The sequence below is a fragment of the Listeria goaensis genome, from assembly GCF_900186125.1.
Taxonomy (GTDB): domain Bacteria; phylum Bacillota; class Bacilli; order Lactobacillales; family Listeriaceae; genus Listeria; species Listeria goaensis.
In genome coordinates this window covers 1-163,274 of record NZ_FYBQ01000006.1, presented here as the reverse complement: position 1 = coordinate 163,274, position 163,274 = coordinate 1, and the positions used below count along the sequence as shown (strand labels likewise).

Annotated in this window: 145 protein-coding genes and 1 pseudogene; 126 read left to right on the top strand and 20 right to left on the bottom strand. The window is 39.5% G+C overall.

Going from position 1 to position 163,274, the window contains the following annotated elements; translation table 11 throughout:
• Window positions 1-34: 34 nt before the first annotated feature.
• From CFT42_RS14975 to CFT42_RS09000, 8 genes and pseudogenes are all read left to right on the top strand, one after another.
• Window positions 35-1,404 (top strand): annotated as a pseudogene (locus CFT42_RS14975) (T7SS effector LXG polymorphic toxin).
• Between the two features lie 30 nt (window positions 1,405-1,434).
• A complete protein-coding gene (locus CFT42_RS09030; RefSeq protein WP_088815970.1) occupies window positions 1,435-1,878 on the top strand; it encodes a hypothetical protein in 444 nt (147 codons plus the stop codon).
• 242 nt (window positions 1,879-2,120) lie between these two features.
• Window positions 2,121-2,531: a CdiA family toxin C-terminal domain-containing protein gene (locus CFT42_RS09025; RefSeq protein ID WP_088815969.1), complete on the top strand. Its 411-nt coding sequence runs from the start codon at window positions 2,121-2,123 to the stop codon at window positions 2,529-2,531.
• Between the two features lie 34 nt (window positions 2,532-2,565).
• Window positions 2,566-2,955: a hypothetical protein gene (locus CFT42_RS09020; protein WP_088815968.1), complete on the top strand. Its 390-nt coding sequence runs from the start codon at window positions 2,566-2,568 to the stop codon at window positions 2,953-2,955.
• A gap of 118 nt (window positions 2,956-3,073) precedes the next feature.
• Complete coding sequence (locus CFT42_RS14880; RefSeq protein ID WP_088815967.1) at window positions 3,074-3,340, top strand: hypothetical protein; 267 nt, start codon at window positions 3,074-3,076, stop codon at window positions 3,338-3,340.
• Window positions 3,341-3,484: 144 nt separating this feature from the next.
• A complete protein-coding gene (locus CFT42_RS09010; protein ID WP_244169955.1) occupies window positions 3,485-3,775 on the top strand; it encodes a CdiA C-terminal domain-containing protein in 291 nt (96 codons plus the stop codon).
• Window positions 3,776-3,787: 12 nt separating this feature from the next.
• Window positions 3,788-4,042 (top strand): hypothetical protein, encoded by a 255-nt coding sequence (locus CFT42_RS09005; RefSeq protein WP_088815965.1) that lies wholly within the window; start codon window positions 3,788-3,790, stop codon window positions 4,040-4,042.
• Window positions 4,043-4,265: 223 nt separating this feature from the next.
• A complete protein-coding gene (locus tag CFT42_RS09000) occupies window positions 4,266-4,622 on the top strand; it encodes a hypothetical protein (protein ID WP_088815964.1) in 357 nt (118 codons plus the stop codon).
• A gap of 112 nt (window positions 4,623-4,734) precedes the next feature.
• Here CFT42_RS09000 and CFT42_RS08995 read toward each other — a convergent pair whose 3' ends face one another.
• The gene (locus CFT42_RS08995; RefSeq protein ID WP_088810834.1) at window positions 4,735-5,616 is read right to left on the bottom strand and encodes a PucR family transcriptional regulator; all 882 of its coding nucleotides are present in this window, start codon (window positions 5,614-5,616) and stop codon (window positions 4,735-4,737) included.
• Between the two features lie 177 nt (window positions 5,617-5,793).
• Here CFT42_RS08995 and CFT42_RS08990 point away from each other — a divergent pair, with 177 nt between their 5' ends.
• The 20 genes from CFT42_RS08990 to CFT42_RS08895 all read left to right on the top strand — a co-directional run bounded on the left by CFT42_RS08990 (window position 5,794) and on the right by CFT42_RS08895 (window position 31,788).
• Entirely contained in the window at window positions 5,794-6,222 is a 429-nt protein-coding gene (locus CFT42_RS08990; RefSeq protein WP_179946391.1) for a MarR family winged helix-turn-helix transcriptional regulator, read from the top strand.
• Complete coding sequence (locus CFT42_RS08985) at window positions 6,206-7,558, top strand: MATE family efflux transporter (protein ID WP_088815963.1); 1,353 nt, start codon at window positions 6,206-6,208, stop codon at window positions 7,556-7,558. Before CFT42_RS08990 ends, CFT42_RS08985 begins: the two co-directional genes overlap by 17 nt.
• 241 nt (window positions 7,559-7,799) lie before the next feature.
• Window positions 7,800-10,415 (top strand): HAD-IC family P-type ATPase, encoded by a 2,616-nt coding sequence (locus CFT42_RS08980; protein ID WP_088815962.1) that lies wholly within the window; start codon window positions 7,800-7,802, stop codon window positions 10,413-10,415.
• A 281-nt stretch (window positions 10,416-10,696) separates the two neighbouring features.
• On the top strand, window positions 10,697-11,560 hold the full coding sequence (locus CFT42_RS08975; protein WP_159458157.1) for an LPXTG cell wall anchor domain-containing protein: 864 nt from the start codon (window positions 10,697-10,699) through the stop codon (window positions 11,558-11,560).
• 219 nt (window positions 11,561-11,779) lie between these two features.
• The gene (locus CFT42_RS08970) at window positions 11,780-12,991 is read left to right on the top strand and encodes an LPXTG cell wall anchor domain-containing protein (protein ID WP_088815960.1); all 1,212 of its coding nucleotides are present in this window, start codon (window positions 11,780-11,782) and stop codon (window positions 12,989-12,991) included.
• 662 nt (window positions 12,992-13,653) lie between these two features.
• Window positions 13,654-14,334, top strand: coding sequence for a Crp/Fnr family transcriptional regulator (locus CFT42_RS08965; protein WP_088815959.1), 681 nt, complete (start codon window positions 13,654-13,656; stop codon window positions 14,332-14,334).
• An 89-nt stretch (window positions 14,335-14,423) separates the two neighbouring features.
• Window positions 14,424-18,953: an Ig-like domain-containing protein gene (locus CFT42_RS08960; protein WP_088815958.1), complete on the top strand. Its 4,530-nt coding sequence runs from the start codon at window positions 14,424-14,426 to the stop codon at window positions 18,951-18,953.
• Between the two features lie 76 nt (window positions 18,954-19,029).
• Window positions 19,030-19,521, top strand: a complete 492-nt coding sequence (locus CFT42_RS08955) for a hypothetical protein (RefSeq protein WP_088815957.1) — start codon at window positions 19,030-19,032, stop codon at window positions 19,519-19,521.
• A 16-nt stretch (window positions 19,522-19,537) separates the two neighbouring features.
• The gene (locus tag CFT42_RS08950) at window positions 19,538-20,944 is read left to right on the top strand and encodes a polysaccharide biosynthesis protein (protein WP_088815956.1); all 1,407 of its coding nucleotides are present in this window, start codon (window positions 19,538-19,540) and stop codon (window positions 20,942-20,944) included.
• A gap of 15 nt (window positions 20,945-20,959) precedes the next feature.
• Window positions 20,960-22,132 carry a glycosyltransferase gene (locus tag CFT42_RS08945; protein ID WP_088815955.1) on the top strand — a complete coding sequence of 391 codons (1,173 nt, stop codon included), beginning with the start codon at window positions 20,960-20,962 and terminating at the stop codon, window positions 22,130-22,132.
• Window positions 22,125-23,393 carry a nucleotide sugar dehydrogenase gene (locus CFT42_RS08940; RefSeq protein WP_088815954.1) on the top strand — a complete coding sequence of 423 codons (1,269 nt, stop codon included), beginning with the start codon at window positions 22,125-22,127 and terminating at the stop codon, window positions 23,391-23,393. Before CFT42_RS08945 ends, CFT42_RS08940 begins: the two co-directional genes overlap by 8 nt.
• A complete protein-coding gene (locus tag CFT42_RS08935; protein ID WP_088815953.1) occupies window positions 23,393-24,535 on the top strand; it encodes a glycosyltransferase family 4 protein in 1,143 nt (380 codons plus the stop codon). Before CFT42_RS08940 ends, CFT42_RS08935 begins: the two co-directional genes overlap by 1 nt.
• Entirely contained in the window at window positions 24,519-25,109 is a 591-nt protein-coding gene (locus CFT42_RS08930; RefSeq protein WP_341864835.1) for a sugar transferase, read from the top strand. Before CFT42_RS08935 ends, CFT42_RS08930 begins: the two co-directional genes overlap by 17 nt.
• A 17-nt stretch (window positions 25,110-25,126) precedes the next feature.
• Window positions 25,127-26,275, top strand: coding sequence for an aminotransferase class I/II-fold pyridoxal phosphate-dependent enzyme (locus tag CFT42_RS08925; protein ID WP_088815951.1), 1,149 nt, complete (start codon window positions 25,127-25,129; stop codon window positions 26,273-26,275).
• Window positions 26,262-27,686: a hypothetical protein gene (locus CFT42_RS08920; protein WP_088815950.1), complete on the top strand. Its 1,425-nt coding sequence runs from the start codon at window positions 26,262-26,264 to the stop codon at window positions 27,684-27,686. Before CFT42_RS08925 ends, CFT42_RS08920 begins: the two co-directional genes overlap by 14 nt.
• Complete coding sequence (locus CFT42_RS08915) at window positions 27,679-28,212, top strand: acyltransferase (protein WP_088815949.1); 534 nt, start codon at window positions 27,679-27,681, stop codon at window positions 28,210-28,212. Before CFT42_RS08920 ends, CFT42_RS08915 begins: the two co-directional genes overlap by 8 nt.
• Window positions 28,209-29,471 carry an MATE family efflux transporter gene (locus tag CFT42_RS08910; protein WP_088815948.1) on the top strand — a complete coding sequence of 421 codons (1,263 nt, stop codon included), beginning with the start codon at window positions 28,209-28,211 and terminating at the stop codon, window positions 29,469-29,471. Before CFT42_RS08915 ends, CFT42_RS08910 begins: the two co-directional genes overlap by 4 nt.
• Window positions 29,471-30,154, top strand: a complete 684-nt coding sequence (locus tag CFT42_RS08905; RefSeq protein WP_159458156.1) for a YveK family protein — start codon at window positions 29,471-29,473, stop codon at window positions 30,152-30,154. The genes CFT42_RS08910 and CFT42_RS08905 overlap by 1 nt, the downstream gene beginning before the upstream one ends.
• Window positions 30,151-30,852, top strand: a complete 702-nt coding sequence (locus tag CFT42_RS08900) for a CpsD/CapB family tyrosine-protein kinase (RefSeq protein WP_088815946.1) — start codon at window positions 30,151-30,153, stop codon at window positions 30,850-30,852. Before CFT42_RS08905 ends, CFT42_RS08900 begins: the two co-directional genes overlap by 4 nt.
• 69 nt (window positions 30,853-30,921) lie before the next feature.
• The gene (locus CFT42_RS08895; RefSeq protein WP_159458155.1) at window positions 30,922-31,788 is read left to right on the top strand and encodes an LCP family glycopolymer transferase; all 867 of its coding nucleotides are present in this window, start codon (window positions 30,922-30,924) and stop codon (window positions 31,786-31,788) included.
• A 22-nt stretch (window positions 31,789-31,810) separates the two neighbouring features.
• Here CFT42_RS08895 and CFT42_RS08890 read toward each other — a convergent pair whose 3' ends face one another.
• Window positions 31,811-32,437, bottom strand: coding sequence for an acetyltransferase (locus CFT42_RS08890; protein ID WP_088815944.1), 627 nt, complete (start codon window positions 32,435-32,437; stop codon window positions 31,811-31,813).
• 267 nt (window positions 32,438-32,704) lie between these two features.
• On the opposite strand from CFT42_RS08890, the gene CFT42_RS08885 reads away from it, so the two are divergent.
• The 21 genes from CFT42_RS08885 to CFT42_RS08785 all read left to right on the top strand — a co-directional run bounded on the left by CFT42_RS08885 (window position 32,705) and on the right by CFT42_RS08785 (window position 58,187).
• The gene (locus CFT42_RS08885; protein WP_088810828.1) at window positions 32,705-33,556 is read left to right on the top strand and encodes a MurR/RpiR family transcriptional regulator; all 852 of its coding nucleotides are present in this window, start codon (window positions 32,705-32,707) and stop codon (window positions 33,554-33,556) included.
• Between the two features lie 63 nt (window positions 33,557-33,619).
• Window positions 33,620-34,129, top strand: coding sequence for a dihydrofolate reductase family protein (locus CFT42_RS08880; protein ID WP_088815943.1), 510 nt, complete (start codon window positions 33,620-33,622; stop codon window positions 34,127-34,129).
• Between the two features lie 330 nt (window positions 34,130-34,459).
• Entirely contained in the window at window positions 34,460-38,398 is a 3,939-nt protein-coding gene (locus tag CFT42_RS14875) for an immunoglobulin-like domain-containing protein (RefSeq protein ID WP_208611156.1), read from the top strand.
• Window positions 38,399-38,504: 106 nt separating this feature from the next.
• Window positions 38,505-38,966, top strand: coding sequence for a DUF4352 domain-containing protein (locus CFT42_RS08870; RefSeq protein ID WP_088815942.1), 462 nt, complete (start codon window positions 38,505-38,507; stop codon window positions 38,964-38,966).
• Between the two features lie 15 nt (window positions 38,967-38,981).
• Window positions 38,982-40,256, top strand: a complete 1,275-nt coding sequence (locus CFT42_RS08865; protein ID WP_088815941.1) for a nucleotide sugar dehydrogenase — start codon at window positions 38,982-38,984, stop codon at window positions 40,254-40,256.
• Between the two features lie 24 nt (window positions 40,257-40,280).
• Window positions 40,281-41,471 carry a glycosyltransferase family 4 protein gene (locus CFT42_RS08860; protein ID WP_244169953.1) on the top strand — a complete coding sequence of 397 codons (1,191 nt, stop codon included), beginning with the start codon at window positions 40,281-40,283 and terminating at the stop codon, window positions 41,469-41,471.
• A 2-nt stretch (window positions 41,472-41,473) separates the two neighbouring features.
• Window positions 41,474-42,730: a glycosyltransferase gene (locus CFT42_RS08855; protein ID WP_088815939.1), complete on the top strand. Its 1,257-nt coding sequence runs from the start codon at window positions 41,474-41,476 to the stop codon at window positions 42,728-42,730.
• A complete protein-coding gene (locus tag CFT42_RS08850; protein WP_088815938.1) occupies window positions 42,705-43,193 on the top strand; it encodes a hypothetical protein in 489 nt (162 codons plus the stop codon). The genes CFT42_RS08855 and CFT42_RS08850 overlap by 26 nt, the downstream gene beginning before the upstream one ends.
• Window positions 43,154-45,325 (top strand): CgeB family protein, encoded by a 2,172-nt coding sequence (locus tag CFT42_RS08845; protein ID WP_088815937.1) that lies wholly within the window; start codon window positions 43,154-43,156, stop codon window positions 45,323-45,325. The genes CFT42_RS08850 and CFT42_RS08845 overlap by 40 nt, the downstream gene beginning before the upstream one ends.
• Window positions 45,326-45,335: 10 nt before the next feature.
• Window positions 45,336-47,477 (top strand): glycosyltransferase, encoded by a 2,142-nt coding sequence (locus CFT42_RS08840; protein WP_088815936.1) that lies wholly within the window; start codon window positions 45,336-45,338, stop codon window positions 47,475-47,477.
• Window positions 47,478-47,487: 10 nt separating this feature from the next.
• The gene (locus CFT42_RS08835; RefSeq protein ID WP_088815935.1) at window positions 47,488-47,817 is read left to right on the top strand and encodes a hypothetical protein; all 330 of its coding nucleotides are present in this window, start codon (window positions 47,488-47,490) and stop codon (window positions 47,815-47,817) included.
• A 14-nt stretch (window positions 47,818-47,831) separates the two neighbouring features.
• Complete coding sequence (locus CFT42_RS08830) at window positions 47,832-48,629, top strand: hypothetical protein (protein WP_088815934.1); 798 nt, start codon at window positions 47,832-47,834, stop codon at window positions 48,627-48,629.
• 19 nt (window positions 48,630-48,648) lie between these two features.
• Entirely contained in the window at window positions 48,649-49,707 is a 1,059-nt protein-coding gene (locus CFT42_RS08825) for a hypothetical protein (RefSeq protein ID WP_088815933.1), read from the top strand.
• Window positions 49,704-50,513: an ABC transporter permease gene (locus CFT42_RS08820; RefSeq protein WP_088815932.1), complete on the top strand. Its 810-nt coding sequence runs from the start codon at window positions 49,704-49,706 to the stop codon at window positions 50,511-50,513. Before CFT42_RS08825 ends, CFT42_RS08820 begins: the two co-directional genes overlap by 4 nt.
• 15 nt (window positions 50,514-50,528) lie before the next feature.
• A complete protein-coding gene (locus CFT42_RS08815; protein ID WP_088815931.1) occupies window positions 50,529-51,482 on the top strand; it encodes an ABC transporter ATP-binding protein in 954 nt (317 codons plus the stop codon).
• Window positions 51,483-52,475: 993 nt separating this feature from the next.
• Entirely contained in the window at window positions 52,476-54,236 is a 1,761-nt protein-coding gene (locus CFT42_RS08810) for an ABC transporter ATP-binding protein (protein WP_088815930.1), read from the top strand.
• Window positions 54,233-54,901 carry an efflux RND transporter periplasmic adaptor subunit gene (locus CFT42_RS08805; protein ID WP_088815929.1) on the top strand — a complete coding sequence of 223 codons (669 nt, stop codon included), beginning with the start codon at window positions 54,233-54,235 and terminating at the stop codon, window positions 54,899-54,901. The genes CFT42_RS08810 and CFT42_RS08805 overlap by 4 nt, the downstream gene beginning before the upstream one ends.
• 58 nt (window positions 54,902-54,959) lie before the next feature.
• Window positions 54,960-55,601 carry an ABC transporter ATP-binding protein gene (locus CFT42_RS08800; RefSeq protein WP_179946581.1) on the top strand — a complete coding sequence of 214 codons (642 nt, stop codon included), beginning with the start codon at window positions 54,960-54,962 and terminating at the stop codon, window positions 55,599-55,601.
• Complete coding sequence (locus CFT42_RS08795) at window positions 55,595-56,782, top strand: ABC transporter permease (RefSeq protein ID WP_088815927.1); 1,188 nt, start codon at window positions 55,595-55,597, stop codon at window positions 56,780-56,782. Before CFT42_RS08800 ends, CFT42_RS08795 begins: the two co-directional genes overlap by 7 nt.
• Window positions 56,783-56,988: 206 nt before the next feature.
• Window positions 56,989-57,666: a Crp/Fnr family transcriptional regulator gene (locus tag CFT42_RS08790; RefSeq protein WP_088815926.1), complete on the top strand. Its 678-nt coding sequence runs from the start codon at window positions 56,989-56,991 to the stop codon at window positions 57,664-57,666.
• A 38-nt stretch (window positions 57,667-57,704) separates the two neighbouring features.
• Window positions 57,705-58,187, top strand: coding sequence for a hypothetical protein (locus CFT42_RS08785; protein WP_244169952.1), 483 nt, complete (start codon window positions 57,705-57,707; stop codon window positions 58,185-58,187).
• 143 nt (window positions 58,188-58,330) lie between these two features.
• On the opposite strand, the gene CFT42_RS08780 is transcribed toward CFT42_RS08785, so the two are convergent.
• Complete coding sequence (locus CFT42_RS08780; RefSeq protein WP_088815925.1) at window positions 58,331-59,404, bottom strand: DUF871 domain-containing protein; 1,074 nt, start codon at window positions 59,402-59,404, stop codon at window positions 58,331-58,333.
• Between the two features lie 132 nt (window positions 59,405-59,536).
• Between CFT42_RS08780 and murQ the strand changes: the two genes are divergently transcribed.
• From murQ to ytvA, 4 genes are all read left to right on the top strand, one after another.
• Window positions 59,537-60,421 (top strand): N-acetylmuramic acid 6-phosphate etherase, encoded by an 885-nt coding sequence (murQ, locus tag CFT42_RS08775; RefSeq protein WP_088815924.1) that lies wholly within the window; start codon window positions 59,537-59,539, stop codon window positions 60,419-60,421.
• Between the two features lie 12 nt (window positions 60,422-60,433).
• The gene (locus CFT42_RS08770; protein WP_088815923.1) at window positions 60,434-61,882 is read left to right on the top strand and encodes a PTS transporter subunit EIIC; all 1,449 of its coding nucleotides are present in this window, start codon (window positions 60,434-60,436) and stop codon (window positions 61,880-61,882) included.
• 159 nt (window positions 61,883-62,041) lie between these two features.
• The gene (locus CFT42_RS08765) at window positions 62,042-62,527 is read left to right on the top strand and encodes a tetratricopeptide repeat protein (RefSeq protein WP_088815922.1); all 486 of its coding nucleotides are present in this window, start codon (window positions 62,042-62,044) and stop codon (window positions 62,525-62,527) included.
• 73 nt (window positions 62,528-62,600) lie between these two features.
• Window positions 62,601-63,380: a YtvA family blue-light photoreceptor gene (ytvA, locus tag CFT42_RS08760; RefSeq protein WP_088810822.1), complete on the top strand. Its 780-nt coding sequence runs from the start codon at window positions 62,601-62,603 to the stop codon at window positions 63,378-63,380.
• A gap of 44 nt (window positions 63,381-63,424) precedes the next feature.
• Here ytvA and CFT42_RS08755 read toward each other — a convergent pair whose 3' ends face one another.
• Window positions 63,425-65,710 carry a bifunctional metallophosphatase/5'-nucleotidase gene (locus tag CFT42_RS08755; RefSeq protein WP_088815921.1) on the bottom strand — a complete coding sequence of 762 codons (2,286 nt, stop codon included), beginning with the start codon at window positions 65,708-65,710 and terminating at the stop codon, window positions 63,425-63,427.
• Between the two features lie 178 nt (window positions 65,711-65,888).
• Between CFT42_RS08755 and CFT42_RS08750 the strand changes: the two genes are divergently transcribed.
• Window positions 65,889-66,629, top strand: coding sequence for an EAL domain-containing protein (locus CFT42_RS08750; RefSeq protein ID WP_088815920.1), 741 nt, complete (start codon window positions 65,889-65,891; stop codon window positions 66,627-66,629).
• A gap of 42 nt (window positions 66,630-66,671) precedes the next feature.
• Here the strand turns inward: CFT42_RS08750 and CFT42_RS08745 are convergent, their stop codons facing one another.
• Complete coding sequence (locus tag CFT42_RS08745; RefSeq protein ID WP_088810819.1) at window positions 66,672-68,186, bottom strand: helix-turn-helix domain-containing protein; 1,515 nt, start codon at window positions 68,184-68,186, stop codon at window positions 66,672-66,674.
• A gap of 177 nt (window positions 68,187-68,363) precedes the next feature.
• On the opposite strand from CFT42_RS08745, the gene CFT42_RS08740 reads away from it, so the two are divergent.
• Window positions 68,364-69,074, top strand: a complete 711-nt coding sequence (locus CFT42_RS08740) for an EAL domain-containing protein (RefSeq protein ID WP_088810818.1) — start codon at window positions 68,364-68,366, stop codon at window positions 69,072-69,074.
• Between the two features lie 191 nt (window positions 69,075-69,265).
• Entirely contained in the window at window positions 69,266-71,929 is a 2,664-nt protein-coding gene (locus tag CFT42_RS08735; protein ID WP_088810817.1) for an MSCRAMM family protein, read from the top strand.
• Window positions 71,930-72,009: 80 nt separating this feature from the next.
• On the opposite strand, the gene CFT42_RS08730 is transcribed toward CFT42_RS08735, so the two are convergent.
• Together CFT42_RS08730 and CFT42_RS08725 are read right to left on the bottom strand one after the other, a co-directional pair.
• Entirely contained in the window at window positions 72,010-72,249 is a 240-nt protein-coding gene (locus CFT42_RS08730) for a hypothetical protein (RefSeq protein ID WP_088810816.1), read from the bottom strand.
• A 100-nt stretch (window positions 72,250-72,349) separates the two neighbouring features.
• Complete coding sequence (locus CFT42_RS08725) at window positions 72,350-73,828, bottom strand: AcpB/EbpR/MafR family transcriptional regulator (RefSeq protein WP_088810815.1); 1,479 nt, start codon at window positions 73,826-73,828, stop codon at window positions 72,350-72,352.
• A 416-nt stretch (window positions 73,829-74,244) separates the two neighbouring features.
• Between CFT42_RS08725 and CFT42_RS08720 the strand changes: the two genes are divergently transcribed.
• From CFT42_RS08720 to CFT42_RS08650, 15 genes are all read left to right on the top strand, one after another.
• Window positions 74,245-76,827 (top strand): Ig-like domain-containing protein, encoded by a 2,583-nt coding sequence (locus CFT42_RS08720; protein ID WP_088810814.1) that lies wholly within the window; start codon window positions 74,245-74,247, stop codon window positions 76,825-76,827.
• 72 nt (window positions 76,828-76,899) lie between these two features.
• Window positions 76,900-77,442 carry a DUF4352 domain-containing protein gene (locus CFT42_RS08715; protein WP_088810813.1) on the top strand — a complete coding sequence of 181 codons (543 nt, stop codon included), beginning with the start codon at window positions 76,900-76,902 and terminating at the stop codon, window positions 77,440-77,442.
• Between the two features lie 19 nt (window positions 77,443-77,461).
• Window positions 77,462-78,616 (top strand): glycosyltransferase family 4 protein, encoded by a 1,155-nt coding sequence (locus tag CFT42_RS08710; protein ID WP_088815919.1) that lies wholly within the window; start codon window positions 77,462-77,464, stop codon window positions 78,614-78,616.
• A 4-nt stretch (window positions 78,617-78,620) separates the two neighbouring features.
• Window positions 78,621-79,289: a YveK family protein gene (locus CFT42_RS08705; RefSeq protein WP_088810811.1), complete on the top strand. Its 669-nt coding sequence runs from the start codon at window positions 78,621-78,623 to the stop codon at window positions 79,287-79,289.
• The gene (locus CFT42_RS08700) at window positions 79,289-80,017 is read left to right on the top strand and encodes a CpsD/CapB family tyrosine-protein kinase (protein ID WP_088810810.1); all 729 of its coding nucleotides are present in this window, start codon (window positions 79,289-79,291) and stop codon (window positions 80,015-80,017) included. The genes CFT42_RS08705 and CFT42_RS08700 overlap by 1 nt, the downstream gene beginning before the upstream one ends.
• Window positions 80,004-81,419, top strand: a complete 1,416-nt coding sequence (locus CFT42_RS08695) for an O-antigen ligase family protein (RefSeq protein ID WP_088810809.1) — start codon at window positions 80,004-80,006, stop codon at window positions 81,417-81,419. The genes CFT42_RS08700 and CFT42_RS08695 overlap by 14 nt, the downstream gene beginning before the upstream one ends.
• On the top strand, window positions 81,406-82,179 hold the full coding sequence (locus CFT42_RS08690; protein ID WP_088810808.1) for a glycosyltransferase family 2 protein: 774 nt from the start codon (window positions 81,406-81,408) through the stop codon (window positions 82,177-82,179). The genes CFT42_RS08695 and CFT42_RS08690 overlap by 14 nt, the downstream gene beginning before the upstream one ends.
• Window positions 82,180-82,190: 11 nt before the next feature.
• Window positions 82,191-82,844: a sugar transferase gene (locus CFT42_RS08685; protein ID WP_088810807.1), complete on the top strand. Its 654-nt coding sequence runs from the start codon at window positions 82,191-82,193 to the stop codon at window positions 82,842-82,844.
• 3 nt (window positions 82,845-82,847) lie between these two features.
• Window positions 82,848-84,302, top strand: a complete 1,455-nt coding sequence (locus CFT42_RS08680; RefSeq protein ID WP_088810806.1) for an oligosaccharide flippase family protein — start codon at window positions 82,848-82,850, stop codon at window positions 84,300-84,302.
• Between the two features lies 1 nt (window position 84,303).
• Window positions 84,304-85,122: a hypothetical protein gene (locus CFT42_RS08675; RefSeq protein ID WP_088810805.1), complete on the top strand. Its 819-nt coding sequence runs from the start codon at window positions 84,304-84,306 to the stop codon at window positions 85,120-85,122.
• Between the two features lies 1 nt (window position 85,123).
• Window positions 85,124-86,464, top strand: a complete 1,341-nt coding sequence (locus CFT42_RS08670) for a nucleotide sugar dehydrogenase (protein WP_088810804.1) — start codon at window positions 85,124-85,126, stop codon at window positions 86,462-86,464.
• Complete coding sequence (locus tag CFT42_RS08665) at window positions 86,454-87,647, top strand: glycosyltransferase (RefSeq protein WP_088810803.1); 1,194 nt, start codon at window positions 86,454-86,456, stop codon at window positions 87,645-87,647. The genes CFT42_RS08670 and CFT42_RS08665 overlap by 11 nt, the downstream gene beginning before the upstream one ends.
• A 16-nt stretch (window positions 87,648-87,663) precedes the next feature.
• Window positions 87,664-87,906, top strand: a complete 243-nt coding sequence (locus CFT42_RS08660; RefSeq protein ID WP_240310386.1) for a helix-turn-helix domain-containing protein — start codon at window positions 87,664-87,666, stop codon at window positions 87,904-87,906.
• Between the two features lie 16 nt (window positions 87,907-87,922).
• Window positions 87,923-88,876, top strand: a complete 954-nt coding sequence (locus CFT42_RS08655; RefSeq protein ID WP_088810802.1) for an NAD-dependent epimerase/dehydratase family protein — start codon at window positions 87,923-87,925, stop codon at window positions 88,874-88,876.
• Window positions 88,877-88,926: 50 nt separating this feature from the next.
• Window positions 88,927-90,030 carry an acyltransferase family protein gene (locus CFT42_RS08650; protein WP_159457906.1) on the top strand — a complete coding sequence of 368 codons (1,104 nt, stop codon included), beginning with the start codon at window positions 88,927-88,929 and terminating at the stop codon, window positions 90,028-90,030.
• Between the two features lie 77 nt (window positions 90,031-90,107).
• Here the strand turns inward: CFT42_RS08650 and CFT42_RS08645 are convergent, their stop codons facing one another.
• Both CFT42_RS08645 and CFT42_RS08640 read right to left on the bottom strand, forming a co-directional pair.
• Window positions 90,108-91,616 (bottom strand): IMP dehydrogenase, encoded by a 1,509-nt coding sequence (locus tag CFT42_RS08645; protein ID WP_088810800.1) that lies wholly within the window; start codon window positions 91,614-91,616, stop codon window positions 90,108-90,110.
• Between the two features lie 155 nt (window positions 91,617-91,771).
• Window positions 91,772-93,418, bottom strand: coding sequence for a peptide ABC transporter substrate-binding protein (locus CFT42_RS08640; RefSeq protein ID WP_088815918.1), 1,647 nt, complete (start codon window positions 93,416-93,418; stop codon window positions 91,772-91,774).
• Between the two features lie 142 nt (window positions 93,419-93,560).
• On the opposite strand from CFT42_RS08640, the gene CFT42_RS08635 reads away from it, so the two are divergent.
• Both CFT42_RS08635 and yidA read left to right on the top strand, forming a co-directional pair.
• On the top strand, window positions 93,561-95,900 hold the full coding sequence (locus tag CFT42_RS08635) for a helicase C-terminal domain-containing protein (RefSeq protein ID WP_088815917.1): 2,340 nt from the start codon (window positions 93,561-93,563) through the stop codon (window positions 95,898-95,900).
• A complete protein-coding gene (yidA, locus tag CFT42_RS08630; RefSeq protein WP_088810797.1) occupies window positions 95,893-96,696 on the top strand; it encodes a sugar-phosphatase in 804 nt (267 codons plus the stop codon). Before CFT42_RS08635 ends, yidA begins: the two co-directional genes overlap by 8 nt.
• Before the next feature lie 23 nt (window positions 96,697-96,719).
• Here the strand turns inward: yidA and CFT42_RS08625 are convergent, their stop codons facing one another.
• Both CFT42_RS08625 and CFT42_RS08620 read right to left on the bottom strand, forming a co-directional pair.
• Complete coding sequence (locus tag CFT42_RS08625) at window positions 96,720-98,030, bottom strand: right-handed parallel beta-helix repeat-containing protein (RefSeq protein WP_088810796.1); 1,311 nt, start codon at window positions 98,028-98,030, stop codon at window positions 96,720-96,722.
• 197 nt (window positions 98,031-98,227) lie between these two features.
• Entirely contained in the window at window positions 98,228-99,058 is an 831-nt protein-coding gene (locus CFT42_RS08620; protein WP_088815916.1) for an STAS domain-containing protein, read from the bottom strand.
• A 175-nt stretch (window positions 99,059-99,233) separates the two neighbouring features.
• Here CFT42_RS08620 and holB point away from each other — a divergent pair, with 175 nt between their 5' ends.
• Genes holB through rsmI form a run of 6 tightly spaced genes read left to right on the top strand, consistent with a single transcriptional unit; the run spans window position 99,234 to window position 103,366 of the window.
• Entirely contained in the window at window positions 99,234-100,238 is a 1,005-nt protein-coding gene (gene holB, locus CFT42_RS08615) for a DNA polymerase III subunit delta' (RefSeq protein WP_088815915.1), read from the top strand.
• A complete protein-coding gene (locus tag CFT42_RS08610) occupies window positions 100,231-101,055 on the top strand; it encodes a PSP1 domain-containing protein (protein ID WP_088810793.1) in 825 nt (274 codons plus the stop codon). Before holB ends, CFT42_RS08610 begins: the two co-directional genes overlap by 8 nt.
• 10 nt (window positions 101,056-101,065) lie before the next feature.
• A complete protein-coding gene (locus CFT42_RS08605) occupies window positions 101,066-101,440 on the top strand; it encodes an initiation-control protein YabA (RefSeq protein ID WP_088810792.1) in 375 nt (124 codons plus the stop codon).
• A 46-nt stretch (window positions 101,441-101,486) separates the two neighbouring features.
• Window positions 101,487-102,236 carry a tRNA1(Val) (adenine(37)-N6)-methyltransferase gene (locus CFT42_RS08600; RefSeq protein ID WP_088810791.1) on the top strand — a complete coding sequence of 250 codons (750 nt, stop codon included), beginning with the start codon at window positions 101,487-101,489 and terminating at the stop codon, window positions 102,234-102,236.
• Window positions 102,220-102,504 carry a GIY-YIG nuclease family protein gene (locus CFT42_RS08595; protein ID WP_088810790.1) on the top strand — a complete coding sequence of 95 codons (285 nt, stop codon included), beginning with the start codon at window positions 102,220-102,222 and terminating at the stop codon, window positions 102,502-102,504. Before CFT42_RS08600 ends, CFT42_RS08595 begins: the two co-directional genes overlap by 17 nt.
• Window positions 102,482-103,366, top strand: coding sequence for a 16S rRNA (cytidine(1402)-2'-O)-methyltransferase (rsmI, locus tag CFT42_RS08590; RefSeq protein ID WP_088810789.1), 885 nt, complete (start codon window positions 102,482-102,484; stop codon window positions 103,364-103,366). The genes CFT42_RS08595 and rsmI overlap by 23 nt, the downstream gene beginning before the upstream one ends.
• Before the next feature lie 98 nt (window positions 103,367-103,464).
• Here the strand turns inward: rsmI and CFT42_RS08585 are convergent, their stop codons facing one another.
• Both CFT42_RS08585 and CFT42_RS08580 read right to left on the bottom strand, forming a co-directional pair.
• Window positions 103,465-104,271 (bottom strand): hypothetical protein, encoded by an 807-nt coding sequence (locus CFT42_RS08585; protein ID WP_088810788.1) that lies wholly within the window; start codon window positions 104,269-104,271, stop codon window positions 103,465-103,467.
• A 10-nt stretch (window positions 104,272-104,281) separates the two neighbouring features.
• Entirely contained in the window at window positions 104,282-105,562 is a 1,281-nt protein-coding gene (locus CFT42_RS08580) for a helix-turn-helix domain-containing protein (RefSeq protein ID WP_088815914.1), read from the bottom strand.
• 513 nt (window positions 105,563-106,075) lie between these two features.
• Between CFT42_RS08580 and CFT42_RS08575 the strand changes: the two genes are divergently transcribed.
• From CFT42_RS08575 to CFT42_RS08560, 4 genes are all read left to right on the top strand, one after another.
• Complete coding sequence (locus CFT42_RS08575) at window positions 106,076-107,056, top strand: mannose/fructose/sorbose PTS transporter subunit IIA (RefSeq protein ID WP_088810786.1); 981 nt, start codon at window positions 106,076-106,078, stop codon at window positions 107,054-107,056.
• A 30-nt stretch (window positions 107,057-107,086) separates the two neighbouring features.
• Window positions 107,087-107,893, top strand: coding sequence for a PTS mannose/fructose/sorbose transporter subunit IIC (locus CFT42_RS08570; RefSeq protein WP_088810785.1), 807 nt, complete (start codon window positions 107,087-107,089; stop codon window positions 107,891-107,893).
• A 24-nt stretch (window positions 107,894-107,917) separates the two neighbouring features.
• Window positions 107,918-108,829 (top strand): PTS system mannose/fructose/sorbose family transporter subunit IID, encoded by a 912-nt coding sequence (locus CFT42_RS08565; protein ID WP_088810784.1) that lies wholly within the window; start codon window positions 107,918-107,920, stop codon window positions 108,827-108,829.
• 98 nt (window positions 108,830-108,927) lie between these two features.
• Window positions 108,928-109,311 carry a DUF956 family protein gene (locus tag CFT42_RS08560; protein ID WP_088810783.1) on the top strand — a complete coding sequence of 128 codons (384 nt, stop codon included), beginning with the start codon at window positions 108,928-108,930 and terminating at the stop codon, window positions 109,309-109,311.
• A gap of 35 nt (window positions 109,312-109,346) precedes the next feature.
• On the opposite strand, the gene CFT42_RS08555 is transcribed toward CFT42_RS08560, so the two are convergent.
• On the bottom strand, window positions 109,347-109,625 hold the full coding sequence (locus CFT42_RS08555; RefSeq protein WP_088810782.1) for an AbrB/MazE/SpoVT family DNA-binding domain-containing protein: 279 nt from the start codon (window positions 109,623-109,625) through the stop codon (window positions 109,347-109,349).
• 164 nt (window positions 109,626-109,789) lie between these two features.
• On the opposite strand from CFT42_RS08555, the gene CFT42_RS08550 reads away from it, so the two are divergent.
• The 4 genes from CFT42_RS08550 (at window position 109,790) to metG (ending at window position 115,185) form a co-directional block, all read left to right on the top strand.
• Window positions 109,790-110,155, top strand: coding sequence for a BlaI/MecI/CopY family transcriptional regulator (locus CFT42_RS08550; RefSeq protein ID WP_088810781.1), 366 nt, complete (start codon window positions 109,790-109,792; stop codon window positions 110,153-110,155).
• Window positions 110,156-110,160: 5 nt separating this feature from the next.
• Window positions 110,161-112,134, top strand: coding sequence for a M56 family metallopeptidase (locus CFT42_RS08545; protein ID WP_088815913.1), 1,974 nt, complete (start codon window positions 110,161-110,163; stop codon window positions 112,132-112,134).
• A gap of 135 nt (window positions 112,135-112,269) precedes the next feature.
• Window positions 112,270-113,127, top strand: a complete 858-nt coding sequence (locus CFT42_RS08540; RefSeq protein ID WP_088815912.1) for a GRP family sugar transporter — start codon at window positions 112,270-112,272, stop codon at window positions 113,125-113,127.
• A 63-nt stretch (window positions 113,128-113,190) separates the two neighbouring features.
• The gene (gene metG / locus CFT42_RS08535) at window positions 113,191-115,185 is read left to right on the top strand and encodes a methionine--tRNA ligase (protein WP_088815911.1); all 1,995 of its coding nucleotides are present in this window, start codon (window positions 113,191-113,193) and stop codon (window positions 115,183-115,185) included.
• A gap of 44 nt (window positions 115,186-115,229) precedes the next feature.
• Here metG and CFT42_RS08530 read toward each other — a convergent pair whose 3' ends face one another.
• Window positions 115,230-115,829, bottom strand: a complete 600-nt coding sequence (locus tag CFT42_RS08530; protein ID WP_088815910.1) for a TetR/AcrR family transcriptional regulator — start codon at window positions 115,827-115,829, stop codon at window positions 115,230-115,232.
• Window positions 115,830-116,128: 299 nt separating this feature from the next.
• Between CFT42_RS08530 and CFT42_RS08525 the strand changes: the two genes are divergently transcribed.
• The 22 genes from CFT42_RS08525 (at window position 116,129) to CFT42_RS08420 (ending at window position 138,878) form a co-directional block, all read left to right on the top strand.
• Entirely contained in the window at window positions 116,129-117,010 is an 882-nt protein-coding gene (locus CFT42_RS08525; RefSeq protein WP_088810776.1) for an ABC transporter ATP-binding protein, read from the top strand.
• A gap of 24 nt (window positions 117,011-117,034) precedes the next feature.
• The gene (locus tag CFT42_RS08520) at window positions 117,035-118,648 is read left to right on the top strand and encodes an ABC transporter permease (protein WP_088810775.1); all 1,614 of its coding nucleotides are present in this window, start codon (window positions 117,035-117,037) and stop codon (window positions 118,646-118,648) included.
• A 71-nt stretch (window positions 118,649-118,719) separates the two neighbouring features.
• On the top strand, window positions 118,720-119,490 hold the full coding sequence (locus CFT42_RS08515) for a TatD family hydrolase (protein ID WP_088815909.1): 771 nt from the start codon (window positions 118,720-118,722) through the stop codon (window positions 119,488-119,490).
• Window positions 119,491-119,781: 291 nt separating this feature from the next.
• Window positions 119,782-121,002: a G5 and 3D domain-containing protein gene (locus tag CFT42_RS08510; protein WP_088810773.1), complete on the top strand. Its 1,221-nt coding sequence runs from the start codon at window positions 119,782-119,784 to the stop codon at window positions 121,000-121,002.
• 94 nt (window positions 121,003-121,096) lie between these two features.
• The gene (gene rnmV, locus CFT42_RS08505) at window positions 121,097-121,669 is read left to right on the top strand and encodes a ribonuclease M5 (RefSeq protein WP_088810772.1); all 573 of its coding nucleotides are present in this window, start codon (window positions 121,097-121,099) and stop codon (window positions 121,667-121,669) included.
• Window positions 121,662-122,549 carry a 16S rRNA (adenine(1518)-N(6)/adenine(1519)-N(6))-dimethyltransferase RsmA gene (gene rsmA, locus CFT42_RS08500; protein ID WP_088810771.1) on the top strand — a complete coding sequence of 296 codons (888 nt, stop codon included), beginning with the start codon at window positions 121,662-121,664 and terminating at the stop codon, window positions 122,547-122,549. Before rnmV ends, rsmA begins: the two co-directional genes overlap by 8 nt.
• A 117-nt stretch (window positions 122,550-122,666) precedes the next feature.
• A complete protein-coding gene (veg, locus tag CFT42_RS08495) occupies window positions 122,667-122,924 on the top strand; it encodes a biofilm formation stimulator Veg (protein WP_088810770.1) in 258 nt (85 codons plus the stop codon).
• 292 nt (window positions 122,925-123,216) lie between these two features.
• Window positions 123,217-124,077, top strand: coding sequence for a 4-(cytidine 5'-diphospho)-2-C-methyl-D-erythritol kinase (gene ispE / locus CFT42_RS08490; RefSeq protein WP_088815908.1), 861 nt, complete (start codon window positions 123,217-123,219; stop codon window positions 124,075-124,077).
• Between the two features lie 17 nt (window positions 124,078-124,094).
• Window positions 124,095-124,832, top strand: coding sequence for a chitin disaccharide deacetylase (chbG, locus tag CFT42_RS08485; RefSeq protein WP_088815907.1), 738 nt, complete (start codon window positions 124,095-124,097; stop codon window positions 124,830-124,832).
• A gap of 108 nt (window positions 124,833-124,940) precedes the next feature.
• Entirely contained in the window at window positions 124,941-125,762 is an 822-nt protein-coding gene (purR, locus tag CFT42_RS08480; protein WP_088810767.1) for a pur operon repressor, read from the top strand.
• Between the two features lie 239 nt (window positions 125,763-126,001).
• Entirely contained in the window at window positions 126,002-126,619 is a 618-nt protein-coding gene (locus tag CFT42_RS08475; protein WP_477218351.1) for an efflux RND transporter periplasmic adaptor subunit, read from the top strand.
• A 26-nt stretch (window positions 126,620-126,645) separates the two neighbouring features.
• A complete protein-coding gene (locus tag CFT42_RS08470; RefSeq protein WP_088810765.1) occupies window positions 126,646-127,332 on the top strand; it encodes an ABC transporter ATP-binding protein in 687 nt (228 codons plus the stop codon).
• The gene (locus tag CFT42_RS08465) at window positions 127,329-128,525 is read left to right on the top strand and encodes an ABC transporter permease (RefSeq protein ID WP_088810764.1); all 1,197 of its coding nucleotides are present in this window, start codon (window positions 127,329-127,331) and stop codon (window positions 128,523-128,525) included. The genes CFT42_RS08470 and CFT42_RS08465 overlap by 4 nt, the downstream gene beginning before the upstream one ends.
• Before the next feature lie 620 nt (window positions 128,526-129,145).
• On the top strand, window positions 129,146-129,439 hold the full coding sequence (gene spoVG / locus CFT42_RS08460; protein WP_088810763.1) for a septation regulator SpoVG: 294 nt from the start codon (window positions 129,146-129,148) through the stop codon (window positions 129,437-129,439).
• Window positions 129,440-129,559: 120 nt separating this feature from the next.
• Entirely contained in the window at window positions 129,560-129,865 is a 306-nt protein-coding gene (spoVG, locus tag CFT42_RS08455) for a septation regulator SpoVG (protein ID WP_088810762.1), read from the top strand.
• A gap of 307 nt (window positions 129,866-130,172) precedes the next feature.
• Window positions 130,173-131,552, top strand: coding sequence for a bifunctional UDP-N-acetylglucosamine diphosphorylase/glucosamine-1-phosphate N-acetyltransferase GlmU (gene glmU, locus CFT42_RS08450; RefSeq protein ID WP_088815906.1), 1,380 nt, complete (start codon window positions 130,173-130,175; stop codon window positions 131,550-131,552).
• A gap of 57 nt (window positions 131,553-131,609) precedes the next feature.
• Window positions 131,610-132,569: a ribose-phosphate diphosphokinase gene (locus CFT42_RS08445; protein WP_088810760.1), complete on the top strand. Its 960-nt coding sequence runs from the start codon at window positions 131,610-131,612 to the stop codon at window positions 132,567-132,569.
• 67 nt (window positions 132,570-132,636) lie between these two features.
• Window positions 132,637-134,556 (top strand): BglG family transcription antiterminator, encoded by a 1,920-nt coding sequence (locus CFT42_RS08440; RefSeq protein WP_088810759.1) that lies wholly within the window; start codon window positions 132,637-132,639, stop codon window positions 134,554-134,556.
• A 119-nt stretch (window positions 134,557-134,675) separates the two neighbouring features.
• Window positions 134,676-135,971: a PTS sugar transporter subunit IIC gene (locus CFT42_RS08435; RefSeq protein WP_088810758.1), complete on the top strand. Its 1,296-nt coding sequence runs from the start codon at window positions 134,676-134,678 to the stop codon at window positions 135,969-135,971.
• Window positions 135,972-135,983: 12 nt separating this feature from the next.
• Complete coding sequence (locus CFT42_RS08430; RefSeq protein WP_088810757.1) at window positions 135,984-136,286, top strand: PTS sugar transporter subunit IIB; 303 nt, start codon at window positions 135,984-135,986, stop codon at window positions 136,284-136,286.
• A 69-nt stretch (window positions 136,287-136,355) separates the two neighbouring features.
• Complete coding sequence (locus tag CFT42_RS08425; protein ID WP_088815974.1) at window positions 136,356-138,554, top strand: glycoside hydrolase family 3 N-terminal domain-containing protein; 2,199 nt, start codon at window positions 136,356-136,358, stop codon at window positions 138,552-138,554.
• Between the two features lie 3 nt (window positions 138,555-138,557).
• A complete protein-coding gene (locus tag CFT42_RS08420; protein ID WP_088810756.1) occupies window positions 138,558-138,878 on the top strand; it encodes a PTS sugar transporter subunit IIA in 321 nt (106 codons plus the stop codon).
• Window positions 138,879-138,979: 101 nt separating this feature from the next.
• Here CFT42_RS08420 and CFT42_RS08415 read toward each other — a convergent pair whose 3' ends face one another.
• Together CFT42_RS08415 and CFT42_RS08410 are read right to left on the bottom strand one after the other, a co-directional pair.
• Complete coding sequence (locus CFT42_RS08415) at window positions 138,980-139,312, bottom strand: putative heavy metal-binding protein (RefSeq protein WP_088810755.1); 333 nt, start codon at window positions 139,310-139,312, stop codon at window positions 138,980-138,982.
• 102 nt (window positions 139,313-139,414) lie between these two features.
• Window positions 139,415-140,353: an L-lactate dehydrogenase gene (locus CFT42_RS08410; RefSeq protein ID WP_088810754.1), complete on the bottom strand. Its 939-nt coding sequence runs from the start codon at window positions 140,351-140,353 to the stop codon at window positions 139,415-139,417.
• Between the two features lie 380 nt (window positions 140,354-140,733).
• Between CFT42_RS08410 and CFT42_RS08405 the strand changes: the two genes are divergently transcribed.
• The 5 genes from CFT42_RS08405 (at window position 140,734) to CFT42_RS08385 (ending at window position 147,846) form a co-directional block, all read left to right on the top strand.
• Window positions 140,734-141,360: a 50S ribosomal protein L25/general stress protein Ctc gene (locus CFT42_RS08405; protein WP_088810753.1), complete on the top strand. Its 627-nt coding sequence runs from the start codon at window positions 140,734-140,736 to the stop codon at window positions 141,358-141,360.
• A 380-nt stretch (window positions 141,361-141,740) separates the two neighbouring features.
• On the top strand, window positions 141,741-142,295 hold the full coding sequence (gene pth / locus CFT42_RS08400) for an aminoacyl-tRNA hydrolase (protein ID WP_088810752.1): 555 nt from the start codon (window positions 141,741-141,743) through the stop codon (window positions 142,293-142,295).
• 110 nt (window positions 142,296-142,405) lie between these two features.
• Window positions 142,406-145,945: a transcription-repair coupling factor gene (gene mfd, locus CFT42_RS08395; protein ID WP_088815905.1), complete on the top strand. Its 3,540-nt coding sequence runs from the start codon at window positions 142,406-142,408 to the stop codon at window positions 145,943-145,945.
• A 30-nt stretch (window positions 145,946-145,975) separates the two neighbouring features.
• Window positions 145,976-147,568: a putative polysaccharide biosynthesis protein gene (locus CFT42_RS08390; protein WP_088815904.1), complete on the top strand. Its 1,593-nt coding sequence runs from the start codon at window positions 145,976-145,978 to the stop codon at window positions 147,566-147,568.
• Between the two features lie 14 nt (window positions 147,569-147,582).
• Entirely contained in the window at window positions 147,583-147,846 is a 264-nt protein-coding gene (locus CFT42_RS08385; RefSeq protein ID WP_088810749.1) for an RNA-binding S4 domain-containing protein, read from the top strand.
• 20 nt (window positions 147,847-147,866) lie between these two features.
• Here the strand turns inward: CFT42_RS08385 and CFT42_RS08380 are convergent, their stop codons facing one another.
• Together CFT42_RS08380 and CFT42_RS08375 are read right to left on the bottom strand one after the other, a co-directional pair.
• A complete protein-coding gene (locus CFT42_RS08380; RefSeq protein WP_088815903.1) occupies window positions 147,867-148,439 on the bottom strand; it encodes an LptM family lipoprotein in 573 nt (190 codons plus the stop codon).
• A 26-nt stretch (window positions 148,440-148,465) separates the two neighbouring features.
• Window positions 148,466-149,011: a hypothetical protein gene (locus CFT42_RS08375; RefSeq protein ID WP_088810747.1), complete on the bottom strand. Its 546-nt coding sequence runs from the start codon at window positions 149,009-149,011 to the stop codon at window positions 148,466-148,468.
• Window positions 149,012-149,233: 222 nt separating this feature from the next.
• On the opposite strand from CFT42_RS08375, the gene CFT42_RS08370 reads away from it, so the two are divergent.
• The 7 genes from CFT42_RS08370 (at window position 149,234) to cysK (ending at window position 157,350) form a co-directional block, all read left to right on the top strand.
• Complete coding sequence (locus CFT42_RS08370) at window positions 149,234-149,626, top strand: FtsB family cell division protein (RefSeq protein ID WP_088810746.1); 393 nt, start codon at window positions 149,234-149,236, stop codon at window positions 149,624-149,626.
• An 84-nt stretch (window positions 149,627-149,710) separates the two neighbouring features.
• Window positions 149,711-150,136 (top strand): S1 domain-containing RNA-binding protein, encoded by a 426-nt coding sequence (locus CFT42_RS08365; protein ID WP_088810745.1) that lies wholly within the window; start codon window positions 149,711-149,713, stop codon window positions 150,134-150,136.
• Between the two features lie 79 nt (window positions 150,137-150,215).
• Window positions 150,216-152,156, top strand: a complete 1,941-nt coding sequence (hpt, locus tag CFT42_RS08360) for a hypoxanthine phosphoribosyltransferase (RefSeq protein ID WP_088810838.1) — start codon at window positions 150,216-150,218, stop codon at window positions 152,154-152,156.
• Window positions 152,157-152,461: 305 nt separating this feature from the next.
• Window positions 152,462-154,522, top strand: coding sequence for an ATP-dependent zinc metalloprotease FtsH (gene ftsH / locus CFT42_RS08355; protein WP_088815902.1), 2,061 nt, complete (start codon window positions 152,462-152,464; stop codon window positions 154,520-154,522).
• 64 nt (window positions 154,523-154,586) lie between these two features.
• Window positions 154,587-155,363: a type III pantothenate kinase gene (locus tag CFT42_RS08350; RefSeq protein WP_088810743.1), complete on the top strand. Its 777-nt coding sequence runs from the start codon at window positions 154,587-154,589 to the stop codon at window positions 155,361-155,363.
• On the top strand, window positions 155,360-156,244 hold the full coding sequence (hslO, locus tag CFT42_RS08345; protein WP_088810742.1) for an Hsp33 family molecular chaperone HslO: 885 nt from the start codon (window positions 155,360-155,362) through the stop codon (window positions 156,242-156,244). Before CFT42_RS08350 ends, hslO begins: the two co-directional genes overlap by 4 nt.
• 179 nt (window positions 156,245-156,423) lie before the next feature.
• Window positions 156,424-157,350 carry a cysteine synthase A gene (gene cysK / locus CFT42_RS08340; RefSeq protein ID WP_088810741.1) on the top strand — a complete coding sequence of 309 codons (927 nt, stop codon included), beginning with the start codon at window positions 156,424-156,426 and terminating at the stop codon, window positions 157,348-157,350.
• A gap of 572 nt (window positions 157,351-157,922) precedes the next feature.
• On the opposite strand, the gene CFT42_RS14665 is transcribed toward cysK, so the two are convergent.
• Window positions 157,923-158,021, bottom strand: a complete 99-nt coding sequence (locus tag CFT42_RS14665) for a type I toxin-antitoxin system Fst family toxin (RefSeq protein WP_117590152.1) — start codon at window positions 158,019-158,021, stop codon at window positions 157,923-157,925.
• A gap of 437 nt (window positions 158,022-158,458) precedes the next feature.
• On the opposite strand from CFT42_RS14665, the gene folP reads away from it, so the two are divergent.
• The 5 genes from folP (at window position 158,459) to lysS (ending at window position 162,795) form a co-directional block, all read left to right on the top strand.
• Window positions 158,459-159,244 carry a dihydropteroate synthase gene (gene folP / locus CFT42_RS08335; RefSeq protein ID WP_088815973.1) on the top strand — a complete coding sequence of 262 codons (786 nt, stop codon included), beginning with the start codon at window positions 158,459-158,461 and terminating at the stop codon, window positions 159,242-159,244.
• 4 nt (window positions 159,245-159,248) lie between these two features.
• Entirely contained in the window at window positions 159,249-159,617 is a 369-nt protein-coding gene (gene folB, locus CFT42_RS08330) for a dihydroneopterin aldolase (RefSeq protein ID WP_088810740.1), read from the top strand.
• Complete coding sequence (gene folK, locus CFT42_RS08325) at window positions 159,618-160,097, top strand: 2-amino-4-hydroxy-6-hydroxymethyldihydropteridine diphosphokinase (RefSeq protein ID WP_088810739.1); 480 nt, start codon at window positions 159,618-159,620, stop codon at window positions 160,095-160,097.
• Between the two features lie 81 nt (window positions 160,098-160,178).
• Entirely contained in the window at window positions 160,179-161,174 is a 996-nt protein-coding gene (dusB, locus tag CFT42_RS08320; RefSeq protein WP_088810738.1) for a tRNA dihydrouridine synthase DusB, read from the top strand.
• Window positions 161,175-161,301: 127 nt separating this feature from the next.
• On the top strand, window positions 161,302-162,795 hold the full coding sequence (gene lysS / locus CFT42_RS08315) for a lysine--tRNA ligase (RefSeq protein ID WP_088815901.1): 1,494 nt from the start codon (window positions 161,302-161,304) through the stop codon (window positions 162,793-162,795).
• Window positions 162,796-163,274 lie beyond the last annotated feature (479 nt).

Genomic DNA, 163,274 nt, shown 5'->3' with positions numbered 1-163,274 from the left:
AAGACCAACAAGCTCTACAGAAGAGGTGGCGCACATGAGTCGGATTGCGATTGCCGAAGTGGAGGATCTTCTAGAAAAACTGAAGAAGTCCAATACGGAGGCGAGTAGGTGGCTAACGGACTTTCAACAAGCGGTAATCGCCTATACGAATGAATCCCGCGTGTCAGGAGAAGCCGTCGACCGGTCGAAAGCGTATTATGAAGTAAGTTACGTGCCGCTTGTGGAAACGATTCTACAAGCGATGACGATGAGCTCCTCGCGCAGTACATACAAGATTTTTATAGTCAAGTGGACGCCACGCCAGATATGTTCATCAATGCCGAGCGGCTACAAGACGTCATGGAGGACGTGCGGCGATTAGAGCGGGAAAAAGAGCGCATTACGCAGTCGATGAGCGGTGGCATGGGTACGACGCGGCAAGGTCAGCACCTACAGTATTCGATGCGACTTTACGAAGCCATCGAGGCTGAAAAAGTGCTGGAGAAATACATCGCGTTTGAACAAAGCCACACGACTTTTTTCGCCCCGTTTAGCGAGCTTGTCCGCGCCGTGCAACGAGCGGTGGATGCGCTGCAAAATCAGGTGCAATTCAACGCAGAAACCGGCCTGTACAGTGTCGCGAAAACCTTTGCGCCAGCGATGAAAAGTTTACAGAAATCGCTGAATGAAGCACGCGGGATTGATCCGAAACTCGACGCCCAGTTGGAAGAGTACCTCCTCTTCAAGGTGGCGTACAAAGATTCCAGTGGAAAAGAACAAGCGATGTGGATTTTGGAGAAAGACGGGGTACGTGTCCCGAACAGCGAACTCGAAGCGTATTTAAAACGAACCGCTGACTACCAAGATGAGGATAAATATACTATACTAACGTTAGAAGAGTTAAACGAGAAAATCATGAAAGCCTGGCAAGATAAGACGTATTACATGGACGGAAAAGTGTATTCAGGTGCGGCAGGGAGCATCTTACAAGCTTCTGCGTATGTGGAGGACTGGGAAGGCCAACTAGCCGAATCCGGCATTATGTCGGCATTATCAGGCGTAGGCCTAGGCGCTGCGATAGCTCGTGGGAGTAAGACGTATAAGGGTGGTAGTGGGGCTAAGAAGGCTTCAAAAACTAAAGTAAAAGAAACGGCTGAAGCTCCTAAAAAAGGTGGAGAAACCGTTGCTGGGCATGCATTACAGAAACATGCCGGTAGAAATCCAGATATTTGGGGGAAAGTAAAGGGGAATTCTGAAGAAATAAATAAAGATGCTATGAAGCATTTGGAGGAAATATTAAATGCTCCTGGAGATTTTAAAGTTGTCAAAACGGAAAAAGGGATTTCATTTTTAGAAAAACAATTACTTGATGGACGTGGCGTGAGGTTAAATATGGATGGCTCATTCAAAGGTTTTATAGATTGAAAAAAACAATAACAGGAGATGTATTATAAAATGGAAGATTTAGAATTAATTTTTGGATATATTAGAGTGTCAGATATAGAGGGAATTTTCAATTGGATGTCCTTTAACAAAAAAAATATTGAGTCCTCGCATTTTTTTATAAATGGAGAAGATAAAGAATACCAAGATATTTCTAGTTTTAGTGATTATTTTAAAAATCAAGGAACCTGTAATATTTTGATTAAGGAACTTGATTTAGGTGTTGTTGTAAAGAAATCTATTATTGTTATTTCTTTTGATGAAGTTTATGGGGATTTGACATTGAATTTTTCAGAAGATGATTGGGGAACTGACGAAAAAACAAGTGATGAAAAAGTACGACTTCTATCTGAAAAGTTGGATTTAGTTAAACAGAATATTCACTATACCTCGATATTATTTGGTTATGAACCTGCTGAAGATGAGGATATGCAATTAATAAACTTGAAAAATTAGGAAGAAAGAAGTTTTAGAGTGGATTAGAAGGAGTTAACGGAGAAAATGGAAGAAACCGTGACAGATACAATAAATAATTGGAATTCAATCGATTGTAGTACGTGATTTGTTTAAGAAGAGATTGAGGTAATTAGTTTGTAATAGATTGAACAATGTTATGAACCATGAAAAAACGAGAAACAAATCCTAACACAGGAAAAGTTTCTCGTTTTTTATTCCTATCTTGAGCTAACTGAATATCCATGTCAAAAGTAGAAGCGGTCAATACTAAAAAAGGTATTGTCGGAGGTCATAATATGGATGACTTCAATAAGGCATTAAAAAATCAAGGGTTTAATCCCGAAGACTTGATTGTTTCCAAAAAACCACACCCAACTATTGATGGCATTTATGAAGTTGAATATAAAATACCTAGAAAAGATATGGCGGGCAAGGTCATAGAGCCAGTGTCGTATAAAAATATTAAGGATCCAAAAACAATTTATGATTCTGCTAAAATTAGTGACGAGAAAATATATAAGTGGGGACAAGAAGCAATGCAAAATGGGGAAATTAATGGAAGACTTGTTGAAGGAACAGCATCGAATGGTTTGAAATTCAGAGGGGATTTGGATGAAGCTGGTGAAATAGCAAACTTTTTTCCCTATTCTTGATTAATTGAACTATAATAATTTAGGAGGAAAACAAATGAGTGAAGGTTATCAAATTGTTGGCAATAAAACTGATATTGATAGAATAGTATCAACCTATTTCAACTTCATTAATGGTAATTATTTGAAAACAGCATTAGAATGTTTTGCAAATAAAAAAGGATATGGGCAAGAAATAGTTTTTGTTTCTTTTAAGGATGACTTAGACGACTATGATATGGTTCAACTACCTAAACCGCTAGATGATAAACATGTTTTAGTTGAATTAGGCTCTCCAGCTGTTGAAGTAGACCAAATAGCGTATTTAGACTTCAAAAATTTTTATAGTTATTTAGAAGAGAATGTAAAAACTGAAATAGAAAAAAATTCAGGAGAAGGTGAATTAATAGAGCTATTAAAACAAGTTAAGAGCAGTTTAGACATATAGTTTTTGCAACCCTATCACTTGATTGCCAGTTAAATGAATGACAGAGAGTATACGCTCACGAATCAAGTTGCCAATAGCTAACAAAAGATAACTCTATCTGTTGTACAGAAATTTAATATTGAAAAAGAAGCGATTCAGTTTTTTCGTTTCTTTTTCTACTTTTATAACTTGGTTTTTAGACCTTAGAAAGCTAGTGGGTCTAACAGGTATAATTTGGGATGATATTAAAAGCACACAACTTCCAAGAGAAGGAACTACAATCCCTAAATCTTTTGAAATAAATGCTAATGGACAAAAACTTACCAAACAACAATGGTTAAGGAGTTTTCAATGTGCTGTAGAACAAGCTGCTCCTATAGAAATAAAAAAGAGCATGTTATGTTAAACTAAAAAGTGGAACGATGGTTATTTAATCTGCTCCATTTCCAAGGGAGGTAGTGGGGCTACAAAAACAAAAGGGAAGATTGATACTTCTCTAAAAACTTTTGAATCACTTACAAAAGACGAACAAAGAGTGGTACAAGGATTGGTGGATGAAGGTAGGAACGTCAAACTTATACCTGAACAACCAAATGTGCAGAAAACTTACGACTTTTTAGTGGACGGGGTACCACACGAACTAAAAACGCTTAATGGGAAAAATATTAATACTCTTGTCACAAAAGTTGGAAAAGCATTAGACCAGTTAGATAATTCAGGAAACATAATTTACGACATCTCTAAAGCTGATTTTACACCTGCACAAATGAAAGAAATAAATGCGAGATTAACTGGCAGGTATGGAGAAGACATCATGAAAAAAATTATGTTTATAAAATAAGGAGCGAAGAAGATGAAAGTTAGATGTAGTTGTAGTAACTTGATGCATGATGAAGATTCCTCAACGTGTACAACGTATGGAATTTGTCCAGATGAAAAATATTATGAGCTGCTAGAGAAAGATTTAAAAACTGTAGAAGAATTTGTAGATGGATTAGTTTTTTCCACACCGGTATGGGAGTGTAAAGTATGTGGACGTCTATATTTTTTTAAACCTGGTAAAATAGATGTTTATAAGCTTGAAAAAGAGATTCTGGATGGTGAATAAAATTTGAACAAATAAAAGAGGGTAGCTTGTATTAGCTGTCCTCTTTATTAATCTCATCCCATTAATTCTCAAAAATGTCATCTAAGGCAGTTAAAAGTTCTTCCTTACTTTGCCTGTATGCGAGCTCATGCTTATCTGTGAACTCTGTATGATTTATGGGAGTGTAAAGTATGTGGACGTCTAAACCTGGTAAAAAAAGTAGTTTTTAAGAGGAGTTAAAAACATGCAATGGATTATTTTAATTGGCGATGAGAACTTTAATCTTGAGGTAGTAAAGGCAATTAAATATGATAAGAAAAATAAAATGGCGGATGTAGATAGAAATAGAATAGTTGTAGACTTTGGAGAAGAACATATTTTTTATGATTATGTTGAAAATCTATTGGAAGAGTATGAAGAGGAGGAGAAGAAAAATATTCCCTATAGTCACCCACATTTTATTATACTGACCTATTCTTCAGTCTCATTACTAAAGGAAATTTTTTCACAAAAGAATTTTTTGAATGATATTTATGTGGATGATGATTATGGGAGGATTATGAAAATCGAAGAATTTAAAGACGTTTTATGTAATAGTTGATGGATTCGTATAAATATGTTGCAAGCAGGGGTTATTGATTTAATTGTCACAATGACTAAAAAAGAGAAACAACTCCTAAAACAGGAAATGTTTCTCTTTTTTATCCCCACATTCACTTTTCAGCAACTTTTGTCGTGGTTAAACTGCTTAAATACGCGTAAAGTAAGCCGTCTGATTTGCGGAGTGATAAATTGGTTTGCTCGTGGAATTTGTCAATGCGATATTGAATCGTGTTGCGGTGCATGAAAAGGGCTTTAGCCGTCATGCTGATGTTTCCTTGGTTTTCAAATAGGGTGGCAATCAATGGGAGCAGCGAGTCGTCTTTTTCAAAGGCAGCGTTTAGTTCTGCGGAAAGAGTGCTCGAAAGAAGTGGGCGCGCAAAATGTTTCAAGCTAGCTGATTCAACCGTTTGGACAAGCGCCTTGTCTTGCAAATCGAATAGGCGGCGCTCTTCGTTAAAGGCATCGCGCATGGACAAATGTTTTTTGTGGAACAGGCCGACGAAAAAATGTACAGGGAAATAAAAATCGGCTTCCAGCGTCGTCGCAACAGCCGCAAGTTCGTCCTCACCTAAGATTGAGCCTTCAATTTTCTCAGCGATGACACCGTACGTGCCAAGTTCGATCATTTCTGCTTTTTTGTTGAAAAAACTAAGTAAGGCTTTTTTCCACTCGGAAAATTCTTTTTTTGTGTAAGTTTCTTTCCGAATGTGGAATTGAACGAAGCGATAGCGCGAAGAACTTTCGGTTAGCGGCACCGCTTTTTGGGTGAATAAAAGGTCATACCAAAGTTGACTTTCCGCCGACTTAAAAGCCGGTTTGGGTGCATCAAAAAGCAGATTTAAAAAGGCCGCATCATTTTCTGCCACTTCATGTTTGGCAATAGTAAAATAATAAGGCTCTTCAAAGAAAGATAAGACGGTTTCATCAGTTGAAATTGGTTTTTTGGATACTTGTAAACTTGGGAATTTTTCCTTTAACTGGTAGATGTTCAAAGCGATTGCCCCCACGTGTTTTTAATTTTATTGTGACAAATTGCGTGCGACAAGTCAACCGCAAAATTAGTTGACCAGTCAACTAATTTTTGATACGCTAATTAGGCTGGTATTTAATTTTCAGAATGTAAGGAGCGGCTTCAATTGGGGGGAAACCACGAAATTGTAACGAAATCGATGTCAATCATTCACCGAGCTGAGCACACGTACAAAGAGGCGAAACTGGAGGAAACGGGTCTACGCGTTTCGCAGCTCCGCTATTTATGGACGCTATATCAGGAAGACGGGATGTCACAAGAGCAACTGCGGCAACGGTTTATGACGGATAAGGCGAATGTAACGCGGCACATTAAACAGCTTGAGAAACTAGGTGTGATTCGGCGCGAATGTGACGCCCGCGATAAGCGAATGCAACGTGTTTTTTTGACGGAAAAAGGTCACAGCATGAAAGACTTGATTGCGGAAGTGACGGATACGTGGAGCGATATTTTAACCCAAGGCTTCTCGAAAAAAGAAAAAGATGATGTGTTGCGTCTCCTTGTGCAGATGGCGGACAATGCAACGCGTTTTGCGGAAGGGAGTTTAAAGAATGAAAGAACAAAGTAAACGGCTTGGTGTAGAGGGAATTGGCTCCCTGATGGCACGCCTTTCGATTCCTGCTTTTGTGGGCATGTTTGTGATGGGCATGTACAACATTGTTGATACGATTTTTGTTTCATATGGCGTTGGCTCAGACGGCGTTGCGGCGCTTTCGATTGCCTTCCCAGTGCAGATGATTTTAATGGCCATGGCGGCGATGTTCGGTATCGGGGGAGCCTCGATTATTTCGCGGTCGCTAGGCGCGGGCGAACAAGTTCGGGCGAATCAAATTTTCCATCAAGTCATTTGGTTGGTCATTTTGTCGAGTATTTTTATTGCCATTGTTACCTTTATTTTTATTGACCCGCTAATTACGATTTTCGGTGCACCGGCAGAAATCCACGGCATGACAAAGGACTTTCTATCACTCATTTTACTAGGCGCGGCTTTTCAGACGTTCGCGATGGCGATGAACAACATTGTTCGCTCGGAAGGAAATGCCAAAACGGCGATGCTGACGATGATTATTTCAGCGGTGCTAAATATGATTTTAAATCCGGTTTTCATTATGGGATTAGGCATGGGGGTGCGCGGTTCCGCGCTCGCAACAGTCATTGCCCAAGCCGTAGGCGCGGTTTGGCTCTTCATCTACTTTTTATCCGGAAAAAGCACGTTATCTCTTAGCGGTTTTAAATTCCGTCTGGACGGCAAACTGAGTCTGCGCATTATGGCAATTGGCTTCCCGTCTTTCATCATGATGTCCGCGGGGAGCGTTGTGACCATCGCCGTGAACTGGATGTTGCAACTTTTCGGCGGAACACTGGCGATTGCGGTTTATGGTGTCGCCAACCGAATTGCGAGCTTCGTCATCATGCCGATAAACGGTATCACACAAGGCATGCAACCCATCGTCGGCTTCAACTACGGATCGCGCCAACTTGACCGCGTTATCCGCGCCGTAAAACTGGGCATGATTGTTGCAACGTTGTTATCGCTCATCGCGTGGGGCATTGTGGAACTTTTCCCAAGTGAACTCGTGCGCATTTTTTCAAGTGAACCAGAGATGATTTCGGAGGGAACGAATGCCCTGCGGCTCATGCTTCTTGCCGCCCCAACGATTGGCTTTCAAATTGTGTGCGGTGGACTCTATCAGGCGCTAGGTCAAGCGCGCATTTCATTTGTTATTTCTCTTATGCGCCAAATCATTTGCCTTGTCCCACTACTGCTTATTTTGCCCCAATTTTTCGGGCTGATGGGCGTCTGGTACGCCTTCCCAATTGCTGACGTCATCGCCTTTTCCGTCTGCTTCTTCATCTTAACAAAAACATGGCGCCGGATGTTTAAAAATCCGGATATGGTGTGATGGGTTTAAAGAGCAAATATAGAAAATGCACAAATATATTCTGACAAAGAAGCTATCTTGAAAACCTACGCTCGCATCACAGAAGAAAATAACCCCAATTAACACAGCCTAAAAACTACCGATTTCGGTAGTTTTTTTATTGGCGGAACCAGCGTTTAGTGCGCATTGTTTTAGGGAATTTTAAGGTGAGGCAAGTTAAAATGACGGTGTTAATGTGGCCTGGTTATGAGGAGGGAATTTAATGGATTGGTACAAATTGCCACTTGGTGAAATTTTTGAAAAAATGAGGGCAAATGAAGCGGGACTTGCGAATTCGGAGCGCGGCAGGCGCCTCGCTGAAAATGGGTCCAATATTTTAAGCAAAGGGAAAGAGGACAGCGAACTAAAAAAGTTTTTGAAGCATTTCAATGATTTGTTAATTTATGTGCTGATTGTCGCGGGTGTTTTGAAGGGCGTCGTTGGCTCGTACATTGAAATGGTGATTATTTTCGTCGTCGTGATTATTAACGCGATTATCGGCTACTCGCAGGAACGGAAGGCGACGAACTCGCTAAATAGTTTGACGAATATGTTGAGTGAAGAAGCTACTATTCTTTCGGAAAATCAAAAAGAAATCGTTCCTGCTGAATCTTTAGTTGCCGGTGATGTCGTTTTGCTAGGCCCTGGTGATATTATCCCAGCCGATTTACGTATTATTGAGGCGTACAATTTAGTTGTGGAAGAAGCGATTTTGACGGGAGAATCAACTCCGGTCACGAAAAATAGTGATGTTATCGCTCGCAACGCGGATTTAGGTGACCGTCTGAACATGGTGTTTTCCGGCACGCTTGTTGGAAGTGGTTCTGGGAAAGGGATTGTGACGGAAACGGGCGATAATACGGAGCTCGGGAAAATCAGTCGTAATTTGAAGGAAATGGAAAATACGGAAACGCCGCTCATTAAAAAAATGAAACAGCTTAACAAGCAAGTTTTCTACATTTTATCGGCTCTGATTGTATTTTTACTTTTTTATAGTATTTTCTATCATGATTTTTCCATGAATGAACTAGTGTCGGCTCTAATCGCGCTAGCAGTATCCGCGGTGCCGGAGGGCTTGCCGGCTGTTCTTTCAATTATTTTATCCCTCGGAGTTACGCGTATGGCGAAAGAAAAGGCTATCATCAAAAAGATGCCTGCGGTCGAAACGCTTGGTAGCATGAACGTCATTTGTTCGGATAAAACGGGGACGCTGACGAAAAATGAAATGAGCGTCGTTGCGGTGATAACAAAAGATGAAGTGAGCGACCATACGGAAAAACCGATTGAACTGCGTGATGAAAGCTTGGCGTTTAGGCGGCTCGTTGAGATTGCGCTTTATTGTAACGATACGAAAATTGACTATCATGACGGAAAACGTGAAGTGATTGGGAATCCGACGGAAGGAGCGCTGTTAGAGCTTGCAAATCGCGCTAATTTGAGTCAGGAAAATCATTTGCTCTACAAAATCCCGTTTGATTCTCTTTATAAATATATGGCGGTTCTTGTTACAATTGAAGGTGAAAACTACATTTATTTGAAAGGCGCGCCAGACGTGATTTTAAATCTGGCGAAGTTTCAAGTGGAAGGCGAATCGAGTACGCCGCTTGATCTGGGCTACTGGAATGGTCGCATTAGCGAATTTGCTAGCAAAGGACAACGTGTTTTAGCGGCTGCCTACAAGAAAGTCTCAAGCGAGAAGGAACACCTGACGCACGAAGACTTACAAGACGGTATGATTTTTGCAGGATTATACGGTATTATTGACCCGCCGAAGAAGGAAGCTATCCGTGCAGTTGGCGTATGCCGTGAAGCAGGAATTAGCGTGAAAATGATTACCGGCGACCATAAAGATACTGCGATTGCGATTGCTGAGGAAATCGGCATTGAAAACTATAACAATGCTTTAGTTGGAAGTGAAATTGAAGGGCTTTCTGACGCGGAGCTGCGCAAAGTTGTGGAGGACCATGATGTGTTTGCGCGAACGACGCCAGAGCATAAACTTCGCCTCGTGACGGCGATTCAAGAAAACGGTCACATTGTTGGCATGACCGGTGACGGAGTAAATGATGCGCCGGCGCTGAAAAAAGCAGATATCGGGATTGCGATGGGGATTAAAGGCACGCAAGTTACGAAGGACGCGTCTGATATGGTGCTTGCTGACGATAATTTCGCGACCATTGTTGGAGCTGTGAAAGAAGGGCGTCGGGTTTACGACAACCTCAAAAAGACGATTTATTTCGCGCTGCCAACTGCTTTTGCGCAAGGCTTGCTCGTTGTTGTTTCCCTACTTGCCAACATGCCACTGCCGCTCACATCCGTTCAAATTTTATGGCTTAACATGGTGACAACCATTACACTTTCCTTTGCGCTAGGCTTCGAACCATACGCGAATGACCTTATGAAAAGGGAGCCTCGTGACCCGAAAGAAAATATCCTAGACAGCTATGCAATTATCCGCGTCGCCTATGTCTCCGTTTTAATCGCAGTCCTAGGTTTTGCCGTGGAAGCCTACTTGCGTGGAACAGGCGTCGATACGGCCACGATACAGACGACCTTGCTCCAAACTATCGTATTTGGTCAAGCCTTCTACATGATAAATTGCCGCGAACTAATGAAATTCCCAATTGACGGCGGCATTCTAAAAAATAATGTCCTTTGGGGCTCACTCGGCATTTTACTTGTCCTTCAAGCTATTGTGATTTACGTTCCCGTTTTCCACACTATCATGGAAACAACGTCACTAAATCTCGCGCAACTCGGAATTTCTTTACTTGCCGGCTTTGGAGTGTTTGCTATCGTAGAAATCGAGAAATTTGTTTATCGATTGGTTAAAAAATAAAAATTTCATAGGACTATTAAAAGAAGCTCCTCAAAATCAGCATTATCGATTTTGAGGGGTTTTTCTAATTGAAAATTTTAAAAAAGAGACATTTTTACCCATTTTAAAGCTAGTTATCGATGAAACGTACACAATTTATCTATATATTTCTTTAGTGTTACGTGATATAATATATTTGTAATGAAAAAGAAATAAAAGAATTTTGTTTTTAATATAAAAGTCCCAAAGGAGGAGCGAAGGAAATGAGAAAAAGTGTGAAGTTGGTTTATGGAGTTCTTATATTGTCAATTGGATTGGTGTTACCTACGTCAGCGTTTGCGAGTGAAACGGGTAACGAACAAGTTGTAGAAGAATCTGTTCAAAGTATTTCAGAAAGCCTTGCGGCGGATGAAAATCAAGCTGTACAGGCAACAAATGAAGAGGCTAGCGCAGAAGAAACAGAAGTTGTTCAGCCAAAACAAGTGACAGAACCACTTGCTACTGCTAAAACAGATGTGGAGATTGAAATTAATACGCCCGTTACACCACTGGATTTCGTAACTGTTAAAAGTGGAGTCTCACTAAGTTATAAAACAGAGCCAGACGTCGCATCAACTGGAAATAAGTCAGTTACCATTATCGCAACTGATGGCGTTACAACAGAAGAAATTGTAGTGAATTATGAAGTATGGGATGATACACCACGCTTTGGAATGTATTACGGGGCCCCAATTTTTGATTTTGATAAATCAGATGCACTTAATATTTACGGTCAAACAGTCCCGAACGCGCTTGTGGTTGCATTCTTTAAAATCGAAAATGGCTTTGATGCAACTGCTTGGGCTGATAAGTATGGCAATTTTCATATTAAATTGAAGGAACCACTTAAAAATCATGAAGCGATTCAGGTTTCCAGCATGACCCTTTTTGATGACCAAAAAAGCGAGGTAACAGAATATATCTATACAGAAAAATTGGAAGCTCCAAAACAAACAAATAAACCCATTGTAGGAAAAGTAAAGGTTGATAAAATGACAAAAGGAACGGCTAATAATGCTACAGAAATTTTGCCAAAAACAGGTGATGCCAATACTTCAAGAGGTATTATAGCAGTTGGAGCATTAACTACATTACTGGCCACTATTTACCTAAGAAAACGTGGCTAAATTGAGAAAGGCGTAAGCGATTACGCCTTTTTGTTATTTCTGAATAAAAACGATATTTTGAAAGCTTTTTCATTGAATAATAGATAAAAAATTCACCATTTGTCTATATGTTTCATAAAAGTTACATGGTATACTAAAAATGTGTATATTTGAAATAAAAATGAAACAAAGGGAAGACTTTATTTTAATGAGCACAATAAAATAAAAGGGAGATTGATTATGAAGAAAAGTGTAAAACTAGGTTATGGCGTCTTAGCTTTATCAGTAGGTCTTGCATTACCAACAGTAGCATTTGCAAGTGAAACGGATACTTCAAACGGTGAAGTTGATCAAGTATTAACAGAAGTATCTGAGCAAAATCCAGCAGATGTTATTCAATCCAATCCAGAAGAAACGGGAACAGAAGATGTAACGAAAGAACAAGTAATTGAAGCACCATCAGAAACAGCAAAAACTGAAAAACCAGCTCTACAAACAACAGATGAAGCGAACACAGCGAATTTAACAGCAACACCGCTTGCGACAGCTAAGTCTGGAGTCAAAGTTGAAGTGAATGCGACGACAACACCGGGTTATTTTGTAACAGCTGAAAATGGTGTAGCTCTTAGCTTTAAAGTGAAACCAAATGTTTCTTCTATTGGAAACAAATCAGTTGCCGTTATTGCGACAGATGGTACAACAACAGAAGAAATCACAGTAAACTATGTTGTCCAAGATACACAAAAGCCTACTATTGAGCTTATGGATGCAGATGTTTATCTTGAGTTAGGTGATGACTTCTGGTATGCGGATGATTTTGTTCTGGTTAATGACAATTCAGATGATTATGAAGTCTTCTTTGCAGATGGTCGTGAGGCACTTGACACATCTAAAGTTGGGGTGTTCAACACAGTGATTGTGGCTCGTGATGCAGCTGGAAATGAAGCGCGTGTCACGATGACATATCATGTTGTTGATCTTAATTCAGATATTAGTGAAGAAGCATCATATGCTGCTCCAAAGATGGATACAATTAAATCAACTGCAAGTGATATTTACGGAAAAACTCGTCCTTACGCATATGTCGGAGTAATAGCTGAAGATAGTGTTACGGTTCTAGGCACAAGTTATGCTGATGTGAATGGGAATTTCCATGTGCATCTTGGAACACCATTAAAGAAAAACCAAACTATCTATATCATGAGTGTAGATATGCATACTTTTGAATACAGCGATGTTGCAGAATATAGATACACTGGCACTGGTGTGGTAGTGAAGGAAGTAAATAAACCGGCTGTAACAAAAACTGTAACAGATAAAACCGTAGTTAAAGCAAAAGATCCTGTTGTGAAAAGTTTGCCAAAAACAGGTGATACCACTACAGGCGGAGCTGTAGCAGTAGGTGCAATCGCTACATTATTGGCTGCAGTTTATTTGAGAAAACGTAGTTAAGTTGTGCGAGAGAAAAGGCTGGAACATAAATCCCAGTAACAAATAAAGCACCTGACATTTTGATGAATCAAAATGTCAGGTGCTTCTTTTTTAGACATAAAAAAACTGCCATTACAATAAAAAGTACCGAAACTTCATGTAATAAGCCAAAAATTAGCAAGCAGTGAAACTAAATAGAGTTATGTAATGAGTGCGAAAACAAGATATTGTGGTAGTGAATTAGGTGTCATTTATGCTTAGCTAATCAATATTTTCTAGCCTCTTTTTTCTATGAATAAAAAGGAAGTTGGTGAAATGTCATTTATTTATTGAAATTATGAATTTGTAAAACTCGAAATTTTTCTTCCTAAATATAGGGAATAAAATTATACAGTTATAATGGGAAAATTGCACTACAAAATAGAGTTAATTTTGCAGTGTAGAAATTTATCTTGATTGTGAAAAAATAGTACAAATGATGAACGGAATTCAGTTTAAGATAAAGTTGTAAAGGGCATTCGTAAGGGAATTTCCATTAAATGGAAATTCTAAACTTAAAAAAAGAAAATTTCTCACAAAAAAGAATAACGTTCAAATATTTGTCAAATTTTCTGTGTATAAAGAATCAAATTTAAAACAAAATTTACTTTTATATTAGATATAATTTCTGTAAGGAGGTGAGAATGTTGCTGAAAGGTTTAGACTATCATAACCTTTACGATGAGAAAGCTGTAACGGAAGATTTTAGTCAGGCAAAACTACTCGACTTATTGCTAAATGATAATATTTACCCGATTAAGCGAAAGAAAATGCTCATTAAGAAAAATGAATTGAATTATTTAATAGAAAATGATGATGAACTCGTCTTTGCTCTCGAAACAGGAGTTGCGGCTGTGTATAACATGAATATCATCATTGACTTTGTTGGTCCAGAAGAATTCATTGGTTTGCATGAAAATTCACTTTCAGGGGTAAATGATACCTTTTTTCAATCGATATCGAATGATATGCAAGTTTGGAAATTTAGCAAAAGCGATGTTCTCGGAAAGGTAATAAGTACACAAGAAGGCTATTTATATCATTATAACTATCTGAAAAGTATTCTAAATCGATACCTGAAAAAGATTATTTCACAAAACTTAACGAATGCGACGAAAACATTGCAGCTCATACAATTTTTAACAAATCGTTTTGGTGAGGAGTTAGGTGAGGATATCGCTATTCCGAAAATTTTTACGCGTAGAGTTATGGCAAATTATTTAGGAATTAGTCAAACAACCTTGAGCACCATTTTAGCAGAGTTGCAAGAACGGAAAATCATCAGGATAAAAGGGAATCATATTCTACTTAAAAATAGATTTTAATAAGGCATCGCATTTAAGGAGGTGACGGTAAAAAGTAAGGCAAGGGTAAAGCAGTTTACATTATTTATTTTCAGGAGGAAACGGTAAACATGACAAAAGAAAGAAAAGCAATCAATGTTCTTGATGTGAAAGCGCTTAAGAAAGGCTTGATTATCGGAATTAGTGCGCTCACTATTGGGAGCCAAGTGTTAAGTGTTGTTCCAGTTACTGCATCTGCAGCGGATGAAGGGGTATCTGTAAAAGCTGGGAATGGTATTAGTGTAAGCAATTACGCTGATTTTAAAGCAGCGATGGCTAATGCTGCCATTGACGAAATTAATTTAACTGGTGATATTGAATTCCCGTCTACTACAAACTCGGATTCAGATGTTCGTGTCACTCATAGTGTGACTGTAAATGGTAACGGTCATACAATTAATGTTTATAAGAATACAATGGATGGCATGCACGATGGTGCAAAGACAGTGACATTTAATAATGTGAACTTTGTTGCCAACGAAAAAGATGGTTACCATTCATACTATGGAGTTGTAAAAACTAGCGTAGAAGGCTACACAATCAATTTTAATAATGTGAATTATAATGGTCCGCAAGCAGTCTACAATACGAACGGAACATTAAATATTTCAGGAACAACCAACCTTACATCTACGGATGGACAAGAAAATATGGAAGTTCAAAATGTAAACTTTAAAGCAGGATCGAAAGTTGTAATGACAACACCTTCAGCAAACAGTATCACAGCTTATGGCCCTTCAAATGTTGTTTTTGAAACGGGTTCAGTTGTAACTGTAAATGGTGGGCATAAGTCACTTTACATAAGTGGCGAGGGTTCAGTGATCATTCAAAATGGGGCTAAAGCATATCTGAATGGAGATTACGGTGTTGAAATGTCTTCTGCTGACTTTATTTTAGAGAGTGGCGGAGAGGCTGTATTACAACATCGTACTGGTAAAGTAGACTGGCATCAGCTTTATGCTAAAAATATTACCATCTCAAAAGACTCTATTTTTAAAGTAACAAGTTCTCCAGTAAGTTCTAAAGCAATCAAAATTAATGGCGGGACTTTAAATTTAAGCGGTGCAGCATCGTATGATATTCGCAACTTAAATCCAAATGGTAATGCACTTTATTCCGATTGGACATCCACATTAAACTTCACAGATCAAACTGTAGGTGTATGGTTAAAATCTAACACAAGTGATGTGCCTTCGCTTTCATGGGAAAACTTAACAGCAACAAGTAAGCTTTCTGGAACTTCATCCAATTCAAACCAATCTACTAACAGTAATTATGTAGCAAATTTTGATGCTTCTAAATATAACCGTATCGCTGGGGAAAATATTAAAGCACCAGACTTAACGGTCAATGCAGTAGGCGATAAAGATACTGTTGTTACTGGTACAACAACACCAGGAGCTTCAGTAAAAGCGGTTGTAAACGGTAAAACGATTACTGGGACTGTAGATGCAAATGGAAACTATAGGATTCCAACAGGTAAACAACCGGCTGGAACATCTATCGCAGTAACAGCAAATATCCAAAATAAAGAAACATCACAAACGGTAATTGTTAAAGACGTAACAGCGCCAAATGCGCCAGTTGTTAACCCAATTACCGAAGAAGATACAGTTCTTACTGGTACGGGTGAAAAAGATGCGACAGTTAATGTGAAACTTGCAGATGGTACTGAAAAAACAGGTACTGTAGATGCGAATGGTAACTTCTCAATTGTAATTCCTGCACAACCAGGCGACTCTAAAATTGAGGTTTCCTTAACAGATGCAGCTGGTAATACGAGTGGTAAAACTATTGTAACGGTTGAATCAACTGTTGTTCCTAATGCGCCACAAGTAAACCAAGTAACTGAAGATGATGTAGTTGTAAGCGGAACTGGTGAAGCAGGTAATACTGTTACAGTTAAACTTCCAACAGGTCAAATCAGCACGAACGTTGTAAAAGCGGATGGCACTTTTGAAGTGTTTATTCCAAAACAAGCAGCAGGTTCAGTTCTTGAAGTGACACAAACAAACAGTAAAAGTAAGACATCTGATCCGACTAGCGTGACGGTTAAAGATGTGACACCACCAAATGCACCGACAGTTAACAAAGTAACAGATCAAGATACACGTGTAACTGGTAAAGGTGAAGCAAATGCAACAGTACATGTGAAACTTCCAAATGGTACGGTTGTAGATGGTAAAGTAAATGCTAATGGTTTTTGGGCTGTTACTGTTCCAAAACAAGCAGCAAATGCAATCATCAGTGTTACTTTAGAAGATGCAGCAGGTAATGTAAGTCAGGCGACGACGACAAAAGTTGTTGATGAAACGGCTCCTGATGCGCCAAAAGTGAATGCTATCAATGATATTGACACAAGAGTGACAGGAACAGGTGAAAAAGGTGCTAAAGTAACTGTAGAACTTGCTGATGGCACAGAAAAAACTGGCACAGTAGATGCAAATGGTAATTTCTCTGTAGTGATTCCAGCACAAGTTGGCGGATCTATCGTTGTTGTGAAATTAACAGATGCAACAGGTAATGTGAGTGAGCCAACGACAGTAACAGTAACTGGTTTACCACAACCAGTTATTAATCCGGTTACCATCGCAGATACTTCGATTACTGGTACAGTGGATACTTCGAAATACAATGTTTCAAAAGTAAAACTAATTGTAAATGGTGCAGATAAAGCGATTCTGCCGTTAGCAACTGACGGTTCTTTCTCTTACTATACTGGAAACTTATCAGTTGGAACAGAACTTGAAGTTCAATATATTGGACCAAATGGAACCTATTTAACAGACGCAGCCCATGTAGGTAAGGCAACTGTATCTGCTGGTGATATTGTTGACTCTTCCTTAGTGTTAAACAAAATGACCGTTGCTGATAAAAATGTAACAGGCACAACTTTACCAAATCATCGTGTGCGTTTAAGCATTAATGGTGTTGCGAAAACAGTATTAACAGCCGATGCGGCAGGTAACTATAGTTATTTAAGCAACAATTTGGCGAAAGGTACAGTTGTGAAAGCAGAACTTCTTATTGGTTCAGCAACAGCACTTACAAAAACGATTACTGTAACAGACGAAGATGTTGATCCAAGCAGTTTAGTTGTAAATGGTATGACCATTGCAGATACGACATTAACAGGTAAAGCGACTCCGAATGTTCAATTACGTATTAATGTTAACGGAGCGGCTAAAGCGGTTATTCGTTCTGATGCAAATGGCGACTTCACATACACAACAGGTAATCTTCCAGCAGGAACAGAAGTAAAAGTTGAAATGCGTAATGCAGCAACAGGCGTTTATGATGTTTCTAAAACTATCGTTGTTTCTGGTGAAGCACCTGGGCTTAACTTAAGCTTAGATGATGTAACTTCGGCTTACACATCTGTAACTGGTTCTGCTCCAAGTGGATACACAGTGCGTATTAGTGTAAATGGAGTTATCAAAGGAAATGCTGTAGCAAATACAAGCGGGCAATATACTTATAACACAGGTCGTCTAAATGAAGGTGACGTTGTGAAAGCTGAATTACGTGTAGGGAATGTATACGCGCTTTCAGTTGAGAAAACAGTTACACAAGACAATACACCAAGTACAGAATTCACATTAAATCCAGCTGCTGCGACGGATCGTACGATTACAGGTTCTGCTCCAGCAAACAGTACAGTCCGTATTAGTTTAAACGGTGTGACTAAAGCACTTACAACAGCGGATGCGACTGGGCAATATAGCTACCTAATTGGTGCGCTTAAAACTGGTGATGTGATTAAGGTAGAACTTAAAAACAGTACAACTGGTAAGTATGACAAGTTTTTAGAAACAACGGTGGTAGATGAAACGGCAACTGGTAAAATTTCTATCAATGCGCTTACTGATAATGACAGAACAGTTTCTGGTAAAACAACACCACTTTCTAAAGTTAGAATTAGTTTGAATGGTGCGGCTAAAGCAGTAACAACTTCAGATGCAGACGGTAACTATAGCTACCTAGTTGGTGCTTTAAAAGTTGGCGATGTTGTCAAAGTTGAATTACAAGAAAGCGGTGTTTACGGCTCATCTAAACAAGTTACTGTAACAGCAGGTGATACTGAAACGAAAGCTATCACGATTGAGCAAATGACGGAGTTGGATAAAACACTTAAAGGGGTTACTGAAACGCCTAATAGTCGAGTACGTATTTACATTAACGGAGTAGTGAAAGCAATTACAACTTCGGATGCAACTGGTAATTACAGCTACTTGGTTGGAAAAGTGGCGGTTGGTGACGTTCTTAAAGTAGAACTTCTAAACGGCTCAGCGGTTGTCGCTACAAAAGAAATGACAGTTAAAGCGAGCGATGGTAGTGGCGGATCAGGCGGCGGCGGAACTGAAGTTGGAACTGTCGTATTAAATGCTGCGACTGCAGCTGACAAAACAGTTACTGGTACAGCTCCAGCGGGCGCGAAAATTCGTCTAAGTTTAAATGGTACGGCAAAAGCGATTACAACGGTTAATGCATCAGGGGATTTCTCTTACCTTATGGGTAAATTGAATGCTGGTGACGTTGTAAAAGCTGAAATTTATGCTGGTTCAAGCTATGTGTTTGGGGCAGAGATTACAATTGGTTAAGAAATAACTTGGATGGGAGAGGCGTCACTAATTTGTGGCACCTCGCCCATTTTAATAAAAGTAAGGGGATTTACACATGAAAAAATTAGTACTAACTGGTGCGATTATCATGCTATTTGTGGCGCTTGTGGGCTGCTCAGATGCGGCGGATACGAAAAAAAGTAGCGAAAAATTGGAGAAGAAAACCGTTGAAAAAGTGGATCCAAAAGAGACGTACGGATTTAAAGATATTGTGGATGTAAACGGCTTGCGCATTGAATTTACGAAAGCTCAATCTTTAGAGTCAGATGGCAAAGCAAATAGTGTTTTAAAGCTAAGTTTTGACTTATCTAATCCGACCGCTGATAAAAAAGGTTTCACAGCAATTAATTTAATGGTGAAGAATAAAGAAGGCGAACAGTTGGACGTTTATCCTGGCGAGAACTACGGCAAGGAAATTGAACCGGGAAATAGCGATAAGGGTGCCGGGTACTTCAAGGTTAAAGGAAATGGTCCTTTCACCGTGAAATATACAGATCCAGACAACGAAAAGCTCGTTGCGACGTGGAAACTTGAGGTTGAAAAATAAAAGGAGATTAGGTACATTGGAAAACTTTCTTGCAAAAAATAAACGAATTCTTATTGTGGGTGCGGGCGAACTTGGTATGAATGTACTTTCGTCATGTGTGCGAGATTTTAGAGGGCAAGAGGCGATTATTGGTTTTTTAGATGATAACAAAACGAAGCAACATTCTGTTTACAAAGGTTGTCCGGTTCTAGGCGGGCTAAATCAATTACGCGAGGTTATAAAGCGCTTTGATATTCAGACTGTGCTTATCGCAATTTCAGATTTAGAGATCGAAAAACGAGATATGATCGTTCGAGACTGTGCCCATTTTGGAGTTTCTGTGAAAGCCATTCCGGGTGTTAGGGAGCTCATTACACAAAGTCATTCGATCCACATACTGGAAGACATCACGATGCAAGAGTTGCTTGGCCGTTCGCAAGTCAAGTTAGACCAACTGCCACTCTTTTCTCAAATAAAAGGAAAGACGGTTTTAATTACTGGTGCGGGCGGCTCAATTGGTTCAGAACTTTGCAAGCAATTGCTCGCGTTTTCGCCAGAAAGATTGATTTTGCTTGGCCATGGTGAAAATAGCATTTATAAGCTCATGATGAAGCTGGGGAGTCAAGTTGTGGTGCCGATTATTGCGGACATTCAAGATAGGAATGCGCTAGCTGATATTTTTGATATGTATAAACCCGATATTGTTTACCATGCTGCGGCGCATAAACATGTTCCGTTAATGGAACGCTCGTTGAAAAGTGCATTTAAAAATAATTTTTTAGGTACAAAAAATGTTGCGGATATGTGCGATGTTTATGGAGTAGAAACGTGCGTTATGATATCGACTGATAAGGCGGTTAATCCGGTAAATAATATGGGGAAAACAAAACGGCTTGCTGAAATGTATATTCAACTCATGGCGAAGCAGTCAAACTGTAATTTTTCAGTGGTGCGGTTTGGAAATGTTCTTGGCAGTCGGGGGAGTGTTATTCCGCTTTTTAAAAAGCAAATTAAAGCGGGTGGCCCGGTAACGGTGACACATCATGAGATGACACGCTATTTTATGACGATTCCGGAAGCTTCATCGCTTGTTTTACAGGCGGGGTCGCTTGCTAAAAGTGGCGAAATTTATGTTTTAGATATGGGTGAACCTGTTAAAATTATGGATTTAGCGCAAAATATCATTCGACTTTCGGGCTACAGCTTACAAGAAATTGAAATCGTGGAGTCGGGAATTCGCCCGGGTGAGAAACTACATGAAGAACTTTTAGGCGAAGATGAGATTTACCAAGAGCAAGTTTCGGAAAAAATTCATGTTGGGAAGACGGTTCCGTTTGATGCGGCTGAGCTTCTGCACCTCGCTGAGTTTTATCGCGATTTGTCGGTACAGGAATTGCTTGAAGCGATTAATAGACTGACAACGAAGGTACCAGAACGGATATGAGGAGCGAGTGAACAGATGAAATTTTTATTTGCGTATGATCATAAATTTTTCCAGGATGATTCAGATGTGCTATCTAAAACGGCATTTCCGTATGCGGCATGGGATAGATATTTGGAACATGCAGACACGCTTTTGATTGCTTGTCGGTTGTTCCCTTTAACGGAGGCGCGAAATCATTATAGCGTTTCGAGTGGCGCTAATGTGTCGTTTACGAATATTCCGAATCCTAGTAGTCTCGCTTACTTTTTGCCGAATAATCTTGCTGAAAAAGCGATGCGGGAAGCTGTTCAATCAGTTGATGCGGTTATTGCGCGCGTTCCATCACAAATTGGCTTTTTGGCGGTGCGGGTAGCGAAAGCGCTGAACAAACCATACGCGGTGGAAGTTGTTGGTGACCCGAAAGAAAGTTATCGTCTGCACGGCAGTTTGAAAGCGAAATGTTATGCGCCATTTGCGGCTAGAACGATGCGGCAAACGGTTTGGCATGCGCCATTTGCCCTTTATATTACGGAAAATGAATTGCAGAAGCTTTACCCGTCAAAGGGAATTCAAGCGGCTTGTTCTAATACTGAACTACCTGATTTTTCAGACGACTTAATTATCGAGGCAAGAAAACATCGGGATTTAACTAAAAAAGTGGTTTTTGGGATGATTGGTTCACTTGACTCTCATTATAAAGGACTGGATGTGGCGATTTGCGCGCTTAAGCGAAGCAAGGCACATCTTCCTCCGTTTGAATTCCGCGTGTTAGGTAGCGGTGTGAGCTCGAAGTGGACGGCTATCGCGGAGGAAAACGGTCTGAAAAATGAGGTTGTTTTTTGCGGAACAAAGCCAGCAGATGAAGTCTTTGACTGGCTAGCTGAAATTGATATTTATCTTCAACCTAGTCGGACGGAAGGGCAAGGTCGATCGGTTATTGAAGCGATGGCTATGGGGTGCCCGGTCATTACGTCGGACGTTGGAGGCATGAAAGAATTAACGGAAAGTTCGATGCGCTTTCAAAGCGAAGATGATGCTGGGCTTGCAGAAATTATTCAACGTGTGGCGCGAAATCAGGTGCTGTACAAAACGCAAATCGACCGTAATTATGCGGAAGCAAAGCGATTTTCAAAAAATATTTTAGCGCAAAAAAGAAGAAAACATTATCAAAAATTTATCGACTGGATTGAGGGAAACGAAAATGAATGAATTAAAACTTGGAGTTTTAGGGCTCGGTTATGTAGGTTTGCCGGTTGCGGTAGCTTTTGGGAAAGAAATGCCAGTTATTGGCGTAGATGTTAATAAAAAACGGATTGAAACACTTCTGGCGAAATGTGATGAAACTGGGGAAGTAACAGCGGAAGATTTGTTTTTGGCAAATATTGATTTTACAAGCAATCCTGAGCGTCTGAGAGAGTGTAACTTTATTATTGTGGCGGTACCTACACCGATTAATGAAAGTAATCAACCCGATATGACGATTTTGCACAAAGCGTCGGAATCGATTGGTCAACATATCCAAAAAGGAACGATAGTTGTATTTGAATCGACCGTTTACCCAGGTGCGACGGAAGATGAGTGCGCGCCAATTATCGAAGCAAATTCTGGCCTAGTTGCAGGCGAAGATTTCTTCATTGGCTACTCGCCAGAGCGAATCAATCCGGGTGACAAAACCCACACCTTTACTACGGTGAAAAAAGTCGTATCTGGACAAAATGAAGAGATTACAAACATTGTGGCGGACGTCTACGCTTCTGTTGTGAAAGCAGGTGTGTACAAAGCATCTTCTATTAAGGTGGCTGAGGCGGCGAAAGTTATTGAAAACACGCAACGCGATTTAAATATCGCTCTAATGAATGAGCTGTCGCGCATCTTCCATGCGCTTGAAATTGATACGCAAGAAGTATTAGAGGCCGCGGGAACAAAATGGAATTTCTTGAAATTTGAGCCGGGTCTTGTTGGTGGACACTGCATTGGCGTTGATCCGTATTATTTAGCACATAAAGCGGAATCAGTTGGATACCACCCGGAAGTTATCCTTGCTGGACGTCGCGTTAACGATAGCATGGCGCAGTTTGTTGGTCAGTCAATTATAAAAGATTTACTCAAACAAAATAAACACCTTGGCAGTTTAAAAATAGCGGTTCTAGGCCTGACATTTAAGGAGAACGTGCCGGATATTCGAAATTCGAAAGTGATCGATTTAATTCGCGAACTGAAAGAATACGGGCTGGACGTACTTGCGTTTGATCCGCTTGCAGACGCAGATGAAATTTATGAAGAATACGCGCTTGAAATGGCACGTTACGACCAGTTGCAAAATTCAGATGTGGTCATTTTGGCGGTTCCGCATGAAGAATTTTTAGTTGAGAACGGCTCATTAGTGCGCGGTTTTCTAAAAACAGATGGTGTGCTTGTCGATTTGAAAAAAACGCTAAAAAAAGATGCGCAGTATAGCTGGAGCCTATAATGACGAGGATACTCATTGCGGTGACGGCAGATATTAGTGTGCGTCTTCTGACTGGCCAACTTGATTATTTAGCAAAACGCGGTTTCGACGTCCACCTTGTTGTTTCAAGAGGCGAAAATTCGGAGGCGCTCAAGCGAAATGGTACCATCACAGTGCATCAAGTGGATATGGCACGCGACATTTCACTCAAGCAAGACATTTCGGCGCTTTTCCAAATGATTCGCGTTTTTCGGAAAGTCCGTCCTGATATTTCAAATGTTGGCACGCCAAAAGCAGGTTTACTTGGCAGCATTGCGGCGTTTCTGACGAGGACAAAACAGCGGATCTATACACTCCGCGGCTTGCGAATTGAAACAGAAACGGGATTCAAACGTACCATCTTGAAATGGATGGAGCAGCTCACAATGCGACTTGCGACACATATAATCGCCATCAGCCCGAGCCTCGTCACGGCATGCGAAGAACTCGGCCTGAAGGGCACAAACAAAATGACCGTTTTAGGGGAAGGAAGCAGTAACGGACTCGATATTGCTCTTTTTGAGGAAAAAAGACAAGAAACTGTACCTGCACCGTTTCCAAATGATCATTTCGTCATCGGTTTTACTGGGCGTATCACGAAAGACAAGGGCGTGGAAGAGCTACTTGAAGCCTTTGGCACGTTTAGTGAGATGAACTTGCTACTTGTCGGCGGACTTGATGAACACCACGGCTTAAAGCCTGAAACCGTCGATTTAATTCAGCGTCACCCGCGGATTCATATGACTGGTTTTATTGCAAATCCGGCGCCATTTTACAATTTTATGGATGTGTTTGTGATTCCGTCTTACCGTGAAGGCTTCTCAAATGTGTGCTTGGAGGCGGCAGCCGCCGAACTAGCGGTCATCGGAACGAATGTGACGGGCATTAAAGACGCTGTCGTGGATGGTCAGACGGGTCTTTTAGTTGAACCGTATTCTAGTGTGGCCATTCAGTCGGCGATTACGACGTTTTGGCGGGAAGAAAACTTGCGTAAAGTATACGCTTTAAATGGAAAAAATAGAGTGTTAGAGCATTTCCAATCTGAGCAAATTTGGGCGGAAATGGCGGCGTTTTATGAGAAGGGGGAAGGAAATCATGTATGGTTACGTGAAGCGCGGAATTGATATTGTCGGGGCAACTTGTTTGCTTGTTTTGTGTTTGATACCGCTTCTAGTAATTGGCGGCGTGCTGTTTGCGACTCAAAAGCAAATTTTATTTCGGCAACAGCGCGCTGGAAAAGGGGAACGTGTTTTTTTGATTTACAAATTTCAGACGATGACGAATGCCAGAAATCTAAATGGGGATTTATTGCCGGACGAAGAGCGCGTAACGCGTTTTGGGCGCTTTTTGCGGCAAACTAGTTTAGATGAGCTGCCGCAGTTTTTCAACATTTTAAAAGGCGATATGAGCTTCATTGGGCCGCGCCCGCTGCTCGTTTCGTATTTGCCACTTTACTCTGAGGAAGAAAAAAAGCGGCACCTTGTGACGCCTGGCTTAACTGGGCTTGCGCAAGTGAACGGGCGCAATGCGATTAGTTGGCAAGAAAAATTTCGACTAGACGTGTTATACGTTGAGCGCTTTTCATTTCGCCAAGACATCACCCTATTTTTCCAAACGTTTAAAAAGGTTTTAGGTAGCGAAGGCATAAGTCGCGCTGGATATGTGACGACACCACCGTTTGAAGGACATAAAAAGTAAGCAAAGGAGAAGGTAACATGAAGAAAACTCCACTTTCGATTCCCCATATGAGCGGGCACGAAATGGCATATTTAGAGGCGGCGTTTGACACGAACTGGATTGCTCCGGTGGGGCCAAATGTAGACTTGTTTGAGCAGAAAGTGCGTGACTATACGAGTGCGCGTTTTAGTACAGCGACTAGCTCGGGAACGGCGGCTATTCATTTAGCGTTGATTCTACTTGGCGTTCAAACGGGGGATACGGTTTTTTGCCCGAGTTTTACATTTTCCGCTTCGGCCAATCCGATTTGTTACCAAGGGGCTGTGCCTGTTTTTATCGATTCGGAGCTCGATACGTGGAATATGTCGCCTGCTGCGCTTGAAAAAGCCTTGCGAGCAGCTGAGAAGGAAAATAAATTGCCAAAAGCGATTATCGTCGTGCATCTTTACGGGCAACCTGCGAAAATGGGCAAAATTTTGGCGCTTGCTAACCAATTTGAGATTCCGGTTATTGAAGACGCCGCCGAATCACTTGGATCAACGTACCGCGGTGAGCATACGGGAACGATGGGTGACATCGGCATTTATTCGTTTAACGGAAATAAAATCATTACAACATCAGGCGGCGGCATGCTCGTGTCACAAAATGAAGCGTATGTAACCGAAGCGAAGTTTTTAGCCGAGCAAGCAAAAGAAACCGCTCCTTACTATCAACACGAAAAAATAGGCTACAACTATCGCCTAAGCAATATTTCTGCTGGAATCGGTTGCGGTCAGATGGAAGTTCTACAAGAACGCGTGGAACAAAAACGTGCGATTTATGCGCGCTACAAGGAAGCCTTTTTGCCTTACCCGCAAATTTCATTCCAAACAGAAATACCGTACACTAGGACGAATCGCTGGCTAACGACCATTCAAATGGACGATTTAAATCCGCTTAAGCTAAAAGAGCAGCTAGACGCACAAGGAATTGAAGGACGTTTACTTTGGAAGCCGCTTCATTTTCAACCCGTATTCCAAGGTGCACAATTCTACAAAGGAAATGACGAACAAATAAGCAATGCGGAATACCTATTCCAGACCGGATTTTGTTTGCCTTCAGCCACACAAATGACACCCGAAGAACAAACGCGCGTTAGCGAATCTGTTTTAGCCCACCTTAAGGAACAACATCATGTCACTATCTAAAAAACAACTTGCAGAATTTCTAGGCATGCTCATCGTCATCGTGGCCACTTTGGTCAGCTTCATTTTCACCAGTTTAAATACGCGCGAACCCGGCTACGAATTGTTGCCGCTACTCCCGCTTTGCTATACAGTGACAGGTTGCGTTCTCGTTCGCTCACTGCTGTATGATTTTAAAATGTTCAATTTTATTTTTATGGGACTGAGTTTTTTGCGCTACGTCGTTTTACCATTTTTTATCGTCTATGCCGATTATTACGGTGGCCGCTCACCAGTTCCGCCGACAGCGCGCAGCTACGACCTCGGTTTAAAACTCATGCTGTATGAACTTTTCGCCGTGACGCTCGCCATCATCATTTTTGACTATGTGCGGAAGCGACGGAAAATGAGAAATCCAGTGGCAAAACTCGAACTAAAGCGAAGCCCGTCCATTTTCTTTTATGTGCTTTTTTCCATAGGAGCCTTTGCACTTGTTCTTGTAACGCCTGGCGCGCTTTCTGGGGTGTCGTTCCTTATCCCAACCGACCGCGTTGTTGGCGTGTTGAAGGAAATACCGCTCTCAGCAGCGCTCGCGCTGTACATGTTTATCATTGCGAAACAAATTGTGGCGCTGTTACTCATGTGGCGTTTTTTCAAAAAGTACGAAGCTACGGGGAAAAAAAGCTACGTTTATTTTGCCGTCATCGTCATGATTATTAATATCGGCATTTTCGCGGGCACAAATCGAACGGACATCATCGTCTGTACAGTGACATCACTATTCATTTTCAAAAAGTTTTTCCCAGAGTACTTCAAAAAAATTGCGATTCTCGTGGTCGCGGGCATGACGTTCGTCGTGGTGCTCCTAGCGTCCGTCCGCCAAATTGTTTCCGTTTCAGGAGATGCGAGCGGACTAATTGATTTCACGGATACACTACAAGTTTACCTTGGCGGCCCGTACAACGTTGCGATGGCCATCGAAATGAAAAACATGTTTAAAGAAGCGAGTCATCTCTCCGTCTTGTTTTACGATATATTCCGCCCAATGATAGGTGTCAATATATTCATAAAAAACTTGCCGATTGATTTTTCCGTCCTGTACTACAACGAACGATACTTTTTCAAAGATAACATTTCACAAATTTTACCGATGATTGGACAAGGGAATTTGTACTTCGGCTATGTGTTTGCGCCAGCCATCACCGTCAGTTTTGTTGGGCTCGCCTATTTTTTTCAAGCAAAAATGGAACGTTCTGGTAACCTCGAACTCGTCTATTTCTTAACGCTTGCAACATCTAGAATGGGCTTTCTGCTCGGGCAAAACACGATGAACATGGTCAACGATATGAGCTATAATTTAGTGCTTTTCCTCATCATCTATCTGTTAAACAAAAAAATTATTTATAAAAAACGAAGGATCTCACTATATGAATAAAAAAGCGAAACGCATCGGTTATTTTTTCTTGTATGAAATACCGATTCACCTAATCAATTTAATAACTGCTCTTATGCCAAATGCCACACCAACTGTCGCATTACGCGGATTTTTAATGCGTCCGTTTTTCAAAAAATGCGGCAAAGGCTTTCGAATCGCGAGCGGCGTAACAATCAATCGTCCGGATCAAATTGAAATCGGCAACCATGTGTACATCGCCCATCAAGCGTGGCTTAACGGAGCTGGAGGATTAAAAATTGACAGCGGCGTCCGAATTGGCCCGATGGCGGTCATCGTCACCTCGAAACACGAATTTAAAGACGGCAAAATGACGGACGGCTACATTCCAGCGCCCGTTCACATCCATTCAGGGTGTTGGCTCGCGAGCCATGTGGTCATTACGGACGGCGTCGAAATTGGCGAAGACTCGCTGGTGTCGGCTGGAGCAGTCGTCACAAAGTCAGCCCCTGCTGGGAGTAAACTTGGCGGAGTGCCCGCTAAGCCAATTGGTAGGGCAGAAAAATGATCAGAGCCGTCCGAAATATTGCGGCAAATGCTTACGGCGTTACGATGATAAAAAAGGGCATCGTCATTGTGACCGGGCTACTTTCGATGATTTTCCTCACCCGTTTTTTAGGCCCAGAATTAAAAGGCGAATACAGCTACCTGTTTAATTTAGTAACCATCGGAACGACCGTCCTAAACCTCGGAATTTCGCTCGTCTACCCCGAATATAAGCGGCGGGAGCGAAATTACCGCAACGTGTTTATTACGCTGTCGCTCCTTCAATACGCGGTTTACATGGCGTTTTCTATGCTCTTTCTTTTTTTGTCGGGAAATGTGGATTACGGCCTTGTCGCGGTGCTCATTTCGGTCAGCATTTTGAATTTGCAACTCTCGCAACTCAATTTGGTGGAGGACATTCGGTCGCATAGCGTCATCACGATTATTGGTGCCATCTCAAACCTCATTTTTACCCTAATTATTTTTTGTTTTTTTAAAAGTGATGTTAGTGTGGCGCTCATTGTTTTCCTGCTGAAAAATACGATTTTGATTGTCTTTACAATACGCGCGCTTGCGCACAAATTCCATTTTGATGGCTCAAAAAAAGATTTCAAAGGCATTTTAATTGCGGGAATCTTGCCGATGTTAACGACTTTTCTAACCTCGATTAATTACCGAGCAGACATCGTTTTACTAGGGTTTATGAATGTGTCTTTTTACGATATTGGGCTTTATAGTACTGGTGTTCAGCTCGCCGAATATTCGTGGATGATTCCAGATATTTTTAAAGAAGTGATGCTTCATAAAAATGCGCGGCGAGATGATTTAAAGGGTTTGCTATTTTCGCTCCGAATGGCGACAACTTCAGTACTTGTATTCATCGTGATTATGGTCATTTTTGGGAAATGGATTATTTGGCTCCTTTTCGGGGCAAGCTTTACGGGCGCATACGGGATTACGGTTTTAATGTTCTTGGCCGTACCGTTTATCGTCTACACGAAAATTATTAGTACATTGTTTATCGCAAACGGGAAATGGCGATTTTACTTTGTTACATTACTGATTGCCGTTATTTTAAACATTGCGCTTAATTTTGCCTTTGTACCTTTCTTTGGGACGATTGGTTCTGCGTTAGCATCAATTGTGTCTTATAGCGTTTCAGGCGGGATTTTCCTAATCTGGCTGCTTAAAAACACAGAAGCAAAATGGTATGAAGTCATCATGATTAATAAAACAGATATCGTGCAAATGATGCATTTGATAAAAGGAGAAAAGAAATAGTGGATTCTATAGATGTAAAAAGCGTGCTACAAATTATTAAACGAAATAGTTGGCTCATCATTGGTCTTACGATTATCTCAGTTCTTATCGCTGGGATTATAACATTTTTTGTCATTCCAAAAGGGTACAGTGCCACTACGCAAATTTTAGTTACACAAGCTGGTGAAAGCGATGTTGCCCAAAGTTCGGAAGTTCAAGCGAATATTCAAATGGTGAACACGTATGCCGTTATTTTAAAAAATACGGATTTATTAAAAGAGGTTGCGAAAGATTTTCCGGTGTATTCAGCAAAAGATATTGCCTCACGTATGACCGTTTCAAGTGATTCCAATTCGCAAGTTTTAAATTTGACGATTAAAGATGACAATCCCTACGTTGCGGTTAGTTTGGCTAACAATTTGGCGGCAGAATTTCAGAAACGTGCGCAGAAATTAATTAAGACAAATGAAGTCTCGATTTTATCCAAAGCCGATATTGAAGAAAGTAAAAATCCGACAAGTCCTAACCATATGATTCATCTTGCAATCGGTGTTGTCGTGGGCTTATTTCTTGCTTTCTTAGTTATTGTTTTGAAGGAAATTTTTGACAGTTCGATTAAAACGGAGGCAGATGTGGAGAAACTTTTAGGGCTGCCGATATTAGGTGTTGTCAATCATGTGGATAGGGGAGGTGCGAAACGATGAACTTTAAACAAAAATCTTTTGGTGGTCGGAAAATTCTTTTGAATGCGGAAAATGCGAGTTCTGTTTTTGCGGAACAAATCCGTGCGATTAGAACGAACACACAATTTTCTTCAGCTGAAACGCTTAAATCACTTGTTGTGACTTCTCCCGAACCAAGTACAGGGAAATCGTTTATTTCTGCTAATTTAGCGCTGTCATTTGCTGATCAAGGCTATCAGGTTTTGCTTGTGGATACGGATTTAAGGCGTCCGGCTGTACACAAATATTTGCATTTAATTAACACGACAGGGGTCAGTAACTTTTTAACTGGTCAAGAGTTATTAGAAGATTGCATTCGAGAAACAGCGCATGAAAATTTATATGCGATAACGAGTGGCGTTATTCCGCCTAATCCAGCAGAACTATTGTCCTCGTCGCGAATGAAACAATTTGTACAGACGATTTCTAGCATGTTTGACATGGTCATTTTTGATGCTCCTCCTGTTTTACCGGTTGTTGATCCACTACTCATTGCTAATTTAGTTGATGGCGTGATTTTTAATTTGCGGAGTGGCTACTCGGAAGGACAAGCGGCGGTTAAATCGCTTGAAAAAATTAAACAGGCTGGGGGCCGTGTAATCGGTGCAGTTTTAAACGATAAAAAAGCGACTGGGACAAAATATGAAGAAGCCTATTATGGTTTGGCTGAAACAAACTAAGAGGAAGTGAAACGCGCTTTGAGAAAGAAAAGAAGGATGAGAAAACGGATAATTTGGTGGAGTGTTAGTGTGTTACTGTTATCCGTTCTAATTTATGCTGGCTATTTTGCTTACTCCTCGTCAAGCATGTTCCAGAAAATCTATACTGAAACTGGAATTCCTGAAAAAGATGCGAATCAGGGGGAAACGGCAGCAAAACTTACTGTCGGCAAACCTTTTTCTATCTTGTTACTCGGAACGGACGCTAGGACGCATGACGTGGGGCGAACGGATACGATGATTTATATGACGGTGAACCCAACGAAAAAAGAAGTTATACTAACAAGTATCCCGCGTGATACCCGCGTTTTTATTCCTAAAAAAAATAAAGAAGACAAAATTAACCACGCTTATGCGTTTGGCGGCGTGCCGCTTTCGATTCAAACAACGGAGCAGTTTCTCGATGCACCCGTCGACTTTTTTATAAAAATTAATATGGAAGGTTTCCGTGACCTGGTCGATGCAGTGGGTGGTGTTACGGTTAATAATGATAAAAACATTAGTATCGGCGAAAAAAGCTTTTCAAAGGGTGAAGTCCACCTAGATGGAAAAGATGCACTGACATACGTTCGAATCCGTAAAACGGACGTCGAAGGAGACTTCGGTCGCCAAAAGCGCCAGCAGCAAGTCATTTTAGCTATCGCGGACAAAATAGCGTCGGCTGAAACGATTGTAAACTTTGATAAAATTTTCGAAGCAACTGGGGTTAATATGGAAACCAATTTGACGTTTCGCAATTTACGTGACATCTTAGCGAATTACCAAGATGCCGGCGAAAATATTGTCCACATGGCCATTCCTGGTGTTGGCGCGAAAATAGATGGCATTTATTATTATCAAGTTTCAAATAAGGCGGAGCTGCAAGCCGAAATTAAATCTGCCTTGAGCTACAAATAACCGCATTCGAGCTCGAATGCGGTTATTTGTTTGAAATGATTTTAGCTGGAACGCCAGCAGCAACTAAACGGGCTGGTATATTCTTCGTTACCACACTACCCGCTCCAATAGTGGCCTTTTCCCCAACAGTAATGAGAGGGATAAACGTGCTATTCGCACCGACTAGCGTGCCTTGGCCAACTTTACAGCCGCCTGTTAAAACGGAACCCGGTCCAATATGGCTGAAATCGGCTAGCTTTGTATCATGTTCGATGATGGCGCCAGAATTCACTATCACATGATTTCCCACATGGGCATTTAGCTGGACAATTGCACGGGCCATAATAAGGCTCCCAACGCCAATTTGATCCGGGCTTTCCACGATGGCGGTAGGGTGTATGAGTGATGCAAAGGTGTTCTGATTTTTAGCCAGCGCCCGGGCTATTTTTTCTCGCGCCGCGTTCTCACCGATGGCTATAAAAAATGAAGCATCAGCGCGTTTTTTGTCTAAGTACGGCGTAAGCGGGCGGTAGTAGATGTTATCAATACATATATCCGTTTGGAATTTATCATCCCAAATTTCGGTTAGCTGATAATGATTAAGCTCTTTTACAAGATGTTGAACGAGTTTGCTATGTCCCCCGTCTCCGATTATGATTATATTCTTCATTAAAATGGCCTCCCATCTAAGTCTCTTTCATTATATCCCAATCACGCTTAAAAAGTGATGCATTTTTGTGGGATAATTGGGCTAAATTTGTATATTCTATAAAAATATGTCATAAAAGCGACAGCGTATTTTGAAACGTTTCGATTCCGCTCGCAGTTTTGAATGCATAAAAATAAGGTGGTTAACGTAGACCAGACTTGTTCTGAGTAACGAATCATAAGCGAATATGTTATAATCAAAGAAAAAATAGTAGGGAAGAATGATTTTATGGCAAATGGTAGTATTATCAATCTTATTACTGGCATACTGGACTCGCTACCTAATTCGGAGCAGAAAATTGGGCGGACGATTTTAGAGGATCCCAATTTTGCGGTTAAAGCTTCTGTGCAAAGCCTCGCTGAAAAGGCAAATGCAAGTGCGGCGGCGGTGATACGCTTTTCTAAATCGCTTAACTTGGATAGTTTTCCGGAACTCAAGCGGCAGTTATCAATGGAACTCGCGTTGCCGAAAAAAGCAGGATATTATGATATTGAACCAGATGAGTCGTTTGATTCGATACGCGAAAAACTGGTTTCGAATATGATTCAAACGACACAAGATACGGCTAGTCAATTGAGAGAGGAAGCAATTGTTAGGGTTTGCGCCGAGATGGAACAAGCGGAAACAATTTATGCGTACGGCGTTGGGGCGTCATGGCTCATTGCAGAAGATATTGCGCAAAAATGGTTACGTGCTGGCAAAAATGTCTTTTTATCACAAGACCCACATGTTCTAGCAATGGCACTTTCTGCGGGCAACCCGAATAGTATTTTAATTGCGATCTCAAATAGTGGAGAAACATCAGAAGTTTTACAGCTTGCCAAGGAGGCAAAACGAAGCGGCTTGAAAGTCGTCAGTTTAACACGTTTTGGCAACAATAAACTAAAAACCATTGCGGATTTTGTGTTGGAAACATCACGCGCACCAGAAGCCGAACTACGGAGCACTGCAACAAGCTCCAGACAGGCGCAACTTTTGGTCGTTGACATTTTGTTTTATTATTTTGCCTCAAAACGCTACGAGGACATGATAACGCATATCAAAAAATCACGGGAAGCGACAAACCGCTTTCGGGAATAAAACGAGTACGCGCACACCCTTTTAACTGGATTAGAAGGGCCTTTTGCGCGAAAGGAGAATTGAATGAGCATTTATTTCTACGGCTGTGTTTCGCTTGACGGATACTTGGCAGATGCAAACAATCGCCTAGACTGGCTGCATCAAACGGGTGCTCCGGAGGAAACCAATTACGCCGAGTTTTATAGCCAAATGGACATGATGATTATGGGGAAAAAGACATACGATGAAATTGTGGGTATTGCAGGCATTGAATCGCTTTATGCGCCAACGCAAAATTACGTTTTTACCCATGAAAAAGAACTTGCTATAAAAAGTTTTCAGCAAGTTGAGGGTGATGTGGCGGATTTTGTGCGGCAGCTTCCGGCGGATAAAAACGTTTGGATTGTCGGAGGAAACAGCATTTTGGCCCCGCTTTTGAATGAGAATATGGTGGATAAATTGTACGTCCAAGTGGCGCCTGTTTTGCTTGGGAAAGGAATCCCATTATTTACGCAAGATGAAGATGTGAAGCGCTTTAAATTAACTGGTGTTGCTCAATATGGACAATTTGCTGAAATGATATTTGAAAAGTAATAATTAAATGAGCACTGCTTGCAAAAATCCCGTAATACGATTTTTGTAAGCAGTTTTTTTGTGGAAAATATTCACAATTATGCGATTCCATAACCCTTTTTTTGAAATTTGTCAATGTTTTTTTTTGAATGAAAGGGTCGTAAAAAAAGTAATTCCTCATAAATAGTATACAGACTTACTTAGGTGTTCCTTGCTATACTGTTTTATAAATCCTAACTTCTTTAAATGGGAAGTTAATTTAGGGGAGTGAGTATCATGGAAATTTAAAATATTCATAATTCTGAAAGATATATCACGACTTATTTTATTAGTTCAAAAAGGAGATATGGCATGAAAAAAATATTATCATCACTAGTTGTTGCAATGCTAGTTTTATTAACATTATCAAATGCGCTTTTACCTGTAACGGCAAAAGCGGAAACAGGGGTAACGCTTGAAGTAAGTACTGAAAAGGAACTTAGGGATGCGTTAAATAACGACTTAGTTAGCAAAGTTATACTACAAAATGATTTGGTACTAAATGATTATACAAATTATGTCATTAAACATGATGTGACAATCGAAGGGGCTAATCATAAAGTAACGCTTAATAATAGCAGTTTTGCGAGTGATTTATCGAGCGCCGCAAGCGTTATTTTCTCAAATATCAATTTTTCGTCAAATTCACAAACCATTTTCAAAACAAGCGTTGTAAATTATGCTGTTACACTTGAAAATGTCACTTTGAATGGTGGCGCAGCTATTTCTAATACGAATGGTGTCACCTATATAAAAGGAAACAATACATTTACAACTTCAGGAACAACTGATGTTTTTAATGTAAAAAACCTTATTTTTGACTCTACTTCAACAACAACAATCAAAAATACAGGAGATGCAAATGCTGTTCAAGTATACTCCTCCGGTAACGTACAGTTAGGTGCAGGTGCTAAATTATCTATTGATACAATGGGGATCGGTATATATTTAAATGGTCCACAACAGACATTTACAGTTGGTGATTCGTCAGAACTTGATGTTGTGAGTAGGTATGCAAGCATTAAAGGTGTAGAAGCAACTGTTAACATCGGTGCTTCTAGTAAAGTGAAATTAAATTATCAAAAAGCAGTAATGTCATCAGATTCGCGAATTTATGTCAATCAATTAACGATGACAAAAAGTACCTCATTTGAAGCTATTTCTGCGCCGATAAGCTTATATGCTGTCCAAATTTCGCCAGCAGGGAAATTGACAATGGATAGTGTCGCTTATTTTGATTTTAGAAATGAAAACTCCACTGGTTTAGCGCTTTACATGGAGGGTAACGGTGGCGTATTCTCGACTACCAATCAAAATATTGCTGCTTGGGAAAAAGGAACTGACATTCTCGGCACGCCAAAATATACGTGGAGAAATTTAACATCTATAACAGATCTTTATGGAAATGTTAGCAATGTTTCCATCACAAATGTACCAGCGTATAAAACAGAATTTAAAAATCAAAATTTTGAAAGACTTTCAAACGGATCCATCACAAATGATAAACCTGTAATTAATGCGAATGATCAAACATTAAAAGTAGGCGATACATTTGATCCAATCGCTGGTGTAACAGCAACAGACACAGAAGATGGCGACTTAACAAGTGCAATTGAAGTAACAGCGAACAATGTCGATACAACAAAAGCAGGAACTTATCAAGTTACGTACAAAGTAACAGATAGCGACGGCAATGAAGCAACTAAAACGATTACGGTTACAGTCACAACAAATGATATCCCAGTCATCACAGCAGCGGATAAAACGCTAAAAGTAGGCGATGCATTTGATCCGAAAACTGGTGTGACAGCGAGCGACACAGAAGATGGCGACTTAACAAGTGCAATTGAAATTACTGCGAACAATGTTGATACAACAAAAGCAGGCACTTATCAAGTTACGTACAAAGTAACAGATAGCGACGGCAATGAAGCAACTAAAACGATTACGGTTACAGTCACAACAAATGATAGCCCAGTCATCACAGCAGCGGATAAAACGCTAAAGGTAGGCGATGCATTTGATCCGAAAACTGGTGTAACAGCGAGCGACACAGAAGATGGTGACTTAACAAGTGCAATTGAAGTGGCAGCGAACAATGTCGATACAACAAAAGCAGGCACTTATCAAGTTACGTACAAAGTAACAGATAGCGATGGCAATGAAGCAACTAAAACGATTACGGTCACAGTTGAAAAAGTGACCGAAGGAACTATCCTAGCCAATGATTATACTATTGGTACGAGTAACTATGTGGAAGGAACTTATACAGGAGATGTAGCAAAAATTAAATTAATCGTAAATGTTGAAGAAAAGCAAACCATTGCGGTAACAGGTAATGCATATCGATACTATGCGAATGATAAAATCGCAAGCGTAGACGATGAAGTATACGCAGTCGCACTTGATGCAGCTGGTAAAGAATTAGACCGCGTAAAAGTTAATATCCTGAAACCAACTGAAGGCACAATTACAGCGAAAGATTACACAATTGGCACGAGCAATTATGTGGAAGGTACTTATACGGGCGATGTAGCAAAAGTAAAACTAATTGTAAATGGTGAAGAAAAACAAACGATTACGGTAACTGGAAACGCATATCGTTATTACGCAAAAGACAAGATTTTAAATGCGGGTGATGAAGTATATGCAGTTGCACTCGATGCAAGCGGCAAAGAACTAGATCGTACAAAAGTCAATATTAAAGAGCCAACTTCCGGAACGATTACAGCAAAAGACTATTTATTAGGTACTAATAGTTATGTGGAAGGAACTTATACAGGCGACGTAGCAAAAATTAAATTAATCGTAAATAGTGAAGAAAAACAAGCTATCACGGTAACTGGAAATACGTATAAATACTATGCGAAAAATTTAATTACAAGCGTAACAGATGTCGTGTATGTAGTCGCACTTGATGCAAATGGCAAAGAGTTAGACCGTGCACTTGTTAATGTTAGGGAAGAGGCAACTGCTGGGGAAATTACAGCAAAAGATTTTGTAAAAGGTACTGAAAACTATGTAAGTGGAACATACACAGGAGACATTACTAAAATTAGTATCACTGTTAATGGGCAAGAATATACAAGAATACCTGTTTCAGGTGGCACTTTCAATTACTATGCGAATGATAAAATTTTAAAAGTAAGTGATCAAGTTATTGTTAAAGGCTATGACGACAAAGGTAATTTACTAGACAGTAAAGCAATTACTGTTAAATCAGCAGCCGATACGACTGGAGAAATTTTATTAGACTCATATAAATTGGGGTCTGAAACGTATATTACAGGAACATACACAGGAGACATCGTGAAAATCCGTGTAACAAAAGGAGATCAAACTTATTCAACAATTCCTGCGATAGGCGGCGTACTAAAATATTACGCAAAGAATATTGTAACTTCAGCGACGGACGTAGTAATGGTTGAAGGATTGAATTCGGAAGGTAAAGTAGTTAGCACTAAGCAATTGAATATTTACACAACAGACGGGACAATTACAGCGAATTCATTTCAGCTTGGTACAGATATCCGTGTTACAGGAACATATACTGGGGACGTGAAACGTGTAGCTTTAGAGGTTAACGGTGTAGTTCAAAAAGCTATTCCAGTTGCTGACAATAAATATGAGTATTATGCGAAAAATCTAATCACAAGTTCAAATGATACGGTATATGCGATTGCTTATGATTCTCTAGGTAAAGAATTAAATCGTGTACCAGTGAGTGTTGCAGATAAACCACCTGTGACTGGAAGCATTGCACTCGAAGAATTTAAAGTCGGCAAAGATAAATATGTAGAAGGTACGTATACTGGTGATGTTAGTCGAGTTGAACTGGTTGTTAATGGAGTAGTACAATCGAGAATCCCAGCAACAGGAAATGTCATCAAATATTATGCTGCTACATTAATAAATAGTGTAGATGATGAAGTCAAAATGATAGGATATGCAGCTGATGGTACGCAAGTTGCTGAGGTGGATCTTGTTCTAGGAGAAGTAACAGGAACAATCACAGCAAATAGCTATAAAATTACAGGTGACTACTTAGAGGGCACGTACACTGGCGAAGTTACTCGTGTTTCTGTAGAAGTTAATGGAACAGAACTGCAAACGATTCCTGTTGCAGCTGACAATACGTATAAATATTATCTTAAAGGAAAAGTAACAAGCTTGACTGACGAGGTAAAAGTATATGGGAAAGACGACTTAGGAAATATATTGTCGGAAGATGATGTTCAGTTAACAGAATAAAAATTAAATGTAAGTAATGTATTCGAACGTCTGAGTAAAAAAAGGCGTTCGAATACAATTGCTTATAAAAGATGCTTTGATTAGTAAAGCAAGGAGCGATTTTTAAATGAAGAAGAGTTTGAGAGGAACGTTAGTGCTTTTGGCAATTGCTACCGTAATAATTTCGGCGGCTTGTAGCAATGATTCGACTAAAGAAAAAAAGACATCAGAAAATAAAAATTATGTTTCAAAAACAGTGAACAATATGAACATGAAAATTAATTCGATTGATACGACAGAAAACGCTAAAGGCAATCAAAATATGGTGGAAATCAATATGCTTATTACGAATAAAGATTCTGGGGAAGTGAGCATTGGCGCTGGGGATTTTGAAATTAGAACAGACGATAAGACGTATACCGTATATCCAAAAGGCAATAATTTTGGGGATGTCATTGCTCAAGGGAAAAAATTGACCGGTAGCGCCTTCTTTGAGTTGCCGAAATCGGTTAAAAAAGCTGAACTTGTTTATGTTCAAAATAAAAAAGAAGCGGCAAATTGGGATATTGAAATTCCAAGCGCCAAATAATATGGAGGCGAGCTTGTGGAAATAACAGTTTTAGGATTAGGCTACATTGGATTGCCAACTGCAATTATGTTTGCCAACCATAATCAAAAAGTTTTAGGCATTGATGTTAATCCGAAAGTGGTTAATATGTTACAAAAAGGGCAGGTGCATATTGAGGAGCCAGGGTTACAAGGAGCACTTAATCAAGCGATGGAACAGGGGAATTTTCGTGTCGGGACGTGCGCGGAAGCATCAGATGTTTTTATTATCGCTGTGCCTACCCCAAATAACGATGATTTGCTAAAATCATGCAATTTAGACTACGTTTTATCCGCGGTGGAGATGACTTTACCTTGTTTGAAAAAAGGAAATACGGTGATTGTCGAATCAACTATTGCGCCGCGCACGATGGAAGACCATGTCAAACCTGTGATTGAAAATGCGGGATTTACAGTCGGGGAAGATATTTTTCTTGTCCATTGTCCAGAACGTGTACTTCCAGGGCAGGTGATTCATGAGCTGGTGTATAACAATCGCATTATTGGCGGTATGACAGAAGACTGTACATCTAAAGGAAAGGAAATTTATAGTGTTTTTGTAAAAGGAGAATTGCTTGAGACGAGTGCATCCGCTGCGGAAATGTCTAAATTGATGGAAAACACATATCGTGATGTTAATATTGCGCTTGCAAATGAACTCGTTAAAGTGTGTGACCATATTAATATTGATGCGCTTGAAGTCATTAAGCTTGCGAATAAACATCCACGTGTGAATTTGCACTCCCCAGGACCTGGTGTTGGCGGCCATTGTTTAGCAGTTGACCCGTACTTTATTGCGGCGGAAGCGCCAGATGAATCGCTACTCATTCAAACTGCAAGAGGAATCAATACTTCTATGCCAGAATTTGTAATTGAAAAAGTAAAGCTTGCTTTGGAAGGCAAAATAAATCCTAAAATTACTGTGATGGGTCTTACGTATAAAGGTGATATTGATGATATTCGTGAGAGTCCAGCAGTCGAAATTTATAAAAAACTAGTGGCTAGTTCAGGCTACCGCGTTACCGCGTATGAACCGCATATTGAAGCGGATTTTATTGAGCCGAGTTTGGATGTGGCATTAGAAGACGCAGACTTGGTGCTAGTTTTAGCTGATCATAGTGCATTTAAGAACTTAGGGGATGCAGATTTTTCCAAAACGAATCAAGCGATTGTCATGGATACTAAAAATATTTTAGAGCTTTATAAAAATGAAAAGAACTATTTTAATTTAGGAAATCTTTTTGAATTAAAAAATCATTTGGCGAGGGTCTAAAAACTTTAGGGGAAAAAGCTTATTATGAAAAAAATATTGGTCATTACCCAAAATTTCCCTCCAGAAATCGGAAGTGCGGCTAATCGAATGAGAGGGATTTGTCATTATTTAAATGATGTAGCGAACGTAACGGTTTGGACAACTGAACCACATTACCCACAAAAAGAACTCTACAAGCAAAAAGATTTTTGGCAAGACGCCCCAAAAGGTTTGAAAATCGAACGTATTCAAACGAAGAGTAAGAGGTTCGAAAAAAACTTTTTCCGTCGGTTGTTGCTTTATGTGGAAGTTCTATTTCGTTTTTACAAAATGATTTTAGCTGAAAAAGAAACGTATGATGTGGTTTTTGTCACGTCTCCCCCGCTTTCGATACCGCTGATTGGGCTTTTGGCCAAACGAAAATTTAAGGCGAAATTTGTCGTTGATATTCGCGATTTATGGCCAGAAACTTTAAGTGCTTTAAAAGGAATTTCCCCAAAAATTATACGTTATTTAAATTACCGAGTGGAGAGGCTTATTTACTGGAAAGCCGATAAGTTAATTGTGAACAGCGAAGGGTTTACGGAATACATTCAAAAAATTATTAAAGACAAGGAAAAAATCCATTTTCTTCCAAACGGACTTACAAGCTCTGAACTTGCGCTAGTTCCCACTTTTTCAAGGCTAGAAAAGGTAACAGTTGTTTACACTGGAAATATGGGGATTGCTCAAGATATAGAGAGTTTGTTTCGCTTAGCGGAGGACTTTCAAGAAAATAGGAACGTGCGCTTTTTGTTAATTGGTTATGGAAAGCATTACACAGAAATTCGGCAAAAAGTTTTAGATAAAGGCTTGGAAAATATTGTGATTAAACCGCCAGAGTCAAGGCGTAAAGTGTGGGAAAGGTTGCAAAATGCAGATATTGCTTATATTGGATTAAAGGAACATCCGATTTTTGAAACCGTCATACCGGGTAAGCTGATTGACTATATGGGTGCATCTTTGCCAATTATTGGCATTACATCTGGATATTCGAAAAAAATTATTGAAAAAGCAGAAGCGGGACTTGTTTTTAACAAAAATGATTATGCGAATATGAAAAATAACCTCACACAGCTTATTGAAGATGCGCATCTGCGCCAATATTACGGGCGAAATGGCAATGAATACGCACAACAAAATTTCAATTGGCAAGTAAATAAAAATTTATTGTATAAAATAATTTTTGAGGATTAGCGATGAAAAAAAGAGTGACGATGTTTGTTTGGAATGAATTTACAAATGATGCAAGAGTACTAAGAGAATGTACCGCGCTACAAGACGCCGGCTATTTCGTTTGCCTGATCGCCTTAAAAGGAAGCCAGCCAGCAATTGAAAAGCACTCAGAAAATTTCTGCATTCGGCGCATAAAATACGAACTGACATTTTTGCATAAAATTTGGATATATTTAGCTACGTTATGCATCGCGTATGTAGCCCCACCAATTGGGGTTTTATTGTTGTTATTTTGTGTCCTCTTATTTGAAACAAAAGCTCGATTTTTAGTGCGGAAACTGGTTTTGATACTAAAAATGACAGTTTTAGGTTTCGCGCTTCAAACGGATATTTATCATGCCAATGATTTGAATACACTATTTCAAGGCGTTTTTTGTGCGAAAGTTAAGCGGAAGAAACTCATTTTTGATTCGCATGAAGTAAATACAAGTCGTTCTGGCTACGATTCTAAAATTTATCACATCATCGAAAAATGGTTGATTCACTTCCCAGACTGTGTAATTCATGAAAATGAGACGCGGGCAAAATATATTCGACGCATTTACGGATTTACACCAGAAGTGATTTATAATTACCCTTTTTTTGAAGAAAATCGAGACAAAGTGGCGCTTCATGAGCGGCTTCAAATACCAGAAAACGAACTGCTACTGCTTTATCAAGGTGGTTTGCAAATTGGACGTGGCTTAGAAAATTTATTAGCGGCTGCCCCGTACATCGAACGTGGAACAATCGTTTTTATTGGCGACGGGAAGCTGAAATATAAACTAATGGAGATTACAAAGCAACAAGGTTTAACAAATCGGGTGAAATTTTTAGACAAAGTGCCCGTACAAGAGCTACCAAGTTATACGCGAAATGCGTATGTAGGCTTTCAACTGTTAAATAATACTTGCTTTAATCACTTTTCAGCGGCTTCCAATAAGCTTTTTGAATATATGATGGCTGGGGTTCCAGTTATTGCATGTTCGTTTCCAGAAATGAAAAAAGTTATTAGGCGAGAAAAAATAGGTATTCTTGTCGATTCTAAAAATCCAGTTTCTATTGCAGCAGCTGTCAATGATGTACTGAGAAATCCGAATTTGCAGCATGAGATGAGCGAAAATGCATTAGCGGCTAGGAAGCGTTACAACTGGGACAATGAAAAAGTAAAATTTTTGGCGCTTTATCAGAAAATATGTGAGGGTGAGGGAGAAGATGGGCAAAAAGAGCGAAATAAATGAGTCGTTAACTGGACTAGAGCAAGCGACGCATATTCATGAAGAGATTTCGCTTAGGTCAGAAAATCAGCATTTGGTAAATAAAATTCAAGCGAAAAACGAACAACTAAAACGACTTCAAGCAGAAAACCAGCAATTACTAGAAGAATTAGACATGTTCAGAAAGAAAGTCAATCAAGAAATGAATTTTAGTGAAGAATGGAAAGAAAAACAGGCGGAACTAAGCGATTATAAACGCAAAACTTTTGAACTGCTCGAACAGCAAAAAAATGGGATTATAACTTTAAAAACGGAAGTTCAAGCAGTCATTAAGGAACGAGACGACGCGAAATCAGCGCTTTTAAAAAAAGAAAAATTGCTACAAGATTTAACAGTGAAGCATTATAAAATGATGAACACAAAAACAATGAAATGGACTGGGAAATATTGGAATTTACGAAAGAAGATTCAATTGAAAAGCAAATAGAAGATGTGTATCAAGCAATCAATCATTTTCAAACAACAGTTATCGGAGATATTCAGCCGAAACTCGTTACAGATAAACATTTCCGCGATGCTACAAACTGGTGGTATGTTGAAAAAGAAGGACTTCACGCCTACATGTTTGAAGATGATCTCTGCTTTGCAAACGGCGATGACCGCGCAAATTATACTTCATTTATGGAAAACAATGTAGCTTTTTCAAGGTTTCCAACGCATCTCATTCGAGTTTTACCAGGCGAAACGTTAGCAATTCAAATAGACGCTGAAATTTCACAAGGATTATCAGTAAAGCTGGCAATCGCTGAATATAACGATACCGAAAAAGAAATCACAACATTAATACCAATCGAGAAGGAGCAGTTTTTGACAGTGGGAAAAAATACGAAATACCTTCGCTTTGCACTCAAAATCACTGGAAAAGGCATTGTTCGGATAAAAAAAGCGGTTGTGGAGAGAGTTTTTGAAAAGAAACAAGAAAAAATAGTTATCACAAACCCAATTGAACAAGCACAAACACTGCATGACATAAAAGTTGCCTGCATTATCGACGAGTTTACAATGTCAAATTTTCAAGAAGAAGTAGAATTAATTACCTTTACACCTGACAACTGGGAAAAAGTGCTTAATGAGCATACGCCGCATTTCTTGTTTGTGGAATCTGCTTGGCACGGTAATGGTGGCGCTTGGGAATATCAAGTCGGAAAATACGCCAATGTAAGTCGTGAAACGCTATTTGATTTACTAAAGTGGTGCCGAAAAAGGGATATTCCAACCATATTTTGGAACAAGGAAGACCCGATTCACTTTGACAAATTTATCGATACCGCGAAACGATTTGATTATATTTATACGACAGACGAGAACAAAATACCGGCATATAAAAAGCAAGCGAAGCATGAGCGAGTTTTTGCGTTACCTTTCGCGGCACAACCGAAAAAGCATAACCCAATCCAACTGGCTACTCCTCGGGAAAACAAAATTTGTTTCGCAGGTTCTTACTACGCAAACCGCCATCCTGAAAGGCGCCAAGTTATGGATGAAATGTTAGCGTTTAGTCAGGAATTTGGATTAGCCATTTATGACCGGAATTTTGACCGACCAGAACCAGAATTTCGTTTTCCAGACAAATTTAGAAAAGATGTTTTAGGCAGTTTGAAATATGAAGAAATTGATAAAGCCTATAAAGGATACCGTTTTATGCTCAATGTAAACAGTGTGACTCATTCGCCGACCATGTTTTCACGCCGCGTGTTTGAAGGTTTGGCATCCGGAACACCAATTTTAAGCAGTTACTCAGAAGGTATTCAGCAGCTTTTTGGAAATATTGTGATGATTTCTGAGGAGCCAAACCAATTGCGCGCCCAGATGCGTGCCGTCACTAAAGACAAACGCGCCTACTACAAAAAATCACTGCAAGGAATTCGCGAAATTTATGAAAAACACACCTATCAACACCGCTTAAACTTTCTTTTGGAAAATATGGGAATTCATTTACCAGTTTTAACAAAATCAGTGTGCGTTATGGCCACAGTCAAATCGGAAGAAGAAATAAAAGCCGTTATAGACACATTTGAAAGGCAAAGTTATCCAAATAAGAAGCTTGCTTTATTTGTTTACAGTGTTGAAGATTTTCCGGATATCAATGCGATTTTAAATCACTATCAAACCGAAATTATATCTTGTTATTTATTCCCTTACATGGAAAATTATACGGATTTTGAAAAATTATTTGCTACGGATTTTATGACCTATTTTGCGCATAATCATTTTTACGGCAGACATTATTTAAAAGATCTCATGCTTGCTTCGCTTTACACGGATGCGGATTTCATTGGGAAAGCTTCATTTTACCGGGCGAATAATAAGCAGCTAGAAATTTATCAGGAAAACGCCGACTATATTTTTGTCCATGAGCTACTTCCATCCCGCACTATTGTGCGCACAAATTACCATTTTCGTAAAAATATGAAAAGTTTACTTGAAAGTTTTATTCAAGATGAGAATTTAGAAAGTTACGCTCGTTTCGGGGCGAAAATGTTTAGCGCGGATTGCTTTAACTTTGTGGAAAAAGGGGCGAATGAGAAAGCGCTGTTGCTTAATCAGGTAGAAATATAGGAGGCTTTAAATGAGTCAGTTACGCATTTTGTTATATGGAGATATTGATTTAAATTTTATGGACGGTTCGGCAGTTTGGTTAACTTCAATGGCGCGCATGCTCGCTTTAAGTCCGAATATAAAGGTAGACTTACTTTTAAAAGCGAAAGAACAAAATTCACATTTAACGAGCGCGCTAAAGAAGACGCAAAACATTTATTTGATTCAACCTTTTAAAAATAAGAGTCTGCCGACAACGAATTCGCGGCTTTCAACCAGGGAAGCCGTTCAAATTATGAAGCAACTTCATAAGGAAAACCAGTATGATTTAGTCATTGTTCGAGGTTTCAATTTGGTGCGCGAAATTATGGAGCATGATGTCTTCCAATCGATTACCGTGCCTTATCTCACCGATTTTAAACATGATGAACGGTCTACTAAAGAAGAACGCGCGGACTTGTTGCGAGTCTACGAGCATTTTGATTTTCTTTTTTTACAGACGAAAGAAACGAAGGAGGCTTTCAAAAGGCTAATTCAAGTTGATGGGAACAAAATTCAGCTTTTATATCCGATGATTCCTGATTTTGAAACGATTCCTAGTTTTGAGAACAAACATTTTAGGCTTATTTACAGTGGTAAGTTTCATGAGGATTGGCATACGGAAGAAATTATTTCGGTGACAAAAAAATTAGCTGAGCGAGATAAACGAATTCATACACAAGTTGTAGGCGATAAATTTCAAGACCGTCTTAGAGAGCGGGAAAACCAACTTAGAATAAAAAAAGATTTGCAAGAGGTGCCGGCAATCGACTGGGTTGGTGCCGTTTCTAGGGAAGAGTGTCAACGCCTAATCGGAGAAGCGGACATTGGCATCGCTTGGAGAAGTGCCGCGCTTGATAATGATGATAGCGTAGAGTTATCGAGCAAGTTGCTTGAATACGGGCGACTCGGAAAGCCAGCACTAGTGAGGCGCACTAAAATGCACGAAGATTTGCTCGGACGTGATTACCCACTTTTTGTTGAAACGGAAGCGGACGTCATTGAAAAAACCAGAGCTGCTTTACGTGACGAAGCACTTTACGCGAAAGCTGCTGCGCAAATTTATAATGCGAGCAAGGCGTTCACCTTTAAAGCAGCCTACAACCGCTTGCGCAGCTTCATTTGGTCATTCAAAAAGGCGCCCACAAAAATAGTGTTCGCAGGTCATGACTTGAAATTTGCTACAATGTTCATCGATTCTTTTAAAGAGAACCCTGCTTTTGAAGTAAAACTAGATGTGTTTTCTTCGCATGAAAAGCATGATGAAAAACATAGCCAAGCATGCCTTGAATGGGCCGATATTGTTTTTTGTGAGTGGGGACTAGGAAACCTCGTCTGGTATGCCGAACATAAAAAAGAACATCAGACGCTAATTGCCCGCCTTCATTTCCAAGAAAAAGATTTGAAGTTTCTCCATCTTGTTGACAGTTCAAAAGTGGACCAATTTATCGTCATCACACCTTATATGCTTGAAGAATTTCATGCGATTTTTCAAATTCCACGCCATAAAATGAGCTACATTGATAATTTAATTGATGCTGACAAACTAGATTTACCTAAACAGCCGAATAGTAAATTTCAGCTCGGTATATGCGGGATTTTACCAGCGCGAAAAAGGGTGGACTTGGCGATTGACCTTTTTGAAGCGCTATGGCAAACAGATAAGCGCTATAAATTATTTATTAAAAGCAAGCGGCCTGACGAAGTGCCATGGCTGATGGCGCGCGAGAAAGAGCGGGAATACTATACCTCGGTGCTAAACCGAATTGAGCAAGCTACGTGGCGTGAAAATGTCATTTTTGATCCGCACGGAAATGATATCCCAGAATGGCTTCAGAAAATTGACTATTTGCTTTCGCCAAGTGATTATGAAGGCTCACACGTTTCAGTTTCTGAGGCGATGGCAAGTGGCGCTATACCTGTGATTCGTAATTGGAAGGGCGCTGACACGGTTTACCCAAGCCGTTATATTGTTTCGTCTAAAGCGGAAGCAGTGGCGGCTGTTCAAAAAGGAGAATGGCAAGCTACTGATGTAGAAAAAAGAAAGCAATTCGCACGACAAAAATTTGATCGTAAAGCAATTATTCAACAAATCGAAACACTATGTATAGAAATGGTTCAAAAACCGATTTAAGGAGACAAATATGAAAAAAAGGATGAGGAAAAAAGTGGAAAAGCAAGCTGACTTCATACAAAAAGTAGAAGTGTTCTTAATTGGCAACAGTTTACAAACAAAATGCCATATAAAAGCGAAAGAGCAACATCCCCCTTATAAATTTGCTTTTTATGTGTACAAAAAAGGTCGTTTAGAAGCCGTCGCTAAGTCGCAGTATACGAAATTTGATACAAATCAAGTTCAGTTAACCGAGGGCGGCGAATATTTTGTCAAAGTGTTTGTTAAGAACGATGAAACGAATGAAGTTACAACAAAAATAAGCCAACCAGTTCAAAAAACACTAATTGTAGATATTTAAAAGGGGCGCTTAAAATGCTACACGGAAAACACTTTCAAAATGGGAGCGATACACTTGTGATTGTCTTTCAAAACGCAGGGAAGCCATTAAATGATGCTATTCCAGCGATTTTTAATCAAGAAATAAACCAGGAACAAGTTGCGCTCATGCATGAACGTTACACGTGGATTAAATTTGCTGAACGTGTGAAGGCGGCGGATTATTTGTTCATAAAAGACCACTTTTCGAGTGTATACGGCTGGTATTTAATTGATTCTGGTAAATTTATTCACGAAAAGCTAAACGTGGAACTTACTAAATTTATCCAAAAATATCGTTATAAAAGAGTAATTGCGTTTGGTTCGAGTAAAGGCGGGACTGGTGCGCTGCTCTATGGCTTATTGAATCCACTGGTCACGGATGTTTTTTCGCTCGTGCCCCAAATCCACGTGGCGGACTATATTAATATTCTTTGCCCGACAGAGAAAAGCCTATTTTTTGCGGATAATACGATTTTTGAGGAGCAAGTCAACGAGGTATTTTATTCAGCGCCACTTTATGCCGAAATTTCACCAACAACGCTTTATTTTTATACGGGGCTAGAAGATATTCAGTTTTCCGCACTTTTAACTTATCGCCATTTTTTACAAGAAAAAGGCATTAAGAGCCAACTTTTTTTAAATAGGAGTAACGAACGGCATACACGGCTTGTTAATCAATATACCCCGTTTATTTTTGGTGTTTTAGAAGATATGATTTACCGTGAGACGAAAAGAACAAGTGAGCATGCTGTTCAAATTGGAGTGGACAGCTACATTTTGAAGGCGGATTAGAAAGGTGGGTGCTTGAAAATTGGAAATTAAGATGAGCGAACTGAAGTATGAGCAGGACGAGCTGCGATTGACATTCAAAATGAAGAAGCGAGAATTAGGAAAAAATTATGAGTATGCCTATTACATTTATCAAGACGGCCAAGTCATTGAACGGATTTGGTACGCGGATTTTGAGCAACAAGAGCAGCTCACATTTAAACCGATATATAGCGGCGGCTATCAAGTTCGTTTATTTATTCGGGAAAACGAGACGGTTATTTTTAATCAATTATCGAACATTTTATGGATTGATACGCTGCATAAGAAGCAAATTGAAACCACGCTAGCGGCGGAAAAAGTGTTCTTTAGCGACCACCCTGTTAAATATCTTTTTCAAGCTGGCAATAATGATGCGCACTACTTAGTACTTTCTTTTTCAGGACTCTATTCCACCGAGTTTCAAGGCGGGCCGCCCGTCTATAATCACATGCGCACACTTAAACCAGTCGCAGCACATAAATTATTTATTTTAGATTCCTATCAAAATCAATTTTGCTATTATGTCGGTTTTGGCGGCGAACAACAATTTGAACGGAGCGTCATAGCGCTCATTATGATGGTTGCTAACAAGTACGGCATACCGGCTGAAAATATTATTGCGACAGGCTCAAGTAAAGGCGGCGCCGCAGCGCTTTATTATAGCTTCAAATACCATTTCGGCAAGGCGATAATTGGTGCCCCGCAAGTCTATATCGCGAAATATTTGGAGCAGCGTGCGACTTCTGCATCTATGCAGGAACGGTTTAACCGTTTCCTCGGGCAAGACCCATTTTTTGGCAAACGTTTTTGGAATGGGCTAATTTTAAATCAAGCGCTTAAACAGCAATCGTTTCCCGAACTTCACTTCCATGTAGGAAAAGGCGATTTTCATTACTCCAAACACCTTCAGCCACTACTTAAACGGCTAGATGAGAAATCGGTTCCGTATAAGCTCGACCTCGGAGAGTACGAGAAACACAGCGATACCGGCATTTATTTCACGCCATTTTTGCTCAGGAAAGTTCAGGAAATCGTCATGAGGGAAGAGGAAAAACATTGAAATCTTTATTATCCTGGGGAAAAATTCAAGTTTCAAATTTAGACAAAGTCATTCTGATTGCCCGCTTTGACCAGAAAGCGACCCACCAAAATCACGTTTTCGGACTTCTTTGGGAATTTTTAAGTCCAGCCATTCAAATTATTATCTACTACCTAGTTTTTGGGATTCGTTTAAATGGTCAAACCGTCATACATTCAGATATTCCTTATATTTATTGGATGCTGACGGGGCTTATTCCGTGGTTTTACATAAGCTCAAGTATTGTTTCTGGTGCAGGATCGATTACACGAAATTTAAATTTAATTGCTAAAACGCATTTTCCGGTCGAAATTTTGCCAACAATTGCAGTTGTAAAAGGTTTAAATGGCTTTTTTGTCATGCAAAGTCTGTTTTTAGTTTTATTCATTAGCCAAGGTTTCTTGCCAACGCTTGAATGGCTCCAGCTCATTTATTATTTTCCTTGCATGTTGTTGTTTTTACTTGCGCTTTCCGTATTAACATCAGCAGTTACGGTCATTTTTCGCGATTTACAACTTTTTATTACGTCTGCTATGCGCTTATTATTTTTCATTTCAGGAGCAGTGGTCAATGTAGCCGCGCACCCAGACTCACTTTTTACCAAAATATTAACGTTGAATCCATTTGTTTACATTATCGAAGGTTTTCGCGATGCACTTCTTTCAAGAGGCTGGTTTTTTGATGAGCCTTTTCGGGCGGTGTACTTTTTTTCATTCGTACTCATTATTCTGCTGACGGGAATTTATATCACAAACAAATACCGAGCCAATTTTGTCGAGTACATGTAACAGAAGGAGGACGCCATGCGCAAGAGAAGAAAAACAAGAACTAAACGCTATCACTACCACTTTCCGCCAGATATTGCGGTTCAAGTTGACAATGTCTCCAAGCTATTTTCGTTAGACCAAAAAAAATGGTACCACTTCTCACTCCCGTTTTCCAAAAAAGAGGAAGTTTCCTATTTTCAAGCTTTAGAAAAAATCTCTTTTGAAATTAAAAAGGGAGAGTGCATAGGGCTAATTGGATTAAATGGATCTGGGAAATCAACATTAGCGAGCCTTATAGCCGGCCATTTAGCGCCAACAAATGGAACCATCAGACGAAACGGGGCTGTTTCCCTTTTAGCCATCAATTCTGGACTAAAACCCAATTTAACTGGCATTGAAAACATTCAATTAAAGTTGCTTTTGATGGATTTTAAGCAAGCTGAAATTAAAAAACGAATGCGGCAAATTACCGAGTTTGCCGAGCTGCACGATTTTATTCACCGTCCGTTAAAACAATATTCAAGTGGCATGCGTGCCAAACTAGGTTTCGCTATCGCCATTCAAACGAATCCTGAAATACTAATCATTGATGAGGCGCTCTCAGTTGGAGACCAAACGTTTTACCAAAAGTGTCTTAAAGAAATTGACCGCTTTAAAGAGGACGGTAAAACCATTTTTTTCGTGAGCCATGCAATCAGTCAAGTAAAGGAAATTTCGGACCGAGTGGCGTGGCTCCATTATGGTCAATTGAAAATGTTTGGAGAAAGCGAAGAAACCTGTTTAGAATACAGCAAATTTATTCATCATTTCAATAAAAAAACGCAATCTGAACGTCAAAAAGAGCAGCAAACAATGATGGCAGAGCAAAAGCGGAATATGAAACGGAAAAATGATGTTCAAGCGAATACTAAAATCTGGCACCGCATTGCAACTTTCACCATACTATTTATCATCTTAATTGGAAGTGCATGGAAAATTGTAACGGGATAAATGCCAATCTGCTTTTAAGTGAGTTTATTATAAGTTAAAGCGATAGAACCAAACTGGTTTTATCGCTTTTTTTAGCTCTTAAAGAAGCAAATAGAAAATTGGGGATAAGGGGACAAAAAATGTGAAAGTTTTCATAAAATCTTTACAGTATTTTAGTGGGATTTTTTCTACAATTGTAGAGGTAATGGAAAGGAGGGGGAAAAATGGCGAGTATTTGGGAATGGCTTACTAGCACGAAGCTTTTTGAAAATGGAGAGCTTAACTGGTCTGTACTTAAGGAATTATTCAATTTTCTTTTTTAAAGGAATTGAAACTTTGTTAAAGGAGGTGTAAGGACATGCAATTTTTTCTAGATCTTATTAAAGCTATTCAACAATTTAAAGTGGATGTTTTAAATTATATTGATAGTTTGTTCCAATAGTACAAAACAAGTACAATGTCAAGCGTTTTTTTTGGTTTTTGTATCTGTAAAACGTAAAATTGTTCACTTTCCTTCTACAGATTTACAGTACACAACAGTATAGAATGTTAATGTACAGGAGGTGAGCACGTATGCTTTGGTTACAAATGTTACAAGAAGTTTTAGCATATTTGAAAAAATTTGCTGATATGAATGCATAATTAAAAAAAAGGAAAAATTTTAAGGAGGTGAAAAAACATGGGATTCATTCAAGGATTTGTTGCTTGGGTTGGTTTAGCCGTTATGGGCATTAAATATGCTGTCGAAGGCATCTGGAATATTTTAGTATAATTTTAGCGGAGAGATAAGTGCAAATTGTGTACTTATCTCTTTCATTAATCAAAAGGGAGAAATGATATGTTATCGTTTTTTATTGCTTGGCTTGGTCTAGGAGTTGCAGGAATTAAAGAAACTCTAATTGCGTTAATCAACATTTTACTATAATTCTTACTAGAAATTGCACTTTTAAATATTAAACTCGAAGAAACTGTATACAAATTAATTTGTATACAGTTCTTTATCAGGGAGGAAAAATGAAGAGTCAAGAAAGTCATTACAGCTGGAAAAAATTTGGAAGTTTAATTTCACAAAAGACGGTTTCTAAGCCGCTGTTCGCTACTGCGATTGTTTTCTCTGTAATCTCAACAATTGTTTCGCTATTTGTACCACTTTTTGCTAAAAATTTTATTGATGGTTTCATGGGTAAAGATTTCGATTATAATATTGTTTTTTACTTACTTATTTTATTTGCTGTACAAGTAGTTTTAAGTGGTTTTGCGATTTATATGCTAAATTTAATCGGCTTGAAATTAGTTCTTGCAATACGAGATAAATTATGGAACAAAATTCTTTATTTACCCATTCGTTTTTTTGATAATACAAACTCTGGTGAATTTGTTAGTCGAATGATTAACGATACAGGGCTAATTAAGTCGCTTGTGTCAGACCAGTTTCCACAAATTATTAACGGCACAATTACGTTAGCCGGTACAATAACAATCTTACTTGTTATGGATGCAAAATTAACAGTTATTTTATTTATTGCTATCCCAGTTCTCATTTTGTTTGTAGCACCTTTAGGGAAGAAACTATTCGTTATTTCAAAAGGATTGCAAAAAGAGACGGCAGCATTCAGTTCGAAAATTTCGCAGGTTGTGGGCAATGTTCGTCTAGTGAAAGCAACGACTTCTGAAAATTTGGAAGTTAAAAATGGACATAATGACCTTATGAAACTATTTCATTTTGGGAATCGAGAAGCCAAAATTAATGCGATTATTAGTCCGATAACCGTGTTTGTCGTTATGGGAATTTTAATCGGTATTATTATTTATGGTGGTATTCGTGTCAATGCTGGAACACTAACGATTGGGACATTGATCGCCTTTTTAATATATGTTTTTCAACTTTTATCTCCAATTACTTCATTCGTGACATTTTTCTCTCAACTTCAAAAAGCAAAAGGGGCTACGGAGCGAATTTATGAGATTTTAAATGAAACGTCGGAAAACTTGACGATAGGAGACAGTGTTTCATTTTCTAATAAAAGCATCTCAGCTAAAAATTTATCATTCTCTTATGACGATGAAAATAAAGTGATTGACGATGTTTCTTTTGAAAGTAACCCGGGCGAAATGATTGCATTTGTTGGCCCAAGTGGCGCTGGTAAATCGACTATTTTTTCACTGCTTGAACGATTTTATCATCCGACTGAAGGCAATATTTTTATAGGTGAACATTCAATGAAGCACATTTCATTAGAATCTTGGCGTTCACAGTTTAGCTATGTTTTACAAGATAACTTATTGCTATCTGGTACGATTCGGGAAAATTTAGTTTATGGCTTAAAACATCAAGTAACAGATGGAGATTTGTGGCAGGCGCTTGAACTTGCTTACGCAGACAGTTTTGTTGATGCGTTGCCTAAAAAATTAGATGCTGAGGTCGGCGAAAATGGCGTGAAACTTTCAGGCGGGCAAAAGCAACGTATTACAATTGCAAGGGCATTTTTAAGTAAAGCACAAATTTTACTTTTAGATGAAGCTACCGCTAGCCTAGATGTGAGGACGGAGCAATATGTACAGAAATCATTACTGCAATTAATGAAGCGCAAAACGATTTTTGTTATTGCCCATCGCATTGATACAATTAAGCATTCCAATAAAATTATTTTTGTAGATAAAGGACGGGTAACTGGGCAGGGCACGCATGATGAGCTGATTAAAAGTCATGAGTTGTATGCTTCTTTTATTCAAACGCGCTTTATCAATGACGAAATAGATGAGGAGAAGGCATGAAAAAGAAATTATTTTGGACGCTTGGAATTATTGTTGTAATTATTATCGTCGTACTGGTAATAGGTGTTTATTTAAGCGGCAATAATTCAACCGATTTAGCCAAAAACAGTGATGTAACAACGAAAGTGAAAGAAAGTACGGTAGAAGTGAACGCAAACGGAACGGGTACGATTGTGCCGAAAAACGAACAATATCCGGATTATAACGATTTAGAGTTGAACCTGCAAATTGATGAGATGGATATTCCGCAAGTGAAAAAAGGACAAGAGGTGGAGATTGATGTTACGGCTTTTCCTGACGAAACTTATAACGGAACGGTCGAATCGATTTCTGAAAAAGGAAATGTAGAAAATAATGTGGCTGTGTTTACGGTGATGGTTACCTTGAAAGATACTACTAAGTTAAAGGCGGGGATGACGGTGTCGGGCTCGATTCTCGTGAACAAAAAAGAAAATGTGCTAAATATCCCGATTGAAGCGGTGCAAAAAAACAGTACCGGAAAATATTATGTGTTAGTGCCGAAAAAAAATAAAGAAAACCAAACGAAAAAAGTGAAGCAAGTTATCGAAACTGGTATCCGTAATGATAATATCATTGAAGTTAGGAAAGGCTTGCAAAAAGGCGAAGAAATATTATTACCTTCAACGTCTTCAAATTCTGAGTAAGCAGAGGGGAGAAATTGTTGTGTTAATTGATTTAAAACATATTTCTAAGTCCTATCAAATGGGAAATGAAACTTTGCAAGTGTTAGATGATATTACTTTTAGTGTAAAAAGTGGTGAATTTTTGACGATCACGGGGCAATCGGGTTCCGGAAAGTCGACACTCCTTAATATTATCGGCTGTCTAGATTTACCGGATAGTGGTGATTATTATTTGTCAGGTGAAAAACTTTTAGGTATGTCTGATAACAAATTGGCGGCAGTACGAAATAAGCAACTCGGCTTTATTTTCCAGCAATTTAATTTGCTTACGAATTTATCTGTTTTGGAAAATGTCGAGCTTCCTTTAATTTACCGGGGAATTGGGCGTTCTGAACGGATAGAAAGAGCGAAGCATTATATTTCGCAAGTTGGCCTGGCAGATAAATTTCATCACTTGCCTAATCAATTGTCTGGCGGACAACAACAGCGGGTGGCGATTGCACGAGCTCTAGTAGGTTCACCAGCAATTTTACTTGCCGACGAGCCCACTGGTTCCTTAGACTCTAAAAACGGTTGGGAAGTATTAAAGATGCTACAAACAATTAATCAAGAAGGTCGGACAATTATTATGATTACCCACGATAAAGAAATTGCAGATGAAGGTACAAGAACTTTAAAAATGCAGGACGGCAAGCTCATACAGGAGGTAGACGTATGCTGATTTTTCAAAGCTTGCAGATGGCTTTAAAACAAATTTTTGCTAGAAAGATGCGTTCTTTTCTGACGATGTTAGGAATAATTATTGGCGTAGCTTCTATTATTTTACTTGTTTCTCTTGGGAAAAGTGTTAGTTACGGAGTGAATCAGCAACTAGGTGATTTAGGTTCGAACTTAATTACGGTTTATAATAACTCCACAAGTAAAACTAACCAACTTGATTTAGAAGATGTTTCATCGTATGAGCAAATTGATGGTGTTTCGCATATTTCACCTGAAATTGATGGCAGTGCTAATGTATTAACTGATCAGGGGGGGAAAGTATTTAGTGTTGTCGGGACAAACGAACAATTTCAGCAAGTTCATAGCGTTAAGCTCGCTGAAGGAAGATTCCTGTCTGCGGTAGATATAGATAATAGCCAAAAAATCGCAGTAATTGGTCATGATATTGCCTCTGAAATATTTGGATTCGCTAACCCAATTAATCAAACGATAAAAATAAATGGTTTTAATTATCGTGTAGTGGGCGTTACTGAGAAAAGTGGTGAATCTTTGCTAGGTTCAACTGACAAAAAGATTATTATTCCTATTTCATCGGCGGAACGGCTTCTTAAAACACAAACGATAAATACGATTTATTTACAAGCGAATTCGCCTGAAAAAGTTAATTTTGTCATTAGCATTTTAAAAAGTCGTTTAGCACTAAAATTTAAAGATGAAACTAAAAATAGTGATAGTCCTGTTTTCCAAATTGTGAATCAAAAAGAAATTTTAGATACGTTTAACACGATAAATACGCTACTTACTAATACGCTAGGTGCTATTGCTGCCATTTCACTTATTGTAGGTGGCATTGGGATTATGAATATTATGCTCGTTTCTGTCCAAGAGCGGACGAAGGAAATTGGGATTCGCAAGGCATTAGGTGCAAAGCGCAGTACAATTTTGAGTCAATTTTTGATTGAGTCTGCTGTGATTAGCGTGACAGGTGGACTTATTGGGATTCTGATTGGAATTTCTGGCGCACTATTATTTGGTGCTGTTGCAGAGGTGCCGTCTGGAATTAGTATGGGCGTCATTAGTTTTGCCTTTATTTTTGCGCTTGTTATAGGTGTTGTTTTCGGTATTTCGCCAGCAAATAAAGCTGCTAAATGTAAACCTGTTGAAGCGTTAGCATCTATGTGAATTTGGACAACTATAGAAAAATAAAACTCATGTTTAAAACAAATAAAGAAGCTGTAGTAATCAATTGTGAATATTTATTAATAAAAATGTGAATAAACGTAAAATTTTTGTGTTTTTTACTCCGAAAATTAAGGTTAAGGTCACTAAATTATTCGATATGATTATTTGCAGGGAGGGATATTCTTTGTAACGAGGAGTGACTTGAGATGAAATTTTTTGAACTACAAGATTTATTGGAAGAAGATAATGTAATTATTGACTATATTTTAAATAAGTGCCCCCACACGATAAGATACATAAAAAAATATCAGCGCATTAAGTTTAAAGAAAATAAAATGTACATTCAGAAATCTGGTTATTTTCAAATCAATTATATAGATAATAAAGAGATGAAGAAAATTTCCTTTAAAAATGCTGTTTGGGTGGGACATTTTTATAATGCAAAAGAAAATTTTATTGTTGAGGCGTTAACGGAAGCTACTTTAATTGTTTTAGATATAGATGAAGTTTTTGACATGTTGGATCAAGATAATTTATTGTCACATCTATTTTTCCTCCTACTGGAGCAATTTAGAGCAGAAATTGATATGTTTGAAGTTCAATTTCAACTTCGCCCAAAAGAAAGGGTGGCACGATTTATTAAAATGGTGAGTGATAAGATGGAGTGGACGGCAGACCATACGAAAGAGCTACCAAGGTTCTTTTCTATGGACTTTATTGCTTCATGTTGTGGCTGTTCAAGAAAAATCGTATCGAAAGCGTTGAATGAGCTTGCAGAAGAAGGGGCAATTAATATCTCGAGTAAACCATGGGTAGTGTTAAATGTGGAAAAATTAGAAAAATATTCCAACGATGACTTGCCGCTTGTGACCTCTTCAGAGTAATCTTCAGACGTAAGGAAGCTATTAATAAGGAGGCAGATATGACGAAAAATTTGCGAAATGTAATGAGCATACTTCTTTTAGTAAGTGTGACCATAATAACAGGTTGCGGGGAGCAAGCTACTTCTAATAAACCGGTCAAAGATGAGGAGCAGAGGCAGACGATGAAAAAAGAAAATGTAACAGAAAATAATTCTGAAGAGCAAAGTGCTGAAAAAGTAGAACAAATCAAGCAAATGCTAAAAGAGGGTCTACGTGATGGCGCTGATGTTAGTTATCAAGATAAACAATTTACTGTGATGATGACAAATGATAAATTAAAAGAATCGCTCAATAAAATTAAAGAAAATCCAGCTGATAAAAAATGGAAAAAGTTAATTAAAGCGTTTGAATTATTATCAAAACAAATTGAAACTAATTTAGCAAAAGGCTACACGATAAGATTGGCTGATCCAGAAGATATAAATAAAACAATGTTAACAATACTTGATGGGAAAGTGACATACGATTTTTCAAAAGAATAAGCTAGTTCAGGCTGATGACAAACGGTAAGCTTTGAAGTTCTTGCCACTGGTGCGGCAATTCCAAAGAATCTCACTATTTGTCAGCAGCCTGATTTTCTGTGAATATAGAGTTTTCCTTCCAGCCAAACTAAGCCGAGCCTAGTTTAGCTTTTTTGTTTCTGAGCTAGGCGTAATTTTATTTTTTGACCGCCTGTTATAAACGAAAGGCATTCATGATAGCGTTCATCGATTTGGCCGATTACATTGATTTTTTCGTTTGCAGGTAAATCAAATTTGGCAATATCAATTTCACCAGCGTAACGGCCGTAGTTTTGATTATCCATTGTGATGGCGCCACGTTTTCTTGGGGAAGTATTCTTCGGTGCGGGGGCTAAATTGCTAAGGGAGATGCGGCTTTCTTCAAGGCGGATTAAATCGCGGGCCTCGTCCATTCGGTTTTGGTCGCCGCGCTCTAAATGCGCACGAATTTCGGCAGGGACTTCGTCAGCTAGGATGCCAAGGAGGGACACTGTTTGGTGCTTTGAAAGCTCACGCCAAAATTCAAGATGGGTCGAATCAAGCGCGGGGTCGCCCACGTAAACATCATCGATTCCAAGGGAGAATAGTTCGAGTGTCGCCGCATATGGGGGCTTGTAGCGGTGCTTTTCAAGCGTCGGCAAGCCTTCGAAAAGCGGGTGGCGTTTCGCCGCGTCACCGGGTACAAAAGCGGAAATCCGCATCCCATTTTTCTTCAAAAACGTATTTTTCTCTTGAAAAAAAGCATCGCTAAGACCAGTTTCAGGCTTCGGGTAATAGTTGTGGAATGCTTCGATTTGTTTCATGTTGGCACCTTGTGCGTTTAGTTTGTCCAAAAGATCTTGGTCAATCGTGCTGGCATTTAAGTAAATGGCAATTTTGTGTGACATGGTGGCTACGGGGTGTGCGCCGATTCCGTAATCAATCCGCAAACCAGTGACGCCAAAGTCGCGAATTTGTTCGGCGGTTTCAAATTGCAGCCCAATTTTATGTAAAGCGTTTTCAGAAATGTCTAAAATGAGCTTCATTTGGTGTGCACGTGCGAGTTTCCCAAGTTCGGCCAGGCGTTCTCGGTAATCAATTTTGCTTTCCTCAGGGATATGTAGTGAGCTAAAAATTGTCGAAAAGCCGTTTGTGTGTGCTTGTGTAACAAATTCTGATGTATTTTCGGTATCTTGTAAATAAATACTAATTCCTAACATATTTTCCCTCCGTTCTAATACGTTCAGTATACTTGTTTTGAAACAAAATTTCAAATGTATGTTTTAAAAATAAAATAAAGTATTGAAATTTTATTTCAGAACGATTATAATCAATTTGTGAGGAGTGATACTATGTTAGAAAATTTGTCTACAGAAAAACGAAATGAGAAAACGCTCAATTTAGATGAGCTTGATGTAAATGAAGTTTTGGCGATTATGAATGAAGAAGATAGTAAAGTGGCGGCGAGTATTAAGCCAGCTTTGCCTCAGATTGCTAAAATTGTAAGGGGTACCATTAATAGCTTTAATCTTGGTGGTCGCCTAATTTACATGGGTGCTGGAACGAGCGGACGCCTAGGTGTACTTGATGCTGTAGAATGTGTGCCAACGTTTGGCGTGCCGAAAGAGCAAGTGGTGGGACTAATTGCTGGCGGCGAAAAAGCGTTTGTGGAAGCGGTAGAAGGTGCTGAAGATTCTATTCAACTTGGCGAGGATGATTTGAAAGCGATTTCGCTTACGAAAAATGATATCGTTGTTGGGATTGCTGCAAGCGGAAGAACGCCGTATGTGATTGGGGGACTCAATTATGCGCGTAGTGTAGGGGCTGTTACTGCTGCGATTTCGTGTAATCAAGACGCAGCGATTTCAAAACATGCGGATATTGCGGTAGAAGTTGTACCGGGTGCGGAAGTTTTAACAGGCTCGACGCGACTTAAAGCTGGGACGGCGCAGAAGCTTATTTTAAACATGATTTCAACGGCTGCTATGGTCGGTGTTGGGAAAGTTTACGGCAACTTGATGGTTGACGTATTGCCAACGAACGAAAAATTGGAAGAGCGTTCGAAACGTATCATTATGGAAGCGACGGAATGCACGTATGAGGAAGCAAGTGAAGTATACTTAGGAGCAGATAAACATGTGAAAACAGCGATTGTCATGCTTCTCACAAACTCAACCAAAGAAGATGCAGAACAAAAACTCGTAGCTTCGAATGGTTTTGTAAGAAAAACAATTTAGGGAGTGAGTCAGATGTCAAAAGAAGCAGAAATTGGTAAAAAGATTTTTGAAAATGTAGGTGGCATGGACAATGTATCGCGAATCGCACACTGTATGACGCGTGTTCGCTTAGGCATTAGAAATCCAGAAGAAGTAAATCTCGAAGATTTGAAAAAAGTACCCGGCGTTTTAGGTGTTGTAGAAGACGACACGCTTCAAATTATCGTCGGGCCGGGAGTCGTTAACAAAGTGGCTGCCGCAATGGCCGAAGATGCCGGTGTTAAAATTGGCGAAATGATTAATGAAAACTTAGACGGCGCTAAAAAATCTGGTAAAGAGTTAGTAGAAGAAAAAGCGGCCGCAACAAAAGCGAACATGAAAGCGAAACAAAATAATACGTCTGGTTTTAAACGTTTATTGAAATCGATTTCAAATATTTTTGTACCGCTAATTCCAGGTTTTGTCGGTGCCGGACTTATCGCCGGAATTGCCGCGATTCTAGCAAATAACATTGTCGCTGGGAACTTAGATGCCGGCACATGGACACAGTACGTTGATATTTTAAGCGTTATTAATAAAGGTATTTTTGCATTCTTATCTATTTATGTTGGGATAAACACAGCGAACGAGTTCGGCGGTACTCCCGTTCTAGGTGGGGGAATTGCTGGTGTGACAATGCTCATGGGACTTGCAGAAGGTCATGTCATTACAAATATTTTCACAGGTGACCCTGTTGTAGCAGGACAAGGCGGAATTATCGGCGTATTATTCGCCGTCTGGTTAATGTGTGTACTTGAAAAAGCATTGCGTAAAGTGATTCCGAATGCGATTGATATTATTGTGACACCGACCATCGTCTTACTCGTTATTGGTCTTATAACAATCTTCGTCATCATGCCAATTGCTGGGCTAATTTCAGAAGGATTAGTATCTAGTATCAATTGGACAATCGAAGTTGGCGGCGTATTTGCCGGATTTATACTAGGAACATTGTTCTTGCCAATGGTCATGCTTGGTCTTCACCAAGTGTTAACCCCGATTCATGTTGAAATGATTGCTCAAACAGGTGCAACATTGCTACTTCCAATCCTTGCAATGGCAGGCGGCGGACAAGTTGGGGCATCCGTTGCACTTTGGATTCGTTGCCGCAAAAATAAACCTCTCGTTAATATGATTAAAGGGGGATTACCAGTAGGAGTTTTAGGAATTGGCGAACCCCTTATCTACGGGGTAACAGTACCACTTGGACGCCCGTTCATTACAGCCTGTCTAGGCGGCGGTATCGGCGGTGCCGTAATTGGTGCGTTTGGTAACGTAGGTGCCATCGCAATTGGACCATCAGGTGTCGCGCTTATTCCACTTATTGCAAATAATATGTGGGGAGCATATTGCATCGGCCTACTTTCAGCCTACATTGGCGGTTTCATTTTAACTTATTTCTTTGGAACGCCAAAAGATGCTATGGAAGCAGTAGAAGAATAAATTTGAAAGCCTTGCGTTCACGCCGAATCGAACGCAAGGTTTTTTTGACCAAAAAGAGTCTGGATGTTAGTTATTTGTTCACTTTTGTTGAAAAATAGGGTAAGGTAGCTTTGAGGAAATTGCATTTTAACGTCAATTTGTGTGAAAAAGGTGAGGAATATGAACAAGTTGTTAGAAGAGGCGCTAGGGGATAGAGAAAATGGTAATTTGAAGAAGTCGAATCAGTTGCTGCTAAAGTTACTTGAAACCGAGCCAGAAAATCCATACGTTTTATACCAAGTTGCTTGGAGTTTTGATGTTTTAGAAAAAGAAGGAGAGGCAATTGCTTTTTACGAAAAAGCGATTCAAAATGGCTTAAGTGGAGCAGATTTAGCTGAGGCGTATTTAGGTTTAGGCAGTACTTATCGTGCGCTAGGGAAATATGATGTCGCGGAAGAGGTCATTCGAAAGGGCAGGCAACAATTTCCAAATAACTATGCGCTCAGCGTTTTTTATGCGATGGTGCTACACAATTTAGAAAGGCATTCTGAGAGTGCGGAAATTCTGCTTCATTTATTGGCCGAAACGTCGAGTGATGAAGCCATTATTGCGTATAAAAAGGCGATTGTTTTTTATGCGGATAAACTAGATAGAGTATGGAAATGATAATTTTTTTACGTTAAAAATTCCTTTTTGTAAAAAAATGAGTTAAAGTAAGTAGGAAAGGGGGCTTTTGCCAATGAAAGACTATCCAATTCCAGCTAGTATTATGTATAAAGCTTTGCGCTTATCCCCGTCTTCCGTCATCATCGCAGATCCTCAAATTTCTGGGACACCGTTTATTTTTGTGAATCAGTCTTTTGAAAAATTAACCGGGTACTCAAAAGAAGAAATAATTGGTAAAAACGGGGCTTATTTACAAGGAGCAGATACGAATCCTGAAGCTTTAAACCGAATTTCTGAAGCGATTAAAAATAAAGTGAGCGTTACGGAAATTGTGAAAAACTATAAAAAAAATGGTGAACCCTTCTATAATGAATTGACGATTCAACCCATTTGGGACGAAAATGAGCATCTTTATTATTTCGGCACGCAAAAAGATGTCACAGATATTGTTCGTCTGCGTGAGGAAGTTCAGCGCCATGAAGAAATTATTGAACTATTAAAACCGCCGACTATTTTATTAAGTAAACAAATTGCGATTCTTCCAGTGAGTGGATATGTTCGCGAAGAAAGTTTCGATTTATTATGTGAGAAAAGCAGTCAATGGCTGTACGATAAAGAAGTGGAAACGTTGCTGTTTGACTTTACAGGCACGCAAAAAGGTTATGATGGCTTTATTCAAGCGATTCACGCTTTTTGCAAGCAATTGCAACTTTTGGGCATTCAAGTGATTGTGACTGGACTTAATTCGGAGTTGGTGCAAGAATGGTCCTCTAATCAGGCTTGGCGCAAGGAAGTGAAATTCTATGCTACGGTTTATCAGGCGCTGCGCGAATTACAATTTGAAATGAAATAAAAGAAGCCGTCGGGATATATCCCGACGGCTTCTTTTTGTTTGGTTTATTGCTTGCGACGCAATGCGTAAACGGCTGTGCCAGTTAGGATTAGGCCGATAAGCGATGCAATTCCGACAAGGTCACCTGTTTCTGGCAGCTTGCTAGGTTTGCTTGCTGCATTTGCGCCCGTTTGGACGGTGTTTTTGTCGCCAGATGGGTTTTTGTCAGGGGTTACAGTTGGGGTGGTTCCATCTGGGCTTGGGTTTTCGGGCGTAGGTGTTATGGCGCCGTCACCAGGGTCTGTTGCTGCGGCAGCTACGGTCACGCTAAACGGTGTGCTGTAGCCAGATGTGTCTGTCACGACTACAGAAAGCGTATCGCGAGCTTTGAGGCCGAGTGCTGACACGTCAATTTGGAAGGCGCCATTTGCGTCCGCTGTCGCCGTCAAATCGTTTGCCGCACGTAGGTTTGCGTTACCGCCTTTTTGGACGGAGACAGTTGCCCCCGGAAGCGTCACGCCAGAAAAAGTTTTATCCTTTTCAGCCAAAGTGTTGAATTTTGTTGCCTTTTTTATAGCAGAAATGGCATCTTCTTCGAGTTGCGCTGCTGTTTTGTATGTCTTACGGCCTTCTTTTTCGGCAGTAATGACTTTTCCTTCTGCCGTTTGATTTTTAATGTAGTTGATAAATGTTTCGGTGTCGGGGTCAATCGCTGAAACAAGTTGCCCTTTTGTGAAAGCTTGGAACCCGTCACCCCCGCCGTAGAGGAAGTCGTTAATGATGACGGTGTATTCTTTGTTCGGGTCAAGTGGCGAGCCGTCGTCTGTTGTCGCGCTTACAACGCGGTAAACTTGGTCTAGGTCAGCATTATCCGTGTACGTATATTTTAATCCCGAAATCTGAAGGAAATATTTTTCGCCGTTGCCATACTGCTGGTTGAGTGCTTCAAGAATGGTGGCGCCATTTAATTTGACGACTTGCAAAATATTTCCGAATGGTTGAACGGCTTGAGCCGCACCCCACGTGATTTCATTGTTGCCTGTTGTGATAAGGTCAGCGCGAATGCCGCCATTATTTGTCATCGCGAAATCGGCATCAACGCCGGCTTTTTTCGCCATGTAGCGCTGGGCATCGGTAATTAAATTGCCGAGTGCAGATTCTTTCGTATCAATTGCTGCGCCCTCCAAATTGGTTTCACGGGAAATGGTCCCGTTTGCAGTATGCCCAATTGGTTCGGTGATGGTGGACGCAATTCGGTCAGCAGCATCTTGAGTAATGGCTGCAACCGTCGCATCAGGCGTGCCCGTGCGGTAATTGTACTCGATTTTTGCGTTTGGTGTGCTAACAAAATCGCCCGTCGCCGGATCAAGTTCACCTGTTACATTTGAAAAGGCCTTGCCGTTGTTATAGCTTTGTACGATGCGTGTTTTCCCAACAACGCCGTTCGTGTATTGATGGTTATGCCCTGCGAGAACGATGTCGACTGAGTTGTTAGCATCCTTCTGGTTCACCGCTTCCATCATCGCTGCCGCGTCGCCTGACACAGTCTGATCCGTTTGATTCGTCGGATTTCCTGACGTAAGCGCTGGAACGTGAGAGAGCACGACAATCGCATTCACGCCTTGATCCCGCAATACTTTGGAATATTTTACGACTGTGTCAGCTTCGTTTAGGAAGTCGTAGTCTTTTATGTAGTCGGCTAAAACAAGATTAGGAATTTCGGTCGTCACGATGCCGATGAAGCCAACTTTTACGCCGCCAATTTCTTCAATCACATAGGGACTAAATCCTTCTGCGACTGTGTCGGTTCCCTTGTTAACCACGTTCGCGGCAACAATTTGCATGTCGCTTTTAACACGCGGATAATTTTCAACAATCGGTCCGAATTTATTAGTGGAAACGCCGTCTAAAATCCGTTTGTATTCAGGGAGCCCTTCGTCAAATTCGTGATTTCCCAGTGTGCCAATTTTGAAGTTCATTTCATTTAAAACTTTCATCGTCGGCTCATCTTGAAGTAAGCCAGAAACCGCCGGACTAGCGCCCACCATGTCTCCAGCTTGAACACGAAGCGAGTTCACAGCTGATGCGCCCGGGTTATCCGCGATAAAACTAGCTTCCGCCTTATCAAGATTGGCCGAAAGATAATCTGCGCCCCCAATTGCTGCCCCGTTCACATCTTTTGAGGTCGTATTCAGCGCCCCGTGAAAGTCATTCACGCCAAGAAGTTGAATAGGTACAGTTGTTTCTGCCGCATGGGCATTTGTAGTTGCAACTGGTAAGCTAAAACTAAGTGTTAAGCCTGCTGCGAGTAAAACGTGTGATACTTTTCTCATTATTTTTTTCACAATCATACTCTCCCTTTTCCGCACTAGGCGATTTGTAAGCGCTAACTAAAAATGCGCTTAAATTTATTTTATCAAAGCAAAATCAAACCAACAACCGTAAAATGTATCATTTACGTCAATTTTTTGTTATTTGTTTTATAAAATCAGCTTTTAGAGTAGAATAGAACCGAAAGGAAGCGATGAAGTGGAGATTTCAACGAATGAAATTGTGAAAGCCGTGCGAAATGAAAAGTATTTAGTTTACTATCAGCCCAAAGTTGAGGCCACGACTGAAAAAATCGTTGGCTTCGAAGCTTTAGTTCGCCTGCAAACAGAAAAAGGCATTTTGACCCCAATTGATTTTTTCAGAGAAGTGGCGAAGCAAAAGGCCGAAAGAACCATGCAAAATTTCGTTATAAACACTGTTATGAAACAAATTGATGCTTTTGAAGGAAAATATACGATTTCGGTCAATGTTATTTCCAGTGATGTTATCGACGATGCTTACATGGATGCGCTCTATGACCGGATTAGGCTGACCATGAAACACCCCGGGGCACTTAATCTCGAAATTGTCGAACGCACAGAAATCACCCACCTCACCGAAGCATGCCACAACTTAATGAAAATTAAGTCGCTCGGCCCAACAGTTAGCCTCGATGATTTCGGCAAAGGCTACAGCTCCCTCACCTATTTGCGCGCCTTACCAGTTGACTTCATTAAAATCGATCCAAGCTTCATCTCTCTGATTAAAACGAACGAGCGCCAGCGAATTATCATGCGTGCGATTGTCAATCTAAGCCACGACCTAGGCTGCCCAATTATCGCCGAAGGAATCGAAACCGAAGCGGAAATTGCCATTTTACGTGAAATGGGCGTCGATTATTTCCAAGGGTATTATTACGGGCGACCGATGCCAATTAAGAAGTATATGAAAAAGAACTAACCTACGATAGATTAGTTCCTAATTTTTTTCAATCTGAAGAGGTCATTTGTCCTCTTTTTTTTCTTGTGAAAGTTCATATAAGTTTTGATTAAGCATGATAATATTTCTAAAAGTTAGGATGCGATTTATAAAAGCTATCCGAACTTGTTTATATTCAGGACCATCTCGTGGAAGCGTAATATTAGTTAATAAAATATCTCCATGATTACTTTCTGACGCATCAAGAAATTCAATGTTATAGCTATCTTTAAATACAGTTGAAATTCTTTCTTTTAAACGCAAGTTAACAAGGAAGGGTAAATCAGTGGAGATTTTTATTTTAATTAAGGGTTCAAAAGAAGTTTGGGCATTTAGAAGACTAAACAGCAGACCGTATTTTGAAATCAAATAATTTTCTTCTTGAAAAAGAGAAAAATTTGTTTCTGTGCGTAGTTCTTTAATCAACTCTTGAATATTGCTTTTCAAGTGAGTTAGGATAGGGTTGCCGAAAGGAGAATCAATGATAATAGAGTAGTCATAGCCATTTAAATCTGTTGAAAAATTATGGAAGATATGTGCAAAGAGGTGATAGGAAAAGGCATTTAGTAAAAATACCTTGTGCAATTCTTCAGGCACGGGCGCAATATATTTTTGTAACTTTTCCTCAAGTTTTTCAGTAGCCCTATAGACTACGGTATTATTTTTTTTATTCTCTTCAAAATTTTTCTCAAGGAACTTAATAATTTGAATATTTTCGCTTTGAATGATAAGTAAGAAAAATAAAAATGCAATTTCCCCAGGATGGCTCTCGCTAAATGAAGCAAAAGGAGATATCAATGTTTTAAAATGAGTAAAACTTTCATTATTTTGAATTAATTCGTGCCAAGATTCCTTACACTCAATAAAATGATTATTTCTTCTCCGAATGATGCCAATTGCAAGCAAGAAAACGAGCTGTCTTTTTTGAATGGGCGTAACGTTTAAGTCTGAATGAGTGAGGATATTTTCTGCGATGTATTCCATGCGTTGTTCGCTGACCCCTTCAAATGGCCATCCTTCACCAGCGTAAATTTTCCAGAGGGCCATGTTTAAAAATAATCTAATTTGTGTTTCTTCTCCTGTTAATATTGCGTCACTCCGCGATAAATCAAGTCCAAGAGGTTGAATGGAAGTTCTGAATTTATTAAGTTGACGCCGAACAGTTGCGTCACTAACAAAGTGCTCCATAGCGAAGTTTGATGCAGAGGTATAATCTTCATTGTAAATAGCTGTAAACAAATTAAAACCAATAGTTTCTTCAACCAAAAAAATAAGAAACTTTCGAGGGTTGGCATCAGCGCGCTTAGTAACGAACCTAGCACCTTTTCCTTTTGAAAAAAAGACTTCCATATAATCTGTTCCAAAAGCTTCCATATCACTAATCAGTCGCTTAAGGATTTTTAGTGTTTGTGTAGTGTTAAGTTTTGAAAGCTCGCTAATTTCTTCAGTAGTAAACCAACGATTTTCACTTCGAAGGATTCTTAGCACAGCTAATTCACTTTCCACAGTCTGGTCGAATATCTCAATACCGATTTTCATAAATTAATCACTCCTCCCTAATATTGTGTTTACCCACTAAAAGTAGGAATGAAATGTATCTTCCTGTTTTAATTGAAATTTTGCAAAAAGCATGGTTTGAAAAATGGAAATCTGATTACGGTTTAAACATAAAGCTTGTAGAATAAACTATAGACAAACGGAAAAGAGGGTAGAGATATGTTTAAAAATTATAGTTTATTTGTACAGGAGATTCATGATATAGACAAAGATGAAATTATCATGTATGAGCTGCTTTTAAGAAAATTCGAAAAAGGAAGATGGGGATTTCCAGAAGTAATTTTCCAACAGGAATTTATGGAAACAAAGTATTCGTTTTTTGTGGAGTGGTTTCAAAATGAAGTCGAAAAAGCACTGAAAAATTTAAACTTCGCCCCAGTCTCCATAAATATCAATTCTACACAATTTTTTTATATTGAAACTTTACAAATGTTGGAACGGTTACGTAAATACTCCGATAATATAACAATTGAAATCACTGAAGATTTAATGCTAATACCTGAGCATAAACATCACCTTACATTGAAAGAAATTGATGCCTATTTATACGGCAAAATCTCCTCTTTAAAATCTATGGGATATAAGATTTTGCTGGACGATGTTAGTTGCGGCATTAATAGTCTTGAGCGAGCTACTTATTATACACCAGTTGTTGATGGATTTAAGTTTTCAGTGCGTAATCTTAAACTATCTACGGCTAAATTATTTGTAGAGGCATGGCAAAATTTTGCCGTGCAAAGCAAAAAGCAATTCATATTAGAAAATATTGAGGATTTTAGTATGTCAGAAGAATTCCAAAGCATCGGTTTGAACTTGCAGCAGGGATATTTCCTGGATAAGCCGGCCAATCTTCACGAATGTGTTTCATAAAAAGATTTTAGCATCGCTAAAATCTTTTTTTTTTACATTATTCATTCTGATGCGAGAAACCAAATTCCGTCTTTTAAAAAGCGTAATCTTGGCTCCTAATTGTATTGAAACTTTAATAGAATAACATTGATTCTATTAATATATAGGATTGTAATTGATGAAAGTTAAATTACAAAAAGGAGATGAATAATGTGAGTAAGAAAATAGCAATGATAGTGATAGCGTGTCTTGTTATGTTTTCTACGTTTCTTTCAGGGACTGGTATCGCAGCGCAGAATGATACAGAAGCTGATTTCCAGAATAAAGTGGGAAATATAGGGATTTCATTAGATGTTAATGATCCGATTGGTAGTCAAGAGCAAGTAAACTTACAAGTAACATTAAGTGCGGATGCAGGAGCGATTGTAGATGAAAATGGTCTTATTGCAGTATCGATACCTAGAGAAATATTTTCGGCAGGTGATGTGGAGGACTTACATTCAGAGGAAGGTGCCTTTGAATTTGTTAGTTTAGAAAACCCTTCAGCAAGCGATTCGGATTATATGGTAGTTTATGTTAGACCTAACCCAGAATTTAGTGAAAATGGTGCATGGTCTGCCTCGTTTAATATAGTTTTCCAAGCTCCGTTGATGAGGCCAGATACGACAATTAACCCAGAGCAAACATTTAAAGTAGAATATAATGGGCAAGAGGTTTCTAAAACAGTTTCTATTAAGCCAAGTGAAGGCGGAGAACCGTCTCCATTTGAGAAATGGTGGAAAGGGTCTGTCGATTCGAACGGTGTGGGATTACTTAATACGACGCAATCACGTTATAACACATATCATTTAGCAGTGAATCCTTTTCAGACTGCTGAATTAAACAATGTTACAGTTAATGATACAATCCCGCAAGGTTTGCAGGTGGATCCAAATCCACGATTAACAGATGGGGTTATTGCAACGGATTCATCAACTGTAGATGGTATTAGGATTATTCGTGTTAATGAGGATGATTCAAGAACATACGTAACGAGCCAATTTAAAGATAATATTTCATTTAATGCAAACACTCAAGAATTAAAAGTCACATTTAATCATGTTGGTATGGCTGACTCATATTTGATTGAATACAAAGTTAATGTCACTGAAAATCTAGATATTTATAAGAACACAGCTACGCTTACTAGTGATGAAGTCACAAAATCAGATACAGTTTTAGCTAGACTTAATGGGAATGATAATTTTAATAAAGTCCTAAATAAATCTGTGGATAAAACAGTAGTAACTAAGAACGATACAAAACTTACCTATACATTGACACTCGCTTCTATTACAGGAACAATCAAAGCAGGACAAACGTTCACGGATAAATTAGATGATCGTTTAGTGTATGTTGGGATTACGGAGAATAGTGAGATGTTTGAAATTACAGAGCAAGATAACCTCCTAACACTAACTGTAAAGGAAGATATTCCAATTGGTGAACGCCAAAGTGTAAGTTTTGAAGTTAATACCTCTGCTTTAAATCCAGGTGATAGTGTATCTAATACGGGACAAATAAATCTAAATGGAATTAATTATAATTCAAATACAGTAACCACAAAGAAAATTGATGGAACAGTCATCTTGAAGAAAGTCGGAGAAACTGGCAACCTTCTTGCAGGAGCAAAATTCAACTTGTTTAATAGCGATAATCAGCTTATCCAAACTGGTATAACAAATGAAAATGGAGAATTAACTTTTCTTGATTTATTGCCAGGAAACTATTATTTAGTTGAAACAGAGGCGCCGGATGGCTACGAGCTAGATAGTACACCTATCAATTTTGAGGTGACAAATAATAGCATTACCCCTATAGAATTACAAAAGGAAAATAAATTAATAAAAGGGGCACTTAAGGTCATTAAGCAAGACGGAGCTACTGGTGAAAAATTAAAAGGTGCAGAATTTAAACTGGAATCTGAAAGCGGAGAGGTTTATACAGGAACAACTGATGAGAATGGAGAATATCTATTTGAAAACCTCTTGCCAGGAAATTATGAATTGATAGAAACTAAAGCGCCTGATAACTATGTATTGGATGAATCTGCACATAATGTGACTATTAGTAGTGAGAAAAGTGAAACGGTTGAAATCACTATTGATAATACAGAAATGCTCGGATCCGTTCAACTAACTAAAAAAGATAGCCGGAATAAAAAAGAATTGAGTGATGTAAGCTTTAACTTAGTGGACGAACAGGGCAATGTGGTACAAGAGAACCTAGTAACAAATGAACTTGGCCAAATTTTTGTAGAGAATCTAAAGCTAGGCAAATATTCATTTATTGAAACTGAGGCAAAAGATGGATACATTTTAAATAGTGAGCCTGTTGAGTTTGAAATTACGAAAGACAATTACGATACGACAATAGAACTTATTAAGCTGAATGATGAGATGTTAGGTACAGTTCAGCTTGAGAAGCTCGATAAGGATACAAAAGAAGCATTAAGTAAAACACATTTTAAACTGTTGGATGCGGACGGAAGAGTTGTAATTAGTAATCTCGTTACAGATAATGATGGGAAAATTCAAGTTAAAAATCTGGCTCTAGGCAAATATTCATTTATTGAAACAGAGGCAAAAGATGGATATATTCTTAATAGTGAACCTGTTGATTTCGAAATTACAGAAAGTAACTATGAGACTGTTATTGAATTAGTCAAGTACAATGAAAAAGACTTAGGAACTAAAGAACCGTCTAAGCCAGGGAAACCAGATGAATCAGGGAATAATAAGCTTCCGAGCACAGGAGATTGGATTGGATTTTCAGTCATTCTTGGTGCAATCTTAATTGCCATAGCTATCCAAATTATTAAGAGAAAACGTGCGTAAAAACAGTAAGCCTGAATAAGGCTTACTGTTTTTTTATAAAAATCCCCCCTTTCTAAACTTAAAAAAAGGGGGGGAAGTAATTATTTCTTATTGATAAGGGCTTTATATTTTCGCTCATTCATTTCCATTGCTTCGTTTGTAAAATAAACATTTTCAACGCGGGTTTCAGGAAATACACGAAGCCATCGTTTAGTTATTGTTTCTTCATCAAACAAATCTTTTTCTATAATTGTTCGAGTGAAAAGACGTTCTGGCTGGCTAGGGAGAGTGAACTGAATTTTATAAATGAATCGTTCATCCCAAGGGTTAATAAAAGTCATTTTTTTACTCCTTCTATAATATTCTTCCAGATTTTATTATAAAACAGCAAGATGTCTAGAAAATGTCAAAAAGACAATTATAGGAGTTGTTTTTTTGATTTTAGTTCAGTTTTTCTAAAGCGGAATTGATTAGAGTTAAATCACGGGGCGCTAGTTTACGATGAATAGAAACAATTTTTGAGTGGACATGATGATTTATCAATCTTTCAAGTGGAATATTCGTTAAAATCAAGTCAGCTTCTTCGTCACTTTCAACCTCAATAAAACGCAAATTAAATTTATTTACAAATGCCGCTTTTAGTTCGTGAATGATACTTTTGTTCATAATATATGACATATCTGTTTCAAGCCGCACCTTAATTTCACGTTCGAAAATATGTAAGGATGAAAATAAATTTAAAAGAAGGGCATATTTAGGTGCTAAATATTTCTTTTCAAGAAAAATAGAGTCATGACTTTCTTCGTATAATGTATCAAGTAGATAATCGATTTTATTTTTCAAATTAACTAACTTATTTTGCGTATAAGGTAAGAACTTAGAACCACTGATTCCTGTTGAAAAATTAGTTGTGAGACTTGCGAATAAATGGTCGGAAAAGGCAGTTAACGTAAATAATCTCTTTTTAGCATTGGGAATGGGGGAAAATTCAGCCTCAAACTTTTCAATGAAAAGTTTATTTGCTCGAAACAAGCGGGAGTTGTTTACATGATTGGTTCTATAATTTGATAGAAGCAAAGGTGTGATTTGGGGTGTCTTACTTTGGATAATCATCAAGAAGTAAAGAAAAGCGATTTCTCCATCGTGTAATTTAATAGTAGGTGTGAATTCTGAAATATGCTTTTTGAAGAGGGAATAGCCGCTATTGTTTGTTAGAAGCTCCTCCCAACTAGGATTAAAAGGAATATAATGCCCATTCCGGCGTCTTATAGTACCAATAGCAAGGAAATAGATAATTTGCTGCTTCTGTACAAGATTTAATTCAAGATTTATTTTTTGTAGCAGTCTAGTTACTACATATTGTAAATGTTTCTCATCAACTTGTGAGAACGGCCATGCTTTTCCCGCAAACAGTCTCCAAAATGCCATATTCATAAAGAAACGGATTTGAATTTCGTCACCAATAACATTAACTTCGCTTCGAGTAAAAGAGAGGTGATAGGGCGTAATAGCTTCACGCATCTTTGTTATCTGCCTTCTAACGGTAGTTTCGCTCAGGAAATTTTCGTACGCAAATTTTTTAGTTGAAATAAATGTCTCAGTAAAAATACTGTAAAATAGCTTGTACATCGTTGTATTTGAAGTTAAATAGATTAGAAAAAGCCCAAAATCTATATTGCTCTCTTGTATCTCAAGATAGACTCCGCGTCCTTTTGATATATGTAGTTGAATTCGATTGTTGTTAAAGTCTGCAAGATTATCTTTCAGAAGAGAGATAGATTTAAGTATTAAAGCAGGTGTTTTTTCTAACTTTGCGGCAAGCTCTTCCGTAGTAAACCACCTATCTTCCTTTCTAAGAATTTCCAATAGATTCCATTCAAGTTCGATATTCGCGTCAAATAAATCTAATCCAATTAGCATGTTAAATCCCCCTCGTGAAATATTAGCTGTATCATGTATTAAAACATAGTGAGTAAGTGGGAAAAAACAAAATTCGAGAAATAAAAAGTGCCTTTTTGTTTGTTTTGATATTTTTTTTATGGTAATGACAAAGGCTTCAAATTAGATTTATAAACCTTAGTAAAATTTTTTACGCAAAAAGTTGCTTTTAATATTTGATTTTTTGATTTTTTAGAGACTAGATTTAGAATTATACTAATAAACGTTGAGTCGCCAATTGGTTATTGCTGCAGCAAATGGAAACTCAAGCACTAAGTCATTTTACTGACTCAAAAAATAAGTTTACATCTAAGAGTTCTCAAAAAGAAAGATTCGGTAATTATTGCATCTTGACTATATAACTTCAAGACGATATATCTTGGGAGTTAATTGGACAAATGATTGCTGACAAAAAACTTACATTCAAAGGAGAAGAATTAATGAAAAAAGGTTTAATCAAAGGGACTGCAATTCTCTTAGTTGCAGGTCAAGTTATCACAACAGCATTGCCATTAGCTGCGAGCGCAGAGGAAGTTCTAGATGAAAATATCCAAGTAACAGCGGATAAAGAAGCAACAGCAAATGACGGCATTCAAGTCTCTGAAGGATCTACTAGCGAAAAAGAAACATCAGCAGAAGACAATAAAGCAACAGCTACTGAGTCAAATGAGAAAAGCCAAGCTATAAAAAATGAAGAAGCAACAGAAGAAGATGAAAATAATGCATCATCACGTTCAGCAAGTCTTTACTATGCAGCAAGCTTTGATGGAGCTAGAAACATCGGAAAAACTAGTTTAAATGGTAATTATTTAAACCTACACACAGCTGCATGGACTGCTTTTTCAGATTCATTAGCTACTGAACGTATTAGAATGCACAATGAAATCACTTTAGATCCAGCATTCTACGAATTCTTCGATAGTGACGATTGGTATGACTATTTAGTTTATGATGGTACAGAAGGTTCTGATAGTCCTCAAATGAGTTCGATTTCTAGAACAACAACGATTGATGAGGGTTGGTTACTTTGGAATCGTGAAAGATATTCAACACAAAATGTAAACTATTATATTATTGAAAGTGGTCAACTTAAAGAAGTGAAACACAACACGCAAAAGCATTACACATATTTGAATTCTTGGAAAGACAAAGAATATGATGATGCAATAGTTTACAATAAAGACAATAAAACATTAATTTACCGTACAGCAAATTATGATGGAACTTTTTCTGCTCTATGGAATACACTAGACTTAAGATTTGATATTCAAAAATGGCAACAAGATACTGGAAAACAAATTGAAAAGAAAAACAAATATAAATTCTTAGTTAAAGGTTATGAAACTAAGAAGGATAGATTATCGTCTAGTCTTTTGAGCGGTGGTTCATTACTTCCAATTAAGAGTAAAACTATCTCTTGGGATAACCGTCCAGGTGCTAACGAAGGAGATATGATTCAAACAACTCTTAATGATTTGACAACTACTTCTACAAAAGCAACTGGTACAGCTGAACCAAATGCAGATATTGAAATTAAAGTAGGCGACAAAGTTATCGGTTCTGGAAAAGTTGATAGTAATGGTAATTTCAGTATTGATATTCCTACACAAGAAGTAGGAACAGTAGTAGAAGCTGTAGCAACTTTAGGTGATCAATCATCAAGCGATACTACAATCGTTACTGAAGAAGTAGTAAATTTAGAAAAACCAACTATTGATGATTATATTGTGAATGATGGATTTGTTACAGGTACAGCTCCAGAAGGCGCAACAGAAATTTGGATTTATGATTCTGCTGATACTTCAGGAAATCCAATTAATAAAGTACCAGTTAACGAAGACGGCACATATAGTGCATATGTAAACAATAGCGATAAAATGCATAATGTAGGGAATGTATTTACGGTTGTAGCAAAAGCAGGTTCAAGTGAAAGCTCTGAAAACTCTGTTGTATTACCAAGAAAACTTGGTGCGCCAACTATCAATCCGTATCTTGTAAATGCAGGTTATGTAAAAGGTACAGCTCCAAAAGGTGCAACTACAATTACTGTATATGACCACGAAGGTAAAAAAATCCGTGAAGTTCCAGTTAATGAAGACGGAACATACTCCGTATATGTCAATGATAATGAATTAATGCATACAGTGGGTAACTATTTCACAGTTGAAGCATCTGATGGACACGGTGGAAAAGGCTCTAATCGTGATACGGTAAGAGAACGTAAAAATCTTGCAAAACCAACAATTGATCCTTATTATGTTGGGACAGGCACTGTGACAGGTACTGCTGTTGGTGCGCAATATGTAACTGCATACGACAAAGATAATCAATTCATCAAACAAGTTCCAGTGAAAGCAGACGGAACATATGCAATTTATGTGAACGACAATAAAAATATGAATGTTATTGGTAATGCCTTTAAAGTAGTTGCTAAAGATGAAAACTGGACTACAAGTGAAGCAACAAGCACAGTTTTAGGTGAAGAAGTAGTGTTGAAACCATTAGATTATACTATTGGTGAAGGCTTAGTTACAGGTAGTTATGAAGGTACTGGTGTAACGAAGATTGAGCTAATTGTCGATGGTCAACGTAGAAATGGTCAAGTAAACACTGCGGATAAAACGTTTGAAATCTGGGCACAAGACATTGTAACAAGTGTTGATCAAGATGTGTATGTTTTGACAACAGTAGGTGGCATTGAGTATAAACAAAAAGTTAATGTTATCCAAAAATCGACAATTACTGCTAAAGATTTCGTAGCAACAGCGAATGAAGGCTGTGTTATTGGTTCATTTGATGGTGGAATCCAAAAAGTAGTATTGTTCGTAGATGGCAAAGAAACACGTAACGGTCAGGTTGATCTACAAAATGGTACATTCAAAGTTTATGCGGCAGATTATACAGGGCGTAAACTTGAAGTGTCTGGACAAACTTCAAATGGTAAAGAATTAGCTCGTGCAACAGTTAAAGAAACAAAATAATTTATAATAGAATCCCTTCTTCTTTCTAAAAGAAGAAGGGAGGATATTTTTAATGAGTGAGGAAGGAATAAAATGAAAAAAGTTTTAAAATTTTTATTTACAACAATGGTAGTAGCGATGCTAGCAGTGACAGTAGTAGGATGCAGTTCTACTAATAATAGCAGTGATTCAGCAACTGATAAAACAGCTGATGCAAAAACAACTTCTACAAGCAAAAAGACTACAGAAAAAAGCGCTTCAGAATTAAATAAAACAAAAGTTATGCAAGACATTGAAATGACGCCTAAGAAATTTACTTACAAACAAGATGATACTTTTAATGAAAAAGGTAAAAAGTTAACAGTTATCGAAATGAATATCAAAAATAAAACGAACATGAGCTTTGGTGTTGGTGCAGGGGACTTCTATTTACAAACTGGAAGTGGCGATAAAATCAAGACTTACGGCTACCACGATAGCTTTGGAGAAATGATTGAAGCAGGTAAAGAATTAACTGGTAATGCATACTTTGCAATCCCTGAAAATCAAACAGATAACTATACACTAGTATATAGCCCCATCAACAATGATAATAATGTGAAAATCGAATGGAAGTTGGGCTCAGTTTCTAAATAAAAAGGGAAGGGAAAAATGAATGGTTAAAGAAAATAAAGTAATGATGTTCAGTTCGGTTCATGTTTGGAATGATACGCGGATTTTTTATAAAGAAGCACTATCTTTAGCAAAAGCTGGATTTGAAGTTGATTTCTTTGCAATTGATAATGGGATGCAATTGCAAACATATCCGGGAATTAATATTCATGTTTTACCAGAAAGCAAATCGAAATTATCACGTGTTTTTAGGTGGCGTAGGCTGTATAAAGCGGCGAAGCAATCTGATGCTAAATATTATCACATCCATGATCCCGAACTGCTCATACTTTTTCCAAAGTTAAAGAAAGTTAAACCCATGGGTTCAAAGTTCATTTATGATATGCATGAAAACTTCCCTAAAGATATTGAAACAAAAAGCTGGATACCTGCTTTTTTGAGAAAGCCTTTAAAAAAGCTGGTTTTAGGCATGGAAAAATATACCATGAGCTACTGTGATCATATCATTTTAGCTGAAGCATCTTATCGTGATGACTACGTTCATCTAGAAGAGAGGCGTGTCACTTCTGTTTATAACTTTCCGGTGTATGTTGAGCGGATAGGAAAAAAGATTGGTATAAAGCCGTTTACATTGATTTATGTAGGAAGTATAACCGCTGAGCGAGGAATTTGGGAGATGTTAAAACTTATGAATGCTTTGGAAAATGGATCTCCAAGCAAGTATCGTTTGGAGTTATTGGGTCCAATAACTAAAAGTCTACAGATGGAAATTAAAGAATATTTAAAAAAATGCAATTTAGAAAAAGTAGTAACGTTGTATGGTCGAGTTCCCTATCCAGAGATTTGGAAAGCATACAGTACAGCTGATTTAGGACTATGCCTATTACATGACATTCCGAATCATAGAAATTCGATGGCAACAAAATTATATGAATATATGGCAGCTTCCTTACCGATTTTGGCTACTAATTTGCCAGACTGGGAAAGTTTTATAGAAAAACATCAATGCGGAGAAACTAGTTCACCGTTCAATATTAAAAAACTAGTGAACATTGTAGAAAAACGAGCTGAAAATAGAGAAAAATATTTGCAAGAAGGTTTGAATGGCCGTCATGCTTATGAGATGAACTATAACTGGGAGATGGAAGCGAAAAAATTATTGGTAAATGTTTATCAATATAAAGAGATGGAGAATTAAGAAAATGATACATGTAAAATCGATTAATCAGTTCTTCGACAGTTTAAAAAAATTGTGGTTCTGGTTTATTATCATCCCCCTAGTTTTAGTTGCTTTAACATTTTTAACTACGCATTTTTTAGTGAAACCTACTTATTCAACTTCTACACAATTATTAGCTACACCAGCAAATACTGAAAATGCATCTCAAACGTCAGATAATGTAAGATCCTCTATTCAGTTAGCTGATACGTATAGCACAACAATTGCGAGTAGTCGTACATTGCAAGAAGTCATTAAGATGAATAAATGGGATATCTCTACTGCGGAATTAGCAGATAAAATCACTATTAAAAGTAATACAAATTCATTGGTTTACACAATTAGTGTTACTGATGGTGATCCAAAAGTGGCTCAAAAAATTGCAAATGGTATAGCCGAAGTTGCGCAGAAAGATTTTCCAAAGCTTTTTAATGGTACTAATATCATCATCTTAGAAAAAGCTGATACAGCGCAAACCGTTACTAATGTCACTAAATATATTTTGGCAGCTGGGCTCGGTTTAGGTTTAGCCGTTGTCGTAGTTTTACTTCAAATTAGTTATGACAGTGTCATCCGCCATAAAGAAGCCTTAACGGATTTAGAAATAACTTTCCTTGGGGATATACCGTATATAGAAGGGATAGATAACTAATGTTCAACCAAAAAATTAAACTACATCCTATAAATCCAAAAGGTGACCTAAATGTTTTTAAGCCTAAAGAGAAATTATTGCTTTATAAACGGGGAGAGAAGACGTTTGAGGCCGAAAAGATTCGGGCTATTCAAGTAAGTTTACAACTCTCGTTTTTAGCTCAAAAAAAGCATAAACGCATAATGTTTACTTCTGCTAACAAAGGTGAAGGAAAGACTTTTTGTATAAGTAATATAGCCCAAGAAATAGCAAGACAAGGGAAAAAAGTACTCCTAATGGATATGGATTTGCATAGACCTCGTCTGACACGTCAACTATCATTTGATAGAAATAATGGACTGATGACGGTTATGCAAAATCCTGATTTGCTAAGCCAAAGTATTTTTGACATTGAAGATGATTTTCATTTTATGCCAACAGGTCCTTTGCCTCCTAATCCGCTTGAAATTATAAGTTCAGAGGGTTTTAGAGGGTTACTGGAAAAACTTGACGATATGTATGACATTATTTTAATTGATACACCTCCTATTCGTGTTCTAGCTGATGGCCGGATTATCGCCTCTCTCTGCGATGGTGTAGTATTCGTAGTGCGAGAGGGCGTTACGAAAATTGGAGAAATTGAAGAAATTAAAGCATATGTAGATAGTTCAGGAACGCCATTAATTGGAGCGATATTAAACGGTCACCAATATAACAAGAAAGATAAAAGCACCTATGCTTACTACTAATTTATGGAAAAATAAATTTCATTTAATGCTGTTGCTATTTATTATCGCAGCAATTGTAATTTTAGAGATTTGTATTTTCATGCCATATGGATATTTAATTTCGCTGTTATTTTTACTTGTTATTCCTGTGGTTTTCAAAATCAATTATGACAAAATAACAAATGTTTTAAGTTTTGTTATATTATTTGCTGGTTTTTTTGGGTCTTATTTAGGGATCCCCGGTAGTGAGAATATTTTTTTGTTTCGACTTCTAATTCCTGTACACTTTATCTTATTTTGTGTGACGCAAAAAAAAGATTGGCAACGATTGAAATATGTAAAATGGTTTTTTATAGCCTTTGTATTGTTTCTTTCGGGCATGACAATTACGCTGTTTTGGACACCAGATATGAGTTTAAGTATTCGGTACTTATATTTTACGTTTGAGTGGTTGTATGTCATCTTTCTCTGTGTGTATTACATTAATGATACTAAAAGGTTCCATCTGTTTAGTAACTTGTTAACAATTGTCTACATTGGTATTTTAGGTTTGGGAATCTTTGAAGTATTAACAGGAATTCATTTATCGCGTTCCGGAAGCTACTATTATGAAACTACAACCAGTCAATTTCAACCTACAGGATTTTTACTAAATACAAATGATTTTGCCTCCGAAATCACAATACTATTACCATTCGTAATTTTCACCCTCACGCGGATTAAAATGAGTTGGCTACGAATTACATCCATTGTTTTAGTGTCGTCGCTTGCACTATATCTTGTCATTATGACCTATTCACGACTTTCAATGGTAATTATTTTAGCTGAACTATTTATTTTCTTGCTTGCATGGTCGAAAGTGTGGTCACTAATAAGCATTTATGTTGGGTTAATGGCAGGGATGTTGTTACTTACATTCTCTCGCTCTGACTTTATTAGTAAGATTATATCTATCATTTCGAAAGCTTTTAATGAAAAAGGAGGGTCAACAAGCGACCGCATGGAGATGTATAAATTATCTTGGAAATTAATAAAGGAATCGAAATTCAATGGCATGGGGGCAGGGATTCTGCCAGTAAAACTAGACTATTACATGTATGGCTATGAACGGTGGGAAGACAATTATTTTTCAGCGCATAACTACTGGTTAGAGGCTTTGGCAAACGGTGGGTTGCTTACATTCATTCCTTTACTTATATTTTTCGGGCTTATTCTTTTTTATGGTGTAAAGTATATTTTAGAAAATGGCTTTAATCTAGTGGGTATTGTTGTTCTATTAGTCTTAATGAGCTTTTTCTCAGCAAGTATTGGACTCAGTAATTCAATTGATAAGCGTCACCTTAGTTTGGGAATCGGTCTTGCTATAAGCATGCTGAATATTTATTACTTTAATAAAGGAGAATCAGATTTTGGTACTAGTTAGTATTATTATGCCGGCACACAATGCAGAAGAACATATCGAGTCTTCCATAAATAGCGTCATGCTCCAAACCTATCAAAATTTTGAGTTATTAGTTATTGATGATTGTTCACAAGATCAAACAGTAAATCTTGTGAGGGGCTACCAAGACGAACGAGTGAAGGTAATTGAATTGAAAGAAAATGTTGGTGTAGCAGCCGCAAGAAACCAGGGGCTTAAACAAGCTTTAGGAAAATATGTCGCTTTTTTAGATAGTGATGACTTGTGGAAAGTTGATAAGTTGGAGAAACAAATTCAATTTATGGAAGATAGGGAACTAGCACTTAGCTATACAGCTTATGAAGTGATGGATGCTGCGGGTGAAAAGGTCACCGGGCGTGTGACTATTCCAGAGAACATTTCGTACAGACAACTACTCAAGAATACGATTATTGGTTGTCTTACGGTGATTATTGATATAGAGAAAACAGGAAAAATAGAAATGCCAAATTTAGGGGGAGCGGAAGATACTGCAACATGGCTTTCTATATTAAGAGAAGGTCATAAAGTGGCAGGACTTACAGAATCGCTTGCCTATTACCGAAAAGGTAACACCTCTTCTCTGTCAAATAACAAATTACACATGGCTAAACAAATTTGGTTAGTTTATAGAGAGAATCAAAAATTATCTTTTTTACAATCGTTAATTTATTTTCCTTGTTACGTATGGAATGGATTTTTTAAGCATTTGCGTACAGGGGGATCAGTGAAAACAATAAGATAGGAAGGGATTTCATGGCATATAAAACAGTTGAGCACTTAAGTAATTTAAAACAAAAAGAAAAAAGATTATTAGATGTATGCTTGTCACTTATTGGGCTTATAGTCTTATCACCGTTTTTCTTATTTACTGCCATACTTGTAAAATTTGATTCACCAAAAGAGAAGGTGATTTTTACTCAAACTCGAGCAGGTAAATTTGAACAACCATTTCAAATCTATAAATTCCGCTCTATGCGTAGCGATGCTATAGTTAGCCCTAAACAGAGCACTATTTATGATTGGGAGAACGGGGTTCCAGATGACTTTGTTTTTAAGTCTATTTCAGGAGATCAACCTAATGTTTCTAAAATAGGTGCGTTCATTCGTAAATTTAGTTTAGATGAACTTCCACAACTCTGGAATGTTCTAAGAGGTGAGATGAGCATAGTGGGACCAAGACCCGAAATATTGGATATAACGAAATGCTATTCTCCTAGTCAAAAGAAAAGGCTAGCAGTACAGCCAGGAATAACGGGATGGGCTCAAGTCAACGGACGCAGCAATATGAATCATGGTCAAAAGATGAAGTTAGATTATTATTATGTAGAAAAATTTAGTATGAAGCTGGATTTATTGATTATTTTTCTCACCATAAAACAGGTTCTAATTGGTAAGGACGCAGTATAAAAAATGAATAAAAAAATAACCGTTAATTATATTTTCGTTTTGCTTTATCAAACGTTACTCATTATTACACCCATATTTACCATGCCCTATGTTATCCGAGTATTACAACCAGAAAATATAGGTATAGAAGCTTATGTAGGTTCAGTAGTGCAGCTTTTTATTGCGTTTGCTTCGCTAGGCATTGGTGACTATGGAAGGAAAGAAATTGCCGCCGTTATAGATAAACGTAACCTGAAAACAGAATTTTTCAGTTTATACACAATACAATTTGTGTTTTCAACATTAGTACTAGTTGTTTATCTGGTCTTTGCGTTTTTAAGTACAAGCTATACACAATTATTTTTGATAAACAGTCTAACGATTCTGGCGTATGTATTAGATGTGACATGGTTCTTTACGGGGCAAGAAAATATGAAAAACATTATGATTCGTAATATGGTTGTCCGCATTGTGTCGATTATAGGAATTTTTATGCTAGTGAAAGAACCAGACGATTTATCAATATATATTCTTATCAATGCTTTATCTTTATTGCTGGGACAATTAGTTACGTGGATTCCACTTTTAAAACAATTACGAGGTTTCAGTATTAGCTTTCAATTAGTAAAAAAACATATTTTTCCTATATTAATTTTTGCTGTTGTTCCAATTCTAACACTCATTCCGACAGCGTTAAATAAAGTTATTCTAGGTAATGTTGCCGCTGAAGTAGATGTAGGGTTTTACAACCAATCATTCAAGCTAATTACGTTGTTCGTTGTCTTTGTAACAGCTCTTTCAACTGTAATGAGCCCGCGAATGGTTAAACAATACAATTCTAGGAGCAGAGAAAGCTTTGAAAGTTCATTTTATTTTTCTGTTCAATATGTGTCATTCAGTACTTTACCTATCGTAACAGGATTAATTGCGATAGCCCCGTCCTTTATACCTTGGTTTTTAGGTCAAGATTTTCAGGCCTCAGTCATTAATTTACAAATACTAGCTCCGAGTTTATTCTTTTCTGGCTTGGCAGGGGTTTTTGGGATTCAAGTACTTATCACTTCGGGGAAAAATAAAGCCTATACGAGTTCCGTATTAATTGCTTCTGTGTGCAGCTTTATCACGAACCTTATTTTGATTCCTCACTTGAAAAGCATAGGAACATCTATTGCTTATCTTATATTTACAATGGTGTTGTGTATACTACAGGCTTATTTTGCTAGATCATTTTTCGATGTAAAACAGACAATCAAGAAAATGAGGCCGTATGTATTGGCAAGTGGAGTTGCGTTTTTAGGAGAGATAGCCATTTCGTACTTCCGAATAGGATTAATGTATACAATGGTTTTGCAAGTTGTTGTAGGCATAGTTGTTTATGGTGCATTTTTAATTTTAAAGAAAGATTCCTTTGTTGAAAAGATAAAGCAAATTATTGTTGCGAGACAAGGAATGCGTCGATACAAAAGAAAGGAGTCTTAATATGTTTAATTTTAATAGTATCCAAAACATGCATAATCTTTTAAGGAAGAAAGAAGAACTGCTACAGGAAATATCTGGAGAAAAGATTGTTGTAGCTGGTGGAAGCAGTGTTTTATATAGTTTCAACACAGATGAAATTACTGAGGTTCTTGGGAAAGAAGTTATCAATTTTGGAGTTAATGTTGGGCTAGGATTTTCATATTTAGCCGAGTACATGGAGAAACATTTAAAAGAAGGAGATAGAGTGATTTTACCACTTGAGTTCAATCAATATACAAACCCTCCATATTATGTTTTTGGTTTCGGTATTGATATGTTTCTAGAAAAACAAATCCGTAGAAGACGAAAAAGATACAAGCAGAAATGGAAATTATTTTTACTATCTTTAAAACATGCATATAGTTCTTCAAATCCTGAAAAGATGGCTCGTCGAAAGCAAGCGAAATTTGGCAGAACAGGATGCTATCTAGAGTTAGATTCACAAATTTGTGAACCAGATAAGAAAAAACAAATTGCTTTTCCGAGCCACTATACCAGAACTGCAGCTATAGATGAAATTTTAAAGTTTATTGAAAGAATGGAAAAAAATAAAGTGAGTGTAACAATTCTGCCACCTGCTTTCTTCGCAAATGAAATTAATGAGAGCTATTTAGAACAACTCTATACGGAATTTAAAATATATTTACCAACAGGATTTAATTTTGAACTATTTCGTTTAGAGAAAGAAGAGGTATATGACTCGGTGTACCATGCTAATTCCAAAGGACAAAAGAGAGTAACAAACGCTTTAATTCACTTATTGGGAAAGGAACTAAAATGATATGTTATCCATTTTAAAAGAAAAATTTTTAAGTAAAGATGCAAAAGTTGCCATCGTGGGGCTTGGTTATGTGGGATTGCCACTTGCAATGGCTTTCTCTAGGAAAGGCTTCCAAACAATTGGGTTTGACATTAGCGAAAACAAAATTAATACCTTGCAAAAAGGTGAGTCTGATATTGCAGATATCAGTGATGAGGTGCTTAGAAAAGAATTGGCAAGCAATTTTAGTGTGACAAATGATGCCATAGCAATTAGTGCCGCGGATGCCATCATCATCTGTGTTCCTACGCCATTAACTGAAACAATGGAACCAGATATGAGTTACATTACAAATTCAATGGAAATTATTAAAGCACATGCCAAAAAAGGAGTCTTAGTATCGCTTGAAAGCACAACTTATCCAGGAACCACAAGAGAATTTATTTGCAAAACAATGGTAGATTGCGGCTTTGTTTTGGGAAAAGACTTCTTCGCTAGTTATTCCCCTGAACGTGTTGATCCAGGTAATAAAAAATATGACACATTAAACACACCTAAAGTAGTTGGTGGTGTGGACGAACCTTCAAAAGAACTTGGAGAAATCTTATATAGTCAAGTTATTGAGACGGTAGTTCCTGTTAACTCAGCGGAAGTTGCTGAAATGAGTAAGCTTCTTGAGAATACTTTCCGAAGTATCAATATTGCTTTTATTAATGAAATGGCTCTCTTAGCTGAAAAAATGGATATAGATATTTGGGAAACAATTGAGGCAGCTAGCAGTAAACCATTTGGTTTCATGAAGTTTACTCCTGGTCCTGGTATTGGAGGACATTGTATCCCTCTTGATCCTATGTATTTATCTTGGAAGGCTAAATCAAAAAATTTCTATAGTCGTTTTATCGAATTAGCTCATGAGACAAACCATCTAATGCCTGAAAAAATGGTAGAGCATGCTGCTGTTGCTTTAAATAAACACCAAAAAGCTATTAATGGGTCACGTATATTACTTGTTGGTATGGCTTACAAGGAAAATAGTAATGATTTGCGTGAATCTCCTGGATTGCATATTTACGAGGAGTTAAAAAAACAAGGTGCTCAAGTAGACTTTTGTGATCCTGAAGCGCCAGCTTTTCAAGATGTAAATGGAGACATCAAACATTCAATTAACCTAGAATATGGCACTTTTAATAACTACGATTTGGTTGTCTTATTAACCGGGCATAACATTTTTGATATGGAAGCCATTGGACAAAACAGTAGATTAATATTAGATACGAAGAATCTATTGAAAGATGGATTCGAAAATAAGAAAGTATCTTATGGAAAAATGGAAGAAAGAAAGTATTTGACCTATGAAAAATAAAAAGGTGCTGTTTTTTGTCACTGAATTTCCAACGTTATCAGAAACCTTTATTTTAAATCAAATAACAGGAGCAATTGATTTAGGCTGTGAGGTGCAAATTTTAGCCCTGAAACAGGGGAACATAGAGAAAGTGCATGCTGATGTCCAGAATTATAAATTACTAGAAAAAGTGACGTATTTGAATATTCCGAGCTCCAAAAAGGAACGGTTGAAACTAACTTTAAAAGGGATATTTACTAAACCTGCCATTGCTTTAAAAGGTTTAAACCGAAAAAGATACGGTAAAATTGTTTGGACGCTCGCACCGACTATATGCATGCAAAAAGTTCGTGCTTCAGCAGACTTAATTGTGTCCCATTACGGGAACGTCGGACTCATTGCGAGTATATTGCAAGACACCGGTTTTTTGAAGGGAGAGCAGGTGACGTTTTTCCATGGCTACGATTTAACCCGTACAATAAATCAAAAAGGTAAACAGTATTATAAATTCTTGTTCAAAACAAATACAAAATTATTACCCATAAGCATTTACTGGCGGCAACAGCTAATTAAGTTGGGCGCAAATAAAGAAAAAATTCAAGTACATCATATGGGAATTGATACTAAAACATTTGATTTTTATCCAGCAGTAGAAACTTATTCGGATGTTCGTTTGTTAATTGTTGCACGCCTTACACCTAAGAAAGGTATAGCAGATGCTATTAAAACAGTAAAAATTTTAAAAGCAAAAGGTATGGATGTTGTACTGAATATTTTAGGAGATGGCGATGAACGATTTGTATTAAAAGAGTTAGCTGAGAAATTAGATGTTATGGAGAATGTTAGATTTCATGGATTTAAGGAACAAAAGGCGGTCAAAGAGATGTTCATGCACAGTGATATTTTTCTTTTACCAAGCATTACAGCACCTGATGGCGATATGGAAGGGATACCTGTTTCGTTAATGGAAGCGATGGCACAGGGTAAACCAGTCATTTCAACAGTTCATAGCGGAATACCGGAACTCATTGATGATAAGAAATCAGGGTTCTTAGTTCCTGAAAATAGTCCTGAAGAAATTGCGAATGCTATTATTTGCTACACTGAACTTGATGAGCAAAAGAAATTAGATATGCTTACTGAGGCAAGAAAAAAAGTTGAAACTGAATTTAATATTCACATGTTAAATGAAAAACTATTTTAAAAATATGAGGTGGAAAATGGATAATTTATCACAGAAAGAGCAATTAGATATTTTAAACCAATACTTCCTATCAACCGCTGAAGCGATGGAGATATTAGCTATATCTAGACAAAGTTTTTATTCGCTTATAAATAGAAATAAAATTACAAAGATAAAAAAAGGTGGGGCAGTATTGTTTTTTAGAGATGAAATTTTAGGGAGAGCTGAGAATCAAGTTATACTCAGGAAAAAATATCGCCCTTATGACCGTAAATATTAATCAAGGAGGAGTTATTATGCAAAACACTATCTTAGTAACAGGTGGAGCAGGATTTATTGGAAGCCATTTAGTTCAAGAGTTAGTTAAAGAAAACAAAGTTGTTGTAGTGGATAATTTAAGCACAGGAAAGCTCGAAAATTTACCAAGTGAAGCTGTTTTTTGGGAAGGGGACGTATGTGATCTTCAGACTATCGAAATCTTATTTGAACAATACACTTTTGACTATGTCTATCATCTAGCTGCTATTGCAAGTGTGGCAGAAACAGTCAATCGTCCAATATCTTCTCATTATGTTAATACAGACAGTACAATTTTCTTATTAGAAGCATGTCGAAATCAAGAGGAACCAATCAAAAAATTTGTATTTGCCTCTTCGGCAGCAGTGTACGGGGCAGAACCTACTTTACCTAAAACAGAAACATCGGCCATTGATCCATTAACGCCATATGGCATAGATAAATATAGTTCGGAAAAATATGCCGTATCGTATGGGAAATTATTCAATCTCAATGTATCTGTAGCTAGATTCTTTAATGTCTATGGTCCTAGGCAAAATCCAAGCTCCCCTTATTCAGGTGTATTATCTATAATGGCGAATACAGCTATGCAACTAAAAGAAGGAGTGAAGACGAATTTTAATGTATATGGAGACGGGGAACAAGTTAGAGATTTTGTTTATGTAAAAGATGTTGTACAAGGGTTGAGACTTCTTGGGGAGAAAGAAAGTAGTAATGGTGAAGTATTCAATATTGCTTCTGGCGAAAAATATACATTAAATGAAGTTTTAGAAGTGTTTGAGAAACTGATTCATGTTGAAATTCCAAGAGAATATTATCCTGCTAGAAATGGTGATATTAAGTACTCTTTTGCCACGATTGCCAAGATTAAAACTTTAGGGTATGTACCTAAGTTCAGTATTCTACAAGGTTTGGAAGCATACTTGGATACAGAATTAAGTGTCTTAGTGTAATTAATCAGAAATGAGAATATCTTAAAAGCAATCAAATGGAGGAGAAATTTTTGAAGAAACATATATATTTTCTTGATTCTTTGAGGGGAATAGCAGCAGTAACAGTTGTCTTAGCACATTTTGCAGAAACCTATAGTACAAATCCGATTTTCAAAGAATTATTTGAACCGCTTGGAAGGAGTGCGGTGATTCTATTTTTTGTCTTAAGTGGAATCGCATTAAGTTTAAGTTTAGAAAAAATGAATGAGCTAAGATTTAGGACTTATTTTTCATATCTAATCAAACGATTTTGTAGAATTTACATCCCGTTTTTTGTCATTATTTTATTAGCAGAGGTTATTTTTGCAATCCTTCAACCAGAAGGGATTAGTGGTCTATCGGCTTGGTTCAATAATGTTGGGAGCCGGTACAATGATATGCATACAGTAGTTTCCAACTTATTGATGCTGGGACAAGATGTGGATAAAATTGATCCAGTTATTTGGTCGCTTATCATTGAGTTGCGAATTTCTATTATTTTTCCAGTGCTATACATTTTTGTGAAGAGAAATAATATTTATGTATCAATGGTGGCACTATTTGCCTCATTCTTTATAGGGCTAGCTCTTCTCATGTTGCTAAATTCTAAATTATTAATTGGAGCGACGGTATTTAATGTAGGATTCTTTATTGCTGGAATTTTATTAAGCTTACATTGGCAAAATATAATGGCGTTTAGTGCAAGAGTTAAAATTTTTCTTTTGAGTTTAGCAATAATCCTCTACTTGCATGTTAGCATATTTAATTTGCTCGGGGTTACACAGAAACAGGCTATTTCTGATGTTGTGATAGGAGTTGCTTGCGTTACAATTTTACTTCTATGTTATCAAACGGAGAGGGCGCAAAAGTATCTGGAGAACAAAGTCTTTTTATGGTTAGGAAAAATATCGTTTAGTGTATATCTAGTACATTGTGTAGTGTTCATACCAGCTATCTATATATTGACTTCTTTCGGAGTATCAATAGGGTTCATACAATTAATTAGCGTGCCATTTATTCTAGGAGTGGCGACTATTTATTATCAGCTTATTGAAAAGCAGTCCATTCATATAGGACGTTATTTGAGTAACAATCTGAAATCAGGTAAAGAAGAATATGTAGTTCATAATGGATAGCAAAAAAGGCAGCTTTGAGTGATATGCCCGCTAAGATTAGACTCTTAGGGGCATATCATTCGTAAGCAATGCCTTTTTTACTGCATCAAATTATTCGTTGCGTCTTTCACGACAACGTCATGGGCGCCGCCTTCTACGATGGAAGTCGCCGAAACGAGCGTGATTTTAGCTTTTTGCTGAAGTTCGGGAATGTTTAGGGCGCCGCAATTGCACATGGTTGAGCGGACTTTGTTCAAGCTGATTTCCACGTTGTCTTTTAGCGAGCCGGCATACGGCACGTAGGAGTCTACGCCTTCTTCAAAGGACAATTTTTTGTCGCCACCCATGTCATAACGTTGCCAGTTGCGCGCGCGGTTAGCGCCTTCGCCCCAGTATTCTTTCATGTAGGTGCCGTTTAAATTGACTTTGTTAGTTGGGCTTTCGTCAAAACGAGAGAAGTAGCGGCCTAGCATGATGAAGTCGGCACCCATCGCGAGCGCGAGCGTCATGTGGTAATCGTAAACGATGCCGCCGTCAGAACAAATCGGAATGTAAATGCCGGTTTCCTCGAAATATTCGTCGCGTGCTTTGGCTACATCGATTACCGCGGTTGCTTGGCCGCGGCCAATGCCTTTTTGTTCGCGCGTAATGCAGATGGAGCCGCCGCCCACACCGACTTTGACAAAATCGGCGCCAGCTTCTGCGAGAAATCTGAAGCCGTCACGGTCAACGACATTTCCAGCGCCCACTTTTACGGAATCGCCGTATTTGTCGCGGATAAAATCAAGCGTCAGTTTTTGCCATTCGGAGAAACCTTCCGAAGAATCGATACATAAAATGTCGGCGCCAGCTTCTACTAGAGCGGGCACTCTTTCCTCATAGTCGCGCGTATTAATCCCCGCACCGACCACATAACGCTTGTTTTCATCCAAAAGTTCTAGTGTATTTTCTTTGTTCGAGTCATAATCTTTGCGGAAAACGAAGTAGGCGAGGTGATTCGTTTCATCTACGAGTGGAAGGGCGTTCAGCTTGTTATCCCAAATGATGTTGTTTGCTTCTTTCAAACTCGTCGTGTGGCTTGCCGTAATTAATTTTTCAAACGGCGTCATGAAATCGCGTACGAGCTCCGTTTTATCCATGCGCGTTACGCGGTAATCCCGGCTTGTGACAACGCCTAGTAGCTTTCCGTGAGCGGTGCCATCTTCTGTGACCGCCATCGTGGAGTGACCGCTTGCTTCTTTCAAATCCAAAACGTCCTGTAAAGTTTGGTCAGGGCGAATATTCGAATCGCTAATGACAAAACCAGCTTTGTGATTTTTGACGCGCGATACCATGCGAGCCTCACTTTCAATGGATTGTGAACCGTATATAAACGAAACGCCACCTTCTTTAGCGAGAGCAATCCCCATGTTGTCGTCTGAAACAGCTTGCATGATTGCCGAAACGAGCGGAATATTCATCGTAATCGCAGAAGTTTCTCCGCGCTTGAATTTCACAATCGGAGTCTTCAAACTCACTTCTTTCGGCACACACTCCTTAGAGGAATAGCCAGGGACAAGCAAAAATTCACTAAATGTACGAGATGGTTCGTTAAAATAAAATGCCAATGCGAACACTCCTTTAAATGATATTATAAAATACTTTAATTATTTCAAGAAGTGGGTGGAAAGTCAACGCCTAAAATAGATTTAATCAAAATGAAATGTTTTTTCCAATTGTTCGCGCAGAAAATTAAAAGAAATGCCCGCTCGGGGCATTTCTTTTAATTTGCCACTTTCACGAATTTATAACTATACGGTGATCCGAAAGCGTGTTTTTGAACGCCAGTAATCTTTTTGTTTTGCAAAACCGCCGTTTGATGTTGATAAAGAGGGAGAATGGCCGCGTCCTCGTCTAAAAGTACTTTCTCCGAAGCCACAAAAGCATTCCAGCGTTTTAACGGTTCATTCGCCAGTTCCGCATCCGTCGAACGCACAAGTTTATCATATTTCTCGCTATGGTAACTCATCGAATTGTTGTAGTAATCCGATAAAAACAAACTGCTGTACGTCCATGGGTCTTTAAAATCGGGCATCCAAGCGGCTAGAGATAAATCGTAATCGCCTGTACGCGTGAGTTCTGACGCAGCTTTTGCTGGCATCGTTTTCACTTGAATCGTAAGACCAGGCAGGCTCGTTTCAAGCTGGTCTTTCAAGAATGCAAAAATCGTTTTTGTTGTATCTTGGTCATCGCCAAGCAGCTCCAGCGTAATTTTATCCGTCCCAAGCTCAGTCTGCGCCTTCTTAAAGTAGCTTTTCGAACTCGCTAGGTCATACACTAAATGGTCTCCGCTATCCGTTCTAAAATCGGCGCCCGTTTCTGGGTTTTGGACAAAATCTTTCGGCATCAAGCCATTTGCAGGGAATGAACCATCGCCGAGGACATCATTTGTGAGCAGTTCCTTGTTGATGGCTAGGTTAAGCGCGTGCCGCAAATTGTTATTCGCAAGCGGAGTCGCTTTGCCGTCGCGCTTTTGATTGAGCTTCAAATAGCTAATGAGCGCATCTTTTTCGCTAACAAAATCGTCGCGGTCTTTAAATTGCTTCGCATATTCACCAGAAAGTGGCGCGCGATCAGCGCTATTCGTTTCATACAAATTTACCCCAGCATTAATATCTTTCGCCACATTCACGTGAATTTCATCGACCGCCACGTTTTTCTTATCCCAGTAATGGTCATTTTTCGCGTAAGTCCAGCTTTTGCTCGTGTTCCCGTCCCACTCCTTCATTACAAAAGGCCCGTTGTAGAGCGTATGCGCCGCATCAGTTCCGTATTTATCACCCGTTTTTTCAACAAAAGATTCTTTTTGGGGGAAAAATGTCTCAAATGAGAGCAGTGAAATAAAATAAGGAACCGGCTTTTTAAGCTTTATTTGCAAAGTGTGGTCGTCCACCGCAGTAGCTGCCAGTTCTGTTGGCGCAAGCTTCCCGTCATTGATTTCTGCCGCGTTTAATATCGAGTCTTTAAAAAGCGCGGCGTACCCGGGAGCCGTTTTTGGATCAACTGCGCGCTGCCACGCATAAACAAAATCGCGCGCCGTAATGACTGACCCGTCTGACCATTTCGCATCGTCTTTTAGTTTAATCGTATAAGTCATTTGGTCGTCGCTAATTTCTGGCATTTCAGCTGCCACGCCTGGTACAAAATTATCTTTTTCATCCAATGTATATAAACCTTCAAAAACTTGATTTTGTGCGGTAAAACTCGTAAAGTCTTCTTCGTTTGTCGTATTTAGCGTCAAAAGTTCACTTGTTTCAAGAAAATTGACTTTTTTAGTCGCTGTTTCATTCGCCGAACTATTTCCGCAAGCTGCAAGCACCAAAAATGATAAAATCGAAAAAATGGCAATCCCTTTTTTTATGTGAATCATGCGTGACCCTCCTATTTTCATATGGTTTATTAATTATAAGTATTCCGACAAGATAAGTCAACATTAGTTTCTTGAAAATGAATTTGTTTTTGTGAGAACATACATTCTATGGTATTCTGTAATAGAGTGAGGGGTGACGATGATGGAAACAGTAAGGATATCTGTTCGAAAGCTTGTTGAATTTCTGTTGAAATCAGGAAGCATTGACAGTCGTGGTATGGGCGCTGAACGCGCACAACTTGGAACAAAAGTACATCAAGAGCTGCAAAACAGTGCGGGTGAAAACTATCAAAAAGAAGTGCCACTTCAAATCGAATATGTGTATCAAGATATCCTTTTTAAAGTTGATGGCCGAGCTGACGGGATTATTGCTGAGTCAACAATTGATGAAATCAAGTCAACCTACACGCCGTTTGGGGAAATTGCAGAAGATGGTCAGGAAGTTCATTGGGCGCAGTTGATATGCTACGGTTATTTTTATGCGAAACAAGAAGAAAAAGCAACTCTCACTTTACAATTAACCTATTATCATTTAGATGAAAAACAAGTAACGCGTTTTGAACGCACGATGAGTTTTGCGGAAATGGAAGCCTTTTTTCAAGATTTAATCGCCGAATACGCGGTTTGGACGAAACTTCGCCTTGATTTTGAAGCCAAAAGAAACGCTTCGCTACAAAAATTGCAATTTCCTTTTGAAAAATATCGTAAAGGTCAGCGTGAACTTTCCATTGCGGTCTACCGGACAATTAGCAATCAGGATAAATTGTTTTGCGAAGCTCCAACTGGAATTGGTAAAACGATGTCCACTATTTTCCCAACTTTAAAAGCAATGGGCGAGAAAAAGGTGGATAAAATTTTTTATTTAACAGCTAAAACAATTACACGCCAAGTGGCAGAAGATGCCGTGGAAGGTTTAAGAAGGCAAGACATAAATTTGCGTACTGTCACGATTACAGCAAAAGATAAAATTTGCTTTTTAGATGAACGCCGCTGTGAACCAGCTTTTTGCCAATATGCTAATGGCTATTACAGCCGCGTAAATGATGCCATGATGAACCTCGTGCGAAATGAGCAAACTATTTCCCGGGAAATAATTGAAAAATATGGGCGCAAACATGTCGTTTGCCCGTTTGAATTATCATTAGATATCGCCATCTTTTGTGATATGATTATTTGTGACTACAACTATTTGTTTGATCCAACAGTATATTTAAGACGTTTCTTCTTAGAAAACAAAGGAAACTATGCGTTTTTGATTGATGAGGCACATAATTTAGTGGAACGTGCAAAAACCATGTATTCAGCGGAACTTTCCAAACAGCTCATTTTAAATGTGAAAAAAAGTTTATCCAAATCAGATAAAGCAATTTATACGGCGGTAAACGAATTAAATCGCGATCTCATTCAATTTCGCAAGCTGTGTGATGAAAAAACGCGTATTTTTATTCAAAAAGAACCCGCGACCGAATTTAATCAACATGTCAGTGATTTTGTGGACGCTACTAAAGAATGGCTACCTATGAATGCCGCAGCAAACAATTATGACGAAGTATTAGAATTGTTTTTTGAAGCAACACATTATCTGAAAATGACGGAGTTTTACGCTGAAAATTACAATACACTAATAGAAACTAGCCGAGATACGCGCATTAAGCAAATTTGTATTGATCCCGCAGAAATTTTACGTGGAAAAATGGATTTAGGTGTTGCCAGCATTTTGTTTTCTGGGACGTTAAATCCGTTGGGGTACTACAGTGACGTGCTTGGCGGGGAAGAAGACACAACCAAATTGACGTTTCCATCTCCTTTTTCACCCCAAAAATTAAAAATCATTTCCCCGACGTTTGTTCGCACGCGCTACCATGTTCGGGCGTCTAGCTACGAGCGGATTGTGGATTGCATCGCGGCGCTTCGTAAGGCAAAAGCAGGGAATTATATGATGTTTTTCCCGTCCTATGCTTATATGGAGGCTGTTTATGAAGCGTTTATCGCGCGCTTTCCTGATGTTGCGGTAATCAAACAAGCCACAAATATGGCTGAAATGGAGCGAGAAACCTTTTTAGCGGAGTTTCAAGAACAGCGCGAAATGCTAGGATTTGCGATATTAGGCGGAATTTTTTCAGAAGGTGTGGATTTAAAAGGCGCGCGTTTAATCGGCGTCGGCGTTGTCGGAGTTGGCCTCGCACAACCGTCTGAAGAGCAAAACCTCGTGCGAGACTACTACCAAATGAAGTTGAACCAAGGCTTCTATTACGCCTATCAAATCCCCGGATTAAATAAAGTCCTTCAAGCGGCAGGGCGCGTCATTAGAAGTGAAGGGGACAAAGGTGTCGTGCTCCTACTTGATGACCGCTTTCAAGAAGCCAGATACCGAAAGGAATTCCCGGCCCACTGGCAGCATATTTGTTTTGCCACAAATCAAAATCAGTTGGAAAATGAACTAACCCATTTTTGGAAAAAACAGGAGGAAAATCATGATTAAATTAGTCGCAATCGACATTGATGGAACACTTTTAAATGATGAGCATGAAATAACAGAAGGCGTCAAAAAGGCGATTTTAGCTTTACGTGAAAAGAAGGTCAAAGTAGTTTTATGTACAGGTCGCCCGCTTTCTGGAATTGAAAAAAGCCTGAAAGAACTTGATTTGTTCCATTCAGGCGATGTAGCCATTACAATGAATGGCGCTGTTACGCTAGCGACCGAAACGCGTGAAGTCATTGTGGAAACAACACTTGAAAAAGCTGATTTGCAGCGTATCTTTTATTTTTGCGCCCCGTTTCAAGCGCATGTCACCTATTTTGATACGACTAACATGTATGTGCCGCATGAAGAAATTTCGATTTTAACTTGCCAAGATTCGCTACTCCTAAATACGGCACTTTACTACCAACCCGTTGAAAAGGCGGCAAACGACATTCAAATCCCTAAAATTATGTTACTCGACGAACCCGAAAAAATCGTTGAAGTGATGCAAAACTTACCAGCGGAGTTGAAGAACGATTATTATATCGTGCGCAGTGTCCCTTACAACCTCGAATTTCTTCATAAAAATGTTAGTAAAGGCGAGGCACTAAAAGCACTTTCGGCTAAACTTGGTATAGATGCGCGTGAAGTTTTATGTCTCGGCGATGCTGAAAATGATATCACGATGATGGAATTTGCCGGAACCGCTGTAGCGATGGGGAATGCCACACAACATGTTAAGCAATTAGCGACATTCGTTACAAAATCCAACAATGAAGATGGCGTTCGGCACGCACTAGAAAAATTCATTTAAACGCACATTTTGGTTGGTGCAAATCATTTAGTATACTTGTATCTTTTAGGCAATTGCCCTTTAAACGAGGTGGATTTAATCATGAGTTTTTTTATCGGGGTAAAAGTATTGGAGTCTTCACGCAAGAAAATGGATTTCGGTGCAATGCCATTTTTCTGACGTGTAGTGATTGTGTTTTTATAGAAGGTAGCAGAATCAATGGTTGATCTGCCTTTAAACGCGAACAGTTTTTGGTAGGTTGCCAGATTTTGCAGAATGATTTTGTTATTGGTAAACGAAAAAGTTTTCACATTTCCAAAAGGGAACACATCAAAATTGCTCGGTGCGGTGTCAAGATTGAACGAATTATCGCGAATATATAGCCTTGTAACAAGTGCTCGCTCTCGTCCTGGACGCCACGTAATGGCACTAGGGCGACTTTTTTTAGTAGCCAGATTTGTGACAACAGAATTGTAAGCAAAGTCTATTGATTGCACGCTATTGTCAACGGCCAAAAATTTATTCCGAACATTCGTCGCCTGATTACTTTTGATGTTAAACGTGCCGCCTGAAATAACAATGCCCTCATCTGCCGAGTTTAGGAAAACGTTGCTGTAAATGTCTGCTCGTCCAATAGTAAGCAAATAAAGCGCGTTATCAACAATTTGTTCAAAGCGATTTCCCTTTATAAGAAAAGAATTGACACCAGTACTCATCGCAACAACCGCCTGATTAACCTTGTAAAATTTGTTGTTCAAAAGCTTAAATTGATTACTAGAATTGCCTTGAATGGTTACCGAGCGGTTCAAGTCACCATCTCGATTTGAATATTCAAAACCATTGTTAATAAAATTGTTTCGCTCTATCGTTACATTTTTGGAGTTCTCAAGTAAAACCGAACTATCCGTTTTATAATACCCATATTTTTTTGAATAGCCCGTAAATGTATTGTTAGATAAATTTAAGTTTTGGACTTTCGAGAAATAAAGGCTACCTCGACCTCGTTTAGCCAAATCAAACGTAATATTTTTAATCGTAATATTTTGTTTGCCAGTTGCATATGAGATGAGGTAAGGCGTTTTATTTCGTCCCGTCCCGTTAAAATTTGCTTTAATTTCAGAACCAGCAGCATGCCCAATCAAATTCACTTGCACGTTCGTGATGGGTTTGTCCACCGTATACACAGCCTCTTTTTTACTTTTTAAATAAATCGTTCCCGTTTTCCCTGTTATAACAGATTCAAGTGGAATGGTTGACCTCGCGAACGCATTTTTGCTTGGAAATGCCGCAAAAATACAAATCGTCAGAAGACTGACAAGGAAGATCGTGACATAGAAAATCCCATTTTTTCTCACTGAAAGCTCCTCCTTATTTCGAATTTGAATGTGAACTATCCAACACATTCTTTAAACCATACCCGTTTTTAGGAAAGCTAGTTTAAGCGTTTTTCGAATGAAAGGCGCTGTTCTCAGGCGATTACCGCGATTTAGTAGAGCTTGTAAGGAGGATTTAAGCGAAATGAAAAAACCATGAAACATTTGCTCCATGATTTTTAAACCTTATCTTTTAGAACTTCCTTTAGCGAATGATAGGCAGGAATGTCGACGCTTTGGTTAAGCTGTATCATTTGCTGCGCCATTTTTGGGGTGATGCCTGATAAAACGAGCTCGATGCCAAGTAGTTTTAAAACGCTAGCTAGGTTAAACAGCATTTTGACGAGTGTAGTTTCGAAAGTGGTGATGGCCGATAAATCGATGCATAAGTAATCAACATTTAGCTGGCTACAACGCGTTGTTGTGGTTTCCATCAACTGTTCAGCACGTTCATGGTCGACGCGGCCAACTAAAGGTAAGATGGCGATATGGTCGGTAATGGAAATAATCGGCGTGCTAATTTCTGCAATTAAATGTTGTTGCGCGTTTAGGTGTTGCATGATTTGTGTGAAATATAAGTCGGTGAATTGTTCGTTAATCGCATCAAAGGCAAAGTTTATCGATTGAATTGCTTCTGAGTATTGCGCTTTCGAAATCGAATCGGTGGCAATCGCAAATTTCCCCGTCCATTTTAGAAATTGATACCGCAGTTTATCCAAAGTCATAAGCACTTCGGGTAGTGGAACTTCGTTTTCCATGCGACGCTTGTACATGTGGTCGAGCCATTTTGTAAGCGAATTTTCGAATTGGCTTTTATCCGGGTTAAAAAAATCAATAATCAAATTGGCAGTTTGTTTACTATCTGCGCGTAATTCCTCTTTGTAAAGCGGTTCGTACACGAAACTTGTGTACGGTTTTTTCATGGAGTAGATGGAATCAAGCCAGTCGGAAATCATATCAGCAGTGTGCGTGCGCAAAAAATCAGTAATGCCTTTTTGCGATTCTTGCATAGGTGATGCCCCCTTTGAATAGCCGCTTTTCTTCTTCCTTATTCTATTCCGAAAATAGTGTCTTGTCTATCGTATTTGGGAAAAATTTAACTTTTTTTAGGAAAATAAAAAAATCACGCGAATTTTTGTCTGTCATGTTATAATAGGAAAGAATGAACTTGAAAGGGAGTTTTTTGTGGGACTACAAGAGGAATTACGCACTTTGCAGCCTGTTGTTATGGATCTTTTTACGCAATCAGTAGCCTCTAACCGCTTGTCGCATGGCTACTTATTTGCTGGGGCAAGAGGCACTGAAAAAAAACAAATGGCGCTTTGGCTCGCAAAAAGTTTATTTTGTTTAGAGCAGACAAAAGAGTCACTTGTTTGCGGGAAATGTGTCAATTGTACCCGAATCGAAAATCATAACCATCCAGACGTTCACTTTTTAAAACCTGACGGATTAAGCATTAAAATCGACCAAGTTCGTGAGCTGAAAATGGAGCTTACGAAACGAGGTATGGAATCCGACAAGAAAGTACTTATTATTGAAGAAGCCGATAAAATGACGCTTCAATCGGCAAACAGTCTTCTTAAATTTATTGAAGAACCAGAGCCGGGCATGCTCCTTTTATTTTTAACCGAAAATCAAAGCCAAATTTTACCGACTATTGCTTCGCGTTTGCAGCCCGTCCAATTTAAAGAATTGAACTTTAATCAGCTGGTCGAGCGACTTGTTGCTACGGGAATTGCGGAACAGAAAGCACGAATATACGCAAGTTTAACCGGAAGTATCGACGAAGCCATGCACTTTGAAGAAGATGAATTTTTCGCAGATGCAAGAAGTGCCGCCGTAAAATTATATGAAGGTTTGTATCATTCGGGCCCAAATCCACTTATTTTTATTCAGGAAACATGGATGCCGTTATTTAAGGAAAAAGAGAATCTTAAAATCGGGCTAGATTTGTTCATGCTTCTGCTCCGGGATGTGCTACATATGGCGCTTTCTCCGGAATATCAACTGATTTGTGTGGGACAAAAAGACATGCTAAAAAACGATGCACTTAAATTTTCGTTAACGAAAATTACCCTTGATATCGAACTAATTTTGAGTGCTAAAACAAAACTGGATTCAAATATGAATCCGCAACTTTTAATGGAGCAACTTGTATTAAAAGTTCAGGGAGGTCATTCAATTGATTAAAATTGTTGGTGTCAGATTTAAAGACGCTGGTAAAATATACTATTTTTCGCCTGGCGATTTAGACATTGCTGAGGATCAGGGCGTTATTGTAGAAAATGCGCAGGGGATTGAATTTGGGCGCGCCGTCATTGAACCTAGGTTTGTCGACGAAGAAGATGTGGTCTTACCACTTAAAAATGTTGTGCGAATCGCAACGAAGGCAGACTATAAATGCGTAGCAGAAAACCGTGAATCTTGTAGTGAAGCGCTCAGTCTTTGCGCAGAAAAAATTATGGAACACAAAATTGATATGAACCTAGTCGATGTTGATTATACGTTTGACCGAAATAAAATCATTTTTTATTTTACAGCAGAAGGTCGTGTGGATTTCCGTGAGCTCGTGAAAGATCTAGCTTCCGTATTCAGAACACGTATCGAGTTGCGGCAAATTGGTGTGCGAGATGAAGCCAAATTGCTTGGCGGAATCGGACCATGTGGACGCATGCTTTGTTGTTCCACTTTCCTAGGTGATTTCGAACCCGTATCAATTAAAATGGCGAAAGACCAAAATTTATCGCTTAACCCTACAAAAATTTCAGGTTTATGTGGACGCTTAATGTGCTGTTTGAAATATGAAAACGATGAATATGAAGTTGCAAAACGAGAAATGCCAGATGTCGGAACGGTCATCACAACGCCAGAAGGAACTGAAGCGAAAGTAACAGGCATCAACTTGTTACAACGTCTTTTGCAGGTACGCATGCCTGAAGAAGAAACGATTCTTGAATACGCATTAGATGAAATCCGTCCGTTTAACTCATTTCTAGCAAAGTCTTGAGGTGAAAATAATGGAGAAAAAAGCACTTTTTGATTCAGTAAGCAACATGGAAGAACAAATTGGTGAGCTTTATCAACAGCTTGGCGAACTCAAAACGAGCTTAGCCCAAATGATTGAAGAAAATAACCGCCTAGAATTCGAAAATGATCTTTTGCGAAAGCGCCAAGGAGAGTCGAGCGAAAAATTGCAAGACTTACATGAAAAAGGCGTCATGGCAAAAGAACGCAAAGAAGCGATGCAACAAATGATTGAACAAAACGCCGGCCACGAAAATTTAGTGAAGCTTTATAAAGAAGGTTTTCACGTCTGCAACGTTCACTTCGGCAGCCCGCGCGGCAATGACGAAGATTGCTTGTTTTGCCTATCATTATTAAATAAAAAGTAAACATGGCCTTTCTCTCGGAAAACGGGGAGAGGCCTTTTCTAAGGAGATGAAACGATTGTTAAGAGATGACGAACGACTTGATTATTTACTTGCAGAAGAAATGCGGATTATTCAGAGTCCATCTGTCTTTTCGTTTTCTCTTGACGCCGTTTTGCTGGCCCATTTTACATACATTCCCCGAAAAAAAGGCGATATCGTGGACCTTTGCAGCGGAAATGGCATTATTCCTCTCCTTCTTAGCAAGCACACGGAAGTTCCCATCACGGCTGTTGAGATTCAACCACGACTAGCCGACATGGCGCGCCGAAGTGTTTCATACAACCAATTAGCTGCCCAAATTACCATTTTAGAAGCGGATCTTCGTGAGGTCACAAAAACGCTTGGTAAGGAAAAACATCAAATTGTGACATGCAATCCGCCGTATTTCAACACGCCCCCATCTAGCAAGGTGAACGCCAATGAGCACTATAAAATTGCGCGCCATGAAGTCATGTGTACCCTTGAAGACACCGTCCGAGTGAGCGCAGAGCTTCTCAGACAAGGCGGCAAAGCAAGCTTTGTTCACCGTCCTGACCGCCTCGTTGACATCATGGATTTTATGCGCAAATATCGCTTGGAACCAAAGCGCGTGCAATTTGTTCACCCTCACCTAGACCGCGACGCCAATATGGTTCTTGTTGAAGGGATAAAGGATGCGAAATCAGGCGTGCGCTACTTGCCACCCATTTTTGTGCACGAACAAAACGGCGACTACACCCCACTTTTAAAGGAGATTCTATATGGCGAAGGCAAGTGAACATTTTTTCTACGTATTAAAATGTAACGACGACACGTTCTACGGCGGCTATACGACTGATGTTTTGCGCCGCGAAGCCGAACATAATGCCGGCATTCGCTGTAAATACACCAAAACGAGGCGTCCCGTCAAGGTTATTCACACGGAGAAATTTTTAACCAGAAGCGAGGCCACCAAAGCGGAAGCTGCGTTTAAAAAGTTGTCGCGGAAGCAGAAGGAAATTTATTTGAAGGAGGGGGAAACGGGTGAAATCACAGAAGAGTTTTGAACGAGAGGCCGGCGCGCTTTATTTGGTCCCGACACCAATTGGCAACTTGGAGGATATGACTTTCCGTGCGATTCGCATGCTTAGTGACGCCGATTTAATTGCTGCGGAGGATACGCGAAACACGATTAAACTGCTTAACCATTTTGATATCCACACAAAAATGGTGAGCTACCATCAATACAGTGAGCTTGGTCGCCAAAATGAACTGGTCAAACAAATTGCAGGCGGCATGAAAATCGCGCTCGTAAGTGACGCCGGAATGCCGTCCATTTCCGATCCCGGCCACGAACTTGTTGCGGCGTGCCTTGCCGAAAATTTGACAGTCATTCCACTCCCCGGAGCAAACGCCGCTTTAACCGCACTCATCGCGTCAGGCCTTGCCCCGCAGCCGTTTTATTTCTATGGTTTCCTGCCGCGACAAAATAAAGAGCGAAAAGAAGCACTCCTTGAACTATCCGAACGCCGCGAAACATGGATTTTATACGAATCCCCACATCGCCTCAAAGAAACGCTCAAAGCGATGGCGAAAATCACGGGTGAATCGCGCAAAATCACGCTCTGTCGCGAACTCACGAAACGCTACGAAGAATTTCTCCGCGGCACAATTTCGGAAGCACTCACTTGGGCTGAAAACGAGAACGTCCGTGGCGAATTTTGTCTAATTATCGAAGGAAACGAAAATCCCACGTCAACAACCGCCGCCTGGTGGACCAACCTAACCATTAAAGCGCACGTTGAAAGTGTGATGGCACAAAATGATCTATCCTCAAAAGAAGCAATTAAAATAGTCATGAAAGAACGCGAACTCCCAAAACGTGAAGTTTATGGGGCGTATCATGAGCTGGATCAAAAGAGTGATTGATATGGACAATTTCAAAAGAGATTAGAAAACTTGCTGTCAAGCAGCAACGTAAAAATCCCCAGCAACTCTTGATTTGCTGGGGATTTGTTTTGTGTTTATCATTCATTGAGTATGGCGTGAAACGTTTTTTCTGCCGAACTTTTTGTTTGAATCACAAGTTTTTCAACATTATTTTCCAGATAAATGACTTCAATGACCCTTCCCGGTTGGATTTGGTCGAGTGCTTCATTAAACACCGTTTTTTCAACAGTAACGAGCTTTGTTGTGTGATCTTTTAGCGCTACTTCCAGGTCTAGAGAAACGGTTACTTTGGCGTCAGACATGCTGTTTAGAGGTCGCATTCCAGTTACTGTAGCATAACTTTTGACACCCTCTCTACCAATTTTAACGGCTTCCGCATCCATGAATCCTTGTTTTATCCCGAATTCTTCAAATAAATGTTGTGTTTCATCTTGTGAAAGCGTTGGGTCGCCATTTTTAGGAAGTCCGACTTTTCGCGCATCATTTGTTACAACTTGGATTGGAGCGCCAATTTGTAAGGCTGCTAATTGTGTCAGGGGAACAATGGTTGTCACCTGTCCTTGGAAATTTTCGCCAGAGCGTTTGACGACATCTAATTGGATTTCGACTTGTGGCTGTTCGTTCACGTAAGTTCCTGTTTGGGTGAAGTTACGAATGATGCCTAATGCGGCTTCCCCGTTTTTCACCTTTGCGCTTTTGAGTCCGAAAAGGGAAAGTAGTGTGGAACAAACGATTAATGCAATACCGCCGTAAATTCCAATTTTGAATAGAGAACTTTCAACGGTGACACTTAAGTCATCGTTACTCAAAAAGAATATATAAATCATTGTTCCGACAATTGACAGAGATCCAAGTGTTGATAATAAACGAGATAATTTTTTCATTTTTATTCTCCTAACCTTCTTTTAGTAAATAGACAATTTTTTTATACATATCTGAAGACTTTTTATATTGCCTTTTTTTCTCGGCGCAAATGCCAAGGGTTTCATATAGCGGGACTAGTCGCTCGATAATCGGGTTCTCTTCAAAATACATTATGCAGGATTCTGCTTCTTCTTCCGCGAGTTGATAGTCACCGTTTGAAATAGCAAGCATCGCTTTGTAAAATCGCAATGCATAACCTTGGTCGCTATTTTTAGGAAGTTTTTCGAGTTCTTCAATCAGTATATCAAGCCTATCGAATTGTTTTCCTAATAAGGCGATATCGGCCCTGTAGATTTTTATTAATGTAAAAAATGTTTCTTCGACTTCTGAAGAGTGTTGTAAAAACGTATTAAAACGTTCGCTTTCTGACTCAGCCTCAACCAACTTTCCTGTTTTAATAAGCATGACGATGCGATTGTTAAAAATGGTAATGAGATAAGTTCCTTTTATTGTTAAATCCAAATGAGCTACATTTTCTTCGGCTTTCGATAGACTAATCAATGCTTCCTCGGAAAAACCTAAATAAAAATAATAGTTGCTTTGTAAAACATAAAAGCTTGGGAGATGATAATTTAAGTTCTTTAGTTGAATTTTTTGCATTGCCTCATCTAAACTCTTCTTTGCCACCTCAAATTTTCTCAGTGTAAGCAGAATTTCAACTTCTATTTTTTTTACGGCAAGCCAAGGCTCGACATCTTCCGTAAGAAGTGGGAGCAGTAACTTACAATAGCTATAGGCGAGTTCAAAATCATTTTTCGACCTAAAAACTTGGATTTTATAAAAGTAAAAAGCTTTTTTTAACGGGCTTGGAAGGTCTTTGATATCGTCGTCCGAAAACTCTTTTAAATAAAAGTTTAAATAGTTTTTATGTAAAAAAGCATAATTTTTGTTATCCCCGATTGATTGATAATAACAAGCTGCCATAAGTTTAGAAGTTAATTCAATCACAAGTGGGTTGGAACAGTTCGGAAGTGTGGTGACATATGTTTCATCAATATCAATGAAAACAATCATCTGGTTTACGATATCATTTGCGCCTTGCAATATATGGTTAGATATATCTTCGGCTTTAAGCAGATAATCTGCGGGTACCTCAAGTTTTTCAGCGAATTTAGATGCTAAATCTTCAGCGAGGATATAACGCCCTTTTAAAATATTTGAAAAATGGGGTAAAGTGATTAGTCCGCTTACAAGTTCTTTTCGTGACATCCCTTTTTTGTCGAGTAAAAAATTAATTCTTTCTTTGAGCATTGTCCTCCTCCTTGTTGAGTCATTTGCTAGCGATATGTATACTTTAACATATTAAAAAACACAAATATAGTTGCTGAAAGCAATACAAAAATATTTCTTGATAGAAGCTATGAAGCGTATTTCTTTAAATTTTGTATTGTAACAATTAACTAATTAAGACAAAATATGACGAGATTCTGCTGCAAAAGCAGAATTTTTTCAAATATAAATGCAAGGTTAGGGCTGGTTTTCGTTAAATAATACACTAATATTTATCAGGAAATAGCGTATTAATCTATAATACACTTCGAGAAATTTAATTTTTAAAATTCGACGGATGAGCGGTATACAATGCCATCCGCTTTGATACACTATATTTGGCACGAAACTTGCAATACATTAAATGGATGCTCTTCGTTAAAAAGGGAGTGCATTTAGATTTTTAAGATAGACAAAAACGGAATCACACATTAAATCTGCCTAGACATTTGACTGTCTATTTTAAACAAAATATTTCACTTAGGAGGTAAAAGAATGGTAGGAATTATCCTTGCAACCCATGGAGAGTTTGCTTCTGGCGTCTTGCAATCTGGTACGATGATTTTTGGAGAGCAAGAAAATGTTCAAGCGATTACGCTGATGCCAAATGAAGGCCCTGACGATGTAAGAGCAAAGATGGAAGCTGCGATTGCAACGTTTGATAACCAAGATCAAGTATTGATTTTAGTTGATCTTTGGGGAGGCACTCCGTTTAATCAAGCGAACAACTTGTTTGAAGCGCATGCTGATTCGTGGGCAATTGTAGCCGGTCTTAACTTACCAATGCTCATCGAAGCCTTTGCATCACGCTTCACTATGGAATCTGCGCAAGAAATTGCGGCGCATATTATTGGGAGCGGCAAAGAAGGAATTCGAGTGAAACCGGAAGAACTAGAACCAGCAGAAGCTGCACCTGTAGCAGCGGAACAAGCAGCAGGCCCGATGGCACCGGGAACTGTTGTTGGAGATGGGAAAATAAAATTTGTTTTAGCACGTGTTGACTCTCGTTTGTTACACGGACAAGTGGCAACAGCTTGGACAAAATCAACGCAACCGAATCGCATCATTGTTGTATCGGATGCTGTTTCGAAAGATGATTTGCGTAAGAAGTTAATTGAACAAGCAGCACCACCAGGCGTTAAAGCAAATGTTATTCCAGTTGACAAAATGATTGAAATCTCAAAAGATACACGTTTTGGGAATACAAAAGCACTTTTATTATTTGAAAATCCAGAAGATGTGTTAAGAGCTGTTGAAGGTGGCGTAGACATTAAGGAAGTAAATGTTGGCTCTATGGCACATTCTGTCGGCAAAGTGGTAGTAAGCAAAGTACTTTCAATGGGACCAGAAGATGTGGCAGCTTTCGATAAGCTAAAAGAAAAAGGTATTAAATTCGATGTTCGTAAAGTTCCAAACGATTCTAGCGCGAACATGGAGGACATCATCAAAAAAGCAAAAGCAGAATTAAAAGGGTAAGCGAATAAATTCAAAAATAGGAGGTACATTATGACTATTATATCAATGATTTTAGTAATAATCGTTGCATTTATAGCGGGTATTGAAGGGATTCTGGATGAATTTCAATTCCATCAACCTTTAGTAGCATGTACATTAATTGGTTTAGTAACAGGGAACTTAACTGCCTGTATCATCCTCGGTGGTACGCTTCAAATGATCGCACTTGGATGGGCAAATATCGGAGCAGCGGTTGCACCGGATGCGGCACTGGCGTCAGTAGCATCAGCAATTATTTTAGTTTTAGGTGGACAAGGTGTAGCAGGTATTCCGTCCGCAATCGCAATTGCAATTCCACTTGCAGTAGCAGGTCTTTTCTTAACAATGATCGTTCGTACTTTAGCCGTTCCAATCGTTCATATGATGGATAGAGCAGCTGAAAAAGGGCATATGCGAGAAGTTGAATGGTTACACATTTCAGCAATCTGTATGCAAGGTTTACGTATCGCAATTCCAGCAGCGGCGCTATTATTTATCCCAGCAGCCACTGTACAAAATTTCCTAGAATCAATGCCAGCATGGTTAACAGATGGTATGGCAATCGGTGGGGGAATGGTAGTAGCCGTTGGTTATGCACTTGTAATCAACATGATGGCGACAAAAGAAGTATGGCCTTTCTTCGTTATTGGTTTTGTTGTAGCAGCAATTTCCGAGTTAACATTAATCGCACTAGGTGCATTAGGTGTTGCATTAGCGCTTATTTACTTACAACTTTCTAAAATGAGCGGTGGAAACTCTAACGGCGGTGGAAAAGGTAACTCAAGTGATCCGCTCGGGGATATATTAAACGACTATTAAGCCTAAAAAAGGAGGAGAATAAAAATGGCAGAAAAAGTTGAATTAACGAAACGAGACCGCCTGAAAGTAGCATGGCGCTCTACGTTTATTCAAGGTTCTTGGAACTATGAACGTATGCAAAATGGTGGCTGGGTATTCTCAATGCTTCCAGCGATTAAAAAATTATATAAATCTAAAGATGACCGTTCTGAAGCGATGAAACGTCACTTGGAATTCTTTAACACGCACCCCTACATTGCCTCACCAATTCTCGGTGTAACGCTTGCGCTAGAAGAAGAACGCGCAAACGGAGCAGAAGTTGATGATGTTGCAATTCAAGGGGTAAAAGTTGGTATGATGGGACCGCTTGCTGGCGTTGGGGATCCGGTATTCTGGTTCACACTACGTCCAATGTTAGGCGCTTTAGGTGCTTCTCTTGCTCTTAGCGGAAACATTCTTGGCCCAATTATCTTTTTCGTTGCTTGGAATATTATTCGTTGGGGCTTCATGTGGTACACACAAGAGTTTGCTTACAAAGCAGGTTCTAAAATTACTGATGACCTTTCTGGTGGACTTCTTCAAGACATTACAAAAGGTGCTTCGATACTCGGTATGTTCGTGCTCGCCGCCCTGGTACAAAGGTGGGTAAACATTCAGTTCGCGCCAATCATCTCTAAAGTTAAACTTGATGAAGGAGCTTATATTGATTGGAACCACCTGCCAGCAGGCGCTCAAGGGATTAAAACAGCTCTTGAACAACAAAATGCCGGCTTAGCACTTTCTGAAATAAAAGTTACGACGTTACAAAATAACTTAGATAGTTTAATTCCAGGACTTGCTGCCTTAGCACTTACATTCTTATGTATGTGGTTGCTTAAGAAAAAAATCAGTCCAATTATTATCATTCTTGGCTTATTCGTAGTAGGTGTAGTTGGACACGTTATCGGACTCTTCTAAAAAGGAAACAGTTAAAGTGGTTGGTTCCCGCCAACCACTTTCTGCTTAATTTTTTGGTATAATGAATGTCAAAGTAAAAAGAAATGGAGCGGATATATTTGGTTCAGTCGATAAATACGAAGGTAGATTTAACAATAGATGCTACTGCTTTTACGGGGCTCACGGATTACGGAAAAATCATGATAGGCGATAAGGGTTTTGAATTTTTTAATTCAAGAGACGTGCGCAAGTTTATTCAAATTCCGTGGGAAGAAGTCGACCAAGTCATTGTTTCAGTTATGCTAAAAGGGAAGTGGATTCCCCGCTATGCTATTAAAACGAAGCAAAATGGCACGTACACTTTTTCTTCTAAAAAGCCAAAAGACGCCTTACGAGCAATACGCGTATACGTCGATCCGGCCAATATGACGCCCTCTATCAGCTTCTTTGATGTTGTAAAAAGTGCTTCTAAAAACATATTTCGTAAGTTTAAGAAAAAGTAATTTGAAAAAGGAGCTTGGATACCCAAGCTCCTTTTTCATGTATCAAACTGACGTTTAATTTCTGCAATCAATTGATTCGCCCCGTCTTTACTTAACGTTAGCTTGCCGTCCAAAAAATGCTTATTCTCCGAAGAAATCGTCCCCGTTACATCGCATTCAAGTCCAGCAATATACTTTTTGAAAATGATGGCATTATCATCAATAAAAATCTCCATCGGATCATGGACATTTATATTAAGTGTGCGCCTAATTTCAATTGGAATAACAACACGCCCTAAATCATCAATTTTTCGAACAATTCCAGTGGACTTCATTGGATTACACCTTCCTTTTATTCCAAATATTCTTCTAGACTTTACCCCTCTTTAAGTAAAAGTATACCTGGTGGGGCAATTTTAATTTGAATAAAAATACTTGACTTTCCAAAACGACAAATGTATTATAAGGAAAAACGACAATTGTAGAAAGAGGTGTACACATGAAAAAATTGCCAGATTCTGAATTTGAAGTTATGCAAGCTGTATGGAAACTAGCAGGGGCGGTTTCAACGAACGAAATCATCGCTGAACTAGCCGACGACAAGGACTGGAAGCCCCAAACCGTGTTAACTTTATTAACGCGTTTAGTGGAAAAGGAGTTTTTAGAAAGCAGCAAAAATGGGCGTGAACGTCGCTTTTCGCCAATCGTTTCGGAAGAAGAATATTTACAAGTCGAAACGAAAAATTTTATGAAGAAACACTACAATAACTCTATCACACAGTTAGTTAATACATTATATGATGGAAAAGATTTGACACATGATGATATTAATGAATTAAAAGACTGGCTAAACAAGGAAGGATAAACAGCATGGAAAAATTTTTATCACAGCTTTTTGAGATTTCACTTGCCATGTCCTTTATAATTCTCGCTTTTATTGCCTTTAATTATTTTTTCGCAAAAAAATATGCAGCAAAGTGGCGTTATGTTATTTGGATAATCATTTTAATAGGACTTCTCATCCCTTTTCGACCAACATTCGATTTTTCACTGACGAATAATAATCCGCCGCTTGAACGTATTGAAACTGCTCAAGAAGCTTCTGTGTTAGAATCAGAAACTTCCGCGGATAATACGGTTGCAGTTCAAAGCGATGCGGAACGAAATAGCGTACTGGATATTTCAATGATTTTATTTGTTATCTGGTTAACTGGTGCGCTGCTATTTCTAGCCTACACACTCTGGAGCCACATTAAATTTTCCAGATTGGTTAAAAGATGGAGCAGTCCCGTAAGAGATGCAGCAATACTTACTGTTTTAGAACAAGAAAAAGAACGTTTGAATCTGTTACATAAAAAAGTCGCAGTTTATACGTGCAAAATGGAAATTAGTCCCATGTTCATTCATTTGCTGCGCCCAACGATTTTAATACCAAATAAAACAATTTCGGAAGATGAACTCGCTTTTATTTTCCGACATGAGCTCGTCCATTTTAAACGAAAAGATCTTTGGGTGAGATACGCGATGCTTATGATAAATGCGATTTATTGGTTTAATCCGGTGATTTATTTTATGGCGAAAGCACTTCAAAATGATTGCGAAGAATCGTGTGATGAAAAAGTAGTCCGCGGGCTTGATCGCTCCGGCAGAATAGAATATGGTGAAACGATTATTGGCGTTATTGGAAGAGGAAAAACACTGAATACTAAACTATCAACGAACTTTTATGGAGGAAAAAAAACAATGAAAAAAAGACTAACAACGATTATGGATACGAGTAAGAAAAAAGTAGGAGTAGCACTATTAGTATCGGTTCTTACCATTAGTGGAATTGCAGTTTCAGGAAGCATTTGGTTAAACGGAAGTGATTCACATGCGGAAGCAGCCGCGGATATTACGGCGAGTCAGGCTAAAAAAATTGCGCTTAAGGAAACTGGCGGCGGTAAAGTCGTGAAGTATAACCTTGATACTGAAAATGGTAGAAAAGTTTATGAAATTGAAATTGTTAAAGGAAATACGAAATATAGTATAGACATCGGTGCAGCCGATTCACGCATTTATAGTTATGAAGAAAAGCAAATCAATTCTGGGACGACTTCAACAAATAAAAAAGAAATTACAGCAGCAGAGGCTGAACAAATTGCCCTCAAGAAAGCTGGTGGCGGCAAAGTTACATCTTCTAAAGTAGCTGATGAAAACAATAAAAAAGTTTATGAAATTGAGATTTTAAATGGCAATGTCAAACATGATGTTGAAGTTGGCGCGCTTGATTCTAAAATTTACAAGTATGAAAAAGAAACGGTTAACACGTCTGGACAAGCAAGTCCCAAAACAGGTTCAGAAAACAATACGACAAATAAATCTACATCAGGAACAACTGGCATTTCGCTTGCACAAGCCCAACAAATCGCGCTTGCTAAAACGGGCGGTGGCCGAGTAGTTAATGCTTATACGGATTACGATGATGGACGTAAAGAGTACGATTTTAAAATTGTTAATGGCAACACGGAATATGAAGTTGAAATCGGTGCAGCTGATTCGAAAGTTTACAAGTTCGAAAAAGAAACTATCCGCACTTCAGGCAGTGGCAGTCAGGCGCAAACGAAGTCAAATGGAACGCCAAGCCAAACGGCAGAAATTTCTCTTTCTAAAGCCCAACAAATCGCGCTCGGCAGAACGGGCGGCGGGCGTGTAATCACGAGTGAGGTAGACTACGAGAATGGCCGTAAAGAATATGAATTTGAAATTGTTAAAGGAAACATGGAATATGATGTAACAGTTGGTGCGGCAGACTCTAAAATTTATAACTTTGATCAAGAGACCGTAGACGGCGACGATGACTAATCGTTAAATAGGACAAAAACCAGAAATTCTTCCGAGAAGAATCTCTGGTTTTTTTGTTGCGTGCTATCATTCGAAATAAGTATCCGTTATAATAAGAAGAAGTACAAAATTCGGGTTAAAAGGGGGAGCAAAAGTTTGAACATTTTGATTGCATTAATTCCAGCGGTTTTATGGGGGATTATGCCGCTTGTCATTACGAAGGTCGGGGGAACAGCACGCCAACAAACAATGGGAGTCACACTTGGTGCGTTCGTCTTTGCGTTAATTGTATTTGTATTCAGACAACCTGACTACACCGTTCAAACGCTTGTCGTAAGTTTTTTTACAGGGTGTTTATGGTCTGTTGGTCAAATGTTTCAGTTGCAGTCTTTTAAAGTTATTGGTGTTTCAAAGGCGATGCCGATCTCAACAGGCATGCAACTTGTAGGTACAACGCTTTGCGGCGTACTTTTATTTCATGAGTGGGACACGACGCTACGTCTCGTTCTAGGTTTTTCGGCGCTCGTTCTAATTGTTGGAGGAATTTATCTGACTTCTTATGCCGAGCATCAAACGGACGCGGATAAATCGGTTAGTCGCGGTTTAATGCTTCTAACAATTTCATCGCTTGGCTACATCGGTTATGTGGTTATCATTCAAGGGTTCCATATTAATGGTTTTGATGCAATTTTACCGCAGGCTGCTGGTATGGTGGTGTCTGCTTTTGTGATGACATACAATGGGAAAGAAAAGCGCTTCACGAAGCGGACATGGCTTATTATGATTCCGGGCATGATTTGGGCGGGCGGAAATCTAGCAATGCTCTATGCAAACGGGCTTGTTGGCGTCGCAACTGGATTCTCTCTATCACAACTTGGCGTCGTAATCTCGACACTAGGCGGCATTTTACTTTTAGGAGAAAAGAAAACGAAAAAAGAAATGGCGTTCGTCATTGTCGGCGTAATACTCGTTGTAATCGGCGGCGTTCTAATTGGTGTCACAAAAGGTATCTAAAAATCTGCATCTGAATGTGCTATAATATAACGGAATCGTTTAGAATTTTAGGAGGGGAAAGGGTTGCCGAAAGAAAAAAATACATTTTATATTACAACGCCCATTTATTATCCAAGTGGAAAAGCGCACATCGGGCATGCGTACACAACCGTTGCAGGAGATGCGATGGCGCGTTATAAACGCTTAAAAGGATTTGACGTTTTTTACTTAACAGGCACAGACGAACACGGGCAAAAAATCCAAGCGAAAGCCGAAGAACAAGGGATTTCAGAACAAGCCTATGTGGATGAAATCGCCAGCGGTTTTAAAGGGCTGTGGGAAAAACTAGAAATTACCAATACGGATTTTATTCGCACCACTGAATCGCGCCACAAAATGGGCGTGGAGAAAATCTTCCAAAAATTAGTAGATCAAGGCGACATCTATTTAGGCGAATATGAAGGTTGGTATTCCGTATCTGATGAAGAATATTTCACAGAAACCCAGCTTGAAGAAGTTTACCGTGATGAAAACGGCAAAGTCATTGGCGGAAAAGCCCCAAGCGGGAATGAAGTGGAGCTCGTTAAAGAAGAATCCTATTTCTTCCGCATGAGCAAATACGCGGACCGTTTAGTGGACTACTACAATTCGCATCCTGAATTCATTTTGCCAGAATCACGTAAAAATGAAATGCTTAAAAATTTTATCGAACCAGGCCTTGAAGACTTAGCTGTTTCTCGCACGACGTTCGATTGGGGAATTAAAGTACCAGGGAATCCGAAACACGTGGTATACGTTTGGATTGACGCGCTTTCCAATTATATTACGGCACTCGGGTACGGCTCGAATGATGACGCGAAATTCCAGAAATACTGGCCAGCTGACGTACATATTGTCGGAAAAGAAATCGTGCGTTTCCATACAATTTACTGGCCAATCATTTTGATGGCGCTCGATTTACCGCTTCCAAAAATGATTTTCGGGCATGGCTGGATTTTGATGAAAGACGGCAAAATGTCCAAATCAAAAGGAAATGTCGTGGATCCATATATGCTCATTGACCGCTACGGACTAGATGCCGTGCGCTATTATTTGCTCCGTGAAGTCCCGTTCGGCTCAGACGGTTTATTCACCCCGGAAGATTTTGTCGACCGCATCAATTACGACCTCGCGAACGACTTGGGGAACCTTTTAAACCGCACAATTGCGATGATTAACAAATATTTTGATGGCGAAATTCCTAGCTATTCTGGGAAAATTACCGAGTTTGATGAACCGCTTCTTGCATTCAAGGACGCGGTCGTCAAAGAATATGAGGCAAACATGGACCACATGCAGTTTTCAGTTGCGCTGCGCGAACTTTGGTCTTATGTGTCACGAACGAATAAATATATCGATGAAACCGCGCCTTGGGTTTTAGCGAAAGACGAATCAAAACGGGCGGAACTAGGCAGCGTCATGGTGCATCTTGCGGAAAGCTTGCGCATCATTGCCGTATTATTAAAACCATTTTTAACAAAAGCGCCTGAATCCATCTTAGAACAACTCGGCTTAGACAAAAACCAAGATTTCGACTCACTTGTTGGCTTTGGCCACATTCCAGCCGGCACAAAAGTAGTCGCAAAAGGCACGCCAATCTTCCCACGCCTAGATGCAGCGGAAGAAGTAACATATATCCAAGAACAAATGAAAGCGACGCAACCAATCACCGCCGCTGAAGAAAGAGAAGCCGAAATCACACCGTTTGAAACCCCAGAAATCGGCATCGAAGACTTCGACAAACTCGATTTACGCGTAGCTGAAGTGAAACAAGTGGAAAAAGTAAAAAAAGCCGACAAATTGTTGTGCTTTAAGCTTGATTTAGGCGAAGGCGAACTCCGCCAAGTACTATCCGGCATTGCCCAGTTTTATGCACCAGAAGACTTAATCGGTAAAAAAGTCATTGTCGTAGCCAACCTTAAGCCAGTTAAACTCCGCGGCCTAATGAGCGAAGGCATGATCTTATCCGGCGAGTCAGGCGGCAAACTAAGCGTCATTGAAGCCCCAAGCGGCCTACCAAACGGCGCGAAAGTGAAGTAAACAGTAAAACCCCCGAGTTCAAACTGAACTCGGGGGTTTTTTAATCATTTATTCGGCGGCGCAATCCCTTTCACAAGAAGCTCCGTCCATTCCTCCGTATAAGGCAAAATACGCTCATAAATTGCTGGGCTCGAAATGCCTTCGACGAGTGCCTGAAAATAAAGAATTAAGAACTCATCTGAATATTTCAAGTCCACTTTTCCCTCTTTCCGCCCACGGTGAAATAAATCCAGCATCATATTAAAACTTTGCTTCGTGTACTCCTCCATAATGCGCGTCATGCCGTCGTCCTCTTTTTCAGTGAAATACACCATTAAATCCAAATAAAATTGCTTATTTACTTTGTCTAAAAAACGGATTTTATTTTGACTCATTGCAATGATGGTTTCTTCGAATGGTTTATTCTCCGCCATAATCGCCTTTGCCGATTCGCCCATTTCGTTTAAAAACGTATAGAACACCTCGTGGATGATATTTTCCTTGCTACCAAAATATTTAAAAATGGTCGTTTTGCCGACGTTTGCTGATTTTACGATATCATCGACAGTTAAGTTTTTAACGCCAGCTTCTGTATTCATTAATTTGAAAGCCGCTTCCAAAACGCTTTTTTTCTTTTCTTCCGTGCGTTTTTCGAAACCATTCATGATAATCCCTACTTTCTCAAAAGTCTAAAGTCTATTTTAAAGTTCATAATTATTTTCTCTTCTATTATATATAAACCTTGTAGAAACTTCAATAAAAAAATAGTTCATAAAATTATTGACTTATCCATGAAATGGGTCTATTATAGGACTCATAAATATTATTTAGTTTTAAATAAAGTTAAATATCTTTAGTTAAGAACGATATTGTAATTTATAGTTCTTAATTAAAAAGTTTTAAACTCTAGTTTAAAAGGGAATGAGAACATTAATAAAACGCGTCAAAAAAGGAGTCTAGTGTTATGACTGAAATTATGAAAGTGCGAGGATTGCAAAAAAAATTCGGAAAATTCCAAGCGTTAGAAGATGTTACATTTACTGTTGGTGCTGGTGAGGTCGTTGGTTTTATCGGACCAAATGGTGCTGGGAAGTCGACAACAATTCGCACAATACTTGGAATCATTAAACGGGATGCAGGTGATGTTACCGTTTTTGATTTAGATGTTTGGAAGGATAGTCTTGAAATTCATAAGCGTATTTCATACGTACCAGGCGATGTAGCGCTTTGGGGCAGCTTGACGGGCGGAGAGATTATTGATTTGTTTATGAAACTTCACGGCGGCGGCGATAAAGCGAAACGTGATCATTTAATCAAACGTTTTGAACTTGACCCTAAGAAAAAAGCGAAGAGCTATTCGAAGGGAAATCGTCAAAAAGTTGGCTTGATTGCTGCGCTTTCGGTTGAGTCCGATTTGTATATTTTTGATGAGCCAACTTCTGGACTGGATCCGCTCATGGAGTCGGTTTTCCAAGATGAAGTGGAAAAAATTAAGCATGCAGGAAAAGCGATTCTGCTTTCCTCTCATATTTTGAGCGAGGTAGAACGTTTAGCTGATAAAGTCGTAATTATTCGGCAAGGGAATATTGTGGAAACTGGTACGCTTGATGAATTACGTCATTTAACGCGTTCAACAATTACGGTTGTAACAGAAGGCGACGCAGGCGAACTTGCGAATGTGGAAGGCGTACATGATTTTGCGCAACACGAAAATAAAGCCACATTTTCTGCCGACAACCAACATATTAATACGATTTTATTAGCGGCTTCTAAGCTCGGTGTCAAAAAATTTGAATCCGTACCTCCTACGCTTGAAGATCTATTCATGCGTCACTATGAAGGTTAGGCGATGGGACTGGAGGGGAATCTAATGAAAGAAAAATTTGCTCGCTGGCATATTTTATTTCTACAATATGCCAAACGCGATTATAAGAAAATTATATTTTGGGTAGTAGGTCTAGGCGCTTTTTCTGGGGCTTACGTTCCAGCGTTTGAAGAAATCGCAAAAGGATCAGGCTTAATTGGTATGTATGAAACGATGCAAAATCCGGCGATGATCTCGATGGTCGGACCAACACCTGTTTCCAGTGCGGCCGATTATACGCTTGGTGCGATGTACTCGAATGAAATGCTCCTTTTCTGTGGCTTATTTGCAATGATCGTTTCGGCACTGCACGTTGTTGGGCACACGAGAAAAGAAGAAGATTTAGGTTTAACTGAACTTGTGCGCTCGTTCCAAGTTGGTCGTCAATCCAATTCGCTTGCGGTCATTCTGGAAACGATGGTAATCAATGTCCTACTAGGCGCGTTTATCGCCATCATGATGGCAAGTTTTGGCGCAACAAGTATTACGCTGGGCGGTTCGATGCTATTTGGGGCATCAATTGCTGCGGCTGGCTTAATCGGGGCAGTTATCGCCTTGGTGATGGCGCAAATTATGCCGAATTCATCAAGCGCGACAGGCGCTTCGCTCGGAATTGTAGGTCTGTTGTATATTTTGCGTGCTGGAACGGATGTCGCCAATGTCGATTTGTCCATGCTAAATCCAATGGGGTGGACATACTTAACCTACCCTTTTACCGAAAATAATGTTTTGCCGCTTTTATATGCTTTGATTTTCAGTGTGGTGATGATTGTCATCGCGTTTGCGCTTGAACAAAAGCGCGATATGGGTGCAGGTTATTTGCCAGAGCGGGAAGGACGCGCTACGGCGAAAAAATCTTTGCTTTCTGTACCAGGATTATTTTTCAAAATTAATAAAGGCGTGATTATCGGCTGGCTGATTGCATTTGCTGTTATGGGCGCAGCGTACGGCTCGATTTACGGCGATATGCAGTCGTTCCTTGAAAGTAACGACGTGTTGAAACAAATGTTTACGCAAACGGGCGTTTCGATTGAAGAATCTTTCACGGCAACGATTATGATGGTGTTAGTGAGCCTCGTTGCGATTCTGCCGATTGCGATTATTAATAAACTTTTTGTGGAAGAAAGCCGGCTTCGCTTAAGTCAACTTTATTCGACGAAGGTAACCCGCAGTAAATTGTACTGGACATCGGTTTCGCTGGCCATCTTGTCGGCGGTAGCCGGAATTTTACTCGCCGTTAGCAGCCTAGGGGGTACAGCCATTTCTGTGATGAAAAATAATTCAACAATGGATATGGGTGACTTTTTAGCAAGCGGCTTTAATTTTTTGCCTGCCGTACTATTTTTCATCGGTCTTGCTGCATTTGTATTCGGCTTTGCGCCTAAACTTGGCAAACTGGTCTATGTTTACCTTGGCTATTCATTTGCGCTCAACTATTTCAGCGGAATTTTAGACTTGCCAGACTGGTTTTTAAAAACGGCGATTCAAAGTTTTATCCCACAAATGCCTATGGAAAGTTTCGACGCCCCAACGTTTGTGACTATAACAATCATCGGTTGCGCGTTAATTATCCTTGGCTACTTCGGCTATAAGAAACGCGATTTAATTGAAGGTGCCTAAAAGAAGGTGAGCTAGCTCACCTTCTTTTTTTATATTATAATAGAAGAAAGATGAATTTTGGAGGAGTAAAAATGCTTTTTGATACGCATGTACATTTAAATGATGACGCGTTTAATGATGATTTAGAAGAAGTGATTAAACGTGCGAAGGAAAATGATGTTATAAAGATGGCGGTTGTCGGTTTTAATCGCAAAACAATTGAACGCGCGCTTGAACTGGCGGATAAATATGAGTTTATTTATTTGATTTTAGGGTGGCACCCTACAGATGCAATTGATTTCACAGATGCGGATTTAGATTGGCTGCGGGAACTTACGAAGCATCCTAAGATGGTGGCGCTAGGCGAAATGGGGCTTGATTATCATTGGGACACGTCGCCGAAGGAAGTTCAATTTGAGGTTTTTCGCAAACAAATTCGGTTGGCGAGGGAAGTCAAGATGCCCATCGTCATTCATAACCGCGAAGCAACGGATGACATTATCCAAATTTTAAAAGAAGAAAAAGCAGAAGAAGTCGGCGGCATTATGCATTGCTTCGGTGAAACGGTGGAGGTCATGGAGGCGTGCCTTGCGATGAATTTTTATATTTCTTTCGGTGGGACAGTCACTTTTAAAAATGCGAAGTTGCCAAAAATTGCGGCGGAAGCTATACCAATTGATCGGATTTTAATCGAAACTGATGCGCCTTATCTCGCTCCACACCCCAATCGAGGCAAAAGAAATGAACCCGCTTACGTCAAGTTGGTTGCCGAAAAAATCGCCGAATTGAAAGAAATGAAATATGAAGACATTGCTACGGCAACAACGAATAACGCCCAAAAGCTATTTCGAATAGACTTTTAATTGTTACATTCCTGTAATAAAAGCGGCTGTCTGTAATGCATTCTTAAGTTTGTTGGATACAAGGGGGATGGATTAGTCCAAACCCCCTGATTTTATGCCTAAGTCTTGAGTCGTAGTTTTTTGACATCTAATTGACATAAAGTCTAATTTTGTCAAAATGAACATTTTCAAGTGGCTTTATATCAATGTTTTTGATGATATATTGAGAAAATGTGAACAAAGAATTGGTAAAATTGACAGTTCTTTCCTCCCTTGTATATAATCACTAGCGAGTAGAAAGGGGAGAAATATATGACCATGGAAAACAGCAGTAACGTAGACCAACCATCAAAATGGAAATTACCTATTTTGATTGCAGGATTTGTTATTGTAGTAGCACTGGTTTTTTATTTCGTTTTCGAAGGAACAAAAAACGATATCACCATTTTAAATGCAGGTGAAAAAATTGAAGCAAAGACACATGCAGCTACAGTTGGTGAAGCTTTAGATGAATCAGGAATTAAATTAGGTGCACACGACGAAGTGTCACCATCTAAAAATACAAAAATTAAAGATGGCATGGAAATTAAGTTTTCTAACGCTAATCAAGTGAATATTACTGATAACGGTAATGAAACAAAAGTGTGGAGTACAAAGGCGACTGTAGAAGAGTTGCTTAAGGATGAAAATATCACAACTCGTCCTCATGATGTTGTTAATGTGGCACTTGATACGAAATTGAAAGACGGTTTAAACATAAAAATCGACCGTGCGATTAATTTGGTATTACAAAATGGTGCTCAAAAAGAACAAGTTTGGTCCACAAAAGCAAATGTTGGTGACCTTTTAGAAGAGAAGAACATTAAGCTTCAAAAAGATGACCGCGTTTCGCCAGCTAAACATACAGCTTTAAAAGAAAATATGGCAATTTTGGTTACATACGTAGATAAAAAGGCAGAAGAAAAGACCGAAAAAATTAATTTTGATACAGTATATCAAAACGATGCTAGTCTTGAAAAAGGTGAAACAAAAGTTGTTTCTGCCGGTAAACAAGGCTCTAAAAAAGTAAAATATGAAGTTGTTTTAGAAAATGGTAAAGAAAAAGCACGTAAACGCATCAGTGAATCAGTTGTTACAAAAAGTGAAAATCAAGTTGTTGCACGTGGAACAAAAGCCGTCCAAACGGTTTCTGTAAGTCATTCAAGCAAGTCGAAAGCGTCGAACGTGAATCGTTCTTCTCAGGCGTCTGCTCCAAGTGGCGGTAAAACTTTCACAATGCAATCAACAGCTTATACAGGTGGCGGAAGAACTGCGACAGGTATTAATTTAAGTGCGAACCCGGGCTTAAAAGTTGTTGCGGTTGATCCAAGCGTCATTCCACTAGGCTCAAAAGTTTGGGTTGAAGGATACGGCGTTGCGATTGCTGGGGACACAGGTGGAGCAATTAAAGGGAATATCGTTGACGTTTATTTCCCAGACCATGGCTCTTGTGTAAACTGGGGACGCAGAACTGTTACTGTACGTGTTTTATAATTAAGTATATCGAGCGAAGCCTAGCGAAATAGGCTTCGCTTTTTTTGTGGGCTGTGGTATGATAACTTTATTGATTTGAAAAAGGACGTTAAAAATGGAGAAACCAATTATTCAAGAAATTATCGTTGTGGAAGGCCGGGACGACACGTCGGCGCTTGGTCGGGCAGTCATTGCCGACACCATTGAAACAGGCGGTTCAGCAATTAATCAAAGCATCTTAGAGGAGATTAAACACGCCAAAGAAAAACGCGGTGTCATTATTTTTACAGATCCTGATTTTCCGGGAGAAAAAATTAGAAAAACCATTGAGGCGTATGTTCCGGGATGCAAACACGCGTTTATTGCGCGCAAGGATGCACTGCCGAAATATGGCCGGGGACTTGGCGTGGAGCACGCCAGTGTTGAAGTTATTCAAAACGCGCTTTTAAGCTATCACTCGCGTGCGGAAATTGCGGCTGAAACGCTAGTGCCACGCGAAAAAATTATCGCCTCAGGGCTCTTATTTGGCGCCGGTGCGAAACAGCGTCGCACGAAATTAGGGGACATTTTGCGAATTGGTTATACGAACGGCAAACAACTTGAGGTGCGTCTAAAAATGTTCGGCATCACAGAACTGGAATTCGATGAAGCACTAGAAGCCGTTTTACAGGAGGAAAAGAATGAGTAAAGATATTGCAACGCCTATTCGGACGACTGAAATTTTAAAAAAATACGGTTTTTTGTTCAAGAAAAGTCTCGGGCAAAATTTCTTGATTGACCCGAATATTTTGCGGCGAATTGTTGGGACGGCTGATGTTACGAGTGAAACAAATGTCATCGAAATTGGCCCGGGCATTGGGGCTCTGACGGAACATTTGGCGCGTTCTGCGAAACAAGTAGTTGCTTTTGAAATTGACCAAAGGCTACTACCTATTCTTGCGGATACGCTTTCGCCGTATGAAAATATTAAAATTGTTCACTCTGATATTTTAAAAGCGGATGTGCTTAACGTAATGCGTGAGCAGTTTGAAAATCCAGATGCGCCACTCAGAATAGTTGCGAATCTCCCGTATTATGTGACCACGCCAATTATATTGCAGCTTTTGCATGAAAAAGTTCCTGCCAAATCAATGACGTTCATGCTACAAAAAGAGGTCGCGGAACGCATTAGCGCGAATCCAGGAACAAAAAGCTACGGCAGTTTATCGATTGCAATTCAGTTTTACATGGAAGCGGAACTGGCCTTCATTGTGCCGAAAACGGTCTTCATGCCGCAACCGAATGTGGATTCAGCAGTTATTCATTTGGTGAAGCGCGAAAAGCCGGCTGCTGAAGTGAACGATGAAATTTTCTTTTTTGAAGTGACTCGCGCGGCTTTTGCTCAAAGACGTAAAACGCTTTGGAATAATTTAGCGTCCAAATTTCCAAAATTAAAGGAACGAAAAGCTGAATTAGAAGCGCGATTTTCGGAAATAAATATCGATTTATCAAGACGCGGAGAAACATTCAGCATTGCTGAATTTGCTAAAATAAGTAATGAATTACAACTTTTCATAAAAAATGATTAATTTTTTATAAGAAAAGATATATTGTTGTTGACATTGTACCATTTCATTGATAAAATATTCTGTTATTGATTTTCCTCTTGCTTTATGCTATAATTTTATTTAGTGAGGTGGAAAATAATGCCAAAAACCATTGCAAGCATTAAAAAAAGCCTAGACGAGAGACTAGGTAAAGCTTTAACATTGAAAGCAAACGGAGGCCGTAAAAAAACGATTGAACGTTGCGGTGTTTTAGCAGAAACCTATCCATCCGTTTTCATTGTTGAACTAAATCAAGATGAAAACAACTTTGAAAGAGTGTCCTACAGCTACACAGACATTCTAACAGACGCAGTCGAACTTGAGTTCACAGACGACAAGACAGAAGTCGCATTATAATGAAGAGCAAGCCGAACCAGTGGTTCGGCTTTTTGCTTGGACTCTTAGGAAGCGTAGTTTGCTTCCATAGAGTCCAAGTATGAACGTATTCATCCGAGCACAAAAGCCCCCTTAATAATCAAATTAGCTTCCATAGCCCCTAATCCCAAGCATAAACCCTCCTCATTTCCTTCCCCCCCCCTCCTCAATTCACCCAATCGCACAGCCATCTCACAATTCAAACTACATATTTTTCCGCGCATATGATAAAATAAACGGAGAGATTTTAGAAGGATGTACGGAGGCCGAAAAAATGAAAATAACGATAAAGGCGCCAGCAAAAATCAATTTATCACTCGATGCCCTATATAAACGCGAAGATGGTTATCACGAAGTGGAAATGGTTATGACGACGATTGATTTATCGGACAGTTTGCAGCTAGAACTTCTTTCCGAGGACCGAATTGAATTAGACGTAAAAGCGCACTTTATTCCTGACGACAAGCGTAACTTAGTGTATCAAGCGGCACAGCTTTTAAAAGATAGGTATCAAGTGGAACAGGGAGTTAGAATTACTCTCGATAAGCAGATCCCAGTTTCTGCAGGACTAGCAGGGGGGAGCACAGATGCGGCAGCTACCTTGAAAGGGTTAAACAAACTTTGGAACTTAGGGCTTTCTTTAGAAAAATTAGCCGATTTAAGTGCCGAGATTGGCTCGGACATTGCGTTTTGTCTTTACGGCGGGACAGCGCTTGCTACAGGGCGCGGTGAGCTAATTGAGCGGCTTAAGCGCATGCCCGGGTGCTGGATTATTTTGGCAAAACCGAATATTGGCGTTTCAACCCCGTCTGTTTACAAGGAACTACGGGTGCAGGAAGTGGCGCATCCCGATACGAAAAAAATGCTCGCGGCGATTGCGACGAGCGATTTAGATGGCATTTGTGCGGCCATGGGAAATGTGCTAGAAAGTGTTACGTTAGAAAAAAATAGTCAAGTGAAGCAATTGAAAGAAAAAATGCTTGAATTCGGTGCTGATGCAGCAATGATGAGTGGTAGCGGACCAACAGTGTTTGCGATTGTGAAGCAGCATTCGCGCGCGAAACGAGTGTACAACGGATTAAGAGGCTTTTGCGATGAAGTATACATGGTTAGACCATGGTCATATGACGAATAAAATAGAGGAGGATAACGATGAAACTCATTTTTAATGCTGATGATTTCGGAATGACAAAAGGGGCTGTGTACGGCACGTTAGACGCCTATAAGAACGGTGTTGTGCGTTCGACAACAATGCTTGCAAACGGCCACGCGTTTGATCTTGCGGTTCAAATGGCGAAGGAAAACCCGGGGCTTGATATCGGGGTACATCTTGCGCTTACGTTCGGAAGTCCGGTTTTGAAGGATTTGAAGACGCTCGTAAATTATGAGGGCAAGTTTTATCGGAACATCGATGAGCTGACACAAAACGCACCGGATTTTAGCCTAGAAGAAGTGGAACGCGAATTCACGGCGCAAATCGAAAAAATCAAGGCGGCGGGCATCCCGTTCACGCACTTTGACGTGCATCACCTGCTTGAACCGCATATTTACGAAGTAGAGCATCGTTTGGCAGAAAAATATGGGGTTAGCGTGCGTAGAAGCCTGCCAGACGTGGACTACAAACGATTGAAAACTCCAGACCTATTTTTAAATGATTTCTACGGCGAAGGAGTCACCATGACCACCATTCGCAAAATTGTTGAAGCTTACAAACATACCGACCAAGTCGTTGAAATCATGACGCACCCAGCGTTTATGGATGAGGAATTATTAGGACTATCATCGTATTCGGACATTCGCATGAAAGAAGTGACGCTACTTACATCAAAAGAACTGCAAAATTATTTAGCGCAAGAGAATGTTACGCTAGCTAGTTTTAGGGATTTGTAATAGCTCTTTTAAGTTGTCAAGAATTGCGAAGTCTTTTATAATAAAGAAAAATACGTACAAAGATTTTGATTTTTGATTTAATATACGGAGTTAAAAGGGAGAGAGATTATGAAAATTCGGCGTAGTGAACGTTTAATCGATATGACAGAGTTTCTATTATCGCATCCGCGCAAGTTAGTTCCACTTACGATGTTTGCTGAACGTTACAGCTCGGCGAAATCGTCTATTAGCGAGGACTTAGTTATTATTAAAAAGACGTTTGAAGACCGCGGAATTGGTACGCTTGAAACCGTTCCAGGAGCGGCAGGCGGCGTACGTTATATTTCTATTGCTGGAAATGCAGATGTGCTTGATTTTGTTCAAACGTTATGTAACCGCATTGCTGAGCCGAATCGCCTTTTGCCAGGCGGCTATTTATATTTATCGGATCTTTTAGGTGAACCAGTAACGCTAAAAGCAATTGGTAAAATTTTGGCGACTAAATTTAATGACCAACCGATCGATGCGATTATGACTGTTGCGACAAAAGGTATTCCAATTGCGCAGGCTGTTGCCGAACATTTAAGCGTACCGTTCGTTATCGTACGCCGTGATAGCAAGGTGACGGAAGGCTCAACGGTAAGCATCAATTATGTATCCGGCTCAACAAAACGAATTGAAAAAATGGAATTGTCAAAGCGCAGTCTTGCAGAAGGCTCAAACGTTTTAGTCGTAGATGATTTCATGAAAGCAGGCGGAACGGTTAACGGAATGAAAAACTTGCTTGAAGAATTCAATGCGAAATTGGTTGGTATCGCTGTTCTAGTTGAATCAGAATACGCAGAAGAACGCCTAATTGATGACTACGTATCGCTTGTTAAAATTAAAAATGTCAATGTAAAAGAAAAACAAATTGAAGTCGTGGAAGGCAATTATTTCACGGTTAAATAGATGAACTAGAGAAGTCTTATAGCAGGACTTCTTTTTTTGTGCCCGCACATTTTAACTTGAATGCTTCATAAAGCGCACGTTTTTTCCAGAAAGAAATCAGTCTGGGGCTGTACGTTGTTTGTGTGATTTTGTGGTAGAATGTATGAATATTGTAGAATTACATAGTTTGAAGAGGAGGAAAAAAATTGAAAAAATGGATTATCGCAATTATTGTCATCGTAGTGATTGGTGGTGGCGTAATTTGGTTTTTAAATAAAGGTGGCGAAAAGAAATCGGCTGATACGAGCGACTTTGTAACAACAAAAGTGAAGCAAGGTGACATGAAAATTAATGCAACCGGGACAGGTGCGATTGTGCCGCAAAATAAACAGTTCCCTGATTATGATGAACTAGAGTTTCAGGCGCAAATGGATGAACTCGATATCCCGAATATTAAAGTAGATCAGGCTGTTACGGTGAGCGTTACCGCACTTCCTGACAAAACTTTCAAAGGAAAAGTTAAAACGATTGCTGATCAGGGGCAAGCCCAAAACGGCGTATCCTCCTTCCCCGTTACGATTTCTTTAGAGAATACGGATGGGTTGAAATCAGGAATGACTGCAGACGCTTCGATTTTAGTGAACGAGAAGAAAGATGCACTCTACGTGCCAATTGAGGCCGTTCAAAAAGATGACGATAACCGTTATTATGTGATGGTACCGAAGAAAGAAAAAGAAGGACGCACGAAAAAAGAAAAACAATTTGTTGAAACAGGATTGCATAACGAAGATAATATCGAAATTACGAAAGGCCTGAAAAAAGGTGATACGGTTATCTTACCTTCCCAAAAATCCACGACAACAGAAGGCGGCTTTTAATCAAGCGGAAAAGGAGGGAACAAGACATGCATCCACTTATTGAGATGAAAAATATCACCAAAAGTTATACACTTGGTGGCGAAACCTTTAAAGCGCTTGATGATGTGACTTTATCCGTTGATGAAGGTGATTTTGTCACCATCGTAGGGCCGTCTGGTTCTGGGAAATCAACGCTTATGAATATGATTGGTTGTCTAGACGTGCCGGATTCCGGCAGCTACGAGCTCGACGGAGTTGATGTTTATCGTTTAAACGATAATAAACTTTCTGAAATACGCAATAAAAAAATCGGGTTTATTTTTCAGCAATTTAATTTACTGACAAAGCTTTCCGCGCTTGAGAATGTCGAGTTGCCACTTGTTTATGGCGGTTACGGATCTTCTACGCGGGAAAAAATGGCGATGGACTGCTTAAACCGAGTCGGCCTTGCTGACAAAAAACGCAACCTGCCAACGCAATTGTCTGGCGGACAACAACAACGGGTAGCAATTGCGCGCGCTTTAGCAACCGAACCGTCGATTCTACTCGCAGACGAACCTACCGGCGCGCTTGATTCCAAAACGGGCAAGGAAGTCATGGGCATCTTGCAATCCTTAAACGCAGCCGGAAACACCATTGTTATGATTACCCATGATTTAGAACTCGCAAAATACGGCACGAAAAGCATTCGCATTCAAGACGGCCGTCTGTATAAAGAGGAGGTAAGCAAATGACAATCCTCCAAAGTATGAAAATGGCATTCAAGCAACTTAAAACGAGCAAGCTACGCTCCTTTTTAACCATGCTAGGTATTATTATTGGGGTTGCATCAGTGATTCTGCTCGTTTCGCTTGGAAAAGGCGTCACGCAAGAGGTTAACAGCCAAATGGGTGACCTCGGCTCGAACTTAGTTACGGTCATGAACAATTCCATGAACCCGAACGATAAAATTTCCTATGATGATGCGATGAAATATCAAAGCATCGATGGGGTTAAAAGTGTATCACCTGAACTATCTGGTCAAGTTAATGCCGCTTATGATTACCAAAATAAAAATATAAAAGTTATCGGTACAAATGACCAATATAAGGGCGCACGTAGTTTAGAACTTGAAAGTGGCCGCTTTTTACTGCCGATTGATGTTGAATACGGCCAAAAAGTAGCAGTGTTAGGCCCAAGCGTGGCTAGCGATTTATTCGGCTTTTCTGACCCAGTTGGGAAAACAATCCGTTTAAATGGCCTGCCATATAAAGTGGTCGGCGTCTTAAAAGAAAAAGGTGCATCTATGATGGGCTCAAGTGATGATCAAGTTTTCATTCCTATCATGGCCGCACAACGAATGTTGAAAGATACGAATGTACGCACGATTTATGTGGAAACAGATTCCGCGGATTCCGTTGATTTCGTTGTGAACACACTTGAATCACGACTTTCTATCCAGCTGAACGATAATGCAGAGGATACCTCCTCGCAATTAGGACCGAAGTATCAAGTTATTAATCAACAAGAGATTTTAAATGCCTTTAATACGATTAGTAACACACTTACTACCGCTTTAGGTGCTATCGCCGCCATTTCGTTAGTAGTGGGTGGAATCGGTATTATGAACATTATGCTCGTTTCCGTTAGTGAACGAACGCGTGAAATTGGAATAAGAAAAGCTTTAGGAGCGAAAAAGCGCGCTATTTTAACACAGTTCTTAATCGAATCTGTTGTTATTAGTGTAGTGGGCGGTGTTATCGGGATAATAATTGGCGTCAGTGGCGCAGTCATTTTTGGCAGCGTGGCGAATATTCCTTCCGGTGTAACGGCCGGCACAATTATATTCTCCTTCGTATTCTCGCTTTGCATAGGCGTTATCTTTGGTATCGCGCCAGCAAATAAGGCTGCTAAACTTCGACCTATTGATGCGCTCAGATCAGAATAAATTAAAAAAACACTTGGCCGGTAATCTAAAACGATTATCGGTCAGGTGTTTTTTTGAAAGTTGTAAAAATACCTATCGAAAAAGTATAAAAATATACGAAATGCTGTCTTGTCATCTATTTTTAATATGTTTGTTACACAATGAAAGTAAATGAGGTCTTAAATACTAAGTGGAAAAGTGGGTATTAGTGTATATCCCTTTGTTATCAATGGTTTCAAGGTTTCATTTTGTAGTGGGTTTGAATGAAAAATTATTTTATTTATGAATTTTTATAGAAATATTTTTGGTTTTAAATTGTGCACGAATTGATGGTGAGTTTTACTTTTAGAATATTTAAGAAATCGGAAACGCGGTTAAATTAGTGTGTCGCAACGATTTTGGTATACTTAATTAAAATTTTTTTAAAACAATTCGATTTGTCAATAACGATTAGTGAGATAGCTTGAATTTTTGAATCGAATTCACAAAGTTGTCAAATTTTCATTTTTTTATTATTATATGTATAGGGAAAATAGAGGTGCCTGGTGAAGAAGTGAAATCTCGATTTTCTTGGTTAGCTTTCCGTGAGACTTTAAGGCTTCGGAAAAAGTATGACAACTAGAATTAAGGTGGTGAAGAAAATGGAAATTACAGATGTGAGATTACGACGTGTTGAAACAGATGGAAGAATGAGAGCAATTTCTTCAATCACGATTGATGGTGAATTTGTTGTTCACGATATTCGTGTCATCGATGGCAACGATGGGCTTTTTGTCGCAATGCCAAGTAAGCGAACTCCAGATGGAGAGTTCCGGGATGTCGCGCATCCAATCAATTCAGATACACGTGCGAAAATACAGGAAGCTGTACTCGCTGCGTATGAAGTGGCTGATGAACCAGCTGTATCTGAAACAACTTCTGCTGATGCAGAATAACAAAAATCCCTGGAAATTAGGAGCTAGTGAGTGAAACGGACAGAGAGGGATACCTGAATCTGATACCGCAAGCGAACCATCCTTGTTGTAAAGGGGCAAATGGGATAAGGAGTGACGGAAATGCAAGTAACAGATGTGAGATTACGTCGAGTTGAAACTGATGGAAGAATGAGAGCAATTGCCTCAATCACTTTAGATGAGGAGTTCGTCGTACATGATATTCGTGTTATTGACGGAAACAATGGACTTTTTGTCGCAATGCCAAGTAAACGTGGTGTTGACGGAGAATTCCGTGACATTGCCCACCCAATCAACTCTGATACGCGTGGAAAAATTCAAGACGTTGTTCTAGCTGAATATGAACGCGTTGGTGAAGAAGAAGCGAGCGAAGTATCAGAAGAAACCGAATCAGTTTCTGCTGAATAAAATGAATTTAATCACCCGAGCTACTCGTTAAGAGTAGCTCTTTTTTGATTCGTAAAACTATGCTATACTAGTTTTAGACAACTTTTTGAAAAGGAGCTTTATAAAGTGAGTGATTTTACAAAGGTAGCACAACTGATAAGTTTACTTAAAAACAACTCATTTAAGGGACAAATCTCCCCTTTTTTAGAAATACTACTTTACCAGAAAAATGGTAAGGTTTTTTTGCGTCGCGTGTAACCTTGAAAAAAAGTAGGTTTTACGGTATCATTCAATATGGAAGAATAGTGGTAATTGGAGGTCTTTTTATATGACGAATCAATATGCAGTCGTGCTTGCAGCGGGACAAGGCACACGTATGAAATCTAAGCTTTATAAAGTGTTGCACCCAGTTTGTGGAAAGCCGATGGTTGAACATGTTGTGGATCAAATTGCGCAACTAGATATGAAAAAAATAGTTACAATTGTTGGGCACGGAGCAGAAGATGTTCGTGAACATTTAAAGGATAAAAGTGAATTTGTTAAGCAAGAAGAACAATTAGGAACAGCGCATGCCGTTTTGCAAGCAAAGGCTTTACTTGCCGATCTTGACGGTGTAACCATCGTTGTGTGCGGGGATACACCGCTTATTGAAAGTTCGACAATGGGGGCGCTTATCAAGTATCATTCGGAAAAACGTGCGAAAGCGACAATCTTAACAACGCGATTAGAAGATCCAACTGGTTATGGTCGCATTTTGCGTGATGATTTAGGAATTGTTGAACGCATTGTAGAACATAAAGACGCTACTGAAAAAGAACAACGCGTCCAAGAAATTAATACAGGAACATATTGTTTTGATAATCGCTCGCTTTTTGATGCGCTTTCTAAAGTTTCCAACCACAATGCGCAAGGTGAATACTACTTGCCAGATGTGATTAAGATTCTAAAAGATGCAGATGAAGTGGTGGCTGCTTATCGTATGGAAAACTTTGAAGAGTCACTCGGTGTAAACGACCGCGTCGCTTTGGCAGAGGCAAGTAGATTGATGAGAAATCGCATCAATGAACGACACATGCGTGCAGGCGTAACACTCGTTGATCCTTCCAGCACTTATATTGATGTAGATGTTGAAATTGGTCAAGACACAGTCATTGAAGCGAATGTTATGCTGCGTGGGAAAACAAAAATCGGCGAAGATTGCTTAATCTCTAGCGGTTGCGACTTTGACAATGCAACAATAGGAAATCGCACCGTTATTCGCTCTTCTGCCATTGAAGATAGCAAAGTTGGCGATGATGTTCAAATCGGGCCGTACGCGCATTTGCGCCCAGAAACAGACGTGCATAACAACGTCAAAATTGGCAACTACGTAGAAACTAAAAAAGCAACTGTTGGGGAAAATACGAAATTACCGCACTTCATTTATATGGGTGATGCCGAAATCGGCAAGAACGTTAATGTAGGCTGTGGTTCGATTTCCGTCAACTACGATGGCTTCAATAAATTTAAAACGAAAATTGGCGACAATGTATTTGTAGGTTGCAACTCCAATTTGATTGCGCCAATTACAGTCGGCGATGATGCTTATATTGCGGCGGGTTCAACACTGACTAGTGATGTGCCAGATGGTTCACTTGCAGTCGGACGTGCACGCCAAGTAAATAAAGAAGGCTACGCTAAAAAGATCGTAGATAAGTTTAATAAATAATTTTTTCAACCTTTTTTGAAGAAATATCATTTATATAAAAATTTGTGGAGGCTGATTATGTCAAACGATTATTTTGATCCAAAGTTGAAAATTTTCTCGTTGAATTCAAACCGTGCACTAGCGGAAGAAATTGCGAAGGAAGTAGGAATTGAGCTAGGTAAATCGAGTGTAACTCATTTTAGTGATGGCGAAATTCAAATTAACATTGAAGAAAGTATTCGTGGTTGCCATGTGTATGTTGTTCAGTCGACAAGCTACCCAGTTAACCAGAATTTAATGGAACTTTTGATCATGATTGATGCGCTAAAACGAGCTTCAGCAGCTACAATTAATATTGTAATGCCGTACTATGGCTACGCGCGCCAAGATCGTAAAGCAAGAAGCCGTGAACCAATTACGGCGAAATTAGTTGCCAATTTAATTGAAACAGCGGGTGCAACACGAATGATTACGCTAGATATGCATGCACCGCAAATCCAAGGTTTCTTCGATATTCCAATCGACCATTTAAATGCCGTGCGCTTACTTAGCAACTATTTTAGTGAGCAAGGCTTGACAGGCGATGATATTGTTGTTGTTTCTCCTGACCACGGAGGTGTAACACGTGCGCGTAAAATGGCAGATCGCCTAAAAGCGCCAATCGCAATTATTGATAAACGCCGTCCTCGCCCGAACGTTGCCGAAGTAATGAACATCGTCGGAAAAGTAGATGGCAAAGTATGTATTCTAATTGATGACATTATTGATACAGCAGGTACAATTACACTTGCTGCAAACGCACTTCGTGAAAACGGAGCAACACGCGTATTTGCAAGTTGTACGCACCCTGTTTTATCTGGCCCAGCAATGGACCGAATTCAAGATTCACCAATCGAGAAATTAGTCGTAACAAATTCTATCGATCTTGCAAAAGATAAATGGATTGATAAAATGGAGCAGTTATCTGTTGCAGCTCTTTTAGGCGAAGCAATCGTTCGTGTTCATGAAAACGAATCTGTAAGCTCGCTTTTTGAATAAAATGCAGTGAGAATGAGCAGAGTCTAATCTTTAGATTCTGCTCTACTGTTATCAGGAGTGTTTTTTTATGGCAGAAAAGCAAGTTTTAATTCCGCGGTGGCAAAAATTGCTTCAACAACTATACGCAAAAATGGATTTTATGAGCGGAGAAGAACTCGCTTCTAGCCTGCAGGTGAACTCGCGAACAATTCGGAGTGACGTTAAAACGATAAACGCCATTTTTTTAGTTGATGGAAACAAAATCGAGGCTGTGCGCGGAAAAGGGTATCGACTTGAACTTCAAGATGAAACCGCTTTCCTTGGTTGGCTTGCGCCGTTTAAAGAGGAACGTTTTAATTTGCACGTCATTCCGACGCTCGCCGAAGATCGAGTCGCCTACATCATTCGCTATTTGCTTCTCCAAAACGGCTTTACAAAGCTTGACACGCTCGCCGAAGAGTTGTACGTCAGCAAGTCGACCATTAATTCCGACATTTTGGACGTGAAGCGGAAGCTTGCGGAACATCATTTAACGCTTTCGAAAAGAGCCAGCTACGGGGTGAAAATTGAGGGTTCCGAGGTGAATATTCGATTTTGTTTCTCGAAATATCTGTTAAGTGATTCTGTAAGCCTACTTGTGAGCGAGGAGGAACAGACTTTCTTTGGTGAAATTGATCTGCGGAAAATCCAGACGATTATTTTGGCGAGCCTTGAACAATATAAAGTGCAAATGACCGATATGGCGATTAAAAATTTGATTATCCACGTCGCAATTGCTGTGCGCCGTATTAAAGGTGCGCAATATGTTCACCAAGGTGACCTTCAAGATTTGGAATTTAATATTCAAGAACTGCGCGCTTCGCAAAAAATCATTCGCGAAATTGAAACGCTTGAATCCATCAAGTTCCCAGAAAGCGAACTGACCTATATTTTGCTACATGTATGTTCGAAGCACGTTTTGCAAAGTTATAATGGTTACCGAGAAATCATCATCGTGAATAAAATGCTTGAGGAAATCAAACGCCAATACGGGTATGATTTTTCAGCGCATCAGCAATTTATAGCGAATTTAGCTTTGCACTTAAAGCCCGCAGTGAACCGGATTAAGTTTAATATGAATATTCATAATCCGTATCTTGAAAATATTAAAACGAATTACCCGCTCGCTTTTGAGTTAGGACTTGTCGCCCGAGAAGTTTTAGCACTCGAATTGGACCAGCCCATCAGCGAATCAGAAGTCGGCTATTTAGCGATTCATTTCCTATACGCGTTAAGCGATGCTTCGAAAGAACGAAAAAAACGCGTTTTACTCGTTTGCGCGTCCGGCATAGGCACAGCGAAATTATTAGAATCGAAAATCCAAAAAATATTTGCCGAAGAAATTGACATAATTGGCAGCTACTCACTGTACGAATATAAGACCGGCAACTGGCAAGCCGACTTTGTCATCTCGACCGTTCCGCTTGGCGACGCATTAGGCGAATACGTTCAGGTGACGCCGTTTTTATCCGAAATAGATATCCGCAACATTCAAAAGCGCCTCCCGAGTATAACTAGCAAAAATAACTTCGAGCAGTTCTTTTCCGCGAACTACTTTGAAATTTTGGAAGAAAAGTACAGTAAAGATCAGGTCCTAACATTGCTCGCGCAAAAATTCGAAGAGACGAGCAGCGACCAGAAAGCCTTCCTAGAGTCCGTCAAAGAACGTGAAGATATCGTGGCAACATACTTAGGAAATGGCCTAGCCGTACCGCATCCCATATTTGCCGAAGTAAGCGAAACTAAAATTGCCGTTTGTATCGCTAGAGAGCCCGTAGTGTGGAATGAAGATGGCGATGTGGCACAAATTATTTTCATGCTGGCGATTAAAAATAAGGAACAAGAACACCTTTCGCAAGTATACGAAATGATAAGCCAAGTCGTTGAAACGCCAAAGCTCGCGAAGGAAATAAAAAAAGCGACGAACTTCAATGAGTTTATCCAAATTTTAGCGCGACTGGAAACATGAGGGTGAAAAATGGCTCTCATGTTTTTTTGATTTCCGCTACTTGCCAGAGGTTGCGGAAAAAGACTGCATTTATTTCCAATAAAGAAAGCGCTATATTTAAGTTATAGGAGGGAATGCACATGAAAAAATTCATTGAAAAATTAACATGGCTATCACAAAAATTAGGCAATCAAATACACTTGAAATCAATGCGAGATGCTTTTGCCACAATTCTTCCATTTATTATGTTATCCGGTTTTATGGTTTTAATTAATAATGTCATCATTAAGCCAGACGGTTTTATGTCCAATATTATTAGTTCCGCCACCTTAACCAAATGGCAAGAGCTTGGAACGAGTATCGTGAACGGGACGCTAGGCATCATCACCTTGCTCATCGGCGCGTCGGTTTCATACTTTTTGGCACAAAATCGGAAATTTGAAAATCCATTTGCGCCAGCGCTACAAACCATTGCTCTTATCGTTATTTTTATTCCACTCATGACTTCGGTTGTACCAGTTGGCGCAAAAGAAGCCGTTGAAGTTTCTGGCGTTATTCCGACAGCGCTTACAGGTTCTGCAGGCATGTTTGTCGGGATTGTCACGGCGCTACTCTCGACAGAAGTTTTTATTCGACTTTCAAAGAGCGAGAAAATGAAAATTCGCATTTCGGGGGAAAGCGTACCGCCAGCAGTTATTAAATCGTTTAACGTTTTAATTCCAACAATGCTTACAGTATTATTATTCGCATTTATTTCGTTCATCGTTAACTTAATCTTTAGCTTAGATTTATATTCCATTATTAGCGCTGTCATTCAACAACCACTAACGTTCTTAGTGACAAGCGTACCTGGTTTCCTTACCTTAATGCTGATTTCGCAAATGTTATATTCCATTGGGATTGCAGGAAGCGGTATACTAGGCCCCATTATGGACCCCGTTTTACTCGCGAATATGCAAGAAAATATGACGGCATTTGCAGACGGCACAACAATTCCGCATATCATCAATACAACTTTCCGTGATATTTTCGGCGTCATGGGTGGCGGTGGTAACACAATTGCGCTGCTTATCGCCATCTTCATTTGGAGCAAACGAAAAGATTACCGCGAAATTGCCGGATTATCCGCTGCGCCGGGAATATTCAACATTAATGAACCAGTTGTTTTCGGTCTGCCGATAGTGTACAACCTGAGTTTGATGATTCCGTTTATCTTATCAACTCCGCTTTGTCTATTACTTGCTTACATCGCAACAAGTATCGGCATGATTTCCAAAGTCGTTGTACTCGTACCGTGGACGACACCACCAGTCATATCTGGCTTTTTAGCAACAGGTGGCGACTGGCGAGCGGCTGTTTTTCAAGTCTTCCTAATAGGTGTCTGTATCTTGCTATACCTACCATTCCTAAAAGCAAATGATAATTTAAAAGCGTAGGAGCTGATTTTGATGAAAAAATTGATGTTAATGTGTAACGCTGGAATGTCTACGAGCGTTTTAGTTAAAAAAATGCAAAAAAGTGCTGCTGAGCAAGGTATTGAAATTGAGATTTGGGCGATTTCGGAAACGGATTTTGAAAAAAATTGGCGCCATGCAGATGCGATTTTGCTTGGCCCGCAAGTAAGCTATATGAAAGACAAAGTTGCTGAAACCGTGGGTGACAAACCAGTGGACGTCATCGCAATTGTCGACTACGGTCGAATGAATGGCGAAAAAGTTCTAGAACAAGGACTTGGACTGTTAGCAAAATAATGCCAGAAAGGAGTGTTTCATGTGGCGACACAACCGATTTCTGAACGAGTGGAAGAACTTTTGCAAAAAATGACATTACAAGAAAAATGCGGACAACTAAATCAGCGCTTATATGGCTGGGAAACTTTCGCTTGGAATGAAAACGCTGAACTTGAATTGACGGATAAGTTTAAAGACGAAGTTGAAAGATTTGGTGGCATAGGCGCGTTGTATGGCTTATTTCGGGCAGATCCGTGGTCGAAAATGGACGAATCAACGGGGATTCCCCGCGCACAGTCCGCGAAGGCCGCAAATTTACTTCAAAAATATGTAATGGAAAACACGCGTCTTGGTATTCCAATGCTTCTTTCAGAAGAAGTGCCACATGGGCACCAGGCGGTCGAAAGTGAGTCGTATCCGGTCAATCTCGCGAAAGGGGCTTCATTTAATAAGGGGCTTCAAAAACGGACGGCGAGAGCCGTGGGGGAGGAAATTGCCTCGAAAGGCGTCCATCTAGCTTTAGCCTCAGCGCTTGATGTTTTACGTGACCCGAGATGGGGGCGTTCGGAGGAGTGTTTTGGCGAGGATCCGTATTTGGCGGGTGAGATGACGGAGGCGCTTGTTTCGGGCATGCAGGAAAATCAGCGAATTGCTGTCGTGCTGAAACACTTTGCGGCGCAAGGTGAGCCGGTTGGCGGGCACAATTCGGGGCCGGTTTCAATTGGGGAGCGCGAACTTAGAGAGATATTTTTACCGCCGATGGTTGCTGGGAAAGCGGCAAAGGGCGTCATGGCAGCGTACAATGAAATCGACGGCATCCCTTGTCATGCGAACGAGGCGCTCTTGACGGATATTTTGCGAACGGAAATTGGGTTTTCGGGTGTCGTTATGGCAGATGGCTGCGCACTCGACCGACTTTTGATGCTTGGTGGCACTGAAGAGGCGGCCGCTAAAATGGCGCTTTCAGCCGGGGTGGATTTAAGTTTGTGGGACGAAGTTTACCCGCACATTGAATCGGCTTTTCAACATGGTCTTTTGGAAGAAAAAATAATCGACCGAGCTGTGCGGCGGGTTCTCACCCTGAAATTTGAACTTGGCCTGTTTGACAATCCTTACGTAGATGAGGCAGTTCCGGAAGTTGATTTTCGGGAGATAAATTTGGAGGCAGCCAGAGAAAGTGTTTGCTTGCTGGAAAACCGAAATCAAACGCTGCCTTTTTCAAAAAAAGTAAAAAATATTGCGGTCATCGGCCCGAACGCGGATGCGCTTTACAATCAGCTTGGCGATTATACGGCGCCGCAAAAAGCTGGGCGCGGTGTGACCGTTCTAGCTGGCATGCGGCAGGTGGCGCCTGATGATGTGGTGATTACGCATGAAAAAGGTGCTGAAATTCGCGAACGACTTCCAGAGAGTTTAAACCGCGCGCAAGAAGCTGCGGCGAATGCCGATCACATTGTGCTTGTGCTGGGCGGTTCAAGCGCGCGAAATTTCGATATGGAATTTCTGAAAAACGGCGCGGTTAGCTCAAAGGGGCCGAACATGGACGCTGGCGAAAACGTCGATGTGGCAAGCCTGGAACTCCCGGAATGTCAGATGGAGCTGTACCGAAAGATGCGCGAACTACACATTCCGCTCACCGTTGTTATCATTGCCGGTCGACCAAATGCAATCGCTGAAATCGCGGAAACTACAGACGCGCTACTCATGTCGTTTTATCCGGGCGCGCAAGGCGGCGTAGCAATCGCGGAAACGCTATTCGGACACAACAATCCGTCGGCAAAACTGCCTGTTAGCATTCCGCGCCAAACGGGGCAACTGCCCGTGTACTACAACCAAAAGGACGTCGTCTACCAAGAAAACTACTTTGACGAAAGCGGCGCCGCACTATACCCATTCGGCTACGGAAAAAGCTACAGCACGTTTGAATATCAGTCGTTAACCACTGAAACATCAATTCTTTCTGTAGAAAAACTTGAACAAGGCGAGACTTTTATTTTGAAAGTAGGCGTAGCAAACGTTTCAGCGCGCACTGGAAAAGAAGTCATCCAACTATACGTGCATGGCAGGACTGGTAGTATCACAAGGCGCAAACGCGAATTGAAAGCCTTTTGCAAAATGGAACTAAAAGCTAATGAACATCAAACGATGTGCTTTAAAATTGGAAAAAAAGAACTTGAAGTTTGGTCTAGTCAGAAAAAATACCAACTTGAACCCGGGAAAGTCGATATTTTCATTGGAAACGGCCGGGAAACTTTTTTAGAAACAGTGATAGAGATTGAGGAGGCTTAACTCATGGAAGGGATGGAATTAGCGTCGTTTGAAATTATTAGTTCAGTCGGCGCAGCTAGAAGTTGTATTATTGAAGCCATGCAGCTAGCGAGGCAGGGGAAGTTTAAAATCGCCTACGGGAAAATCGATGAGGCGAATCGCTATTTAAGTGATGGGCACAAGAAGCATGTTGAACTCATTCAAAAAGAATCTGAAGGCGACGAAGTGCCTGTTTCCATTCTTTTTATGCATGCAGAAGACCAATTTATGACCACATACTCATTGCGCGATGTTGCGTATGAAATGATTGCAATATGGGAAGAACTCAAATCAGAAAAAGTTTAAGCTATAGTTAGATTTTATTCTGTAAAAATAAAGAAGCATACATCTAGTGATAATGCCATCTTGGATAATGGTTTTCATTAGATGTATGCTTGTTTTTACGCTTAATAATCTTGAACTTCAATCACAACCGCAGTGCCAGATGCTGTGACCATCAGCATACCATTGTCAGCGCCGAGTACCTCATAATCGATGTCTACGCCGATAATCGCATTCGCTCCAAGTTGTTCAGCGCGGTTTTCCATTTCGCGAATCGCTTCTTCACGCGCCGCAATTAATTCGTCCTCATAGCCTTGCGAACGACCGCCGAAGAAATTCCGCAAACCAGCACCGATATCTTTGACGAAATTCACGCCTGTAATGACTTCACCGAATACAATTTTCTTATACTCGACGATTTTTTGCCCTTCAATATTTGGAGATGTTGTTGTAATCATATGTCAGCCTCCTTTATTTTTCTTTAGTGTACCTCGTTTTAAAAAGAAAATCAAAGAAGCTAGGAAAGTGATTCCTAGCTTCTTTACGTGGGTGTTGTTCAATTAAATTTCTTTCATTGCGTCACTTAAAACTTTTTTAAGTGTTTCAGCTGAGTTGCGCATTTGTTCTTTTTCTACGTCATTTAGTTTCATTTCAACAATGTGGCGCACGCCTTGGCGGTTAACGACCGCTGGAGCACCAATGTAGATATCGTTTAAGCCGTAGTGGCCATCTAAATAGACAGAAAGTGGCAAAATTGCGTTTTCGTTGTTTAAAATCGCTTTGGAAATACGTGCTAGAGCTGCTGCAATACCATAGAAAGTTGCGCCTTTTTTATTGATAATTTCATAGGCTGCATCACGCACGCTGATGAAAATCGTATCCATCGCACCTTGTTCATTTTCTGAAATCCATTCTGTGATAGGAAGTCCGCCGACAGTTGTGTGGCTCCACGCTGGGAACTCTGTGTCACCATGTTCGCCTAAAATGTACCCGTGTACATTACGCGCATCTACTTTTAAATAATCAGCAATAGACATACGGAAACGAGCAGTATCAAGACTTGTGCCAGAACCGATGACGCGTTCTTTAGGAAGTCCAGAGAATTTCCAAGTCGCATAAGTAAGGATATCAACTGGATTTGAGGCAATTAAGAAAATCCCGTCAAAGCCACTTGCCATAACTTCATCGACAATCCCTTTCATAATTTTTATATTACGATTAACAAGATCAAGACGTGTTTCGCCTGGTTTTTGAGCTGTACCAGCTGTGACAACTACTAAATCTGCATCGTGGCAATCGCTATAATTAGCGGAATAGATTTTTTTAGGTGCGGAAAAAGGAACAGCATGACTTAAATCGATAGCATCTCCGATAGTTCTGTCCTTATCGATATCGATAATACCGAATTCTTGGCCGATATTTAAATTTACACAAGCAAATGCGTAACTTGAACCAACAGCTCCATCACCGACTAAAATTATTTTTTGGTGGTCTTTCATAATTAAATTTCCTCCTTAGCAAACTTTTTACTAATACAGTATAACACTTTATTACACATTGTGAAACCCTGAACGTCCTTAATTTGGAAATTTGTACTAATAAATTTATGAAAACGCTGTAATACAGTTTGAAAGCTCTTCCATTCCAAATATTTCTATAATTAACGCAGTAATTTTTTGAGAAATACATCGGATTGCGCTAAAATTGAAGTATGATAACTAAATTTCACGCTAGTTTCTGTTTACCTTTTATGAAAGAAAATAAACCTTGTTTGCCGAAAAACTTGGTTTAAGGCGACTTTCTAATTGTTTTAACTTTTACTACTAGGGTAAAGATAGTTATTGTAGAATACAAAATGAATGAGTGGAGTGAATTTTTTATGGCAACTAATTTAGAAGTTCAAAAAAGAGATACGAAACAACATTCGCAAGTGACAGAAATCCGTGTGGCAGGTCGTATTCCAGGTATTATTTACGGTTATCAATCTGAGAATATTACGATTTCAGTTGATTCCCTTGAGTTAATTAAAACGATTCGAGAACATGGGCGTAATGCAGTATTCTCAGTAACTATTGATGGAAAAAAATTAAATGTTCTTTTACACGAATACCAAATAGATCCACTAAAAGACGAACTAATCCATGTCGATTTCTTAGCCGTGAACATGAGCGAAGAAGTTGAAGCAGATGTGCGTATTGATTTAGTAGGAGAATCTTCTGGGGTTAAAGAAGGCGGCGTCTTGCAACAAGTCCTTTATGAAGTGACGGTTGCCGCAACGCCAGATAAGCTTCCAGAAGCAATTGAAGTAGATATTACAAAATTAGCGATTGGTGACTCACTTGCAGTGGGTGATATTCCTAAAAATACCGATTTTGAAATTAAAACAGACGTGGAAGAAGCTGTAGTAACTGTTGCTGCACCACGTACCGAAGTTGAAACAACAGCCGGTGAAGAAGTTGCCGAACCAGAAGCAGCTCACGGGTCAGCAGAAGAGCCAGTTGAATAAATAAGAAAAAGCGCAAGGTTTTTGTTTTGAAAACCTTGCGCTTCATTTTTGTTTACGGAAATGAAGTAAGGGTTTAGAATGCAAACAGCGAATAAGTAATTTAAATGGGGTAAAGCTCATCAATAGAAGAAAGTATAGAATCACCAGATGAATTCTTGCTTAAAGGCTGCTCAACTTAATTGTTGAGTTTTTTTATTTTATAGAAGTTAATATCAGGCATTGCAATGTCTATCTGCCCTTTTTTAGTTAACTGATATTTACATTCTGTTATATGAAAAACTTTCAAAACTCTAAATCGCATGTTATAATTTAGGCAATAACTTTCTAGTGAAACCAGTTCATTTATGAAGTGGTTTTCGTGTGCATAGGAGAATAAATGGATGAAGATGATTGTTGGACTGGGAAATCCAGGAAAAAAATATGAACGAACAAGGCACAATGTTGGGTTCATGGTAGTTGATGAACTTAGCTATCGTTTTAGTGCGCCTTGGAAAAGTTCGAAATTTAATGGCATGGTGAGTCAGCTCGTAATAAACGGCGAGAAAGTGTTGCTCGTAAAACCGCTGACGTTTATGAATGTATCTGGTGAGTGTGTTCGTCCGCTTATGGATTATTATCAAATTGATATAGAAGATTTAATCGTTGTATATGATGATTTGGATTTGCCAGTTGGGAAAATCAGGCTGCGGCAAAAAGGCAGTGCAGGTGGACATAACGGGATGCGTTCGTTGATTCAACATTTAAAAACACAAGATTTTAACCGAATTCGTGTAGGGATTGACCGACCGCCAAAAGGTGAAATCATTCATTACGTGCTCGGGGATTTTCAAAAAATAGAACAACCAGATATAATTGCGGCCATAAAAAAAAGCGCAGATGCCATTGAAGATGCGACTAAAATGTCGTTTCTAGATGTAATGAATCGCTATAACTAAGCGTGCTGAGCTAGTAAAAGTCTAGCTTATGCGTGCTTAGTTGCTCGTGTTGGGAAGAAGGAATTTTCTGACAAATAAGCAATTGAAGATGGGAAGAGGAGAGGTTGACTTTGAAAGGTTTAAAACAATTAATTTTTGAACAAAAAGAAATCCGCCAAATCATTAGTGCGGTTAACGATAAAAAAGAATCACAACTCGTAACAGGATTATCGGGTTCATCGCGCGCACTTTTTGCGAGCGTACTCGAAGGAGCGACACAAAAACAAACGTTGCTCGTCACACATAATTTGTATCACGCGCAAAAATTGTACGATGATTTGCTCACATTAATCGACTTTGACCGCCTATTTTTATACCCGGCAGACGAACTCATTTCCTCCGAACTAAGCGTATCAAGCCCCGAACTTCGCGGTCAGCGCGTAGAAGCACTCGACTTTCTTCTTTCGGAAAAACCGGGAATTTTAGTTGTCCCTGTAGCAGGGCTTCGAAAAATACTTCCGCCCGTTTCGTTATGGAAAAAATACAACCTGCAAATTGTTCAAGGTGAGGAAATTGATCCCGAACAGTTAAAAGAAAGCCTCGTGACAATGGGCTATACAATGAGTGGTATGGTCAATACGCCCGGAGAATTCAGCATTCGCGGTGGCATTATCGATGTCTATCCAATCACAGAAGAATTCCCCGTGCGCATTGAACTTTTTGATACAGAAATTGATTCGCTTCGCTATTTCGATGTTGAAACGCAGCGTTCGCATCAGAAACTTGCTGAATTTCGCATCTTGCCCGCAACGGAAATTTTGCTTGAGCAAGCTTATTTCCCAGATATTGTGACGCGCCTTGAAAAAGGTCTTGCTGCAACGTTAAAAAACATGAAAAACGAAGAAGACAAGCAAGGCTTAATGGAAAATATCGAAACGGATTTGGAACTGCTTCGTTCGGGAATAAAGCCGGATATGTTCTTTAAATATATTGGACTAGCCTACCCAGATCCCGCCTCGCTCCTTGACTATGCCGCACAAGATATGCTTTTCGTTTTAGACGAGTATGGACGCATTCAAGAAACCGACGAACGTTTAGAAAAAGAAGAAGCAGAATGGCATACGGAAACGCTCAGCCGGCTAGAAACCGTGCGCGATGTCAAATTGGGCCACCATTTTAAAGAGCTTATGGAAAGCGTGCGGACGCCGAAAATTTATTTGACGTTATTCCAAAAAGCACATAGCGCCATGCGCGTTTCGCAAACAACCAATTTAGTTTATAAACAAATGCAACAATTTCACGGACAAATGTCTGTTTTAAAAACGGAATTAGATAGCTGGCACAAAAATAATTATGCGGTCGTCATTTTGGCGCCTTCCATAGAACGGGCAACTAAAATGCAACAGACTTTGGCAGATTATGACATGGAAAGTGTCATTTTAACGCGCGAAGAAGATGTGCCAAAATACGGCGCTGTCCAATTTGTCATCGGTACCTTCCAAAACGGCTTTGAATTACCGCTTGCAAAAGTGGTCATCATTAGCGAAACAGAACTTTTTAATAAAAAGACAAAAAAAGTTAAAAAACGCCAGAAACTTTCAAATGCTGAACGAATTCAAAGTTATTCGGAACTTAAAGTTGGTGATTATGTCGTTCACGTCAACCACGGTATCGCACGCTATGTCGGCATGGAAACCCTTGAAATTAGCGGTGTTCATAAGGATTATTTGCTACTGGTTTACCAAGGTGAAGACAAATTATTTATCCCTGTGGAACAGCTCGATTTAGTCCAAAAATATGTAGGGGCTGAGGGGAAAGCACCGAAATTAAATAAGCTTGGCGGTTCAGAGTGGAAGCGCGTCAAAACAAAAGTGAAGGCGTCTGTGCAAGATATTGCGGATGATTTGATTAAGCTTTACGCAGAACGTGAGGCGGAGAAAGGCTTTGCGTTTAGTCCGGATAGCGATATGCAGCGCGAATTTGAGGATTCATTTCCGTATCAACCAACTGAAGACCAAATTCGTTCGATTCGGGAAATTAAGCATGACATGGAACGCATTCGCCCGATGGACCGGCTTCTCGTTGGAGATGTTGGTTACGGGAAAACGGAAGTTGCGCTTCGTGCGGCGTTTAAGGCGGTCATGGACGGCAAGCAAGTCGCATTTTTAGTACCGACGACCATTTTGGCGCAGCAACATTTTGAAACGATGAAAGAACGCTTCCAAGGTTTTCCAATTAATATTGGGCTATTAAGCCGTTTTAGAACGCGGAAACAACAAAACGAAACAATTTCCGGTTTGGCGTCTGGAACGGTGGACATTGTCGTCGGGACGCATCGCCTTCTTTCGAAAGACGTAAAATATCGCGACCTCGGCTTCCTAATTGTCGACGAGGAACAACGCTTTGGTGTGACGCACAAGGAAAAAATCAAACAAATCCGGTCTAAAATTGATGTTTTAACCTTGACGGCGACGCCGATTCCGCGGACGTTACACATGTCCATGCTCGGCGTGCGTGATTTGTCTGTCATTGAAACGCCACCGGCAAATAGATTTCCTGTGCAAACGTATGTTACAGAACAAAATAACGTTTTAGTTCGCGAGGCAATTGAGCGGGAACTAGCACGTGAGGGACAAGTGTATTATTTATATAATCGAGTCGAATCGATTTTGCAAAAAGCAGATGAAATTTCCATGCTCGTTCCAGATGCACGTGTGGCTGTAGCGCACGGTCAAATGACAGAATCCGAGTTAGAATCGGTCATCTTAAGCTTCCTTGAAGGGGAGTATGACGTGTTAGTGACGACGACGATTATTGAAACGGGCGTGGATATTCCAAACGTGAATACGCTGTTTGTTCAAAACGCCGATCATATGGGGCTCTCGCAGCTCTACCAATTACGTGGTCGGGTTGGGCGTTGGAACCGCATCGCCTATGCTTACTTTATGTATCAAAAGGATAAAATTCTACGTGAGGAAGCTGAAAAACGACTTCAAGCGATTAAGGAATTTACTGAACTAGGCTCTGGATTTAAAATTGCGATGCGCGATTTGTCTATCCGCGGCGCGGGTAATATACTAGGAGCGCAGCAACATGGCTTTATTGATTCAGTCGGATTTGACCTTTATTCGCAAATGCTTAAAGAAGCGATTGAAGCGCGCCGGCCGAAGGAAGAACAAGAACCCGTTGCACCAGTTGAAATCGACATTCAAGTTGATGCTTACATTCCAGAATATTATATTACGGACAGCAGACAGAAAATCGAAATGTATAAACGCTTCCGAAATGTCCTAGATGTGGAAGAACTTGAATCGCTGAAAAGCGATATGATGGATCGTTTTGGGGAATATCCAGAAGAAGTGGAGTACTTATTTACGGTGACAGAACTTCGTGTGCATGCGCTTCTTGTTGGTGTAGAGCTAATCAAGGAAGAAGCGAAAAAAATCACGATTCTCTTCTCGGAAAAAGGAACGGGAAATATTCGCGGCGACAAAGTGATGGAAGTGATTTCGGAATACGGGAGAAATGTTGGTGTTGGCATGGAAGGGACTTGCCTAAAACTCACGATGAATGTGCAAAACAAGAGTTTGCAGGAATGGCTGTATGCGGTGAAAGCCATCATCGAAAACTTGAAAACCGCTTTAAAAGAGCCGAGTGAGGTTGAAAACTAAAGGGGAAATGTAGCAGAAAGGCGGCATAGTATGTCAGAACGCTCGATTAAAAACTTAATGCGCGGCGCAATGTGGCTCACAATTGCCTCGCTAATTTCCAAAATTCTAAGCGCCATTTATCGTGTACCGTTCCAAAACATGGTCGGCGATGTCGGTTTTTATATTTTTCAACAAGTTTATCCGTTTTACGGGATTGCGATGACTTTTGCGCTAGGCGGCTTCCCAGTTGTCATTTCGAAAATGATGGCCGAAGCTGAAGGAAACACGAGGCGCCAACAAATTATTTTGCAATCCATTTACCGGACACTCCGAGTAGTGAGCATCTTACTGTTTCTATTTCTATTTGCCTTCGCGTACAGCATCGCAAATATGATGGGCGACTTGCAACTTGCACCGCTCATTCAAACCGTAAGTTTTGTTTTCCTGCTCACACCGCAACTCGCTTTTTTGCGCGGCTATTTCCAAGGCCAAGATGACATGATACCAACCGCCGTTTCACAAACCATCGAACAGCTCATTCGCGTCGGCATCATCATCGTCGGCGCATGGCTCGCAGTCAAAAGCGGCCAAAGCCTCTACACAGCAGGCAGTATGGCCATGAGCGGCGCCTTTTTCGGCGGACTTGCTGCCGTCTTAATATTAAGGCATTTTCATAAGAAAAGACTTTCCGAAGGTGGCTTAAAAGTTTGGGGAAGCTTCCCGAGCAAAACTGAAAAGCGAGGAATTGCTAAGGCGTTTCTCATTCAAAGTCTAGCCATTTGTACAGTTAGCGCCATGCTAATTATTTTCCAACTGCTCGATTCCTTTCAAGTCTATCGCCTAATGATTGAAGGTGGCATTCCAGATTTAGTAGCTAAATCGCTTAAAGGGGTATACGATAGAGGGCAGCCCATTTTACAGCTCGGTCTAGTCCTTTCAACCGGCCTTGCGCTTGCGCTTGTACCAATGATCACCGCGGCACGAGTGAGCGGCGAACGCAAAAAATTGGAACGCTCCGTGCTTCTCGGCATGAAACTCACACTCATTTTATCCGCCGCAGAAACAGTCGGACTTATCGTCATCATGCGCCCGCTAAACCAGATGCTCTTTGAAACGAGCGACGGCACGCTAGTCTTGCAGCTTTTTATGCCCGCCGTCTTTTTGAGCTCGCTTATCATTATGACAAGCAGCATTTTGCAAGGCTTCGGCAAGATTTCCGTTCCCGCAGTGGCCGTTTTAATTGGGGCAATAACAAAATGTGCAGCGAACGCATTTCTTGTCCCCCGTTACGCCACGCTCGGCGCGTCTTTAGCCACGTGTAGCGGTCTCTTTGTTATTTTAGTGGTTTGTTATTTTGCACTAAAGCAGAATGCCGACGTGCCATTTTTCGAACGGCAGACCATCTTCAATTTATGCGGCGCCCTTCTTGTGATGTGTGTGTTCCCAGTGTTGTGGGAGTGGCTTGCGCCCGCCGTAACAAGAACAGGCAGCGCCGTACAAGCAGTCCTAAGTGTAGCACTTGGCGGCGGCGTATTTTTAATCTTCGCGCTCCGCTACAAACTGCTCACTGCTCGTGATTTCACATACCTACCATTTGGCGCCAGATTATTATGGCTCAGTCAAAAGGTAGTAAAAAATAAATAAAGAGGTGTAAAAAAATGCGTTTAGATAAATTTTTAAAAGTTTCTAGATTAATAAAACGCCGTACAGTTGCAAAAGAAGTAGCTGAAAAAGGGCGAATTGCAATTAACGGAGTTGTTGCCAAACCAGGTACAAATGTAAAAGTAGGTGACGAGCTTGTTATTCGCTTTGGTCCAAAAACGGTGACAGCGAAAATCGACCGTTTAGAAGAAAATGCCAGAAAAGAAGCAGCTGCAGAAATGTATACGATTATAAGCGAAACGCGAAATGATGCTGAATAAAAAAAGCCCAAACCAAGTCGTTAATTGGTTTGGGCTTCTTTTTGTTTTGTAAAAGATGAGCGGACGTTTGTTATTGAAGAAAAGTCTTCATCTTCTTGCTCATATATAAGTGTATCGTCTAATAATTTGAACGTCGCTGAAATGTTTTCTTTTGTAAACTCGATATAATATTTATCATTTTTTTCGGTTTCTGTTATTTGACTTATATTTTTATTTTTTTTAAGACTATTTAAATGAGTAGGGATGCTCCCTCTATCGGAAGCGGTTTTATATGAATAGATTTTAAGTACTTTTACTTCGCCTGTTAACTCATATCCCTCTTTATCTTGGCGAGGTTTCGTCTGATACTTCGTGATAGTTGTTTCAACCATATTCTTAACCGTATGCTTCACTTCCCCGTTGGAAGAAATTTCGATATGTGTTTTGACATGGCTACCTTTCGCATCATAAGTCATAGGCTCCTCGTCGTCAAGAGTTACGGTCGATTCTTCAATATTCCAAGTCCCTACATACTGTTTGTCGATTTTGCTCCCACAACCACTGAGAAGTGCAAGGATTAAAATAAATAGAGTGCTAAAAATAAATTTTTTCATATAGTAATTCTCCTAAGTTAGTAAAGTTATTTTGTGAAAATGGAGGTACTTTTTGCATTTCCGTAATTTTTATTGAATTGAGTTTGGACAAGGGTCTTGTTTTTAAATTTTAAATTAATTCGGATGCCCGTAGAAAATTTTTGGGTATATTCGATACGGTACTCGCCATTTTTTTCTTTCCCCGAAACATCGCTAAGCTCTTCTGATGATTTCAAATCGGCAAGTGTACTTTTCGCAAATTCTTTATCTAAATCCGTTTTGTAAGGTAGGGTAATACTTTTTTTATAATCGCCCGTTAACCGATATTTTCCTTTTTCGTCCACAGGCTCAAGCTTATAGTCAGCTGTTGATTTGACATCACCATTGATGGTTTTTTCTTCGACTTTACCATTAGCGGAAATTTTTATATGGCCAACGGGTGTAATACTTCCTTTCCTTTCTTTACCATCGATAAGCAGAGTGAAATTTTTTAGCGACCACTTGCCAGCGTGTGCATCATCAACTACGTTACCGCAACCTCCGAGTAAAGTTAAAGGTAAAACAATTAACAAGCTAAAAATCATTTTTTTCATGTTGTATACTCCTTTTTATGTTTTGACAATTATCGTTTTAGTTTAACATAAAAAATTAACCAATGGGAAAAGAATTTTAAGCCTACGTAGTCATTGTTTTTTCAACGGTTTTTATTTTTGTAAAAAAATAGTCGATTTCACGGATACCAATAGACAAACAGAAAAAAAATTGTTATTATTTTAGATAGGAGAATCTTTTTACTTGACTAGGAGGTGCGATAGATGAAGAATGAAAAAAATGTGACGCGTATGCAGAATCGCTATATTAAAGACACGCAAACGTTGAAGAAAATTAAAAATCGTCGTCGCGTTGCCTTAGCTAGAAGGCTTACAGGCCTTGTAGTTGTTTTAGTCATTGTTTTCGGTGCGTTATTTTTCACTTATACAAAACAAGCATTATTGTTACAAGAGAAAAAAACTGAAAAAGTAAAAACAGAGCAAAAGCTCGCTGATTCAAAAAAGGAAGAAAAAGCTTTGAAGAGTCAAATCAATAAATTGCATGATGATGATTATATTGCGAAACTAGCTAGAAGCGAGTATTATCTTTCGAAGGAAGGCGAGATTATTTTTAATACGCCAACTGGAGATGATGAGAAAAAAACATCGTCAAATTAGTAGAGCAAACTATTTTGACATGGCTTTAAATAACGTTATAATAAATGTTGTAAAGAGTGATTTTTAAGGAGGAAGCTTTTTTTTATGTCGATCGAAGTAGGCAACAAGTTGCAAGGGAAAGTTACTGGGATTACTAATTTTGGAGCGTTTGTGGAGCTTGAAGGTGGCAAAACAGGTCTGGTCCATATTAGTGAGGTTGCAGATAATTATGTGAAAGATATTAATGATATTTTGACTGTTGGGGATGAAGTTACCGTTAAAATTATGAATGTTTCTGATGACGGGAAAATTGGTCTTTCAATTCGTAAAGCTGTAGATCGTCCAGAGCGTCCAGAACGCAATTACGATAAGAAGCCTAAATTCAATAAGAAGCCGGTAAGAAGTGCGAAGCCAGCGGAGAATTTTGAAGATATCATGGCTCAATTTTTAAAAGATAGTGAAGATCGTCTATCGACAATTAAACGTCAAACAGAATCAAAACGTGGTGGTCGTGGCGCTCGTCGCGGCTAAACCGATTATAGAAATAAATTAGGATGGGTGAAGCCCATCCTTGTTTTCTCATATAAAGATGGAAGAAAGGTCTTTTTTCATGGATGATTTTTTAAGACGTGTTGAAAATGAAATAGTGAAATATGACCTAATCCGGCCAAATGAAAAGTTGCTTGTCGCAGTTTCAGGTGGTCCGGATTCTTTGGCGTTGCTGCATTTCCTAATGAATCGCCAAGGCGCAAACAATCTAGTTGTTCTCCACGTGAATCATTTGCTTCGCGCTGAGTCAGACGAGGAAGCGGATTTCGTTCGCAGCTTTGCGGAGAGGCACAATCTTGCTTTTATCCAAAAGAAAGTAGACGTTCAGAGCTTGGCGGTTTCTGAAAAAAGAGGGATTGAAGAGACGGCGCGTCTTGTGAGGTATCGTTTTTTTGAGGAGTCGATGCTGGAGTCGGGGATTCAGAAAATTGCGCTTGCGCACCATGCTGATGATCAAATTGAAACGATTTTGATGCGTCTTGTTCGCGGAAGTTCAGGTACGGGGCTTTCTGGAATCCGTCCTATGCGTATGCTGGGTGAAGGTCATGTTATTCGTCCGTTTCTTTCCGTTTCGAAAAAAGATATTTTAGCCTATACGTCGGAACATAAGCTTCCATTTGTTGTCGATGCATCTAATGAAATGGATAATTTTACGCGGAATCGTTTTAGAAAACATATTGTTCCGCTACTTGAAAAGGAAAACGTTGGCATTGCTGAGCATTTTAAAAATTTTTCGGATGAAACGTGGGAGGATTTTCACTTTTTAGATGAAATGGCACTGTCCGAATTTGAGAAAATTGCTGTAAAAGAAGAGGGCTTTGTTAAAATAGAGCGAAATGCAGTAGAAAATATGGCGAATCCTTTACAACGGCGCATAATTCATTTACTATTAAAATATCTGTATAATAATGATATTCAAGATATTTCAAAGCGTCATATAGAAGCAATTTATGGTGTTATTCATGGAAATAATCCTTCTGCCACACTCAATTTGCCAAAAAACGTCATCTTTAGGCGTACATATGACCAACTAGAAGCATTTTTCTATAAAGAAGAGGTAAAGAAGGAATTTTATTATCAGATAGCTCCGAATGATCGGATTGAAATGTTAGACGGTTCTGTTTTTAAAATGCGACAAAAAAGCTCTGTCGTTCAAACAGCAGGCCTAAATGGCATTATTATAGATGCTGAGGCCGTTTCCTTACCCCTTGTTATTCGTAATCGCCTTCCGGGTGACAGAATGACACTCAAAGGGACTGGCGGGACGAAAAAATTAAAAGACATTTTTATCGATGCTAAAATCCCTAAATTCTTACGAGATACGATTCCTGTTGTAACAGATGATAATGGGAAAGTTTTGTGGGTGCCAGGTGTTAAGGAATCCTGTTATGTTGTAAAACCAAGTCGCGAAAAAAAGCAATTTATTATGAGGTATAGCAAGAATTTAGGAGGAAAGAAAAGCATGCATAACGATATTCAAAAGGTGCTAATTAGTGAAGAGGAAATTCAAAAGAAGATTCGTGAGCTTGGTGTTGAGTTAACGACAGAATATGAGGGACGTAATCCGCTAGTTATTGGCGTGTTAAAAGGTGCAACGCCGTTTATGACAGATTTAATTAAACGAGTCGACACCTACTTAGAAATGGATTTCATGGACGTTTCAAGTTACGGAAATGGCATGGTTTCGTCTGGTGAAGTCAAAATCATTAAAGATTTAAATACATCTGTTGAAGGACGAGATGTTTTAATTGTAGAAGATATTATTGATAGCGGACGTACACTTAGTTATTTAGTAGACTTGATTAAGTATCGAAAAGCAAAATCGGTGAAGCTCGTAACGTTACTCGATAAACCAGAAGGCCGAAATGTTGATATTGATGCCGACTATGTTGGGTTTATTGTCCCAAATGAATTTGTCGTTGGGTACGGACTTGATTTTGCTGAAAGATATCGTAACTTACCGTATATTGGTGTTTTAAAACCGGAAATTTATTCGGAGTGATAAAATTTCACTTTTGCCACGCTTTTTTGCTAAAATGTAAAGTATAAGTAAAAAGGTTGATAAAGTAAGTAGAAATTTTGCGAAACATGCAAATTAGTAGGCAACACGCCAGCGTTATGCTATTATTAATCTTAGTTTTTTAGCTCATAATACCTATTGGGGAATGACTTTACTAATAAATGAATCTTCGTGAGAGAAATTGAATTTCGGATGTGTTTTTTCGGAAAAATAGGGAAAAGTTTGTTGTTTCCTTGAAGCCAATTTTAAAAGTATAATCCAGGCTCTTACGTGGGAGGAGGTACGGAATGAACAGATTTTTTAGAAATGCAATATTTTATGTCATAATATTCCTAGTCATCATTGGAATTGTAGCTTCCTTTAACAATAATAAAGAGGCAGCCAAGGATATTAGTTATTCAGAGTTTATGACGAAACTGGAGGACGGGGATGTAAAATCATTTACTATCCAACCTGATCGCAGTGTTTATACAATTGAAGGTGAATTTAAATCTTCAGATAAATCATCAGAGGATGATAAGAAAGTATTAGGCCAAAATAAAAGTGATACGGCCTTCACAACTTATGCGCTTAGTAGTGATACGCTATTAACGGATATGCAAAAAGAAGCAGATAGCAATAAAACTAAATGGGAAGTTGTCCCAGCTAAACAAAATAATGGATGGGTTACCTTCCTTTCTTCCATTATTCCGTTCCTAATTATCATTATCCTGTTCTTCTTCTTAATGAGCCAGTCACAAGGTGGTGGCGGTGGTAAAGTGATGAGCTTTGGTAAGAGCAAAGCAAAACTTTACAATGACGATAAGAAGAAAGTGCGATTTACAGATGTTGCAGGAGCAGATGAGGAGAAACAAGAACTTGTTGAAGTGGTTGAGTTCTTGAAAGATCCGCGTAAATTTGCTGATTTAGGTGCACGTATTCCAAAAGGTGTGCTTTTAGTCGGACCACCGGGAACAGGTAAAACGTTACTTGCCCGTGCTGTAGCAGGAGAAGCGGGTGTGCCATTCTTCTCAATCAGTGGTTCTGACTTTGTAGAAATGTTTGTTGGTGTCGGTGCGAGCCGTGTTCGTGATTTGTTCGAAAATGCGAAGAAAAATGCGCCATGTATTATCTTTATCGATGAAATTGATGCTGTAGGTCGTCAGCGTGGTGCTGGCATGGGCGGTGGTCACGATGAACGTGAACAAACGCTTAACCAATTGCTCGTTGAAATGGATGGTTTCGGTGGTAATGAAGGTATTATCATTATCGCAGCAACGAACCGTGCAGATGTACTTGACCCAGCCCTTCTTCGTCCAGGCCGTTTTGACCGTCAAATTATGGTTGACCGCCCAGACGTAAAAGGCCGTGAAGCAGTATTACGCGTACACGCTAGAAACAAACCTTTAGCCAAAAGTGTTGATTTAAAAGCGATTGCGCAACGTACGCCTGGTTTCTCCGGGGCAGACCTAGAAAACTTACTAAATGAAGCGGCATTAGTTGCTGCTCGTGCTGATAAAAAGCAAATTGATATGAGTGATTTAGACGAAGCGAGCGACCGCGTTATTGCTGGTCCTGCTAAGAAAAATCGCGTTATTTCTAAAAAAGAACGCCGCACAGTTGCTTACCACGAAAGTGGACATACAGTTGTTGGTATGGTGCTTGATGAAGCCGAAACAGTTCATAAAGTAACCATTGTTCCACGTGGACAAGCCGGCGGTTACGCTGTCATGCTTCCGAAAGAAGACCGCTTCTTAATGACGAAAGCAGAACTTCTTGACCGAATTACGGGCTTGCTTGGTGGACGTGTTGCTGAAGAAATTACGTTCGGTGAAGTTACAACAGGCGCAAGTAATGACTTTGAACGCGCAACAGAAATTGCACGCCGCATGGTAACAGAATGGGGTATGAGTGATAAAATTGGACCGCTTCAATTCACATCAGGAAACGGTCAAGTGTTCATGGGTCGCGACTTCGGGAGCGATAAAGGATTCTCTGATAAGATTGCTTATGAAATTGACACAGAAGTTCAAAGCCTTATTCGCTACTGTTACGACCGCGCCAAAAATATTCTTTTAGAACATAAAGAGCAACATGTTCTAATCGCGGAAACACTTCTTGAAGTGGAAACGCTAGATGCTCGCCAAATTCGTTCGCTATTTGATGACGGTGTAATGCCTCCAGATGCGGATACATTAACGGTTGAAGAATATCCTTCCGAAAAAGATGATGAAGAACCAAAATCTTTTGATGAAGAAAAAGCGGAATTGAAGCACGAAGAAGCAACTGAAGAGAAAACGCAAGAAACGACATCAGAAGAAGCTGAAAGTGCAGAAGAAAAACCACAAGATAAAAAAGACAACGAATAATAATAGAAAGGACTAAGCATACGTGCTTAGTCCTTTCTTAGAACAAAAACGAGGTGTGAAAGCAATGATTTTAGTCATCGACGTAGGAAATACAAATTGCACGTTTGGGGTTTATGACGGTGAGGAGTTGAAGCGGACTTTTCGGATTGCGACAGATAAGGCGAGGACGGCAGATGAATTAGGGATGCTCGTATTAAGCTTTTTAAACCATGAAAAAATATTACCAGAACAAGTGACGGACGTTGTGATTTGTTCGGTAGTGCCACCCGTTATGCATGCTGTTCAAACGATGAGCACACGCTATTTTCAAGTTGAACCGCTCGTTGTCGGGCCAGGGATTAAAACGGGTTTGAATTTAAAAGTGGAAAATCCGCGGGAACTGGGCGCCGACAGAATTGTGAATGCGGTCGCGGCTCTTGAAGAATACAAAAGCCCGATTATTATTGTTGATTTTGGCACAGCCACAACATTTTGCTACATTGACGAAAAAGGCACCTATCAAGGCGGAGCAATTGCACCAGGCATCATGACGGCGACGGAAGCACTTTACAATCACGCCGCAAAACTACCTCGGGTGGATATAAAAGCTTCGCAAAACGTAATTGGCAAGACGACAGTGACCTCTATGCAGGCCGGCATTTTTTATGGCTTCATCGGCCAATGTGAAGGGATTATTTCGGTGATGAAAAAAGAAGCCGGAACAAACCCAATTGTTGTCGCGACTGGTGGTTTGGCGCGTCTGATTACTGAGAAATCGACACTTGTCGATGTGGTGGATCCCTTTTTAACCTTAAAAGGATTGTACGTATTATATAAGCGAAATAAAGGAGAAAAGAAATGAACGATTATTTAGTGAAAGCTTTAGCATATGATGGTCGCGTGCGAATTTATGCAGCGATTACAACAGAAACAGTTAGCGAAGGGCAAAGGCGCCATGATACGTGGCCGGTAGCTTCCGCTGCGCTTGGCCGTACGATGACAGCGACGCTCTTTTTAGGTGCGATGCAAAAAGAAAATCAGAAAATCACAGCAAAAATTGAAGGAAATGGCCCAATCGGCGCAATTATTGCGGATAGTAATACGCAAGGTGGGGTCCGCGGTTACGTCACTAATCCGCACGTCAATTTTGCGGATTTAAATGAAGCCGGGAAACTAGATGTGCGCCGCGGCGTTGGGACAGAAGGAACGCTTTCTATTGTAAAAGACTTAGGTTTTGGCGAAAATTTTACTGGCCAAATTCCAATTGTATCAGGGGAAATTGCTGAGGACTTCACGTATTATTTGGCAAACTCCGAACAAATCAACTCATCTGTAGGTGTAGGCGTCCTTGTTAATCCTGATACGACAATCAAAGCGGCCGGCGGTTTTATGCTGCAACTTCTGCCAGGTGCTGATGACGCGCTAATTACCGAAATCGAAAAGAATTTGGCGAAATGCCCAACTGTTTCGCGCATGATTGATAGCGGGGAAACGCCAGAAAGTATCATCGCGCTTCTTGCGGGTGGTGCTGAAAAAGTAAAAATTTTAGAAACGATTCCTGTCCGTTTTGAATGCAACTGTTCAAAAGAGCGCTTTAAAACAGCGATTATTTCATTAGGCAAAGACGAAATTCGTGCAATGATTGATGAAGAACACGGGGCGGAAACGGAATGCCATTTTTGCCGAAACCATTACCATTTTTCGGAAGAAGAGTTGGAAAGTTTATATGAAGAAGCGAAATAAAAAATCATCCGCGTTATGCGGATGATTTTTTATTTAATCACTCGTCGCCACCATTCTTACCATAAAAATACATTAGAAAGCTGTTTCAAACGATAAAGATTCCCAATCGATTTTTAAAATTGACAAAACAACTCGGAATTAGGTAAAGTAAAAGAAAAGCTATTTGGAGGAGTGTTGAAATGAAAATTGCGAATTCAATTACAGAATTAATTGGAAATACCCCTATTGTAAAGTTAAATCGCTTACCGGAAAAAGGTAGTGCGGACGTTTATGTGAAGTTAGAATTTCAAAATCCAGGTGGGAGCGTGAAAGATCGCATTGCAAATGCTATGATTGAAGCAGCTGAAAAAGAAGGTGTCTTGAAGCCTGGTGATACAATCATTGAGCCGACAAGTGGAAACACAGGAATTGGTCTTGCGATGGTAGCAGCTGCAAAAGGGTACCATGCAATTTTCGTTATGCCAGATACAATGAGCCTTGAAAGACGTAAACTTCTTCAAGCATACGGTGCAGAACTTGTGCTCACAAAAGGTGCAGACGGTATGAAAGGGGCCATTCAAAAAGCAGATGAACTTGCTAAAGAACATGGTTATTTTATCCCGCAACAATTTCACAACCCTGCAAACCCACAGGTTCATGAAAAAACGACTGGTCCAGAGATTGTCGAAGCTTTCGGTAAAGATGGGCTTGACGCGTTCATTTCCGGCGTAGGAACTGGTGGTACTGTTACTGGTGCAGGACACGTGTTACGAAAAAATTATCCGGATATTAAAATCTATGCTTTAGAACCAGAAGAATCGCCTGTATTAAGTGGTGGTGCTCCTTCGCCGCATAAAATCCAAGGCATTGGGGCTGGATTTGTTCCAGATACACTGGATACAAAAGTATATGATGGTGTCCTTAAAGTGGCTAGTGAAGATGCTCTAGTTACCGCGCGTGAAGTTGCGAAAAAAGAAGGGATTTTAGTTGGGATTTCTTCTGGAGCGACAATTAAAGCTGCTTTAGACCTTGCTAAGGAGCTTGGCGAAGGAAAAAAAGTGCTTGCAGTTGTGGCGAGCAACGGTGAACGCTATTTAAGCACTGCGTTATATAATTTTGATGAGTAATAGATAATAGAAGGAGATGAGTGTCGTCACTCATCTCTTTTTATGTATAGAAATAAAATTCTAATCTTTTTCTAATCTTCTACACAGTAGAAACACTTTTTTTGCGCGTATGATGCATTTATAAGCTAACAACAAACAAAACATTTTCATTTCTTTCCCTTTTTAGAATGAAAATCCAAAACTCCCTTTTGGACCAATGCGGTTTACTCCCTTTTTTCCGCATTGGTTTTTGTTTGCGTAAAATGAAAAAAAGAAAATGAAACTCTTAACAAACTTTCATTTTCCTCACAGAAGATTTTAGGGAAATCTGTTTATTATATAGTTATAAGCTAACAACAAACAAAACATTTTCATTTTCCCCTTTTAAATGAAAATCCCAAAACTCCCTTTTTTAGCCAGTGTGGTTACTCCCTTTTCCACACTGGTTTTTTATGTCTAAAAGAAAACGTATATTCGCAAAGATTTTGAAATCTGTTAAAATATAGTTGTATAAGAATTGTCATTGTGACACCCAAATACCCTAACTGGTCAGAGCTAGGGTATTTTTTATGGGTTCAGAAGTTTGTTGTCGTCTAAATTCCATTACGCCGACCTTCTAATATGTGTTTGAAAAGCGTAATTACGCAACCAACTACAATCGGCGCAATTAAACTGGTATATAGAATTGCCATGTGTGCACCTGCCCTCTAACGAAATTCGTCAAAGGTAGACGATCATTTTATTATACCTTTTCATTCAAGAGGTGGCTATAGAATCATTGATAAAGCTAGATTTGGCGAAGTTTTACTATCTTTATGAAATAAAAAATAGAATGAGAAGAAAAAAATTGATTTCTTAATGAACTTTCATTTTTCTCACAGTAGATTTTAGGGAAATCTGTTTATTATATAGTCATAAGCTAACAACAACAAAACATTTTCATTTCTCCCCTTTAAATGAAAATCCCAAAACTCCCTTTTTGACCAACGTGGTTTACTCCCTTTTCCACGTTGGTTTTTTATGTGCTTTAAAACAAAAGAGGCTGATATGAGCTATTTTGATGCTATAATAATGAAGAGAGGTGAGGCTATTGGTTAAAAAATGGGAAAAGTCACAAACCAGTCTAGTGATGGGGATTTTAAATATTACACCAGATTCATTTTCAGATGGTGGCGCATATATGGTCGTGCAGGAAGCTGTTTTACATGCTGAAAAGATGGTGCGAGATGGTGCTAGTATTATTGATGTTGGTGGTGTTTCCACTCGCCCGGGACATTCGGAGGTTTCGATTCATGAGGAAACAAACCGTGTTATTCCTGTTATTAAAGCTCTACGCAAGGCGCTGCCAAATATATATTTATCCATTGATACATGGCGCAGTGAGGTGGCGGAAGCAGCAGTGCTCGCTGGTGCCGATCTGTTAAATGATCAATGGGGCGCGAAAAAAGATTCTAAAATGGCGGCAATTGCTGCTAAATATGATATTCCGATTTGTTTGATGCATAACCGAATGGACCGGGATTATGAAAATTTTATGGAAGAAGTGAAGGCTGACCTAGAAGAAAGTGTTGCAATTTGTCGGCGGGCTGGCGTTAAAGATGAACATATTATTTTAGATCCGGGATTTGGATTTGCAAAATCGGTTGAGCAAAATTTGGAAGTCCTACGCCGCATTGACGAAATTGTCGCGCTAGGCTTTGAAGTTTTACTTGGAACGAGCCGTAAGTCAACAATCGGTCAAGTTTTAAACCTAGAAACAAACGATCGTATTGAAGGCACGGGAGCAACCGTCGTGTACGGTCTGGCGAAAGGCTGTCGTATTGTTCGTGTTCACGATGTGCTTGAAATAGCAAGAATGGTTAGAATGACAGATGCTATTATGGGACATATTGCTTTAAAAAACGAAAAAGGGTGAGAAAATGGATAAAATCTACTTAAATGAACTAAATTTCTATGGTTATCATGGTGTTTTGCCGCAAGAAAACCAGTTGGGGCAAGTTTTTCAAGTGTCTCTGGTGCTTCATTTATCGACGAAAGAAGCAGGGCGGACGGATAGCGTTGAGGATACGGTAAGTTATGCGGACGTTTACGAAACGGTGAAGGAAATTACTGAGGCGCGAGAGTTCAAATTGATTGAAGCACTTGCGGAAACAATTGCTACGGAAGTTTTGCGAGATTATGCAAAGCTTGAAGCCGTCACAGTGAAAGTCATTAAACCGAATCCGCCAATTCCGGGCCATTATCATTCTGTTGCGGTTGAAATTTATCGTGAGCGGAGTGTGGACTAAATGGCGCAAGCATTTTTATCTCTCGGTTCTAACATTGGTGAAAAGTTGGAAAATCTCACGCAAGCGGTTAAATTGCTGGCAGAAAATCCGAACATCACTGTTGAAAAAGTTTCCAGTGTTTACCAAACGGAGCCAGTTGGTTATGAGGATCAGGATATATTTTTTAACATTGCCGTTCAAATCGAGACAAGCCTCGCGCCAGAAGCGCTTCTCGATACATGTTTAAATGTTGAAAAGGAACTCGGTCGCGTGCGCTTGTTTAAATGGGGACCGCGGCTCATCGATGTAGATGTTTTGCTCTATGATGACATTCAAATCGATACCGAAAAACTCAAAATTCCACACCCTTTTATGCAGGAAAGAGCCTTTGTGATGTTGCCTCTTTCAGAAATTGCGGAGGAAGTCGCCAAAACTTACTTAGTTGAAAAATTAATCGAAAATCAAGGGATAAAACGGACAAATTTTCATCTAAAGTGGTAAAAAAAGCACTTGCGAAACTTTTAAACTGTGTTAACATAACACTAGCGTATGAAAAAGGAAAGAGGAAGGGGCTTTAAAAGCATGTTTCAAATTGGTGATGTGGAGATTAAAAACCGTGTAGTCGTTGCTCCGATGGCCGGAATATCAAACTCCGCTTTTAGACTTACAGTGAAAGAATTTGGTGCTGGCCTAGTGTGCTGCGAAATGATTAGCGGCAAAGGCATTGAGTACCGCAACCAAAAAACGATTGATATGCTCTATATAGATGAAAAAGAAAAGCCGTTAAGCTTACAAATTTTTGGCGGTGAGAAGGAAACGCTTGTGGAAGCTGCGAAATTTGTTGCAGAAAATACGACGGCGGACATTATCGACATTAACATGGGCTGTCCAGTTAATAAAATTATTAAATGTGAAGCGGGCGCCAAATGGTTGCTTGACCCGAACAAAGTGCACGATATGGTAAAAGCAGTCGTGGCGGCAATTGACAAGCCAGTTACCGTGAAAATGCGTATTGGCTGGGATGATGAGCATGTTTTTGCTGTAGAAAATGCCTTGGCTGCTGAAAGCGCTGGTGCCGCAGCAATTGCGATGCACGGGCGGACGCGTGTACAAATGTACGAAGGTGTCGCAAATTGGGATATCTTGCGCGATGTAAAAAAGGCTATCAAAATTCCGTTTATGGGAAACGGCGATGTGAAAACGCCAGAAGATGCCAAACGAATGCTTGAAGAAACGGGTGCTGACGGTGTCATGATTGGTCGTGCTGCACTTGGGAACCCGTGGATGATTTATCGTACGGTGAAATATTTGGAGACGGGCGAACTTATGCCAGAACCAGAACCGCGCGAAAAAATTGAAACGGCCTTGCTCCACTTAGACCGCTTAATCGCACTTAAAGGTGAAAATATTGCGGTTCGTGAGTTTCGTCAACATGCCGCTTACTATTTAAAAGGCGCGCGTGGGAGCACTCGAGCAAAAGTTGCGGTGAATCAAGCGACTGAAAAGGCAGAAATGGAAAAAATTCTACTTGATTTCGTTAATCAATATGAAGAGAAAAACCTGATTAAACCGTCTTAAATTCACTTTTAAAAGTTGGCACGCAAATTTGTGTCAACTTTTTCTATAATTAGGGTGGAAAAATAGTATATAAAAAGCGTATAATGAAATCATCTGTTTATAATGAAAAGAATAGGAGTGTCATGATATGACTCACGAAAACCACGAAGAATTAAATGATCAGTTAATCGTTCGCCGTGAAAAAGTTGATACTTTGCGGAATATCGGTGTAGATCCCTTTGGTGAAAAATTTGTCCGTTCCATTAGCCCGGAAGAAATGGAAGTAAAATACAAGGACAAATCAAAGGAAGACTTAGAAGAAGCAAATATCGAAGTTTCTGTCGCGGGACGAATCATGACAAAACGCGTAAAAGGGAAGGTTGGCTTCACGCACATTCAGGATCGTTTCCACCAAGTTCAAATATACATCCGCAAAGATAATATCGGTGAGGAAAAATACGATGTCTTTAAACTAGCGGATCTAGGCGATATCATTGGCATTAAAGGAACTGTTTTCCGCACAAACACTGGGGAACTTTCGGTTAAAGCAACGGATTTTATGATGCTGACAAAAGCGCTTCGCCCGCTTCCAGATAAATACCACGGCTTAAAAGATGTGGAGCAAAGATACCGTCAACGTTATTTAGATCTCATTACCAACGAAGAAAGCCAAAAGCGTTTTGTTATGCGTAGCAAAATCTTAAAATATACACGCGACTATTTAGATGATAACGGTTATTTAGAAGTCGAGACGCCGGTGTTGCACACTGTTGCCGGCGGAGCAGCCGCAAAACCATTTACAACGCACCACAACGCGCTTGACATGGACTTGTATTTGCGTATCGCACTAGAACTCCATTTAAAACGCCTTATCGTAGGAGGTATGGACAAAGTCTACGAAATCGGCCGAGTTTTCCGCAACGAAGGAATTTCAACTCGCCATAACCCAGAATTCACAATGCTTGAATCCTATGCTGCATATGAGGATTTTGAAGATGTGATGGACTTAGTCGAAGGGCTCGTATCCTACGTAGCGGAAAAAACTACAGGTGGAACAACGGTAACTTACGGCGAACACGAAGTAAAACTAGCACCAGGCTGGACGCGAATCCACATGGCAGACGCTGTCAAAGAATATGCAGGTGTTGATTTATGGAATGTCACAACTGAAGAAGCTCGCGAACTTGCGAAAAAACACAATGTCGAAATCACAGAACACATGACATATGGCCATATTCTAAACGAATTTTTCGAGACTTTCGTCGAAGAAAAGCTCATTCAACCAACATTCGTATACGGACACCCAGTTGAAATCTCTCCTCTGGCTAAAATGAGTAAAACTGACAGTCGTTTCACCGACCGTTTTGAACTCTTCATTGTTGGACGCGAACACGCAAATGCCTTTTCGGAGCTAAACGACCCAATTGACCAACGCTCCCGTTTTGAATCCCAACTAATCGAACGCGAACAAGGAAATGACGAAGCACACGAAATGGACGAGGACTTCCTAGTAGCGCTTGAACAAGGCTTGCCCCCAACCGGCGGCTTAGGGATAGGCATGGACCGTTTGATTATGCTGCTTACAAATGCGCCATCAATTAGAGATGTATTGCTGTTCCCTACGATGAAACATAGAGACTAATAAAAAGCGTGTAGCATTTATAAATTGCTACACGCTTTTTTAAAAGTTAAACGGAGGATAATTTTCTGTAAAAAAACAATTTTTCCTAAGAGAAAAAACTTTTGTAAATATGCTTGCAAAGCCTTTTGAAACATGGTATATTTATAAACGTTCCAGCCAAATGTGTGGAGGTTGAAAAAGTTTTTTAGAAATAAAAAAAGTATTGACTTTACATACTGACTGGTGTAAGATATAAGAGTTGCTGAAAGAAGCAATGTGACCTTTGAAAACTGAACAAAACGAAGATGAAAAAGCGATGAAACAGATGTTTCACCAATCAATTCATAGGACAGGAAACAAAAAGATGTTTCCAAAAAAAGTAAGAAACAAGCTAGCAAAGTCAATTTGTGACGCTAAGGAAACTTATTCACGGTGTTGAATAAGTATTCAAATTCGATTTATTTTAAAGAGAGTTTGATCCTGGCTCAGGACGAACGCTG

Coding starts and splice junctions, on each gene's coding strand:
- cysK (WP_088810741.1), top strand. CDS start 156,424: ATGAAAATTGCGAATTCAATTACAGAATTAATTGGAAATACCCCTATT.
- CFT42_RS14665 (WP_117590152.1), bottom strand. CDS start 158,021: ATGGCAATTCTATATACCAGTTTAATTGCGCCGATTGTAGTTGGTTGC.
- CFT42_RS08740 (WP_088810818.1), top strand. CDS start 68,364: ATGTTTAAAAATTATAGTTTATTTGTACAGGAGATTCATGATATAGAC.
- CFT42_RS08640 (WP_088815918.1), bottom strand. CDS start 93,418: ATGATTCACATAAAAAAAGGGATTGCCATTTTTTCGATTTTATCATTT.
- CFT42_RS08420 (WP_088810756.1), top strand. CDS start 138,558: ATGGAAGGGATGGAATTAGCGTCGTTTGAAATTATTAGTTCAGTCGGC.
- CFT42_RS08375 (WP_088810747.1), bottom strand. CDS start 149,011: ATGAAAAAAATGATTTTTAGCTTGTTAATTGTTTTACCTTTAACTTTA.
- CFT42_RS08385 (WP_088810749.1), top strand. CDS start 147,583: ATGCGTTTAGATAAATTTTTAAAAGTTTCTAGATTAATAAAACGCCGT.
- CFT42_RS08350 (WP_088810743.1), top strand. CDS start 154,587: ATGATTTTAGTCATCGACGTAGGAAATACAAATTGCACGTTTGGGGTT.
- CFT42_RS08525 (WP_088810776.1), top strand. CDS start 116,129: ATGACTGAAATTATGAAAGTGCGAGGATTGCAAAAAAAATTCGGAAAA.
- CFT42_RS08970 (WP_088815960.1), top strand. CDS start 11,780: ATGAAGAAAAGTGTAAAACTAGGTTATGGCGTCTTAGCTTTATCAGTA.
- CFT42_RS08435 (WP_088810758.1), top strand. CDS start 134,676: ATGAAAAAATTCATTGAAAAATTAACATGGCTATCACAAAAATTAGGC.
- CFT42_RS08655 (WP_088810802.1), top strand. CDS start 87,923: ATGCAAAACACTATCTTAGTAACAGGTGGAGCAGGATTTATTGGAAGC.
- CFT42_RS09020 (WP_088815968.1), top strand. CDS start 2,566: ATGAGTGAAGGTTATCAAATTGTTGGCAATAAAACTGATATTGATAGA.
- CFT42_RS09005 (WP_088815965.1), top strand. CDS start 3,788: ATGAAAGTTAGATGTAGTTGTAGTAACTTGATGCATGATGAAGATTCC.
- rsmA (WP_088810771.1), top strand. CDS start 121,662: ATGAGTAAAGATATTGCAACGCCTATTCGGACGACTGAAATTTTAAAA.
- CFT42_RS08870 (WP_088815942.1), top strand. CDS start 38,505: ATGAAGAAGAGTTTGAGAGGAACGTTAGTGCTTTTGGCAATTGCTACC.
- CFT42_RS08635 (WP_088815917.1), top strand. CDS start 93,561: ATGGAAACAGTAAGGATATCTGTTCGAAAGCTTGTTGAATTTCTGTTG.
- CFT42_RS08945 (WP_088815955.1), top strand. CDS start 20,960: ATGAAATTTTTATTTGCGTATGATCATAAATTTTTCCAGGATGATTCA.
- CFT42_RS08810 (WP_088815930.1), top strand. CDS start 52,476: ATGAAGAGTCAAGAAAGTCATTACAGCTGGAAAAAATTTGGAAGTTTA.
- CFT42_RS08390 (WP_088815904.1), top strand. CDS start 145,976: ATGTCAGAACGCTCGATTAAAAACTTAATGCGCGGCGCAATGTGGCTC.
- CFT42_RS08730 (WP_088810816.1), bottom strand. CDS start 72,249: ATGACTTTTATTAACCCTTGGGATGAACGATTCATTTATAAAATTCAG.
- CFT42_RS08725 (WP_088810815.1), bottom strand. CDS start 73,828: ATGCTAATTGGATTAGATTTATTTGACGCGAATATCGAACTTGAATGG.
- CFT42_RS08765 (WP_088815922.1), top strand. CDS start 62,042: ATGAACAAGTTGTTAGAAGAGGCGCTAGGGGATAGAGAAAATGGTAAT.
- CFT42_RS09000 (WP_088815964.1), top strand. CDS start 4,266: ATGCAATGGATTATTTTAATTGGCGATGAGAACTTTAATCTTGAGGTA.
- CFT42_RS08890 (WP_088815944.1), bottom strand. CDS start 32,437: ATGAAGAATATAATCATAATCGGAGACGGGGGACATAGCAAACTCGTT.
- hpt (WP_088810838.1), top strand. CDS start 150,216: ATGGATGATTTTTTAAGACGTGTTGAAAATGAAATAGTGAAATATGAC.
- veg (WP_088810770.1), top strand. CDS start 122,667: ATGCCAAAAACCATTGCAAGCATTAAAAAAAGCCTAGACGAGAGACTA.
- CFT42_RS08680 (WP_088810806.1), top strand. CDS start 82,848: ATGAATAAAAAAATAACCGTTAATTATATTTTCGTTTTGCTTTATCAA.
- CFT42_RS08960 (WP_088815958.1), top strand. CDS start 14,424: ATGACAAAAGAAAGAAAAGCAATCAATGTTCTTGATGTGAAAGCGCTT.
- CFT42_RS08720 (WP_088810814.1), top strand. CDS start 74,245: ATGATTGCTGACAAAAAACTTACATTCAAAGGAGAAGAATTAATGAAA.
- CFT42_RS08670 (WP_088810804.1), top strand. CDS start 85,124: ATGTTATCCATTTTAAAAGAAAAATTTTTAAGTAAAGATGCAAAAGTT.
- CFT42_RS08430 (WP_088810757.1), top strand. CDS start 135,984: ATGAAAAAATTGATGTTAATGTGTAACGCTGGAATGTCTACGAGCGTT.
- pth (WP_088810752.1), top strand. CDS start 141,741: ATGAAGATGATTGTTGGACTGGGAAATCCAGGAAAAAAATATGAACGA.
- CFT42_RS08990 (WP_179946391.1), top strand. CDS start 5,794: ATGTCAATCATTCACCGAGCTGAGCACACGTACAAAGAGGCGAAACTG.
- CFT42_RS08415 (WP_088810755.1), bottom strand. CDS start 139,312: ATGATTACAACAACATCTCCAAATATTGAAGGGCAAAAAATCGTCGAG.
- CFT42_RS08940 (WP_088815954.1), top strand. CDS start 22,125: ATGAATGAATTAAAACTTGGAGTTTTAGGGCTCGGTTATGTAGGTTTG.
- CFT42_RS08605 (WP_088810792.1), top strand. CDS start 101,066: ATGGAGAAAAAAGCACTTTTTGATTCAGTAAGCAACATGGAAGAACAA.
- spoVG (WP_088810762.1), top strand. CDS start 129,560: ATGCAAGTAACAGATGTGAGATTACGTCGAGTTGAAACTGATGGAAGA.
- CFT42_RS08700 (WP_088810810.1), top strand. CDS start 79,289: ATGTTCAACCAAAAAATTAAACTACATCCTATAAATCCAAAAGGTGAC.
- CFT42_RS08545 (WP_088815913.1), top strand. CDS start 110,161: ATGGAAAAATTTTTATCACAGCTTTTTGAGATTTCACTTGCCATGTCC.
- CFT42_RS08710 (WP_088815919.1), top strand. CDS start 77,462: ATGGTTAAAGAAAATAAAGTAATGATGTTCAGTTCGGTTCATGTTTGG.
- CFT42_RS08555 (WP_088810782.1), bottom strand. CDS start 109,625: ATGAAGTCCACTGGAATTGTTCGAAAAATTGATGATTTAGGGCGTGTT.
- CFT42_RS08565 (WP_088810784.1), top strand. CDS start 107,918: ATGGCAGAAAAAGTTGAATTAACGAAACGAGACCGCCTGAAAGTAGCA.
- glmU (WP_088815906.1), top strand. CDS start 130,173: ATGACGAATCAATATGCAGTCGTGCTTGCAGCGGGACAAGGCACACGT.
- folP (WP_088815973.1), top strand. CDS start 158,459: ATGGGGATTTTAAATATTACACCAGATTCATTTTCAGATGGTGGCGCA.
- CFT42_RS08405 (WP_088810753.1), top strand. CDS start 140,734: ATGGCAACTAATTTAGAAGTTCAAAAAAGAGATACGAAACAACATTCG.
- dusB (WP_088810738.1), top strand. CDS start 160,179: ATGTTTCAAATTGGTGATGTGGAGATTAAAAACCGTGTAGTCGTTGCT.
- CFT42_RS08900 (WP_088815946.1), top strand. CDS start 30,151: ATGAACTTTAAACAAAAATCTTTTGGTGGTCGGAAAATTCTTTTGAAT.
- CFT42_RS08585 (WP_088810788.1), bottom strand. CDS start 104,271: ATGAAAAAATTATCTCGTTTATTATCAACACTTGGATCTCTGTCAATT.
- yidA (WP_088810797.1), top strand. CDS start 95,893: ATGATTAAATTAGTCGCAATCGACATTGATGGAACACTTTTAAATGAT.
- CFT42_RS08795 (WP_088815927.1), top strand. CDS start 55,595: ATGCTGATTTTTCAAAGCTTGCAGATGGCTTTAAAACAAATTTTTGCT.
- CFT42_RS08920 (WP_088815950.1), top strand. CDS start 26,262: ATGTCACTATCTAAAAAACAACTTGCAGAATTTCTAGGCATGCTCATC.
- CFT42_RS08850 (WP_088815938.1), top strand. CDS start 42,705: ATGGGCAAAAAGAGCGAAATAAATGAGTCGTTAACTGGACTAGAGCAA.
- CFT42_RS08860 (WP_244169953.1), top strand. CDS start 40,281: ATGAAAAAAATATTGGTCATTACCCAAAATTTCCCTCCAGAAATCGGA.
- CFT42_RS08955 (WP_088815957.1), top strand. CDS start 19,030: ATGAAAAAATTAGTACTAACTGGTGCGATTATCATGCTATTTGTGGCG.
- CFT42_RS08980 (WP_088815962.1), top strand. CDS start 7,800: ATGGATTGGTACAAATTGCCACTTGGTGAAATTTTTGAAAAAATGAGG.
- CFT42_RS14875 (WP_208611156.1), top strand. CDS start 34,460: ATGAAAAAAATATTATCATCACTAGTTGTTGCAATGCTAGTTTTATTA.
- CFT42_RS08410 (WP_088810754.1), bottom strand. CDS start 140,353: ATGAAAGACCACCAAAAAATAATTTTAGTCGGTGATGGAGCTGTTGGT.
- CFT42_RS09025 (WP_088815969.1), top strand. CDS start 2,121: ATGTCAAAAGTAGAAGCGGTCAATACTAAAAAAGGTATTGTCGGAGGT.
- CFT42_RS08660 (WP_240310386.1), top strand. CDS start 87,664: ATGGATAATTTATCACAGAAAGAGCAATTAGATATTTTAAACCAATAC.
- CFT42_RS08800 (WP_179946581.1), top strand. CDS start 54,960: ATGGGAAATGAAACTTTGCAAGTGTTAGATGATATTACTTTTAGTGTA.
- CFT42_RS08595 (WP_088810790.1), top strand. CDS start 102,220: ATGGCGAAGGCAAGTGAACATTTTTTCTACGTATTAAAATGTAACGAC.
- CFT42_RS08835 (WP_088815935.1), top strand. CDS start 47,488: ATGAAAAAAAGGATGAGGAAAAAAGTGGAAAAGCAAGCTGACTTCATA.
- CFT42_RS08885 (WP_088810828.1), top strand. CDS start 32,705: ATGGCAAATGGTAGTATTATCAATCTTATTACTGGCATACTGGACTCG.
- CFT42_RS08580 (WP_088815914.1), bottom strand. CDS start 105,562: ATGCTCAAAGAAAGAATTAATTTTTTACTCGACAAAAAAGGGATGTCA.
- CFT42_RS08985 (WP_088815963.1), top strand. CDS start 6,206: ATGAAAGAACAAAGTAAACGGCTTGGTGTAGAGGGAATTGGCTCCCTG.
- CFT42_RS08380 (WP_088815903.1), bottom strand. CDS start 148,439: ATGAAAAAATTTATTTTTAGCACTCTATTTATTTTAATCCTTGCACTT.
- CFT42_RS08755 (WP_088815921.1), bottom strand. CDS start 65,710: ATGATTGTGAAAAAAATAATGAGAAAAGTATCACACGTTTTACTCGCA.
- CFT42_RS08470 (WP_088810765.1), top strand. CDS start 126,646: ATGCATCCACTTATTGAGATGAAAAATATCACCAAAAGTTATACACTT.
- CFT42_RS08910 (WP_088815948.1), top strand. CDS start 28,209: ATGATCAGAGCCGTCCGAAATATTGCGGCAAATGCTTACGGCGTTACG.
- CFT42_RS08840 (WP_088815936.1), top strand. CDS start 45,336: ATGAGTCAGTTACGCATTTTGTTATATGGAGATATTGATTTAAATTTT.
- CFT42_RS08440 (WP_088810759.1), top strand. CDS start 132,637: ATGGCAGAAAAGCAAGTTTTAATTCCGCGGTGGCAAAAATTGCTTCAA.
- ispE (WP_088815908.1), top strand. CDS start 123,217: ATGAAAATAACGATAAAGGCGCCAGCAAAAATCAATTTATCACTCGAT.
- CFT42_RS09030 (WP_088815970.1), top strand. CDS start 1,435: ATGGAAGATTTAGAATTAATTTTTGGATATATTAGAGTGTCAGATATA.
- CFT42_RS08780 (WP_088815925.1), bottom strand. CDS start 59,404: ATGTTAGGAATTAGTATTTATTTACAAGATACCGAAAATACATCAGAA.
- CFT42_RS08830 (WP_088815934.1), top strand. CDS start 47,832: ATGCTACACGGAAAACACTTTCAAAATGGGAGCGATACACTTGTGATT.
- CFT42_RS08620 (WP_088815916.1), bottom strand. CDS start 99,058: ATGCAAGAATCGCAAAAAGGCATTACTGATTTTTTGCGCACGCACACT.
- chbG (WP_088815907.1), top strand. CDS start 124,095: ATGAAACTCATTTTTAATGCTGATGATTTCGGAATGACAAAAGGGGCT.
- CFT42_RS08510 (WP_088810773.1), top strand. CDS start 119,782: ATGACCATGGAAAACAGCAGTAACGTAGACCAACCATCAAAATGGAAA.
- CFT42_RS08675 (WP_088810805.1), top strand. CDS start 84,304: ATGTTTAATTTTAATAGTATCCAAAACATGCATAATCTTTTAAGGAAG.
- CFT42_RS08445 (WP_088810760.1), top strand. CDS start 131,610: ATGTCAAACGATTATTTTGATCCAAAGTTGAAAATTTTCTCGTTGAAT.
- CFT42_RS08965 (WP_088815959.1), top strand. CDS start 13,654: ATGTTGCTGAAAGGTTTAGACTATCATAACCTTTACGATGAGAAAGCT.
- CFT42_RS08855 (WP_088815939.1), top strand. CDS start 41,474: ATGAAAAAAAGAGTGACGATGTTTGTTTGGAATGAATTTACAAATGAT.
- CFT42_RS08815 (WP_088815931.1), top strand. CDS start 50,529: ATGCGCAAGAGAAGAAAAACAAGAACTAAACGCTATCACTACCACTTT.
- spoVG (WP_088810763.1), top strand. CDS start 129,146: ATGGAAATTACAGATGTGAGATTACGACGTGTTGAAACAGATGGAAGA.
- ytvA (WP_088810822.1), top strand. CDS start 62,601: ATGAAAGACTATCCAATTCCAGCTAGTATTATGTATAAAGCTTTGCGC.
- CFT42_RS08365 (WP_088810745.1), top strand. CDS start 149,711: ATGTCGATCGAAGTAGGCAACAAGTTGCAAGGGAAAGTTACTGGGATT.
- CFT42_RS08770 (WP_088815923.1), top strand. CDS start 60,434: ATGTCAAAAGAAGCAGAAATTGGTAAAAAGATTTTTGAAAATGTAGGT.
- CFT42_RS08880 (WP_088815943.1), top strand. CDS start 33,620: ATGAGCATTTATTTCTACGGCTGTGTTTCGCTTGACGGATACTTGGCA.
- CFT42_RS08530 (WP_088815910.1), bottom strand. CDS start 115,829: ATGAATGGTTTCGAAAAACGCACGGAAGAAAAGAAAAAAAGCGTTTTG.
- CFT42_RS08715 (WP_088810813.1), top strand. CDS start 76,900: ATGAAAAAAGTTTTAAAATTTTTATTTACAACAATGGTAGTAGCGATG.
- CFT42_RS08570 (WP_088810785.1), top strand. CDS start 107,087: ATGACTATTATATCAATGATTTTAGTAATAATCGTTGCATTTATAGCG.
- CFT42_RS08705 (WP_088810811.1), top strand. CDS start 78,621: ATGATACATGTAAAATCGATTAATCAGTTCTTCGACAGTTTAAAAAAA.
- hslO (WP_088810742.1), top strand. CDS start 155,360: ATGAACGATTATTTAGTGAAAGCTTTAGCATATGATGGTCGCGTGCGA.
- ftsH (WP_088815902.1), top strand. CDS start 152,462: ATGAACAGATTTTTTAGAAATGCAATATTTTATGTCATAATATTCCTA.
- CFT42_RS08465 (WP_088810764.1), top strand. CDS start 127,329: ATGACAATCCTCCAAAGTATGAAAATGGCATTCAAGCAACTTAAAACG.
- CFT42_RS08515 (WP_088815909.1), top strand. CDS start 118,720: ATGCTTTTTGATACGCATGTACATTTAAATGATGACGCGTTTAATGAT.
- CFT42_RS08915 (WP_088815949.1), top strand. CDS start 27,679: ATGAATAAAAAAGCGAAACGCATCGGTTATTTTTTCTTGTATGAAATA.
- murQ (WP_088815924.1), top strand. CDS start 59,537: ATGTTAGAAAATTTGTCTACAGAAAAACGAAATGAGAAAACGCTCAAT.
- CFT42_RS08805 (WP_088815929.1), top strand. CDS start 54,233: ATGAAAAAGAAATTATTTTGGACGCTTGGAATTATTGTTGTAATTATT.
- lysS (WP_088815901.1), top strand. CDS start 161,302: ATGACTCACGAAAACCACGAAGAATTAAATGATCAGTTAATCGTTCGC.
- CFT42_RS08685 (WP_088810807.1), top strand. CDS start 82,191: ATGGCATATAAAACAGTTGAGCACTTAAGTAATTTAAAACAAAAAGAA.
- CFT42_RS08665 (WP_088810803.1), top strand. CDS start 86,454: ATGAAAAATAAAAAGGTGCTGTTTTTTGTCACTGAATTTCCAACGTTA.
- CFT42_RS08575 (WP_088810786.1), top strand. CDS start 106,076: ATGGTAGGAATTATCCTTGCAACCCATGGAGAGTTTGCTTCTGGCGTC.
- CFT42_RS08520 (WP_088810775.1), top strand. CDS start 117,035: ATGAAAGAAAAATTTGCTCGCTGGCATATTTTATTTCTACAATATGCC.
- CFT42_RS08370 (WP_088810746.1), top strand. CDS start 149,234: ATGAAGAATGAAAAAAATGTGACGCGTATGCAGAATCGCTATATTAAA.
- folK (WP_088810739.1), top strand. CDS start 159,618: ATGGCGCAAGCATTTTTATCTCTCGGTTCTAACATTGGTGAAAAGTTG.
- CFT42_RS08745 (WP_088810819.1), bottom strand. CDS start 68,186: ATGAAAATCGGTATTGAGATATTCGACCAGACTGTGGAAAGTGAATTA.
- CFT42_RS08790 (WP_088815926.1), top strand. CDS start 56,989: ATGAAATTTTTTGAACTACAAGATTTATTGGAAGAAGATAATGTAATT.
- CFT42_RS08425 (WP_088815974.1), top strand. CDS start 136,356: ATGACATTACAAGAAAAATGCGGACAACTAAATCAGCGCTTATATGGC.
- rnmV (WP_088810772.1), top strand. CDS start 121,097: ATGGAGAAACCAATTATTCAAGAAATTATCGTTGTGGAAGGCCGGGAC.
- CFT42_RS08550 (WP_088810781.1), top strand. CDS start 109,790: ATGAAAAAATTGCCAGATTCTGAATTTGAAGTTATGCAAGCTGTATGG.
- folB (WP_088810740.1), top strand. CDS start 159,249: ATGGATAAAATCTACTTAAATGAACTAAATTTCTATGGTTATCATGGT.
- purR (WP_088810767.1), top strand. CDS start 124,941: ATGAAAATTCGGCGTAGTGAACGTTTAATCGATATGACAGAGTTTCTA.
- CFT42_RS08600 (WP_088810791.1), top strand. CDS start 101,487: ATGAAACGATTGTTAAGAGATGACGAACGACTTGATTATTTACTTGCA.
- CFT42_RS08935 (WP_088815953.1), top strand. CDS start 23,393: ATGACGAGGATACTCATTGCGGTGACGGCAGATATTAGTGTGCGTCTT.
- CFT42_RS08695 (WP_088810809.1), top strand. CDS start 80,004: ATGCTTACTACTAATTTATGGAAAAATAAATTTCATTTAATGCTGTTG.
- CFT42_RS08925 (WP_088815951.1), top strand. CDS start 25,127: ATGAAGAAAACTCCACTTTCGATTCCCCATATGAGCGGGCACGAAATG.
- CFT42_RS08785 (WP_244169952.1), top strand. CDS start 57,705: ATGACGAAAAATTTGCGAAATGTAATGAGCATACTTCTTTTAGTAAGT.